The 230,686-nt window shown below is 38.1% G+C and carries 186 protein-coding genes, 27 pseudogenes and 1 riboswitch (2 of these 214 only partly in view); of the genes and pseudogenes, 164 read left to right on the plus strand and 49 right to left on the minus strand.

What is annotated here, in order from left to right; genetic code table 11:
- Positions 1 to 50 carry the final stretch of a response regulator gene (locus tag ACEWFJ_RS02010; protein ID WP_473690161.1) on the plus strand. The gene continues 553 nt to the left of window position 1, outside the view, so 50 of the gene's 603 nt are visible here — the last part of the coding sequence; its start codon lies beyond the left edge, outside the window; the stop codon is at positions 48 to 50.
- Positions 51 to 378: 328 nt separating this feature from the next.
- Here ACEWFJ_RS02010 and cls read toward each other — a convergent pair.
- Positions 379 to 1,612, minus strand: a pseudogene (gene cls, locus ACEWFJ_RS02015) (cardiolipin synthase).
- A 351-nt stretch (positions 1,613 to 1,963) separates the two neighbouring features.
- On the opposite strand from cls, the gene ACEWFJ_RS02020 reads away from it, so the two are divergent.
- The 8 genes and pseudogenes from ACEWFJ_RS02020 (at position 1,964) to pyrG (ending at position 11,874) form a co-directional block, all read left to right on the plus strand.
- Entirely contained in the window at positions 1,964 to 4,072 is a 2,109-nt protein-coding gene (locus ACEWFJ_RS02020) for a (Fe-S)-binding protein (RefSeq protein WP_473690162.1), read from the plus strand.
- Positions 4,073 to 4,180: 108 nt separating this feature from the next.
- On the plus strand, positions 4,181 to 5,377 hold the full coding sequence (locus tag ACEWFJ_RS02025) for an acetyl-CoA C-acetyltransferase (RefSeq protein ID WP_473690163.1): 1,197 nt from the start codon (positions 4,181 to 4,183) through the stop codon (positions 5,375 to 5,377).
- Positions 5,378 to 5,394: 17 nt separating this feature from the next.
- Positions 5,395 to 6,244, plus strand: a pseudogene (locus tag ACEWFJ_RS02030) (3-hydroxybutyryl-CoA dehydrogenase).
- 90 nt (positions 6,245 to 6,334) lie between these two features.
- Complete coding sequence (locus tag ACEWFJ_RS02035; RefSeq protein ID WP_473690164.1) at positions 6,335 to 7,465, plus strand: acyl-CoA dehydrogenase; 1,131 nt, start codon at positions 6,335 to 6,337, stop codon at positions 7,463 to 7,465.
- Positions 7,466 to 7,478: 13 nt separating this feature from the next.
- Positions 7,479 to 8,617: pseudogene (locus tag ACEWFJ_RS02040) on the plus strand (acyl-CoA dehydrogenase).
- 69 nt (positions 8,618 to 8,686) lie between these two features.
- Positions 8,687 to 9,316, plus strand: coding sequence for a TetR/AcrR family transcriptional regulator (locus tag ACEWFJ_RS02045; protein ID WP_473690165.1), 630 nt, complete (start codon positions 8,687 to 8,689; stop codon positions 9,314 to 9,316).
- 160 nt (positions 9,317 to 9,476) lie between these two features.
- Positions 9,477 to 10,010, plus strand: coding sequence for a DNA-directed RNA polymerase subunit delta (gene rpoE, locus ACEWFJ_RS02050; RefSeq protein WP_473690166.1), 534 nt, complete (start codon positions 9,477 to 9,479; stop codon positions 10,008 to 10,010).
- A gap of 256 nt (positions 10,011 to 10,266) precedes the next feature.
- Complete coding sequence (gene pyrG, locus ACEWFJ_RS02055; RefSeq protein ID WP_473690167.1) at positions 10,267 to 11,874, plus strand: CTP synthase; 1,608 nt, start codon at positions 10,267 to 10,269, stop codon at positions 11,872 to 11,874.
- Between the two features lie 37 nt (positions 11,875 to 11,911).
- On the opposite strand, the gene ACEWFJ_RS02060 is transcribed toward pyrG, so the two are convergent.
- Positions 11,912 to 12,439, minus strand: coding sequence for a DUF2529 domain-containing protein (locus tag ACEWFJ_RS02060; RefSeq protein ID WP_473690168.1), 528 nt, complete (start codon positions 12,437 to 12,439; stop codon positions 11,912 to 11,914).
- A 190-nt stretch (positions 12,440 to 12,629) separates the two neighbouring features.
- On the opposite strand from ACEWFJ_RS02060, the gene ACEWFJ_RS02065 reads away from it, so the two are divergent.
- The 14 genes from ACEWFJ_RS02065 (at position 12,630) to ACEWFJ_RS02130 (ending at position 25,206) form a co-directional block, all read left to right on the plus strand.
- The gene (locus ACEWFJ_RS02065) at positions 12,630 to 12,998 is read left to right on the plus strand and encodes a response regulator (RefSeq protein ID WP_098310044.1); all 369 of its coding nucleotides are present in this window, start codon (positions 12,630 to 12,632) and stop codon (positions 12,996 to 12,998) included.
- A 210-nt stretch (positions 12,999 to 13,208) separates the two neighbouring features.
- The gene (locus ACEWFJ_RS02070; protein WP_473690169.1) at positions 13,209 to 14,066 is read left to right on the plus strand and encodes a class II fructose-bisphosphate aldolase; all 858 of its coding nucleotides are present in this window, start codon (positions 13,209 to 13,211) and stop codon (positions 14,064 to 14,066) included.
- A gap of 263 nt (positions 14,067 to 14,329) precedes the next feature.
- Positions 14,330 to 15,619, plus strand: a complete 1,290-nt coding sequence (locus ACEWFJ_RS02075) for a UDP-N-acetylglucosamine 1-carboxyvinyltransferase (protein ID WP_098310042.1) — start codon at positions 14,330 to 14,332, stop codon at positions 15,617 to 15,619.
- 271 nt (positions 15,620 to 15,890) lie between these two features.
- Positions 15,891 to 16,856 (plus strand): class II fructose-bisphosphatase, encoded by a 966-nt coding sequence (gene glpX, locus ACEWFJ_RS02080; protein WP_098310041.1) that lies wholly within the window; start codon positions 15,891 to 15,893, stop codon positions 16,854 to 16,856.
- Positions 16,857 to 17,135: 279 nt separating this feature from the next.
- Positions 17,136 to 18,407 carry a transcription termination factor Rho gene (gene rho, locus ACEWFJ_RS02085; protein WP_098310040.1) on the plus strand — a complete coding sequence of 424 codons (1,272 nt, stop codon included), beginning with the start codon at positions 17,136 to 17,138 and terminating at the stop codon, positions 18,405 to 18,407.
- A 140-nt stretch (positions 18,408 to 18,547) separates the two neighbouring features.
- Positions 18,548 to 18,793, plus strand: coding sequence for a type B 50S ribosomal protein L31 (locus ACEWFJ_RS02090; protein WP_000643433.1), 246 nt, complete (start codon positions 18,548 to 18,550; stop codon positions 18,791 to 18,793).
- A 111-nt stretch (positions 18,794 to 18,904) separates the two neighbouring features.
- Positions 18,905 to 19,489: a thymidine kinase gene (locus ACEWFJ_RS02095; RefSeq protein ID WP_098310039.1), complete on the plus strand. Its 585-nt coding sequence runs from the start codon at positions 18,905 to 18,907 to the stop codon at positions 19,487 to 19,489.
- Positions 19,490 to 19,755: 266 nt separating this feature from the next.
- Positions 19,756 to 20,823 carry a peptide chain release factor 1 gene (gene prfA, locus ACEWFJ_RS02100; RefSeq protein ID WP_230574402.1) on the plus strand — a complete coding sequence of 356 codons (1,068 nt, stop codon included), beginning with the start codon at positions 19,756 to 19,758 and terminating at the stop codon, positions 20,821 to 20,823.
- Positions 20,823 to 21,671 (plus strand): peptide chain release factor N(5)-glutamine methyltransferase, encoded by an 849-nt coding sequence (prmC, locus tag ACEWFJ_RS02105; protein ID WP_473690170.1) that lies wholly within the window; start codon positions 20,823 to 20,825, stop codon positions 21,669 to 21,671. The genes prfA and prmC overlap by 1 nt, the downstream gene beginning before the upstream one ends.
- 24 nt (positions 21,672 to 21,695) lie before the next feature.
- On the plus strand, positions 21,696 to 22,001 hold the full coding sequence (locus ACEWFJ_RS02110; RefSeq protein WP_473690171.1) for a hypothetical protein: 306 nt from the start codon (positions 21,696 to 21,698) through the stop codon (positions 21,999 to 22,001).
- Positions 22,002 to 22,092: 91 nt separating this feature from the next.
- A complete protein-coding gene (gene spoIIR / locus ACEWFJ_RS02115) occupies positions 22,093 to 22,926 on the plus strand; it encodes a stage II sporulation protein R (RefSeq protein ID WP_473690172.1) in 834 nt (277 codons plus the stop codon).
- Between the two features lie 52 nt (positions 22,927 to 22,978).
- Complete coding sequence (locus tag ACEWFJ_RS02120; protein ID WP_473690173.1) at positions 22,979 to 23,437, plus strand: GNAT family N-acetyltransferase; 459 nt, start codon at positions 22,979 to 22,981, stop codon at positions 23,435 to 23,437.
- A 107-nt stretch (positions 23,438 to 23,544) separates the two neighbouring features.
- Positions 23,545 to 24,588, plus strand: a complete 1,044-nt coding sequence (locus ACEWFJ_RS02125) for an L-threonylcarbamoyladenylate synthase (RefSeq protein ID WP_473690174.1) — start codon at positions 23,545 to 23,547, stop codon at positions 24,586 to 24,588.
- Between the two features lie 57 nt (positions 24,589 to 24,645).
- Entirely contained in the window at positions 24,646 to 25,206 is a 561-nt protein-coding gene (locus ACEWFJ_RS02130; protein ID WP_098310033.1) for a manganese efflux pump MntP, read from the plus strand.
- Between the two features lie 116 nt (positions 25,207 to 25,322).
- On the opposite strand, the gene ACEWFJ_RS02135 is transcribed toward ACEWFJ_RS02130, so the two are convergent.
- The 5 genes and pseudogenes from ACEWFJ_RS02135 to ACEWFJ_RS02155 form a co-directional block, all read right to left on the minus strand.
- On the minus strand, positions 25,323 to 25,931 hold the full coding sequence (locus tag ACEWFJ_RS02135) for a flavin reductase family protein (RefSeq protein WP_429716464.1): 609 nt from the start codon (positions 25,929 to 25,931) through the stop codon (positions 25,323 to 25,325).
- Between the two features lie 316 nt (positions 25,932 to 26,247).
- Positions 26,248 to 26,973: pseudogene (locus tag ACEWFJ_RS02140) on the minus strand (N-acetylmuramoyl-L-alanine amidase); the annotation flags it as partial.
- 210 nt (positions 26,974 to 27,183) lie between these two features.
- Positions 27,184 to 30,006: pseudogene (locus tag ACEWFJ_RS02145) on the minus strand (PA14 domain-containing protein); the annotation flags it as partial.
- 255 nt (positions 30,007 to 30,261) lie between these two features.
- On the minus strand, positions 30,262 to 30,645 hold the full coding sequence (locus tag ACEWFJ_RS02150; protein ID WP_473692311.1) for a DoxX family protein: 384 nt from the start codon (positions 30,643 to 30,645) through the stop codon (positions 30,262 to 30,264).
- 65 nt (positions 30,646 to 30,710) lie between these two features.
- A complete protein-coding gene (locus ACEWFJ_RS02155; RefSeq protein WP_230574288.1) occupies positions 30,711 to 31,097 on the minus strand; it encodes a DoxX family protein in 387 nt (128 codons plus the stop codon).
- A 370-nt stretch (positions 31,098 to 31,467) separates the two neighbouring features.
- On the opposite strand from ACEWFJ_RS02155, the gene ACEWFJ_RS02160 reads away from it, so the two are divergent.
- From ACEWFJ_RS02160 to ACEWFJ_RS02495, 68 genes and pseudogenes are all read left to right on the plus strand, one after another.
- Positions 31,468 to 31,965 carry a PTS sugar transporter subunit IIA gene (locus ACEWFJ_RS02160; protein ID WP_473690175.1) on the plus strand — a complete coding sequence of 166 codons (498 nt, stop codon included), beginning with the start codon at positions 31,468 to 31,470 and terminating at the stop codon, positions 31,963 to 31,965.
- A gap of 250 nt (positions 31,966 to 32,215) precedes the next feature.
- Positions 32,216 to 32,656, plus strand: a complete 441-nt coding sequence (locus tag ACEWFJ_RS02165; protein ID WP_473690176.1) for a low molecular weight protein arginine phosphatase — start codon at positions 32,216 to 32,218, stop codon at positions 32,654 to 32,656.
- A gap of 212 nt (positions 32,657 to 32,868) precedes the next feature.
- Entirely contained in the window at positions 32,869 to 33,312 is a 444-nt protein-coding gene (rpiB, locus tag ACEWFJ_RS02170) for a ribose 5-phosphate isomerase B (protein ID WP_253630963.1), read from the plus strand.
- A 66-nt stretch (positions 33,313 to 33,378) separates the two neighbouring features.
- On the plus strand, positions 33,379 to 33,951 hold the full coding sequence (locus ACEWFJ_RS02175; RefSeq protein ID WP_098310026.1) for a TIGR01440 family protein: 573 nt from the start codon (positions 33,379 to 33,381) through the stop codon (positions 33,949 to 33,951).
- A 190-nt stretch (positions 33,952 to 34,141) separates the two neighbouring features.
- The gene (glyA, locus tag ACEWFJ_RS02180) at positions 34,142 to 35,383 is read left to right on the plus strand and encodes a serine hydroxymethyltransferase (protein WP_429707219.1); all 1,242 of its coding nucleotides are present in this window, start codon (positions 34,142 to 34,144) and stop codon (positions 35,381 to 35,383) included.
- Between the two features lie 562 nt (positions 35,384 to 35,945).
- Positions 35,946 to 36,575: a uracil phosphoribosyltransferase gene (gene upp / locus ACEWFJ_RS02185; protein WP_020061432.1), complete on the plus strand. Its 630-nt coding sequence runs from the start codon at positions 35,946 to 35,948 to the stop codon at positions 36,573 to 36,575.
- A gap of 329 nt (positions 36,576 to 36,904) precedes the next feature.
- Positions 36,905 to 37,018, plus strand: a pseudogene (locus ACEWFJ_RS02190) (DUF4024 domain-containing protein).
- Between the two features lie 26 nt (positions 37,019 to 37,044).
- Positions 37,045 to 37,269: an AtpZ/AtpI family protein gene (locus ACEWFJ_RS02195; RefSeq protein ID WP_141524975.1), complete on the plus strand. Its 225-nt coding sequence runs from the start codon at positions 37,045 to 37,047 to the stop codon at positions 37,267 to 37,269.
- The gene (locus tag ACEWFJ_RS02200) at positions 37,269 to 37,661 is read left to right on the plus strand and encodes an ATP synthase subunit I (protein WP_098307121.1); all 393 of its coding nucleotides are present in this window, start codon (positions 37,269 to 37,271) and stop codon (positions 37,659 to 37,661) included. Before ACEWFJ_RS02195 ends, ACEWFJ_RS02200 begins: the two co-directional genes overlap by 1 nt.
- Positions 37,662 to 37,668: 7 nt before the next feature.
- Entirely contained in the window at positions 37,669 to 38,388 is a 720-nt protein-coding gene (atpB, locus tag ACEWFJ_RS02205; RefSeq protein ID WP_098307123.1) for a F0F1 ATP synthase subunit A, read from the plus strand.
- A gap of 57 nt (positions 38,389 to 38,445) precedes the next feature.
- Positions 38,446 to 38,664 (plus strand): F0F1 ATP synthase subunit C, encoded by a 219-nt coding sequence (gene atpE, locus ACEWFJ_RS02210; RefSeq protein ID WP_098307126.1) that lies wholly within the window; start codon positions 38,446 to 38,448, stop codon positions 38,662 to 38,664.
- 125 nt (positions 38,665 to 38,789) lie between these two features.
- Positions 38,790 to 39,299: a F0F1 ATP synthase subunit B gene (gene atpF / locus ACEWFJ_RS02215; protein WP_230574297.1), complete on the plus strand. Its 510-nt coding sequence runs from the start codon at positions 38,790 to 38,792 to the stop codon at positions 39,297 to 39,299.
- A complete protein-coding gene (locus ACEWFJ_RS02220) occupies positions 39,296 to 39,838 on the plus strand; it encodes a F0F1 ATP synthase subunit delta (protein WP_098307130.1) in 543 nt (180 codons plus the stop codon). The genes atpF and ACEWFJ_RS02220 overlap by 4 nt, the downstream gene beginning before the upstream one ends.
- 11 nt (positions 39,839 to 39,849) lie before the next feature.
- Positions 39,850 to 41,358, plus strand: a complete 1,509-nt coding sequence (atpA, locus tag ACEWFJ_RS02225; protein ID WP_230574298.1) for a F0F1 ATP synthase subunit alpha — start codon at positions 39,850 to 39,852, stop codon at positions 41,356 to 41,358.
- A 221-nt stretch (positions 41,359 to 41,579) separates the two neighbouring features.
- Positions 41,580 to 42,437: an ATP synthase F1 subunit gamma gene (atpG, locus tag ACEWFJ_RS02230; RefSeq protein WP_429707209.1), complete on the plus strand. Its 858-nt coding sequence runs from the start codon at positions 41,580 to 41,582 to the stop codon at positions 42,435 to 42,437.
- A 107-nt stretch (positions 42,438 to 42,544) separates the two neighbouring features.
- Complete coding sequence (gene atpD / locus ACEWFJ_RS02235; protein ID WP_429707207.1) at positions 42,545 to 43,939, plus strand: F0F1 ATP synthase subunit beta; 1,395 nt, start codon at positions 42,545 to 42,547, stop codon at positions 43,937 to 43,939.
- A gap of 20 nt (positions 43,940 to 43,959) precedes the next feature.
- Positions 43,960 to 44,361, plus strand: a complete 402-nt coding sequence (locus ACEWFJ_RS02240) for a F0F1 ATP synthase subunit epsilon (RefSeq protein WP_429720512.1) — start codon at positions 43,960 to 43,962, stop codon at positions 44,359 to 44,361.
- A gap of 249 nt (positions 44,362 to 44,610) precedes the next feature.
- The gene (locus ACEWFJ_RS02245) at positions 44,611 to 44,979 is read left to right on the plus strand and encodes an NADH-quinone oxidoreductase subunit A (RefSeq protein WP_429707203.1); all 369 of its coding nucleotides are present in this window, start codon (positions 44,611 to 44,613) and stop codon (positions 44,977 to 44,979) included.
- Entirely contained in the window at positions 44,970 to 45,488 is a 519-nt protein-coding gene (gene nuoB / locus ACEWFJ_RS02250) for an NADH-quinone oxidoreductase subunit NuoB (RefSeq protein WP_440602847.1), read from the plus strand. The genes ACEWFJ_RS02245 and nuoB overlap by 10 nt, the downstream gene beginning before the upstream one ends.
- Positions 45,485 to 46,792 (plus strand): NADH-quinone oxidoreductase subunit C, encoded by a 1,308-nt coding sequence (locus tag ACEWFJ_RS02255; protein ID WP_473690177.1) that lies wholly within the window; start codon positions 45,485 to 45,487, stop codon positions 46,790 to 46,792. The genes nuoB and ACEWFJ_RS02255 overlap by 4 nt, the downstream gene beginning before the upstream one ends.
- Positions 46,793 to 46,797: 5 nt before the next feature.
- Positions 46,798 to 47,898 carry an NADH-quinone oxidoreductase subunit NuoD gene (gene nuoD / locus ACEWFJ_RS02260; RefSeq protein ID WP_429720510.1) on the plus strand — a complete coding sequence of 367 codons (1,101 nt, stop codon included), beginning with the start codon at positions 46,798 to 46,800 and terminating at the stop codon, positions 47,896 to 47,898.
- Entirely contained in the window at positions 47,898 to 48,899 is a 1,002-nt protein-coding gene (gene nuoH / locus ACEWFJ_RS02265) for an NADH-quinone oxidoreductase subunit NuoH (RefSeq protein ID WP_429707263.1), read from the plus strand. Before nuoD ends, nuoH begins: the two co-directional genes overlap by 1 nt.
- A 23-nt stretch (positions 48,900 to 48,922) precedes the next feature.
- A complete protein-coding gene (nuoI, locus tag ACEWFJ_RS02270) occupies positions 48,923 to 49,342 on the plus strand; it encodes an NADH-quinone oxidoreductase subunit NuoI (RefSeq protein WP_098307150.1) in 420 nt (139 codons plus the stop codon).
- The gene (locus ACEWFJ_RS02275; protein ID WP_429720509.1) at positions 49,339 to 49,863 is read left to right on the plus strand and encodes an NADH-quinone oxidoreductase subunit J; all 525 of its coding nucleotides are present in this window, start codon (positions 49,339 to 49,341) and stop codon (positions 49,861 to 49,863) included. Before nuoI ends, ACEWFJ_RS02275 begins: the two co-directional genes overlap by 4 nt.
- Entirely contained in the window at positions 49,856 to 50,170 is a 315-nt protein-coding gene (gene nuoK, locus ACEWFJ_RS02280; RefSeq protein WP_098307154.1) for an NADH-quinone oxidoreductase subunit NuoK, read from the plus strand. Before ACEWFJ_RS02275 ends, nuoK begins: the two co-directional genes overlap by 8 nt.
- Before the next feature lie 28 nt (positions 50,171 to 50,198).
- Positions 50,199 to 52,063, plus strand: a pseudogene (nuoL, locus tag ACEWFJ_RS02285) (NADH-quinone oxidoreductase subunit L).
- Entirely contained in the window at positions 52,060 to 53,562 is a 1,503-nt protein-coding gene (locus ACEWFJ_RS02290; protein WP_473690178.1) for an NADH-quinone oxidoreductase subunit M, read from the plus strand. The pseudogene nuoL and the gene ACEWFJ_RS02290 overlap by 4 nt, the downstream one beginning before the upstream one ends.
- Before the next feature lie 7 nt (positions 53,563 to 53,569).
- Positions 53,570 to 55,090 carry an NADH-quinone oxidoreductase subunit NuoN gene (gene nuoN, locus ACEWFJ_RS02295; RefSeq protein ID WP_473692313.1) on the plus strand — a complete coding sequence of 507 codons (1,521 nt, stop codon included), beginning with the start codon at positions 53,570 to 53,572 and terminating at the stop codon, positions 55,088 to 55,090.
- Positions 55,091 to 55,349: 259 nt separating this feature from the next.
- Positions 55,350 to 55,586 (plus strand): DUF1146 family protein, encoded by a 237-nt coding sequence (locus ACEWFJ_RS02300; protein ID WP_098307162.1) that lies wholly within the window; start codon positions 55,350 to 55,352, stop codon positions 55,584 to 55,586.
- A gap of 70 nt (positions 55,587 to 55,656) precedes the next feature.
- Positions 55,657 to 56,355, plus strand: a complete 699-nt coding sequence (locus ACEWFJ_RS02305) for a YwmB family TATA-box binding protein (protein WP_429707259.1) — start codon at positions 55,657 to 55,659, stop codon at positions 56,353 to 56,355.
- A 34-nt stretch (positions 56,356 to 56,389) separates the two neighbouring features.
- On the plus strand, positions 56,390 to 57,694 hold the full coding sequence (gene murA, locus ACEWFJ_RS02310) for a UDP-N-acetylglucosamine 1-carboxyvinyltransferase (protein WP_429707191.1): 1,305 nt from the start codon (positions 56,390 to 56,392) through the stop codon (positions 57,692 to 57,694).
- Positions 57,695 to 57,905: 211 nt separating this feature from the next.
- Positions 57,906 to 58,928 (plus strand): stage II sporulation protein D, encoded by a 1,023-nt coding sequence (gene spoIID / locus ACEWFJ_RS02315; RefSeq protein ID WP_473690179.1) that lies wholly within the window; start codon positions 57,906 to 57,908, stop codon positions 58,926 to 58,928.
- A 212-nt stretch (positions 58,929 to 59,140) separates the two neighbouring features.
- Positions 59,141 to 60,751 (plus strand): long-chain fatty acid--CoA ligase, encoded by a 1,611-nt coding sequence (locus ACEWFJ_RS02320; protein ID WP_473690180.1) that lies wholly within the window; start codon positions 59,141 to 59,143, stop codon positions 60,749 to 60,751.
- A 131-nt stretch (positions 60,752 to 60,882) separates the two neighbouring features.
- Positions 60,883 to 61,890, plus strand: coding sequence for a LytTR family transcriptional regulator DNA-binding domain-containing protein (locus ACEWFJ_RS02325; protein ID WP_429720501.1), 1,008 nt, complete (start codon positions 60,883 to 60,885; stop codon positions 61,888 to 61,890).
- Positions 61,891 to 62,117: 227 nt separating this feature from the next.
- A complete protein-coding gene (locus ACEWFJ_RS02330) occupies positions 62,118 to 62,960 on the plus strand; it encodes an ABC transporter ATP-binding protein (protein ID WP_473690181.1) in 843 nt (280 codons plus the stop codon).
- A complete protein-coding gene (locus tag ACEWFJ_RS02335; RefSeq protein WP_473690182.1) occupies positions 62,960 to 63,667 on the plus strand; it encodes an ABC transporter permease in 708 nt (235 codons plus the stop codon). Before ACEWFJ_RS02330 ends, ACEWFJ_RS02335 begins: the two co-directional genes overlap by 1 nt.
- 162 nt (positions 63,668 to 63,829) lie before the next feature.
- Positions 63,830 to 64,810 (plus strand): peptidoglycan DD-metalloendopeptidase family protein, encoded by a 981-nt coding sequence (locus ACEWFJ_RS02340; RefSeq protein WP_473690183.1) that lies wholly within the window; start codon positions 63,830 to 63,832, stop codon positions 64,808 to 64,810.
- Between the two features lie 147 nt (positions 64,811 to 64,957).
- On the plus strand, positions 64,958 to 65,092 hold the full coding sequence (locus ACEWFJ_RS02345; RefSeq protein WP_429720498.1) for an ABC transporter ATP-binding protein: 135 nt from the start codon (positions 64,958 to 64,960) through the stop codon (positions 65,090 to 65,092).
- Positions 65,093 to 65,417: 325 nt separating this feature from the next.
- Positions 65,418 to 65,690 carry a sporulation transcriptional regulator SpoIIID gene (gene spoIIID, locus ACEWFJ_RS02350; RefSeq protein WP_020061467.1) on the plus strand — a complete coding sequence of 91 codons (273 nt, stop codon included), beginning with the start codon at positions 65,418 to 65,420 and terminating at the stop codon, positions 65,688 to 65,690.
- 158 nt (positions 65,691 to 65,848) lie between these two features.
- On the plus strand, positions 65,849 to 66,850 hold the full coding sequence (gene mreB, locus ACEWFJ_RS02355; protein ID WP_098310417.1) for a rod shape-determining protein: 1,002 nt from the start codon (positions 65,849 to 65,851) through the stop codon (positions 66,848 to 66,850).
- 444 nt (positions 66,851 to 67,294) lie between these two features.
- Positions 67,295 to 67,729, plus strand: a complete 435-nt coding sequence (gene fabZ / locus ACEWFJ_RS02360) for a 3-hydroxyacyl-ACP dehydratase FabZ (protein ID WP_035430592.1) — start codon at positions 67,295 to 67,297, stop codon at positions 67,727 to 67,729.
- A gap of 669 nt (positions 67,730 to 68,398) precedes the next feature.
- Positions 68,399 to 69,141: pseudogene (locus ACEWFJ_RS02365) on the plus strand (YveK family protein).
- Positions 69,131 to 69,835: a CpsD/CapB family tyrosine-protein kinase gene (locus tag ACEWFJ_RS02370; protein ID WP_473690184.1), complete on the plus strand. Its 705-nt coding sequence runs from the start codon at positions 69,131 to 69,133 to the stop codon at positions 69,833 to 69,835. Before ACEWFJ_RS02365 ends, ACEWFJ_RS02370 begins: the two are co-directional and overlap by 11 nt.
- A 74-nt stretch (positions 69,836 to 69,909) precedes the next feature.
- Entirely contained in the window at positions 69,910 to 70,677 is a 768-nt protein-coding gene (locus ACEWFJ_RS02375) for a tyrosine-protein phosphatase (RefSeq protein ID WP_473690185.1), read from the plus strand.
- Positions 70,678 to 70,928: 251 nt separating this feature from the next.
- Positions 70,929 to 71,810, plus strand: coding sequence for a UTP--glucose-1-phosphate uridylyltransferase GalU (gene galU / locus ACEWFJ_RS02380; RefSeq protein ID WP_473690186.1), 882 nt, complete (start codon positions 70,929 to 70,931; stop codon positions 71,808 to 71,810).
- Positions 71,811 to 71,940: 130 nt separating this feature from the next.
- Positions 71,941 to 73,773: a polysaccharide biosynthesis protein gene (locus ACEWFJ_RS02385; protein WP_473690187.1), complete on the plus strand. Its 1,833-nt coding sequence runs from the start codon at positions 71,941 to 71,943 to the stop codon at positions 73,771 to 73,773.
- Between the two features lie 117 nt (positions 73,774 to 73,890).
- Positions 73,891 to 75,108 (plus strand): DegT/DnrJ/EryC1/StrS family aminotransferase, encoded by a 1,218-nt coding sequence (locus ACEWFJ_RS02390; RefSeq protein ID WP_473690188.1) that lies wholly within the window; start codon positions 73,891 to 73,893, stop codon positions 75,106 to 75,108.
- A 17-nt stretch (positions 75,109 to 75,125) separates the two neighbouring features.
- Positions 75,126 to 75,725: a sugar transferase gene (locus ACEWFJ_RS02395; RefSeq protein WP_473690189.1), complete on the plus strand. Its 600-nt coding sequence runs from the start codon at positions 75,126 to 75,128 to the stop codon at positions 75,723 to 75,725.
- A gap of 52 nt (positions 75,726 to 75,777) precedes the next feature.
- The gene (locus ACEWFJ_RS02400; RefSeq protein WP_473690190.1) at positions 75,778 to 76,293 is read left to right on the plus strand and encodes a GNAT family N-acetyltransferase; all 516 of its coding nucleotides are present in this window, start codon (positions 75,778 to 75,780) and stop codon (positions 76,291 to 76,293) included.
- Between the two features lie 23 nt (positions 76,294 to 76,316).
- Positions 76,317 to 77,393, plus strand: a complete 1,077-nt coding sequence (locus ACEWFJ_RS02405; protein WP_473690192.1) for an ATP-grasp domain-containing protein — start codon at positions 76,317 to 76,319, stop codon at positions 77,391 to 77,393.
- A 38-nt stretch (positions 77,394 to 77,431) separates the two neighbouring features.
- Positions 77,432 to 77,518, plus strand: coding sequence for a hypothetical protein (locus tag ACEWFJ_RS02410; RefSeq protein WP_473692316.1), 87 nt, complete (start codon positions 77,432 to 77,434; stop codon positions 77,516 to 77,518).
- A 19-nt stretch (positions 77,519 to 77,537) separates the two neighbouring features.
- A complete protein-coding gene (locus ACEWFJ_RS02415; protein ID WP_473690194.1) occupies positions 77,538 to 78,701 on the plus strand; it encodes a glycosyltransferase family 4 protein in 1,164 nt (387 codons plus the stop codon).
- Positions 78,694 to 79,782, plus strand: coding sequence for a glycosyltransferase family 4 protein (locus tag ACEWFJ_RS02420; protein WP_473690196.1), 1,089 nt, complete (start codon positions 78,694 to 78,696; stop codon positions 79,780 to 79,782). The genes ACEWFJ_RS02415 and ACEWFJ_RS02420 overlap by 8 nt, the downstream gene beginning before the upstream one ends.
- A gap of 1 nt (position 79,783) precedes the next feature.
- Positions 79,784 to 81,067, plus strand: a complete 1,284-nt coding sequence (locus ACEWFJ_RS02425; protein ID WP_473690198.1) for a lipopolysaccharide biosynthesis protein — start codon at positions 79,784 to 79,786, stop codon at positions 81,065 to 81,067.
- Complete coding sequence (locus ACEWFJ_RS02430) at positions 81,064 to 82,374, plus strand: hypothetical protein (RefSeq protein ID WP_473690200.1); 1,311 nt, start codon at positions 81,064 to 81,066, stop codon at positions 82,372 to 82,374. The genes ACEWFJ_RS02425 and ACEWFJ_RS02430 overlap by 4 nt, the downstream gene beginning before the upstream one ends.
- 85 nt (positions 82,375 to 82,459) lie before the next feature.
- Positions 82,460 to 83,353 carry a glycosyltransferase family protein gene (locus ACEWFJ_RS02435; protein ID WP_473690202.1) on the plus strand — a complete coding sequence of 298 codons (894 nt, stop codon included), beginning with the start codon at positions 82,460 to 82,462 and terminating at the stop codon, positions 83,351 to 83,353.
- On the plus strand, positions 83,350 to 83,634 hold the full coding sequence (locus ACEWFJ_RS02440; protein ID WP_473690204.1) for a glycosyltransferase: 285 nt from the start codon (positions 83,350 to 83,352) through the stop codon (positions 83,632 to 83,634). Before ACEWFJ_RS02435 ends, ACEWFJ_RS02440 begins: the two co-directional genes overlap by 4 nt.
- Positions 83,635 to 84,069: 435 nt before the next feature.
- Positions 84,070 to 84,576, plus strand: a complete 507-nt coding sequence (locus ACEWFJ_RS02445; RefSeq protein WP_473690206.1) for an acyltransferase — start codon at positions 84,070 to 84,072, stop codon at positions 84,574 to 84,576.
- Between the two features lie 139 nt (positions 84,577 to 84,715).
- Positions 84,716 to 85,752, plus strand: a pseudogene (locus tag ACEWFJ_RS02450) (polysaccharide biosynthesis protein).
- A 16-nt stretch (positions 85,753 to 85,768) separates the two neighbouring features.
- On the plus strand, positions 85,769 to 86,878 hold the full coding sequence (locus ACEWFJ_RS02455) for a capsular polysaccharide biosynthesis protein CapF (RefSeq protein ID WP_473690208.1): 1,110 nt from the start codon (positions 85,769 to 85,771) through the stop codon (positions 86,876 to 86,878).
- A gap of 3 nt (positions 86,879 to 86,881) precedes the next feature.
- Positions 86,882 to 88,006 carry a non-hydrolyzing UDP-N-acetylglucosamine 2-epimerase gene (wecB, locus tag ACEWFJ_RS02460; protein WP_473690210.1) on the plus strand — a complete coding sequence of 375 codons (1,125 nt, stop codon included), beginning with the start codon at positions 86,882 to 86,884 and terminating at the stop codon, positions 88,004 to 88,006.
- Positions 88,007 to 88,114: 108 nt separating this feature from the next.
- Positions 88,115 to 89,491, plus strand: a complete 1,377-nt coding sequence (locus ACEWFJ_RS02465; protein WP_473690212.1) for a UDP-glucose dehydrogenase family protein — start codon at positions 88,115 to 88,117, stop codon at positions 89,489 to 89,491.
- Positions 89,466 to 90,491 (plus strand): GDP-mannose 4,6-dehydratase, encoded by a 1,026-nt coding sequence (locus tag ACEWFJ_RS02470; protein ID WP_473690214.1) that lies wholly within the window; start codon positions 89,466 to 89,468, stop codon positions 90,489 to 90,491. The genes ACEWFJ_RS02465 and ACEWFJ_RS02470 overlap by 26 nt, the downstream gene beginning before the upstream one ends.
- Positions 90,492 to 90,814: 323 nt before the next feature.
- Positions 90,815 to 91,771, plus strand: coding sequence for an NAD-dependent epimerase/dehydratase family protein (locus tag ACEWFJ_RS02475; RefSeq protein ID WP_473690216.1), 957 nt, complete (start codon positions 90,815 to 90,817; stop codon positions 91,769 to 91,771).
- A 16-nt stretch (positions 91,772 to 91,787) separates the two neighbouring features.
- Positions 91,788 to 92,705, plus strand: coding sequence for a polyisoprenyl-teichoic acid--peptidoglycan teichoic acid transferase TagU (gene tagU, locus ACEWFJ_RS02480; RefSeq protein WP_473690218.1), 918 nt, complete (start codon positions 91,788 to 91,790; stop codon positions 92,703 to 92,705).
- 591 nt (positions 92,706 to 93,296) lie between these two features.
- Positions 93,297 to 93,691 (plus strand): annotated as a pseudogene (gene tagD / locus ACEWFJ_RS02485) (glycerol-3-phosphate cytidylyltransferase).
- A 144-nt stretch (positions 93,692 to 93,835) separates the two neighbouring features.
- Complete coding sequence (locus ACEWFJ_RS02490) at positions 93,836 to 94,105, plus strand: hypothetical protein (protein WP_473690220.1); 270 nt, start codon at positions 93,836 to 93,838, stop codon at positions 94,103 to 94,105.
- A complete protein-coding gene (locus ACEWFJ_RS02495; protein ID WP_473690222.1) occupies positions 94,099 to 94,860 on the plus strand; it encodes a CDP-glycerol glycerophosphotransferase family protein in 762 nt (253 codons plus the stop codon). Before ACEWFJ_RS02490 ends, ACEWFJ_RS02495 begins: the two co-directional genes overlap by 7 nt.
- A 97-nt stretch (positions 94,861 to 94,957) precedes the next feature.
- On the opposite strand, the gene ACEWFJ_RS02500 is transcribed toward ACEWFJ_RS02495, so the two are convergent.
- The 3 genes from ACEWFJ_RS02500 to ACEWFJ_RS02510 all read right to left on the minus strand — a co-directional run bounded on the left by ACEWFJ_RS02500 (position 94,958) and on the right by ACEWFJ_RS02510 (position 101,206).
- A complete protein-coding gene (locus tag ACEWFJ_RS02500; RefSeq protein WP_473690224.1) occupies positions 94,958 to 96,487 on the minus strand; it encodes an Ig-like domain-containing protein in 1,530 nt (509 codons plus the stop codon).
- Between the two features lie 712 nt (positions 96,488 to 97,199).
- Positions 97,200 to 99,254 (minus strand): SpoIID/LytB domain-containing protein, encoded by a 2,055-nt coding sequence (locus ACEWFJ_RS02505; protein ID WP_473690226.1) that lies wholly within the window; start codon positions 99,252 to 99,254, stop codon positions 97,200 to 97,202.
- 299 nt (positions 99,255 to 99,553) lie between these two features.
- Entirely contained in the window at positions 99,554 to 101,206 is a 1,653-nt protein-coding gene (locus ACEWFJ_RS02510; RefSeq protein ID WP_473690228.1) for a right-handed parallel beta-helix repeat-containing protein, read from the minus strand.
- 465 nt (positions 101,207 to 101,671) lie between these two features.
- Between ACEWFJ_RS02510 and ACEWFJ_RS02515 the strand changes: the two are divergent.
- The 15 genes and pseudogenes from ACEWFJ_RS02515 to ACEWFJ_RS02585 form a co-directional block, all read left to right on the plus strand.
- Positions 101,672 to 101,851 (plus strand): annotated as a pseudogene (locus ACEWFJ_RS02515) (nucleotidyl transferase family protein); the annotation flags it as partial.
- A 428-nt stretch (positions 101,852 to 102,279) separates the two neighbouring features.
- Complete coding sequence (locus tag ACEWFJ_RS02520) at positions 102,280 to 105,165, plus strand: CDP-glycerol glycerophosphotransferase family protein (RefSeq protein WP_473690230.1); 2,886 nt, start codon at positions 102,280 to 102,282, stop codon at positions 105,163 to 105,165.
- Between the two features lie 21 nt (positions 105,166 to 105,186).
- Positions 105,187 to 105,435: a hypothetical protein gene (locus tag ACEWFJ_RS02525; RefSeq protein WP_473690232.1), complete on the plus strand. Its 249-nt coding sequence runs from the start codon at positions 105,187 to 105,189 to the stop codon at positions 105,433 to 105,435.
- A complete protein-coding gene (locus tag ACEWFJ_RS02530) occupies positions 105,432 to 106,355 on the plus strand; it encodes a glycosyltransferase family 4 protein (protein ID WP_473690234.1) in 924 nt (307 codons plus the stop codon). The genes ACEWFJ_RS02525 and ACEWFJ_RS02530 overlap by 4 nt, the downstream gene beginning before the upstream one ends.
- 77 nt (positions 106,356 to 106,432) lie before the next feature.
- Complete coding sequence (locus ACEWFJ_RS02535; protein ID WP_473690236.1) at positions 106,433 to 108,538, plus strand: DUF6270 domain-containing protein; 2,106 nt, start codon at positions 106,433 to 106,435, stop codon at positions 108,536 to 108,538.
- A 307-nt stretch (positions 108,539 to 108,845) separates the two neighbouring features.
- Positions 108,846 to 109,853, plus strand: a complete 1,008-nt coding sequence (locus tag ACEWFJ_RS02540) for an NAD(P)H-dependent glycerol-3-phosphate dehydrogenase (protein WP_473690238.1) — start codon at positions 108,846 to 108,848, stop codon at positions 109,851 to 109,853.
- A 60-nt stretch (positions 109,854 to 109,913) separates the two neighbouring features.
- A pseudogene (locus ACEWFJ_RS02545) lies at positions 109,914 to 111,112 on the plus strand (CDP-glycerol glycerophosphotransferase family protein).
- Position 111,113: 1 nt separating this feature from the next.
- A complete protein-coding gene (locus tag ACEWFJ_RS02550; RefSeq protein WP_473690240.1) occupies positions 111,114 to 111,917 on the plus strand; it encodes an ABC transporter permease in 804 nt (267 codons plus the stop codon).
- A gap of 14 nt (positions 111,918 to 111,931) precedes the next feature.
- A complete protein-coding gene (gene tagH, locus ACEWFJ_RS02555) occupies positions 111,932 to 113,560 on the plus strand; it encodes a teichoic acids export ABC transporter ATP-binding subunit TagH (RefSeq protein ID WP_473690242.1) in 1,629 nt (542 codons plus the stop codon).
- An 82-nt stretch (positions 113,561 to 113,642) separates the two neighbouring features.
- Positions 113,643 to 114,527 (plus strand): UTP--glucose-1-phosphate uridylyltransferase GalU, encoded by an 885-nt coding sequence (gene galU, locus ACEWFJ_RS02560; RefSeq protein WP_473690244.1) that lies wholly within the window; start codon positions 113,643 to 113,645, stop codon positions 114,525 to 114,527.
- 385 nt (positions 114,528 to 114,912) lie between these two features.
- Positions 114,913 to 116,100: an efflux RND transporter periplasmic adaptor subunit gene (locus ACEWFJ_RS02565; RefSeq protein ID WP_473690246.1), complete on the plus strand. Its 1,188-nt coding sequence runs from the start codon at positions 114,913 to 114,915 to the stop codon at positions 116,098 to 116,100.
- Positions 116,097 to 116,777 (plus strand): ABC transporter ATP-binding protein, encoded by a 681-nt coding sequence (locus ACEWFJ_RS02570; RefSeq protein ID WP_253630918.1) that lies wholly within the window; start codon positions 116,097 to 116,099, stop codon positions 116,775 to 116,777. Before ACEWFJ_RS02565 ends, ACEWFJ_RS02570 begins: the two co-directional genes overlap by 4 nt.
- Positions 116,774 to 117,972, plus strand: a pseudogene (locus tag ACEWFJ_RS02575) (ABC transporter permease). The gene ACEWFJ_RS02570 and the pseudogene ACEWFJ_RS02575 overlap by 4 nt, the downstream one beginning before the upstream one ends.
- Before the next feature lie 120 nt (positions 117,973 to 118,092).
- Positions 118,093 to 118,767: a YknW family membrane protein gene (gene yknW, locus ACEWFJ_RS02580; protein ID WP_429720468.1), complete on the plus strand. Its 675-nt coding sequence runs from the start codon at positions 118,093 to 118,095 to the stop codon at positions 118,765 to 118,767.
- A 425-nt stretch (positions 118,768 to 119,192) separates the two neighbouring features.
- Positions 119,193 to 119,677 (plus strand): annotated as a pseudogene (locus tag ACEWFJ_RS02585) (sigma-70 family RNA polymerase sigma factor).
- An 87-nt stretch (positions 119,678 to 119,764) separates the two neighbouring features.
- Here the strand turns inward: ACEWFJ_RS02585 and ACEWFJ_RS02590 are convergent.
- On the minus strand, positions 119,765 to 120,247 hold the full coding sequence (locus tag ACEWFJ_RS02590; RefSeq protein WP_473690248.1) for a competence protein ComK: 483 nt from the start codon (positions 120,245 to 120,247) through the stop codon (positions 119,765 to 119,767).
- A gap of 192 nt (positions 120,248 to 120,439) precedes the next feature.
- On the opposite strand from ACEWFJ_RS02590, the gene ACEWFJ_RS02595 reads away from it, so the two are divergent.
- Positions 120,440 to 120,829 (plus strand): DUF4359 domain-containing protein, encoded by a 390-nt coding sequence (locus tag ACEWFJ_RS02595; protein WP_429716512.1) that lies wholly within the window; start codon positions 120,440 to 120,442, stop codon positions 120,827 to 120,829.
- 22 nt (positions 120,830 to 120,851) lie between these two features.
- Here the strand turns inward: ACEWFJ_RS02595 and ACEWFJ_RS02600 are convergent, their stop codons facing one another.
- Together ACEWFJ_RS02600 and ACEWFJ_RS02605 are read right to left on the minus strand one after the other, a co-directional pair.
- Positions 120,852 to 121,067 carry a DUF2922 domain-containing protein gene (locus tag ACEWFJ_RS02600; protein WP_230574345.1) on the minus strand — a complete coding sequence of 72 codons (216 nt, stop codon included), beginning with the start codon at positions 121,065 to 121,067 and terminating at the stop codon, positions 120,852 to 120,854.
- Between the two features lie 19 nt (positions 121,068 to 121,086).
- Positions 121,087 to 121,311 carry a DUF1659 domain-containing protein gene (locus ACEWFJ_RS02605; protein WP_098310955.1) on the minus strand — a complete coding sequence of 75 codons (225 nt, stop codon included), beginning with the start codon at positions 121,309 to 121,311 and terminating at the stop codon, positions 121,087 to 121,089.
- Between the two features lie 110 nt (positions 121,312 to 121,421).
- Here ACEWFJ_RS02605 and ACEWFJ_RS02610 point away from each other — a divergent pair, with 110 nt between their 5' ends.
- On the plus strand, positions 121,422 to 121,907 hold the full coding sequence (locus tag ACEWFJ_RS02610; protein WP_473690251.1) for a VanZ family protein: 486 nt from the start codon (positions 121,422 to 121,424) through the stop codon (positions 121,905 to 121,907).
- A 527-nt stretch (positions 121,908 to 122,434) separates the two neighbouring features.
- Complete coding sequence (gene gabP, locus ACEWFJ_RS02615) at positions 122,435 to 123,823, plus strand: GABA permease (protein ID WP_473690253.1); 1,389 nt, start codon at positions 122,435 to 122,437, stop codon at positions 123,821 to 123,823.
- A 632-nt stretch (positions 123,824 to 124,455) separates the two neighbouring features.
- Here the strand turns inward: gabP and ACEWFJ_RS02620 are convergent.
- The 5 genes from ACEWFJ_RS02620 to ACEWFJ_RS02640 all read right to left on the minus strand — a co-directional run bounded on the left by ACEWFJ_RS02620 (position 124,456) and on the right by ACEWFJ_RS02640 (position 131,356).
- The gene (locus ACEWFJ_RS02620; RefSeq protein WP_473690255.1) at positions 124,456 to 124,890 is read right to left on the minus strand and encodes a hypothetical protein; all 435 of its coding nucleotides are present in this window, start codon (positions 124,888 to 124,890) and stop codon (positions 124,456 to 124,458) included.
- A 469-nt stretch (positions 124,891 to 125,359) separates the two neighbouring features.
- Positions 125,360 to 128,125, minus strand: a complete 2,766-nt coding sequence (locus ACEWFJ_RS02625) for a DEAD/DEAH box helicase (protein ID WP_473690257.1) — start codon at positions 128,123 to 128,125, stop codon at positions 125,360 to 125,362.
- The gene (locus ACEWFJ_RS02630; protein ID WP_473690259.1) at positions 128,109 to 129,728 is read right to left on the minus strand and encodes an SWIM zinc finger family protein; all 1,620 of its coding nucleotides are present in this window, start codon (positions 129,726 to 129,728) and stop codon (positions 128,109 to 128,111) included. Before ACEWFJ_RS02630 ends, ACEWFJ_RS02625 begins: the two co-directional genes overlap by 17 nt.
- A 217-nt stretch (positions 129,729 to 129,945) precedes the next feature.
- Positions 129,946 to 130,257, minus strand: coding sequence for a DUF3910 family protein (locus ACEWFJ_RS02635; protein WP_473690261.1), 312 nt, complete (start codon positions 130,255 to 130,257; stop codon positions 129,946 to 129,948).
- Between the two features lie 235 nt (positions 130,258 to 130,492).
- Positions 130,493 to 131,356, minus strand: a complete 864-nt coding sequence (locus ACEWFJ_RS02640; RefSeq protein ID WP_440602900.1) for an SH3 domain-containing protein — start codon at positions 131,354 to 131,356, stop codon at positions 130,493 to 130,495.
- A 632-nt stretch (positions 131,357 to 131,988) separates the two neighbouring features.
- On the opposite strand from ACEWFJ_RS02640, the gene ACEWFJ_RS02645 reads away from it, so the two are divergent.
- Entirely contained in the window at positions 131,989 to 132,123 is a 135-nt protein-coding gene (locus ACEWFJ_RS02645) for a hypothetical protein (RefSeq protein WP_301287741.1), read from the plus strand.
- Positions 132,124 to 132,460: 337 nt separating this feature from the next.
- On the opposite strand, the gene ACEWFJ_RS02650 is transcribed toward ACEWFJ_RS02645, so the two are convergent.
- The 6 genes and pseudogenes from ACEWFJ_RS02650 to ACEWFJ_RS02675 form a co-directional block, all read right to left on the minus strand.
- A complete protein-coding gene (locus ACEWFJ_RS02650; RefSeq protein ID WP_473690263.1) occupies positions 132,461 to 133,762 on the minus strand; it encodes a glycosyltransferase family 2 protein in 1,302 nt (433 codons plus the stop codon).
- Positions 133,759 to 134,513 (minus strand): annotated as a pseudogene (locus tag ACEWFJ_RS02655) (GGDEF domain-containing protein). Before ACEWFJ_RS02655 ends, ACEWFJ_RS02650 begins: the two are co-directional and overlap by 4 nt.
- 216 nt (positions 134,514 to 134,729) lie before the next feature.
- Positions 134,730 to 135,938: a NupC/NupG family nucleoside CNT transporter gene (locus ACEWFJ_RS02660; protein WP_429720456.1), complete on the minus strand. Its 1,209-nt coding sequence runs from the start codon at positions 135,936 to 135,938 to the stop codon at positions 134,730 to 134,732.
- A 307-nt stretch (positions 135,939 to 136,245) separates the two neighbouring features.
- The gene (locus ACEWFJ_RS02665) at positions 136,246 to 137,778 is read right to left on the minus strand and encodes a C40 family peptidase (protein ID WP_473690265.1); all 1,533 of its coding nucleotides are present in this window, start codon (positions 137,776 to 137,778) and stop codon (positions 136,246 to 136,248) included.
- A 210-nt stretch (positions 137,779 to 137,988) separates the two neighbouring features.
- A complete protein-coding gene (locus ACEWFJ_RS02670) occupies positions 137,989 to 138,861 on the minus strand; it encodes a D-amino-acid transaminase (RefSeq protein WP_098310967.1) in 873 nt (290 codons plus the stop codon).
- Between the two features lie 472 nt (positions 138,862 to 139,333).
- Positions 139,334 to 141,250 (minus strand): annotated as a pseudogene (locus tag ACEWFJ_RS02675) (LTA synthase family protein); the annotation flags it as partial.
- Positions 141,251 to 141,840: 590 nt separating this feature from the next.
- Here ACEWFJ_RS02675 and ACEWFJ_RS02680 point away from each other — a divergent pair.
- Both ACEWFJ_RS02680 and ACEWFJ_RS02685 read left to right on the plus strand, forming a co-directional pair.
- Entirely contained in the window at positions 141,841 to 142,203 is a 363-nt protein-coding gene (locus ACEWFJ_RS02680) for a YkvA family protein (protein WP_473692318.1), read from the plus strand.
- Positions 142,204 to 142,279: 76 nt separating this feature from the next.
- A pseudogene (locus ACEWFJ_RS02685) lies at positions 142,280 to 142,770 on the plus strand (metal-binding protein).
- Between the two features lie 362 nt (positions 142,771 to 143,132).
- On the opposite strand, the gene ACEWFJ_RS02690 reads toward ACEWFJ_RS02685, so the two are convergent.
- From ACEWFJ_RS02690 to ACEWFJ_RS02700, 3 genes are all read right to left on the minus strand, one after another.
- Entirely contained in the window at positions 143,133 to 143,666 is a 534-nt protein-coding gene (locus ACEWFJ_RS02690) for a hypothetical protein (protein WP_473690267.1), read from the minus strand.
- A 336-nt stretch (positions 143,667 to 144,002) separates the two neighbouring features.
- On the minus strand, positions 144,003 to 144,176 hold the full coding sequence (locus ACEWFJ_RS02695) for a hypothetical protein (protein ID WP_440602910.1): 174 nt from the start codon (positions 144,174 to 144,176) through the stop codon (positions 144,003 to 144,005).
- A 375-nt stretch (positions 144,177 to 144,551) separates the two neighbouring features.
- Entirely contained in the window at positions 144,552 to 146,123 is a 1,572-nt protein-coding gene (locus ACEWFJ_RS02700; protein ID WP_473690269.1) for an alpha-amylase family glycosyl hydrolase, read from the minus strand.
- A gap of 559 nt (positions 146,124 to 146,682) precedes the next feature.
- Between ACEWFJ_RS02700 and ACEWFJ_RS02705 the strand changes: the two genes are divergently transcribed.
- Positions 146,683 to 146,979, plus strand: a complete 297-nt coding sequence (locus ACEWFJ_RS02705) for a hypothetical protein (protein ID WP_473690271.1) — start codon at positions 146,683 to 146,685, stop codon at positions 146,977 to 146,979.
- A 221-nt stretch (positions 146,980 to 147,200) separates the two neighbouring features.
- Entirely contained in the window at positions 147,201 to 148,862 is a 1,662-nt protein-coding gene (locus tag ACEWFJ_RS02710; RefSeq protein ID WP_473690273.1) for a lactate permease LctP family transporter, read from the plus strand.
- A gap of 53 nt (positions 148,863 to 148,915) precedes the next feature.
- Here ACEWFJ_RS02710 and ACEWFJ_RS02715 read toward each other — a convergent pair whose 3' ends face one another.
- Positions 148,916 to 149,602: a DUF2642 domain-containing protein gene (locus tag ACEWFJ_RS02715; protein ID WP_473690275.1), complete on the minus strand. Its 687-nt coding sequence runs from the start codon at positions 149,600 to 149,602 to the stop codon at positions 148,916 to 148,918.
- Positions 149,603 to 149,667: 65 nt separating this feature from the next.
- Positions 149,668 to 151,025: pseudogene (locus tag ACEWFJ_RS02720) on the minus strand (arsenic transporter).
- Between the two features lie 204 nt (positions 151,026 to 151,229).
- A riboswitch (TPP riboswitch) is annotated at positions 151,230 to 151,345 on the plus strand.
- Between the two features lie 199 nt (positions 151,346 to 151,544).
- On the opposite strand from ACEWFJ_RS02720, the gene thiC reads away from it, so the two are divergent.
- A complete protein-coding gene (gene thiC / locus ACEWFJ_RS02725) occupies positions 151,545 to 153,305 on the plus strand; it encodes a phosphomethylpyrimidine synthase ThiC (RefSeq protein WP_473690277.1) in 1,761 nt (586 codons plus the stop codon).
- Between the two features lie 319 nt (positions 153,306 to 153,624).
- Here thiC and ACEWFJ_RS02730 read toward each other — a convergent pair whose 3' ends face one another.
- From ACEWFJ_RS02730 to ACEWFJ_RS02740, 3 genes and pseudogenes are all read right to left on the minus strand, one after another.
- Positions 153,625 to 154,983, minus strand: coding sequence for an arsenic transporter (locus ACEWFJ_RS02730; protein ID WP_473690279.1), 1,359 nt, complete (start codon positions 154,981 to 154,983; stop codon positions 153,625 to 153,627).
- A 661-nt stretch (positions 154,984 to 155,644) separates the two neighbouring features.
- Positions 155,645 to 156,664 carry a cytochrome d ubiquinol oxidase subunit II gene (locus ACEWFJ_RS02735; protein ID WP_473692320.1) on the minus strand — a complete coding sequence of 340 codons (1,020 nt, stop codon included), beginning with the start codon at positions 156,662 to 156,664 and terminating at the stop codon, positions 155,645 to 155,647.
- A gap of 96 nt (positions 156,665 to 156,760) precedes the next feature.
- Positions 156,761 to 158,037 (minus strand): annotated as a pseudogene (locus ACEWFJ_RS02740) (cytochrome ubiquinol oxidase subunit I); the annotation flags it as partial.
- Positions 158,038 to 158,298: 261 nt separating this feature from the next.
- On the opposite strand from ACEWFJ_RS02740, the gene ACEWFJ_RS02745 reads away from it, so the two are divergent.
- A complete protein-coding gene (locus tag ACEWFJ_RS02745; protein WP_098310977.1) occupies positions 158,299 to 158,442 on the plus strand; it encodes a hypothetical protein in 144 nt (47 codons plus the stop codon).
- A gap of 335 nt (positions 158,443 to 158,777) precedes the next feature.
- Here the strand turns inward: ACEWFJ_RS02745 and ACEWFJ_RS02750 are convergent, their stop codons facing one another.
- Complete coding sequence (locus tag ACEWFJ_RS02750) at positions 158,778 to 159,890, minus strand: acyltransferase (RefSeq protein WP_473690281.1); 1,113 nt, start codon at positions 159,888 to 159,890, stop codon at positions 158,778 to 158,780.
- Between the two features lie 527 nt (positions 159,891 to 160,417).
- Here ACEWFJ_RS02750 and ACEWFJ_RS02755 point away from each other — a divergent pair.
- The 4 genes and pseudogenes from ACEWFJ_RS02755 to ACEWFJ_RS02770 form a co-directional block, all read left to right on the plus strand.
- Positions 160,418 to 160,720: a lactose/cellobiose PTS transporter subunit IIB gene (locus tag ACEWFJ_RS02755; protein WP_473690283.1), complete on the plus strand. Its 303-nt coding sequence runs from the start codon at positions 160,418 to 160,420 to the stop codon at positions 160,718 to 160,720.
- Between the two features lie 14 nt (positions 160,721 to 160,734).
- Positions 160,735 to 162,039, plus strand: coding sequence for a PTS cellobiose transporter subunit IIC (gene celB, locus ACEWFJ_RS02760; RefSeq protein ID WP_473690285.1), 1,305 nt, complete (start codon positions 160,735 to 160,737; stop codon positions 162,037 to 162,039).
- Between the two features lie 6 nt (positions 162,040 to 162,045).
- Positions 162,046 to 162,362: pseudogene (locus tag ACEWFJ_RS02765) on the plus strand (PTS sugar transporter subunit IIA).
- 140 nt (positions 162,363 to 162,502) lie between these two features.
- A pseudogene (locus ACEWFJ_RS02770) lies at positions 162,503 to 162,610 on the plus strand (DUF3021 family protein); the annotation flags it as partial.
- 198 nt (positions 162,611 to 162,808) lie between these two features.
- Here ACEWFJ_RS02770 and speD read toward each other — a convergent pair.
- Both speD and ACEWFJ_RS02780 read right to left on the minus strand, forming a co-directional pair.
- Positions 162,809 to 163,180: an adenosylmethionine decarboxylase gene (gene speD, locus ACEWFJ_RS02775; RefSeq protein ID WP_473690287.1), complete on the minus strand. Its 372-nt coding sequence runs from the start codon at positions 163,178 to 163,180 to the stop codon at positions 162,809 to 162,811.
- A 24-nt stretch (positions 163,181 to 163,204) separates the two neighbouring features.
- Positions 163,205 to 164,197 (minus strand): spermine/spermidine synthase domain-containing protein, encoded by a 993-nt coding sequence (locus ACEWFJ_RS02780; protein WP_473690289.1) that lies wholly within the window; start codon positions 164,195 to 164,197, stop codon positions 163,205 to 163,207.
- A 149-nt stretch (positions 164,198 to 164,346) separates the two neighbouring features.
- Between ACEWFJ_RS02780 and ACEWFJ_RS02785 the strand changes: the two are divergent.
- The 3 genes and pseudogenes from ACEWFJ_RS02785 to chbG form a co-directional block, all read left to right on the plus strand.
- Positions 164,347 to 164,448: pseudogene (locus ACEWFJ_RS02785) on the plus strand (PTS lactose/cellobiose transporter subunit IIA); the annotation flags it as partial.
- A 14-nt stretch (positions 164,449 to 164,462) separates the two neighbouring features.
- Complete coding sequence (locus ACEWFJ_RS02790) at positions 164,463 to 165,788, plus strand: 6-phospho-beta-glucosidase (RefSeq protein WP_473690291.1); 1,326 nt, start codon at positions 164,463 to 164,465, stop codon at positions 165,786 to 165,788.
- Positions 165,789 to 165,842: 54 nt separating this feature from the next.
- Positions 165,843 to 166,547, plus strand: a complete 705-nt coding sequence (chbG, locus tag ACEWFJ_RS02795) for a chitin disaccharide deacetylase (RefSeq protein WP_473690293.1) — start codon at positions 165,843 to 165,845, stop codon at positions 166,545 to 166,547.
- A 41-nt stretch (positions 166,548 to 166,588) separates the two neighbouring features.
- Here chbG and ACEWFJ_RS02800 read toward each other — a convergent pair whose 3' ends face one another.
- Positions 166,589 to 167,779 carry a chromate transporter gene (locus tag ACEWFJ_RS02800; protein ID WP_473690295.1) on the minus strand — a complete coding sequence of 397 codons (1,191 nt, stop codon included), beginning with the start codon at positions 167,777 to 167,779 and terminating at the stop codon, positions 166,589 to 166,591.
- A gap of 152 nt (positions 167,780 to 167,931) precedes the next feature.
- Between ACEWFJ_RS02800 and ACEWFJ_RS02805 the strand changes: the two are divergent.
- Positions 167,932 to 168,338 (plus strand): annotated as a pseudogene (locus ACEWFJ_RS02805) (CHRD domain-containing protein).
- A gap of 171 nt (positions 168,339 to 168,509) precedes the next feature.
- Here the strand turns inward: ACEWFJ_RS02805 and ACEWFJ_RS02810 are convergent.
- Together ACEWFJ_RS02810 and ACEWFJ_RS02815 are read right to left on the minus strand one after the other, a co-directional pair.
- Entirely contained in the window at positions 168,510 to 169,274 is a 765-nt protein-coding gene (locus ACEWFJ_RS02810) for a polysaccharide deacetylase family protein (protein ID WP_473690297.1), read from the minus strand.
- Positions 169,275 to 169,426: 152 nt separating this feature from the next.
- A complete protein-coding gene (locus ACEWFJ_RS02815) occupies positions 169,427 to 170,497 on the minus strand; it encodes a glycosyltransferase family 4 protein (RefSeq protein WP_473690299.1) in 1,071 nt (356 codons plus the stop codon).
- 478 nt (positions 170,498 to 170,975) lie between these two features.
- On the opposite strand from ACEWFJ_RS02815, the gene galE reads away from it, so the two are divergent.
- The 3 genes from galE (at position 170,976) to wecB (ACEWFJ_RS02830) (ending at position 174,766) form a co-directional block, all read left to right on the plus strand.
- Positions 170,976 to 171,962: a UDP-glucose 4-epimerase GalE gene (galE, locus tag ACEWFJ_RS02820; RefSeq protein ID WP_473690301.1), complete on the plus strand. Its 987-nt coding sequence runs from the start codon at positions 170,976 to 170,978 to the stop codon at positions 171,960 to 171,962.
- Between the two features lie 288 nt (positions 171,963 to 172,250).
- Positions 172,251 to 173,576, plus strand: coding sequence for a UDP-glucose dehydrogenase family protein (locus ACEWFJ_RS02825; protein WP_473690303.1), 1,326 nt, complete (start codon positions 172,251 to 172,253; stop codon positions 173,574 to 173,576).
- A gap of 74 nt (positions 173,577 to 173,650) precedes the next feature.
- A complete protein-coding gene (gene wecB, locus ACEWFJ_RS02830; protein ID WP_473690305.1) occupies positions 173,651 to 174,766 on the plus strand; it encodes a non-hydrolyzing UDP-N-acetylglucosamine 2-epimerase in 1,116 nt (371 codons plus the stop codon).
- 285 nt (positions 174,767 to 175,051) lie between these two features.
- Here wecB (ACEWFJ_RS02830) and ACEWFJ_RS02835 read toward each other — a convergent pair whose 3' ends face one another.
- A complete protein-coding gene (locus ACEWFJ_RS02835) occupies positions 175,052 to 176,203 on the minus strand; it encodes an LCP family protein (protein ID WP_473690307.1) in 1,152 nt (383 codons plus the stop codon).
- 23 nt (positions 176,204 to 176,226) lie between these two features.
- Entirely contained in the window at positions 176,227 to 176,868 is a 642-nt protein-coding gene (locus tag ACEWFJ_RS02840; protein ID WP_473690309.1) for a YigZ family protein, read from the minus strand.
- A 499-nt stretch (positions 176,869 to 177,367) separates the two neighbouring features.
- Here ACEWFJ_RS02840 and ACEWFJ_RS02845 point away from each other — a divergent pair, with 499 nt between their 5' ends.
- From ACEWFJ_RS02845 to ACEWFJ_RS02915, 15 genes and pseudogenes are all read left to right on the plus strand, one after another.
- Positions 177,368 to 178,210 carry a DegV family protein gene (locus ACEWFJ_RS02845; protein ID WP_473690311.1) on the plus strand — a complete coding sequence of 281 codons (843 nt, stop codon included), beginning with the start codon at positions 177,368 to 177,370 and terminating at the stop codon, positions 178,208 to 178,210.
- Between the two features lie 384 nt (positions 178,211 to 178,594).
- On the plus strand, positions 178,595 to 178,909 hold the full coding sequence (locus tag ACEWFJ_RS02850) for a winged helix-turn-helix transcriptional regulator (protein WP_098308329.1): 315 nt from the start codon (positions 178,595 to 178,597) through the stop codon (positions 178,907 to 178,909).
- 612 nt (positions 178,910 to 179,521) lie between these two features.
- Positions 179,522 to 180,754, plus strand: a complete 1,233-nt coding sequence (locus ACEWFJ_RS02855; protein WP_473690313.1) for a C40 family peptidase — start codon at positions 179,522 to 179,524, stop codon at positions 180,752 to 180,754.
- Positions 180,755 to 180,883: 129 nt separating this feature from the next.
- A complete protein-coding gene (locus tag ACEWFJ_RS02860; RefSeq protein ID WP_473690315.1) occupies positions 180,884 to 182,230 on the plus strand; it encodes an ATP-dependent helicase ComFA in 1,347 nt (448 codons plus the stop codon).
- A pseudogene (locus ACEWFJ_RS02865) lies at positions 182,230 to 182,936 on the plus strand (phosphoribosyltransferase family protein). Before ACEWFJ_RS02860 ends, ACEWFJ_RS02865 begins: the two are co-directional and overlap by 1 nt.
- A 515-nt stretch (positions 182,937 to 183,451) precedes the next feature.
- Complete coding sequence (locus ACEWFJ_RS02870; RefSeq protein WP_473692322.1) at positions 183,452 to 184,981, plus strand: lipase family alpha/beta hydrolase; 1,530 nt, start codon at positions 183,452 to 183,454, stop codon at positions 184,979 to 184,981.
- 122 nt (positions 184,982 to 185,103) lie between these two features.
- On the plus strand, positions 185,104 to 185,301 hold the full coding sequence (gene cspD / locus ACEWFJ_RS02875; protein ID WP_473690317.1) for a cold-shock protein CspD: 198 nt from the start codon (positions 185,104 to 185,106) through the stop codon (positions 185,299 to 185,301).
- A gap of 415 nt (positions 185,302 to 185,716) precedes the next feature.
- A complete protein-coding gene (gene hpf, locus ACEWFJ_RS02880) occupies positions 185,717 to 186,259 on the plus strand; it encodes a ribosome hibernation-promoting factor, HPF/YfiA family (protein ID WP_473690319.1) in 543 nt (180 codons plus the stop codon).
- A 384-nt stretch (positions 186,260 to 186,643) separates the two neighbouring features.
- Positions 186,644 to 189,160, plus strand: coding sequence for a preprotein translocase subunit SecA (secA, locus tag ACEWFJ_RS02885; RefSeq protein WP_473690321.1), 2,517 nt, complete (start codon positions 186,644 to 186,646; stop codon positions 189,158 to 189,160).
- A gap of 331 nt (positions 189,161 to 189,491) precedes the next feature.
- Positions 189,492 to 190,593, plus strand: a protein-coding gene (prfB, locus tag ACEWFJ_RS02890; RefSeq protein ID WP_473690323.1) for a peptide chain release factor 2 whose coding sequence is annotated in 2 segments (ribosomal slippage) — positions 189,492 to 189,563 and positions 189,565 to 190,593 — 1,101 coding nt in all. Because the reading frame shifts where the segments join, the coding sequence is not laid out codon by codon here.
- A 427-nt stretch (positions 190,594 to 191,020) separates the two neighbouring features.
- A complete protein-coding gene (cccB, locus tag ACEWFJ_RS02895) occupies positions 191,021 to 191,350 on the plus strand; it encodes a cytochrome c551 (RefSeq protein ID WP_429719910.1) in 330 nt (109 codons plus the stop codon).
- 526 nt (positions 191,351 to 191,876) lie between these two features.
- A complete protein-coding gene (ftsE, locus tag ACEWFJ_RS02900; protein ID WP_302850578.1) occupies positions 191,877 to 192,563 on the plus strand; it encodes a cell division ATP-binding protein FtsE in 687 nt (228 codons plus the stop codon).
- On the plus strand, positions 192,553 to 193,446 hold the full coding sequence (ftsX, locus tag ACEWFJ_RS02905) for a permease-like cell division protein FtsX (RefSeq protein ID WP_253630873.1): 894 nt from the start codon (positions 192,553 to 192,555) through the stop codon (positions 193,444 to 193,446). The genes ftsE and ftsX overlap by 11 nt, the downstream gene beginning before the upstream one ends.
- 122 nt (positions 193,447 to 193,568) lie before the next feature.
- Positions 193,569 to 195,002, plus strand: coding sequence for a S41 family peptidase (locus ACEWFJ_RS02910; protein WP_473690326.1), 1,434 nt, complete (start codon positions 193,569 to 193,571; stop codon positions 195,000 to 195,002).
- Between the two features lie 418 nt (positions 195,003 to 195,420).
- Positions 195,421 to 196,623 (plus strand): PDZ domain-containing protein, encoded by a 1,203-nt coding sequence (locus tag ACEWFJ_RS02915; RefSeq protein ID WP_473690328.1) that lies wholly within the window; start codon positions 195,421 to 195,423, stop codon positions 196,621 to 196,623.
- A gap of 557 nt (positions 196,624 to 197,180) precedes the next feature.
- On the opposite strand, the gene ACEWFJ_RS02920 is transcribed toward ACEWFJ_RS02915, so the two are convergent.
- Positions 197,181 to 198,074 carry a LysR family transcriptional regulator gene (locus ACEWFJ_RS02920; RefSeq protein ID WP_473690330.1) on the minus strand — a complete coding sequence of 298 codons (894 nt, stop codon included), beginning with the start codon at positions 198,072 to 198,074 and terminating at the stop codon, positions 197,181 to 197,183.
- 121 nt (positions 198,075 to 198,195) lie between these two features.
- Between ACEWFJ_RS02920 and ACEWFJ_RS02925 the strand changes: the two genes are divergently transcribed.
- The 3 genes from ACEWFJ_RS02925 (at position 198,196) to gndA (ending at position 204,040) form a co-directional block, all read left to right on the plus strand.
- Positions 198,196 to 198,942, plus strand: a complete 747-nt coding sequence (locus ACEWFJ_RS02925; protein ID WP_473690332.1) for an SDR family NAD(P)-dependent oxidoreductase — start codon at positions 198,196 to 198,198, stop codon at positions 198,940 to 198,942.
- Between the two features lie 192 nt (positions 198,943 to 199,134).
- Positions 199,135 to 202,314, plus strand: coding sequence for a bifunctional cytochrome P450/NADPH--P450 reductase (locus tag ACEWFJ_RS02930; protein ID WP_473690334.1), 3,180 nt, complete (start codon positions 199,135 to 199,137; stop codon positions 202,312 to 202,314).
- A gap of 316 nt (positions 202,315 to 202,630) precedes the next feature.
- Positions 202,631 to 204,040, plus strand: a complete 1,410-nt coding sequence (gene gndA / locus ACEWFJ_RS02935; RefSeq protein ID WP_098308366.1) for an NADP-dependent phosphogluconate dehydrogenase — start codon at positions 202,631 to 202,633, stop codon at positions 204,038 to 204,040.
- A gap of 222 nt (positions 204,041 to 204,262) precedes the next feature.
- Here gndA and ACEWFJ_RS02940 read toward each other — a convergent pair whose 3' ends face one another.
- Positions 204,263 to 204,874 (minus strand): cyclase family protein, encoded by a 612-nt coding sequence (locus tag ACEWFJ_RS02940; RefSeq protein WP_253630866.1) that lies wholly within the window; start codon positions 204,872 to 204,874, stop codon positions 204,263 to 204,265.
- 28 nt (positions 204,875 to 204,902) lie between these two features.
- Positions 204,903 to 206,378, minus strand: coding sequence for a glucose-6-phosphate dehydrogenase (zwf, locus tag ACEWFJ_RS02945; protein ID WP_429719941.1), 1,476 nt, complete (start codon positions 206,376 to 206,378; stop codon positions 204,903 to 204,905).
- Between the two features lie 401 nt (positions 206,379 to 206,779).
- On the opposite strand from zwf, the gene ACEWFJ_RS02950 reads away from it, so the two are divergent.
- The 3 genes from ACEWFJ_RS02950 (at position 206,780) to ACEWFJ_RS02960 (ending at position 207,898) form a co-directional block, all read left to right on the plus strand.
- The gene (locus tag ACEWFJ_RS02950; RefSeq protein WP_429719914.1) at positions 206,780 to 207,112 is read left to right on the plus strand and encodes a DUF1904 family protein; all 333 of its coding nucleotides are present in this window, start codon (positions 206,780 to 206,782) and stop codon (positions 207,110 to 207,112) included.
- A gap of 95 nt (positions 207,113 to 207,207) precedes the next feature.
- Positions 207,208 to 207,522 carry a heavy metal-binding domain-containing protein gene (locus ACEWFJ_RS02955; RefSeq protein WP_429707030.1) on the plus strand — a complete coding sequence of 105 codons (315 nt, stop codon included), beginning with the start codon at positions 207,208 to 207,210 and terminating at the stop codon, positions 207,520 to 207,522.
- 97 nt (positions 207,523 to 207,619) lie between these two features.
- Positions 207,620 to 207,898, plus strand: a complete 279-nt coding sequence (locus tag ACEWFJ_RS02960) for a nitroreductase family protein (RefSeq protein WP_098308372.1) — start codon at positions 207,620 to 207,622, stop codon at positions 207,896 to 207,898.
- Between the two features lie 58 nt (positions 207,899 to 207,956).
- Here the strand turns inward: ACEWFJ_RS02960 and abc-f are convergent, their stop codons facing one another.
- The 4 genes from abc-f to ACEWFJ_RS02980 all read right to left on the minus strand — a co-directional run bounded on the left by abc-f (position 207,957) and on the right by ACEWFJ_RS02980 (position 211,733).
- Positions 207,957 to 209,594, minus strand: coding sequence for a ribosomal protection-like ABC-F family protein (gene abc-f / locus ACEWFJ_RS02965; protein WP_473690337.1), 1,638 nt, complete (start codon positions 209,592 to 209,594; stop codon positions 207,957 to 207,959).
- Positions 209,595 to 209,878: 284 nt separating this feature from the next.
- Complete coding sequence (locus ACEWFJ_RS02970) at positions 209,879 to 210,415, minus strand: flavodoxin family protein (protein WP_473690339.1); 537 nt, start codon at positions 210,413 to 210,415, stop codon at positions 209,879 to 209,881.
- Positions 210,416 to 210,420: 5 nt separating this feature from the next.
- Positions 210,421 to 210,789 (minus strand): MerR family transcriptional regulator, encoded by a 369-nt coding sequence (locus tag ACEWFJ_RS02975; protein ID WP_253631199.1) that lies wholly within the window; start codon positions 210,787 to 210,789, stop codon positions 210,421 to 210,423.
- A gap of 50 nt (positions 210,790 to 210,839) precedes the next feature.
- Positions 210,840 to 211,733, minus strand: a complete 894-nt coding sequence (locus tag ACEWFJ_RS02980; protein WP_473692324.1) for a LysR family transcriptional regulator — start codon at positions 211,731 to 211,733, stop codon at positions 210,840 to 210,842.
- A 297-nt stretch (positions 211,734 to 212,030) separates the two neighbouring features.
- Between ACEWFJ_RS02980 and ACEWFJ_RS02985 the strand changes: the two are divergent.
- A pseudogene (locus tag ACEWFJ_RS02985) lies at positions 212,031 to 213,052 on the plus strand (YeiH family protein).
- Positions 213,053 to 213,362: 310 nt separating this feature from the next.
- Here the strand turns inward: ACEWFJ_RS02985 and ACEWFJ_RS02990 are convergent.
- Positions 213,363 to 213,802 (minus strand): annotated as a pseudogene (locus ACEWFJ_RS02990) (MerR family transcriptional regulator).
- A gap of 328 nt (positions 213,803 to 214,130) precedes the next feature.
- Here ACEWFJ_RS02990 and ACEWFJ_RS02995 point away from each other — a divergent pair.
- From ACEWFJ_RS02995 to ACEWFJ_RS03015, 5 genes are all read left to right on the plus strand, one after another.
- On the plus strand, positions 214,131 to 215,333 hold the full coding sequence (locus ACEWFJ_RS02995; protein ID WP_098308382.1) for an MFS transporter: 1,203 nt from the start codon (positions 214,131 to 214,133) through the stop codon (positions 215,331 to 215,333).
- A gap of 74 nt (positions 215,334 to 215,407) precedes the next feature.
- Positions 215,408 to 215,827 (plus strand): universal stress protein, encoded by a 420-nt coding sequence (locus ACEWFJ_RS03000; RefSeq protein WP_473690341.1) that lies wholly within the window; start codon positions 215,408 to 215,410, stop codon positions 215,825 to 215,827.
- Positions 215,828 to 215,939: 112 nt separating this feature from the next.
- The gene (locus ACEWFJ_RS03005; RefSeq protein ID WP_473690343.1) at positions 215,940 to 216,701 is read left to right on the plus strand and encodes a MerR family transcriptional regulator; all 762 of its coding nucleotides are present in this window, start codon (positions 215,940 to 215,942) and stop codon (positions 216,699 to 216,701) included.
- Positions 216,698 to 217,324, plus strand: a complete 627-nt coding sequence (locus ACEWFJ_RS03010; protein ID WP_473690345.1) for a hypothetical protein — start codon at positions 216,698 to 216,700, stop codon at positions 217,322 to 217,324. Before ACEWFJ_RS03005 ends, ACEWFJ_RS03010 begins: the two co-directional genes overlap by 4 nt.
- Positions 217,325 to 218,098: 774 nt before the next feature.
- A complete protein-coding gene (locus ACEWFJ_RS03015; RefSeq protein WP_473690347.1) occupies positions 218,099 to 218,647 on the plus strand; it encodes a hypothetical protein in 549 nt (182 codons plus the stop codon).
- Here the strand turns inward: ACEWFJ_RS03015 and ACEWFJ_RS03020 are convergent.
- On the minus strand, positions 218,593 to 220,002 hold the full coding sequence (locus ACEWFJ_RS03020; RefSeq protein ID WP_098308389.1) for an amino acid permease: 1,410 nt from the start codon (positions 220,000 to 220,002) through the stop codon (positions 218,593 to 218,595). The genes ACEWFJ_RS03015 and ACEWFJ_RS03020 overlap by 55 nt on opposite strands.
- Positions 220,003 to 220,252: 250 nt before the next feature.
- On the opposite strand from ACEWFJ_RS03020, the gene ACEWFJ_RS03025 reads away from it, so the two are divergent.
- From ACEWFJ_RS03025 to ACEWFJ_RS03070, 10 genes and pseudogenes are all read left to right on the plus strand, one after another.
- Positions 220,253 to 220,597 carry a DUF4362 domain-containing protein gene (locus ACEWFJ_RS03025; protein ID WP_473690349.1) on the plus strand — a complete coding sequence of 115 codons (345 nt, stop codon included), beginning with the start codon at positions 220,253 to 220,255 and terminating at the stop codon, positions 220,595 to 220,597.
- A 283-nt stretch (positions 220,598 to 220,880) separates the two neighbouring features.
- On the plus strand, positions 220,881 to 222,863 hold the full coding sequence (uvrB, locus tag ACEWFJ_RS03030) for an excinuclease ABC subunit UvrB (RefSeq protein WP_473690351.1): 1,983 nt from the start codon (positions 220,881 to 220,883) through the stop codon (positions 222,861 to 222,863).
- 5 nt (positions 222,864 to 222,868) lie between these two features.
- Positions 222,869 to 225,739, plus strand: a complete 2,871-nt coding sequence (gene uvrA / locus ACEWFJ_RS03035; RefSeq protein ID WP_473690353.1) for an excinuclease ABC subunit UvrA — start codon at positions 222,869 to 222,871, stop codon at positions 225,737 to 225,739.
- A 56-nt stretch (positions 225,740 to 225,795) separates the two neighbouring features.
- Positions 225,796 to 226,128, plus strand: a complete 333-nt coding sequence (locus tag ACEWFJ_RS03040; RefSeq protein WP_440602951.1) for a magnetosome magnetite crystal formation protein family — start codon at positions 225,796 to 225,798, stop codon at positions 226,126 to 226,128.
- A 407-nt stretch (positions 226,129 to 226,535) separates the two neighbouring features.
- On the plus strand, positions 226,536 to 226,910 hold the full coding sequence (locus tag ACEWFJ_RS03045; protein ID WP_098308397.1) for a phage holin family protein: 375 nt from the start codon (positions 226,536 to 226,538) through the stop codon (positions 226,908 to 226,910).
- Positions 226,911 to 227,079: 169 nt separating this feature from the next.
- Positions 227,080 to 228,008 (plus strand): annotated as a pseudogene (gene hprK / locus ACEWFJ_RS03050) (HPr(Ser) kinase/phosphatase).
- Positions 228,009 to 228,080: 72 nt separating this feature from the next.
- Positions 228,081 to 228,893, plus strand: a complete 813-nt coding sequence (lgt, locus tag ACEWFJ_RS03055; protein ID WP_098308399.1) for a prolipoprotein diacylglyceryl transferase — start codon at positions 228,081 to 228,083, stop codon at positions 228,891 to 228,893.
- A 111-nt stretch (positions 228,894 to 229,004) separates the two neighbouring features.
- Positions 229,005 to 229,643 (plus strand): pyrophosphatase PpaX, encoded by a 639-nt coding sequence (gene ppaX, locus ACEWFJ_RS03060; protein WP_098308505.1) that lies wholly within the window; start codon positions 229,005 to 229,007, stop codon positions 229,641 to 229,643.
- A 64-nt stretch (positions 229,644 to 229,707) separates the two neighbouring features.
- A complete protein-coding gene (locus ACEWFJ_RS03065) occupies positions 229,708 to 230,220 on the plus strand; it encodes an acyltransferase (protein WP_473690356.1) in 513 nt (170 codons plus the stop codon).
- Positions 230,221 to 230,342: 122 nt separating this feature from the next.
- On the plus strand, positions 230,343 to 230,686 hold the 5' end (the start) of the coding sequence (locus tag ACEWFJ_RS03070; RefSeq protein ID WP_429707001.1) for a tetratricopeptide repeat protein. It continues 1,168 nt past the right edge of the window; the window shows 344 of its 1,512 coding nt (coding positions 1–344); the start codon lies at positions 230,343 to 230,345; its stop codon lies off the right edge, out of view.

Below are 230,686 nucleotides of genomic sequence, written 5' to 3' on the forward strand. Positions count from 1 at the left end.
AAAATCGGATTGAGGCAATTACAATTGCTGAAGAAAAAGGGTGGATATGAAAAAAGAAACAACTGTCTTATCTAGTAATGGGTTCGGTTTAAAGGAGAAAGCAGTAAATAACATACATTTTGGAGATGTAATTCGTATATGAATCAGCATCTCTTTTTTATCCCGCTATTCGTGGGCAGTAATACTCCCACCTCAAAATTCGGTGAAAGCAAAGAAGTTAGGTGGGAGATAAACTGCCCTTATTTTCATACGTACAACGCTTTTCATGTGTTTATCCCGCATTAACGGGCAGTAAGCCCCCACCTCAAGATTGGAGAGAAGCGAAGAAGATAGGTGGGGGATAACTGCCCGTAAAGGCTCGATTGGTTCAACTAACCATCAGTGGGGGATGAAAAACTCCCCCACTGATGGAAGTTTCACTTTATAAAAAAAGGAAAGGACTGTTCCAATCCATTCTTTTCCTTTGTCTAAAAGAGAGTGAGGAGAAACATCTTGAATTGAAAGTGAAACGGAAGCTTCTAAGTCGTGATTGATTTCTTCCTTCACTTGTTCTAAAAACGGTGAGCCATATAATATACAATTGATTTCATGGTTCAGATATAAGCTTCTCATATCAAAGTTCGCAGTTCCAATATCACAAATACAGCCATCTATCATTACAATTTTGGCATGAAAAAATCCATCTTGAAATTCGTAAATATGACAGCCTGCTTCAATAAGCTTCCGGCAATATGGGAGTTTCGCTTCACGAACAAATGGATGATCCGCTTTTTTAGGTACGAGAATGGTAATACGAACGCCTCGTTTTTTTGCACGTAGCAATGCACTCATTAGCTTTTTCCCAGGGATAAAATAGGGCGTACCGATATATAGCTCTTTCGTTGCCTTTTCAATTAAATCGAGAAAAGTTTGTTGTAAATAAGCGCCGTCAGTTGGTACGAACTGATGGGAAGTTTCCCCTTTTCCAGTATTGGAAAGTAATAATTTTCATGCAATAAGTCTTCATTTGTATCATCGCGCCAATCGTGTAGAAACTGCGTTTGTAAGTCTTGTACGCCTTCTCCGGTAAGGCGTAGATGGTAATCACGCCATGGACCGAGCGCAGCATTATGCCCCAGGTATTCTTCACCGATATTAAAGCCTCCGATATAGCCGATTTTTCCGTCAATAATCGTAATTTTTCTATGGTTCCGTTGATTAGCGGAAAAAAGAGAAATGGGAAACGGATTTTATGACAAAATGAAAAATGTATGCCCTGTTGTTTTAAGTTACGAATCGTTTCCTTTGATAAATGATGGCTGCCAATCCGATCAAGGAGAAGGCGTACTTCAATACCTTGTTGTGCTTTTTCCATTAGAAGCTGTAAAAATGTATGGCTAATTTCATCGTTTTTTACGATAAAAAATAGAATATGTACGTGATGCTTAGCCTGTTGTATATCAGTAAATAGCTCCTTATATAATGTTTGGCCATATGTATAGAGTTTAAAGTTACTACGGCGCAAAGGAAATGAACGAGGTTTAAGTTGTTTTAAATGAAGTTTTCTTCCATATATGAAGTCGAAATTTATCCACAGTAAGAAAAAGACAAGGAAGAGAAATAAAAAGCTCATGTATCCATTCCCTCCTCTATACTCATTTTTATCCCGCTATTCGCGGACAGTCAGACCCCTACCTCAAGATTCAGAGAGAAGCGAGGAAGATAGGTGGGGGATAACTGTCCGTAAAAGTCCAATTGGTTAACCATCAGTGGGGATGAAAAAATCCCTTGCTGATGGAAGTTTCACCTTATAGTTTCACCGAAATAAAAGGCTTTATGAAAAAATATATTGTTGTATAACAAAAAACTGTTGACTGAACGCTCACTCATCATATAATGGAAATAGGGGCAATAAATTCAGAAAATTATTTATTTTTGAAGATTCGAAAAAGGGAATATTACACGGAGAGGGGTTGGCAGAAATATGAATAGCTTATTAATTGTGAATTGGTTGGCGACAATCGCCATCATAGCGTATGCAGCATATTTATTTGTATATCTCATACGAACGCGGATTACCTACATACAATTAGGAAAGAAAGTCGAATTTGATCGCCGCTTCAAAGAAAGATGGGATCTTATTAAGGGGAATGTCTTCGGACAAAAGAAGCTTCTTAAAGATAAAAAGAGCGGTATCATGCATGTTATGTTTTTTTACGGATTTATTCTTGTCCAATTTGGAGCAATTGACTTCATATGGAAAGGCTTAGCACCAGGATCACATCTTCCACTTGGACCACTATACCCTGCATTTACATTCTTCCAAGAAATCGTCACACTCATCATTTTAATTGCAGTTTTTTGGGCTTTTTATAGAAGGTATATTGAAAAACTTGTGCGCTTAAAACGCAATTTTAAAGCAGGACTTGTTTTAATTTTTATCGGCGGCTTAATGCTATCTGTTCTTCTTGGTAACGGAATGGGCATCATTTGGCATGGCGAGGAATTATCATGGAGTGAACCAATTGCTTCTGCAATCGCTTACTTATTTTCTGGAATTGGTGAAACAGCTGCGATTGTTGTGTTCTATTTTGCGTGGTGGATGCATCTACTTATTTTGTTAACGTTTTTAGTTTACGTGCCACAATCGAAGCACGCACATTTAATTGCAGGACCAGCAAATGTATATTTTAGCCGTTTAACAAATCCAGGGAAATTAGAAAAAATCGATTTTGAAGATGAAACACAAGAAACATTTGGTGTTGGAAAAATTGAAGATTTCAAACAAACACAGCTTATTGATTTATACGCATGTGTAGAGTGCGGCCGCTGTACGAATATGTGCCCAGCAACGGGAACGGGAAAGATGCTATCACCGATGGATTTAATTTTAAAATTGCGTGATCATTTAACAGATAAAGGCGCAGCGGTAACATCGCGCGCACCATGGGTTCCAACTGTTGCATTTAACAATACACAAGGTAATCAGTTAGCGATGATGGCGGCTGGAGAGGGACAAAATGAATCTGCAGCAACATTGGCATACAATCCAAGCTTAATTGGCGATGTCATTACAGAAACAGAAATTTGGGCTTGTACAACGTGTCGTAACTGCGAAGACCAATGCCCAGTTATGAATGAACATGTTGATAAAATTATTGATTTGCGCCGCTATCTTGTTTTAACAGAAGGAAAAATGGACCCAGAAGCGCAGCGTGCCCTGACAAATATCGAGCGTCAAGGAAACCCTTGGGGACTGAATCGTAAAGAGCGTGAAACGTGGCGTACGATGGAAGAAGAAGTTTCTATTCCGACTGTGAAAGAGAAAACGAAAGCAGGCGAAGAGTTTGAATACTTATTCTGGGTAGGCTCTATGGGATCATATGATAACCGTAGCCAAAAAATTGCGTTATCGTTTGCGAAGCTGATGAACGAAGCTGGTATTTCCTTTGCTATCCTCGGAAATAAAGAGAAAAACTCAGGTGATACACCGCGTCGTCTTGGAAATGAATTTGTCTTCCAAGAGATGGCGAACAAGAATATTGAAGAGTTTGAAAAAGCGGGCGTTAAGAAAATCGTGACAATTGATCCGCACGCATATAACACGTTTAAAAATGAGTATCCGGACTTTGGCTTACAAGCAGAAGTCTATCATCATACAGAATTGTTAGCACAGTGGGTGAAAGAAGGACGATTAAAACCAGTTCACCGCGTAGAAGAAACGATTACGTATCACGATTCTTGTTATTTAGGACGCTACAACGAAGTGTACGAAGCGCCGCGCAATATTTTAAAAGCAATTCCAGGCGTGAATCTCATTGAAATGGAGCGTAACCGCGAAAAAGGAATGTGCTGCGGAGCGGGCGGCGGTCTGATGTGGATGGAAGAGACTGCTGGCTCTCGCATTAACGTTGCACGTACAGAGCAAGCACTTGCTACATCGCCGACGATCATCGGTACGGGCTGTCCATATTGCTTAACGATGATTAGTGACGGTACGAAGGCAAAAGAAGTAGAAGAACGCGTACAAACCCTTGATATAACAGAGATTTTAGAGCGCTCTGTTATCGGGTCAAAGAAAGAAGCAATGTAACATGTAAGAATCCGTACAACTTTAGATAAAAGGGGGTGCAAAGGTTGCACCTCTTTCTCACAACAGCTGAACTGAACGAGCGTTCAATCAACGCCGCAAAATGAAGAAATGGGGGAATATGTTTTGACTAGAACAGTAATTTTAAGTGCTGCAAGAACACCTGTTGGAAAGTTTGGGGGAGCTTTAAAGGATGTAAAGGCAACGGAGCTTGGAGGAATTGCAATTGGAGCGGCATTAGAGCGCGCGAATGTTGCAGCAAGTGATATTGAAGAAGTTATATTTGGAGCGGTTATTCAAGGTGGTCAGGGACAAATTCCATCACGCCAGGCGGCAAGAGAAGCAGGGATCCCATGGGAGACGCGCACAGAAACAGTCAATAAAGTATGTGCTTCCGGGCTTCGTGCAGTAACATTAGCGGATCAAATTATTCGTACCGGCGATCAATCGTTACTTGTAGCAGGCGGCATGGAATCGATGAGTAATAGTCCATATATTTTACGTGGTGCACGCTGGGGATATCGCATGGGGCATAACGAGGTTGTTGACTTAAACGTTGCAGATGGCTTAACGTGCTCATTTTCTGGCGTGCATATGGGTGTGTACGGCGGAGATGTAGCGAAAGAAGATGGTATTTCCCGCGAAATGCAAGACGAATGGGCATGCCGCAGTCATATGCGCGCCGTTGCATCACGCAAGGAAGGCCGATTTGAAGAAGAAATTGTACCTGTATCTGTGCCGCAGCGAAAAGGTGAGCCGGTAGTTGTTGCTCACGACGAAGCACCGCGCGAAGATACAACAGTTGAAAAACTAGCAAAATTAAAACCTGTATTTGATAAGGATGCAGCGGTTACCGCAGGAAATGCACCAGGTTTAAATGACGGCGCGGCAGCGCTCGTATTAATGAGTGAAGAGCGTGCGAAGCAAGAGGGAAGAAAGCCGCTTGCGACAATTTTAGGTCATACAGCGATCGCGGTTGAAGCGAAAGATTTCCCGAGAACACCAGGTTATGCCATTAACGAGCTGTTAAAGAAAACAGGTAAGAAAGTAGAAGAGATAGATTTATTTGAGATTAATGAAGCATTTGCGGCTGTAGCTATTGCAAGTGCAAATATTGTTGGTATTGATCCAGAAAAGATTAACGTAAACGGCGGAGCAGTTGCGATGGGACATCCAATCGGAGCAAGCGGTGCGCGCATTATCGTTACTCTTATTCATGCGTTAAAGCAGCGCGGCGGCGGAATTGGGATTGCATCTATTTGCAGCGGCGGCGGTCAAGGCGACGCAATTATGATAGAGGTTCAGTAAAAAAGGGGGCTATAAATATGACGGTACAAAACATTGTTGTAATTGGTTCAGGACAAATGGGATCTGGAATTGCACAGGTATGTGCGATGGCAGGTTATGACGTATATATGCAAGATTTAAAACAAGAGCAGTTAGACCGCGGCATGGGGATTATTACGAAAAATTTATCTAGGCAAGTTGAGAAAGGCCGCATGAGTGAAGAGGATAAGCAGGCAACATTAAATCGTCTTACAGCAACGCTTACACTTGATTGCTTGAAAGAGGCAGATCTTGTCATTGAAGCAGCTGTAGAGAGAATGGATATTAAAAAACAAATTTTTGCGAATTTAGATGAGTTAGCACCGGAACATACGATTTTAGCAACAAATACATCTTCGTTGCCAATTACTGAAATTGCAGCTGTTACGAATCGTCCAGAAAAGGTTATTGGCATGCACTTTATGAATCCAGTTCCAGTTATGAAGCTTGTTGAAATTATTCGCGGTTTAGCAACAGAGGACGTTGTATATGAAACGATTGAAGATATTACAAAAAAATCGGCAAAGTTCCAGTTGAAGTAAATGACTTCCGGGATTTGTTTCGAACCGTATTTTATTGCCAATGATTAACGAAGCAATTTATACGCTATATGAAGGCGTGGCGACGAAAGAAGCGATTGATGAAGTTATGAAGCTCGGCATGAATCATCCGATGGGACCGTTGACACTCGCTGATTTTATTGGATTAGATACATGTTTATACATTATGGAAGTACTGCATGAAGGGTTAGGAGATAGCAAATATCGCCCATGTCCGTTACTTCGTAAATACGTGAACGCAGGCTGGTTAGGGCGCAAGACAGGACGCGGTTTTTACATTTACGAATAATAACATACTCCGGTAGGGCACCTCTTTGCATGTACTAGTGGTCTTACCAAATAGTTGAATTACTATATAAAACAATTTGAGGTGGAGCATATGAACTTTCAATTTACAGAAGAGCAGCAAATGATGCGAAAAATGGTTCGGGACTTCGCTCAAAAGGAAATTGCTCCCTTTGTTCCTACTATGGAACAAGGGGTGTTTCCTAGAGAAGTCTTAAAGAAAATGGGTGAGCTTGGACTGATGGGGATTCCAATTCCAGCGAAATACGGCGGAGCGGAAATGGATTTTATTTCATATATTTTAGCAATTAATGAACTTTCAAAAGTAAGCGCCACAATAGGTGTGATTCTAGCAGTACATACCTCTGTTGGAACGAATCCTATTTTATACTTTGGAACAGAAGAGCAAAAGCAAAAGTATATTCCAAAGTTAGCAGCTGGTGAATATTTAGGAGCATTTGCATTAACGGAACCAGGCGCCGGATCAGATGCAGGGAGTTTAAAATCAAGGGCAGTTAGACGTGGTGATGAGTACGTAATTAACGGTTCAAAAGTATTTATCACAAACGGCGGCGAGGCAGATACATATATTGTCTTTGCTTCTACGAATCCGGATGCGGGTACACGCGGGATATCGGCATTTATTGTTGAGAAAGATACACCGGGTTTAATTGTTGGAAAAGATGAGCACAAAATGGGGCTATTAGGTTCTCGTACAGTGCAATTAACGTTTGAAGATATGAAAGTTCCTGCTGAGAATTTGCTTGGCGAAGAGGGTCAAGGTTTTAAAGTGGCAATGGCAAACTTAGATGTTGGTCGCATTGGTATCGGGGCGCAGTCACTTGGCATCGCTGAAGCAGCGCTTACGTGTGCTACGGATTATGCGAAAGATCGTCATCAATTTGGGAAGCCAATTGCGGCGCAGCAAGGATTAGGATTTAAGCTAGCGGATATGGCAACAGCTGTGGAAGCAGCTCGTCTGCTTGTGTACCGTGCAGCATCGCTGAGAGCACAAGGTTTACCGTGCGGGAAGGAAGCGTCAATTGCAAAATTATTTGCTTCGAAAACAGCAGTAGAAGTTGCTATTGAAGCTGTGCAAGTGCTTGGCGGTTACGGCTATACAAAAGAGTATCCTGCGGAGCGATTCTTCCGCGATGCAAAAATATGTGAGATTTATGAAGGAACAAGTGAGATTCAGCGCTTAGTTATTAGCAGAGCGCTTTAAGGGGGAAATAGAGATGCACTTTAAATTATCAGAAGAACACGAGATGATTCGGAAAATGGTTCGTGATTTTGCGAGAAATGAAGTGGCACCAACGGCAGCGGAGCGCGACGAGGAAGAACGCTTTGACCGCGCTTTATTTGATCAAATGGCGGAGCTTGGCTTAACTGGTATTCCGTGGCCTGAAGAGTACGGCGGAATTGGAAGCGATTACTTAGCTTATGTAATTGCGGTAGAAGAGCTGTCACGTGTTTGTGCGTCCACGGGCGTAACGTTATCAGCACATACATCGCTTGCAGGATGGCCAATTTTTAAATTTGGTACAGAGGAGCAAAAGCAGAAATATTTACGCCCAATGGCAGAAGGAAAGCAAATTGGCGCTTACGGCTTAACAGAGCCGGGCTCAGGCTCTGATGCTGGTGGAATGAAAACAACAGCAAAGCGTGACGGCGATCATTATATTTTAAACGGTTCGAAAATTTTCATTACAAATGGCGGAATTGCGGATATTTATGTTGTGTTTGCACTGACAGATCCAGAGTCAAAGCAGCGCGGAACAAGTGCATTTATTGTGGAAAGCAATGCGCCTGGATTTTCTGTTGGAAAGAAAGAGAGCAAGCTTGGTATTCGTTCTTCACCGACGACGGAGATTATATTTGAAGATTGCCGCATTCCTGCCGAGAACTTACTTGGCGAGGAAGGCGAAGGATTTAAAATTGCAATGCAAACGTTAGACGGCGGCCGTAATGGTATTGCCGCGCAAGCGGTTGGCATCGCACAAGGTGCACTTGATGCTGCTGCCGATTATGCGAAGGAACGCCATCAATTTGGGAAACCAATTGCCGCGCAGCAGGGATTGGCTTTAAACTAGCAGATATGGCGACGGGTGTAGAGGCGGCACGCTTGTTAACATATCAAGCGGCTTGGCTTGAGTCCGAAGGACTGCCGTATGGCAAAGAATCGGCAATGTCGAAATTGTTTGCAGGAGACACGGCGATGAAAGTGACAACCGAAGCTGTGCAAGTATTCGGGGGATATGGTTATACGAAAGATTATCCAGTTGAGCGCTTTATGCGTGATGCGAAGATTACGCAAATTTACGAAGGAACGCAAGAAATTCAGCGCCTTGTTATTTCACGTATGTTAACGAAGTAGAAGCAAGAAGAAGCGTAGGGAACCTCCTACGCTTCTTCTTGCAAAATGACAGGAAAAGGGGTGAAGGAGATGGTTAAGCACAATGTACAGGCATCTGTGAAAGATGAAAGGCTTATTGCACTTCGGCGTGAGCAAATGATTAAAGGTGCTGTGCAGCTATTTAAGCAAAAAGGATTTCCGCGCACAACAACGAGAGAAATCGCGAAAGCAGCAGGCTTTAGCATTGGTACACTCTATGAATATATTCGAACGAAAGATGATGTGCTTTATTTAGTGTGCGATAGCATTTATGAACATGTAAAAGATCGTTTAGAGCAAGTGCTGTGCAGAGAAAAAGGCAGCATTGATAGTTTAAAAGCCGCGATTACAAATTATTTTAAAGTTATGGATGAGCTACAAGAAGAGGTTCTTATTATGTATCAAGAAGTTCGTTTTTTGCCAAAGGAGTCGCTGCCTTACGTATTAGAGAAAGAATTTCAAATGGTAGGGATGTTCGAAAATATTTTGCAGCAATGTGTTCAAAATAAGGTATTTACTTTAACAAAAAAAGAGGTTCAACTGCTTGCTCATAATATTTTTATTCAAGGACAAATGTGGGGATTTCGGCGCTGGGCATTGCAGAAACTTTATACATTGGAAGAATATACAGAGATGCAAATTCGTTATGTATTAAATGGTGCTCATATGATTCAAAACTAAAAAGGACGATAACGTTGCAATATGTAGGGGAATCACTTTACGATTCCCCATTTTTTTGTGGCATATTTGGTGAAGTTTTGTTTATAATGAATAGTATGGATTTTTTTGAACAGGCCTTTATATAATTAGGATATATTTTAAGAAAGGAAGTGCCGCATAAGTGAGTTTAAAGCAATATTCACCAGAAGAGCTAAAAGAATTGTCCATGATCGAAGCTGTACATAGCTTGTTAGAGGAAAAACAACAAGCAACACCTTTTCACGATCTAGTTCAAGAAATTGCTCAATTACTGGGACTATCTGAAGAGCAAGTTGCTGCGAGAATCGCACAATTTTATACAGATTTAAATATCGATGGGCGCTTTATCAATCTCGGAGAAAATCGTTGGGGACTACGCGGATGGTATCCATACGAGCAAATCGATGAGGAAATCTTACCTCAACCGAAGCCTAAGAAGAAACGTAAGGTAGAAGAGGACGAGCTAGATGACTACAGCGATGATGACGAGGACAGCTTCGAAGAGGCAGATGAAGAAGAAGAAGATGAAGATGAAGACGAAGATGTAGAAGATCTTGATGAAATTCTTGATGAAGATGAAGATGAAGATCTTGATGATCTAGAAGATGACGATGATTTTGCCGATGAAGATGAGTTAGAATACGACGAATCAGAAGAAGAAGAGGAAGCACAGTAGTCCTTGACTTTTTATTATCGTCCATGTAGAATCATTTTTGGGCTCTTTAAAAAAGACGATAATAACTTTTACGTGTAAATATAAAAGAAAATTGCTCCCTATTTATTACTTTTAGTGATAAAGGGAGCAATTTTCTTTTTTGTTTTTTGTTTAGAAAAACAAAAGAGTCTAACAATAAGATAAGGTAAGTGTTATCTACATACGTTGCGATTTGCAGCGATGATTATATAACAGCAAACTAGAAGGGAGTACTTTCATGACTAAGTATATTTTTGTCACAGGCGGTGTAGTATCTTCTTTAGGAAAAGGTATTACAGCAGCATCTTTAGGAAGACTTTTAAAAAACAGAGGACTAAACGTAACAATCCAAAAGTTTGATCCGTACATTAACGTAGACCCAGGGACAATGAGCCCATACCAACACGGTGAGGTTTTCGTAACAGATGATGGTGCAGAAACAGACTTAGACCTTGGTCACTATGAGCGTTTCATCGATATTAACTTAAATAAATACAGCAACGTAACAACAGGTAAAATTTACTCTTCTGTTCTTCAAAAAGAGCGTCGCGGTGAATATTTAGGAGGAACAGTTCAAGTTATTCCTCACATTACAAACGAAATTAAAGAACGCGTATTCCGTGCGGGTCGTGAAACAAATGCAGACGTTATCATTACAGAAATCGGCGGAACTGTTGGTGACATCGAGTCTCTACCATTCTTAGAAGCAATTCGCCAAATTAAGAGCGATATTGGCCGTGACAATGTAATGTACATTCACTGTACGTTAATTCCGTACTTAAAAGCAGCGGGTGAAATGAAAACAAAACCGACGCAGCACAGCGTTAAAGAACTTCGCAGCTTAGGTATTCAGCCAAATATTATCGTTGTTCGTACAGAACTTCCTGTTTCTCAAGATATGAAAGATAAGCTTGCATTATTCTGCGATATCGATCCAAAAGCAGTAATTGAAGCGCTCGATGCAGATACATTATATGCAGTTCCATTATCTCTTCAAGAGCAAAATATGGACCAAATCGTTTGCGATCACTTAAAACTAGACAATCCAACTGCAGACATGACAGAGTGGAATGCATTAGTAGAAAAAGTACGCAACCTGTCTAAGAAAACAAGAATCGCTCTTGTTGGTAAATATGTAGAGCTTCAAGATGCATACATTTCTGTTGTAGAAGCACTTCGTCATGCAGGTTATAAATTTGATACAGATGTAGAAGTGAAATGGGTAAATGCTGAGCACGTAACAGCAGAAAACGTGAAAGAATTAGTTGGCGATACAGATGGTATCCTTGTACCAGGTGGTTTCGGTGACCGCGGCGTTGAAGGTAAAATCGCTGCAATTCAATATGCACGTGAAAACAAAGTTCCATTCTTAGGAATTTGCTTAGGTATGCAACTTGCGTCAATCGAGTTTGCACGTAACGTATTAGGATTAGAAGGTGCGAACTCTTCTGAAATCAATCCTGACACGCCTTACGCAATTATCGATTTATTACCAGAACAAAAAGATGTAGAAGATTTAGGCGGTACACTTCGTCTTGGTCTATACCCATGTAAGCTTACACCAGAAACAAATGCTTACAATGCGTATAACGAGCCAGTTGTTTATGAGCGTCATCGTCATCGTTATGAGTTCAACAATCAATTCCGTCAAGATATGGAAAATGCAGGATTCATTTTCTCTGGTACAAGCCCAGACGGCCGTTTAGTAGAAATTATCGAATTAAAAGAGCATCCTTGGTTCGTGGCATCACAGTTCCACCCAGAACTTGTATCTCGTCCAAATCGTCCGCAACCATTGTTCCGTGACTTCGTAGAAGCTTCTATTATTAATAAAGAAGGTAAGTAAGAAGAAAAAGGCGTCCTATATAGGGCGCCTTTTTACGTTACTCATATTCATTCATAATGTCATCGATTGTAAATTTTAATCCATGATATGCGAATAAAGCTGTTATTAAACTTGGAAAGCCATAGCGAGAGCCATCGTCATCTGGAATTAATGCTTTTACAAGTTTTGTATCGATATGTGCATCGGTGAATTGCTCTAGTGACAATTCGCCTTCTTGTTTTGCAGAAATACCAACAATAAAATGACCGTTTTCTTGCAACTGTTTTGCTAATGAAATGATATCTTCATCTGTGGAAAAGCGGCTGATAAGTAGTATACGGTCAGCGATGGTTACGCCTGCTTGTTTACCGTCTTCAAATAGACGTTTTGCATTTTGCATAGGCTCGGATCCGTATAAAGCCTCGCAAATTACACCTTCCATCTCTTTCGTACCATGCAAATAAATGTGGCCATCTCCAATCAATGCTTGTGCAAGTAAACGAGCGCTATCTTCTATATTCATCTCTTCTTTCTGAGCAATTCTTGTGAAATAGCCACCCAGCTGAGTGGAAAAAATTTTAAACATGAGGATTCTCCTTTCTAACGTGTTAAACGGCTTTCATTATAGCTCATTTTTTCATAAAGGCGCTAGCGCTAGTAAATAGTAGGCGGTAAAATAAGAAAGAATAGGAAGGAATTTGATAAAAAGTAGCGAAAATAATCGAAAGAGATATGAGAAATATAAATTTTGTATTTATATAGAAAGGTTGGATAACATGGAAGGGAAAATCCTAATCGTTGATGATCAATACGGCATTCGTGTTTTATTACACGAGGTGTTTCAAAAGGAAGGTTATCAAACATTCCAAGCAGCAAACGGTTTTCAAGCCCTTGATATTGTGAAAAAAGACTGTCCTGATTTAGTTATTTTAGATATGAAAATTCCAGGTATGGATGGAATTGAAATTTTAAAACATGTGAAAGAAATTAATCGAGAAATTAAAGTGATTTTAATGACGGCGTATGGGGAATTAGATATGATTCAAGAAGCGAAAGACCTTGGTGCATTAATGCACTTTGCAAAGCCGTTCGATATTGATGAAATTCGTAGTGCTGTGCGAAAAGAAATTACAGTACAAGCATAATCGTGAATTTTTTATTAAAAAATATAGAAAAAAGCGTTTTCATGGGCTGATGAGCAGGTGAATGCAGTTGAGTTTTTGAGTACAAGTTGGTATCCTATGGAGTGTAGAAAAAAGTCCGGTATGTGATTATACATATTTTTCCTGGTCGTGGTCATACTACCATCGATAAGAACTTATCGGATACAAAAAACGTTTTTAGGAGGATTCACCATGCCTTTAGTTTCCATGAAAGAAATGCTAAACAAAGCGCTAGAAGGAAAATACGCAGTTGGTCAATTCAACATGAACAACTTAGAGTGGACACAAGCTATCTTAGCTGCTGCGGAAGAAGAAAAATCTCCTGTAATTTTAGGTGTATCTGAGGGCGCAGCTCGTCATATGACTGGTTTCAAAACAGTTGTAGCTATGGTTAAAGCTTTAATCGAAGAAATGAACATCACTGTTCCTGTAGCGATTCATCTTGACCATGGTTCAAGCTTCGAAAAATGTAAAGAAGCAATTGATGCAGGTTTCACATCTGTAATGATCGACGCTTCTCACCACCCATTTGAAGAAAATATCGAAACTACTAAACAAGTAGTAGAATATGCACACGCTCGTAACGTATCTGTAGAAGCTGAGCTTGGTACAGTTGGCGGACAAGAAGATGACGTAGTAGCTGAAGGTGTTATCTACGCTAATCCAGAGGAATGTAAAGAACTAGTAGCTGCAACAGGTATCGACTGCCTAGCTCCAGCATTAGGTTCTGTACATGGCCCTTACAAAGGTGAGCCTAACTTAGGATTCAAAGAAATGGAAGAAGTTCGTGACTTAACTGGTGTACCTTTAGTACTTCATGGTGGTACTGGTATCCCAACAGCTGACATTAAAAAATCTATCTCTTTAGGTACTTCTAAAATCAACGTAAACACTGAAAACCAAATCGAGTTTACAAAAGCGGTTCGTGAAGTATTAAATAAAGACCAAGAAGTTTATGATCCTCGTAAATTTATCGGACCTGGTCGTGAAGCAATTAAGGCGACTGTAATCGGTAAAATTCGTGAATTTGGTTCTAACGGTCAAGCATAATTCTAAAAATATTTTTAGAAACCGTCTAGCCTTTTAGACGGTTTCGTTTCGTTGTATAATGAAAGCGTGTCCATTTTATGGGATAGACAATTTTCTACTTGTTAAGGCGTTTGAAAGGAAATATTTTTATAATTGTGTAAAAATAGAGGAAACAAATAGCATGGATATACTCATACGTGTAAAAACGTATCCGAAGTTGTGAAATCACCCGTTGTAGTGGGGAGGCTGGAACGGTAGATGAATTCACGAGAAGGGGGCTCAAAATGGACAAGTTGCTGATTGAAGGCGGTGTGCCTTTGCAAGGTTCGATTCGTGTAAGTGGTGCAAAAAATAGTGCTGTTGCGCTTATTCCCGCGACCATTTTAGCAGAAACACCAGTTACAATCGGTGGTGTACCTAATATTTCTGATGTGAAAATACTTGGTGACTTATTAGAAGAAATTGGTGGTTCTGTTACGTATCATCAAGACGAAGAAATGACAATTGATCCTTCTAAAATGGTAGCCATGCCTCTTCCAAATGGAAAGGTAAAAAAACTGCGTGCTTCTTATTATTTAATGGGAGCGATGCTCGGTCGTTTCAAAAAAGCAGTAATTGGGCTTCCTGGTGGATGTCATCTAGGACCAAGGCCAATTGATCAGCATATTAAGGGGTTTGAAGCGCTTGGAGCATATGTAACAAATGAGCAAGGTGCAATCTATTTACGTGCAGACGAACTGCGGGGAGCACGTATTTATTTAGATGTTGTCAGCGTAGGTGCGACAATTAATATTATGCTTGCTGCAGTGCGTGCAAAAGGTAGAACAGTAATTGAAAATGCAGCGAAAGAACCAGAAATTATTGATGTAGCGACGCTTCTTACAAGCATGGGTGCTCGTATTAAAGGAGCAGGAACAGATGTGATTCGTATTGATGGTGTTGAATCGCTTCATGGTTGTTACCATTCTATTATTCCTGATCGCATTGAAGCTGGAACATATATGATTTTGGGCGCAGCTTCTGGTGGTGAAGTTACAGTTGATAATGTGATTCCGCAGCATTTAGAATCCATAACGGCTAAGCTTCGAGAAATGGGTGTAAAAGTAGATACACATGATGATCAAATTGTGGTGAATGGGAACCGCCAGCTAAAAATGGTAGATGTGAAAACACTCGTATATCCAGGGTTTCCAACTGATTTACAGCAACCATTTACAGCGTTATTAACGAAGGCGAATGGAACGGCAGTTGTAACGGATACCATTTATGGAGCGCGTTTTAAACATATAGATGAATTAAGAAGAATGAATGCGCAAATTAAAGTGGAAGGTCGTTCCGCTATCGTAACAGGTCCTGCTTCGCTGCAAGGAGCCAAAGTGAAAGCGAGTGACTTACGCGCCGGGGCTGCGCTTGTAATTGCAGGCTTAATGGCAGAAGGAATCACAGAAGTTACAGGATTAGAGCATATTGATCGTGGATATGAAAATTTAGAAGATAAGCTTCGAGGTCTTGGAGCGAAAATCTGGCGTGAAAAAATGACAAGTCAAGAGATTGAACAGATGAAAAATGCATAAAGAGCTTTACATGGGTAAAGTGATATATGTGTATAAGGTGTAATTAAAGACGGCATAAGGTGAAAATTCTATTAAACGTTAAGTGTGAGATAAAGTGAAACTTCTATCAGTGGGGGCTTCATCCCCCCACTGATGGCTAGTTGAACCAATCGGGCATTAACGGGCAGTTATCTCCCACCGATCTTCTTTGTTTTCTCAGAGTCTTGAGGTGGGAGTCATACTGCCCAAAAGTAGCGAGATAAATATTACGGCTTAAAGGAGAGGGATTATAGTGGAAAGAAGTTTATCTATGGAATTAGTACGTGTAACAGAGGCTGCAGCGTTATCATCTGCGCGTTGGATGGGACGCGGTAAGAAAGATGAAGCAGATGGTGCAGCAACGTCAGCGATGCGCGACGTATTTGATACAGTACCAATGAAAGGAACAGTGGTAATTGGCGAAGGGGAAATGGATGAAGCGCCGATGCTATATATTGGTGAAAAATTAGGAACTGGATATGGTCCGCGTGTTGATGTAGCGGTTGATCCGTTAGAAGGAACAAATATTGTTGCAGCAGGAGGATGGAATGCGTTAGCTGTTATTGCGGTAGCGGACCATGGAAATTTACTGCATGCACCTGATATGTATATGGAAAAAATTGCAGTTGGCCCAGAAGCGGTTGGTGCTGTCGATATTAATGCACCGGTTATTGATAATTTACGCGCTGTTGCAAAAGCAAAAAACAAGGATATTGAAGATGTTGTAGCAACGATTTTAAACAGACCACGTCACCAAGCAATTATTGAGGAAATCCGTAAAGCGGGAGCTCGTATTAAATTAATTAACGATGGTGATGTAGCTGGTGCAATCAACACAGCATTTGATCGCACAGGCGTTGATATTTTATTCGGATCTGGCGGTGCACCTGAAGGGGTACTAGCAGCCGTTGCATTAAAATGTTTAGGCGGAGAAATTCAAGGAAAGCTTCTGCCGCAAAATGATGCAGAATTACAACGCTGCAAAAAGATGGGTATCGATGATATTAACCGCATTCTTCGTATGGAAGATTTAGTAAGAGGTGACGACGCAATCTTTGCGGCAACAGGTGTTACGGACGGAGAATTACTGCGCGGTGTTCAATTTAAAGGAAGTACTGGTACAACACACTCCCTTGTTATGCGTGCGAAATCTGGGACAGTTCGCTTTGTTGACGGGCGTCATAGCTTAAGCAAGAAACCAAACTTAGTTATAAAGTAAAACTTCCATTAGTGGGGAGGCTTTATCCTCTGCTGATGGAAAGCTCCCATCAATCGTGATAAAATAAAAAGCGTGCAAAAGATGGGTAGAGCGAAGACAAATTTTCTTGTCTTCGCTTCTTGTATTTGTCTCGCAACGTATTGATTAAAACGAGGTAAAAGGGTTACAATAGTGAATATTACCCTACTTGTACTTATTGCCTTTCATTATTACGTATTTGCCTTCCGTAATTTCCCTTACCCATCTGAAAAGAGAATAATATCAAAGTGTGGTGTCTGAATGAATTTAACAATTTCAGCTTTAGAGAACATGAAATTAAAAGAGTTATATGAGCTTGCGAAAGAATTTAAGATTTCCTATTACAGCAAATTAACAAAGAAAGAGTTAATTTTTGCGATTTTAAAAGCACGAGCAGAAAAAGAAGGTTTCTTTTTCATGGAAGGTGTACTTGAAATTATTCAATCAGAAGGATTTGGATTCTTACGTCCAATCAACTATTCTCCGAGTTCTGAAGATATTTATATTTCAGCTTCGCAAATTCGTCGTTTTGATTTGCGTAATGGAGACAAGGTTTCTGGTAAAGTGCGACCTCCGAAAGAGAATGAACGTTATTTTGGATTGTTGCAAGTTGAAGCAGTCAATGGAGATGATCCAGAATCAGCAAAGGAACGTGTGCATTTCCCTGCGTTAACACCGTTATATCCAAATCGTCAAATGAAATTGGAGACGGAAACGAAGAAACTATCAACACGCATCATGGATTTAATTGCACCAGTTGGGTTTGGTCAACGTGGTCTAATTGTTGCGCCTCCAAAGGCTGGTAAAACGATGCTGTTAAAAGAGATTGCTCACAGCGTTACAACGAATCATCCAGAAGCAGAACTAATTGTACTTTTAATTGATGAACGTCCAGAGGAAGTAACAGATATTGAACGTTCTGTAAAAGGTGATGTTGTAAGTTCTACTTTTGATGAAGTTCCGGAAAATCACATTAAAGTGGCTGAGCTTGTGCTAGAGCGTGCAATGCGCCTTGTTGAGCATAAAAAAGACGTTATCATTTTAATGGATAGTATTACCCGTTTAGCACGCGCCTACAATCTTGTGATTCCACCAAGTGGACGTACGTTGTCAGGTGGTATTGACCCAGCGGCATTCCATCGACCAAAGCGCTTTTTCGGAGCAGCTCGTAATATTGAAGAGGGCGGTAGCTTAACAATTTTAGCAACAGCTCTTGTTGACACAGGGTCTCGTATGGATGATGTCATTTATGAAGAGTTCAAAGGAACAGGAAACATGGAGCTTCATTTAGATCGTTCTTTAGCAGAACGTCGTATTTTCCCAGCTATTGATATTCGTCGTTCTGGTACACGCAAAGAAGATCTATTAATTCCAAAAGAGCATTTAGACAAGTTATGGGGTATTCGCAAAACGATGAGAGATACACCAGACTTCATAGAAAGCTTCTTACGCAAGTTGCGTCAAACGAAGACAAATGAAGAATTCTTAAAAAATATCCCTGAAGATTCAAAGAGATATGTCGCGATGAAGTAATGCTAAAAACAGGTAGTTGCAAAATGCAGATAGCCTTGTTATAATTTCATCATATGTGTTTCATCATTATAGTTGTGGTTGCAGCTAACGATGAAAAACTCTGTTTCGAAAATGATTCAGGGCGGAAGGAGATGAAAAGAATGAAAGCAGGAATCCATCCAGATTACAAAAAAGTTGTATTTATGGATACTAACACAGGCTTTAAATTCTTAAGCGGATCTACAAAAGGTTCTAACGAAACTGTCGAGTGGGAAGATGGTAACACTTATCCATTATTAAAAGTCGAGATCAGTTCTGATTCTCACCCATTCTACACAGGACGTCAGAAGTTTGCTACTGCAGACGGACGTGTTGATCGCTTCAACAAGAAATACGGCCTTAAGTAATAACAAACATAAAGCAGGCAAGTGTATATATCCGCTTGTCTGTTTTTTTTGCGAAAATATAAACCTTTACCTACTTACAGTAAGAATAAGTAGACGAAAGGAGGAGCTCTTATGTACGTAATAAATCAAGACGGTTGGATTGAAGTGGTTTGCGGAAGCATGTTTTCGGGGAAATCAGAAGAGCTCATCCGCCGTGTACGCCGGACGCAATTCGCAAAGCAAAATGCAATTGTATTTAAACCGTGTATTGATAATCGTTATAGTGAAGAAGATGTTGTGTCGCATAATGGATTGAAAGTAAGGGCAGTTCCTGTTGCGGCTTCAAAAGAGATGTTTGAGCATGTAACAGAAGATATAGATGTTATAGCAATTGATGAAGTGCAATTTTTTGATGGGGACATTGTGGAAGTGGTGCAAGAATTGGCAAACCGCGGCTATCGTGTGATTGTTGCTGGTTTAGACCAAGATTTCCGTGGTCTACCATTTGGACAAGTTCCTCAGCTTATGGCGATTGCGGAGCATGTGACGAAGCTGCAAGCAGTATGTGCTAAATGCGGATCTCCTGCAAGTCGTACGCAACGTTTAATTGATGGGGAACCAGCGTCTTTTGATGATCCTATTATTTTAGTTGCTGCATCAGAATCATATGAACCACGTTGTCGTCATTGTCATGTTGTGCCAATTAAACAGAGATAAAAACTCGCTACATAAGGCGGGTTTTTTTAGAAAATGCGTAGGGGCTGAATGAGCCGTTTGCGTTTTTAAATATATCTAGTTCCGGCGGCAAGCTCTTCGCATCTAAGGACCTTCCGCACGAGAAGATAAAAAGCATCTTCTGTGCGAAAGAACCTTAGCCGGTCAGAGCTGACCGAGCCGCCTCCACTTTTAAATATAATTTGCGTTTTTTTTGTTATGTACCATATACTATTTGTATTAGAGACTAGGATGTTGAGGTGAATAGTGTGTTAGATCGTTTGCAAGCTGTAGAAGACCGTTATGAGAAGTTAAATGAGCTTTTAAGTGATCCAGAGATTATAAGTGATTCAAACAAACTTCGTGAGTATTCAAAAGAACAATCTGATATACAAGAGACGGTAGAGGTGTACCGTGAGTATAAAGATGCTCGTGAACAATTAAGAGATGCAAAAGCGATGTTAGAAGAGAAGTTAGATGCTGACATGCGTGAAATGGTAAAAGAAGAAGTGTCTGAGCTAGAGGGACAAGAGAAGGAATTATCAGAGCGTCTGAAAATTTTACTTGTTCCAAAGGACCCGAATGATGATAAGAACGTTATCGTAGAGGTTCGTGGTGCTGCTGGTGGTGATGAAGCGGCATTATTTGCTGGTGATTTATACCGTATGTATAGCCGTTATGCTGAGGTGCAAGGTTGGAAAACTGAAATTATCGAAGCGAGCTATACAGAACTAGGTGGATATAAAGAGATTATCTTTATGATCAACGGTAAAGGCGCTTTTGCAAAGTTGAAATTTGAAAATGGTGCGCACCGTGTGCAACGTGTTCCGGAAACAGAATCTGGAGGACGTATCCATACTTCTACAGCAACTGTAGCTGTATTACCGGAAGCAGAAGAAGTAGAAGTCGATATTCATGAAAAAGATGTTCGTGTGGATACGTTTGCTTCTAGTGGTCCTGGTGGACAAAGTGTTAATACAACGATGTCAGCGGTACGTTTAACGCATTTACCGACTGGTGTAGTTGTTTCTTGTCAGGATGAAAAATCACAAATTAAGAATAAAGAAAAAGCAATGAAAGTATTACGTGCACGTGTTTATGATAAGTTTAGACAAGAGGCGCAAGCTGAGTACGATCAAAACCGTAAACAAGCTGTTGGTACGGGAGACCGTTCTGAGCGTATTCGTACGTACAACTTCCCGCAAAACCGTGTTACAGACCATCGAATCGGTTTAACGATTCAGAAGCTGGATCAAATCTTACAAGGTAAGTTAGATGATTTCATCAATGCCTTAGTGATGGAAGATCAGGCGCAAAAGATGGAGGCAGCTGAGTAATGCGTGTCTATGAAGCCCTGAAATGGGCTTCTTCTTTTTTACAAGAAAATGGGCGAGATGAAAATGCGGGAGAAATTGTCCTTTGTCATGTATTAAAGACGAATCGAACAGGTTTAATGATGAACATGCGTGAAGAATTAACGGCAGAACAAGAGCGCATTTTTGCAGACTTTATCCACAAGCATGTAGCGGGCATACCTGTTCAGTACTTAATTGGATATGAAATGTTTTATGGGCGTTCATTTTTCGTCAATGAAGAAGTGCTTATTCCAAGACCAGAAACAGAGGAGCTTGTGCTAGGTGTGCTAACACGTATTCGCCGTAAATTTGGGGATAAGCACTTGCATGTGGCGGACATTGGTACTGGCAGCGGGGCAATTTCGATTACACTTTCTTTAGAAAATCCCCATTTACATGTATACACAGTCGATATTGCTCCGGAATCGATTGAAGTGGCGCAGAAAAATGCAGCAGAATTACAGGCAAATGTAACGTTCTACCACGGTGATTTATTGTCGCCGTTTCAGGAAACGAAGCAAAAGCTAGATGTTGTTGTGTCGAATCCTCCTTATATTCCAGAAGAAGATTGGAGAGGGCTTTCTTCTGTTGTGAAGGAGCATGAGCCAAAGCGTGCGCTTGTTGGCGGTGAAGATGGGCTCAATTTCTATAGACGCTTTATGGAAGAGCTGCCAAAGGTTCTGCAAGAAGAAGCGATTGTTGCTTTTGAGGTAGGTGTAGGGCAAGGAGAAGATGTGCGTGCCCTGCTGCAAGAAACATTCCCGCATGCACATGTCGAGATTGTCTTTGATATTAACGGGAAAGATCGTATGGTTTTTGCGGAAATGTAATTTTAACAGGGGGCTGACCTGAAAATGGGCTTTTGTCAGCTCCCTCTAGTGCATCTGGCATGTCGAACATCGTCGAAGGGTCTTTATCCCGCATTAACGGGCAGTAAAGGCTGGAGAAAAGCGGGGAAGAAAACTGCCCGTAAAAGCCCGATTGGTGAGAGCTTTCCATCAGTGAGAAAAGCGTCACTGATGGAAGTTTCACTTTATATCGTGTCGAAGCGCCGATATATTCTAAAAAGCGGTCGATATATTGTGAAAAGCGCCAATATATCGAAAAAAACGACCGATATATCAGTGGACATGACCTTAAAAAGAAAAGCGTTTGTATGAATCACCTAAAAAACGAATAGATTCTGAATTTAGTAGTTTAGAAAGAAAAAACTTGTCTACACTGTTTTACTGAAGGGGCGGTGGAGATAGGATGAAAAAACAAGCGATTGCTTATCTGCTTTTATTATTAATCGGTGCACAAATGGTTGCGCACTTTGGATATATGAAAGTTGATGCAAAGGAACCTGTCGTGATTCCTAAAGAAGCGATTCGATTACGTATTTTGGCTAATAGTGATTCGAAGGAAGATCAAGAGTTGAAACGTAAAGTGCGCGATGAAGTGAAAGCACAAATCGATGGCTGGGTGGCAGATTTAAAATCGTTTGAAGACGCACGTCGTATCATCCGAAGCCGTATTCCGGAACTTGAACAAACAGTGGCAAACACGTTGAAACGAGAAGGTAGTAAGGAAACTTTTACAGTTGAGTTTAATAAACATATAAAATTTCCAACAAAATTGTATGGGAATTTTATTTATCCGGCTGGAGAGTATGAAGCGGTACTTGTGACAATTGGTAAAGGTGAAGGTGCAAATTGGTGGTGCGTGTTATTTCCTCCAATGTGTTTCTTAGATTTCTCTAGTGGTACAGCTGTGAAGCAAGAAGAGCATGTTGTAAAGGCAGAAACAATTGATGAGGACGATATAGAAGAAAATTATTTGCAAAAGGAAGTTGTAAAAGAAGGAGTAAAGCAATCTCTTAAAGCTAAGAAAGAGACAAACATCGCACCTAAACAAAAGGTAAAGGCAAAGGCTATGCGAGAAAACAGGGCTGAGAAAGAATTACAGGAACAAGAAGAAGTAAAGCAAGATGAACCGAGTGCTGTCAAAAAAGAAGAGCACGTGAAGGTAGTAGAAGAAACGGAAGAAGAGCCAAAGGTAAAATTGTTTATTGTTGAAGCATTTGCATCTTTATTTTCCAAATAAGTTCTAAAAGATAATCCCTCCTCATATATAAAAGTATGGGGAGGGATTATGTGTGAAGCAAATACGTTTTGCTACAAAAACAGATGTAGAAAGATTGCAGGCCTTTTTTGGACAAGCTCATATGAAGGAAGAACGACTAGATCAATTATATGGGAATTTTATGATATTAGAAGAAGAGGGACAAATCCAAGCGGCTGTTGGATTTGAGCAAGCTGGAACTGATGCACTTCTTCGCTCTTGTTTGTTCACACCTGCTGTGGATAAAGTTACATTCTTACATTTTTTCGAAACGTTTTTGCAGTATATTAAAGAGAAAAGTATTGAGCAATTATATTTACTCACAAAGAGTCCACAGTCGGTTACAATATTTCAGTTTTTTCAATTTGAAATTGTGGAAAAGGATGTTGTGTCAGAAGAAATTCAGGCATTAGAACATTTTTGTAAAAATATAAAACAACCAAATGTAATTATACTAAATTGTCAGCTATTCACAAAGTTATCCACCGATTAAATTGATTTATCCACATTTTGTGGATAAATCTTATTTGTCTTTTGGATAAATCTCATAGTAAACTACAAATAACAAGTATTTCATGGTAGAAAAGGACGTGGGAAGAAATGAATACAAAAATGTGGGTTGTGGATAATATTGTGGAAATAAAAAAAGATTATCCACAGTTGCAAGAAGCAGCACATTTATTACGAGAAAATGAAGCAGTAGCGTTCCCAACTGAAACAGTATACGGACTTGGTGCGAATGCATTAAACGACGAAGCTGTTGCGAAAATTTTTGAAGCAAAAGGAAGACCAAGCGATAATCCGCTTATTGTACATATTGGTACGGAAGAACAATTAGATGGCATTGTGGCTCATATTCCGCCGATTGCGAATGTATTAATGAAACACTTCTGGCCAGGACCACTAACACTTATTTTCCCGAAAAAAGAAGGGATCTCTGAAAAGGTAACAGCTGGATTACATACAGTGGCAGTTCGAATGCCAGATCATCCGGTAGCATTGGCGCTTATTGAAGCGGCAAATGTACCAGTAGCAGCTCCAAGTGCGAATCGTTCTGGTCGTCCTAGCCCAACGCTCGCTTCTCATGTATATGAAGATTTAAACGGAAAAATTGCGGGTATTGTTGATGGCGGGGCAACTGGTGTTGGTGTTGAATCTACTGTAGTAGATTGTACGGGTGAAATACCGACGATATTGCGCCCGGGCGGTATTACGAAAGAGCAGTTAGAAGAAGTAATTGGAACTGTTTTGTTAGATCCGGCATTAAAGGATGAAACGGAAAAACCAAAATCACCAGGAATGAAATATACACATTATGCACCGAGAGCACCGCTTAGCATTGTTGAAGGTTCGCATGCATTTATTCAACAACTTGTGGATAACAAAGAGCAAGAGGGTTATAAAGTAGGTGTGTTAACAACGGAGGAATATCAGCATGTGTATAAAGCAGAGGTTGTTCTCTCTTGTGGAAAGCGCAGTGATTTAGCGACAGTTGCGACAAAGCTTTATGACGTGTTGCGTACATTTGATGCAAGCGGTGTTGATATCATTTTTAGTGAGTCATTTCCAAGCGATGGAATTGGTAGTGCGATCATGAACCGTTTAACGAAAGCTGCAGGTCATCAAATCATCTTCGAAAAATAAATTCTATCTCTCCTCGGACGTGCATATTGTGAAGTAGCGAGTCCGAGGAGGGACATTATGAAGATTGAACATATTATAAGCGAATTGTTGCCGCTGTTTATTATGGCATTTGCGCTAGGGCTTGATGCATTTTCTGTTAGCCTCGGTATGGGGATGATTACGCTTAAGCAGCGCCAAATCTTTTATATCGGTATTATAATTGGTATATTTCATATAATCATGCCTTTTATCGGCATAATGCTCGGCCGCTTTTTATCAGAGCAATTTGGTTCTATTACTACAATTGTAGGTAGTATTCTATTAATGGGATTAGGATTTCACATTGTGTATAGCTCAATGTCTCATGATGATGAGTATAGGAGCGTCCCTGCCGGCGGAAGTTTACTGTTGTTTGCTTTTAGTGTGAGTATGGATAGTTTTTCTGTCGGTTTAAGCCTTGGTATTTACGGAGCACGTACATTTGTAACTATTCTTATATTTGGCGTTGTGAGTATGATGCTCACTTGGATCGGATTGTTAATTGGTCGCAGAGTACAAAGTATTCTTGGAACGTATGGGGAAGTGCTTGGCGGGATTATACTTGTTGGATTTGGGATTAAATTATTATTTTCGGTATGAAGTGAAACAAATAATGTGAGAAAGCCCAGCCATTTATTGTGGCTGGGCTTTCATTTTTAGTTCTATCCAGCTCCAGCGGCTAGAACAGTCGGTGGCTTCGCGTCTTCCGCTTTTAGTTATGGCCTTACAAGTTCAAATTGCTCCCCAAGTTTTGCGTAATTATGTCCAGCCAGTCGGCTTATTGGTTTTAACCCTTCAGCATGAATGCGTCCATTTTCATATAAGTGCTCAGCGATATGGAAACGCACAATGCGTCCAATTAAGAGATCGCATGCAGGGGAATCTTCTGTTCCGCCTAGCTGAATAGCGCGCTCTAGTACACATTCCATACGGATACTCGCTTCTTTTACCCCCGGTACAGAAATGACATCGCTGTCAATTGGTGTTAGTTTTGCAAGTTCAATCTCACTTTCATTAGGAGGAAGGTTAGCTGCTGTTTCATTGATAGCCTCCGCGTACGATTCGTCAGAAATATGAACGACAAATTCTTCTTTTTCCATCGCATTTCTTGCTGTATCTTTTGGTTCTCCACCTTTTCGCTGCACAGAAATTGAGATAAGAGGCGGATTAGCAGCTACGATATTAAAGTAGCTAAATGGTGCTCCGTTTAGTACTCCATCGTTTGTAACGGTTGTGACGAAGGCAACTGGGCGCGGAATAATGCTCCCTGTTAGTAATTTGTAATTGTCTTTTTCAGTTTGTTCATTTGGATTAATAGACAGCATGTATGTAATCTCCCTTCGAATATCTGTAACACTTCTTTGTTTGTTTACAAGATAGAGGGGGAAAACTCCTGCTGAAAAAATATTTTTTTGCCGATTTTTGTAAAGGGTATGAAACAGTTCCTCACAAGGAATACGGAAACGATTCAAGGGCAGTAAGACCCCGACTTCAAGATTCAGAGAGAGGCGAAGAAGATAGGAGGGGAAATTCACTAAGGGGGTATATATTTAAAAAAACAAAAAGATGACATATGTCATCTTTTTGTTTTTTACGTTCTAAGTTTTTCATTGTTGCATCGAACAAATACAATCTGCTTCATTATAGACGATAGGATGAAACGTTGATGCCTTTCCACTCATAGTAATCTAAAATACCAGAGTAAACTGCTTCTGCAGCACGTTGTCTCCAATATTCGGATCCTAATTTTTCATTTTCTTGCGGATTGTCAATGAAAGCGAGCTCTGTAAGAATGGCAGGCATTGTATTTTCACGAACAACATATAAATCGCCATCTTTTACGCCGCGGTCTGTCGTTTCCATAGCATTTACAAGACGACTTTGTACTTTTTCAGCTAATACACGGCTTTCCTCTGTATTAGGGTTTCCTGCAGTTCTTGATTGCCAGTAGTACGTTTCTGTTCCATGTGCAGTACCATCGAAGCCATTCGCGTGAATGCTGACAAAAATATCTCCGTTATTTTGTTGCGCAAATTCTACTCGTTTTTGTAATGATTCGCTAGCTGTATTACCAGGCCGCGAATCTGTTTCACGAGTTAACAGCACCTTAAACGGTGATTTGCGATTAAATAGATCGCGAACACGTAAGGAAACATCTAATACAACTGCGTCCTCTGTTAAGCCGTTGTTCGTACCGGAATGACCATCATCGATACCACCATGACCTGGATCAATGATGATCGCTTTTCCGTTTAATGGATCTACTTGTAGATCGGCTGCTTGAACCCATCCTGTTTGATCGCCAATGCGAACTTCAATCCAGTTATTTGGATCTTTACGCAGTACATCGACGGTTGTTCCTTGCTGCAGTGTCCCTTTTTTATTATTGCCATATGGATACGGTTCTGTGCGGAACTCGTCTGTTGTTCTTGTAATTTGTCCTTTTGTGTTTGCTGCGTAGTTCGTAAAAGGAATATCTTTTGGCAAATCATGTGAATCCTTAACCGGTTCATTATTTTTAGGTAAAATATTCACACCGTCATATTCAGAACGATTATATGGATGTATTTCTTCCATAAGGTTTGCAATCTTAGTTGCCCACGCAGTATCTGTTGAATAGTTAGCATTAATATCTTTTACTGTGACTCCTTTATAGCGCCAATCTCCAGGTTCTAAATAATACGCTCTTACGTAAGAGGCATTATAATTAATACTGTCATTAAACGTATTGAAGTAGCTGGCTAAGCCAAATGGGTCAGAATCTTCAGCACGAAGTCCAAATAGATTATGTTTTCGATAGGCAATCAATGATTTGCCGTACCCCGACTCTAAAATAGCATGAGATGCTAAGAATAGAGCGTTCACACCATATTTGTTTTGTGCGTCAATAAACGCCTGTCCATATCCGATAAGCGGGCTTGTCCCGTTTGTTCTTCGGCTCATATAATTATCAATTTCTTGGGCAGTTACTTTTGAAGGTTTGCGCAAATCTAGCGTTTCATAAGGCTGGCCAATATAGTAATCTAGTGAAAGATTTGCTAAGCCGCTTCCTTCAAAATACTCCACGCGCAGCTTATGATTTCCTTTTGTTAAAGAAATTTTTCCTGTACGTGTACCGTTGTTACTTGCTTCCCAAGAGTTAATAACAGGCTGATCATCTACATAGACGCGAACACCATCGTCTGCTTTCGCCGAGAATGTATAATCGCCACCTTCAAAGTATTCCGTTTTTGTAAAGCGAGCAGAGAAGTTATCATTTGAAATAAATGGGCTTGGAGAACCATTTTGCCAATTGAAATCAATCTTCTCAATTTTTTGTAAGGCGTTATTGCCACCAAGAATAATAGGATCGCCTTGAAGATTCGTATTGTTATAGATCTCACCGAGCCAAGTAGACGAATTTTGTACAGTACTGTAAGGTTCAATGCTAAATTCTACGCGACTTTGGCCTGTTTGCTCTAAATATTGTACTTCAACTAAATGCGTATCTGGTTGATTGGCGTTACCAAATGCCCAGGCAGCAGTTCCATCAGAAATATGAATTTTCTTCGCGTATTCTGTAAATCCTGATGGTCCCCAACGATTAAGGACAAGTTTCCCATCAATAAAGACACGAATCCCATCATCAGCGCGCCCGCGAATGACGTAATCTCCAGCAGATAAACGTTTTACCGTTGTGTAACGAGCGGAGAAGTTGTCAGCTGGCACTTTAGAAGTTGGAGCGCCGATACCATTATTTTCAGCGAGTTGCTTCGTATCCCCTTGTGGTGCTAGCACTTTTGCATCGACAGGATAGCCAGCTAAATTAGTATTTGGATAATAATAAGCTAGCCAAGAATCGAATGGTACAATATCAGAAAAGATAGCTGCTTGACCGCTATTTTCATAGAAGTCAGTTCGAATTTTATGATCCCCTTGCGGCACATTTGTCACGATAGTACGATCGATTTGTCCAGGAACATCATACCAACGGTCAATTACTTGTTTCCCGTCAAAAGAAACTTTGACGCGATCATCAGCTAACGTATGTATAAAGTAATCGCCGGCAGCCAGTTGCCTAGATTGATCAAAAGTCGCTGTGAAATCATCTTCTGTTTGATCGGGTGTAGGACTTCCATATCCCCAATTATAATGAACATCCCCGCCTGTTTGAGAAAAAGGTCCAGGAGATTTTTTATAATCGAATTGAAGATTGGCTTTTCCGCTTTGTTCCATATATTCAACGGTAATCTTATGCTCTCCAGTTGACAATGGTACTTTTACTTTGCGAGTTTCACCGTTACTAGCATTCCAAGAATCGATTACAACTTTGTTATCAACGTAAACACGCACACCATCGTCTGCTTTCGCCGTGAATAAATATTCACCTTGCTCAAACTTATCTACCTTAGTAAAGCGGGCAGAAAAATTATCGTTTGAGATAGCTTTATGCGGAGAGTTGTCTTCCCAATTAAAGTTGATTGTGTTTAACTTTTCTGAAGAATTTGCTCCGCCGATAACAACAGCGTCACCTTTTAACTCTTTGTTATTATAGAATTCGCCGAGCCAACTAGTTGATTTTGTTGCTTCGCTGTAAGGTTCAATTTGAAAATTTACTTGGCTGTTTCCGCCTTCTTCTAAGTATTGCACTTCAACTAGATGGGTATCATTTTGATTGGTTTTACCAAATGCCCAGGCTGCAGTTCCATCATTAATATGGATTTTTCGAGCATCTTCCTGTAACCAACCGGATCCCCAGCGGTCAAGAACGAGTTGTCCATCAATAAAGACACGAATACCATCGTCTACTTTTCCGCGAATGATATAATCTCCAGCAGGTAATCGCTTTACTGTCGTATAGCGAGCAGAGAAATTATCTGCGGGCACTTTTGGCGTTGGTGAGCCAATTCCATTGTTTTGGAACAGCTTCTTTTCTGTTCCTGTTGGAGGAATCACTTTTGCGTCTACTGGATAACCTTCTAAATTTTTGTTCGGATAATAGTAGGCTAACCAGTGATCAAATGGAACAATGTCAGAGAAAACTGCTGCTTGACCAGTATTTTCATAGAAATTTGTTTGTAGCTTATAAGTTCCCGCTTTTACATTTGTTATAAGTGCACGATCAATTTGTCCACCAGCATCATACCAACGATCAATTACAGGTGTCCCATTAAAGGAAACTTTGACACGATCATCAGCTAACGTATGTACGAAGTAGTCTCCAGCTGGTAACTGTTTTGATTGATTAAAGATGCCGGTAAAATGGTCCGCTGAAATGTCGGATCTTGGACTTTGATATCCCCAGTTGTAATGTACATCTCCGTCATTTTGGGTAAATGTATCATTGCTCGCAGCATGTGCAATAAATGGGGTTAGAAAAAAACCAACTGCTATGATTGGAGCATACCATTTTTTATTCACTTTTTTTCTTATCTCCCTTCTCTAAAATAAACTCGAACTTTATCAATCTACCATAATCTTGCATGGAAAGGTATACAAATAATAGTTTTGTAATATTAGGCTTAAAGTTTCAGCATTTATCATAACTTGATCCAAGCATATGCAGTCTGTTCTGAGGAACATGGGGAATTTTTGAAAGAAAATAATTGAAGGAAAAAAATCCCTCACAATTGTGAGGGACTGAGTTGATAAATATCTCGAATTCAAGATAATAAGTTAAATTAAAGTGTAAGCGCCAGGTCCAATAAGAGCAACGCCCACTGCAACTGCGATTAAGATAAGGTTATATTCAAAACCGTTTTGTGTAACCCAGTAACCATTTTTACCATGAACTGTGAAGATAGCCATTAACATTGTACCGACAATAAATAGAGCACCTACCCAAGTGAAAATACCAGCAGCAAATAAGAAACCACCTAGTAATTCAGTTGCCCCAGCCATAAACGCCATAAATACTCCTGGTCGTAAGCCGATTGATTCCATCCAGCCGCCAGTACCTTTTAAACCATAGCCGCCAAACCAGCCGAATAGTTTTTGAGCACCATGTCCCATGAATGTAACCCCAATAATAAGACGAATAATAAGAAGACCAATGTTTATCATTTTATAATACCTCCTAAAAAGTTATTTACTTATCTTATATATCTCGAATTCGAGATAATAAGTTAAATTAAAGTGTAAGCGCCAGGTCCAATAAGAGCAACGCCCACTGCAACTGCGATTAAGATAAGGTTATATTCAAAACCGTTTTGTGTAACCCAGTAACCATTTTTACCATGAACTGTGAAGATAGCTATTAACATTGTACCGACAATAAATAGAGCACCTACCCAAGTGAAAATACCAGCAGCAAATAAGAAACCACCTAGTAATTCAGTTGCCCCAGCCATAAACGCCATAAATACTCCTGGTCGTAAGCCGATTGATTCCATCCAGCCGCCAGTACCTTTTAAACCATAGCCGCCAAACCAGCCGAATAGTTTTTGAGCACCATGCCCCATGAATGTAACCCCAATAATAAGACGAATAATAAGAAGACCAATGTTCATCATTTTATAATACCTCCTAAAAAGTTATTTACTTATCTTATGTAAGTAATGATAAAATAGTTACTTATTTTAGTCAAGTAACTTTAATGAAAAATAACAAGAAATTTTACAAATGGTAAACAAAAAATAATTATGTTGTTAAGACTTCTAGACAACTGAAGAAAAAAAGGCTTAAATAGAAATGAGGAAGTTCACTTCTTTCCATTTGAATTCAGACTGTCTGAATTGACTGGAATTTTGCAAGGCGATACAATAAGGGTCTAATTGACAACTCTCTTTTTTATATCGAAAACGTTTCATGCTAGTAAAGCGAAGGGTTGTAATTATTGAGCTCAAGTGTATTGTAAGTAAGGAATATAAGGAGGATTATCCTATGTTTAAAAAATTATTTGGTCTTGGTTCTAAAACAAATGCAGAAACAATCGTAGCTCCATTAACTGGAGAAGTGAAAAATATTGAAGAAGTGCCAGATCCAGTATTCGCTGGCCGTATGATGGGAAATGGTGTTGCAATCGATCCAACTGAGGGCGTAGTAGTATCTCCAGTAGACGGTGAGATCGTGCAATTATTCCACACAAAACATGCTGTAGGTATTAAATCGAAAAACGGTGCAGAGATTTTAATCCACGTTGGATTGGAAACTGTAACAATGGCAGGCGAAGGTTTCGAAGCACATGTAGCTGAAGGACAAACTGTTAAAGTTGGCGATAAATTAATCTCTTTCGACTTAGAATTAATTCGTGAAAAAGCAAAAAGCACAATTACACCAATCGTTATTACGAACACAGATGCAACAGCATCTATTGAAACAACTATAGGCGTAACAGCTGTAAAAGGTTCAACAGGAGTAATGAAAGTAACAATGAAATAATCGTTTTGATTGATAAGGAATCCATTTCATATTTGAAGTGGATTCCTTTTTTGTGGATGAAAGAATAACAGTAGATTTTTTCCTGCCCTGTATTACTATATTGTGGTCACTTGGAAATAGAGTTTCACATGTGTAATGAGAGCACATTTCTTCTAGAAGAAATGCGTTTTTCTATATATACATTTCTTTTTTTCATTATCATTGTGCGTTATGATGAAAATAGATATTCATCATAAGGAGTTGGTGTTTGGTGAAGCAAGTATTATTCGTTTGTACAGGCAATACATGCCGCAGTCCGATGGCAGAAGCGTTATTACGGCATCATGGAGAAAAGCATTTTGAAGTGCAATCTGCGGGCGTATTTGCCGCAGTAGGCAGCGATGCATCTGCGCACGCTAAAAGTGCGTTAGAAGAAAAAGGAATTTCAATTGCACATGCTTCTCAGCAAGTGACGGAAGAGTTGCTAGAGTGGTCTGATGTTGTATTAACAATGACAACGGGGCATAAGCAGCTTTTACTGGCACATCATCCAGAAGTAAACGGAAAAGTGCATACATTATATGAATTTGTAGAAGGTACAAATAAGGACATTTCTGATCCTTTTGGCGGCTCGCTTGCTATTTATAAAGCAACGCTGGAAGAAATGGAACAACTTGTGCAAACTTTGCTGAAAAACCATTCAGAAAGTTAATGTTTCGTGTATAATACGATATTGGAGATTATATCGATTTAACGGGTAATATATCTCATATCTCAAGGGTTTGAGATGGGGTCAACTGTTCAGTTCATTGTTAGTGGGGGAGAAGAGAAACCCGCTGGCATGTGCCCGATTGGTTCAACTAACCATTCGGAGAAAAAGCATCTCCGAACGGAAGTTTCACTTTATATTTGGAGGGGTTTGGAATGAAAGTAGTAGTAGCATCTGATCATGGCGGATTAAACATTCGCAAAGAAATCGTAAATTTATTAGAAGAGTTAAATATAGAATATATTGATTTAGGTTGTGAGTGCGAAGCGGGTTCTGTAGATTACCCTGATTTTGCATTCCCAGCGGCAGAAATGGTTGCAAGTGGTGAGGTAGACCGCGGTATTTTAATTTGCGGAACAGGCATCGGTATGTCAATTGCAGCAAACAAAGTACATGGCATTCGCTGCGCATTAGTACATGATACATTTAGTGCAAAAGCAACGAGAGAACATAACGATACGAACATGTTAGCAATGGGTGAGCGTGTAATCGGAGCTGGATTAGCACGTGACATCGCGAAAATTTGGTTAACAACGGAGTATGAAGGCGGCCGTCACGAGAATCGTGTAGGGAAAATTAAAACATACGAAGCGAAGTAATCGTATTCTAACTTCTAGTAAGAGTTAATATAATTTGTTGAACCTACCTGCGAAAGGAAGAGCGTAATGAATGAAATATTACAATTGAAAGAGCAGTTGCAAACAGCGCTTTCTGAGTTTCAAGAGCAAGCTTCGCTGCGAAATGGGAACATTTTTGTTGTGGGCTGTAGTACGAGTGAAGTACTAGGTGAAAGAATTGGAACATCGGGAACGATGGAAGTAGCGGAAGCGATTTTTTCTGCGTTAAAACAATTTCAAGAGCAGTGTGGTATTGCGTTAGCGTTTCAATGCTGTGAACATTTAAACCGTGCTTTAGTTATAGAAAGAGAAATCGCAGAGAAGCACCAGTTCGAAATTGTAAATGTTACGCCTGTCAGATCAGCAGGTGGGGCTCTTGGAACATATGCATATCATAATATGAAAGATCCTGTTATCGTAGAGTTCGTAAAAGCAGATGCGGGTATTGATATTGGAGATACGTTCATTGGTATGCATTTAAAACATGTAGCTGTGCCTGTACGCACACGTGTAAAAGAAATTGGGCATGCGCATGTAACGATGGCAAAGACGCGTCCGAAGTTAATTGGCGGGGCGCGTGCAGTATATGCCGTAAAAGAGGAAACGTTTACTTGTAGTTAAGTCATAAATTTACAATAAAAAAAAGACCGGATTCGGTCTTTTTTTCTTTTATCATGTGTAGAGTCGTGTTAGAATGTAGTTGAAAACATGAAGGTTTAGAAGAATTACAACTGGAATTTTCGTTTTTTCTTGAAAAATGAAGAAAAAATATCGATAATAGATGTAATTCGTTCAGAAAAGGGGGATTTTGATGGAGAACTTAAAACGTCAAGATGAAAAGGTGTTTGCTGCAATTGAATTAGAATTAGGAAGACAGCGTTCAAAAATCGAGCTTATTGCATCTGAAAACTTCGTAAGCCAAGCCGTAATGGAAGCACAAGGTTCTGTATTAACGAACAAGTATGCAGAAGGATATCCAGGGAAACGTTATTACGGTGGTTGTGAGCATGTGGATATCGTAGAAGATATCGCACGTGACCGCGCAAAAGAAATTTTTGGCGCAGAGCACGTAAACGTTCAACCGCATTCTGGTGCACAAGCAAATATGGCTGTATACTTCACAATTCTAGAGCAAGGTGACACAGTGCTTGGTATGAACTTATCTCACGGCGGTCACTTAACACACGGAAGCCCTGTTAACTTTAGTGGTGTACAATACAACTTCATCGAATACGGTGTAGATCCTGATACACATCACATCAATTATGAAGATGTATTAGAAAAAGCGAAAGAGCATAAGCCGAAATTAATCGTTGCGGGTGCTAGTGCGTATCCTCGTGTAATTGATTTCAAAAAATTCCGTGAAATCGCTGATGAAGTTGGCGCATATTTAATGGTAGATATGGCACATATCGCGGGGCTTGTAGCAGCTGGCTTACACCCAAATCCAGTACCATACGCTGACTTTGTAACAACAACAACTCATAAAACATTACGCGGACCACGCGGTGGTATGATTTTATGTAAAGAACAATTTGCAAAACAAATTGATAAATCCATCTTCCCTGGTATTCAAGGCGGACCGCTTATGCACGTAATCGCTGCAAAGGCAGTTGCATTTGGAGAAGCATTGCAGGATGACTTCAAAACATATGCACAAAACATTATCAACAACGCAAGTCGTTTAGCAGAAGGTCTGCAAAAAGAAGGTATTACACTTGTTTCTGGTGGAACGGACAACCACTTAGTTTTAATGGATGTTCGCAATTTAAACATTACTGGAAAAGTTGCAGAGCATGTATTAGATGAAGTTGGTATTACAACAAACAAAAATACAATTCCATTTGACCCAGCTAGCCCATTTGTAACAAGCGGAGTTCGCATTGGAACTGCAGCTGTAACATCAAGAGGCTTTGGACTTGCTGAAATGGATGAAATTGCATCCATTATCGCTTACACATTAAAAAATCATGACAATGAAGCAGCGCTAGAAGCAGCACGCGTGCGTGTAAATGCTTTAACAGATAAATTCCCAATGTATAAAGAGCTATAAGAGAAAAAAGCTGTTGAAACGTATTGTTTCGGCAGCTTTTTTTATTGAATTCTTGATATATTGTTTATCCCGCTATTCGCGGGTAGTGAGCCCCACTCGCTGATAGAAGTCTCACTTTATCCCGCAGTAAGACCCCCACCTCAAGATTCAGAGAAAATCGAAGAAGATAGGTGGGGGTAGTTCAATAAAAGATAAACTTTTCATGTGTGTGTAATGAAAGTCTTGTTTATTTCGTACATTTATCATGTTCTTATGGAATATGTTTTAGTTGAAAAAGAAAATAAAAAACATTATTTTACAGGGCTTCCATAAAAATATTACATATGAGAAAGAAGAGCATGCAAAGCATCCTATGTATGTATACAAATTATGAATATATTTTAAATATATAATGAAGGATTTCGTTTCCATAATTGGTAAGGCTATTCTTGATAGAGAGAAGAAGCATTTGAAATTTTGCCAAATTCACCCTTGAATATTAGTGGCGTTTTCTTTACAATCGTACATAGTGTAAAAAACGGCGTGTCCTCACGCATCAATATCATCTGAAGGAGAGATTCACATGGGAAAATTGTATGTTTTTGATCACCCTTTAATTCAGCATAAGATTACATATATTCGCGATAAGAATACAGGTACGAAAGAATTTCGTGAGCTAGTAGATGAAGTAGCAAGTTTGATGGCGTTTGAAATTACACGCGATCTTCCGCTTGAAGAAATTGAAATTGAAACACCTGTAAGTAAAGCGAAAACAAAAGTGATTGCAGGTAAGAAGCTTGGTTTAATTCCTATTTTACGTGCGGGCTTAGGAATGGTAGATGGAATTTTGAAACTAATTCCAGCAGCGAAGGTAGGTCATATCGGTTTATATCGCGATCCAGAAACATTACAACCTGTAGAATACTATGTGAAACTTCCAACTGATGTAGAAGAACGTGACTTTATCGTACTTGATCCAATGTTAGCAACAGGTGGATCTGCATCAGAAGCAATTACTTCTTTAAAGAAGCGCGGTGCGAAACATATTAAATTAATGTGTATCGTTGGTGCTCCAGAAGGCGTAAAAGTTATTCAAGAGGACCATCCTGATGTGGATATTTATGTTGCTGCATTAGATGAAAAATTAAACGATCATGGATATGTTGTACCAGGTCTTGGAGATGCTGGTGACCGTTTATTCGGAACGAAGTAAGACAACAGACGAGAAGGATGCCTTCTCGTCTGTTTCTTTATGCAACATAACATACAGTCCAATTGCATATAATATAGAAACTTCTACTTGAGAAAGTTATATTACAGAAGGAAAACGTTATATTAGGAAAAGTTAATAGTGACAAATATGTGAACTTTTTCTTCCATTATAAAGAGAAAAGGTCTAGAAATTAGACGTTTATTAACAGTATTTTGAAGGGGAACGTTTTCATTTCTGTCAATAAATGACTAATACTCAAATTTTTTGATTTTTTTCGATTTGACGTTGACACTGTTTAATACCCTATTGTATGCTAACAACGGGGATAGATGGTAGGGTTTTCATTGACAATTTTTCATCTATTCAGTGACGAAAAAGTTAACTTTTTTATTTGACTAGGATTTATACAAAAAAATGAGTTATTATTAACGCATAGTGAATGAGGCTTTACATATGGAGGGATGAATCCTTGGAGGAAAACAAGCGTAGTCCATTTAAGGCATATGCTTTAATGACCGGAATTCTTTCTCAGCTCGTTGGTGCTATTTTAGTTGGAATTTTTGGCGGGCAATGGATTGATAGTAAGCTTGGAACGTTTCCTTTATTCCTAGTAATCGGTTTATTACTAGGTCTTGGAACAGGGGTTTATGCTATGATTCGACTCATTCGACACTTTTATTCAGGGGAGCAATGATGATAGAAGTACATGAACTTGTCCAAAGACAAAAGAAATATATGTACAACCTTCTCGCACTCTTTGTATTAGGATGGGGCTTTACCTCATACAAAGATGTCTTTCTGGGGCTGATTATCGGAACGATTTTCGGTTTTCTTAGTTTGCGCATCGTTGCACACAAGACGGACAGGCTGTTAGATCGCGTTACACAAGGAGAGAATGTAAAGTATAAAGCGACCGCAGTGAGTACATATTCGAGATTAGCCACGATAGGGTTATTAATTATATTTGCAGCGAAATATCAATATTTAATAGCGATGTGGAGCTTAGGAGTAGGATTGCTGACAGGATATCTTGTCATGATCATAGATTTTCTTTATCTACAATATAAGAGCAGGGAAGAGAGGTGAATTACTAGTGGAACACGGTAAATTAGTTGAATTTCTAGGTTTAACGTTCGACTTGTCCGCTGTTATGATGACGACTGTTGCGGCAGTAATCGTATTTATCATTGCTATGATTTGTACACGTCGCTTAGCCTTACGTCCAACAGGAATGCAAAACTTCCTTGAATGGATTATGGACTTCGTGAAGGGTATGATCAATAGTACGATGGATTGGCAAACAGGCGGACGATTTTTAACGCTTGGAGTTACACTCATTATGTACATATTTGTAGCAAACATGCTCGGTTTGCCGCTCATGCTTACGGTAGCTGAGGGTGGTGAGCACCTTGCAGGTTGGAGATCTCCAACGTCTGACCCAGCAGTTACTCTAACATTAGCCGTGATGGTAGTTGCCCTCACCCATTATTATGGAGTTAAGATGAAGGGTACGAAAGAATATTTAAGAGGCTATTTTCAACCAATGAAATTCTTATTCCCGTTAAAGGTGATTGAGGAATTTGCTAATACATTGACGTTAGGTCTTCGTTTATTTGGTAACATCTATGCTGGTGAGATTTTATTAACATTACTTGCTCAGTTAGGTGCAAGCGGTGTGTTTGGCGCGTTAGGTGCTGTTCTGCCGATGTTAGCATGGATGGGCTTCAGTATTTTCGTAGGTGCTATCCAGGCATTTATCTTTACAATGTTAACGATGGTGTACATGGCTCATAAAGTAAGCCACGACCATTAATATATTTAAAGTAAGTACAAAATTTATTTTTTAATGATAAAAAGGAGGACTTTTAAAATGAGTTTAGGTGTAATCGCAGCTGCAATCGCAATTGGTTTATCTGCATTAGGTGCTGGTATTGGTAACGGTCTTATCGTATCTCGTACAGTTGAGGGTGTTGCTCGTCAACCAGAATTACGTGGTCAACTTCAAACAATTATGTTCATCGGGGTAGCGTTAGTTGAGGCGCTTCCAATTATCGGTGTAGTAATTGCGTTTATCGTATTAAACAAATAAGGGATAGCTCCCTTACAATAAGTGGCGAAGATCGTTTTGGGACCTTCTTCGCCATTGCTGTATGAATGAAACATTACTTGTCTGTTCATTTATTTAATTTAGATTTTTGAAGGGAGTGAATCCTTGTGCCAACTCTATTATTAGGAGCTGCTGCTGTTCCATACGGAACGGTACTTTATACATTAGTCGTTTTCCTAATTCTATTAGCACTGCTTCGTAAATATGCATTTGGACCTTTAATGGGAATTATGAAGGAACGTGAAAATCATATTTCTAGCGAAATCGACGCTGCAGAAAAGAACAATGCAGAGACGAAAAAGTTAGTAGAAGAACAACGTGAAATGTTAAAGCAATCACGTGTTGAAGCGCAAGAATTGATTGAGAGAGCGAAAAAGCAAGCAGAGGATCAAAAAGAAGGTATCATTGCTGCTGCAAAAGAAGAAGCAGTATCTATTAAAGAATCTGCTGTACAAGAAATTCAACGCGAAAAAGAGCACGCGATTGCTGCTCTGCAAGAACAGGTTGCTTCTTTATCTGTACAAATTGCTTCTAAAGTAATGCAAAAAGAATTGAAAGAAGAAGACCAAGTTCAATTAATTCGCGATTATATTAAAGAGGTAGGAGAAGCGCGATGAGCAATGAGATTGTAGCTAAACGTTATGCTGTCGCTCTTTTTCAAATCGCAAAAGATAAACACGCACTAGAAATGTTTGAGGAAGAACTGCGCCTTGTACAAAGTATTTTTGTAAGTAGTAAAGAACTACATACTTTTTTAGGACAACCAAGCATTTCAAAAGAAGAGAAAAAACAATTCCTTTCTAACGTGTTTTCTACTGTTTCTCAACCAATTTTAAACACATTATATATTTTAATCGATAATCATCGCGAAACATTAGTGCCTGAAATTGTAGATACGTATGTTGCACTTGCAAACGAAGAGCGTAACGTAGCTGATGCAATTGTTTACTCTACTCGTTCTTTATCAGAAGATGAGAAGCTTAGCATTGCAGAAGTATTTGCAAAGAAAACAGGAAAAGATGCAATTCGCGTTCAAAATGTTGTAGATGAAAATTTACTAGGCGGTATTAAAGTACGCATTGGAAACCGCATTTACGACGGCAGTTTACAAAGAAAGTTAGCACGTATTCAGCGTGAACTTATGAAGAATAGATAGGGGTGAAGCGCATGAGCATCAGAGCTGAAGAAATTAGCGCACTGATAAAGCAACAAATTGAAAACTATCAATCTGAGATCGAAGTTAGCGATGTTGGTACAGTTATTCAAGTTGGTGACGGTATTGCACGTGCTCATGGTCTTGATAACGTTATGGCTGGTGAACTTGTTGAGTTCGCTAACGGCGTTATGGGACTAGCACAAAACTTAGAGGAAAATAACGTAGGTATCATTATTTTAGGACCTTATACTGAAATTCGTGAAGGTGACGAAGTACGTCGTACAGGTCGCATCATGCAAGTACCAGTAGGGGAAGAATTAATCGGCCGTGTTGTAAACCCATTAGGTCAACCAGTAGACGGTTTAGGTCCAATTAATACAACAAAAACTCGTCCAATCGAGAGCCCAGCGCCAGGTGTAATGGACCGTAAATCTGTTCATGAGCCACTTCAAACTGGTATTAAAGCGATTGATGCTCTTGTACCAATTGGTCGTGGACAACGTGAGTTAATCATCGGTGACCGCCAAACTGGTAAAACAGCTGTTGCACTTGATACAATCTTGAACCAAAAAGATCAAGATATGGTTTGTATCTATGTAGCAATCGGACAAAAAGAATCTACAGTTCGTAACGTAGTTGAAACATTACGTAAGCACGGTGCATTAGAGTACACAATCGTTGTAACTGCATCTGCTTCTCAGCCTGCTCCATTATTATACTTAGCTGCATATGCTGGTGTAACAATGGGTGAAGAGTTCATGTACAACGGCAAACACGTATTAGTTGTATATGATGACTTATCTAAACAAGCAGCTGCATACCGTGAGCTGTCATTACTATTACGTCGTCCTCCAGGTCGTGAAGCATATCCAGGGGATGTATTCTACTTACACTCCCGCTTACTAGAGCGTGCGGCAAAATTAAGTGATGCAAAAGGCGCTGGTTCTTTAACAGCATTACCTTTCATCGAAACACAAGCAGGGGACGTATCAGCTTACATCCCAACAAACGTAATCTCTATCACAGATGGACAGATTTTCTTACAATCTGATCTATTCTTCTCTGGTGTACGTCCAGCGATCGACGCAGGTACTTCTGTATCTCGTGTTGGTGGTGCGGCTCAGATCAAAGCGATGAGCAAAGTATCTGGTACACTTCGTCTTGACCTTGCATCTTATCGTGAATTAGAAGCGTTCGCTCAGTTCGGTTCTGACCTTGATAAAGCAACACAAGCGAAATTAAACCGTGGTGCACGTACAGTAGAAGTATTAAAACAAGGCTTACATAAGCCATTAAAAGTAGAAAAACAAGTTATGATTCTTTACGCATTAACACGCGGATTCTTAGATGATATCCCAGTAGCGGACATCACTCGTTTCGAAGAGGAGTTCCATGCTTGGTTAGACACAAATGCTACTGAATTATTAACTGAAATTCGTACAACAACAAAACTTGCTGAAGACGAAAAAATGGCAGCAGCTATCAACGGCTTCAAAAAAGTTTTCGTAGCATCTGAATAATAATAAAAAGCAGAGCCGGCTCTTGTAGCCGCTCTACTTAAATATAGAAACAGGTAACTCTTACATAGAGTGCTAACGGATATGTAGAGGAAAAGAGTAGGTGCACCTATTCTTTTCCTTCAATCATGAACAAGTATAACTTGTTAATTAGATTGGGAAGATGAACAAACGGAGAGTCTTTCTAATCATGCCAACTTCCGGAAAAAAGGTGGTGAAAACCTGTGGCATCTTTACGCGATATAAAAGCAAAAATTAACTCGACAAAGAAAACGAGTCAAATTACGAAAGCGATGCAGATGGTATCTGCATCAAAATTAAACCGTGCAGAGCAAAATGCTAAATCTTTCGTTCCGTATATGAATAAGATTCAAGAAGTAGTAGCGGATATAGCGCAAGGTAGCGGGGTAAATCATCCAATGCTAACAGCGCGTCCTGTGAAGCGAACAGGATATATTGTTATTACATCGGATCGCGGACTAGCAGGTGGATATAACAGTAACGTTTTACGTGCAGTAAGCAACGTAGTGAAAGAGCGTCACAACATGGATGCAAACCAGTACGCGATTATTGTACTAGGACGTCTAGGCCGTGATTATTTAAAACGTCGTGGTTTTAATATCATTGATGAAGTAATTGGGTTATCTGATCAACCAGTATTTGCTGATATTAAAGATATTGCTTCAAGAGCAATTTCTATGTTTACAGATGGTGCTTATGATGAATTATATATTTATTACAATCATTATGTAAGTAAGATTTCACAAGAAGTAACGGAGAAGAAAATTTTACCGCTTACTGATGTGACATCTGAAAAAGCAAAAACTTCATATGAGTTTGAACCGTCTGAAGAAGATATTTTAAAAGTATTATTGCCTCAATACGCAGAAAGCTTAGTGTACGGTGCATTGCTAGACGGTAAAGCAAGCGAGCACGCAGCGCGTATGACAGCAATGAAAAGTGCTACAGACAACGCAATGGAAGTTATCGATACACTTACACTTTCTTTCAACCGCGCTCGTCAAGCAGCGATTACGCAAGAAATTACGGAAATCGTCGGCGGTGCAGCAGCGTTAGAATAGTATTAAAAAGCAGAAGCGATATTTCAAAGCGAAATAAAATAAAAAAATTCAAAGCCGACTGTTCGTAGAAAAGCTGGCTAATTTAAAGAAAGCTAGGAGGGAACCCGATGAATAAAGGGCGCGTTACGCAAATCATGGGTCCGGTTGTAGACGTTAAGTTTGACGGCGGAAAGCTACCTGAAATCTACAATGCCCTTAAAATTAAACAAGATGCAATTAACTTAACTTTAGAAGTTGCGATTCATCTTGGTGATAATACAGTTCGTACAGTAGCAATGTCTTCTACAGACGGACTTGTACGCGGTACAGAAGTAGAAGATACTGGTAAGCCAATCGCTGTTCCAGTTGGTGATGCAACACTTGGCCGTGTATTTAACGTATTAGGTGATGCAATTGACTTAGGTGAAGCAGTAGCAGCGGATGTACGCCGTGATCCAATTCACCGTCAAGCACCTGCATTTGAAGAGTTATCTACAAAAGTAGAAATTCTTGAAACTGGTATTAAAGTAGTAGACTTATTAGCTCCTTATATTAAAGGTGGTAAAATCGGTCTATTCGGTGGTGCCGGTGTAGGTAAAACAGTATTAATCCAAGAATTAATTAACAACATCGCACAAGAACACGGCGGTATCTCTGTATTCGCTGGTGTAGGTGAGCGTACTCGTGAAGGTAACGACTTATACCATGAAATGAGTGATTCTGGCGTAATCAAGAAAACAGCGATGGTATTCGGACAAATGAACGAGCCGCCTGGAGCACGTCAACGTGTTGCATTAACAGGTTTAACAATGGCTGAACATTTCCGTGATGAGCAAGGACAAGACGTACTTCTGTTCATCGATAATATCTTCCGTTTCACGCAAGCTGGTTCTGAAGTATCTGCCCTTCTTGGTCGTATGCCATCTGCGGTAGGTTACCAACCAACACTTGCAACTGAAATGGGTCAATTACAAGAGCGTATTACATCAACAAATAAAGGGTCTATCACGTCTATCCAAGCGGTATATGTACCAGCCGATGACTACACTGACCCAGCACCAGCAACAACATTCGCTCACTTAGATGCAACAACAAACTTAGAGCGTCGTTTAACACAAATGGGTATTTACCCAGCGGTAGACCCATTAGCGTCTACATCTCGTGCACTTTCTCCAGAAATCGTTGGAGAAGAGCATTATGAAGTTGCTCGTCAAATTCAGCAAACATTACAACGTTATAAAGAGCTTCAAGATATCATCGCTATCTTAGGTATGGACGAGTTATCTGAAGAAGATAAATTAGTTGTACATCGTGCTCGTCGCGTTCAGTTCTTCTTATCACAGAACTTCCACGTAGCAGAGCAATTTACAGGTCAAAAAGGATCTTATGTACCTGTAAAAGACACAGTTCGTGGATTCAAAGAAATTCTAGAAGGAAAACATGATGACCTTCCAGAGGACGCATTCCGTCTTGTTGGTGGTATTGAAGAAGTTGTTGAAAACGCGAAGAAAATGATGGCGTAAGGCCTTAGGAGGGACGAATTATGAAGACATTTCCAGTCAGTATTGTAACTCCTGATGGACCGGTTTACGAAAATGAAGTTGAAATGGTAAGCGTAAAAGCAGAGAGCGGGGAAATGGGGATCTTGCCAGGTCACATTCCAACTGTTGCACCACTTAAGGTTAGTGCAATTCGCTTGAAAAATGGTGGACATACAGATTACGTAGCAGTTAGCGGTGGCTTTATTGAAGTTCGCCCTGAGAAAGTAACAGTATTAGCACCATCTGCTGAAACAGCAAGTCATATCGACGTTCATCGTGCAAATGAAGCGAAGCGCCGCGCTGAGCAACGTATGCAAGATAAACAAGCACATGTTGACTTCAAACGTGCAGAAATGGCACTACAACGTGCAGTGAACCGTTTGAACGTTTCAAATATGAAGTAATGAAAAAAGCCGTAAAGGGATGAACCTTTACGGCTTTTTTTATAGTTATCCCGCAGAAGTATGAATACCATGTTCTTTTAAGTTTTTGTTCCTTTTTCTTTTTCCCAATATATCGACATAGGAATTTAGAATTTGATATAATAACTATAATTGCATTATTTAGAAAAATTAAAAAAATAATAAATGGTGCAAATCAATCATAACGTTTACTGAGTGAACTTGTATTTGTGAGGGGGAGAGAGTTTCACAATGGAAAATGTATATGAAAATAGTTATATGATTGTCGTCATTTTTTTGCTATTAGGTATATTACTGCCGATTGTAGCACTCACATTGGGAAAGTTGCTGCGTCCACATAAACCGAGTACAGCGAAGAAAACAACATATGAAAGTGGAATTGAGCCGTTTCATGATGCAAACGTCCGCTTCCATGCCCGTTATTATATTTTTGCATTGCTTTTTGTCATTTTTGATGTAGAAACTGTATTTTTATATCCTTGGGCGGTAGCGTATGACAAGCTGGGTCTATTTGCATTAGTGGAGATGCTCATTTTTGTTATTATGTTACTCATTGGTCTTGCATATGCTTGGAAAAAGAAGGTGTTACAATGGCTATAAATTTTGGAGATATTCATCCACAAGAACGCGCTGAATTAGAAAGAAATATATTTTTTACGACGCTTGAGCAAGTAAAGGGCTGGGCTCGCAGTAATTCGCTATGGCCGATGACATTTGGACTGGCATGCTGTGCGATTGAGATGATGGGAGTCGGCTCTTCGCACTATGATTTAGATCGATTTGGTTCTTTCTTCCGTACATCACCACGTCAATCAGATGTCATGATTGTATCTGGAACAGTAACGAAGAAAATGGCACCAATCGTTCGTCGTTTATATGATCAAATGCCAGAACCGAAGTGGGTCATTGCAATGGGATCTTGTGCAACGGCAGGAGGACCATATGTGAATTCGTATGCTGTTGTAAAAGGGGTGGATCAAATCGTACCAGTGGATGTATACATTCCGGGCTGTCCACCAAATCCAGCAGCTTTAATTTACGGTATTAATAAATTAAAAGAGAAAATTCGTTACGAAGCAAAGACAGGGAAGCAGGTGACGAATAAATGAGCGACCAAGATAAAAATATAGATGATGCGAAAAAAGAGGCAGCAAGACGTGCAAAGGAAGAAGCGCAGAAGCGACTGGCGGCACGTCAGGAAAATGAGATTCAAATTGTAGAAGAAAAAGAGAAAGCGCTATCAAATGAGAATGAAATAGATGTAGCAGAAGTAAAACGCCGCGCAGCAGAGGAAGCAAAAGCGAAGGCGGCAGCGCTAGCGAAGCAGAAGGAAAAGGAAGAAGAATCGCCGGAAGACGATGAGAAGGCCAAAGCAATTGCGGAAGCGAAAGTAAAGGCAGCGGCAGCAGCAAAAGCGAAGGCGGCAGCACTAGCGAAGCAAAAAGAAAAAGAAGAAGAATCGCCGGAAGACGATGAGAAGGCCAAAGCAATTGCGGAAGCGAAAGCAAAGGCAGCGGCAGCAGCAAAAGCGAAGGCGGCAGCACTAGCGAAGCAAAAAGAAAAAGAAGAAGAATCGCCGGAAGACGATGAGAAGGCCAAAGCAATTGCGGAAGCGAAAGCAAAGGCAGCGGCAGCAGCAGCAGCAAAAGCGAAGGCGGCAGCACTAGCGAAGCAAAAAGAAAAAGAAGAAGAAGAAGAATCGCCGGAAGACGATGAGAAGGCCAAAGCAATTGCGGAAGCGAAAGCAAAAGCAGCAGCAGCGGCAAAAGCAAAGGCGGCGGCGCTAGCGAAGCAAATGGGAACAGAAGAAGCCCCGGAAGACGATGAGAAGGCCAAAGCAATTGCGGCAGCGAAGGCCAAAGCAGCGGCCGCGGCAAAGGCTCGGGCGGCTGGAGAAAAGAAAGAGGAAGAAGAACAGAAAGTAGAAGAGCCGTCACGAAATCAGCCATATTTAGATGCGTACGTTCAGGCAGTTGCAGCAAAATTTGGTGAAGGTGTGTTAGAAGATTTCTATATTAATACATTGTCCAAGGATGTGCCAACGCTTATTGTGAAGCTGAAGCATTACTATGAAGTGATGGAACTTTTAAAGGTGGATCCCGAATTTGCATTCGATTATATGTCAGAATTGCATGCGACAGATTTTGTAACGCATATGGAAGTTTACGTGCATTTATTTTCTTATGGCAAGAGGCAATCTGTAGCGGTAAAAGTAAAGCTTAACCGGGACGAGCCGAAAGTGTCTTCTATTGCACCGTTATGGAGCGGGGCAGATTGGCCGGAGCGCGAGGCGTATGATTTACTTGGCGTTGTGTTTGAAGGGCATCCAAATTTAAAACGTATTTTGATGCCGGATGATTGGATTGGCTATCCGCTGCGAAAAGATTACGAGCCTTTTGATGTGGAGGTGTAGCAAATATGATTCGTACAGAAGAAATGCTTTTAAATGTAGGGCCGCAGCATCCGAGTACGCACGGTGTATTTCGGCTCGTTATTAAAATTGACGGAGAAATAATTAAAGAAGCTACGCCTGTCATTGGATATTTGCACCGCGGCACAGAGAAAATTGCGGAAAGCTTGCAGTATACGCAAATTATTCCGTACACAGACCGAATGGATTATTTATCAGCGATGACAAATAACTATGTCATTTGTCACGCGGTTGAGACGATGATGGGACTGGAAATACCAGAGCGTGCTGAATATTTGCGCGTACTTGCAATGGAACTTGGGCGCGTGGCGAGTCACCTCGTTTGGTGGGGTACAAATTTGCTTGATATCGGAGCGGTGAGTCCGTTCTTATATGCATTTCGTGAACGCGAGATGATTATTAACCTACTGAACGAATTATGCGGAGCACGTTTAACATTTAACTATATGCGTGTTGGCGGGGTGAAGTGGGATGCGCCGGACGACTGGATTGAAAAAGTGCGCGAGTTTGTTCCATATATGAGGGAGCAGCTAAAGGGATATCACGACCTTGTGAGCGGCAATGAAATTTTCTTAAACCGTGTAAAAGGAGTCGGTATTTATTCGGCAGAGGATGGGCTGCAATATTCATTAAGCGGAGCGAACCTGCGCTGCACAGGTGTGAAATGGGATCTTCGCAAAGACGAACCGTACTCGATTTATGACCGTTTTGATTTTGATGTTCCGGTCGGTAAAGTAGGCGATGCTTGGGACCGTTACGTTTGCAGGATGGAGGAAATTGAAGAGTCGCTGAAAATCATTGAGCAAGCGGTAGAGCAGTTTCCAAAAGAAGGAGCTATCTTAGCGAAGGTGCCGAAGATTATTAAAGCACCAAAAGGTGAGGCGTTCGTTCGAATTGAATCACCGCGCGGAGAGATTGGCTGTTACATTGCGAGCGATGGAAAGAAAGAGCCGTACCGCTTAAAGTTCCGCCGTCCATCTTTTTATAATCTACAAATCTTACCAAAGATTTTGAAAGGCGAGAATATCGCAAACTTAATTACAATCTTAGGCGGCGTTGATATTGTACTTGGGGAGGTTGATGGATGATGATACAAAACCTCTTAGAGTCACCCGCAAGCTGGACGAATTTTCTTATCTTTTTCGGATTAGCAACGTTGTTATTGTTTGTCGTTCTTGGTTTTGTTACATATGGGATTTTAGCAGAGCGAAAAGTAATGGGATTTATGCAAGGGCGCATAGGACCAAACCAAGTGGGAGGCCGTTTTGGACTCCTGCAAACAGTAGCGGACGTGTTAAAGCTCCTGTTAAAAGAAGATACGATTCCGAAAGCTGCTGATAAACCCCTCTTCATATTAGCACCTGTCATTGCGTTTGCGCCCGCATTTATGGTATTAGCAGTGATTCCATTTACAGATAAATTGCAGTTTGCTGATATTGGTGTTGGCTTACTGTATTACATTGCAATCTCTGGTATTACAACAATTGGCGTTGTAACTGGAGGCTGGGCGTCTAACAATAAATACTCCTTACTAGGAGGAATGCGCGCCGCAGCGCAAATGATTTCCTATGAAATTCCACTTGTTATGAGCGTAATTGGAATAATTCTTCTAACGGGCAGCTTGAATTTAAATGAAATTGTCGAGGCGCAAAAAGGGGTTTGGTTCATTTTCGTGCAGCCAGTTGGTTTTGTCGTATTCTTAATCGCAGCTGTTGCCGAATTGAACCGGACGCCGTTTGATTTACCAGAAGCTGAATCGGAGCTTGTTTCTGGATACCATACAGAATACTCGGGATTCCGCTGGGCGTTCTTCATGCTTTCTGAGTACGTGTATTTCTTTGGAATGGCATCGCTTATGACGGTACTATTTTTAGGGGGATGGCAGCCAATTCCGTTTCTATCGTTTATTCCAGGTGCCGTTTGGTTTGCGCTAAAATTTAGTGCTGTTGTGTTTCTATTAATTTGGTTCCGCGTGACGTTTCCGCGTATACGAGGCGATCAATTGATGGAGTTTGGCTGGAAAGTACTATTGCCAGTAGCGCTTGCGAATATTTTCTTAGCTGCATTCATAAAAGAATTGTTCTTCTAATCTAAAAAGGGGGTAGGAGTACAATGAAAGGATTATTTAAAGGTTTAAAGTATACGCTTAGTAACTTAAGTAAGAAGAAAGTAACGTATGACTATCCAAATCAGCCACTACCACTTCCAGATCGCTTTCGCGGCATTCAAAAGTTTTATCCAGAAAAATGTATTGTTTGCAATCAATGCGCAAATATTTGTCCGACAGACTGTATTCAACTAACAGGGAAAAAGCATCCGGATCCAGAGAAGAAAGGGAAGATCATTGATACGTATGATATTAACTTCGAAATTTGTATTCTTTGCGATCTTTGTACAGAAGTTTGCCCGACAGAAGCGATTGTGATGACAAATAACTTTGAGCTAGCGGAATATACACGTGATGATTTATTTAAAAATTTACAGTGGCTGGATGAAAATGATCAAAATGTGAGAAGGGAGAATAAAGCATGAATGGCGAGTTAGTAGCATTTTTAGCATTAGCCCTGCTTGCGATGATGGGCGGTGTACTTATGTTGAACTTAAAGAAAGTGATGCATATGATGCTCGCTCTAGTGTTTACGTTCCTTAGTATTGCTGGGCTTTATTTTATGTTATCAGCAGAGTTTGTCGGGGTTGTCCAAATTTTGATTTACTCCGGTGCGATTACGATTATTATGATTTTTGGCATTATGTTAACGAAGCATAATGATGAGGAAGAAACGCGTTTTGGTTGGCGGAAATTATTTGTCTTTCTTGCAGTTACAGTATTCGGTGCGGTGATGTATTTTGCGGTGAATAACGTAGGTTTTGAGAATCGAAGCGTTCAAGATGGGGTACTGCTTCATGAGCAAAATACACTTCAAATTGGAGAATTGTTGTATTCGAAATATATAATACCGTTCGAGTTAACGTCTGTTTTGTTACTTGTTGCTCTTGTTGGCGCAATTGTACTTGCGAAGAAGGATGAGAAAGAGGGGGATTCGCATGAGTAGCATTCCAGCTTCTGCGTACCTGACGCTTGCGATTATACTGTTTTGCATCGGTTTATTTGGGGCATTAACGAAGCGTAATACAGTAATTGTATTGGTTTGTATTGAACTGATGCTGAACGCGGCGAATTTAAATTTAGTTGCCTTTAGCAAATTAGGGATGTTTCCAAATTTAAAGGGACAAATTTTTGCACTGTTTACAATGTCCGTCGCTGCAGCAGAAGCTGCGGTTGGCTTGGCAATTTTAATCGCTTTATACAGAAACCGCGCAACGGTTAATACAGATGAAATGGATTCGTTAAAGCATTAATGTTGTGACCGAAAAGGGGGAGAAACTAATGATGGACTATGCATGGCTAATACCGCTTTTCCCGCTTGTATCTTTCGTTGTACTCTTGATGTTTGGTAAGAAGCTGAAAGAAGGAAGTAGTTGGCTTGGCACCTTTCTCGCTTTTCTTTCATTTGCGGGTGCGGTACTTGTATTAATAGAACGGCTATCGGCAGAAACGGTAAAACAGCAATGGACATGGCTGCAAATCGGAGATGTGAATATTTCCTTCGGCTTTGAAGTAAATGCGTTAAACGCATTGATGCTCTTTATTGTCACACTTGTGAGCTTGCTCGTTCATATGTATTCGAAAGGGTATATGCAAGGTGATGAAAGGTTCCATATTTTTTATGCATACTTAGGGTTATTTACGTTTGCGATGCTTGGGCTTGTGATTTCAACTAACTTATTGCAGCTTTATATATTCTGGGAGTTAGTCGGACTCGGTTCCTTCTTGCTAATTGGTTTCTATTTCTTTAAAGAAGAAGCAAAGGCAGCTGCAAAAAAGCGTTTATTATGACGCGTATTGGGGATGTCGGCTTGTTTATCGGGATGATTCTATTATTCTGGCAAGTTGGCAGCTTTGACTACGATGCAATCTTCCAGGCGGTACAAGCTGGAGAGATTTCAGGAACGATGATTACACTAACGGCGATTTTAATCTTTGTCGGCGCAATGGGGAAGTCCGGTCAGTTTCCGCTGCATACGTGGCTTCCGGATGCGATGGAGGGCCCGACGCCAGTATCAGCGCTTATCCACGCAGCAACAATGGTTGCTGCTGGGGTATATTTGGTTGCTACCATGTTTCCGCTTTTCTCAGCGAGCGAAGCAGCGATGCAAACTGTTGCCATCGTTGGCGGCGTTACGGCAATTTTTGCGGCATCCATTGGTTTAGTGCAAACAGACATTAAGCGTGTGCTAGCTTATTCCACAGTAAGTCAGCTTGGCTATATGATGCTTGCATTAGGTTCGGCAGGGTACGTGGCTGGTGTTTTTCATTTAACGACGCACGCGTTCTTTAAGGCATTATTATTCTTAGCAGCCGGAAGTGTCATTCATGCCGTACATACGCAAAACATCGAAGAAATGGGCGGCTTGTTTAAGAAAATGAAAATAACCGGCTCGTTGTTTTTAATTGGTACGCTTGCAATTAGCGGTGTTCCGCTATTTTCTGGATTCTTTAGTAAGGATGAAATTTTAGCGGCGACGTGGGAACGCGGCAATTACGGTTTATTCGTCCTTGCGGTGATTGCAGCTTTCTTCACGGCCTTCTATATGTTCCGCCTTTACTTCCTTGTCTTTACGGGAGAAGCGCGCGGGGAACAGAAGAATGTGCATGAATCTCCGGGCGTGATGACAGTGCCGATGATGGTTCTTGGCATCTTAGCCGTTATAGCGGGTTATGTGAATACACCTTGGTTCGGAACATTTCTTGGCGATTGGCTTACAAAAGACGTAGCGTTTCAGGTGAAGCAAGTCCATGGCCCGGCCTGGATCATGATTGTGGCCACGCTCGTTTCGTTAGCAGGGATTGTCTTAGCGTATTTGATATATGGAAAACGCACAATTTCCCGTGATTGGATTGGCGGCGAGAGGACCGCAATATACAGCTTGCTGAAGGAGAAATATTATATTGATGAATTGTATAGCGTAACAGTGCTTCCGCTCGTGAAAGGAACTGCATATGTGTTGCACTTTTTTGAAACGTATGTTGTCGAAGGGATTGCGAAGCTAGTCGCTGGCATTGTAAGAGGTGTGAGCGCGGCCTTATCAAAATTGCAAAACGGGCAAGTACAAATGTACGGCACAGTTACAGCTATTTGTTTAGCTGCATTAGTAATGATTCTGCTATTGACAGGGGGGCATGGACAATGAGTTCCTTTCTATTATCTTTCTTCATTTTCTCCCCGCTGTTAGGTATCATACTGTTGGCTTTTGTACCGAAGACAGAAGAGAGAGCGGCGAGGATTGTTGGTCTGCTGGGCACATTACTTCCCCTCGGGTCCGCGCTCTTTATTGGGATTACATATGCATCGGGAACAAGTTTAACGATCTTTGCTGAGAAGGTAAAGTGGATTCAATTTGGTCGCTTTCCAGGTATGGAGAAAGAATTGTTTACGATTTATTATGAGCTTGGCATTGACGGTTTCTCGCTCGTTATGATGCTTCTGACAGCATTGTTAGCGACATTAGCGGCCATTACGGCATTTTCTATTACAAAGCGTGTAAAAGGTTTCTATATGTTACTGCTTATGCTTGAAATCGGAATGCTTGGTGTCTTCGCTGCTGAAAACTTGATGCTGTTCTTCGTTTTCTTTGAAATTACATTGCCAGCTATGTTTCTACTCGTTGGCAAATGGGGGAAATTTAGCAGTGAAAAAGCAGCATACAGCTATTTGATTTATAACGGCATTGGTTCTGCAATTTTGCTCATTGCCTTTTCGATTTTATTTGCGAGAGCAGGTACAACGAATATAGCAGAGCTGCAAGCCGTTTTAGCAGGAAAAGAAATGACAACAGTCGGTGAATTGTCTGATTCGTTGCAGCTTGGTTTATTTTTAGCGATTATGGTTGCGTTTATGATTAAGCTTCCGGTCTTTCCGCTTCACCGCTGGATGGTAAACGTTCACGTGCAAGCACACCCGGCAATTGTTATGCTGCACGCGGGTGTTCTCTTAAAGATTGGGGCGTACGGGATTGTCCGTTTTGGAATAGGGCTCTTCCCATCACAATTTGAAAAGTTTGCGTTTGTCTTAGGGATTTTAGGGGTTATCAACTTACTGTACGGTGCATTGTTAGCGTTTGTTCAAACAGATTTTCGAAAAGTGCTCGCATATTCAAGTATTTCGCATATGGGAATTGTGCTAATCGGTTTAGCTGCGCTGAACGAGGCAGGGATGAAGGGCGCATTGTTCCAAGTTGTTTCCCACGGTTTAATCGCGGCGCTGTTATTCTTCCTTCTTGGCGTCATCGAGCAGCGCTTTGGCACTTCTGACATTACAAAGCTTGGCGGCTTAGCAAAGCAAGTACCAATCCTTAGCGGTTTCTTATTAGCAGGAAGTATGGCTTCGCTCGGACTTCCTGGAATGTCTGGTTTTGTGAGTGAATTTCTAGCGTTTCTTGGCTTGTTTCAAGCGCACCCAATCTTAGCGGCGATCGGAGCAATCGGTATTATTTTAACAGCGGTGTATGTACTCCGGGCAGTTATGCAAGTTACGTTCGGACAAAGGGAATGCGAAGCGAAAAGCGATATGCGCGGAGTGGATTATATTCCCGTTGTGATCTTGCTGGCGTGTATTCTAATCATCGGTATCGTGCCAGATGTACTTGGTGAACCGCTTCGTGACACATTACAATCGTTAGGAGGTAGATAGAATGGATATGAAAACATTACTAGGCTTATCGTGGTATTTAATGACGCCGGAATTCATCCTTCTTGGCGGTGCTATCCTTCTATCACTTCTTGATCTGTTCGCGAAACAAACGTTTCATCGCCGGAATTTAGCATACGGGGCAATTGGAACGGTCATACTTGCACTTGTTGCGCTCGTTACATTGTACGGTGCACCGGCTGGAGAGATTTTAGATGGATCGTTTATATTAGACGGATTTTCAAAAGCATTTAAAACGCTCTTATTGCTGGGCGGTATTCTTGTATTATTCATTGCGATGAGCGACGATGCCAAGCAGCCGATTGAAGATCGAGGAGAATATTATTACTTATTTTTAACGGCGCTTCTCGGTGCGATGGTTATGGCATCTAGCAGCGATCTTATTACGTTGTTCATCGGTCTTGAATTATTATCATTGTCCTCGTACATTTTAGTCGGCATTCGTAAGAACAATAAAGCTTCGAATGAGGCGGCAATGAAGTACGTAATTAACGGCGGTATTTCTACAGCAATCACACTGTTTGGAATGAGTTATTTGTACGGACTGACAGGTTCAACAAATATTTTGGATATGCAGCGTGTATTCATGCAAGGGGTGAGCGGTGATATACAACTTTTGTTGGCACTTGCGTTTATCCTGCTCTTTGTCGGTTTGTCTTTTAAAATTGCGACTGTCCCATTTCATATGTGGGCACCTGACGTGTATGAAGGCGCAGCAACACCTGTTACAGCGTTGTTAGGAACGGTATCGAAAATTGCTGGATTTGTGATGATTATTCGCATTTTCTTAGTCATTTTCGCAGCAGTTCCTGTTCAAAATGAAACGACATCACTATTAAGTAATATGAGTATCTATATTGCAGTTCTTGCTGGTGTAACAATGATTGTTGGAAATAGCGTTGCCTTAAAGCAATATAGCATAAAACGAATGCTTGCGTACTCAGGGGTGGCGCATGCTGGTTATTTACTTGTACCGCTCGTAGCGTTGTCACCATTTCTGATGGATAGTATGTGGTTTTACATGCTTGCTTATGTACTGATGAATATCGGAGCATTTGCGATTATCCACGGCATAATCTTACAAACGGGACAAGAAAATATATCTGCTTTTGCAGGTTTATATAAACGATCACCGTTTGCAGCGGTCATGATGACAATTTTTATGTTGTCACTTGCTGGTATCCCGGGGACAGCAGGATTTATCGGAAAGATTAACATCTTTTTAGGAGCCTTTATCGTCCAGCCAGCTCATTACGTGCTCGCATCGATTATGATGGGGACAACGGTAATCTCGTTCGTCTATTATTTCCGCATTTTGCAGCAAATATTTTTCCGCCGTGCAGAAAGTGAAGAGCGTATCGTTCTTCCGATCAATTTGAAAATAGTTGTGAGCCTTTGCGCGATTGCAACAGTTGTGCTCGGAATATTACCGGCAATCGGTTACAATTTCTTTTATGATTATTTTCCGCTTATGAAGGATTTCTTCTTTGTCGGGAACGTGGTACAATAGTAAAAATTGAAAGTGTAGAGCATGTACTCTACACTTTTTGTTTTGGTTATTTTTTGTTTACTACAAAAGTAGTAAATGGGTTGAACCAATCGGGCTCATGCGGGCAGTTGTCTATTAGAGTAAGATAAAGTGAAACTACGTTTTGGGAACGATTTTTTCGAAAAGGTTAGTTGAACTAGTCGAGCTCATACGGGCAGTTGTGCACCAAGATATACGAAAGTTACTGCCTGTTAGAGCGGGATAAAGGGGTCGATTTTTTATGGCACAAATTTTAGGGCAACAAGCACTCATTGCGATTGTGTCGCATTTACTGTTTATTACCATTACGTGGTGGACGCTTCAGGGCCTTCATGTAGAACGCCTGATGAAACCAGGGAAAGTATTGCAAACGAGAGTGTTCATGATTCTTGTAACGATTGCTATCGGTGCATCGGTAAGTAACTTTTTCCTTGATTATTTAGGGTATTCAAAGAGTTTAACATACCTTGTAAAGTAAAAAAGTACAACGTATAGAACCATCCTTCTCCGTCAACAATGGGGACTAGGAGGGGATGAACGTGAAAAAGATGCAAGCCATGCTATTGATTGTTGTCAGTGCTGTTATATTTTTAGTCGGATATAGAGAAATGAAACCTGTGAGCGATCAGGAAAAAATGGAAAGTATGATTGCTGCTTTAGAGAAACATGGTGCAGATGTTCAGCATTGGTCTTGGTTAGCGCGGGAAACAAAGACAATTTCAAATATACATACGTTTGAAAAGTTACTTGGTCAAATTAAGCAACGTGCAAATGTAGAAGAATGGGAAATTGAGAAGTCTAGGGACGGTTATAAAGCAACAGCACAAAAAAGTTTTTCTTCTTATGAAGAAAGGCTAGTAGTTACGTGGACAATGGAAAATAATAAAGAAAACACTTTCATTATATATGAAGTGAGCGGAGCAAAATGGAATCCTAAATATACGGATAAAATGAATAAAATTTTTAGTACAAAACCAAAAATTTATACTTGTGTTCAAGGTACGCTCAGTGATAAGATTGAAGGTGTTTTGCAAGATAAAACCAATGAAGTTTTGAAAGATCTTTCAGCAAAAGCGATTGAAAGAGTAGAAGAAAGAGCATTTGTGTCAGTCTCCGCATATAATAAAAAATGGAATGACGCTCTTTCAACAAATAAAGAGAAAATCAATGTGCAAATAGCAATACGTTCTACAAACAACAAGAATTCAATTGTGGTTGGCACACCGATCATAACTTCTGAGTATTGAATATATGTGAAAAAAGGACACGGAGGGGAATAACTTGGAAAAGATCATCGTCCGTGGCGGAAAGCGGTTGAACGGCACAGTGCGCGTAGAGGGCGCAAAAAACGCTGTATTACCTATAATCGCTGCAGCCCTATTAGCGAGTGATGGAAAGAATGTACTATCTGAAGTACCAGAACTATCAGATGTATACACAATTAATGAAGTATTACGTCATTTGAATGCAGAGGTATCTTTTGCAAACAATGAGGTAACAATTGATGCATCAAAAGAACTAAACATCGAGGCACCATTTGAATATGTACGTAAAATGCGCGCGTCCGTTCTTGTAATGGGACCGCTTTTAGCACGTAATGGTCGTGCACGCATTGCGCTTCCTGGTGGTTGTGCAATCGGTTCACGTCCAATTGACCAACATTTAAAAGGCTTTGAAGCTATGGGAGCAAAAGTAAAAGTTGGTAACGGATTTGTTGAAGCGCATGTAGACGGTAAACTAACAGGTGCAAAAATTTACTTAGATTTCCCGAGCGTAGGGGCAACAGAAAACATTATGTCTGCTGCTGTATTAGCAGAGGGGACAACAGTGCTTGAAAACGCAGCAAAAGAGCCAGAAATCGTAGACTTAGCGAACTTCTTAAACGCAATGGGCGCAAAAGTACGCGGTGCTGGAACTGGCACAATTCGTATTGAAGGTGTCGATAAATTATATGGTGCAAACCATTCAATTATTCCAGACCGTGTTGAAGCAGGAACATTTATGGTTGCAGCAGCAATTACAGGCGGAAACGTGTTAATTGAAAATGCTGTACCAGAACACTTGCGCTCTATTACAGCGAAAATGGAAGAAATGGGCGTTACAATTATTGAGGAAAACGAAGGTGTACGCGTTATTGGCCCAGAGGAGTTAAAAGCGGCTGATATTAAAACGATGCCACACCCAGGATTCCCGACAGATATGCAGTCACAAATGATGGCATTATTATTAAAAGCAAACGGCACAAGCATGATTACAGAAACAGTATTCGAGAACCGTTTCATGCATGTGGAAGAATTCCGCCGTATGAATGCAGATATTAAAATCGAAGGCCGTTCTGTAATTATGAACGGACCAGGTAACCTGCAAGGCGCTGAAGTAGGGGCAACAGATTTACGTGCTGCAGCAGCATTAATCTTAGCTGGTTTAGTATCTGAAGGTCATACGCGCGTAACGGAATTAAAACATCTTGACCGCGGATATGTAAACTTCCACGGCAAGTTAGCTGCATTAGGTGCAGATATTGAACGTGTAACTGAAAGAGTGGAAGAAGTAGCAGAACAACAAGTATCTGATCTTCACGCTTAATAGAGATAGCTTCTATGCTTTGGCATGGAGGCTATTTTTTTATGTACTATTATTGTTATAGTCAGGAAACATAATCTTTATGCCTGTTTCATTAAAAATATTCTAAAAATTTAATCTTGTGTCATGTTAGAAAGAAGAAAAGAACTTGTTCTAAATGCTTGTCTTACTCCATAAGAATGAAATGAGTCTAATTTCATAGTGGAGGAAAGCAATGAAAACTACGAAGCCAATTATGGTCATCGTAACGCTATTAGTAGCGTTAGTGATTATCGTACCAAGCATGCTTGTTTTTCCGTTTACAAAAGCGAAAGAGGAAAAGCATCATACGCCTTCTGCTCCTCCAGCAGCGCAAAATGCGCCAGCTCCTTCTCCTACGAAAACCAATGTGCAAGTATCTGTGTATCGCAGCGAACAAAAGAAGATTGAAACTGTTTCAATTGAAGATTATGTTGCTGGGGTTGTCGCTGCAGAGATGCCAGCAAATTTTGAAATGGAAGCATTAAAAGCACAGGCATTAACAGCGCGTACATTCGTTGTGAAGCGCATGTTAAGTGGGCAAAAGCTTCAGAATAAAGCAGACGTAACAGATACAGTGGAAAATCAAGTGTACAAAAGTAAAGAAGAGCTAAAAAGACAGTGGGGAAAAGAGTATGAAGGCAGAATGAATCGTATTGAAGAAGCGGTATCGAAAACAGCCGGGCAAGTTTTAACGTACGAGGGAAGTCCAATTACAGCATCATTTTTCTCGACAAGTAATGGCTATACAGAAAATGCCGCAGATTATTGGGGCAGCGACTATCCGTACTTAAAAAGTGTAAATAGTCCGTGGGATCAGCAGTCACCGAAATTTACGAGCGAACAAACCTTTACTGTTGCTGATTTTCAAAAGCGTCTTGGCGTGAAAGTGTTAGCAAACGGTAATGTTGGCAACATTAAAGAACGAACAGAAGGAAAGCGCGTGAAGGAAGTTGAATTTCGAGGGAAAACATTAACGGGAAAAGACGTACGGGACAAGTTAGGTTTACGTTCGTCTGATTTTACGTGGAAGCAGCAAGGCGATCAAATTGTTGTGACAACGAAAGGCTTTGGTCACGGCGTTGGGATGAGCCAATACGGCGCTAATGGAATGGCGAGGGAAGGTAAGGCGTATACAGATATTGTCGCACATTATTATAAAGGCGTGGCAATTTCAGCACTGAATCAGTATGAGGGAAAATTGACGGCGGAGAAGTGAAAGCATAGCGCATTGGCGCTATGCTTTTTTATATGGGTGAGTCGAGGGTGTCTGATTGTGTCGAAGCGCCGATAAACAGCGGCCCCTGATGTATAAGTTCTGTGTCAGCTTTTGTAGAAAAGGAAAGAAATGTTGCTAGTTTTTGCCAGGTGATGTCATGTTATAATACAGTTGTACCTTTAGATATACAATGATAACAGGGGGAATGTAAGATGATGATGGATGTACCACTTCTCATTCCATCCATGATGGAACGGGCAGAGAAGTACTTTTCAAAAAAGGAAGTTGTTTCGCGTACTGCATCGCGTATTCAAACATTAACATACGGAGAGATTGCGAAGCGGACAAGACGACTTGCGAGTGTATTAAGTAAAATGGGGGTTGAGACGGGAGATAAAGTGGGAACAATCGCTTGGAATCATCACCGCCATTTAGAAGCATATTTTGCGATTCCAGGAATCGGAGCTGTATTACATACGATTAACTTACGACTTTCAGAAGACCACATTTCCTACATTATTAACCATGCCGAAGACAAAATTATTCTTGTGGATGAAGATATGGTTCCGGTATTAGAAAGTATTCAACACGAAATTCCTCATGTAAAAGCATTTATCATTATGACAGATGACGACACACTACCTCATACAACACTATCACCAGCGTATCACTATGATAAACTTCTCGAAGAAGGCGATGAAACATTTCCGTTTGTAACAGATCTAGATGAGAAAGCACCTGCGGGCATGTGCTATACTTCTGCAACGACAGGAAAACCAAAAGGTGTCGTGTATACGCATCGTAGTATTGCACTTCACAGTTACACGCTTGGACTTGTGGACGGCGGCAGTATATCAGAAGAAGATACATGTATGCCGGTCGTTCCAATGTTCCATGTGAACGCGTGGGGACTTCCGTTTGCAAGCACATGGTTCGGTACAAAGCTTGTCTTACCAGGCCCGCACTTTACTCCGAAAATTTTAGCGCAGTTAATTGAACGAGAGAAAGTAACGATTACTGCTGGCGTGCCGACAATTTGGATTGGCTTATTACAAGAGATTGAAAAATATCCATATGATATTAGTAGTATTCGTAGCATATGGTCAGGCGGATCGGCAGCGCCAACAGGTATGATTCGCACATATGAAGAAAAATATAATATTTCTTTCAGACAAATCTACGGAATGACAGAAACGAGTCCAGCAGTTTTGATAAATCGTCCGAAGTCGTATCAACGTGATTTACCGAAAGAAGAGTATTATGAGTTACGCTCCCGCCAAGGTTGTTTACTCCCAGGTCTTGAAATGAAAGTCATCGGTCAAGATGGTGAAGTAAAATGGAACGGTGAAGAAATGGGAGAACTTTGCCTCCGCGGACCATGGATTGCCGGCAGTTATTATAATGATGAACGCACTGAAGAATCGATGAAAGATGGCTGGTTGCACACAGGCGATATCGTAACAGTAGACCCAGAAGGTTTTGTTAAAATTGCCGATCGCACAAAAGATTTAATTAAAAGCGGCGGTGAATGGATTTCTTCTGTTGATTTAGAAAACGCTTTAATGACACATGAAAAAGTATTAGAGGCATCTGTCGTTGCTGTTCCGCATGAAAAATGGCAAGAGCGTCCGATTGCCTGTGTCGTTTTAAAAGAAGGAGAAGTGGTCAGCCAAGAAGAGCTATACGAGCTATTAGAAAATCAATTTCCAAAATGGTGGATGCCAGATGATATTTTATTTGTGGAAGAAATCCCCAAAACATCCGTCGGGAAATTTTTGAAGCGAGCGCTTCGTGATCAGTTGAAGAGTTACATGGTGAAGTAGAAAGATTAGAGAGGGCTATCCCTATATGGGATAGCCTATTTTTATCGTAGGAATAGATTACATAATTATGAAATAAATTCCTATATAACATTTGGTATAATGGAATAAAAAACCAACATAGGGGTGAGAGGATGGCGTTATTAGAGCTGAATCAATTGGCAAAGACAAATGTGTTGCCATCTATTCAGTTAGAAATTGAAAAAGGGCAGTGTGTTGTATTGCAATGCAATAATCATATCGGCAAAACATTGCACCGGATTATCATGGGAGTGGAAGAGGCATCGACTGGGACTGTGTTATTTGATGGGCAGCCGCTTGGGAAACATTCTTTTTCGCGGATTGGTTTTTGTTTTTTAGCAGATGAAGCGTACGAACGATTAACGGTAAAAGATTACTTTATTTTCTTGCGAGGGTTATATGGTAATGGATTATCAGTAGATGAAGTTGTTCAGCTTATTGGCCTTTTGGATAAGAAAGAAGTAAAGATAAGGGAGTTAACCTTTTCTGAAAAACGTCGTCTTCATATTGGCAGGAGTATTCTGCATAATCCGGAGCTTGTTATTTTGGAAGAGCCGGAACAAAACGTAGATATTGAAAGTACAATTATTATTCGTAATGTTATTACAAAGGTAAGAGAGCAAGGGAAAGCCATTTTTATAACTTCTGCATTTCTTTCAGATGCCTTATCTTTAACGGAAGATGTGTACGTGCTGCACCAAGATGGTGTGAAAAAAGTTGAAATTGAGCAAGAAGGAAGGATAGAAGCAGAAGAGGAAAAGGTTATCGAAATGATTCCGCAAATGAAACTAGAGCGCATCCCCGCTAAGGTAAACGATAAAATCATTTTACTGGACCCGATGGAAATTCAATTTATTGAAACGCAAAATGGCACAACGCATATTCATGTGCGTGATGGTGATTTTATTTGCGTGCTTACATTAAGTGAATTAGAAGAACGCTTAAAAGGATTCGGATTCTTCCGTTGTCACCGCTCTTACCTCGTGAACTTACAACGTGTACGCGAAGTTATTACGTGGACACGAAACAGTTACAGTTTAATCCTTGATGATGAACGAAAAACCTCTATTCCGCTCTCAAAAGGAAGAATGGATGAATTGAAGGGTGTAATCGGATTGTAAATGTTATGTGTCGTTCAACCCTATATTTGTTCCAATCATCCGTATGCTGTTCCGGCGGACTGAAACTATGCTCCATTCACCGGTAAAAATACTCCTTTTACCGGTATTTTACTGCGTACTCCTTTTATTTTTCATATGATGAAGTCAATAAGAAAACGAAAAGCGGAAGCAGCTCGCTTAGAATGGAGGACATAGGGCTCCTGACGCAGAGCAAAGGGGATGACGAAATGACGTTGGCAATTGAAATGAAAGATGTAATGAAAACCTTCGATAGTAAAACAGCGCTTCGCAATGTAAATATTGAAGTGAAGGAAGGAGAAATCTTCGGGTTTCTCGGACCGAGCGGATCGGGGAAAACAACAACTGTGAAAATTTTAACTGCGCAGTTGCTTCATAGTGTAGGAAAGGTGAGAGTACTAGGTCAGGATATTACAGGACCAGGCAGCATTGATTATAAACGAATTGGTATTTTAACAGATAACAGCGGTTTATATGAAAGACTTAGTATTTATGATAATTTGCTATTATTTTGTGACTTATACGATTGTAAAAAAGAACGAATTGATGAAGTGTTAACACAAGTGAACTTATTAGACGATAAAAAAACACAGGTGAAAAAGCTCTCAAAAGGAATGAAGCAGCGCGTGACATTAGCGAGAGCCATTCTGCATAAACCGGACATTCTGTTCTTAGATGAACCAACATCAGCGCTTGATCCAGCTAATGTACAAAATATTCATAATATCTTAAGGGATTTAAATAAAGAAGGAACGACAATCTTCTTAACGACTCACAATATGGATGAAGCAGAAACACTTTGCGACCGCATCGCGTTCTTATGCAACGGAGACATTGTGGCGCTGGACACACCGGGAAATTTAAGGCTTCGATATGCAAAAGATAAAATTGAAGTTGTGCTAAAAGACAGACGGAAAGAAACGGTACAAAAAGATGAACTCGGGGCAAAACGAATTTCGGAGTGGATGAAAAATGGTGAACTCTTATCGATTCATTCTTATGAGCCAACGTTAGGTGATATTTTCATTGAGGTAACTGGGAGGGGATTATAATGACGTTTTCAATGAAGAGATTTTCAGCAATTGTTCGGAAGGAAATGTATGATGCAGGGAAAAATTCACAAATTTTGATTATGGCTTTGTTGCCAGTTCTACTCGCTTTCTTTTATAGCAATATTGATTCACAGAAAGAATTTTTTGCTGGCTTTACGGTTGCGATGACGCTCACAATGGTAGGGAGTTTCGTGCAAGCGATTATGATTGCTGAAGAAAAAGAAAAACATACATTACGTGTTTTGATGTTATCTCCGGCAAATCCGATAGAAGTTATTTTAGGAAAAAGTGTGCTAACGATCTTCTTTGTCATTGCAGCAAGTTTTGCTAGCTTAGTGATTTTAGGAACTTTACAAGGAAACATCGGAATGCTAATTGTCATTCTCCTCGTGGGCACATTGCTTTGTATTATATTAGGTACAATTGTTGGGCTATTGTCACAAAACATGGCACAGACATCTATTGTAGGGATGCCAATTTTCTTATTGTTTACATTGGGACCAATGCTGCAAGAGTTTGTGAAAAATGAAGTTGTAAAAAAAGCAGTAGGTTTTCTTCCAACAACCCATATTATAGAAGGTATGGGGAAAGTAATGCAGGGAAAAGGTTTCTCTTCGATTCAAGAGCATATTTTCAATAATGCAATTTGGGCTGCATTTCTGATTGTGATTTGTTTCTTTGTCTATAAAAAGAAACAATTAGACTAAAAAACTGAGCCAAAACGCTCAGTTTTTTTCTTTTTTTATCATTTCCTCGGAAATTTTGTAACTCCTATGCATATTTTTACAAATTTTGTCGAAAAGTAATTAGTTGTAGATTGTATAGGATGAATGAATCTTGTTCAAAATGATTGCTGAGGTGATGATAGAATGAGAGAGAGGGAAAACAAGAGGTCTTCTCGAAAAGTAGTACATTTATTTCAAAAGCGTTGGGTATTCCCGACACTATACATTGTGTGTGCAGCGGTGATTTTAACAGTTGCATTATGGTATCAGGCAGCGAATACGAAAAAGACGCCTGAGAAAAATGAAGCAACGCCGCAAAGCGTAAGTGAAATTCCTACAATGCCGGTCACAAAATCTTCAGAAGTCGTGAAGATGCCAACTGCAAATGCAGCAGAAGTTGTTGTAAAGAAGAAGTTTTACGAGGATAAAGCAGCAGCCGAGGAGCAAGAACAAGCACTTGTCTTTTATAACAACACATACTCTGCGAATACAGGAATTGATATCACAGCAAAAAATGGAAAAGAGTTTGATGTCACAGCGGCATTAAGCGGTACGGTTACAAAAGCGGAAAAAGATCCACTTCTTGGCTATGTTGTAACAGTTGACAATGGCAATGGTGTTACAACGTTTTATCAAAGCTTAGGCAGTGCAAAAGTAGAAAAAGGTGCGAAAATCAATCAAGGTGAAATGTTAGGGAAAGCAGGACTAAGTGAAATGAACAAAGAAGCAGGTTATCACGTTCATTTCGAAGTTCGTAAAGATAACGTTGCAGTAAACCCAGAACTTTACTTCGACAAGTCTGTTGCAGATATTAAAGTTGAAAAGCAAGAAAAGCAAGAAAAGCAAAAAGAGGAAAAATCAACAAACGGCGCAACTGACGACAAGAAAAAAGAAGAGAAATCAACAAGTGGCACAAATGATGAGAAGCAAAAAGAAGAAAAATCAACAAACAGCCCAGCTGACGACAAGAAAAAAGAAGAGAAATCAACAAGTGGCACAAATGATGAGAAGCAAAAAGAAGAAAAATCAACAAACAGCCCAGCTGATGAAAAGAAAAAAGAAGAGAAGTCTACAAATGGCTCAGCAGGTCAAGATGATAGCTCTTCTGCTGAACAAACAGAGTAATATACAAAACCATCAGCCCTCTATACGAGGATTGATGGTTTTATTTTTATATAAAAATAATTAATATGTTTAAAAAAACCTGTAACAGCAAGGAAATTGGACAGAATTCTCGAATATATATTAGTAAAAGGAGGGGATTACTTTACTATGTCATTGCTATTCGTTTTGTTGATTGCACTTATTTTATTGTTTGTTTTATCTTCATTATATTATTTGATTACAAGCAAAAGGGAAGTCCCCCGTCAAAGCCTTTGGGAAGAAAATATAGATCGAGAAGAATGACGCTCTCATAAGGCGTCATTTTTTTTGCTCCTTAGGGCATATATAGGAAGGAAAACTTTCATTTTCACAGATTTCTCAAAAAAAAATGTAATTTTTGTCACTGTAGTCCGCAAAAATACAGAACTTGTAGCATATAAATACAATGCGGGCAATAGAATGGTATAAACCAATGCAAAGAGAGTGTTTGAGGTGAGAAATCGTGAATCAATTTATTATAAATCCCAGGAAGTATAACGCTTACAAACAGCATTCGAACGTACATCCTAGTCATATGCAGCGAGTCTCATTTCACCCTTCTCACATCCAATTTAGGGAGGCGAGTGGTGTGCACGATTACATCAAAGAGAGAACAATCAAGATTGGCAAGTATATCGTGGAGACAAGAAAAACAGTTCGTGTGATTGCAAAGGAATTTGGTGTATCAAAAAGTACTGTGCATAAAGATTTAACAGAACGCTTACCAGAAATTAATCCAGAGCTCGCAAATGAAGTGAAGGAAATTCTTGATTATCATAAGTCAATTCGTCACCTCCGCGGCGGCGAAGCAACGAAACAAAAGTACCAAAAAGAGGATACAGAAAAAATCGTGCGTCAATAATCTGACAATCAGCAAACATTCCTAATGAAAGGTAAAAAAATTCGGTAGAATCTATTTCTTCAATATTACGTTTCTACAAAGAATATGCTAAAATTAGAAATTAGGTGTAAAGTATTCGGGTTAAGCCTGATTTATATATTGAGGAGGAAAACACAGGAATGTTTGCGAGAGATATCGGAATTGACCTTGGCACGGCCAACGTATTGATTCATGTAAAAGGTAAAGGGATTGTATTAAATGAACCGTCTGTTGTGGCAATTGACCGCAATACGGGAAAAGTATTAGCGGTAGGTGAAGAAGCAAGACGCATGGTAGGGCGTACACCTGGAAACATTGTAGCGATTCGTCCGCTAAAAGATGGTGTAATTGCTGATTTCGAAATTACAGAAGCGATGTTAAAACATTTCATCAACAAACTAGACGTAAAAGGCTTCTTATCAAAACCTCGCATTTTAATTTGCTGTCCAACAAACATCACATCTGTAGAACAAAAAGCTATTCGTGAAGCTGCTGAGAGATCTGGCGGTAAGAAAGTATACTTAGAAGAAGAACCAAAAGTAGCTGCTGTTGGTGCTGGTATGGAAATCTTCCAACCAAGCGGAAATATGGTTGTAGATATTGGCGGAGGTACAACGGATATTGCGGTACTTTCTATGGGCGATATCGTTACCTCCTCTTCCATTAAAATGGCGGGCGATAAGTTTGATATGGAGATCTTACACTATATTAAGCGTAAGTATAAGCTATTAATCGGGGAACGTACAGCAGAAGATATTAAAATTAAAGCAGGTACAGTATTCCCAGGTGCACGCAGTGAAGAACTTGAAATTCGCGGCCGTGACATGGTAACAGGTCTGCCTCGCACAATTTCAGTATGTTCTGAAGAAATCACAGAGGCATTGAAAGAAAACGCAGCTGTTATTGTACAAGCTGCAAAAGGTGTATTAGAACGTACACCACCTGAATTATCTGCTGATATTATCGACCGCGGCGTTATTTTAACGGGCGGCGGAGCACTACTGCACGGCATTGACATGCTTCTTGCAGAAGAATTAAAAGTACCTGTATTGATCGCGGAAAATCCAATGCACTGTGTAGCAGTTGGAACAGGTATCATGCTTGAGAACATCGACAAATTACCACGCCGCGCTTTACTATAAGTAAGAAAGAACGTTAGGTATATTGCCTAATGTTCTTTTTTATATTTATTTTTAAAAATATATAGTTTTTGCGAAAAATGTAGAAATATAAAGGAAAATGGAGAAAAATAAACCTTTACTGATATATTTTAGCAAATTTGCCGTTTTTCATATTAGAAATGGTTATACTATAATGAACCCGAATACGACACATGAGGCAATATGCCTCCAGGCATATTGCCTTCCCCTAACTTGGGCATGCACTCTTTTCTACCTCCGTGTCAACTGTATTTATTTCTGTTATACCAAAGTTTGTAGGAAAGAAAGAGTGTATGCATTTTTTTGAAGCGATACGAAGCAGGAAAGACTGCTTCGTTTTTTTAATAATGACAAATAATGAATAAAGTGGGATAATAACATATAACCAAGTACTAAGACTAATTTCTAAAAAAGGAGCGATATATAATGTTGAACATAGAGCAAATTAAAGAAATTATCCCGCATCGTTATCCATTTCTACTTGTTGATCAAGTTCTTGAAGTAGAAGAAGGAAAACGTGCGGTTGGTATTAAAAACGTATCGGCAAATGAAGAATACTTTAACGGCCATTTCCCTGACTACGCGGTAATGCCTGGAGTATTAATCGTTGAGGCACTTGCACAAGTCGGAGCAATTGCTGTTTTAAAGAAAGAAGAAAACCGTGGCCGCCTTGCTTTCTTTGCGGGCATTGACAACTGCCGTTTCAAAAGACAAGTACGTCCGGGCGATCAGCTTCGTTTAGAAGTAGAAATGACGCGTGTACGTGGTCCGATTGGCAAAGGAAAAGCAGTCGCAACAGTAAACGGTGAGGTTGCTTGTGAAGCGGAAATTACATTTGCGCTTGGAGATAAGAAGGAATAATTTAAAAAAGAACACTCTGTCGAGTGTTCTCTTTTATGAAAGAATTTCACTATATGTATATTTTTCAGTAAGAATAGTTTGTGTAATAAAATCTGCTTCGCATAACATCTTAATCCGCTTTCTTAACAACACACGAAATAGACTGAAAATATAGCATAGACATGTTGTTAAACAAATGTATTTTATATATGATTTATATATATTATTCATTGTAAAGAACGATATTCTTATATAAAAAGAAACATAAGTTTATTTTGTTGGAAATCAGCGATAAGACAACGCTTCTGGTAAATTGCTAGGAGCTGTTTTGAATGACAAAAAGCGACAAACAGATTAATACGGATACTATTAATAGAGAAAACCTATGAGAGAAAAATCATAGGCTTTCTCTATCTATTCAATGTTTCATGAGTAATAGTTTTTTATGGGAAAGATATTTTGTGGGAATTTTATGGAAAACGTTGTAAAACTTAATAATTTTATGTAAGATTATATGCGTTGGTCTTATTACAATGATATAAAAAATTAATATATCTATATTAAGATGATACAAAAAATTAACATTTCCATATCGAAATGACATAAAAAATTAACATTTCTGTATTAAAATGTTATATTATCATGTTGCAATTAATTTTGTATGTAAAAAACTGAAAGCTGGAGGAAGTTATGGAGGAAACAATTAGTTTAAAAGAGTTATTTCACATTTTACGAAAACGCCTAGCAATGATCCTTTCAATTACATTTGGCGCCACTATTATTAGTGCAGTTGTAAGTTTTTTCTTGATAACGCCAATCTATCAATCTTCTACGCAAGTTCTTGTTAACCAAAAGAAACAAGAAGGAGCAACATTTCAATCTGGTGAAATTCAAACCAATATTCAATTAACAAATACATATAAGGTAATTATTAAAAGCCCAGTTGTTTTAGATCAAGTGAAAGAAAAACTAAATTTAGACATGACAACACAAGCTTTAACGCAGAAGATTGATGTTGCAAATGAGAAGGATTCTCAAGTTATCTCGGTAACTGTCCAAGATAAAGATCCGAAGTTAGCTCGTGATATTGCAAACACAACAGCAGAAGTGTTTAAAGGTGAAGTTGCGAAGATTATGAATGTAGATAACGTAACTGTTCTTTCAAAAGCAGAAATAGCAGAACATCAGTCACCAATTAAACCACGTCCGACAATAAACATTGAAATTGCATTTGTTGTTGGATTAATGGCTTCTATCGGTCTTGCATTCTTACTAGAATACTTAGACAACACAGTGAAAAAAGAAGAAGATATCGAAGCATTACTTGGTTTACCTGTATTAGGGGTTGTAGCGCGGATGGATGAAGGAGAAAAAGGATCCAAAGCACATGCATCATCAGCGAAGAGAGTAGGGGGCATACCATTGGCTCTTAAAGGTTTATTCCAGAAAAATAACAATTATCGTCAACGTCGTCAATTAATTGCATATAACCAGCCGAAGTCTTCGGTAGCAGAACAATTTCGTAACATTCGTACAAATATTGAATTTGCGGCGATAGATACGAATATTCATTCTTTAATGATAACATCTCCAAACCAAAGCGAAGGAAAAACAACAATAATAGGGAACCTTGCTGTTGTATTTGCCCAGCAAGGAAAGAGAGTACTACTTGTCGATACAGACTTACGGAAACCAGCTCTGCACCAAATGTTTCAAGTTGATAATATTTTTGGTTTAACAAATATTTTGGCACATGGTGAAAGATTTGAAAAATGTGTGCAAACAACAAATGTTGAAAATCTATATTTTCTTCCGTGCGGACCGATTCCACCAAACCCAGCAGAGCTGATTGGTTCTAAAGCTATGAAAGAATTTCTCGGACAAGCTTACAGCATGTATGATTTAGTCATCTTTGACTTACCACCGGTTTTGCCAGTATCAGATGCACAAATTATGGCAAATCAATGTGACGCATCTCTGCTTGTTGTACGCAGCGCGCACACGGAAAAAGAAGCAGCATTAAAAGCAAAAAGGTTACTAGAAGCAGCAAAAGGTAAATTATTAGGTGTTGTTCTGAACGACCGCGAACGTGAGCAAAGCTTATATTACTATTACGGCACAAATTAAAGAGAAGAGGTGTGTGGAATACGCACACCTAGCTCTCTCTTATTAAACGTATATGTATAGAAAGGATGGGAAATGTGATTGACCTGCATTGTCATATTTTGCCCGGTGTTGATGACGGGGCACAAACAATAACGGATAGCATCGCGATGGCTAAAGCAGCAGCAGAAGAAGGAATACATACAATTGTAGCAACTCCTCATCATCAAAATGGAAGATATGTCAATGAGCGTACAGATATTCTTCACCAGGTAAAACAATTAAATAGCTTATTGAAAGAAAATGATATAAATTTGAAGATTTTACCAGGTCAAGAAGTTCGATTATACGGTGACTTACTAACAGACTATGAAGCGAACAAAATTGTCACATTAAACGAAATAAGCACATACATACTCATTGAATTCTCGTCTAATCATGTACCGCGCTATGCAGAACAAATGCTGTACGAATTACGAGTAAAGGGAGTAATCCCAATTATCGTTCACCCAGAGCGTAATGCAGAGTTAATCGAGCGCCCTGATAAGTTATACAACTTTGTTAGCAAAGGAGCACTTACTCAAGTAACAGCAGGAAGTCTACTTGGCAACTTCGGCAAAAAAATTAAAAAATTCTCACTGCAACTCATCGAACATAACTTAACGCATATGATTGCATCTGATGCGCATAACATAACAACACGCGGATTTCACTTACAAGCTGGTTATGATGTCATTGAAAAAGAATTTGGTACTAGCATACTTATGAATTTTAAAGAAAATCCATATCTACTAATAAATAGAAAAAACGTTTATAAAGAAGATCCAGAACAAATTCGCCGTAAGAAAATATTCGGTATCTTTTAATATGTATATGGTAATGTCTCCTAACCGTTATCAATGGAGGCACTCGGCCTTGCTGTGGGTAGAAATTTCATTTCAACCTACCTTAGACGCGTGTCGTCAGGAGCGTGGCGTGAGGATGGGTTAGATGCCCAAAATTATTTTAAAAGCTCTAGCTATAGAGTTGTGCTTAAGGACGCTATAGCTAGGGTTTTTAATATTTAAATATATTTATAAATATACATAACGATAAAATATATTTAGGGGGACTTACAATGAAACAAGTAAAAAAAGCAATTATTCCAGCAGCTGGTCTTGGAACAAGATTTTTACCAGCAACGAAAGCGATGCCAAAGGAAATGTTACCAATTGTCGACAAACCGACAATTCAGTACATCGTAGAAGAAGCAATCGAATCAGGAATTGAAGATATTATTATCGTAACAGGAAAAGGAAAACGTGCGATTGAAGATCATTTCGATCATTCCTTTGAATTAGAACAAAATTTATTAGAAAAAGGGAAGTATGACATGCTTGAAAAGGTACAAGCATCTTCCAAAATTAACATTCACTACATAAGACAAAAAGAACCAAAAGGATTAGGGCACGCAGTATGGTGTGCGCGCAAGTTTATTGGAAACGAACCATTTGCCGTATTACTTGGAGATGACATTGTCCAAGCAGAAACACCATGCTTACGTCAATTAATGAATGAATATGAAGTAACGAAAGCATCTGTAATCGGTGTGCAAACAGTACCAGAAAACGAAACACACCGCTATGGCATTATCGATCCAGCCGAGCAAAATGGCCGCCGTTACCAAGTGCGTCAATTTGTCGAAAAGCCAGTACAAGGAACAGCGCCATCAAACTTAGCAATTATGGGCCGTTACATCTTAACACCAGAAATCTTCATGTTCTTAGAAAATCAGCAAACAGGTGCGGGCGGAGAAATTCAATTAACAGATGCAATTCAGCGTTTAAATGAAATTCAACGAGTGTTTGCGTATGACTTCGAAGGAACACGTTATGATGTTGGGGAGAAATTTGGATTTATTAAGACAACGATTGAGATGGCACTTCAGCATGAGGAATTACGAGATGAACTGATGAAATATATGAATGGATTAGTACAGAAAGAAACTGTGCATATATAGAAAGAAAAGTATTTTGTGCTGCCGGTATATGTGTATAACATAGGGAAAATAAATAATCTAGCTGTAGCTTCTTTAAAATGAAGAGGAAAAATTTTTATTTAAAAATAATATAAAGAAAGGAACATGTATATTGAGTTATCCCAAACGGCTTTCATTATTAATTTTCTTAGATTCATTTATTGTATTAACTGCCGTGTACTTAAGTTATTGGTTTATACATCCGGATGCATTAAGCGATGTTCCGATCACATTAATCATTAGTTCGATTACATTACTTTGCAGCCATCATATTTTTGCATCCATTTATAAGTTATATAGCAAAGCTTGGGAGTATGCGAGTATTGGAGAATTAAAAAACATATTTAAAGCGGTTACCTTTTCGATTATAGTAACAGCAATTATTCAGCAAATTATAAATCAAGATATTTATGTGCGTATTTTGGCAATTGCATGGATGTTTCATCTGTTGTTAATTGGTGGTTCACGCTTTGTTTGGCGTATGTTCCGTGATACATATATGACAAAAAGTACAAATAAAACACGAACACTTATTGTTGGAGCAGGTGCAGCGGGAACAATGGTTGTAAGGCAGCTACAACAAAATAAAGAAGCGGATTTATATCCAGTCGCATTCGTAGATGATGATAGAAATAAACAGCGATTAGAAATTTATAATGTGCCGGTTGTAGGTTCAACAAAGAATATTGAAGAAATTGTAGAACGATACAAAATTGAGCATATTATTATCGCGATTCCTTCTTTAAATAGAAAACAAGTGAATGAGATTTTTGAAACATGTACAAAAACAAAAGTAAAAACACAAATTGTGCCGATGCTAGAAGATCTTTTAGATGGTAAGGTCTCTGTAAATGAGTTTCGTGATGTACAAGTAGAAGACTTGTTAGGAAGAGAACCGGTTCAGCTAGACGATGCAGGTATTGGAGAAAAGATTACAGGAAAAACCATTTTAGTAACAGGTGCAGGAGGATCTATTGGTTCTGAAATTTGTCGTCAAGCTATGAAGTATAAACCAGCAAAAATTGTTCTCTTAGGACATGGTGAAAATAGCATTTATCATATTGAAATGGAATTGCGTACAAATTATAAAGATGCAGTTGAAATTACGACAGAAATTGCTGACGTACAAGATCGGAATAAAATGTTTGAAGTAATGAAAAAGCATCAGCCATTTATTGTATATCATGCAGCTGCACATAAGCATGTGCCTTTAATGGAGCGCAGCCCAAAGGAAGCTGTAAAGAATAATATTATTGGTACGAAAAATGTAGCAGAAGCGGCTGATACGTTTAAAGTAAATACGTTTGTTATGGTTTCTACAGATAAAGCGGTAAATCCAACAAATGTAATGGGTGCAACAAAACGTGTTGCAGAAATGGTTGTCCAGCATATGGCTACGGTAAGTGAAACACGATTCGTGGCAGTTCGGTTTGGAAACGTACTCGGAAGCAGGGGAAGTGTAATCCCACTATTTAAAAGTCAAATTCAAAAAGGCGGACCTGTGACGGTTACACACCCGGAGATTACCCGCTACTTTATGACTATCCCAGAAGCGTCAAGACTTGTGATCCAAGCGGGTACGTTAGCTAAAGGCGGTGAGATCTTCGTATTAGATATGGGAGAACCAGTTAAGATTGTAGACCTAGCAAAAAATCTGATTCAACTGTCAGGTTATCCTGTTGAAGAAATCGGGATTGAGTTTAGCGGCTTGAGGCCGGGTGAGAAGATGTATGAAGAGCTACTAAATGAGAATGAAGTGCATCCGGAGCAAGTGTTCCCGAAAATTCATGTAGGAAAAGCTGTTTTAATGGAACTGGATATTATTCAGCAGTTTATAGATAATTTTGAGCAGATGAGTCAGGAGAGTATAAGGGAGATTTTATTAGGGTTTGCGAATAATAAAGTTGCGGTTAAAAACGAATTTCAAAAAAGTAAGATTGTTTAAGCGGGTTTTATCTAGCAAATTTTCCAGATGGAGCAGATGATTGTTGGAGCGTTATTATGTGGTATAGATATTTAGGAAAGTATCTAAACTTGAATAAGTAAAGTGAGGAAAACTAAAATGATTGATATTAAATTGAGAAATATCCCTTTTTCTCCACCAGATATTACAGATGCGGAAATTGAAGAAGTTATAAAAGCAATGAAGTCTGGGTGGATTACAACAGGACCTAGAACAAAAGAATTTGAAAAGAAAATAGCTGAGTACGTTGGTACAAATAAAGCTGTGTGTTTAAATTCTGCAACAGCAGCTATGGAACTAACTCTTCGTATTTTAGGGGTAGGTCCTGGAGATGAGGTTATTACTTCAGCATATACTTATACAGCGTCTGCCTCTATTATAGATCATGTTGGGGCAAAAATTGTACTAGTTGATACCGCTCCAAATTCTTTTGAGATGGACTATGAAAAGCTTGCTGATGCGATTACAGAGAAAACAAAGGCAATTATTCCTGTTGATATAGCAGGGAAGATGTGTGATTACGATACTATATACAAAGTAGTAGAGAGTAAAAAAGCACTGTTTAAGGCTAACAATGAGATTCAAAGTTTATTTAATAGAGTAATTGTAATGACTGATGCTGCTCATGCTTTTGGAGCTGAAAGAAATGGCATGAAATGTGGACAAGTTGCAGATTTTACTTGTTTTTCTTTCCACGCTGTAAAGAATCTAACAACAGCTGAAGGCGGTGCAGTAGTTTGGGGGAATGGCCTTGGATTGGATGATGAGTGGCTTTATAAGCAATTTATGTTATACAGCCTTCATGGTCAATCTAAAGATGCTTTAGCTAAAACTCAAAAAGGCGCATGGGAATATGATATTGTCTATCCTGCTTACAAGTTTAATATGACGGACATCATGGCCGGTATTGGATTGGTACAGCTAAATAGATATGAAAGTCTTATGAACAGACGTCAAGAGATTATTGAAATGTATGATAAAGCTTTGTTGCCACTTGGAATTCAAAGCTTACAGCATTATGGCAAGGACTTTGCTTCGTCAGGGCACCTTTATTTAGCTCGGATACCTGGAATTGGAGAAGCTGAGAGAAATGAAATAATTATTAAGATGGCTGAGATGGGCGTGACAAGTAATGTCCATTATAAGCCACTACCTATGTTTACAGCTTATAAAAATTTGGGATTTGATATTAAGAATTTTCCTAATGCTTTTGGTGTTTATAAAAATGAGATTACATTGCCGCTCCATACTTTACTGAGCGATGAGGATGTGGAGTATGTGATTAGAAGTCTAACAAGAGCAATAAATAAGGCCTGAAGTGGGGAGGATGTTGTATGTATAAGCTTTTTTTAAAAAGAGTAATTGACCTATTACTGGCCTTATTAGCCCTGCCACTTTTACTTATTATTCTAGTTATTGTTGGGCCAATCATTTACTTTCAAGACAAAGGGCCTATTTTTTATAATGCTCCACGTTTAGGGAAGGATGGAAAAGTATTTAAGATGTACAAATTCCGTTCTATGAAAATAAATGCTCCGGATATAAGAAATGAAGATGGTTCTACTTTTAATGCAGAGGATGATCCTAGGTTAACTAAAATAGGAAAGTTTATTCGTAAGACAAGTTTAGATGAAGTACCACAACTTTTGAATATTATCAAAGGTGATATGAGTATTATTGGTCCTAGACCTGATTTGCCTGAGGCTTTAACTCTTTATAAAGATGTTGAGAAACAAAAGCTTATAGTTAGACCTGGTATTACTGGTTATAACCAAGCCTATTATAGAAATTCGGTGTCACAGAGCGATAAATTTAAAAATGATATATTTTATGTACATAATCTTACATTTATTTTAGATGTTAAAATATTAGTTGCAACTATTAAAAATGTTCTTGGGCAGAAAAATATAAATAAAGGCGGTAAGGCAGTTTAAAAGGTTAAAAAACTAATTAACAATGTGGGAAAAATAAAGTGGGGTTGTTAATATGATTGTTGGTGAAAGGATTGCACTAAGAGCACTTAACCCAAATGATGCAATGAAAGTATTGGAATGGGTTAATAATCCGAAATTAAAGTATCTAATTGGTACAATTTATCCTGTCTCAGAAATTGAACATGAAACTTGGTTTAAAACTAGAATAGTAGATCAAGCAAGCAAGATATTTGGTATTCAAGATCAAACTGAAGGACGTTTAATAGGTATTATCGGATTGAAAAATATAGATTTTATTAATAGAAATGCAGAATTATATATTTATATAGGAGAACAAGATTATTGGGGAAAAGGTTTAGGGACAGAGGCAACTAGCATGCTAACAAGATTTTCCTTTAATGAGTTAAATCTTCATAGAATTTATTTAACTGTTTTTTCGTATAATTCTCGAGCAATAAGTTCATATGAAAAAGTTGGCTTTAAAAAAGAAGGTGTTATGAAAGATAGCCTATTTAAGTCGGGAAAATATCACGATAAAGTACTTATGGCAATAATTAATGATAAATAATCTTTTTAAGAGGAGTTGTTAATATGAAAAATAAAAAAATAATGATTCTAGGAGCAAGTATATTACAACTCCCTGCCATATTAAAAGCAAAAGATATGGGGTTGGAAGTAATAGCTGTTGATATGGATGCGGATGCTGTTGGGTTTAAATACTCAGATGTTTGTCTTAATATTAGTACGATAGACATACCCAAAGTTATTGAAGCAGCTAAAAGGTGTAAAATAGATGGAGTTATGACTCTTGCGAGTGATATGCCTATGAGGACTGTAGCAGCTGTTTCAGAAGAATTAAATATAGTTGGAATCAGTAAAGAAACGGCTATTAATGTAACTAATAAAGCTTCCATGCGATCAATATTGAAACAGCACAGTGTTCCTGTACCAATGTTTTTTAAGGTAGTTACTCGGGATGAATATACTCATGCTGTTCAATATTTTACAAGTAAGTTTATAGTGAAACCTTCTGATAATTCAGGGAGTAGAGGTGTATTCTTAGTTGAAGATATAAGCAATGAACAAATGATTAATTATGCCTTTGAGTATAGTAAGCAATATTCGCGTAGTGGTGAGATTGTTGTTGAGGAATTTATGGAAGGAGCAGAAGTGAGTGTAGAGACTTTAACCTTTGATGGTAACACTCATATCGTTGCAATAACGGACAAAGTGACAACAGGAGCACCCAAATTTGTTGAAATGGGGCATTCTATACCATCGCAATTGTCTATTGAAACAAAGTTGCAAATTGAAAAAGTTGTATCCGATGCAATAACAGCTGTAGGAATAAACAATGGCCCGTCTCATACAGAAATCATTATTACCAAAGAGGGTCCTAAAGTTGTAGAATTAGGTGCTCGATTAGGTGGAGATAATATTACAACACATTTAGTTCCATTTGCGACAGGAGTCGATATGGTAGAAGCCTGTATTCAAATTGCCTTAGGGGATAAACCGAAGATTCATAAGCAAATATCTATGGGGGCAGCAATACGTTACTTTAATACCCAAAAAGGTAGAATTTTAAAAATTAATGGTGAGCAAGAGGTTAAGGAAATACCTGAAATTAAAGAAGTACATTTTTATAAAAAAATGGAGACGTTGTAGGAGAAATTGACAGTAGTGTTGATAGGATTGGATATGTTATAGCTCAGTCTAATGACACTAGGAGTGCAATTGAGATTTGTGAAAAAGCAATTGATAAAATTTTTATAGAATTTGATAACAGCTAGTATGGGTGGGAAGTTAATAGTGAAAAAATATCTTTTTATTTCTAACAGTACAAAACCTACGTATGAACAGCAGATAAGCAGAGAGAAAGTTAAATTAACAAATGTAAGTTTACCCTGTATTGAGGCTGCAATGAATTTGGATTACGAAGTGTACATGGGTGTAAATAGAATTAATGCAGAAGAACTGGAATGTGATTATAATATAAAATTTTATAATTCAAGTACTTATAGAAGTTTGGTTGATATTAAAAGTAATTTTGTAGCTTTTAGAAATCTGATGAGGGTTTTGAAAAGAGAAAAAATTCAAGTTATTCACTGCAATACCCCAATAGGTGGATTAGTAGGTCGGTTATGTGGGAAGTTAGCAAAAGTACCCAAAGTAATTTATACTGCACATGGTTTTCATTTTTATGAGGGAGCATCGCTTATTAATAGAACAGTAATAAAGTGGGCTGAAATGTGGATGGCACATTACACAGATGCAATAATTACGATGAATCAAGAAGATTATAAAGCTGCTCAAAAATTTAGACTTCGTAAAGGTGGGCGTGTCTACTATATTCCTGGGGTCGGTGTAGATACAAAAAGTTATCAATTTGATATGGTTGATAAAGAAGGTTTAAGACTCTCTCTCGGATTAAAAGAGGATGACATTGTTTTAATAGCTATGGGTGATTTGATAGCTAGAAAGAATTTTTCTACTTCAATTAAGGCGATTGCTAAAGCAAATAACCGTAAACTGCAATTTTTAATATGTGGAGAAGGACCGGAGTTAGAGTCGCTTCAACAATTAGCGAGGCAGTTAGGGGTAGAGAATCAAATTCATTTCTTAGGATTTAGATCAGATATTAAGGGATTATTAGCTATTTCTGATGCATTTTTATTTACAACTTATCAAGAAGGCTTACCGCGCTCCATGATGGAAGCTATGGCTTCTGGGCTACCATGTATTTGTTCAAAGGTAAGAGGTAATGTTGATCTGTTGGAAGATGGAAAAGGTGGATATCTATGCAGTCCTGAAGATATTAATGGACTCTCAGAAGCTATTAAAGCGCTTGCTGCTGATGGGGAGTTACGAAGAACTATGGGGCTATGTAACCTTGAAACAATTAAGCGTTTTGATATTGAAAATGTAAAGTTAGAGATGAATAAGATATATGAAGAGGTTTTAACAAATGGTTAATAAAAGCGACAGTAAACGAATTGCATTCTTAATAGGTAGCATGAGAAGAGGTGGAGCAGAGCGGGTGATATCTATTTTAGCAAATAGCTACGCTGAAAGAGGGTGGGAAGTAGATATTCTAACTCTGCTTGATACTAGTAATGATTACGAGTTAAATAGTAATATTAATGTAAAGCCACTATGTCAAGAAGGTAAATCTAGAATTATGCAATTGCCAAATTGGGTGTCTGGTATTCGGAAATATGTCATTGAAAAGAAGCCAGATAGAATTGTTTCATTTATTGCACGTATTAATATTATTACTATACTTTCTTGTATGGGATTAAATCAAAGAATAATTGTATCTGAACGAAACGATCCTAGAGCAGATGGGAGATCTAGGATTGTACGACTTGCAACAAATCTACTATATCCTTTGGCTGACAGTGTAGTCTTTCAAACAAAATGGGCACAATCCTGCTTTTCTGCAAGAATACAAAAAAACAGTGTAATTATACCAAATCCAATTAATATAACTGTAAAAGCCTTGAACACAAAAGAGAAAAAGATAGTAGCTGTTGGTCGTTTGTTAGAGCAAAAAAACCATGAATTGTTAATTCGATCGTTTAAAAAAGTGCATGAGGATTTTCCAGAATATGAATTATATATATATGGAGAAGGTGAACTAAAGGACAAATTAACTAAACTAATTATAGAATTAGGACTTGCAAATTCTGTGTTTTTGCCTGGTAATGTACCCAACATCCATGAAAAAATATCAGATGCAGAATTGTTTGTGCTCTCTTCTAATTATGAAGGTTTATCAAATGCTTTATTAGAGGCAATGATGATGGGTTTACCTTGTATCTCAACTGATTGTGCTGGTTCAAACGAGGTTATTCAAAATGGGATTAATGGACTAATAGTGCCTATAGGATCAGAAAAAGAACTTATAAAAGCAATGAAATCATTGGCATCTGATCCTCAAACTAGAAACAAGATTTCACAGAGTGCGAGAAAGACATCAGAAAAATTTTCCATGGATGTTGTGGTAGAGCAGTGGATAAATATAATTGAGAAATCAAAAAAGAAGGGGAAATAAGTTGAAATCAAATTTTGGGGTTGCATTAAATAATTTAATAAAAAACACCAACATAAAAAAGTATGCTTATCAAACAAGCGCTCAATTGATTTCTAATTTTTTGATTCTCATATTAAGTTTTTTAATTAATATTGTGGCAACAAAGAAATTAGATTCAAATGTATTTGGAGAGTATCGTTTTGTTGTGAATTACTTATTAATGATACCTGGGTTAATCCATTTTGGATATGCTAACTCAGTTGGGCGTATTGCGGCAAAAAGTCAAGAAACTGAACAAAGTAAAATTAGTGGTTATGGATTTTTAGTTACTGCAATCTTTGCTTTAATTTATGTGGTGATTTCTATGCCTATAATGTCGGGTTTAAATAAGAGTGGAATAATAAATGTAACATGGTACGTAGTTTATTTAACTCCTTTTATATTTTTAACTACGATGCAGCTAACTGTTCAAACAATTTTAACTGGACAGAATAGAATAATTTCACTTGCTACATTCAATCTAATACCTCAAACACTATTATTTATAACCATAATCATTCAAATATATATTTTTGAACAGACAGATACCTTGGCGTTGCTTGTTCCATATGTTGTTATTAATGGTATTGCAATTATATATAGGATGTATATGTGCAAGCCTACCTATGTAAGTATTTCTGAAAGTTTTTCAGCTTTAAAAGAAGAAAATAAGCACTTTGGATTTAAGGTGTACATTGGGTCAATATTTGGAGTTGTCATTGGACAACTGGTAGGATTAATCAGTGGAAGTTTTATTGGAATGAAGGAATATGGTCTATTTGCATTAGCTTTTAGTTTTGTAGTGCCGTTCCAAATGCTTGCAGCTACTTTTGGTACTGTTTTATACAAATCTAACGTTACGAGGAAAAAAATATCTTTTAAGTTATTTTCATTTGTAATTGGCCTTAGTGTAGTGTCATATTTTCTTTTTTACATAATAATTGATACTTGGTTTACTAGTATTTTTTCCATTGATTATATACAAGCAGTTTTATACGTGAAAGTCTTAGCGATATATGGAATCTGTTTAGGCCTGGGTGATTTTATTAATCGCTTTTTGGGAGCTAAGGGTTATGGAAAGATACTTATGAATGGAGCCATCCTTACAGGTATTTCTATACTGATTTCAGCATCAATACTAGTACCAACCTTTCAAGTAGAAGGTTTGGTGTATTCTTACGTCATTTCAGGTTTAGTTTATTTATTAAGTATGCTGACGGGATATGTAATATATTTAAAAAGACTCTCAGGAGTGGGTAAATTGTGAAAACCTTAAATAAAAGAAACATAAGTTACAGATGGGGACCGTTCATATTTATTTTATTATTTACATTGATTACACTTTTTATATCTTTTTGGGGCCCCTTACAATATCAAAACTATAGTAAAATGTTGGTTTTTACATATGTGATTGCCTTTCTATTAATTACATGGTTTGGAATGATGATGGGTGTAAACTCAAAAACAACGTTTAATAATAAAAATGCGGAAGAGAGAATGACAGTTTTTCGAAGGAGAATAGCCACTATAACTCTTATAGTTCTGGTGGTCAAAGCTATGCTATTACTTAATAGCATTAAACTGTATGGAATGCCTGATTTTAATAACCTTGTTAATACTATGGCAGACACATATACTAAGAAGAGTTTAGGTGATTTTAAAGAAATTAATATATTTAGAAAAATAGATACATTTACAACATTTTTATACGTTATATCAATTTGTGGAGTTTTATACGAATGGAAAAAAACGAAAAAAACAATTAAAGTTGTTATGATAATAAATGTATTATTAACATTAATATATACGGTATTTTATTTAGGTGATCAGAAGCCATTTTTGGATATAATCGTTTATTGTATGAGCGCAGCGTTAGTACTTCAAATAAAAAAGGGTAACAAAGTATTTAGTGCGAGAAATATTATTTTAATAGTAGCCATAGGTGTTATTGCTACTTTATTCTTTTCAAGTATAGTTATGAATAGATTAGAATTATGGGGGAGAACACAATCAACTCATATTGGAAGTTTTATTACAATTGATCTTGATAACCCCTTAATATCTTTATTTCCTGATGACATGGAGTATCAAATAGCATATTTTTTAGTTTATCCGACTATGGGATGGTATGGTTTATCGCTTTGCTTACAACTGCCATTTGAATGGTCATATTTTTTGGGTAGTGCTCGTGGAATTAACAATATCGTTTCTCAAATAATACCATCTGTTCCGGATATGTATTCTACAACATATTTAGGAAGAATGGAAGAACACTTCGGTTACGATGGTCTTGGAAATTGGAATACAATTTTCCCTTGGTTAGCTAGTGATTTTACCTTTATTGGTGCATTGATATTTATGGGATGTATTGCATATATGTACGGTAAAAGTTGGAAGCAGGCGGTGGAATATAATAACCCTATTTCATTTTTAATGCTTTCAACATTGAACATTATGTATCTATATTTAACGGCCAATAATCAGCTTTTTGTTCAACGGGGTTCTTCAATAGCGACTCTCGTAATATTTGGAATATGGTTATTGAAAGCTAAGAAGTATAATTTTAAAGATTAATTATCTGTTCCATTTTTATGAAAATAGTTGGAATTTTAAAAGGGAATTTAGCTTTTAAGAATTTATAAATTTGTGAGGTATATTTATGGATAATAACGGAACGGTAATTTATGTAGGTGGATTTCAACTTCCTGATAAAAATGCTGCTGCGCATCGTGTTTTAAGTAATGCTAAGATATTAAGAGAACTAAATTATAAGGTGGTCTTTATTGATATTGATACAAGTATATCAAATGAGGATAGCATTTATGACACCCCAAAATATATACAAGGGTTTGAAAATTGGTCAATTCCTTATCCAAAATCTTTCAAACAATGGAGTTACTATTATAAAAATATTGATTCTATTGTTAAAGTAATCAATAGTTATGATAACGTAAAGGCTGTAATATGCTACAACTATATGTCCTTACCATTATACAAAGTTAATAGATTCTGTAAGAAAAGAAATATTAAAGTAATTGCTGATATTACGGAATGGTATAGTGTAAAGAAAAATAATATAGCTACAAAAATTATTAAAGGATTCGATTCTTTTTTACGGATGAGAATAATTCACAAAAGGTTGGATGGACTTATTGTAATTAGTAAGTATCTTGAAAACTATTACAAACACAGTAAAAATATTATCCACATACCAGCACTGGTCGACTTAAAAGAGGAAAAATGGAACATAGATATAAAACAGTATAATGATGATAAAATTCATTTTATTTATGCGGGGAGTCCTGGGAGAGATAAGGATAAAATTAATTATGTAATTGAATGTTTAGACAAGTTAACAGATTACTCTAATTATACCTTTGATATTGTTGGAATTACAAAAGAACAGTATATTAACGATTATGAGGAACATGAGTTAATTCTAAAAAAACTTGATAATAGAGTCAATTTTCATGGACGCTTATCCCATGCAGAAATAATTAAACGAGTTAAGATGGCTGATTTTGCAATTTTTATCAGAGAAAAAATAGAATGACTAATGCCGGATTTCCGACAAAATTTGTAGAAAGTATGAGTTGTGGTACACCGGTTATTACTACTAGGACAAGTGACTTAGAAAATTTTTTTACTGAGGGAGAAAATGGTTTTTTTCTGGAAATAGAAGATATGGAAAAAACCTTAAAACAAGTTTTGTCTATGACAAAAGATGAAATTAAAACGATGAAAAAAACATGTTTTGAATCAAAAATATTTCATTATGAAAATTATATTGAAAAGACAAAATCGTTTTTAGATGATGTTTTTATTAATCTTTAATACATAAGTTAAATGAATATTTAGCTTATGTTGTTTTGTATAATATTATTTAAAAATAGATTATTAAAAGTAAATCCTTGTTATGTAAATAATCCAGAATAGTTAGTTAATCGAGCGGGGTTATCTATACATGCAAATAGTTTTAGATCTATCAAGAGTAAAAAAGATAACGAAACATGGATATACCACTCTCTGTTGGTTAGGCATAACCCAACGTGTAGGATCTTGTATAAATTTTATGATACGAAACATCAAAACCAACCTTAAAAAACAATAAGCTCTTAATTGTATTATAGATTCTACGATTATTATTTGTCATTGTAAAAAAACTTTCAACCACCTTGAGCATCCATCCATCTCAAGGAGACTTGCTAAGGGATTCGAGAAGGTATAGGACTTGGATGGGGTAAGTAAAAGAATAGAAGGGGTAGAAGAATGAAAATAAACAAAGTTTTTAAATTTCTGAAATTATTGTTAGCAACCCCAGTAAAGCGTGCGGAGTTAATTAAAAGAGAGGGAATCCGAATAGGTAAAGGATGTGAAGTCTATAGGGGTGTTACCTTCGGTAGTGAACCATATTTAATTGAGATAGGAAATAATGTAAGGATAACACAAGGTGTAAGTTTTATAACTCACGATGGAGGTATGTGGGTTCTAAGAAATAATGGTATGTTGGAAAATGCAGATGCATTTGGACAAATTAAAGTGGGTAACAATGTTCATATTGGAGTTAATACTGTAATTATGCCCGGAGTAACAATAGGGGATAATGTTGTTATTGGAGTAGGTGCTATCGTTACAAAAGATATTCCATCTAACAGTATAGCAGCAGGTATTCCAGCAAAAGTAGTTAAATCGCTTGATGAATATTATGAAAAACATAGATCCACAGCTGACTTCACTAAACATATGAATAATGAAGAAAAAAAGAATATTTACTAAAAAAGTATAATTTAAATGTTTAAAATATCTAAATAACAATATTGCAATATAAAATAGGTTATATTTTATATTACAAACTTCAGCGATATTATTTGAATTATAAAAATATTTAGATTAATGGTGGAAGGTGACGATTAGAATGTTTAAAAATAAAACACTATTAATAACAGGTGGTACAGGTTCATTCGGAAATGCAGTTATGAAAAGATTTCTAGATACTGATATAAAAGAAATCCGTATTTTCTCACGTGATGAAAAAAGCAAGATGATATGAGAAAGCTTTATAAAAATGATAAACTAAAATTTTACCTTGGGGATGTACGGGATTTAGCAAGTGTTAAAAATGCTATGCATGGTGTTGATTATATCTTCCATGCTGCTGCATTAAAACAAGTTCCATCGTGTGAGTTTTTCCCATTAGAAGCTGTGAAAACTAATGTTTTAGGAACAGACAATGTACTCACCGCTGCTATCGAATATGGTGTTAAAAAAGTGATTTGTTTATCTACGGACAAAGCAGCTTATCCAATTAATGCAATGGGAATTTCAAAAGCAATGATGGAAAAAGTTTTTGTTGCAAAGTCAAAAACTGTATCTCCAGATAGAACGCTTATTTGTGGCACAAGATATGGTAATGTAATGGCTTCACGTGGATCAGTTATCCCGTTATTTATTGAACAGATTAAAACTGGACAACCCTTAACAGTAACAGATCCTAATATGACAAGATTTCTTATGAGCTTAGAAGAGGCAGTTGAGTTAGTTGTATTTGCTTTCCAAAATGCTGAGGTAGGGGATATTATGGTTCAAAAATCTCCTGCAAGTACCATTGGTGATCTTGCTCAAGCTATAAAGGAACTGTTTAATGTTGATAATGAAATTAAAGTAATTGGAACGCGTCATGGGGAAAAACGCTATGAAACACTTCTTACTAAAGAAGAATACGTAGTTGCAGAAGATTTAGGTGGTTTCTTTAGAGTGCCTGCCGATCAACGAGATCTTAACTATGATAAGTATTTTGCAGAGGGAGATCAAAAACTCACTACTGTAGAAGAATATAATTCGGATAACACACAAATCCTTACTATAGAACAAATTAAAGAAACACTGCTTGAGTTAGATTATGTTCAAAAAGAGCTTGAGGAATGGAATAAAAATATTCACGTAATGAACTAAAGGTGGGGATTAATTCATGAATATTCTTGTTACAGGTGCAAAAGGTTTTCTAGGAAAAAATCTTGTCGCTGAGCTCAGAAATAGAGGATATAACAATATCTTTGAGTTTACTAGAGAAAGTGATCCTATGTTGCTTGAAAAATATACAAAAGAATGTGATTTTGTATTTCATTTAGCTGGTGTAAATAGACCAAAAGATGAAAATGAATTTATGGAAGGTAATGTTGGATTTACGTCTCAGTTACTAGAACTATTAAAGAAACATGAAAATAGAGCTCCTGTACTTATTACCTCATCCATTCAGGCAGAAAAGGATAACCCTTATGGAAGAAGTAAAAAGGCAGGAGAGGAGCTATTATTCGATTACTACAAAGAGACCGATGCAAAAGTTTATATATACAGGCTCCCAAACTTATTTGGTAAGTGGAGTAAACCTAACTATAATACTGTAGTAGCTACATTTTGTCACAATATAGCTAGAGGTTTGGATATCCAAATAAACGATCCAGATGTAGAACTTAATCTTTGTTATATAGATGATGTACTGGAGGAGTTTTTTAGAGCTCTAGAGTATAGTCCGACTATGCAGGATGATTACTGTGTTGTGCCTGTAACACATACAATTAAACTTGGAGAGTTAGCTAATCTTATAAAAAGCTTTAAAGAAAGCAGAACAAATTTAAGTATTCCAAATATGGAAGATTCCCTAACTAAGAAGCTGTATAGTACTTATTTAAGCTTTTTACCAGAAGACAAGTTCTCTTATGATCTTAAAATGAATAGCGATCATAGAGGGTCATTTACAGAGTTTATTAGAACATCCGAAAGAGGACAAGTATCTATAAATGTATCAAAGCCAGGAATTACAAAAGGAAATCATTGGCACCATACTAAAAATGAAAAATTTCTAGTAGTTAGTGGTGAAGGATTAATTCGATTTAGAAAACTAGATTCAGACAATATTATTGAATATAGAGTAAGTGGAGAAAAGTTACAGGTTGTAGATATACCTACTGGATATACTCACTCAATTGTGAATGTAGGAGAAAATGATCTTGTAACAGTAATGTGGGCAAATGAATGCTTTGATCCAGAAAAACCGGATACTTACTTCTTGGGGGTATAGATCATGAAGAAATTAAAAGTCATGACAGTCGTTGGTACTAGACCAGAGATTATTAGACTATCAGCTGTAATTAATAAATTAGAAGAATCATGTGCGATAGAACATATTCTTGTTCATACAGGTCAAAATTATGATTATGAATTAAATGAAGTGTTTTTTAAAGATTTTAATTTAAAAAAACCAGATTACTTTTTAAATGCAGCTACTGGGACTGCAGTAGAAACTATTGGTAACATCTTAGTTAAGATAGACCCTATTATGGAAGAGGTAAAACCAGATGCCTTTTTAGTACTTGGAGATACGAATAGTTGTTTGTGTGCTATTGCTGCAAAGAGAAGACATATTCCGATTTTCCATATGGAAGCAGGAAATAGATGCTTTGATCAAAGGGTGCCAGAAGAAACTAACAGAAAAATTGTTGACCACACAGCTGATATTAATTTAACTTACAGTGATATCGCAAGGGAATATCTTCTTAGAGAAGGTTTCCCAGCAGATAGAATTATTAAAACAGGAAGCCCGATGTTTGAAGTTCTCAATTCAAGAAAAAATGATATTGAGCAATCAAATGTATTAGAAAGATTGGGACTTGAAGAAGAAAAATATTTTGTAGTGTCAGCTCACAGAGAAGAAAACATTAATTCAGAAACTAATTTTCTAGATTTAGTAAATAGTTTAAATGCGATTGCAGAAAAGTATAATATGCCTGTGATTGTAAGTACACACCCTAGAACTAAAAATATGATTGATGCCAAAGGAGTAGAGTTTAATCCATTAGTAAAAACATTAAAACCTTTAGGGTTTAATGATTATGTAAAACTTCAGATGAAGTCTAAAGCGGTTCTTAGTGATAGTGGGACCATTAGTGAAGAATCTTCTATTCTTGGATTTAGAGCACTTAATATAAGACAAGCTCATGAAAGACCAGAGGCGATGGAAGAAGCATCAGTGATGATGGTGGGACTTAAGGAGGAGCGCATATTGCAAGGATTAGAGATTCTAGAAACCCAAGAGAGAAATACACTAAGACTGGTTGGGGATTATAGTATGCCTAATGTGTCAGATAAAGTACTTAGAATTATACTTTCCTACACTGATTATGTGAAGAGGGTTGTTTGGGGAGAATAATTAAATTTATATAATTCTTCTAATAACTTGTTGGGAAATATTTTGAATAACGAATGTCGCAAGGTGAATACGATTTTGTTTATTCAAAGAGTAAGGGAAGGCGTGACTATGTATAAAATAGCAGTAGCAGGAACAGGCTATGTAGGTTTAGTAGCTGGTGTATGTTTTGCCGAAGTTGGTCACCAAGTAACTTGTGTTGATATTGATGATAAAAAAGTAGAATTAATGAAGTCTGGTGTTTCTCCAATCTATGAAGCTAATTTGGAAGAACTAATGCAGAAGAATTATGCTGCTGGAAGAATTGATTATACAACAGATTACAAATCAGCTTACAAGGATGCAGATGCAATCTTTATAGGTGTAGGCACCCCAGAACAGCCAGATGGTTCTGCAAATCTTTCATTTATTGCAACCGTTGCAAGACAAATTGCTGAAACGATAGAAAAGGATTGTCTTGTCGTTGTAAAATCTACAGTTCCGGTTGGAACGAATGATAAAGTTGAACAGTTTATCCGTGATTTTTTAGTGAATGATGTAAAAGTAGAAGTAGCATCGAATCCAGAGTTTTTGGCACAAGGTTCTGCTGTCCACGATACGTTACATGCAGAAAGAATTATTATAGGTACAGAAAGTAAATGGGCTGAAGAGATGCTGATGAAGATCTATGAGCCATTTCATTTACCTATCGTTTCAGTAAATAGACGATCTGCAGAGATGATTAAGTATGCCTCTAATGATTTCCTTGCTCTTAAAATATCCTACATGAATGATATTGCTAATCTTTGCGAACTTGTCGGTGCAGATGTTCAGGATGTTGCGAGAGGTATGAGTTTTGATGAACGTATTGGAAGTAAGTTTTTAAATGCCGGTATTGGTTTTGGGGGGTCATGCTTCCCTAAAGATACAAAAGCATTGGAGTATCTAGCAAGACAGAATGGTTATGAGCTTAAAACTGTTAAGGCTGCTATTGATGTGAACAAAGACCAAAAGACTTTGTTATATAAAAAAGCTAGCAAAAGACTCATAACTTTTAATGGTCTTAAAGTAGCGGTATTAGGATTGACTTTTAAGCCTGGAACGGATGATTTAAGGGAAGCGGCATCTCTTGAGAATGTTCCTTTATTATTAGAGCAAGGTGCAGATATTTATGCATATGATCCAATAGGTGCGGAAAACTTTGCTAGAGTGTATCTAGAAGGAAAAAATGGCAAAGGTAATATCACGTATGTTGCTAATATTGAACAAGCTTTAGAAGGTGCTAATGTCTGCTTTATTTTTACTGAATGGGGAGAAGTAAAAGCAGTAACACCTGAAATGTATAAGAAGTTAATGAGAACGCCTTTAGTATATGACGGAAGAAATATTTATCGTGTTGAAGAGATGCAAGAAGCGGGAGTAGAATATCACTCTGTTGGAAGAAAGCCTGCAAATAGAGAAGGAATAAAGGAGTCGAAGAACTTTGAATTACAAACCTCTAGATACTAGTAAAGTATACCTTATCACAGGTGCAGCAGGTTTCATTGGATATTTCTTATCTAAGAAGTTATTGGATCAGGGTTGCCGAGTAATAGGTGTTGATAATATAAATGATTACTATGATGTGAACCTTAAATATGCTCGTTTGGAGCAGCTCAAACCTTATGAGAAGTTTACTTTTATCAAGGGTGATATTTCTGACAAGGCAATGATTATAAACATATTTGAAGAGTACAAGCCTAATATTGTTGTAAATTTGGCTGCCCAAGCAGGCGTGCGGTATTCAATAGAAAATCCAGATGTATATATTCAAAGTAATATCATTGGTTTTTACAATATTCTTGAAGCATGCAGACACAATCCGGTGGATCATCTTGTATATGCGTCATCTAGTTCTGTTTATGGAGCAAATAAAAAGGTTCCTTTTGAAGAAACAGATTTTGTAGATCATCCAGTATCACTTTATGCATCTACTAAGAAGTCGAATGAGTTGATGGCTCATACATATAGTCACTTGTATAAAATTCCAGCTACAGGGCTTCGTTTCTTTACAGTGTATGGTCCAATGGGTCGCCCGGATATGGCCTACTTTGGATTTACCGATAAGTATTTTTCTGGTGAGCCGATTAAGATATTTAATAATGGTGATTTTGAAAATGACCTTTATCGAGACTTTACTTATATAGACGATATTGTTGAAGGAATTGAACGTCTTTTAAGTAATCCACCTGTGAACGATGTCCAACATAAGGTATTCAATATCGGAAACAACAATCCAGAGAAGCTGATGGTATTTATAGAAACGCTAGAGAAAGCACTAAGTAAAGCATTAGGAAAAGAAGTAATATTTGAGAAGATTTTTGAGCCTATCAAGCCAGGAGATGTGCCGGCTACTTACGCATCGACTGACTTATTACAGGAAGCTGTGGGATTTAAACCAGAAACTTCTATAGAAGAGGGCTTGCAGAAGTTTGCAGATTGGTATGTGGAGTATTATAAGGTAAAGTAAGAACGTTTCACTCCTGAAACGTACCTCATTCCTCTAGTTTTATAACATTTTCATATTCAACCTTATTTGAGAAGGGTACTTACAAAAAGAGGACTATCTGAATACGTTAGAAAATTGTGGAAGAGAAGTAAGTCTGCCTCTTTATACTAAAATGTCCGAGGAAGATCAAAATCATGTTATTGTAGCGGTTAAAGAGCTAATTCAGAACATTGAAGATTAGAAATGAACTAGTATTAGACTGTTATTTTATAAGTTTTTGAATTAGTAATTAAAATAGAGGATAAGCGAAGTCATTATTGACTTCGCTTATTTAGGTGATACACATGATACTAATAATAGGCGGTGCAGGTTACATAGGTAGTCATATTGTGAAAGAACTCATTTCACAGCATCATCGTGTCGTTGTATTAGACGATTTATCGACAGGCCATCGAGTAAGTGTAAACAAACGAGCTATTTTTGAAAAAGGTGATTTTCGAAATCCTGACGACTTAGATCGTGTGTTTTCACGTTATAGTATTGAAGCTGTTATGCATGTTGCGGCGTATGACGTAATGGGGGTGCGGTTACTATTAAAAAAAATGTTGGTGCACCAAGTGTACAATTTTATTTTTTCGTCTGAGTTACCTTTTTCAAGTATGTCTTATAAAGATCAAATAAAGGAAGTATATATGCCATATCCTTTTATTTTTCAAGGGAATTCTAGCCTAGTGATAGAGCAAGTGTTAGAAGATTTTTATAAGGCATATGATTTACATTACATATCGCTGCGTTATTATAATGCAGTGGGGGCTAATATAGAAGAAGGAATTGGTGAAGATAATCAGCAGGAGGCACATCTTCTACCGAGAATTTTGTTGCATTTACGAGATCAAGAAGAACAACCTTTTTTCGTGAATCGTAGTTATGATACAGAAGACGGAACATTCGTAAGGGAGTATCTGCATGTTATGGATGTTGCGAGAGCGCATGTAGTAGCTTTACATAGCCTTCTTCAGCATGATAAGACAAATGAACGGTATAATATAAGTAATGAAATTGGATGTTCTGTCAGGGAATTGATAGAAAAATGCGAAATTATAACTGGTAAAAAGATGAATATATCGTATAATAGTTCTAGTTCAACTGATTTATCTATAGTAGTATCATCAGCAAATAAAATCTATCGAGAATTAGGATGGAAAGCGTTATGCTCTATTGACGAGGCGATTCATTCTGCTTGGCTGTGGCATAAACGGTTTCCAAGTGGGTATAAGCATAGAGAATTAGTTTATAAATAGAGAGAGGGTTAGAGAGATGAAAAAGAAAATTTTATTCTGGATTCTCGGTATCATAGGTGTTCTCGTGGTTGGAGGAGGAGCTTATGCGTATCATATTTACTCCAATGTATCGAGTACATTAGATGCAGTTCATAAACCATTAGACCGTGATAAGTCAGAAAAGCGTGAAGAAAAAATAGATGTAGCAGATCAAAAGCCTATTTCTATTCTACTAATGGGTAGTGATCAACGAGAAGATGAGGTTGGCCGTTCCGATTCTTTAATGTTATTTACTTTAAATCCAAAGACAAAGTCGATGAAAATTGTCAGTATTCCACGTGATTCTTATACAGAAATCATTGGTAAAGGGAAGAAAGATAAGATTAACCATGCGTATGCGTTTGGTGGAGTTGATATGGCTGTGAAAACAGTTGAAAATTTCCTTGATGTTCCAGTTGATCATTACATTGAAGTGAATATGGCTGGTTTTAAAGATATTGTCGACGCTGTTGGCGGTGTAGATGTGAATAATGATTTAGATTTTACAGAAGGTGGTCATCATTTTGCGAAAGGGAATATTCATTTAAATGGTGATGAAGCTTTAGCCTATACGCGTATGCGCCACGAAGATCCACGCGGAGATTTCGGCCGTCAAATGCGCCAGCGTCAAGTTATCCAAGCTGTAATTAAAAAAGGTGCAAATGTATCGTCTCTAGCAAATTATGGTGATGTGTTAGCTGCGATTCAAAAGAATGTAAAGACAAGCTTAACGCAGGAGCAAATGTTTGATATTCAAAAAAATTATAAAGACTGTATGCAAAACAGTGAAGAAATTCAAATTCCTGGTGACGGTCACAAGGCTGAAGATGGTATTTGGTACTACTTTGTAACAGATCAAACACGCAAAGATATCTCTAACAAACTAAGAGAAAACCTTGAGTTACCGAAGAAATAACCTTTCAAACCCAACTACCTATCAGTAGTTGGGTTTATTTTTGTATGCTTTTATACCAATATTATGCAGTGTGAGATTAATAATGAGGTGAAACGCATGAATAAGAAGGTTGCGAAGAAAGGAGTACATGCAATCCACCTTCTGGTTAGTCATATTGCTTGATAAACGTTAAATTTTAATATTTGGATGTTTTTAAAAAATAAATAATTGTGCTATTTATTGCGATAGATTTCGTATACAAAGCCGTTAAAAAAGTGTAAAGGAAATATTGTTTTTCATATTTTTTTGTGGTTTGAAAAAGAGGGTAAACCGTTGGTATATCAAAAATATAGATACTTTTTTTCATCTAAATACGACATAAAATGACCGCATTTTACTAAATTTAGTAAAAAATATGATATAATACTTTTGTTAAATCCATGTGAATTTCATATTAATTTTATGTGAACTTTATATAAATTTTATATGAAATTATTTTGGATTACATAAATGGAATGGAATTGCGTTAATCGATTATTTACAAGGGTAAGAGAGACATTTTTGTGTAATTATTTGTAAAAAATGATTCAAAGGAAAGGGAGAGACATAATTTTGAGGAAGATAATTACGTACGGGACGTTTGATTTGTTGCATTGGGGCCATATTAACTTATTGAAAAGAGCAAAAGCCTTAGGTGATTACTTAATTGTGGCGGTATCTTCAGATGAATTTAACAAATTAAAAAGTAAAAAATCTTACCATAGCTATGAAAATCGTAAAACGATTTTAGAAGCGGTTCGCTATGTGGATGAGGTAATTCCGGAGCAGGATTGGGAACAAAAAGTAAAAGATGTCAAGAAGCATGATATAGATGTATTTGTTATGGGTGATGATTGGGAAGGGAATTTGACTTTCTAGAAGATCATTGTGAAGTTGTATACTTACCACGTACAGCAGGGATTTCTACGACAAAAATAAAAAAGGAACTAGTGCTTGTTGCTAGATAAACTTAGATGATTAGAGAATTAATGGTAGATATATATCTTATCATATTTAAACTTTTGTATAGCGTGATGAAGCTATTTCCTATACAAAGAAAAGTTACTTTTATTATGTCTTATGGTGAAAACCACACCTTTATTTATGAGGAAATGAAACGTCAAAAAATTGATTATGAAGTCATTTTCTTATATAAACCTACATGTAAATATGAAATGGATAGCTATTCAAATGTAAAATCTTATACATTTGAATCGAAGAATATCCTTCATATCATTCAATCAGCCTATCATTTGTCTACTTCCCAGTATGTTATTGTTGATAACTATTTTGGGTCGCTAGCGGGAGTCAAGTTCAAAAAGGAGTACAATGTATTCAACTGTGGCATGCAGCAGGTGCTATTAAAAAATTTGGAATGTTAGCACCTGCTTTTTATAAAAGAAGCCCAAAGGCTCAAAAGCGATTTCTCGGTGTTTACGATAATTTTCACAAGATTATTGTAGGTTCGGATGCGTTGGCTGATATTTATAAGGGAGCTTTCGGGCTATCAGATGATAGGATATTAAAAACAGGGATTCCGAGAACGGACCTGTTTTTTTATGAACAGCGCAAGAGAGAGATTAAAAATAATATTTTATCAATAAATCCTTCTTTAAAGGATAAGAAGGTTATTTTGTATGCTCCAACTTTTAGAGATAAAGAGTTGGCAGACTTTAATTTACGTTTAGACATGGATGCTATGTATGAAGCATTAAAAGAAGATTATATTGTTTTAATCAAACTGCATCCAGCTGTAAGAAACAGCTTGCGTTATAAGGAAAAATATAAAGGGTTTTTATATGATTATTCGCTATATCCAAATATAAATAATTTATTTTTAGTAACAGATATTTTAGTAACAGATTATTCATCTGTACCATTTGAATTCTGCCTTTTAAATAAACCAATGGTATTTTTTCCGTATGATTTGAAGAAGTATGCAAAGAGGAGAGGTATTATCAGAGATTACACAACTAGTGTTCCAGGGCCAATTGTATACAGTACGGATGAATTAATCCAAGTTATTAAAAGAAACTCATATGATTTAGAAACTGTAGCGAACTTTAATATGGAGTGGAATAAGTATTCTCAAGGGGATTCGAGTGAAAAGTTAGTTAATTATTTATTTAATACTTAACTTTCGCAAAGTGAAATCGCACTGAAGTTCGAATGAGATTAATAAGAACAGCCATCCGAAATGAAGAGGGTGGCTGTTCTTATTTTCTAGTTTAGGCTTAAGGTTTATAAATAAAATTATAACCGCCGCTAATGCGCGTGTACGTCACTTTTCCAGGCGCAAGCAAAGACCAGCGAATGTATGGACCTTGTCCGTTTATATACTCTCCCTGCACTGTACGGCCGTTGATTGTGAATAATCCGTTACCTTTATAAGTGTAAGGGATATTGAACGTCTGTAACGCTTTCCAATATACATACGTCGTGCCGTCCTTAAAGTAACCCGGCGTAAAATCCTTGCCATTTAATTGTATTTTTACAGGAGTCACATATACAAAATTATAGCCCCCGCTAATTTTAACTGCTTGAAGTTTTCCAGGCGCAAGCAAAGACCATTGAATATATGGGCCACTGCCATTTATGTACACGCCCTGTACGGTACGACCATCGATAGTGAATAATCCGTTACCTTTATAGGTGTAAGGGATATTGAGTGTCTGTAATGCCTTCCAATATACATACGTCGTGCCATTTCCGGAATATCCTGGTGTAAAATCTTTCCCGTTTAATTGTACTTTCAACTGGGAGTAACTTGTACTTGTTATCACTTTTGTAGTGCTTTCATTTCCTGCGCTGTCTTTTGCAGTAACATATAGGGTTGTACCAGCTTTTTGTTTTGGTATTGAAATGCTGAATTTTCCGGATTCGTCAGCTGTTCCGCTTCCGATCACATTTGTTCCAGCTTTTACAGTTACTGATGCATTTGCCTCTGTTGTTCCTGTTACTGCAGTCGACTGATCTGAAATTCCGTTTATCTTCGGCGTAGCCGGGGCTGTCTTGTCTTGTACAGTTATTTCCGCTGCTTCACTGACATTTCCTGCGTTATCGGTTGCTGTTACAGTTAGTGTCGTTCCAGCTTTTTGAATAGGGAGGGTTATAGTGAATGTGCCATCCGTTTCTGCTGTTCCTGTGCCAATCACAGATTCATTGGCTTTGACTTCTAACTTGGCGCCTGCTTCAGCTTGACCAGTTAGTGAAGTATCCTTGTCAGTAATTTCATTTACTACTGGTTTTGTAGGTGGTGTCACATCCCCAGAACTAACGGTAAAGTCTCCACCGCTTAAATCCCCTGTACGATAATCATCATAGTCAAAAATTGATGTCGTGTTACTATGAGTATCTTTAAGAGTGATAGACATACACTCAAATTTTCCTTGCCCATGATTAGATATCAAAAAGGAGGGGAAGTTTAATTGATATTGATTATTCCCAATACTCGTAGCTGATAATTGGAAGTATGCATTATCAGGTGCTTTATATTCTAGGATTGCACTCTGAATATCACTAAGTTCATCTTGTGCATTTACTGTAACTATTACAGAGCCGCTAGGTAATATACTAGTATTATCTACAGAAATGCTGCTAAAAACCGGGCCAGTGGTATCTGAAGAATAAGTTGTAAAATTGCCATTGTCTAATTGATATGTCCCGCCTTCTTCAACATCCTCATAAATTTTCCATGAGCCATTCATATAATTAACCATTAAAGAAGAAACACTCCAAGTTCCCGCCGGAGCAAAGTAAGACATGATATCTCCTTCAAATTTTCCTTGGTTATTTCTATATAATGTTACCTGGTGATATCCATCTGGGGATTTATAGTTTACCAGGATATCCTTAACTCCAGTGTTATCGTCGAGGCTGACAGTAATAGTCTGGGGATTAGGGATTAAGAGATTTTTTTAGCAACCGTGATAGAGTTGATTCCCCCGTTGTCACTCGCTTTAGCTGGAATACTACCAAAACTCATGGATAAAATACAAAAGACTACTAAAAATAGTAAAACGTTCTTTCTTTTCATAGCTTTCCCCCAAAAGTTGATTTTGTTTTGAGCAATATTTGCCCATTGATTATCATTTAGTTCCTATTTCCTAAATTCTCCTATAATATAATATCATTATATTTGTAATATTGGAATGTAAGATTTGAAGTAATTATAAAGAGATGAACAAGAGCCTATCGGCCACTCGGGATATCGAGTACGAGAAGTTGAACAATGTTACTGAGGCGTGGACAACATTGTTCATTGTTTGGCACAAGCCAATAAATTAATGCTCTTGATTTGAGTGCTTTCATAATCCACTCATCGTATTTAAATGAAGAAGCCTGGTAAATCGTACCCGTCATCCTCAAAATATTCTGCCATTGAAATAGATTTACAAGAATCAACCGATTGAAGTTTAGACATAAAAATAAGAACAGCCATCTAAAGGGTGGCTGTTCTTATTTTTGTGCTTAAACTTAAGGTTTGTAAATAAAATTATACCCGCCGTTAATACGAACGTACGTAACTTTTCCCGGTGCAAGCAAAGACCATTGAATATATGGACCGCTGCCGTTTATATACACGCCCTGCACTTTACGACCATCGATAGTGAATAATCCGTTACCTTTATAAGTGTAAGGGATATTAAACGTCTGTAATGCCTTCCAATATACATACGTCGTACCATTCCCGAAATATCCGGGTGTAAAATCTTTTCCGTTTAATTGTATTTTTATCTGGGAGTAGTTTGTGTTTATTCCCACTTTTGTGGTGCTTTCATTTCCTGCGCTGTCTTTTGCAGTAACATATATGGTTGTGCCGGCTTTTTGTTTTGGTATTGAAATGCTGAATTTTCCGGATTCGTCAGCTGCTCCGCTTCCAATCACATTTGTTCCAGCTTTTACAGTTACTGATGCATTTGCTTCTGTTGTTCCTGTTACTGTTGTAGATTGATCGGTCACCTTGTTCACAGTTGGCGCTGCCGGTGGCGTTTTGTCTTGCACGGTTACTTCTGTTGCTTTACTTACATTTCCTGCGTTATCGGTTGCGGTTACCGCTAGCCCCGTGCCAGGTTTTTGTGCAGAAATGTTCACCACAAAATTGCCTGTCTCGTCTGTTTTTGCACTGCCTAATACGTTTGTACCAGTTTTCACGGTTATGTTCATACCAGCTCCTGCTGTTCCTGTTACTATTTTATCACTGTCAGACACTTCATTTACCTTTGGGGCTGCAATAAGCTTCATTTGATAAGCAGGTGAAAGAGTGGCGCCCGTATAGTAAAAGTCTAAAATTTCTTTGTATGTTTTACCTAAGTCACCCATTTTTTTAGCGCCGTATTGGCTCATACCAACACCGTGGCCGTCACCGTTACCTTTAATAGCAGTCGTTGCTCCATTATCAGATACTTCTGTAACAAGGAAACTCAACATGACACGGTTACCAATGATAGATCTGATTTTCTCAGCAGTTGTACCTATTAAATCTAAATGCTTTACTGACAATTTTCCATCTGCATCAAATGCATCTTTAACAATATATTCAATGCTTAAATCTCCTTTTGTGACACGTCCGCCAGATGAAGGGGCATATAATGTTAGTTTAGGAATGCCTGTAATTTTAATTTCTTTACCTGCATATCCGTTTGTTGACATCCATGATTTGATATTGTTGCTGATTTTCGTGTCTTTTTCATTTGTTGTGTCCCACCACAAGCTTGGATTTGTCAAATCTTTATTGGACAAATCTATCTGTACTTTTTGAAGCGTGAATTCCCAAGATGTCTCTATGTCATAAGGATCATCTTTAATTGCTAAATACGGCAGTGGTGTACTTCCCCAAGCATTCGTATTAGATTCGGTTTTCCCGCCATTGCTCGCCGAAAATACAGCACTAATTAAGGAGTTATTGTATTTCAACACTTGACCGAAAGTTTCAATCACTGCTTTGTTACTGCTTCTATACCAAGTATCACTAGTATATCCGCCATACACTTGATAGCTGGTCGTATCATTAATCACTTTGTTGGTATAGCCTAAGGCGTATGTTCTAGCTGCTATCGCTTGGGCTTTTAATGCTTCCAAATTCCAATAAGCAGGCATTTCCATTGGAACAACACCTTTAACATAATCTTCTAGGGGCAATGTATTGATTGGCCGAACGTATTTTCCGCTTTCATTTGTAAATGAAAAGTCGCCTAAATAGCTTCTTTCATTAATAGGTAGTAGAGAACTGTATTTAAAAGGAGTAACGTCCAAATTAGGAAATGTACCTAAATTTTGAGATCCTTTATGTAATGAAACTCCATCACTTGTAGCCTTAACTTGATACTCCGTATTGGCTTCTAATTTCAAGTCTGTATTTTTTACTAAATAAATATCAGAAGGCTTTATAGTAATCTCGCCTTTATTTCCCAAATATTTTACTAATTTTACTGAGATGGTCGGTTCTATTTCTTCAGCCTTGACATCAGTAAAAAAAGAAATTTGGGAAAAAATAATTGTGATTAGTAAAAGTATAGATAATCTTTTCATTTTTTCCTTTTCCCCTTACCTTAATTAGTATGTCTGCCTTCAAAACTATTACAGGGTATATCTATGTTACTATCAATCATACCTTATTCATTTTACCATAGAGAAAACGAAATATTCTTAATTTTTTATATAGAGTTTTTCATTCTTCTTCTGTTTTTGTTGAATTTTATAATCAGTTTGTGCTTACCCTGTAGTGTGCTGAATCGCGTAATCAAGTGTTGGATATCCTGCAAGGCATTGTAAAAAAGAGAGATATAATAAATAAGGCAGACATAATCTTGATATGCCTGCCTTGTTTATTATAAAGAGGTTCTCTCATTAACTCTATTCTGTATCACTTGTACGTTTTTACATGTGCTGGCTACCTCAATAGCCTGTTTTTGTTGCTGTTGTGTAGTTGTTATATCATTGCTTTTAACTTTACCATCTTTGGAATAGTTCTCTACCGTGACGGCCTTTTGCTTATCGCTAGTTTGGGGAGTGAGGCTTGATAGTTTATTCCCATCTATTGTGAATCCTTTTGTGAATCCGATGGATAATCCCTTTTCTCCGAAATATGAAATAGTATTTCGAGTTACGTGAATGTTCGAGGTATACCCTTTTTGTTGATACGCTGTATCTGGTTCGTCCACTAATAAAGCTTCGGTAGTCAAGTGTTCAAATTTATTTCCAGAGATATCGACATTACTACCAAAGTTTAATTGTACACCACAATATGAATTGGAAAGGGTATTGTTCGAAATGGTTACATTATTAACCCATGAGAGATAGATGCTCGGTCTTTTATTAATTCCCTTTTGATTTTCAAAGGAATTGTTAGATATAACAATAGAATTGATTTTTGCTATATTTTTACCTTTAGGCCATCCAACTGCATATATGTTTTCTTGACTGGTGTTTCTAAATGTATTTTTTGAAATGATTGTGTTAGTCCCAGATTGAGGGAGACCTGTTTGTATACCATCTGATGTTTTGGAAGATTCCCCCATTCCGCTAGGGTTTGATAAGGAAATGCCTCGCATGCAGTTTAGAAACGTATTATTCGTAATTTTAGTATCTTTCCACTTGAAGTTGCGGATTGCTGTAAATAGCATACCTTCGAATGTATTGTTGTCTATTTTAATGTTGGAATTGAATTTATCATAGACAGAGCCATGATTACCAATTCCTGTAGGCCAAGCTGTTGTTCCTTTTGTTCCGCTTGCGCCGAAATAGCAGTTTCTAATTGTGACATTTTTGTTGGGCGTTCCATCGTATGCTCCGAATGCACTAAAACCTAATTTTGTATGCTCTGATACTTGAATTGCTTCGGAAAAATAACGAGATTTATCTGGTGTTGTATCTCTGAATCCTAGAAATTTGCTATTTTCAATCAGGACATTTTCAGAAGAGTTTAAATCTATGGCATGGTCGCTGGCTACATCTCTGACCTCTATGTTCCGTATCGTAATATTTTTGCCTCTGGCAAGACCGATCGCATTAAACGAGTCTGGGTAGTTCAATATATTACCGTCCCATACACCGCCTTCTATAGTAATATTACCTTGCCCATTGTACCCATTATAAATTGCGCCTTTATCGCTATTAATAAGAATGGTAGCGTTGTGGTTGCGTAAAAATACTGCATCGTTTTCGAGAAATAAATGTGTATTTTTGTAAATTTTTAAAGTGCTCGTCAGCTTATATGTACCTTTTGGGACTACCACCTTAATAGATTTGTCGCTTGTTTTAGCAGTGTTCAGTGCCTCCTGAATCGCCTTTGTGTCATCGTGAATGCCGTTGCCTTTAGCACCTAAATCCTGAACGTTGATAATGGCGACAGAACTGTTGCTCAGTAATCGATTGCCTGTAATAATCAGTATGATAGCTAGGACTGCTCCTGCTAAAAGCCAAAATGCTTTTTTGGGGGGGCGTGGAATAACTTTTTTTCTTCTTGATGTTCTTGTTATCATTTACATTATACTTCCTTTTGATAAACGTATAGTTGAATATAGAGATTGTTATATCAGGCAAAATGACAGTTAGAAGGGAATGTGATTTAGTCTCTTCTTTTTTTATTGCAGATTTTTAATTCTTTAGTCATCCAGTTCAATGATGTATAGAAACATTATAACAATTTTATATTTTCGTGGCTATTTGTAGATATTTTGGGAAAGCTCATGAACGGTACTGGTTATATCTTCTTGCTTGTATGTGTTGAGCTTTGTTAAATTATATAAATTGATATGAAGTGTATTTCTTCATTATAAAGTATCCATAGTTAGATAATATGTAATTTTGTACCTGATTTGGAAAATGTGAGTTTTAATGTCCAATATTTAGGTAGTTTGTAAGAGACTTATATGATATAATTTCTTTTGTGAAAAAAAGGTAAATTTATTAAAAGAACAAGTCGAAATTTGTTAATTTTATGTTAAAACGAGCTAATTCCAGAAAATAATTGGAACCAAAACGTAATTGATGTTATTAAAAATGATATAGATATATTTGTAATGGATGATGATTGGGAAGATGAGTTTGATCATCTGCAGGATTACAAGAAAGTTGTATACTTACCTTGCACAGTAGGCATTTCTACCACGAAAATTAAAAACTAAGTAAATCAAGGATGTGAAAATTTATAGTCATTGCATAGTTACTGATTTTCAGACTCCTGTTTGCGGTTGGTGAATCGTTTCGTATGGAATATCTTATGGAGATCACGCATTCTTTATTTATAAAAGAAACAAAATTATGAAAAGAATGGGGAATAATGCGCCGAACTTTGGCATGCCGCAAGGGGCATGCCGAAGTTCGGCTTATTGATTCCTTTTTTTATAAGAGAGCAAACGGATGCAGAGTGTATATGATGATTGGTTTTGCAAGTTTACAGCGAAACTGGACACATTGGTGAAAGTGTATATGAATATATCAAGGATAACAGAGGCTAAGCTTAATGGGATCAACATCCTGAAGGTAAAGCTAGTAAAATCGCGTAAATATGGTTTTCGACAAATGATAGAATATTTATCAGAAGAGGTGCACAATGAAGGTTTTAGAGTTGCTATGGTTGCCGACAGAACGCTCTGAGTGTTCTTTATATGATATCAAATATCAAAATAAACAATTGAACATAGTATTGAAATTTGATGAGTTTGATAAATCATTAAAAGATGGCACTACTTTTTTTATATTGACTGAAAGAAAATCTGGAAAGGTATTGAAGTTTTCTTTAAATGGAAACGATGAGCTGAATGGAGACAGTTTATTGAGTCTAGATATCCCTATAGAAGGATATCTCCATCACTTTGAAAGAGGAGTTTGGGATGCTTATTTGCAGATTGAAAGAGGGAGAACTGTAAAGAAAGTACGTGTTAAAGATAAAGTGACAGATTCCATTGAAATTCCTCCTTTTTATATGAAAAATTCAAATGAATTTTTTGTTCCTTACGCTACGGTTAAAGGAAACCTTTCTTTTAAAAGTGAGAGCAGTAAAGCTATTTTAAGAACAGAAACCATTACTCTTCAGGAAAATGGCACTTTAAAACTGAGCGGTTATTTTCTAGTTCCGGCATGGAATATGGAAAAAGAAAAAAATATTAAAAAACGCCTCGTGCTCCGCTCAGAGAGTGACAATGAGGGTGTCAAGGTTGATATTAAGAATGTAAGAAGAGACGATATTACGGCATTTTACGGACAAGCAGGAGGCAATTACGACTGGGCAGGATTTGATATTGAACTTGATTTCAAAAATAATACATATGGGTTGTTGCACGATACTACAATTGAAATCTTCATGGAAATGGAGTTGGATGGCAATCATATTACGATGCCGCTAACAATCTCACCTTCTATAATCTTCAATAAAACAACATCTTTTCAGACTGTTGAAGGTATTCAAAAAATCTTTGTAAATATAGATGAGATGAATGCTGTTAGCCTATTGATAACGAAAGAAGACCTGCAAGCGGAGGTAGATGCAATCTACTCTGAAAATGGCGAAATCACCTTAGTGGGCAGAGTCATTGCAAAGGATGAGAAAAAACTGCTGTCTCTTGAGAATGCTTCTATTGTGGTCAAGAAACGCCACGCGGATGAAGAATATGAGTTCAGAGTGGAAATTCATCAGTCATGTTATGTGCATACGTTCAATATGGAGGAACTTCTAGGTGAGGGAAAATTCACAGATGGAATTTGGGACTTATATTTTAAGATAGAAGGGCAAACATATCGGTTAGTAACTCGCTTGGATGGCATCACAAATAAACAAAAGCTCGTTTCCATTCCTCAACAAATGTTGTCCAATTCAGAAGGGAAAGTATTTGCGATTAAACCATACTATACCCTGCATGAAGAAGTGTCCATTCTTTCACGGGACTATATTGCTGTGAAATCAATTGAAAAAGTTGAGATAGATAAAGGGATTTTGTCCATTGCAGGAAAATTAAATGTTCAACCTCCAAATACAGATTTTCCAAAAGTTGCTGATGGAACGATAGTAATAAAAGGACAGTTTGGTAAAGTTTATAAATTGCCTGTTATATGGGTTGTAGAAAAGACAGGGAAAACAAAGCTGGAGTTTCAATTTACGGTATCGGCAAACTTGGTTTCCGAAGAGCTTATAGAAGCAAGCGAATCTTTGTTACGGGATATCAATTTCGATTTGATCCAATGCGAGATTGATTTGGAAATAGGAAAGGTACTATTCACTATGAATGTTGACCCTGCAAAAGTTGTATTGACTCTAGAAGACCGCTTGAAACAAATAGCTAAGTATAAATCAATGTTATCAAGATGGGGACTTCGCTTCTATCGGGTATGTAATAAACTTCTTCCTGTTAGCCGTAAACATGTTATTTTCCAGAGTTTCCATGGTAAAAGTTATTCTTGTAGCCCGAAGGCTATTTATGAGGAAATGCTTGCACAGCAGCGGGATATGAAGGCTGTATGGGTTTTGAACAACTTGAAACAGGAGATTCCCGGGAATCCCGTTGTAGTAAGACCGAATTCTCTAAAATATTACTATTACATGGCGATTAGTAAGTACTTTGTAAATAACGGAAATTTCCCTGATTTTTATGAGAAAAGGAACGAGACTGTGCATTTGCAAACATGGCATGGTACGCCTTTGAAGAAGTTAGGTTTCGATATTGATCCTGACTCCCCGTCTTATGCGGAAAATACTTCTCCGGCACTATTGAAACGAAACGCAAGGTGGGATTACTTGATTGGGCCAAATGAATATACATCTGCAATATTGCAGAGAGCATTTAAGTTCGAAAAAAGTATGCTAGATGTGGGGTATCCGCGGAATGATATTTTTTATAAGACAAACATGGCGGAAAAAGTGACGGAAGTTAAGAAAAAGCTCAATATTATACCTGACAAGAAAGTTATTTTGTATGCCCCTACTTGGAGAGACTCTGATTTTCATAATGGCAATCAACATAAGCCGTATGAATTCAAGTTTGACTTGAAAAAGTTTAAAGAAAAGTTCGGTGAAGAGTATGTTCTATTATTGAGATTGCATTATCGAGATGCTGCTCGTATCAAAATAGAAGGTTTTGAAGAGTTTGTGTACAATGTTTCAAGTTATGACGATATCCAAGAGTTGTACTTGATTTCCGATTTATTAATTACAGATTATTCATCTGTTATGTTTGATTTCGCAAACTTAGGCAGACCTGTCTTGTTTTTCACTTATGATTTATCCCGTTATGGTTCTCAAATACGTGGATTTTATATGAATTTCCGAAAAGAAGCACCGGGTTCTATCGTTTTGAATGAAAATCAGCTATTTCATGCAATCGAAAACATTGATAGGATACATACAGCGCATGCTGAGAAATACGAGAATTTTAAAAATAAATTCTGCCATTGGGAAGATGGACAAGCGGCTAAGCGAACAATAGAAGCTGTATTCAATAAATAAAGTAAGATAGGAGAAGCTGTTGTGAAGATTCGTTTCTTAGTGTTTGACATTTATGGAATGGGCGGTACAGTGAGAACTGTATTGAATGTGACAAACTATTTAGCCCAAGCGGGTTACGATGTAGAAATCATTAGCGTTTTTCGATATCGTAAGGTTCCATTCTTTGAAATAGATCCAAGGATTAAAATCATTGTCTTGCACGATGTGGCAAATAGAAAAAAGATGATACAAGCCCAAAAACAAAAATGGCTAACAAGTTGTCTAAAATGAAAAGCAAGCTTATTCATCCTGACGATGAAGGGTATCATTTCTTTTCTGTTTTGACAGATATCAAAATGTACAATTATCTAAAGAATGTCGATTCCGGCATCCTGGTGACAACTCGACCTAGCTTTAATATTTTTGCAAGTAAATACGCCAATAAAGATGTCCCTATTATCGGACAAGAGCATTTGAATTTTTCGATTTATCCTGAACGGCTTAAAGCTTCTATTTTAAAGTATTATACAAACCTTGATTATTTAGCGACGTTAACAGATGAGGATACAGAGGATTACAGACAGCTTCTGCAAGGCGGAAAAGTGAAGGTAAAGAAAATCACAAACTCTATCCCAAAATTGCAAGGGTTTGTATCTTCATTAGATTCCAAGGTGATTATTGCAGCAGGGAGATTGGTTCCACAAAAAGGCTTCGACCTCTTAATTGAAGCGTTCAAGATTGTAAACGAGAAATACCCTGATTGGAAGCTGAAGATTTTCGGCAATGGTCGTGAAAAGGATAATCTGCAAGCTTTAATTGAAAAAAACAGATTGTATAATCATGTCATCTTAATGGGACCCACTCAACACATAGATATAGAACTTTCGAAGGCCTCTATCTATGCATTAAGCTCCCGGTTTGAAGGGTTTGGTATGGTTATCGTGGAGGCAATGCAGTGTGGCGTGCCAGCTGTAAGTTTTGACTGTCCAAAAGGACCAAGCGAGATTATCGTCCATAATGAAGACGGCATCCTTGTAGAAGATGGTAACGTGGAAAAATTTGCAGAAGCGTTAATGGAATTAATGGGAGACGAAGAGAAAAGAAAATATTTTGCCAAAAACGCTTTGAAGAATGTGAAGCGTTATGAAATAGATAATATAGGTGAGATTTGGAAGGAAACTATAAATGAAATTTTCGATAGTATGAGATAGGAACGAGAATATCTCATAGATATTGGTGGATGGAAGGAACAGCTTAGTGTATTCAAAAGTAGGGGGAGAATAAAGTTATGAAGGCTCTGATTACAAGTATAAACCTCAGCAATGGTATATTATCGCTAGACGGTATAGCGGAATTTTCAACAAATAATAATTATTCGCTTTGTATGAGAAGACGTGAAATAGAGCATGGATTGGAATATCCTGAAGAGCATACTTTTCCATTAGAAATCAAGGGGAGTGTATTCAGTTTTGCAGAAGATATAAACCACATTTTTCAGGGGATTTCGTTAAGTAATGAAATGATTTGGGATTTGTTTTTGTTTTCCCAAGGTAGTTACTACAAGCTCGAAACAGAAAATACTATTGTATTCAGCGGAAGAGATTATTATACTCTAAACAACAAATTTTTTAAGGCGAAACCTTATATAACAGGAGAGAAAGGGGTTTCGTTATATGTTTTACAGAATGCTATAAAAGGATTAGCGAGAACAGCTTCATTTCATGGTGGATTTTTCCATGTGGCGGTTGAGGTGGACAATCCGGCTATTTTTTCTGCGGAGGAATGGGAAGATTATTCTGTTAAGTTGAAAGTGAAAAAGAGAGAACAAGAAGGTCTTTTCGAGTATTATGAATGTAAAACTATTCATCCTGTTTCAGGAGTGAATCCGTTTGAATTTACCATGAATTTGGATGAGTTGTTCGAGAATTATGATCTAAATAAGAATCTGGTTTGGGACATGTTTGTCGAAGTGGAAAACAGGGAAGGATTAAGTGTTGAAGTCCCTTTAATGTGCATGAACGAAGACAAGCCACTCTTTAACTTTTCCTATCATAATTTTGCGCATAACGACCTGTTCAAAGTTAAGCCTTATGTTACAGGGAAGAACAGCTTGGCCTTATTCATCAGACTGAGCGACATTCATGCCAGCCTTTCTCATTGCAAGTTTGAGGGAAATACCATGAAGATGACAGGCTCCATTGTTTCCAGCGAGTATGATGTTTGGAATTTTAATGGTATTGAATCATATGTAGTTTTCAAAAAACGGTACATGATCGGAAAAGAACTTGCTTACTATACAGAGAAAAACGTTGATTTGATGATTTTGAATAATGAGTTTACAGTGGAGATACCTGTATCGAGGCTTCTTAAAGATGAAATAATCCGTAATAAAGATGTATGGGGTATATTCGTACGCTTGACTACGTTGGATGGCAGAAGCTTAGATGTGCATGTGAGACCTGAAGGGCGATTGAAAGAAGAGAAATATGAATATGAGATTATGGATACGAATCTATCATATAAGTTTAAACCTTATGTGAACGGGCAAGGGAATTTCTCTTTATACTTCCTAAATTCGAACAAGCATCAGCAGGATGCGATAAAGGTAGCTGTATTGGGTTCTTGTTTCAGCAGAAATGCATTTAATTCAACCAGTTATTTCAACCCTGAATATAAACAGAATTACAGCTGTGTTTTGACTCAGTTTCATTCCTCTCTCGTCAGCATCGTGTCTAATCCCGTGCCAGTAGATATGGATAAAATGGACGATGTGACGAATTATAATAAACAGTTTATCCGTAGTGACTTTGAAAAAGACTTTTTCGAACAATTAAAGGAAGCGAATCCTAATTATTTGATTGTTGATTTATATGCAGATGCTGCTCGTGATCTTATTAAAGTCGCTGATGATACGTATGTAAGCGCAAGTCTTGCTTTAAGGCAGAGTAAATATTTTAGAGAGTTCATGAATTATGAAGTAGTCACTCATGGGAATAATGACGAGTATTTCGGAGTATGGAAAGAGCATATGATCCGCTTTGCGAATAAGATCAAAGAGTTTTTGCCGGAAGACCGCATTATATTGAATATGGGAGGATTCACGTATAAATACTTTGATGTAGATGGCTCAATCAAGAATTTTCCAAGAGAGCACATTATTCAAAGAAATAACTACTTTTGGGATAAGATCAATGGTTGGTTCCTGCAATGCATTCCAGATTGTAAGATCATTAATTTAAGAGACACAGGGTATATAGGACAGCACGATCATCCATTTGGAAATACCTTTTCCCATTATCAATCAGGCTATTATAAAGAATTTATGAACAGATTAAATCAACTTGTGATGCAAGATTTGCAGAAGGAACGATACGAAAGAATAGTCCAATTGTAAAACCCTTCTTCCCCTCTAAGAACTGAATTTTAGAGGGGAAGATTTTCGTTATAAAATTTCTCCAAAAGGTTACATTGAAAAATGGATTTCGTTATTTAATAAATTAGAAAACAACAAATAATGAATTAAGGTTTACTTATTTTCAGTTTGATTCGTGAAAAATAAGACTACTACTATAACTCGTTTATTGATTATATGTTGAGTAAAAGAATTCAAAGAAGCTAAGTGAATTGTGTTTATATCACTTAGCTTCTTGCATAAATGATAAAGTTTTTAATGTTGTTAAGGTGGTAAAAGGGGGATTATTTTGAAACAGATTACAGTCATCGGTGCAGGAAGTTGGGGAACTGCATTATCTATGGTTCTAGCAGATAACGGACATGAAGTACGAATCTTTGGAAATAAATCAGAACAAATTCGAGAGATCAATGAAAGGCATACGAATGAAGCATATTTACCTGAAATTCAGCTTTCTGAAACAATAAAAGGATATGAATCTCTGAGTGAAGCAATGGAAGGAATAAATACGGTACTATTAGTTGTTCCTACGAAAGCAATCCGAAGTGTGATGCAACAATTAAAAGATATAGTAAAACAGCCGATCACAATTATTCATGCTAGTAAAGGAATTGAACCTGGCTCATTTAAACGCATTTCAGAAATAATTGAAGAAGAGATGCCGAAAGAATTAATAGAAAGTATTGTTGTCCTTTCAGGACCAAGTCATGCAGAAGAGGTGAGTCTTCGTCATCCTACTACAGTAACTGCTGCGTCATATAATCTACAGGCCGCTGAAAGAACACAGGAACTATTTATGAATACAAATTTCCGTGTATATACAAATTGTGATGTAATTGGCGTTGAATTAGGCGGGGCATTAAAGAATATTATTGCTCTTGGAGCAGGTATTTCAGATGGACTTGGTTATGGAGATAATGCAAAAGCAGCATTAATTTCACGAGGATTAACTGAAATTACGCGTTTAGGGTGTGCGATGGGAGCAAACCCGCTTACTTTTGCAGGTTTAACGGGCGTTGGAGATTTAATTGTGACTTGTACAAGTGTTCATAGCCGAAATTGGCGCGCTGGGAACTTACTTGGAAAGGGTCATGATTTAGAAGAAGTATTAGAGAATATGGGAATGGTAGTAGAGGGTGTTCGTACAGCTGAGGCAGCGTACCATTTAGCTGAGAAGATGAATATTGAAATGCCGATTACGAGTGCTATATACAATGTTTTATTTAATGGAAAAAATGCAAAAGAAGAAGTAGATGCATTGATGGGAAGAACAGGAAAAGGTGAAGTGTCACATTAATGTATCTAATTGAAATGTCAAACAAAGAGAAGCGATTAAGTTAGAAGGTGTATCAATAACATGAGCTTTATCAAAAAAATAAAAAATCATCGCATCGTAAAGATTTTATGTAAGGCAATATTTCTGTTCTTTAGTTGTTTACCGCCGAAAAAAATCTAATCCTATTCGAAAGCTATTCAGGGAAGCAATATAGTTGTAATCCACGAGCTATGTATGAATATATGGTGCAAAATAATATGGATTTTCAAATGGTCTGGAGTGTAAAGAAAGGCTACATAACAACATTTGAGGAAGCAAATATCCCGTATGTAAAAAGATTTTCAATTCGCTGGTTTATATTATTAGCACGCGCTCGGTATTGGGTAACAAATAGTAGGATGCCGCTTTGGTTGCCAAAGCCAAAGCACACTACTTATGTGCAGACGTGGCATGGTACACCTCTTAAGAAGCTGGCTGGTGATATGAAAGAGGTTCACATGCCAGGTACAACAACAGAAAAATATAAGCATAATTTTCACCGCGAGGCACAAAACTGGGATTACTTACTTTCTCCTAATGCTTATTCTACAGAGATATTTAAGAGAGCTTTCCAATTTCAAAAAGATGTTGTTGAGGCAGGATATCCTCGAAACGATTTCTTATATGTAAATAATCATTCTAAGGCAATTCATGCATTAAAGAAAAAGAATGGATTACCTGTAGGTAAAAAGATTATTTTATATGCACCAACTTGGCGAGATGATCAGTTTTATAGTAAAGGGTGTTATAAGTTAGATTTGCAATTAGATTTAAGTCTTTTACAGAAAAGGTTAGGTTCAGATTATATTATTTTGTTGCGAATGCATTATTTAGTGGCTGAGCAATTTGATTTAGAACAGTATAGTGGATTTGTATATGACTTTTCTCATTACGAAGACATTAATGAACTGTACTTACTATCTGATTTGTTAATTACGGATTACTCGTCTGTCTTTTTTGACTATGCGAATTTGAAACGACCGATTATTTTCTATACGTATGATATTGAATCTTATCGTGATAGGTTAAGAGGTTTTTATTTTGATTTAGAAGAAGAAGCTCCGGGGCCAATTGTTATGAATACTGAAGAAGTGCTGGAGGTAATTTGTAAGTTTGAAGAAGATGGCTTAGAGGAGTTTGCAGACAAATATAATACCTTCTATAATAATTATTGTTATTTAGAAGATGGTTTTGCTTCTAAGCGAGTAGTAGAGAAAATATTCTTCGGAGAGGCACAATAAGATGAATTCAATGATTATGGTTTTAAAAGAACAGATCAATAGTCTGTATTTAATTCAGCGGTTATCTGTTTATGAAGTGAAAAGTACAAACAATAATAATTATTTAGGGCTTGTTTGGGAAGTTTTGAATCCTTTAATTCAAATGAGTGTTTATTGGTTTGTATTTGGACTTGGAATTCGAGGCGGGCAAGGAGTAGATGGGGTCCCATTTATTTATTGGCTATCTGCAGGTCTTGTTGTATGGTTTTTTGTAAATCCAACAATATTACAAGCCTCTAAGTCTATTTACACAAGATTGAATATGGTTTCAAAGATGAATTTCCCCATGAGTGTGATTCCGAGTTACGTCATTATGTCTAATTTTTACCAACACGTAATACTTGTTGGTATTGTGACAATTTTGTTTATTGTAATGGGTCAAGGAATTTCTATTTATTATATTCAACTTGTTTATTATATGTTTGCGACACTTATGCTAGTATTCTCTCTTTCTTTAATTACATCAACCTTAGCTACTATTGTGAGGGACGTACAAATAATTGTGCAATCTATTATGCGAATGATGTTATATGTAACACCTATTTTGTGGACTCCTGAAAAATTACCATCTATTCTTCAAAAAATTATACACTTAAATCCATTTTGCTATATTGTTGATGGCTATCGTGCCTCTTTATTAGGAAAAAGTTGGTTCTATGAAGATATAAATTATACACTATACTTTTGGTCGTTTGTCTTTGTTATGTTATTAATTGGTACGACATTACATGTAAAGTTTAGAAGACACTTTGCAGATTATCTATGATGAGGGTTGTAAAGATGAATCATTCAGTGAAGTTTCATAATGTAACAAAAAAATATAAAATGCATAGTAAAAACTCTGATAAGTTGAAGGATATTTTATATCCTGGAGGATTCGGTGAAGATTTTTATGCGTTAAGAAACTTAGAATTTGAGGCTCAAAAAGGTGATGTGATTGGAATTATTGGGGTAAATGGATCGGGTAAATCAACGATGTCTAACCTAATCGCTGGAATTACTCCACCGACAGCTGGGAGTGTTGATATAAAAGGAAAAGTAGCACTCATTGCTATTGCAGCAGGTCTTAACAATCAATTATCAGGTAGAGAAAATATTGAGCTTAAATGTTTAATGATGGGGCTAAGTAAAGCAGAAATTGAAAAACTGAAACCCGAAATTATTGATTTTGCTGATATCGGTAAGTTTATTGATATGCCAGTAAAAAAATATTCTAGCGGTATGAAGTCGAGGCTAGGATTTGCCATTTCGGTGAGTATTAATCCGGATGTGCTCGTAATTGACGAAGCTTTATCAGTTGGGGATCAAACATTTGCTGATAAATGTTTAAAACGTATGAATGAATTTAAAGAACAAGGTAAAACGATATTTTTTGTTAGTCATTCTTTAGGACAAGTAAAGTCATTCTGTACAAAGGCTTTGTGGCTTGAATATGGTGAAATTAAAGATTATGGCCCTATTCAGGAAGTAATGCCAAAGTATGAAAGCTTTTTAAAAGAGTATAAGGCAATGAGTAAAGAAGAGCAGCAAAAGTTTAAAAAAGAAGCAATGGAGAAACAGGCGGGAAAAGATTTCATACAATCTGAAGAAGCTTCAAATTCTTCTAGCTCTTCGGGAAGTAGAAAGAAAAAACTACGTAAATACGCTGGTTTCATCAGTTTAGCATTATGTATAGCTATTGGCGGAATGGTATATTGGCAAAAAAATAACATATTTTATCCTTTACAGGCGAAAGAGCAACATGAAGAAAAACCTATTGAAAAAAAGGCTGTTTCAAAGGTGAAAAATCCATTGGCTGATTTAGATGTTCGATATGTGAATACTGCAAAAGCTCGTGTAAGAAGTACGCCGATGTTAGACGGTGAAGTAGCTACTACTATGACATTTGGAACATCGTTTGTAGTAAAGGATCAGAAAAAAGATGAACAATCTGGAGTGAATTGGTTACAGATACTGTATGGTAATGGACAAGAAGGTTGGATTAGTGAAGCGGTAGTAGGTGCAATTCCGTTTAATAATGCTTTACCGTATGAAGATATTGTTAATAAACTAAAGAAATTAGATGGAACTTCTCAAAATTTAGAACAATATCTTACTTTTTTAGGTAAACGTAAAGAGGACGTAACTAGTATAATAGGGGTTCCTCAAAATGAAGAAAAATTGCCAGAAGGAATATTAACTCATTATAAAAATGTTGATATTTTATATACGGATCAACTAATTGTTAAGCAAGTGAATGTTAAGAATACGCACATATTAGAATCGGCACTAATAGAACAATTAGGCGAAGCACAATTAAAAAGCCAAGATGATTCAATGTTAGTGTATCGATCAAATAAATACGATTTTAAATTTTCTTCCGATGGTTCAACAATTAATGAGATAGTAATTTTGGATATGTTAAAATAAGGTATTCATGGTAAAATAAGTATGCAAATAAGTTATATCTGTTTAATTTAGAGATGTTCATATGCAATTAGGAGGATTATCATTGAAAAAAGTAAGAAAAGCCATTATTCCGGCTGCAGGTTTAGGAACTCGCTTTTTACCAGCAACAAAGGCAATGCCGAAAGAGATGTTACCAATTGTTGATAAACCAACAATTCAGTATATTGTCGAAGAGGCAATTGAATCTGGGATTGAAGATATTATTATCGTAACCGGAAAAGGAAAGCGAGCAATCGAAGATCATTTCGATCATTCTTTTGAATTAGAGCAAAACCTATTATCAAAAGGAAAATATGAAACTCTTGAGAAAGTACAAGAGTCTTCAAAAATCAGCATTCACTATATTCGTCAAAAAGAACCAAAAGGACTTGGGCACGCTGTTTGGTGTGCACGGAAATTTATTGGTAATGAGCCGTTTGCAGTGCTACTTGGAGATGATATCGTACAAGCAGAAACACCATGCTTACGCCAATTAATGAATGAATATGAAATAACAAAGTCATCAGTAATTGGTGTGCAAACTGTTCCAGAGAATGAAACACATCGTTACGGCATTATTGATCCGTTAGAACGAAAGGATCGCAGTTATCAAGTAAGCAAATTCGTGGAAAAGCCTGCACAAGGAACAGCGCCATCTAACTTAGCAATTATGGGACGCTACGTCTTAACACCAGAAATTTTTATGTTCCTAGAAGATCAACAAACAGGAGCAGGTGGAGAAATTCAGTTAACAGATGCTATTCAGCGCTTAAATGAAATTCAACGTGTGTTTGCATATGACTTCGAAGGAAAACGCTACGATGTTGGAGAAAAGCTAGGATTTATTCAAACGACTGTTGAAATGGCATTGCAACATGAAGAGTTAAAAGAAGATCTCTTAAACTATATGACGAAACTTGTAGAAAATGAATTGTACGTGAATAACTAATTGATAAGCAGGAAGAGAATCTATCGATAGGATAGATTCTTTTTTTATGAAAAGATTATTTTAGGAATATTCACAAAAATATTTATATATAAATTTTAAAATTAATATACAAAATTATTGATTTTTCGTGTTATTTTGCCGTTAATCAAACGTTTGTTTAAGAAAATCAGAAAGGAAGCGTAGGGAAGACTGATGGAAGTTTCTCTTTATATATGACTGTAGTAGAATTAAAAAATTCAAAATATTACATTATTTATTGTAATCAATAATATAAATGTCAAACTTTGTAATATAAATGTAAGAAATATCAGATGTCTGTTGAGATTTTTTGGAAAAATTTATATAATTTTATTATATAAATAATTCTAATAGAAGGAGATAAAAAATGTTACCAGATACCGTTCATACCCCGAATAAAAAGAAAAAGTGGATTGTGGTAGGAATTATTGCTCTTATTGTAATCGTTGCTGCTGTGAATATTTTTATTATGCAGAACAAGAAAAAAGGCAGCACAGCAGATGTGAAGTTTACAAAAGTAGCAGAACGTCAGCTGAATAATACAAAGTTAGTTTCTGGTCAAGTGAAACCAGGGAATATTGAAAGCTTCTATGCAGATATGACAAAAGGAAAAGTGAAGGATATTGCTGTAAAAGAAGGACAAGAAGTGAAAAAAGGGGACAAGCTGTTCTCGTATGATAATGAAGAAATCAATTTACAAATGCAGCAAGCAGAAATTGATCAAGAAATGGCTTCTATGCGCTATGATCAAGGACAGAAGAAGATAGATTCATTGAAACAAGATATTAAAAAAGCGAAAGATAACGGAGCAGAGAAAGCGGTAATTGAGTCGTTAGAATCGCAATTAAGTGACCTCGAAATGACACAAAAAGCAGCAACTCTTGAAAAAGAAAAAGGAAATCTCCACATCGAAGAGTTGAAGAAAAAACAAGGTGAACTTACGGTTTACAGTAATTTTGCCGGTGTTGTACAAAAGCTTGATAAAGATGCAACGCAAGGTTCCACGCAAGCAATGGGTGGCCAAGGAAAGCCATTTTTACAAATCGCCTCTAAAGATCCGTTCCAAGTTCAAGGAACATTAACGGAGTTACAAAAATCACAAATTCAAAAAGATCAAACTGTTACAGTGACAGCAAAAGCAGCACCAAAGAAAAAATGGACTGGGAAAATTACAGAAGTAAGTGAATATCCAACAAGTGCTGACGTTAATACACAAGCTATGACAGGCGCGGAAGCAGGACAAAATATGTCTTATTATACATATAAAGCAACGCTCGACTCACAAGATGGATTATCACCGGGATATCATGTATCACTGCAAGTGAATTTAGAGAATAGGAAAATGATTGCAGTTCCTCGTAAAAGTATCGTAGAGGAAAAAGATGATGCGTTTGTGTATGTAGAAGATAAAGGAAAGCTTCGCAAGCAAATGGTGAAGAAAGGTTCAAGTGACGGAGATTGGGTGGAAGTGCTTGAAGGCGTAACAGTAGGACAAAAGGTGGTTGAAAATCCTTCCGATAAAGTGTTTGACGGAATGGAAGTGAAGGGAAAATGATTACCTTAAACAATATTGATAAAACGTATTATCAAGGGAGCTTAGCTGTGCCCATTTTACATGATATTAGTTTGAAGATTGATAGCGGTGAGTTCGTTTCTATTATGGGACCGTCTGGATCGGGAAAATCGACGCTTATGAATATTATCGGTTGTCTCGATCGTCCAACAGAAGGCGAATATATGTTGAATGACGTGAATATTTTAACAGCAGACGAGTCAAAGTTGGCACTCATTCGAAATGAATATATCGGCTTTGTGTTTCAGCATTTTAATTTATTGCCTCGTCTTTCAGCGGTGGAAAATGTGGAGCTGCCGCTTATTTATGGCGGTATAAAGAAGGCAGAGCGCCGTCAAAGAGCATTAGAGGCGTTAGAAAAGGTCGGATTAGCAGATCGCGTGCATCACTTGCCAAATGAATTATCAGGTGGACAAAAGCAGCGCGTGGCGATTGCGCGTGCAATTGCGAACAACCCAACGTTTATTATGGCTGATGAACCAACAGGTGCGCTCGACACGAAATCTGGTGAGCAAGTTATGAATATTTTCACTCAGCTTAATAAAGAAGGTACAACAATTGTCATGGTTACACATGAAGAGGAAGTTGCTGCGTATTCGTCTCGCCGCATTGTGCTCAGAGATGGAAGAATTACAGAAGATAGAAGGTGGGCCGTATGAGTCTACTAGATAGTATGAAAATTGCACTTTCTTCTATTCTAGCTCATAAATTACGCTCGGCATTGACGATGCTAGGTATTATTATCGGTGTTGGTTCTATTATTACTGTCGTTGCTATCGGACAAGGCGGGGAAGCGATGTTGAAGTCGCAATTTGTAGGTGCAGGTAATAATGTCATTCCAATTCAGTTTCAGTCGGATATCAATGATCCATTTGCAGCAGGAATGGGAGAACGTCCTGAATTAACAGACGAAGATATTTTTGAACTGAAACAAGTGCCAGAGATTGCTCATGTTGTTACGACAAATTCGGGTATAGAACCGCTCGACATTAATGATAAAAAGGATATGACAAATATTATCGGGCTTGATAGTGAATATTTTGCGGTGAATAAAATCAAGTTGATCGAAGGACGCTCTTTAAATGAAGCGGATGTCGAGCAAGGCAATAACGTTGCGATGATTAGTACGAAAGCAAAGGATATGTTTTATCCGAAAGAAAATCCTGTTGGGAAAATTATCGAGTTAAAGGGCCAGCCATTGCAAATTATCGGGGTGTATAAATCTGATAATGAGTTTATGGGCATGGGGATGTCGGAAATGTTAATTCCTATTTCACTTTGGCCAACGTTATATGGAAAAAGTGAAATTCAAAATATTGCGGTGCAAGCGAAAAATGTGGATCAGCTACAAGAAGCAGGGAAAAAGCAATTGGCGTTTTAAATGACCGCAAATCAAATGATATTCCAGGTAAGTATGAAGTTGTCGACCTTGAGAAAATGAAGGAAAGCATCTCAAAAGTAACAAGTATTATGACGATGATTATCGGCGGTATTGCTGGTATTTCTTTAGTTGTTGGCGGCATTGGCGTTATGAATATTATGCTCGTATCTGTTACAGAGCGTACGCGTGAAATTGGTGTTCGTAAAGCGCTCGGGGCAACGCGCGGAAAAATCTTGCTTCAATTCTTAATTGAAGCAGTGATGTTAACGCTTCTTGGCGGTCTTATCGGAATCGGTCTTGGCTATGGTGGCGCTTATATTGTCTCTGCCTTTGCGAAATGGCCACCGCTCGTTTCGTGGCAAGTTGTACTTGGCGGCGTTTTATTCTCAATGACACTTGGTATTATTTTCGGATTAATTCCGGCAAACAAAGCAGCGAAGCTCGACCCAATCGAAGCGCTGCGCTATGAATAACAAAAGGTTTTTGTATATTTCTTTATAACACCCAGTTCTTGTGGGTGGTTAATCTCTATTTGAAAAAGTAGGGATTACCCACCCGTTAGAACGGGTATCAAATAAAAGGAGGTTTTACATATGGAATCGAACGTAAACACGCAGAAGGTAAGTGGAGAGAAGCCCTCATTATTTGGAATGATTACCTCGCCTAGTTTGCAGTTTGAGAGAATGAGAAGTAATGCACCGGTGTGGGGCGCGTTTTTCTTAATGGCTGTATTAGGCGGCCTTATCGGGGCTATAGCTACATATTTATATTCTATAGACCCTACAGTTATCGCAAAAAATAAAGAGCTTGGTTTTGAAATGCCTATAGCAATCGCATTAGGCACTGGATTTGTAATGGCATTCATTAGCGTTATGGTTACATTCTTTATTGGTGCAGCTCTGTATAAAGTACTTATGATGTTTATGAGCAATGATACGTCTTATAAGAAGTTATTAGCAATTACTGTTTATTCTAGTATTATTACAGTTATTGGTGGCATTATTAATATGGGATTAGCATGGATTCTTGGCGGAAATGGTCAAGAAATGTATACAGGATTAGGGCCGGTATTTGCTTCTACTGGCGGCGTTGTACATGGCATTGCAAAATCATTTGAAGTTTTCGCGATTTGGGGATTGGTGGTAACAGGATTAGGATTGCACATTACAGCAGGCTTAAGCAAGAAACAAGCGACAATCCTTGTTGTTATTTTCTTTATTTTATCAATGGCATTTGGAGCAGTTGGTGGCTTATTCCCAAAAGCGTAATATAAGATCATATTTATAGAAACGGCTCATATAGAGCCGTTTTTTTGTCGTGCGTTGGCGAAGTATCTTTATCCCGCATTAACGGGCAGTAAAGGCTGGAGAAGAGCGAGGAAGAAAACTGCCCGTAAAAGCCCGATTGGTGAGAGCTTTCCATCAGTGAGAAAAGCATCACTGATGGAAGTTTCACTTTATATCGTGTCGAAGCGTCGATATATGGATAGTTTCCGCCGATATATTGGCGCTGAAGATAAAATTGCTATGGAATTTCAAATTTACCTGCGCAGAATTTCAAATGCTACATAGGTAAATTTGAAATTCTGCTAGTCTATCATGAAATGCAGTGCGGTGAAGGCTGTACTGTTTTTTTATAAGGTAAAGGTACCGCGGAATAACAGAGGGGCATGCCTTTTAGAAGTGGGCCAAACATGAAGCCAGTTACCTTTGCAGAAACAGTAGCACTGTATGAGGGGATGATTAGAAATCAAATGAGGAAGCTTTGTATTTACCGAGATTATGAAGAGTATTATCAATGCGGGCTCATTGCGCTTTGGCGGGCGTATGACAAGTACGATGAAGAGAAGGGAGTTTTCCTGCATATGCGCTTGTAACGGTGCGCGGTTATTTGTTAGCGCAGTTAAAGAAGGAGCGCCGTTTGCAAGACCGGGAAACTTGCACGGAGCAAAGTATATTAGAAAATATAGGCGGTGAGGAGAAGGATGCAGAAGTGTTCGAATATATGAGTATGCTAGGGGCGAAAGAAAGGGTTGTTCTGCTAGAGCATTTCTACGTGGGAAAGAAAATGCATGAGATTGCAAACGAGTTAGGCATAACTTATCATCAAGTGCGCTGGATATATCGACAAGCGCTGAAAAAAATGCGAGCGTACGCGGCAAAAAATGAAATAAAGTGAAATTTCCATCAGTGGGGATTTTACTGCCCACGAATAGCGGGATAAAAAGGAGGCAACATATGAGGTTGTCTCCTTTTGCTATATGTATTAACTTTTGTCATGGTATCGATCTAGAAGATTGAGCTTCGCTAAAATATGGCCAGCTCTTATCCACTGATGTTCCATTTGGTAGAAACTGATCGGGAAAATTTGTGTCTTGCCGTCACGGAAATATATTTTTGTGTGCCGGGAGTCATGACGTTCAATTTTTTCTATATAAGCGTAGAATATCCAGGAGCAGGGCCAAGATGAAGGTGATCTTGTAGGGATGGCGCAAATGTAGTGCTGATGATCGATAGGGATTGGAATGTTTTGTTTAAAATGACAGCATTTTTGAATGGCTAATCGTTTTCCTTCATAGGTAGAGTAGTTTCTCAGAAGACAACTTTCCTGAATGAACTGTAATGGTGTTTTTGCTGAGAAGAAGGTTCCTCGTGTGTCCAAAATTTTTGTCTGGTAAAATGAATGAGCGTACGGTTCCAGTGACATTGTATGAGCTGAAATTTCATACCGATCAGCTAATTCAGTCAATGTAAAAACCTCCTTATATATTGTTATTATGAATTACATTTTCAATTATAAAACTAAAATATAAAAATAATTTAAAATATTTGTAAATTTATGTTAAATATTGGGTTTGGGAGATATTTCCAGCATTCGGGTTGTCTAATTTGCAATGAAATTTCATATAGTTGAAAATAGAATAGATAGGCGGTGAAAAATATGAAATGGAAATATGTGCTCCTCGCTTTGGCTGTAGTGCTTCTCGTATATTTAGCTAATAGTAATCCGAGCAAAGGAGAATATACAGACTGGGCAGCGAAGCAGTTGATGACGCGCAATGATATTCATAAGAAATTAACGGAAGTAGAGAAAGAAGACCAAGAAGGACTTTTTGGTGAGTTAGCTACAATGGGGAAGAAACTAGCGAAGAAATATGTAGAGCCGCAAGTGGGCGTACTGATTGATCACTATACGAAGCGTAATGATTATATTTTTTTCTCGACATATACAACAGAGTTTACGATAGGAAAAGAAAACTATAAATATGTTTCAGTTGGTATTTCAAATATCTTTATACCAATTGAAATGCCAAAAAAGAAAGAGGAGTAGCCGCACTCCTCTTTCTTTTTTACTATGCGTTGATGCTTACTTCAGAAATGGTCTTTTCGACAAGCCTTGCTCCTTTTTTACGCGCATTTTGCCCAAGTGTGAGAAAAATATCAGAGGATACAATTGTATCCATGACACTAGTTACGGTTTGTTCGTTTACAGGTGTAATCGGATTCTCGATAGAAAAAGTTGTCGTTTTACCGTCTTCTTTTAAGAAAACGAGTTCTAGTACTTCCATCTGTTATAACCTCCTTTTGTTATTGATTAGATACGTCAGTTGTGCTTACAAGTTGAACTGCATCAAGCTTATGCTGCTGTAAAGATGCAATTGCAGTTGCGACTTCGTGCACTTTGTTTAAGTCTGCATTTGTTTTTACATTTTTAAATTGTTTGTTTTTCATGATGGCTTTACCGTTTTTGTCTGTGCCGCCGTTTAGGACAAGACGTAAGCTCATATCAGATACAATCGTTTGAATCGCCATGTTTTTCACCTCCTTTTCGTCATATATATAGGAGGTAAGGTCATACTTTTGGCGTGAATTTTTTTCTTTTTTTGGTACGCTTGAAAGAAATAGGACAAGGAGTTTCAAATATGAATCGTAAGTGGTTATTCTGGATTCCCGTTTTATTATGGATAGGAGTCATTTTTTATTCTTCATCTCAGCCGTATAAGAAGCAAGATATGCGTTCGGATATCACAAAATATGTGAATGAAGAGTTTGTGAAAGAACATTTCTCATGGGTATCTATTGATTATGGAGGCGGTACACCTGTTAGCATTGCCAACAAAGGGGTAGGCGGTTTTATCGAATTTTTTGTTCGTAAAGGTGCTCATTTTACTGTGTTTGGTATTCTTGGTGCACTGTTGTATATCGCGTTATTTCAATATGGATTTAGGAGAAAGGAAGCTTTCCAGCTGGCGCTGCTTCTCGTCGCTGCCTATGCGGGAATCGATGAAATTCATCAATCCTTTACGGGTGACCGTACACCGATGTGGCAGGATTCTGTATTAGATACGTGCGGTGGTTTCACGGGGATCTTAATAAGCAGTTTCTATTGGAAAAGAAAAAGGAGCTAAATCCTTCCCCTTTAGGTAGACAGTAAAAAAGAGTCCATCTGGTATGATGGGCTCTTTTCTATTGTTTATCCCGCATTAACGGGCAGTAAGACCCCCACCTCAAGATTGAGAGAGAACCGAAGAAGATAGGTGGGGGATAACTGCCCGTAAAAGCCCGATTGGTTCAACTAACCATCAGTGGGGGATGAAGAAAACCCCACTGATGGAAGTTTCACTTTATCTAGGGGGATTTTTTACTTCCAATTACTGACCCGTTGGACTTTTTATGGGGGGTAGCACGCTAATATTTTGGCCAGCTGACGATAGTGATCTGTCCAAATAGGATTAAGGTCCGGTACCCAAAAGAATATAAGTCATAATCGACTTAGTTAATGCTAATTTGACTTAATTTTACACTTCGAAAATACGAAAAGTGTCGAAACGATAATGATAGGATGCAGTAGTTGTAAGGTATTCTAAATTTACTGAAAATTGGCATAAAAATTGCATGAAGTAGGTTGAATAAGTATTTGGGGGCGATAAAAATAATGGAGCAACAGCAGAACAAACTACAGAAGCAGCTAAAATCAAGGCATGTAACAATGATTTCTCTTGGCGGAATTATCGGGGCAGGTTTATTTGTAGGTAGTGGGGCGGTTATACACGAAACGGGCCCTGGTGCTATTCTCTCTTATGCAATAGCAGGTTTGCTCATCGTTTTACTCATGCGTATGCTTGGGGAGATGGCAGTCGTGAATCCAGACAGCGGTTCTTTTTCCACCTACGCACGACAAGCGATTGGACCATGGGCAGGTTATACCATTGGATGGTTATATTGGTTTTTCTGGGTAATTGTTATTGCTATCGAGGCAACAGCAGGAGGAGCGATTGTTCATGGTTGGATTCCTTCTATGCCGATTTGGTTAGTAAGTTTAATTTTAACCCTTTTGCTAACGCTTACAAACATTTACTCCGTTAAATCGTTTGGTGAATTTGAATATTGGTTTTCGATGATTAAAATTGTGGCAATAATTGCATTCATATGTATAGGAGTAGCGATTATCTTTGGCTTTATCCCAGGAGTTGAATCACCAGGGCTGTCTAATCTTACAGAACACGGAGGATTTATGCCGAAGGGATTTGGTTCCGTTTTTGTTGGTATTATTACTGTTATTTTCTCATTTTTTGGTGCGGAGATCGCAGCAATTGCAGCCGGAGAATCATCTAATCCGGAAAAATCAGTAGTTGTAGCAATCAATAGTGTTGTTTGGCGTATTCTACTCTTTTTTATTGGTTCAGTGAGTGTACTGGTTATTCTTCTCCCTTGGAATTCCGCTGAGTCGCTTGAAAGTCCGTATGTAACAATGCTTAATATGATTGGTATTCCAGCTGCCGCTCAAATTATGAATGTCGTCGTTCTAGTCGCAGTTCTTTCTTGTTTAAATTCAGCTCTATATACGAATTCTCGTATGCTGTTTTCTCTTGCTCAAAATGGGAATGCGCCACGTGCACTTTTAAAAGTAAGTAAGAATGGTGTACCCGTAAGGGCTGTTTTAGCAAGTACATTTTTTGCCTACATCTGTTCTATTTTTAATTTTGTGTCTCCGGATAAATTATTTCTCTTTTTAGTGAATGCGTCTGGAGCTATTGCGCTACTTGTTTATCTTGCTATTGCTGTTTCGCATTTACGTATGCGAAGAAAGTTGGAAAAAGAAAATCCAGAAGCAATGAAGCTAAAAATGTGGCTATTTCCTTACTTAACATACGTAACGATTATTGCTATGGTCGTTATTCTGATTGCCATGGCATTCATTGATTCTATGCGTTCACAGTTTTTCTTAACCATGATGATTACTATGCTGGTTATTATTTCTTATTTTGTATCTAAACGTAAAACTCCTCATGGTTCTATAGATGAAGAGAAAAATGTTATCTAACGTTCAAAATCAAGGGTTGAATGAAATAGAGAGCATGCCAAATAAGTTATAAAATGATTTAAATCTTGTGCTTTCTATATTAGAACAATTAAAGAGAATGAAACGACCATCGCAAACCTGTTTACATTCTGAACAAGGGTTCCAATAGATATCTAAAAGTTATGTGAAACAACTAGAACAATTAGATATAAAAAGGAGTCATTCTAGGCGAGGAAACTGTTTTGATGTCGGTTTGAAATAAAGTCGTACCGTTTATAAAAAAGATGTACTGTTTGTAAAAAAGTTTGATCAAAAATCCTGCTTAAAATGCAGGATTTTTCTTGTTCAACAATCGGGCCATATTCTGGAATAACGGGTAACCCCAAGATACCTGTAACTTTTACATTTAAACTTTAGCAGAAATAATAAAATCCTTTTTGGTTAAGCCTTAGAGGACATTAGAATCTTTAATTCCTGGTGTTAATGTCCTCTATCTTGATAACGCTCATTTAGGTCTGCACGACATTCTGTTCAGGTCCCAGTTGATTCGGATTTTGAGAAAAACGGTAGTATGTAACTCGTTTTTTGTTATTAGCTTGATGGGCATGGGGTTTACCCTCTTACAGAGTTAGAAGAAAACTCGGACATCTCTGTTACTGTGGTTGCTGACCATCGTACTGCTTTTTCTTCATTCTTGTGCCCAGTATGATGAGGGCGACATAGATTACGATGGCAATCGAATCTATAAGCGTATCCGTAAGCCCCGATACGTCAAGCAATGCCGTTACACCAAGAATAACCATCAGTCGGACGATCAGGATCGCCGCAATCAACCATGCGGCAAACCGAATCTTTGATTGCTCGGTTTGGAATGACATGAAAATGAAAGCGATGCCGAAGACCAGATTTTCCGCCGTGATGATGTGCCAGACATACGTGAATACTGTCCGGGTACCCACGGATATCGCCTCAATGTTGAGTGTCGGTAGCACAGCGGATTGCCCGTTCCATGCGTGCGTGACGGCAAACAGCATCGCAAGGACGCCTGCAATCAGATAATAAAAATTCCTAACCTTGATGTTCACCACAACCTTCCTTGGAAATTTCCGGTTTCTTCTTTCTCTTTTTTGTTTACTTCTTTCTTATTTTCAATTTATTTCCTTAAATTGATTTTATTCACTTTAATGCAGAAAGAACGTTACTTTAAATAAAGTGGCTCATTTCCGTGACCTTGTCATTTTATGCCACAAACGGGCGCTATTGGAGAAGATCTAAGGTGAAAAATGATCAAACTTTTTTATAAAACCGAAACTTAAATATGCTAAAGAAGAATCCATTTTGATCAATCTTTTTTTCAAAATGGATTCTTCTGATTTGTCGTAAAATACGGGTTTGTGAGGTATTTTTGATTAAACTTTATTTTAAAGCAACATTTGACAACGTATGTATTACGCTATATTACATTGTATAATCAGGAGCGATTCCAAAAAAACTTCACGGCCTCTCCCAGGTAGAATATTGGGAGAGGCCGTGGTATACATACTTTTTAATTATTGTCTAATTGACGGATACACCTAGTAATTCTTTCAACTCATTTGTTGATAGCTCTGTGATCCAATTTTCACTTGTAATAATCGCATTATTGAGCGATTGTTTCCGCTCTAGCATTTGATCAATTTTTTCCTCAAGTGTTCCTGTTGTAATGAGTTTATGCACATGAACAAACCGCTTTTGACCGATTCGATAAGCACGGTCTGTTGCCTGATTTTCAACGGCAGGGTTCCACCAGCGGTCGTAATGAATAACATGGTTGGCTGCGGTTAAGTTCAGGCCTGTTCCTCCTGCTTTTAAAGAGAGAAGGAAAATACCATGTTGTCCGCTTTGGAACTGCTCAATCATTTTATCGCGTTCTTTCTTCGGCACACTGCCGTTTAAGAAGATGACGCGCTCTCCAAAATGCTCTTCTAACAATGTTTGTAGCATATTCCCCATTCGAATATATTGCGTAAAAATTAAACAGCTTTCTTGCTGGTCGCGTATGTTTTCCACGAGTTCTAATAATGTTTCTGTTTTCATAGAACGCTCAATTAAGTTTGCTGGTGTGTCTTCTTTTAAATAGAGAGCAGGATGATTACAAATTTGTTTTAGTTTATTTAACATGAGCAAAATAAATCCGCGGCGCTCAATCCCCGTTAATCCTTCTACATTCTTCAATGTATCTTGAACGAGTTGTTCATAGAGCGATGCTTGCTCTGCCGTTAACGAGCAGTACGCTTTTTGCTCTTGTTTATCTGGTAAGTTCAAGGCAACTGTCTTATCTTGCTTCGTACGGCGCAGTAAGAATGGTGCGATTAAACGTTGTACTTGCTGAATCTTTTTCTCATCGCGATCTTTTTCAATTGGTGTCACGAAGCGGCGCTGGAACTGCGGTAAACTGCCAAGATAGCCGTGATTCAGGAAATCAAAAATAGACCATAGTTCTGATAGACGATTTTCCATCGGTGTTCCTGTTAAAGCGATTTTATGATTCGCTCGTAAATTCCGAACCGCACGCGATTGCTTTGTATGCGGGTTTTTTATATTTTGCGCTTCGTCGAGAATAATCGCATCCCACAGCTGTGTGTTTAGTTCTTCTTCATCAAGCTGTGCAAGCGCATAGGATGTAAGAATCACATCGGCATCTTGCAGGAAGGCAGGCAAGTCTGCTCCCTTTGCCCGGTTGCCGCCGTAATGGAGCTTTACTTGTAAGCTCGGTGCAAAACGCTCAAATTCTTTTTGCCAGTTACCAAGGACTGATGTAGGCGCTACAATAAGCGCCGGGCCTGTTTTTAGGTTGTGTTGTTTTGTGTATAGTAAGTAAGTAATGGTTTGAATGCTTTTGCCGAGCCCCATATCATCGGCTAGCAACGCGCCAAATCCTAGCTCTCGTAAGTAGAGGAGCCACTCGACACCTTGCTGCTGGTATGGTCTTAATGTTGCTTGTAAGGAAGCCGGCACCTTGGCAGGTGGAATTTCTCCAATGTGCAGCAATCTTTCAAACAGTTTATCGTAATAATCATCGAATTCAAATTCCATATCTGCAAAAGGATTTTCTTCTTCGACTACTTCTGTTTCTGCACTTCGTAGTAACCGCTGCTGCACGACGTCTTTCATTTCAAGGCCGTACTTGTCTGCTTTCTTCATCAGCTTCTTCACTTCTTCGATAAATGCTGGATCAAGTCTCATCCATTGTCCATTTATGTGAATAAGACGTCTGTTTTGTTCAATGAGCGCGAGAAATTCGGCCTCTGATAAATCGATGCCGTTTGTAGAAATGCGCCAGTCAAAATCTACGAGCGTATTCATTCCAAAGAATGCCTGCCCTGTTTTCGCATTATGTTTCACTTGGACGCGCAGTTTTGGTTTATTTGCTTTTAAGTTTTGCCACCATGACGGCAGTAAAATATCAACACCAGCTGCCAATAATTCATTGCTGGCTTCTGTTAAAAAACGCCATGCTTCCGTTTCGTATAATTCGCTCCGAAATAGGTCTTCTTCCATTAACCAAGGTACGAGTTTGCCGAAACCTTCTTGCGTTTCGATAATACGTTCTTCATGGTTTATCCACCTTTTTGACAGCGAATCGGTGCCTGTATATACGGATATTCGCTGATTGCCGCGTTTTGGTGTTAGTATGGTTTCAAGCTTCCATGCTTCAAAATCATTCTCTGGTTCTTGTAATCGAAGCCCAATTGCAAATGGTAGATCATCCTCGATATAGCCAATTTTACGTAGCCAATCGTTTTCATGAATGGCTGTCTCAAGTTGCCGTTTCGTAAAGTCATAATGCTCATATAAGCGCTTCGCATCCTCCCATGCGTCGTCAGAGCGAGTATGATGCCGGAGTGTTTCATTAATCGCTTCTGAAAACAGCTTTTGCATCGTTTCATCCATTTCTTCTTCATGAGCGGTTTTCCAGGATGGATACTGGACCCAGTGTTTGATGTCTGGAAGAAAGTTTCCTGTTGTGTAAGCCTCCCAAGCCTGCTGAGCGACTGGCTTGAGTTCAGTAATGTTTGCGCTTGTTTGCAGCTTTGTAAATGAATTCACCGGCTTTTTGGCGATATATTCAAATGCTTGAGTAGCGCTCAAAATGATACCGCTTCGCTGTTCATATGTTCCTTCTTGCAAAAATGTTCCGTAGAAAGAAGTGGAGTGCCATGTGAACGCATGTTGTTTCCAACTGCTTAGAGGCAAGCTGCTGCCTGTTTCATCCTCTGCCCAAAGAAACCAGTTTTCTTTCATTCGTTCGAGCCGAATGGTAATGTCAATTTGTGTTGTCATGGATCAACTTTCCTTTCCGCAGTTCTTCTTGCAATGCCCGCAGCCGTGAGTGAGAGGAGGCAATCATTATAATGAAGTAATCCCATTCGTCTGTCCGTTTGAGCCTTTTGTAAAGTGTTCTCAATTTTTTTAAGTAGCGAATAGCTCTGCGATATGATTTTCGATTCTTTTCTTCAATGGCTTGCATTGCGGCATAATGATAGAGCGGAAGAGCAGCTTCTGGCGCTTCTTTTTCAATTTCTTTTAACGGTTCTTTTAACAATTCAATTGCTTCAAATCCATATAGTAAATGAAGTTCTGTCCATGTGTGATATTGCTTTTTAGCGAGCACATATTGCTCGTAGCTTACAAAACTATATGGCAATAATTCTTGAAGAACCATTTCATAGCCAGCTTGTTCGTTCGTATGCGTGGCATATGTTTCATACATCATCATAAATAAACGGACAACATCTTTCACAAAGTATGAATCGTGCTCGGCAGTTATCGTTTCTTTCACTCGTTTGTAAGTGAATGATAGCCATTGTTCTGCTCGCTCCCACTGCATGGAACTTAATAAATCTTCCAACCAGTCAAAGTAAAGTCCAACAACTTGTGGTGGCTGTGCTCTTAGTACATCCATTGCTTCTGCATCCTTTTTCTGTAGAAAGAGAAGGTGAGCGGATGCAAGTGCTTTTGATAAGGGATGAACCTTTGTTGCAATCCGCCGTTCTTCTTCTTGTATCCAAGCTTGCTCTGTGAAAAGCTCTCCCCATATGTGGCGATAAATAAAAAATCGCTCTTGTGTATAGGAAGAGGACGAGAAGAAGATTGTATGTAGCACTTCGGCAGTGTGCTGCAAAAATGGCGTAAGTACATCTGGAAGCGGCTCAGCTTTAAAATCCCTTACAATGCTTTCTATTTTATCAACAAAGAGCTGTACAATATTGATTGGTTTATGATAGGAATAGAGTTCATCTTCTTCAAATATTTGTATTTCCTCAAGCAGCTTTTGAAAAGAAAAGAGAGCTGCACTCAGTCTAAACAGTTCGTGAACAGCAACAATGCGCGGTGCTTTTCGTTCAATTTTCATATAAAAATCCATGAAAATGTTCATCAGAAAATACATTTGTTTGTATGATAGGCGCTTGTGTTCTTTTGCGAATGTATCGTACTCAGATTCAAAGTAGGCAAGCCAGCTTTTGTAATCTGTATCTTTAAAAGCTGTTGTTTGCAACATTTGCCGTGCTGTGCGAATAGGCGGGAGAGTAGGTTTACTTTTATTTTTAAATAAAGTTAGAATGTCTCCCACTTTCCCAAAGCTTGCGGCTGCATAGAGCAATACAGCGAGCATATGTTTACATTGAGTCGGTGAAAAGCAGTCGCAATAACTTTCCGACACGTTTCGAATAGGGATGTTTACACTAAAAATACCTCCATCGTTTTCAACTGTCCCCGATAATGTGTATCCATCAAAATCAACGTTATACACGAGGCCGCTACGGTAGAGCTGAAGTGCATCTGAAACTTGTTCTTTGTCAGATGCTTGCTGTGGATCCAGTCCTTTCAAAAATTCATTGGCGATTTCCATAATCTCATCTTTCGTAATTGAATGTTGCAGCATAACGTTCCTCCGCGCAAAAGATTTCCTTCTTATACATTATAAACACAATGAGTATAAAAATAGAAAAAAACAAGTTTTATATTAAAAATATTTGAAAATTATGGTAGAATATCACATTCGTTATGGTGATGGATCTGTGAAGTTTAAAGCTTTAGTAACGAGCATATTATTACAGTCACACTAGAAACACAGAATTAACGCAAAAAGACTATCTCTTTTACGAGGTAGTCTTTTGTTGTAATACGCTTTGTACGTAAGGATCTTGCAAAATCATTTCGATTAAAGGAATGGTTTTATTTCTGAAGTGGTGGCCAGTGTCAATCGGAAATGGCTTTTGTCCACCAGGTTTGACGCCATATTGCATAATTTTATACTGCACGTCCTCATCTTGCTGTAATACGATTAGCCTATAACGGTTATCGTCATGCTCTAATGAAAAATCAATTGCAGTCGCATTGTATGTGACATCGTCTTTATATATATATGGAGTGGGTGTGCCAATCCAGTCAACTTTTGCGTCTATATTCATACATGTGCCTCCTTTTCTTTCTATCCCGCACTAACGGGCAGTAATATCCCACCTCAAGAGTAAGAGAAAGCAAAGAAGATAGATGGGGGATAACTGCCCGTAAGAGCCCGATTGGTTCAACTAACCTTCTGGGAAAAAAACGCTCCCAGAAGGAAGTTTCACTTTATTATAAGCAAAATAAAAGCCAGCTCTCAACTGATGAGAGCTGGCTTTGTTCTTTTTATAGCAATAGCATTTAGTCTAAAATTTTCACTTTTACATGTTTGCGTCCCCATTGGTTTGCAGCGGCATCAGAGCCGACTAGGACGTCGATACGGTTTCCTTTAATTGCACCGCCAGTATCACCAGCAATTGCTTCTCCGTATCCTTCTACCCAGATCTTTGATCCAAGTGGAATCACTTTCGGGTCAACAGCAACCATTTTCATGTTTGGATTTGCTGTTAGGTCATGACCCATTGCAGTTAATACATGACCGCCATGTGTGCCGCCATTTTCGCTTGGGTCAGCTGTATAAGCAGTTGCTTCAACTGTTAGTTCACGGCCGCCAGCTGGTGCAGCTTTTGTTGGTGCAGCCTTTGTTTGTGTAGCAGTCTGCGTTGCTTGAGCTTGAGCTGGTTGTGCTTTTGCAGGAGCAGGTGCTTGTTCTTGTGCTGTCACAACAGGTGCAGTACCTGTTAAATAAGGAACATTTACATAAGCTGTCTTTCCGTTATATTCAAATTGTAACCAGCCGTTTTGAACTTGATGTGTCGTTTGAATGACATCATCTTTCTTTAATGTACCCAGAATTTCTGAGTTTGTGTTTGCATCAGCACGTACATTTAATACGTTTGCTGTTACATAATAGATGTTTTTCGTAAACTCGGAGCTTACGAATCCTTCTTTACCATTTAGGTTCACTTTTAGCCAACCGTTTTCTGTATTTTTAACATCTAATTTATAACCATCTAATACTTTACCTACAACTTTTGATTCAATAGTTGGGTTTTCTCGTACGTTTAGAACGTCTGCGTTAACAACTGTTTCTGCTTGTGCAGAAGAAGTGAAAATCCCAAGACCAAAAACTGCTGCTGTTGCTATACCAAGTAACTTTTTCATGAATAGCCTCCTATGCTTTTGTTTTCGTGTCCTCATTATAGCAACAGGTTTTCGGCGAAAATGGGAAATCACACAATTACAAACCATTCGTAACACTTCATTAATACTTTGTAATATAAAAAAATACATAAACAAACCGCTGTTTTCTTGAGTTTTAAGGGACTTCATTACATGTTGCAGGATTTAGGAGAGGGGAGTAAATATTTTAAGGGGGTTAATCGTGTTTCAGTAGTATTACAATAGTGTTATGAAAGGATTACTTCCGTTGAGTATTTTATTAATTTATTTCCAAAATAGTTATTTAAATATAAGTAGTTTATGTTATTTTTCACAAATTATAGCCCAGTTTTACGAAAAATCATCATACAATTGTTACAAAAAGAAGGGGTTGTCATAGAACAAATTTGTTCCTTTTCATCTCTGTAACATATCACAATGAATGAAATACGTATTATTTATTCCAGCAAGAGGGGAAAAAGAAACCGTCTAGTTAGGATGTTTTTCATTTTGTGTAATATTGACAAAAAAATGTCGAAAATGTGTTGTCACATCTTCCTAAATGTGCTATATTATTTCCTGTAAGCGATTTCAATTTAAGTTTTACGGCAACTAAGGGGAGGACATCCAGAGTAATGAAACGTTACGAACGAAAGTGGAAGCATATTTGTTTAAAGCGTGCTACGCACCGAGCAGTACATGAAAACGAAGAGCGAAAGATAGAAAAACCTACAAAAGAACCAGAAAAGCAATTGGTCGCACAAAAGTAGGATCCACTTTTGTCGTATATATAAGAAAGTGTTACGTTCGTTGGGGGATGGGCGTAAGAGTAACTTTCAACTAAGGGGTATTAGTTCAATATATAAGTTTACGGTTAAAATAAGCGCAGAGCATACGGCAGCTCTGCGCTTATTTTTTTCATATATATAGTAGAAACTCGTTTGAATCGTATCGCAAGGCATGCCCCTGCGATTCTGGGCACGCTAAGTAAGACCCTCACCTCAAGATTTAGAGAAAAGTGAAGAAGATAGGTGGGGGACAACTGCTGGCATGAGTCCGATTGGTTCTACTAACCATCAGTGGGGGACCACTGATGGAAGTTTCACTTTATTTATCCTTTTTAAATCGTACTGTTTTGTCCCAGCCGATGACTTGTTTTTTGCTTTTTGCACGTAAATATAGGATGAGACTTCGGATAAACAAGTATGTGAAGAGCTGGGCATATGTGAAATACATAATGACACTTATAAATATGTTTATCGGTGTGAATGTTTTTTCGACGCTTTGTGCACTGAATAGTTGAGATGTATATGTCACGTATGCAACATACCACATAAACATAAGTGGAATTGGGTATTGAATATGAAAGATACCGAGTAAGCCGATGATGAACCAAACGTTTGAAATGATGAGAAACAGCCAAAAGACAACATAGACCGATACTTGCTGTAAGGAGTGGACAAGAAGTTTTCCTTTGAAGAAATCAAAGGAAGAGAGCATGTTCTCTAAAATATATAAATTTCCTTGTAACCATCGTGTGCGCTGTTTAATCAATACTTTCAAATGTTCTGGCTCTTGTTCCCATGTAATAGACTCAGGTACAATCGGTAAGAGATAACCTTTATGAGTAATTCGAAGTGTGAGTTCGGCATCTTCTGCAATTGCATAAGGGTCATAGCCGCCGAGCTCTTCTAAAACAGAGCGGCGAAGAAGCATATTTGTCCCCGTTAAAGAACCTGTTTGGAATAAGAGCCAGCGCCCAGATTGCATAAGCAGTTGAAAAACTTGAAATTCAAGTGAAATCATGCGGGTAAGCCAGTTGTGTGTTTCGTTCATCGTTCGTACATGACCGACTGCTCCAACGGCATCTTCTACTGTTTCTGCATATTCCACAAGCATGCGAAGCGCATGAGGCTCTGGCTGGTTATCTGCATCGTACACGCAGAAGTATTTACCATCTGAAATGCTTAATCCATAGTTTAGAACGCGTGATTTTCCTTTCGGTTCTTCAGGCGGAACACGAATATGCCGAATATGTGTATAAGCTTGTTCAAAACTATCGACAATTTCTCCTGTTTCATCGTGTGAGTTATCATTTAATAAGTAAACCGTTAGTTGACCTGGATATTCAATGTTTGCCATCGCTTCTAACGTGTCTTTTATTACGATACCTTCGTTATAGGCAGGAATTAAAATATCAACGCTCGGATAATGAGAAAGCGTGCGATCTTTTCGTTTCCGATTGCGATGAATTAACCCGGCAATTGTTAAGAGAGAGTAATAAGCAAGCAAGCCGGAAAATAAAAATGCTGTAAAAATAAGAACATATTTGATCGAAAAGAAGATGCTAATCCAAAAAACAAGTATACAAAATAACATAAATAAAATAAGAAGAATGAGCGCCATCATAGTGAAGGTGACTCCTGTTTTCCAATCTGTTCTTGTTTCAGTTGAATTTGTTTAATCGCATCGTCGGTTAGCAATGTTTTCATCTTTTCTTGTAATCGGTTCATGACAATCTCTGTTCCTGCTGCATTTGTGTTTTGCAAGAGAATGACGAGTTTTTCATCATTATATTTTCCCACTAGGTCAAAATTATTGCGTACTGTTTTTAATAGAAGAAAGGCAACGCGATTCATCACGCTGCCGCGCGTATATTTACTGAAAGATGAAAAGTCAAAGTAGATAATAATTCCTGTTTCATCGCGTCGCTTCATCGCAGCTTCAAGTAATATGCCGCGATTTTCAAATTCTTGTTTTGTTAATAATTTTGTACCAGCTATATATTGTTCTAATTTTGTAAGCTGTTCTGTTAAACGTTTATTTTCGTGAACAACTTGTTTGAGTAAATAAGTTGAAATGTAAATAAGGAAGAAGTTAGAAGCTGCGAGAAAATGAAATATGATATAGCTGAGTTGTTCTGATGTGTTCCATAAGTATAACCATGCTTCATAAAATAAATAGAAAACAGAAAGAATGGTTCCGATAATAAAGAGTACAAAAGCTCGTTTATTGGGGATAAATAGGAATAACAAATGAACAGCCACATACATAATTGTAAAGATAAGAGCATATTTGTATTCGGTCATCTGTACTGTACTGAAATAAAAAGAATTTGTACAATCCATACTAATAATACTTCATAGGATGTACTTTTCATGGTAAACGCCCCCTAATGTAAATATCACAGGTTATTTGTAATATGTGTAATTAGAAGGAAGATGAATCAAGCGATTTAATCACACCGTATGTTTGAAGTGTAGAGTGCGACTTTTCATCATGATTAAAAGCTTGTTATACGATGAGCGAGGGATAAAAGGGAATTGTATATAAAAACCCCTCTTAAGTTAAAAACTTAAAAGGGGGTTTGGGTATATTAAAACATCATGCCCGCTACGGCAGCGTTTAAGAGATTAGCTAATGTACCAGCAATTACTGCTTTAATTCCCAATTTTGCAATTTGTTGACGGCGTGAAGGAGCAAGTGTACCTGTCACACCTAATTGAATTGCAATAGATGAGAAGTTTGCGAAGCCGCAAATTGCAAATGCTAAAATAATGTTTGTTTTTTCAGAAAGGTCTCCCATATGCTGAGCTAAATTTCCGTATGCAACGAATTCATTCACTGCAAGTTTCTGTCCGATGTAACCAGCTGCTTGAATTGCTTCATGCGGCGGAACCCCGATTAGTACAGCGAGTGGAGACAGGATGTAACCAAAAATTAGATCAAGGCTTAGTTTTATATCAAACCAAGAACCAATCCATCCTAGTAGACCGTTTAATACAGCGATTAACGCGATAAATGCCATAAGCATGGCTGCAACGTTAATAACAAGCTGCATCCCTTCAGATGCACCGCGTGCTGCTGCATCAATAACGTTTGCATCTGTACGCTCAGTAGAAAGCTTTACATCGTTATTTACTTTTTCCGTTTCCGGCATGATTAATTTTGCAATCAGTAAGCTTGAAGGTGCAGCCATAATAGCAGCTGCAAGTAAATGCTCAAGCGGAATTCCCATTGCCGCATAACCAACAAGAACAGAGCCGGCAACAGACGTCATACCGCTAACCATAATAGCGAAGAATTCACTATTTGTTACGCGATCTAAGTAAGGTTTAATTAAAATCGGTGCTTCCGATTGTCCTAAGAAAACAGTTGTAACAGCATTTAAGCTTTCTGTTTTTGAAGTTCCAAGAAGTTTGCTTAACCCGCCGCCAATAATTGAAATAAACCATTGCATGATACCAAAATAATATAATATAGCTACGAGTGCACTAATAAATACAATTGGAAGTAATGCTTGAATAATAAAGACGAAGCCCCAAGGACCTTTAGTGTTTGCTAGATCGCCCACAACGAATTTAATTCCTTCATATGAGAAATTAATAAGACTTTGTACACCACCAGCAGCATGTTTTAAAACAGCTTTTCCAGCGTCCCATCTTAATACGATGAAGGAGAAAGTGATCTGAATAGCTAGCGCAATTAAAATTGTACGCCAATTAATAGCTTTGCGGTTGGAAGACAATAAAACTGCAATTGCCAAAATTCCAAGCACGCCGCCAATTCCCCATAAAACATTCATGCTTGTAAAATCTCCTCTCTAAATTGACGAAACATTGCGAATAGTAGAATTGCTACGTTTCTCTGAAAATATTATCTTATGTAACTTATCACACCAGACATCAGAGGTCAAACGTCTACGGAAAAGTCAGAATAGGAAAACAATAAGAGGGATAACTGTCCATAAAAGCCCGATTGGTTTAACTAACCTTCTGGGAAAAAACGCTCCCAGAAGGAAGTTTCACTTTATATCATTTTTTCAAATTGTATTTATATATAATAAAACGAAAAGAGCCTTCTAGTAATCTAGAAGGCTCTAAAACTATCAATTAATAAGGCTTAGAATATCCTAAGAAATGACTGTTCCAATATGAGTTGTTTAATGAAGCTACTTTAACACCATTGTCACCGGCTTGAATAAATGTACCGCCGCCAAGGTAAATACCCATATGAGATGGACCAGATTTATATGTGTTTTGGAAGTAGATTAAGTCGCCTGGCTGTGGGTTAGATGTATGTTGGAAGCTGCCCCAATATCCAGCTACACTTGTACGACTGATTGAATAACCAAACTTCTTATATACGTGATAAATGAAACCACTGCAGTCAACGCCATTTGCAGAAGTGCCGCCCCATACGTATGGAACACCTTCCATTGATCTTGCGTATGAAAGTAGTGATGACATATCACCAGAGTTATTGCTTGTATTGTTGTTATTGCTTGTATTGTTGTTATTGTTATTGTTTCCATTATCCGGTTTTTCAGCTGGTTTAATTTCTTGTCCGCCGCTTACAGGTGTTTTAGATAAGTAGCGAGTGCCTACATATCCAGTGCGGCCATTATAGTTAATTTTGCTCCAGCCGTATTCGTCTGCAAGTACTTGTACTTTTTGTCCTTGTGGTAAGGCTCCGATTACACCGTAGTTTGAGCCAGCACCGCTGCGTACATTTAGTGCGCTTGCATTAACGTAATATTCTCCACTTCCTTGCGATGGAGTTTGGTCGCTTGTTGATGGCGGAGTAGGTGTAGAAGTGCCGTCTTTTACAAATTTCACAAATTCGCTGCTAACATAACCAATTTGTCCATTATGCTTCACTTTGAACCAGCCATTTTCAGCGCCAATAACGTTTAATTTTTGTCCGTTTAATACGCCGCCAATGATACTGTTGTATGTAGCTGGGCCTGTACGAACGCGTAAAGATGTTGCGTTTACAACGTAAGTACCGCCAGGTTGAACGGTAACATTGTTGTTATTATTTTGCTGTTGGTCATCCTGTGCAGCATCTGTATTAGAGCCGCCTTTTGTTACATAATCTTTGCTAATGTAAGCTGTTTGTCCGCTGTAGTTAATTTTGAACCAATCTTGTACTTCGCCAACGACTTGTACAACTTGTCCTTTATGTAGAGAACCTAACTGTGTATGTGATGTGCTAGGGCCTGTACGAACACGAAGGGAGGATACATTTACTGTATAGTTTCCACTTGCTGGTCGAACAGTTGTGTTATCGTTTGGTTTAGAAGCGGTATTCGTATTGCCCGCATTTACAAACTCACCGCTAACATAGCCGACTTTTCCATGGTGATTAATTTTATACCAGCCATTTTCTTGTCCAATTACGTTTAGTGTTTGTCCTTCGTATACGCGAGACATGATGGCATTAGAAGTGCCAGGACCCGTACGAACGCGTAATACGTCCGCGTTTACTGTGTACTTTGTTGTATTTTGTGATGTTGCTTGAGCCGTTTGAGCTGTTTTTGCTGCAGGTTGTTGTACGGTTTCAGCTGCCTGAACCGTATCCATTGTCGGCGCTACAGCACCTGCAACAGATACCGCAGCAAGACCGGCAAGATATTTTTTCATAGTTTGTCGATTCCTTTCTGCCTGTATTTTAAGGTAATGAAAAATTTACCAACTATAAAAATTCTAAGATGGTTGTCGATTGATGTCAATACTTATGAAGAAATCCGAATATCCTAAAAAGGGATAACAAAAAAAGAAAGGTGCAAAAATGCACCTTTTTTTGGTTTTGCATCCATATATTTTCATTTTTGGGGGTGTAATTGTCCGCTTTTAAGGCCAAAGGGCGTTGGAAGTAGAAAAACTTTGCATAAATGTTTTTTGTAACAATTTTGTGATAGGCCCGACTTGTCCGTTTTGAATAGCAGTCCCATCGAGGTGTGTCAGTGGCATCACTTCAAAGGTTGTTCCTGTAAAGAAACATTCATCTGCTTTGTATACATCATGAACACTAAACAATTCTTCTTCCAGGGGAATATGTAATGTATGGGCAAGCGATATAATATATTGCCGAACAATACCGTTTAAAATGAGATGATTGGCAGGGTGTGTATATAGCGTTCCATTCTTCACAAGAAAGAAGTTAGAGTGGCTTCCTTCAGTGACAATGCCGTTACGAATGAGAAGAGCCTCTTTGCAGCCTTTTCGCTCTGCTTTTGTACTAGCTAATACATTGGGTAGTAAATTTAGTGACTTAATATCGCAGCGCAGCCAGCGAATATCAGGCTCTGTTATGGCGCGAATTCCATATTCAATCCATAAAGCAGGGCGTTCTTTTTTGCGTATGTATGCATAAATAGTTGGAGTTGCATCAAAGGAAAAGGCATGAACACGCGGCTTGACACCTCGTGAAATTTGGAGATAAATGATGCCGTCTTCTTGAAATTGATTTTTTTCCAGCAGTTCGTATAGGGATGCGATAAGCTCAGCTTTTGAGAGAGAAAGGGTGAGCTCCATTTCTTCCATAGAGCGATATAATCTTGTTATATGTGGATCTAACAAATGCAAGGTCCCTTTATAAACACGAATGACTTCATATACGCCATCACCAAACTGTAGACCGCGCTCTTCTAAGTCAACATGAGGTTGTTCGTTTGTTGTATCAATCATTTTTCCATTCCATAATACAAAGCGTTCATATTTCATGTTTTTCTCCTTCCTTCTCCAAATATTGTCTGCACATACAAATTCGAAGACTGGAAGAAAGAATCCTGCTTTGCAACAAAAAAACAACGTTCTATTACAGAACGTTGTATAAGGAGGGTAGCTTGTATCATAGGGACAAAGCTTACATGTTTTATTATAAAGATGGTTCATAAATTTTATGTAAAATTTTGGTTAAGGTTGTGTAATGATTGCTCAGCGCTTTTCTTGAAATTTGTTTCTGCATGGTGTGTATTCATGTTGGATATTGCAGAATCATCGATAGATGTTACAACTAGAAAAAAGACGCTGATTACGCAGCGTCTTTTTCTTTATTGTTTTCTTTATTGTTTTCTTTATTGTTTTCTTTATTGTTTTCTTTATTGTTTTCTTTATTGTTTTCTTTATTGTTTTCTTTATTGTTTTCTTTATTGTTTTCTTTATTGTTTTCTTTGTTGTTTTCTTTGTTGTTTTCTTTGTTGTTTTCTTTAATGGTTGTTTTGATTGTACCTGTTTTTACTTTGTTACCTTCATAGAAACGCAGTAAGTCACCTTCAATGATTTGATCTGACATGCGCAATTCATTTTGTGCGCGGTCGATCATTGCTTGTGCTTCGGCTTTTGGCACTTCTGCAACTTGACCTGTCGTACGGTTATAGAATGTATTATTTGTGTAAATGTATTGATCTGTAACGAAGCTTCCATCACGTTGTACGACAAATGGTTTGCGCTCTGGTGCGAATAAATCATGACCAAAGTTAATGTCGTTCGTTGTGTCAACACCTAGTAAATGAAGGATTGTTGGTTTTACATCAATTTCTCCAGCAGGTGCTGAAATTGTTTTTCCTTCTGTTTGACCAGGAACGTGAATGAAGAACGGTGTACGTTGTAAGTTCATACGATCAAATTCTGTAATTTCTTCTTTTCCTAAGAATTGTGCCATTGCACGGTTATGGTTGTCAGAAATACCGTAGTGGTCACCATAGAATACAATAACAGAGTTATCGTAAAGGCCCTGTGCTTTTAAATCTTCAATAAAGTGTTTTAACGCTTCATCTAAATAACGAGCTGTTACTACGTAATTGTCAAATACATCGTCACCAGAGTTATATGGCTCAATTAATTTCGTTGCTTCATCATAGTCAAATGGATAGTGGTTTGTTAACGTAAGGAAACGTGTATAGAACGGTTGCTCAATATTTTTTAACATATCCACTGATTGATCAAAGTACTCGATATCTTTTAAACCCCAACCTAGCTTTGTTTCAGGAGTAACCTTGTAATCTAATTCATTAAAGTAACGATCGTAACCAAGTGCTGGGTACACCATGTTACGGTTCCAGAACGTTGCGTTGTTTGCATGGAATACAGCTGTGTAATAGCCTTGCTCATGCAAGATTTCTGGTGTTGCAACAAATTCATTATTACCATGCGTAAAGAATACAGCGCCGCGATCTAATGGATATAAAGAGTTATCTACAAGAAACTCTGCATCAGATGTTTTACCTTGACCTGTTTGGTGATAGAAGTTGTCAAAGTAATAGCTTTCTTTCGCAAACTGGTTTAAGAATGGTGTTACTTCTTGTCCGTTTACTTTTGCACCAATTAAGAATTGCTGCATGGACTCAAGAGATACAACAATTACGTTTTTCCCTTTTGCTGCGCCGAACATATTTGGATCTGGCTTTTCTTGCATTGTTTTCACATAGGTCTCTGCTTCTTGCAGCTTACTGCCATCTGCAAATGCTTTTTGTGAACTTGATTTTGCTTGTAAGCCAAGGTCGTACACTTGGTGTACGTATAAACCCAAGTTTTTAACAAGCATTACGCGGTCAAATGAGCGTGTTAATAATTCCGGACGCTCTGCTTCTGCAAGTCCTAAGTTTGCAAAGAAAATGGCAATTGTTGATACGAAATATAGTGATCGCATCGGACGTGAAACACGCTCTGTTTTTGCATAGTCTTTCTTTTTCTTTAAAAGGACTGCGAAGAAGATAATATCGGCAAAAGCGACAACAATTTTGTAGTTAAGGAGTGACTTCACACTAGAGCCAAGACTACCGAAGTTTGACGTTTGTCCAAGTACAGGTAATGTTACAAAGTCGTTATAGAAACCGTAGAACATTACGTTACCAACAAGAATGATGGTAAGGAGAAAGTCAATGCCAAGTGCAATATAGTTTCGTTTTTTCCCTTTTGCAAATAATGCAAGACCCACTAGAAATAATGATGAGGCTAATGGGCTAATAAATAAAATGAATTCTTGCATGAAAGATTCTAGTTTTAAGTCAAAGCTAGTACGTGTAATAATGTACGTTTTTAGCCACACTGTGATGGCAATAAAGAATGTAAATCGCACGTTTTGAAATTGTAATTTCAAAGATTCCTTCATCCATTTCACCCTTTCTCTATCAGGCTTGGTCGATTTTTGAGAGAAACCTGCTAAAATAAAAAATACATAGTTTTCTTTGCCATGGATAGAGTTTTTTCTTTATACATCTATATATGACTTGAACTATGCATACCCTTTTGTTTTCCTGTCATTTTGTATTGTTCCATAAGAACAAAGCCATTTTGTATTATACAACAAAATTTGGCTATTAGGAACACACTCGCATCTTACATTTTTTGTCTTTTTTTCCATTATAGCTGACAGTGAAAACTTTAACATTGGTTTATATGCTCGTCAACTAGAAAATATAACAAATATGGGAAAGAGTCCGTAGAAACAAGGACTTTTTATATTGAGAAAAATTTAAAAATCAACACCAAACACTTGTTCTTTTTCGCTTGTTTGTTATAATAAGAATGCATGATAAGTAACGTTGCCAAGCCAGAACCTACATTATATTGTATGTATGTGAAGTTTGCTTATGTTGTAAATAAATTCGGCATAATAGACATAAAGTGAAACTTCCATTAGCAGGGAGTCTTACTGCCCGTGAATAGCGGGGGAAAAGAATAACGAGGGGAGATTTCATGATGAAGGAGAAATTTTCAGTCGAAGCGTTTTGGAATAAAGTAAAACATGTAGCGATTAAGGCGGGACATTCCGTCATTTATGCTAGTTTGTTACTGTTTTATGTATTGCAGAAACCAGGTGTTCCAAAACGAGTGAAGCTTACGATTATTGGTGCTCTTGCGTATTTTATTGCACCGATTGATGCTATTCCGGATTTTATAGCTGGGCTCGGTTATACAGATGACTTAGGCGCATTAACAGCTGCGCTCATACAAACTGCTATGTATGTAGATGAAGAAGTGAAAGAACAAGCTCGTACAAAGCTGGGAGAATGGTTTGGTTCTGATGTGGATACGTCACTTATTGATCAAAAATTAGATTAATGTAGTGAGACGTCTATTGGTGTTTTTCCATTAATGGGCAGTCGAACGAGTTAGGATTGAACGGAAGGAATTGGATATGCCATCAGGAAAAACACACACGAAGATAAACTTAGTTTCTCTTCCCATTGTATTATTTATGCTCGGTTCTTACGGATTAACGAATTTTGATTTTCTTCTTACGTTTACGATTGGATTTATTATTGGGACGTACTTTTTAACACCGGATCTGGATATTCATAGTTCTGCTTACCGAAAATGGGGGTTATTTCGCATCTTTTGGTATCCATATCAAGTTGTAATGCCGCATCGGTCACCGCTTACGCACACGATTATTATTGGTGATTTGATTCGTCTTCTTTATATGCTGCTCGTTTTCTCACCGTTTTTATATGTTTTAAATAAAACAGTGCTAGAGGGAAAACTGATAGAGATGGCAAAGGCGCATAAAGTGGCAATTATTATGTTTGTACTGGGCGTTATTGCTGCTAGTGCATTACATATTATCGCGGACGGTGTGAATACAAGGCGTAAAAAATGATGCGCCGCAAACGAAGAAAAAGAAGATGAAAAAAGTACTCGCACGCTGCGAGTACTTTTTTCTTATATAAAAGATAGTGAGATCTTCCTGTATCCCGCATTAACGGGCAGTAAGCCCTCCACCTCAAGATTGAGAGAAGCGAAGAAGATAGGAGGGGATAACTGCCCGTAAAAGCCCGATCGGTTCAACTAACCTTCTGGGAAAAAAACGTTCCCAGAAGGAAGTTTCACTGTATCCCGCCCAAACAGCCGGTAAGAAGTTAGGCGAGGAAGAGAGCCAAACCGTCTGTAAGGGCCCGATTGGTTCAGCTAACCTTCTGGGAAAAGAACGCTCCCAGAAGGAAGCTTCACTTTATAGTTTTTGCACTGAAAACCACAATCAAAAGCGCTTCTTAAGAAACCTTTGATGAATTATAATGTATGGTTTGTTTGAATTTTTGCCTGTTTGATTTAAAGTATTTTTCAATTCCAAGGTAGCGGTCTAAACTTAAAACGTAACTGCGTTCTAAAAAGAATAATATTCCAAATGCACTTGTATACAGTGTAAGACTTGTTAAATTCATATTACCTGAGAGAATAAAATTAATATGCATAAAAAGACAAATACAAACAGAAGGAATAATCATTAATCCTACTATCATACATATACCAACTATAATCTGGACGATAGGAATCGTATAGTTAAAGAACATAATATGTTTTAGTGCTATGTATTGAATGAAATCTTGATAAAATTCTGGAACATTTGGTTTTTCTAGTGCCATTATTAAATAATGTTTAAGAAAAATCCCCGGTTCACTAAACCAATGTTTTTCTGTAATTTTTGTTATTCCTGCCAAAAGCCATCCAATCCCAAAGAGAACGCGCATTAAAGTAACTAATAATTGAAATAATTGCTTTTCCAGACGCCTTGATAATACATTCATAACATTAAACATCTCCAATCTTGTAAGGGGAAAAGAAGTACCCTTAAATATTGATAACGATTATCATTATCGAAATTAAATTTAACAATTATGATAACTATTTTCAACGGAAAATGTAGGATAATTTACAAAAGCTTAGGAGGTGAATTTCCGCTCCAAGATTCGAGAGAGAAGTGAAGGGAATTTTCATACATGTAATGTCATTCCAGTTCTATCAATTAAGCTTAGATCGGGCGAATTGTAATGGAATGAGAACAAGACCGTCTTTTGACGGTCTTGCTTCTTATTTTTCTTTAATTCATGATTCCAATAAACACCCAAACAAATTATTTCGTATTAACGAGCTGTGACATCTTTAGCTGCTTCAGAAATACGGTCAACTGTTGCTTTTCCAGCATTTTCAACAGCATCAACTGCATTTTGTACTGCATCGCTTGCTGCTTCAATCCCGCGTTTTGTGTTATTACGCCCTGCATCAATGGCAGATTGAGTTCGATTTTGCTCAGTCATTTTTTGTCCTCCTAAAATCAGTTTTCGACCTTAGTATAAGAAAAAGTCATTTTACTATTCATGCATTAGAAACATTTCTAATCATCTGGGTTGTGTAAACAAAAAAACTTCTTCAGAATACGTTTATCCCGCTATTTGTGCTCAAGGTTTAGAGAGAAGCGCAGAAGCCGGATAGAGGATGAAAAATTAAAATGAAAAGCTGTTTGATTATAATAATTTTGAACCATTAAAAAACGCCATCCTTTTAATAATTCTACGAAAAGGATAGCGTATTTCTCGTATAGGGATTTACTTTCTTTTAGAAAGAATCAGCCTAAACTTTGGTGTTGGTGTATATGCCAAAAAACATAAATAGTACTTCATATTCTTACTCTGTTACTTTACTAGCACTGTCGTATTCGCTGGAATTACTAATGTTGATTTTTCTTTTTTTGCTCCTAATTCACTAGAAAAAATCAGTTTTCCTTTGTCTGAAACAGTTAATGTAACCGGCTTGCCTGAAATATTATGATACACTTGAATTGATTTATTTTTATACGTACGATTATAGGCAACAACCTGTGAGTTATTGACAGAAATAGATTCTAAATTACCTTTGACAAGTTCATCGTGTTGCTGACGAACACGAATCATTTTACGATAATGGTCTAGAAGAGAAGCTTTTTGTTTATCTTGTGCTTCAACTGAAACACCATTATGACCAATGTTATATACTGGAGTCTCCCAGCTTGTTTGACCTTCTTTATCATCTTCATACCAACGGAATGGCTCACGAATCAACTCATCTGGTTTTTGGCCTGTCATGCCGATTTCTTCGCCATAATAAATGAACGGATTACCAGGGAGTGTCAACAGAATAGAGGCTGCTGATTTTGCTTTGTTCACATCACCATTTAACTCACTCATTACCCGATTTTGGTCATGATTCGTTAAAAATGTTCCATCAATTTTATTTGGATTATATGTTTTATATAACTCATCCGTTGCAACAGCTGCCGTGGCTATCCCTTGATCAGTACCATTTTTAACGGAATTAACGATTTTATATGCTAAGTCGAAGTTAAATGTAGAATCTAACGATTGATAATACGGAGCAACTACCTCTGGCTGATCCCATATTTCACCAACTAGATACGTATTTGGATTCGTTTCTCTCATCGCGTCGCGGAATTCATTCCACCATTCAATATTTTTCTTTGCTCCTTCAGGTGTTTGTCCTTTAAAGATGTGCATGGCTGCATCTAGACGAAAACCATCAGCTCCTTGTTTAAGCCAAAATTTCCCGATTTTAATCATTTCTTCTCTTACTTTAGGATTGTCATAGTTTAAGTCCGGCATCCCTTCCCAGAACGTTGCGTAGAAATACTCTCCGTTCGACGCTTTGTGCCATACTTGTTGACCCCATGGGCCTTTTTCATTTAAGTCTGTATTTTTATCAGCCCAAATATAGTAATCCCGATATTTACTGTTTTTATTTTTTAATGCATCGACAAACCAAGGATGCTCACTGCTTGTATGATTGATAACAAGATCCATTACTACCTTTACGTTGCGTTTATGCGCTTCTGTTGTTAGTTCACGGAAATCTTGTAAATTTCCATACTGAGGATCGATATTATAATAATCGGTTACATCATATTTGTGATAACTCGGAGAGGTGTTAATAGGCATCATCCAGATACCGTTTATTTGAAGATCATTATTTGTTCTTGGATTTCCATCATTTAAATAATCAAGTTTCTTTGTGACGCCTTTTAAATCACCGTGTCCATTGCTATCAGTATCATAAAAAGAATTAACATACAGTTCATAAAAAACTCCGTCTTTATTTCCTGTTTGTGCCTTTTGACCCTTATTATTATGTAATGTTTCTGCCTGTATGTCTGTTGATAAACTCATAACTAGTGGTAAAGATAGTGCTAACGCAGTCCATTTTTTCCTCTTCATACTTTTATCTCCCTTTCTTTTGCAATCGTTTGCATAAATTGACGGCAATTGAAATATAGAACAACATAAACACACATATAATGTTTTGAAATAATTTGAACTATTGCATCTAAAATACATTATGCATCTTAATGAATTTTTCCTCCATTGATTAGAGCAACCGATTGCATTAATTTTTAATAACATGAAAAATATAACATTAATCGAAAGTGATTTCAATAATCTAAACATTAAAATTATTTGAACGTTTTAGGAATATAGAATTTGGAGAAATTCTACATTCCTAAAAATAAATTGATACAACAAAGGAAAAAAGTTTTATCCCGCATTAACGGGCAGTAATATCCCTACCTCAAAATTCAGTGAAAGCAAAGAAGTTAGGTGGGAGATAAACTGCCCGTAAAAGCCCGATTGGTTCAACTAATAATCAGTGGGGGATGAAGAAAACCCCCACTGATTAAAGTTTCACTTTATCCTGCTATTTGCGGGTAGTAAGACTCTATCTCAAGATTAGAGAGAAACGAAGAACATAGGAGGGGGATAAAGAAAATCGCCACTGATGAAGGTTTCACTTTATCCCGCCCAAACAGCCGGTAAGAAGTTAGGCAAGGAAGAGAGACAAACCGTCTGTAAGGACCCGATTGGTTCAACTAACCTTTTGGGAAAAAAACGCTCCCAGAAGGAAGTTTCACTTTATCTCGCATTGACGGGCAGTAAAATCTCCATCTCAAGATTCTTAGAAAGCAAAGAAGATAGATGGAAGATAACTGCCCGTATGAGCCCGATTGGCTTAACTAATCCTCAACGAGAAAACCGTTCGTTGAGGAAAGTTTCACTTTATTTTAGAAACCTGTAATCATATCACATTTTGTGAAATGATGAACAAAGAAAATGTGAAAAAAATTCGAAAATAGCATTGTAAATAGAGGAAAATATGATAAAGTAGAATTATCAAATATTTATGAAAACGTTTTCTGTAAACGTTTTATTTTTTGGACCTAAAGGTCTGATGACCTGGTTGTCTACTTATAGGGTTATAAGTACATGAAAAAGAGACATTAGAAGGGAAGAGAAACTATGAGCACATGGACACAAGTTTATGATCCGCTAGGTAACATTTGGCTTTCGGCAGCAGTTGCAATGATTCCAATTATATTTTTCTTCTTAGCGTTAACGGTTTTTCGTATGAAAGGCTATGTTGCAGGGTTCATTACAGTTTTATTAACAGTTATAATTGCACTTTTTGTTTATAAAATGCCATTTACGATGGCGATAGCAGCAACGGGTTATGGGTTTGCTTATGGATTATGGCCAATTGCGTGGATTATCATCATGTCAGTATTTTTATACAAAATCTCAGTAAAAACGGGACAGTTCGATGTCATTCGTGCATCTGTTCTTTCTATTACAAATGATCATCGTCTACTTGTCATTTTAATTGGCTTCTCATTCGGTGCATTTTTGGAAGGAGCAGCTGGATTTGGAGCACCAGTAGCAATTACAGCAGCGCTTCTTGCAGGACTTGGTTTAAACCCGTTATACGCAGCGGGGCTTTGCTTAATTGCAAATACAGCACCGGTAGCATTCGGAGCGATGGGTATTCCAATTTTAGTAGCTGGTCAAGTAACAGGTATTGATCCTCATAAAATAGGAGAAATGGCTGGGCATCAATTACCGCTTCTATCATTATTTGTTCCATTCTTTATTGTATTCTTAATGGATGGATTAAAAGGTGTAAAACAAACGTGGCCTGCATTACTTGTAGCAGGCGGTTCGTTCGGGATTACGCAGTTTATTACAGCAACATATCTTGGGCCTGAACTCCCGGATATTACATCGGCACTAGTGAGCTTAGTGAGTTTAGCGCTATTCTTAAAAGTATGGCAGCCAAAAGAAATTTACCGTTCTGGAAAAGGACAAGCAGAAGCAGTGGCAACGGTAGATGCTGGTTCTACAATGAATTTAACAGCAGGAAAAGTTTTGAAAGCGTGGTCACCGTTTATTATCTTAACGATAATGGTTGTCATCTGGAGCCAAAAGTTCTTTAAAGCTTTATTTGCTCCAGGCGGTGCACTTGAAAGCTTAGTGTTTAAAATTCAAATTCCGGGTCTGCATAATTTAGTGATGAAGGCAGAGCCAATTGTTAATAAACCAACACCATATGAAGCTATATTAAAGATTGATATTTTATCGGCAACAGGAACAGCAATTTTGATTGCATGTATTATCACAATGTTTGTTTTGAAAATGAGTCCAAAACAAGCAGTGTTCACATTTAAAGAAACATTGCAAGAATTGAAAATGCCAATTTTGTCAATTGGGTTAGTACTTGGTTTTGCGTTTATCGCAAATTACTCAGGACTTTCATCGACATTGGCATTAGCGTTAGCAGGAACGGGGAAATTCTTCCCATTCTTCTCGCCATTCCTTGGATGGCTCGGGGTATTCTTAACAGGATCAGATACATCTGCAAACGCATTGTTCTCAAACCTACAAGCAATTACAGCGCACCAAGTAGGCGTAAGCGAAGTATTGCTTGTTGCGGCGAATACAACGGGTGGTGTAACTGCTAAAATGATTTCACCGCAGTCCATTGCAATCGCATGTGCGGCAGTTGGACTTGCTGGAAAAGAATCTGACTTATTCCGTTTCACAGTGAAACATAGTTTATTCTTCGTAACAATCATTGGCATTATCACATATATTCAAGCTTATTATTTAACTTGGATGATTCCTTAATAGAAAAAGGGGTGTCTCTTATGATGAGATACCTCTTTTTGTTATTTTTAATTTTAGGATGGAAGATGTACGGTTTTAACGTGATGTAAATTAAAATGAAAACGCTGATTACGTGCTGTAATGAGTTCAATTTGGTTGTCGGTTACTTCAGCTAATTTGCCAATTTTATAACTCTGTATGCCTAAATCAAGTAAAACGATATGTTGTTTTAGTTTTTTCATTTGCTCAGAAAATGTACGTGCAAGTGTAATCTTTGAAGCTGGAGATAAGAGTTTTGTATTTTCTAGTCCGTAAGGCGTTTCTGCTTCCTTATACGGAACGATATATTTTACGTGATGAAATGGGATGTATAACATTTGATAGACAGGTGAGAGGAAGATAAAATAGTCATTCATAATATGGGTAACATATCCATGTAAGAAGTGTTCATGTGATAGCGCAAGTTCAATAAATTGTCCTTTTGCCACTTGCAATGTTTTTCGCAGTGAAATAGTGGATTCACTTGATATTATGTCTGGCGGTAGTAAAGATTCTGGAATTGTTAGGTTATCAAATAATGAAGAATCGATGCTTGGGGTTAAATGTTGAATGTGTAAACTAGAGATATACATGTATTTTTCTCCATCATACAATACAATAATATCCGAGCCTTTATCAATCATAATTCCTTCAAATGGAATAATTTCCCTGGATAGTGTCACTTGTATGGGCTGATTAATATATTTTTGTAAATGAAGCATAATAATCACCTTTCTTGTAATTACATAATCTCCTCCTTCTAGCATAGTGGAAGGAAGGAGATGTTTTAAGACGCGAAGATTAATTTAACCCAGTAATATAAACATAGTAGTGTAAAAATGACGGTTGGTGGAATGACAAGAAGTGTAGTTTTTATATAGGTATCCCAACTGATAGTTACTTTTCCTTTTTTCACAATATACATCCACATTAAGCTTGCTAATGTACCAATCGGGAGTAATAATGAGCCCATGTCACTACCGATGATGTTTGCAAGATAAATGGTTTTCAATGTAATAGGATCTAGTCCCATTTCGGTAAGTTCAATTGTGCCAATCATTAAGGCAGGATGGTTATTAAAAATGTTAGAGAGGATAGAGACTAGGCCCCCCATGACAAAAGTGGCGTGAAATAAACTACCAGTGATGATTGGTTGAAATGTAGTGATGAGCAGGTTGGTTAAGCCGATGTTATTAAGTCCATACACAATCACGTACATAGAAAATGCGAAAATTAAGACATACCAAGGTGTTTTTTTAATCATATCATGAGGTGGAAGGCGCAGTTTGTACCATCTCCACCCGAGTAAAATAACGGAGCCAATGACTGCCACAATGGCGATAGAAAACTGAAAGAAAGATGCGATAAATAAGCTGATACGAACGCATAAAACAAATAATAGAATTCCAAGCATAAACCTTGTTCGCTTACGATTTTCATCAATTGCGGGACGTGGTTGCAGTGGGTGAAAGGATTTTTTAACGAAATTTTCATCTAAGTATGTCGATAAGACCGGGAGTTTTTTAGGGATTTTTTTCTGAAAAACAAGGAATAACAGAAACGACATAAAAAGGAGACCTAACGTAGCGGGAACAAACATCATGGCTGTGTGCATGTATAAGTCCATATCAATAATTCTCAAGGCGATTAAATTCACAATATTGCTTACACCAATCGGCGCGCTTGAGGCAGTGGCGATGAGTGCACCACTTAGTAAGTAAGGTATTTTTTGATCATGTGTGAGTCGCAAATGGTGTAACAAAAGCAGTAAAATGGGAGTTGTAATTAAGATGCTACCATCGTTATTGAAGAATAATGTCATGAGAAAACAAAGAAGATTTGTATACCAAAAGAGGCGAATACCAGAGCTTTTTGCTTTTTTAGCAAGTTGAACGGCGCACCAATAAAAAAGCCGAAACTCTCTAATACGATTGCCATAACAATGGTAGCCATAATTGTTATGGCGGCGCCAATAATTTTTGAGCTAATATCACCCAAGTCGGTAAGAGAAACTGTACCGCTTAAAATGACAATCACTGCACCAACTGTTGCTGGAATTGCTTCATTCATCCCTTTGGGACGCCAAAAGATGATGAGCGTGGTTCCGAGAAAAGCGAGTATGGTTATTGTAGATTGTAGGTTTATCAACTCTTTCACCCCTGTTCTTATCGTGAAAAGTTTGCATAAGACATACGTCCTGCACTGGCTTATATTCTATATGTATGAAGTGCGGATTCGGCTTGTACTGAGTGAAATACCCATTTTTTGAATAAGGAAAAGAAATGATATAAATACCTTTGCATTTTTTTGACAATGATGTATGATAAGAGCGTAGTGGAAATTTAATCAGTGATAAACTAGGGGTGCCCAAGAGAGCTGGGCTGAGAGGGAAGCGTGTTGAAGCTTCTTAACCCTTTGGACCTGATCTGGTTCGTACCAGCGGAGGGAAGTTAACGGCTTTACATAACAATGCCTTATGTTGCCAGGTCCTATTCTTTATTATGGACCTGGCTTTTTTATTTGAGCATATGCTAGCCGCTAGTTCTCATCCTGGTCATAAGAAAAGTGGAGCCAACTGTTTAGACGCAAGGGTCTAGGCGGCGAAACTGAATCTAAAGAAAAGCGGGGGTTACTTCGCTAAGACACAGGGGAGGAAACAAACTTATGAAACAATCTGTTTCAGCTGAGCAAATTGAGTTGAAGTCAAGTTTACCGGGAAGCAAGAAGGTATATGTAGAAGGTACGCGTGAAGATATGAAAGTACCGATGCGCGAGATTGCACAAAGCGATACAAACGGTGTAACAAATCCATCTATTCGTGTGTATGATACGAGTGGTCCTTATACTGATCCGGATTACAAAGTGGAATTAGAAAAGGGAATTCCAACGCCGCGCCGTTCATGGAGTGTGGAACGCGGAGATGTAGAAGAGTATGAAGGTCGTGAAGTGAAACCGGAAGATGATGGTGTAAAAGTAGCAGCTAAACATACGCCTGTATTCCCGCAAATGGGACGTAAGCCGCTTCGCGCAAAAGCTGGGGAAAATGTTACGCAAATGCATTATGCGCGTAAAGGTATTATCACAGCAGAGATGGAATATGTGGCGATTCGTGAAGGCGTGGAACCAGAATTTGTACGTAAGGAAATTGCTGAAGGTCGTGCTATTTTACCGGCAAATATTAATCATCCGGAAGCAGAACCAATGATTATCGGACGTAACTTCCATGTGAAAGTAAATGCGAATATCGGGAACTCAGCTGTATCATCGTCGATTGCAGAAGAAGTAGAGAAGATGACATGGGCAACACGTTGGGGTGCAGATACAATTATGGATCTTTCCACTGGGAAAAACATTCATACGACGCGTGAATGGATTATTCGTAATGCGCCTGTACCGGTTGGAACAGTGCCAATTTACCAAGCGCTTGAAAAAGTAAATGGGATCGCGGAAGATTTAACGTGGGAAGTATACCGTGATACGCTAATTGAACAAGCAGAGCAAGGAGTAGATTACTTTACAATTCATGCTGGTGTACTGCTTCGTTACATTCCGCTTACAGCAAAGCGTGTAACAGGAATTGTATCACGCGGCGGTTCGATTATGGCCCAGTGGTGTTTATATCACCATCAAGAAAACTTCTTATATACACATTTTGAAGAGATTTGTGAAATTATGAAGAAGTACGATGTTTCCTTCTCTCTTGGAGATGGATTACGCCCTGGTTCAATTGCGGATGCAAACGACGAAGCTCAATTTTCTGAGCTGGAAACATTAGGAGAACTTACGCAAATTGCTTGGAAGCATGATGTACAAGTGATGATTGAAGGCCCAGGACATGTACCGATGCATTTGATTAAAGAGAATATGGATAAAGAACTCGACATTTGTCATGGTGCACCGTTCTATACGCTCGGACCGTTAACGACAGACATTGCACCGGGTTATGACCATATTACTTCTGCGATTGGAGCAGCGATGATTGGTTGGTTCGGTACAGCAATGCTTTGCTATGTAACACCAAAAGAACATCTTGGCTTACCAAACAAAGATGATGTTCGTGAAGGAGTTATTACGTACAAAATTGCCGCGCATGCTGCTGATCTTGCAAAAGGTCATAAAACAGCACATCAGCGTGATGACGCTCTTTCTAAAGCGCGTTTTGAATTCCGCTGGCGTGATCAATTTAATTTATCATTAGACCCTGAGCGTGCAATGGAATATCACGATGAAACATTACCAGCAGAAGGAGCAAAGACAGCGCATTTCTGCTCAATGTGTGGTCCGAAGTTTTGCAGTATGAGAATTTCGCATGATATTCGTGAGTATGCAAAGGATAATGATTTAGAAACAACAGAAGCAATCTCAAAAGGTATGAAAGAAAAAGCAGAAGAGTTTAAAGAAACAGGCAGTCAATTATATCAATAATTAGAAAGCATCTTTCTGAACACCTCTTAATCTATGATCATGTGTACCCTAACCTAATATAGATGATAGTCCCCCTGCTGAGCGAGAGCAGGGGGATTTTGTTATTCCATTAAGAATATTTTATATAGAAAGTGAGAGAAATTGGAGGGATACAAAATGAAGTAGAAGATTGTTCCTGCTACTGCATTTATATTACAGATTCTTTTTGTTGTTACATTTGTTTTTTTATTGTCACCGATTTACGGAGCGTTAGTATTAATAGAAATAGGAACCTTCCGTATATATTTTGGAGGGTCCCTATAAGGTGTTTTATCCCGCATTAATGGGCAAAAACGAGCTGCACCCAGTAGTATAGGAGGAAGAGTGTTACGATTGTTGTGAGTGGAATGACAATTAAGGAGACACTCAAGTAATCTTTCCATTTTACCTTGATTTTATTTTGTTTCAAGATATACATCCAAATAAGGGAAGCAAGTGTACCAATTGGTAGTAATAATGATCCCATATCGCTACCAATGATGTTTGCGAGGTAGATTGTTTTGAGGGTAACAGGATCTAATCCCATTTCTGTTAAAGTAATGGTTCCAATCATTAAGGCCGGATGGTTGTTAAAGAAGTTTGATAGAATTGAAACGAGTCCACCCATCATAAAGCTTGCATGTAATAAGCTTTGATTTACGATTGGCTCACATACTTGTACAAGCCAAGCTGTTAATCCAGCGTTATGAAGCCCGTAAATAATGACGTACATGGAAAAAGCAAATATGAGAATGTGCCACGGTGTCTTTTTTAATATATCGACTGGATTTGTTCGTAAATAATACCATCTCCAGATGAGTAGAACGAGAGAGCCAATTACGGCAACAATTTCAATCGGAATCGCAAAGAATGAGGCAACGAAAAGAAGACAACGCATAAGGAAGACAAACAGTAACACTTTTAACATAAATTTTGTGCGTTTGCTTTTTGTATCAACAGAATCTTTCCCCTTTAATGGGTGAAAGTGTTTTGTGAAAAAGACTTCTTCAATGTCATAAGCGGATGTTGGTAGTTTTTCCGGTAATTTCTTTTTCACAACTAGGTACATGAGCCATGACATAAAGATAAGCCCTAACGTTGCAGGTACGAACATCATTGCTGTATGCATATAGAGTGTCATATGAACGATGTTTAATGCGATTAAATTTACAATATTACTAACGCCAATTGGAGCACTAGAAGCAGTTGCAATTAATGCGCCGCTTAATAAATATGGAATTTGTTGTTGTGGTTTTAATTGAAGGTTTTTCAAAAGCAGAATTAAAATTGGTGTGGTAATTAAAATACTGCCATCGTTATTAAATAATAGCGTCATGAGAAAACAGAGTAATTGAATGTACCAATATAGACGGTGCCCGGAACCTTTTGCTAAGTTCGCGAGCCGGGCTGCTGCCCAGTGGAAGAAACCAAAACTTTCTAATATAACAGCCATAACGATTGTCGCGATGATGGTGATAGAGGCGCCGCCGATTTTACTAATAATATCGGCAATGTCGCTGCGTGATACAAGACCGGTAATAATGATAATCCCCGCTCCAATTGCAGCTGGCCATGCTTCGTTTATTCCTCCTGGCCGCCAAAATATAACGACCATGGTGATGACAAAAACAAAAAGTGTAATCCAAATTTCAATACCCATAGCTAGCCTGCCCTTCTTAATTCTTTAGTTTAAACAAGCGTATTTCGACTTGTCCGAAGCTTATAATTAATCATATTCAAACTCTTAAAAGAAGGTATGGGGATTACACTAGCTATTGTAAATATGTGCGTTTGGTACTTTGGGGAAAAGACATAGTATATAGGGAGGATTTGAATGAAAATAGGCACATATCCAGTATGTGCCTATTAGGTATTTATAATAGAAAAGTTGCTACGTGCATATACCTAGTTTTCTTTTGGTAGGTATATGTGGATGGAAATATGCTGCTTATTTCGTGGTAGATGATGTTTGACTAAGAAATTTGTTATCAGTATGGGTATTTGTAATGCTGTCTGTAAGAGCCCGATTGGTTCAACTAACCTTTTGGAAAAAACGTTCCCAGAAGGAAGTTTCACTTTACCCCGCTCAAACGGCTGGTAAGAAGTAACTACAAGAAGGAGAGCAAACCAGCCGTAAGAGCCCGATTGGTTCAACTAACCTATCGTGAGGAAAAACGTCTCACGATAGGAAGTTTCACTTTACCCCGCCCAAACGGCTGGTAAAAAGTGAACGCAAGAAGAAGAGCAAACCAGCCGTAAGGACCCGATTGGTTCAACTAACCTATCGTGAGGAAAAGCGTCTCACGATAGGAAGTTTCACTTTATTTTAAAAAAGTTCGATCTTTCAAGAATAAGTTCCAGAAGAAGATGAAGCCTGGTAATAGTATTGCGATACCGACTGCATAGAGAATGAGCAGCGCATAAAATGTTTCTTTCGTTGTAAAACTTGTGAACACAGTCACTTCTGGATAAATAATATATGGAAGGTGTGCAACGCCGTAAGCGTAGCTTGCAAATCCATACTGGGCAACGACAGAAAGAACAGCAATGCGCGGCCAGCCGAGTGTTTCATACTTTTGGTTTGTCCACCAAAGGGAAGAATAGCCAATGATAAAAAAGATGATCGAGATTGTAAACCATTTGAATTGTTTAATTAATCCTTCCATGAGCCAATGTGTTTCTGGTTCCATTACGACAAGTGCGACGATGGCGGTGACAAGCGTTGCAGGACCGAGCACGATGGCATTTCTCCGGTAGACACGATATGTATCTTCGGATCCTTGTTCTCTAGCAAAATCGGCGAGAAAGAGTGCTGATAAAAAGAGTTCGGATGTTAAACCAAAGAGCATGTACCAGTATACGACTGGACTTGATAATAACTTTCCATATAATAATGTTTCTTTGCCACCGGCAGTGGTAATGAAGGCTCCTTCTGTTACAGGAAGAACTGTAATTAAGAGAGCTGGAATTAATAGACCGGTAATGCCCGAAATAATGCGCATTATACGCTCATACTTTGGCAAGGAATAAGAAAACACCATAAAAGTACTACGAATTGTAACGAGTATGAGAATTAAGGTAACAGGTAAAAACATTGCGGTTGCGAGTGTAAATGCAGCTTTTGGAAAGAAGCCGAGAAACGCAACAACGACAAAGACTAGAAATGTATTTGTAACTTCCCATGTTGGGGACAAATAGCGATTAGCAAGTTTTCCGGCAAGTGTTGGATGCTTTGCATACACCATCCCCCAAAAGCCGGCCCCAAAATCAATTGAGCCTAAAATACTGTATACAAAGACGACAGCCCAGAGAATGATAATAGCAATGCTTGCTTCAGGCATGTGAGTCCCCCCGTTCGGTTGTAAGTCTTGCTTCAATGGATGGCGCCTAAAGAATGTTCGTAATACGAAGACAGTTAAGATGCCAAGTGCAATGTAAAGTATGACAAATACGACAAATAATGGCCCAACAAAGTCGGCGCGCGTTGCAGCATCTGTTGTACGTTGAAAACCGTAAATCGTCCAAGGCTGCCGTCCGCTACAGCTGAAAATCCAGCCACATTCAATGCCAAGAAGCATAATCGGACCGCCCGCAGCGATTGCCCCCAGCAGCCATTTTGGCAATTGCCCGCCTTTTTTCGGTAAATGAAGTACCAATATCCAAGTGCAATTGCAGCGACGGCGAATGAAAATGTAGCTGCTCCAACCATTAAGTCAAAGAATAAATGGGTGTAAAAAGGAGGCCACGTGTCTGGTGAAAATTCATTTAATCCTTTTACAACCGTATTCGGAGAAAAACCAACTAACATACTTAACATGTTTGGGAATTCAATGGCGTATTTTAATTCGTGTGTTTCTGGATCGAGAACGCCTCCAACGGCTAGTGGTGCATGTGACTGTGTATGAAATAATGCTTCTGCTGCTGCCAGTTTCTCTGGTGAGTGCTCATGAAGTCCAATCGCAGATTCATGTCCAGAAACCCACATAATCGCGCCTGCAATGAATGTGACCATAAGACCTAAGTATAATCCTTTTTTATGATAAGCAATCTCCCGTGCACTTTTATTTCGTTTTAATAATTTAAAGCCAGCGATAGAAGCAATGACAGCAGCTCCTGTTGTATAAGCGGTAATAACAACATGAACGGAGCTTGTGAAAAAGCTTGGATTAAAAAAGGCTTTCCAAGGATTGACGTTATAGACAGAGCCGTCCGGTGCCATTGAAAATCCGGCTGGTGTATTCATCCACGTATTTGCTGATGTAATGAGTACAGCGGATGCAGTCGCGCCGAGCATAACAAAAAAGAGCGATATTAATCGCATGAATGGTGGTAATTTGTCTGCAGCATAGACGTAAATGGACATGAACAATGCTTCTAGGAAGAAAGCGAAAATTTCAATTTGAAATGGAACGGAAATGACTTGTCCAACAATTTTCGCAAAGCCAGGCCAAAGCAAGGAAATTTGGACGCCTACAATTGTTCCTGTTGGAATGGCAACACCAAGAAGAATCGCAAATGCTTTCGTCCATCTTTTTGCCATCACAGAGTAATCGGAGTCCTTCTTCCAGTGATATAACACTTCACTTATAAAAATCATTAAGGAAAGTCCGATTCCAAGTGTTGCAAAAATAATATGGAAGGCTAACGACGATCCAAAGAAAGCGCGCGATAGTGTAACAGTATCCATGTTTCTACTCCTCTTCGTTTTTGCCATTATTTTCTTACTGATATGGAAATTTTATTCAAAAAAGTGACAAAAAATATATATGTACTTTAGGAGAGATTATGATATTATAATGTTGAAATCTTCTGAAAATAAAAATTTTTATTTTAGAATTGTGCTTTGAGGGAAAATATTTTATAATGCTTTATGCGAACGCAAGTTCTGTTCTCGGGATTTCTTTACAAACTGTAAGGAAAAAATGCGGATGTGCACTGGATTTAGTCGTTTTCATGAAACGGAGGGAAAGTTTTCATGTATCCAGAAGTCATTAAAAAGATGGCATTTTCGAAAGAGCATAAAGATTTATTGTTGAAGTTATACAATAAGGAAATTACGCGACGTGAATATGATCGTCTCGTACAAGCACTATATCGACCAGCGAAAGAAAGTGTGTAAATATCCATTCATAGTGATTGGATAACTGAATCTCATATTAGTGAAGAAGGCAATCTGAAAAGATTGCTTTTTTATTATGATGGTTAGTTGAACCAATCGGGCTTTTACTGGCAGTTATCCCCCACCTATCTTCTTTGCTTTCTCTGAATCTTGAGGTGGGGGTCTTACTGCTCGTTAATACGGGATAAATAAAAACCATCTTAAAATCTCCTATTAAGATGGCTTTCATTTATAATGCTTTGGATTGATTCTCAAAAGTCAATAATTGAACAGAAGAACTGAATCTATCAAGTAGAGTAGATAGAAAATAACAATCCACCCTTATCTTTTAGTGCTTAAAATGGTCGCTGCAAAGAAAGTGAAGGAGTCGGACCTGTAATCCATTTGTGAAACGGAATATAGCTAAACACAACGATTGTTCCTAAAGATAAAATTGCTGTGCAGCTAAATAAGCATATGCTATAAAGAATAGAGTTAGCTGGCAATGCAAAGAAAGATAATAGTTTGACACTTATATTTAAAAAGAAAAAGTGTGCTAAATAAGCTCCGTACGTAAAATTCCCGATAAATCGAAGCCCTTTATATAAGAGAGTACGATATTGTGCAATTGTTACAGATAACGCATATAAAATTATAATTTCACAGACGATGTATACAAACATAGATGGTTTTAAGTACGTTACAACAGTAAGTCGAATCGTATTTGCGCCGTAAAAACTAAAGAGTTGATAATTAATGAATAGGAATAAAGCGAAAAATAAAGCTGTAAAAAGCGGTATATGTTTAAACACAAATATACGCCAAGCACGCAGAGCAACTGCTGCAATTCCTCCCATAACAAAGTAGAAGGAATAGAATAAGAAAGAGCGATCTGTATAATGCAACGCAGTAAATTTTGTTAATTTCTCTCCGTTAAAAATATAGTGAGAAGAGAACCACATTAATAGAAAATAAATAAGAGCAAAGGCAAATGTGTACCGATATACATCTTGCTTGTTATGGCTCCGTTTATGAAACCAATGAAAGACGAAACAAAGAAGCGGGAACAATAAATGAATTTGAAACATCATAACAACATACCAAAGATGAGGTGCTGCTGTTCCGAGTAGAAGGCTACGAATAATTTCCCATAGTGATGGTATCTGTTTCGCCGTAAATAAGTAGACAATGGACCAAAAGAAATATGGCGCAAGCAAGTTTGTTGTTTTTTCATAAATGTACTGTGTATATAACATTTGTTTTGTATATTGACTAATAAGATGAAAGCCGACAATAAAAATAAATGCCGGAGCAGAAAATTTTGCTAGATTAAATAGCATGCCGATAATAATAGACTGCTCAATCGCTAAATTTCCTTGATTCATTGTATATAGTAATGAACTTTGCAAAACAACAGCTAGAAAGGCAATGCTTTGTAGTACTTTAAACTCAGGGGCATTTTGTGTCATTGTTATCATCTCCTATTCCATACATGATTATAGTACAGGAGAGAGGATTGTAATATAGCCACTTTGTGAAACTTGTAACAATTTAGTGACAGCGCATACATTGTATATGTAATAGAAAAAATCCTTCTAGCGAAAATCACGAGAATCGCTTCTATATTAAAGGAATTCATGTTCAATTCCAACCTTAAAGTTTAGTAGAAAGAAATGAGATTTGAAGATCCTCCAATTGATGGAAATTTCATCTATTAGATGGACGCGCTCGTTGATAGAGAGAATAGCATGAATAGGGGATTTTTGTTGGTATGCTCGTCATACGAAAATTACCCTAGACATATACATAGGTTAACTTAAACTTATTCCGCTGCCCGCATGTGGTAAGACTCCTGCCTTCAAATTTTGAGAAGTTAAAGAAAATAGGTGGGAGATAAGTATTGGCATGTGCCCGATTGATTCAACTAATAATCATGGGAGATGTCTAAAATGATTATGGACAGTTGTAAAGAGTGGGCTAAGAAAGGGGGCATCGTATGAACATTTTGCTTTGCTGTGCTGCTGGTATGTCAACGAGTTTGCTAGTTACGAAGATGGAGAAAGCAGCACAGGCACAAGGTATAGAGGCAAAAATTTGGGCTGTATCTGGATCGGAAGTGCGTAATCATATCGATGAAGTTGATGTATTACTACTCGGTCCACAAGTGCGTTATCTGCTACCGAAAATGAAAGAACTATGTAAAGAGAAAGGAATACCTGTTGATGTCATTCAATCTGTACACTACGGACTTTGTAACGGGGAAGCGGTGTTACAAGCAGCATTGTCAATGAAGTCATAAGGAGAGTGGAGAAGATGACGGGGTTTTTAGAGAGATACGTTATGCCTATAGCTGGAAGAATTGCGGAGCAGCGCCATTTACAAGCTATTCGAGACGGAATTATTTTAACGATGCCTTTCTTAATTATCGGCTCTTTTTTCTTAATTATTAGTGCCTTGCCGATCCCTGGATATCATGAATTTATGGCTAATTTGTTTGGCGATGGTTGGCAAAAAGCATTAGGGTATCCAGTTAGCGCAACATTTAGTATCATGTCTTTAATTGCTGCTTTTGGCATCGCTTACAGATTGGCGGAGCAGTATAAAGTGGATGCATTAGCTGCAGGAGCGTTATCTCTTGTGTCTTTCTTACTCGCAACGCCATTTCAAGTTTCTCATATTATAGAAGGAACAAAGGAAAGTATTATAGTAGAAGGCGTTATTCCAGCTGTACTTATGGGAAGCCAAGGGTTATTTGTGGCAATGATTTTAGCACTTATATCTACAGAAATATATCGCGTCTTTATACAGAAGAATATTGTTATTAAACTGCCAGAAACAGTACCACCGGCTGTGTCTCGTTCGTTTACTGCACTTATTCCTGGTTTTATTGTCGTAACAGTTGTTTGGATTTTACGATTAATGATGGAACATACTTCATTTGGAAGTATTCATAATATTGTTGGACAATTATTACAAGCGCCGCTTAGTGAAATTGGTGCTAGTTTGTTTGGAGCTGTGGTCGCTGTTATTCTTGTTCATGTATTATGGGCATGCGGAATTCACGGAGCGGCAATTGTTGGCGGAGTTATGGGTCCAATTTGGCTCTCATTAATGGATCAAAACCGCGTTGCCTTTCAAGCTGGGCATACTTTACCAAATACGGTTACACAGCAATTTTTTGATCTTTGGATTTATATGGGAGGGTCTGGTGCAACACTGGCACTCGTTGTCGCGATGTTATTATTCGCACAAAGTCAGCAGTTAAAAAGCTTGGGCAGATTATCAATCGCACCAGGTATTTTTAATATTAATGAAATGGTTACTTTTGGGATGCCAATTGTATTAAATCCGCTTCTTCTCATTCCATTTATTCTAGTTCCTGTTGTCTTAACGATTGTGACGTACTTTGCGATGGAATGGGGCCTTGCCGCGCGGCCAAGCGGAGCAGCTGTACCGTGGACAACACCGATTATTTTTAGCGGTTATTTAGCAACGGGCGGCAAGATTTCAGGAATTGTTATGCAGTTAGTAAACTTCTGCTTAGCGTTTCTAATCTACTTTCCATTCTTGAAAATATGGGATAAGCAAAAGCTAGCAGAAGAAAAGGGGGAGCAATAGAGAGACATGGATACATTAGAGACAATGGCTTTTCATTTAATTTTACACGGGGAAATGCCAGAAGCTCAGCGATGGAGGCAATTCAATTTGCGAAGGAAGGAAAGCTTCCCGAAGCGGAAGAAAAGCTGCAGGAAGCAGCCAGCGAGTTAAAAGAAGCGCATCGCTTGCAAACAACGTTGATTCAACAAGAAGCAGGCGGCGAAAAGGTCGAACTCAGCTTACTGTTCGTTCACGCCCAGGATCACTTGATGAATGCTATAACAATAAAGGAACTAGCGAGTGAGTTTGTTGATTTATATAGGAAGATGCTAGATGGGAAATAGGCCTTGCATGTGCAAGGTCTTTTTTATGCGTAGAAAACAGCAAGTTAAACAAATAACGGGACCGCTTATGTACATATCCATTTATTTTTCCACATTTATGTAAAAATGAAATGGAAAAGGGGGGACGGCATGTAGGTTCAATTTTCATATGTGTAGGAAGCTTTATGATTATTTACTTCATTATTTGGTTTGCAATGACAATGTACTGGAAGAAAAAAATTGAGGGGTTAAATAACCAGATTAAATAAGAAGGAGCATATAAAGTAAAACTTCCATCAGTGAGCGATTTTTTCACTGATGGTTAGTTGAACAAATCGGGTATTTACGGGCAGTGATCCCCCACCTATCTTCTTCGCTTTTCTCTGAATCTTGAGGTGGGGGTCTTACTGCCCGTTAATGCGGGATAAAACACGCCAGGTGTGGAAAGCACTTGGCGTGTTAATCGTTTAGTTAATAACAGTGATTTCGCCTAAGCCGCGAGTCACCCGTTTTATATATAATTGTTTTGGATTGAGTATAGGTAATATATAATCGATGGCTTGTTGCGGGTCTACCTTTGTTCCACACGTATAGCAGTCAATAGCTGCAAACTGTTTTTCTGGATACGTATGAATAGAGATATGACTTTCCGATAGTAAAACTAATATTGTAACTCCAGATGGTTCGAATGTTTTGGAGCCTACTGATAATACAGTTGCACCGCACATATTGGCTGCCATGATTAAATGTTGTTGTAAGAATTCACGATCATTTAATAAGGCAGTGTCTACCTCCCACATATCTACTATTATATGTCTTCCAAATGTTGAGTACTCCATGATACCTCCTGTTTATATATAAAACTAATATTCCATATCTTCTTTATAGCAACGGTGTAGAATAAGTTGGTTCTCTGTGTTGATTACTGCGTTTTGCCGTTCCTCTAAGAGGTCTTCTCTAAAGCGAAATAATAAAGCGAGGTTTTTCGGAAGTGTTCGATGAGGAACGGTTACGGGTAATGGGTTTCTATTGCGCATAATGGAGGAAGAATTGGTCGCGATATGAAAGCCCCAATCGTTTCCGAAAGAAGGAACGATTGTATGATAGCTTGCAACTGTTAATCCAGTGCTGCGAATTGTTCGGCCGATGCTCCAATAGGTAAGTGGTGCATCTTCTGGTGAGTTGGATTGGCAGACGAACGCTCCACCTTTCGTAAGGAAGCTAGATACAACAGAAAATAATTCTTTTGTATATAGCTGACTTAATGTCTCGGTTGCAGGGTCTGGGAAGTCGATAATAATCACGTCATATTTGCGAGATTTCGTACGTAAAAATTTTCGAGCATCGTATGCATGGATATTTACACGCTTATCGAAAAAAGCCCTTTCGTTTAACGCGACAATTTCAGGCACATGAGTCGCAATTTTGATAATTTCTTCATCCAAATCGACAAGATCGACGCGGCGAACCGTTTTGTATTTTAAAACTTCTCTTAATGCAAGACCATCCCCGCCTCCTAAAATGAGAACAGATTCTGGGGAATCTACTAATGCCATTGCAGGGTGAACAAGTGCTTCATGATACAGTCGCTCGTCTACAGAGCTAAATTGTAATTGTTCATCAAGATACATTCTGACATCATTCACCTTTAGCACATCAATCTTCTGGTATTGGCTCTTTCCTCGAAATAGAGCAGTATGCTTGTCTGCTAATATTTCTCCTAAACTCAGTTTGTCCCATATATCCCCGTGGCTGTAACTTTGAGATGATGTTGAGTTTGAGTTATTGCTGTTAGATTTTTTACAATCTGAAGTAGATTCTTCCTTTTGGTCATGCTTCCGACAGTTTCTCGCCATGTTAAGCTCCTTTCTTTTATAAGAAATACATTTTGTAAGTTCATGTTAGTATATGTACATTACTAGAGTAAGGCTTGGACAATTCTTTATTATTGAGGCAAAGATTTTTTTAATAGAATAGGTTCATATAGAATTCTCCGACGACGCCAAAAGAAGCAATTAATGAAGCGCATCATTTTCAAACCGAGCTCATACAATCAGAAGCAGGAGGAGAAAAAGCAGAGATTACAGTACTGTTAATTCATGCGAAAGGGGAACATGCAGCATGCGTGGAATAAAAATTACAACAATTGGCGGCGGCTCTAGTTATACGCCAGAATTAATTGAAGGTTTTATTAAGCGCTATCATGAAATTCCTGTTCGTGAAATTTGGTTGGTTGATATAGAAGAAGGAAAAGAAAAGTTAGAGATCGTTGGTAACTTAGCAAAGCGTATGGTGAAAAAGGCAGGAGTACCAATTGATATTCATCTTACGCTTGATCGCCGCGAAGCGTTAAAAGGGGCAGATTTTGTTACAACGCAGTTTCGCGTGGGATTATTGGCAGCGCGCAGTAAAGATGAAGCAATTCCATTAAAATATGATGTGATCGGTCAAGAGACAAATGGTCCTGGTGGTTTATTTAAGGCTTTGAGAACGATTCCTGTTATTTTAGATATTTGTAAAGACATGGAGGAGATTTGTCCAAATGCATGGTTAGTCAACTTTACAAATCCAGCAGGTATGGTAACAGAAGCTATCCTTCGCTATACAAACATTCAAAAAGTTGTTGGGTTATGTAACGTTCCGATTGGGATTCGTATGGGATTAGCAAAGATTCTCGATGTAGATCCAAGCCGTGTACACGTTGATTTTGCAGGTTTAAACCATATGGTGTACGGATTGGATGTGTATTTAGATGGTGTGAGCGTCATGGATCGTTTGCTGGAATTAGTGACAGACCCAGAAAAACAAATTACAGTGCAGAATATTGTAGCGCTTGATTGGGAGCCTGATTTCATTCGTGCACTTCGTGCGATTCCGTGTCCATATCATCGCTACTACTACAAAACACGCGAAATGTTAGAAGAAGAAAAACAAGCATCCATGGAAAAGGGTACACGTGCAGAAGTCGTAAAAAAATTGGAAGCTGATTTATTTGAGCTTTATAAAGATCCCAATCTAGACATTAAACCACCGCAATTAGAAAAACGCGGCGGAGCATATTATAGTGATGCAGCGTGTAGCTTAATTACTTCTATTTATAACAATAAAGGTGACATCCAGCCTGTAAATACAAGAAATAATGGTACAATTGCAAGTCTGCCAGCTGATTCTGCTGTTGAAGTGAACTGTGTCATTACAAAGGATGGTCCAAAACCAATTGCAGTTGGGGACTTACCGGTAGCGGTTCGCGGTTTAGTACAGCAAATTAAATCGTTTGAACGTGTAACAATTGAAGCTGCTGTAACAGGTGATTATCATAAGGCGCTGCTTGCGATGACGATTAACCCACTTGTACCATCCGATAAAGTGGCAAAGCAAATCTTAGATGAAATGCTAGAAGCTCATAAAGAGTATCTTCCGCAATTCTTCAAAAAGGTGGAGAACTAAAGGCAGCGCTATATAAGCCTGCTTTTTTCTTGTTACGTAATGGGAGGGGATAGAATGATTCGATTAATTGTAAACGCAGATGACTTTGGCTTAACGCGAGGTGTAAACTACGGTGTTATTGACGCGCATGTTAACGGACTTGTCAATTCTACAACGATGATGATGAATATGCCGGGAGTAGAACATGCAGTGCAATTAGCAAAGGAATATAAGACGTTAGGAGTTGGCGTGCACCTCGTATTAACCCAGGGAAAACCGCTGCTTTCTGATGTGCCTTCTCTTATAAAAGAAGATGGTTCATTTCATTCGCAACATACGATTCGGAAAGGAAATATAGATCCGCATGACGTCGAGCGAGAGTGGACCGCTCAAATTGACAAGTTTCTATCCTATGGCTTAACACTGACGCATCTTGATAGCCATCATCACGTACATGCACTGCCGATTTTACATGATGTATTAAAAAGATTAGCAGAGAAGTATAAAATCCCAGCACGCCGCCTTAAACTAGACCGTGCAGTAAGTCCATTTTCTGATGTATTTTTCCATAATTTTTACGGAGTTGGTGTAACGGATGATTATTTTACAAATTTACAAGAGCGTGTACGGGACGGGGCAACAGTTGAAATTATGGTGCATCCAGGTTATGTCGATGCGGAGTTGATGAAATGTTCGTCTTATGTCATGAAGCGTGTTGAAGAATTACGGATTTTAACAGAGAGTAAGCTTCCAAGTGGAGTGGAGCTTGTAAAATTTTAATATATAAGAAAGACGGCTATTTCTCGGAATAGCCGTCTTTCTTATAATACTGACAAAAGCATTCCACTTATCGCGCCAACTATTACAATTACCCACGGCGGCAGCTTCCAAAAGGCAAGCAGTGTAAATAAGAGTAATGCGACAACGAAATCAGCAGGCTTGTCAACCGAGCTCGTCCAAATCGGTTGATAGAAGGCGGCGAGTAAAATACCGACAACAGCTGCATTTATACCAAGCAGAGCACCTTGTACGTACGGTTTACGGCGCAGTGCATCCCAAAAAGGTAACACGCCTACTACGAGTAAGAAAGCTGGAAGGAAAATTGCAATCGTCGCAATTGTTGCTCCGAGGGCTCCGTTCATAATCGCACCGATATAAGCGGCAAATGTAAATAATGGTCCAGGGACAGCTTGCGTCATTCCATAGCCAGCGAGAAACTGCTCTTTCGTTATACTGCCGTTTGACACAAACTCATTTTCTAAAAGCGGAAGAACGACATGACCGCCGCCAAAGACGAGAGAGCCTGATCGGTAGAAGCTATCAAACATAGCAATCCAGTGCGAGAGAGGGCGTAATATTGGTAATAGTATCAATAAGATAAAGAACAGAGATAAGCATAGCACTGCGACTTTGCGTGAAATCGGAATGGATATTTTTGTTTCAGTTGCTATTGTATGCTCTTTGTATAAGAGCCACCCAATTCCACCGGCGAATAAAATAACGATGATTTGTATCCAAGCTGCTTGGAATAATAGAACGGCAGCTGTAGCGATGACTGCGATCGTTGCGCGGCCACGGTCTGGTGCTAACTTCTGTGCCATTCCCCATAATGCATGAGCGACGATTGCTACGGCTACAAGTTTTAAGCCGTGAATCCATCCGGCATGGGCAATGTCTATTTGCTGTAATACGGAAGCAAACAATACGAGCACAAGAACGGAAGGTAACGTAAATCCAAGCCAAGAAACAAGCGCCCCAAGTATGCCGCCTCGAGATAAGCCAATGCCCATGCCAACTTGGCTACTAGCAGGGCCAGGAAGAAATTGACAAAGCGCTACTAAATCAGCGTAGCTTTTTTCATCTATCCACTTTCGTTTTTGAACGTATTCGTGGTGAAAATAGCCAAAATGTGCAACAGGCCCCCCAAAGGAAGTGAGCCCAAGTTTCGTGGAAACGAGAAAGATTTCTATTAATATTTGTAAGTAGTTTGTAATGGTTTGTTTTGTTTTCAAAATGAAGTAAATTCTCCTTCTTTTTTGATGAACGTTTTCTTCTATCATATCGAATATATGTAAATAAGAACATCGATAGAATGTAATAAATATGTAAATTTGCATACACTGCGAGTATCGTATCAGCTTTATATAAGGAGGTGGTTAGAAGAGTGACAAAAGCTTTTTTTGCTAGATTAAAAGGACGTAATGAAGTCCCTCCTGTAGAAACTGATGCTTGTGGTAAGGTGAAATTCATGTTTAATGAAGACTTTACAAAGCTATATTATAAATTAACTGTGAAGCATATAGAGAAGATGACTGTCGCCCATCATTTAGGGAAGGAAGGACAAAATGGACCAGTGGTTACATTCTTATTTGGTCCAGTGAATCCTGGGATTAGTGTTGATAAAGGCGTTGTAAAGGGTGTATTGACAAAAGATAATCTTGTGGGGCCACTCCAAGGAAAGACTTTAGCAGATCTTATGAAAGAAATACAGGGGAAAATGCGTATGTCAATGTGCATACAGAGCAATATCCTCAAGGCGAAATTCGCGGACAAATTCAAGAGGTATGCTAACAAGGAAAAGGAGCTGACCTAACTTAGTCAGCTCCTTTTTGTATTGTTTTATAAAGTGAAACTTCCATCAGTGGGGGCTTCAGTCCCCTCGGCTATTGATCACTATTTTAAAGTTTACACAAAAATAGGAATTGGGGAAGGAGTGGACAGATTTAGCAGAGGCTAAAGCTGTTACAATCTCGTATCCTTCCAAAAATTAACTTCTAAATGAGAAGAAGGGTTGTAAGGAAGAAGTGTATACCCTTGTGAACGAAGATAGTCAATTATTTTTGGTAAAACTTGCACGGTGACACTTGAGTCATGCATTAAAATGACTTCAACTGGTTTATTACTTTGATTCATTATCCGTTCCAATACAGCAGAAGGATTATGATCACTTTTCCAATCATATGTATCGACTGTCCAATCCCACATTTTATAGTGAGCTACAACAAGAGCATCACGATAGTTTTTCTTTAAATAGGGCATGCTGCCATAAGGAACGCGAACGAGATGCGTATCGAGTCCGGTGATAGTTTGAACGATTGCCCGAGCTTGTTCCATTTCAGAAACTAAAATAGAGGGATCACCGTTATAAAGGTATTTTGCATTATGAGACATACTATGTAATCCTAGGTAATGACCTTCTTGAATCAATCGCTTTGTTGTTTGAGGATAACGAGAGACACGTCCCCCAATAACGAAGAAGGTTGCTTTTTCATTTTTTTGCTTTAAGATATTTAAAATTTGTGATGTATATTTGTTTGGGCCATCATCGAATGTTAAATAAGCCACTTTTCTTTGCGGAGTAGCTGTATGCTGCTGAGGCAGTTGTGTTTCAAGATGAGCGATAGAGCGATTCTCATGTGAAGATACAACTGCAGCCTGCGTGGATGATAGAAAACATGAGATGATAGTATAAAACAAACAAATCAGTAGAAGCGTTCGCTTAATCATGATGCTCACCCTAATTTGAAAATTGTACCTTTATTTTGCTCCAATAGTGGTATTCTCAAACGAACTATATTTTGGAAAACAAAAAACCGGATGATTTCTTTAAAGAAATCATCCGGTTTGTATATTTTTATATTGAATTGGTTATACTACTGTTATTCTTCACGTTTTTTTACTTTTTTATAGACTGAAATAATTGGTTTATAGCGATCGTGTACAAGACCAATAATCTCTGCGACAATTTCAGTAACTAAAATAAGAACGAATAGAAGAAAAATGGATAACCATAATGTTGCGCTTGAAAAAATAATCGCGTTGACACTAAAGAAAATCCCGAAGGCATAAATGATAAGCACCGTTGTTCGATGAGAGAATCCTAGTGCAAGTAAGCGGTGATGTAAATGTGATTTATCTGGTGCCGAAATTGGTTTTTTATTTACAATACGGCGAATGATCGCAAATGTTGTATCAAATATTGGTACTCCTAAAATAATGACTGGAACGATAAAGCTAAACAGTGTTACGCTTTTGTACAGCCCAAGTAGTGATAGTACAGCAATACAATATCCTAAGAACAGTGCCCCTGTATCTCCCATAAAGATTTTCGCTGGATGGAAGTTATAGAATAGAAATCCAATTGTACTTGCCAGTGCAATTAACGCAAGCGGCAAAATGATAGCACTCCCAGCGCCAGTAACGCTAGTAGCAGCCATGTAAGCTAACGTTGCAAGAACAATGGACGAAATTCCAGCTGATAATCCATCAAGGCCGTCAATTAAATTAATGGCATTTGTAATACCGACAATCCAAAATACTGTAATCGGATAAGATAACCATCCAAGTTCAGTTTCTCCTAAAATTGGAATATAAAGCACCGATATTTGTAAATTTTTCACGATTAGCAATGCCACTGCAAGTTGTCCGCCGAATTTTACTTTTGCAGATAGTTCATACACATCATCTAATATACCAATGATGATGATTATGACAGCACCTACACTAATCGATAGGATACGCTGTTCATACAAGCCGCTAACGAAGCATCCTACAGCAACTCCGATGAAAATTGCCAGTCCGCCAAGACGAGGCATAATCTGTTGATGTACTTTACGAGCATTTGGCTTGTCTGTTGCCCCGATCTTAAAAGCTAACTTAATCACGAAAGGGGTAGCAATTAGTACGGTAATGAAAGATGCCAATACTGCATAAATAGTTCGTGAGTCCATTAATACCCCACCTTTTATATTTTAACGTATGCAAATCTTTCTTTTACTTAAAAGTTCGATAAGTGTTTTTGGCTCATAACATATGGTATCATAAAAAGAATAGAATTCAATCTTTTTTTCCCTTGGCTTTGATGAATAATGGCCAAAATATGTGACATTTTTTAGTGAATTATAGATGCAAATTAATCTTAATATGGATGTTTTACAGGAAAATATGTATGATTCCTACTTCAGGAGTATATGGTAAATTACGGGTGTGAATCATAATATAATCGTTTTGTTCAAATATACATATATAATGAGATAAGGTTTTTAATTACTTTTCGTCATAGTGTGTCATGCATAAATGTTGAGGAAAATGTATAATAAAGGAAAACTTCTATTTGTGGAGAATGAAAGCCTCTCAACTGATGGCAGTTTCACTTTATAATATGGAGCAAAGATATCTGATGATAAATTTTTTTCAGGGGGAGAACGCATGATTTTAGTAGTTGGCGGTGCAGGATATATTGGAAGTCATACAGTAAAACAATTGTTAGACAAAAATTTTGAAGTGGTCGTATTAGATAACTTATCGACTGGTCATCGTGAGAGCGTTGATAAAAGAGCACTTCTAGAAATAGGAGATTTAAGTAATGCAGCGGATTTAGATCGTGTATTTAGCAAATATTCTATTGATGCTGTTATGCATTTTGCAGCAAATAGTCTTGTTGGTGAGTCTGTTTCGAATCCATTGAAATATTATAAAAACAATGTGACAGCAACGATTACTTTGCTTGAGAAAATGATGGAGCATGATGTGAAATCGTTTATTTTCTCTTCAACAGCAGCAACGTACGGAATTCCGGATACAGATATTATTACAGAAAAGACTGCAACAAATCCAATCAATACATACGGACGCTCTAAATTAATGGTTGAGCATATTTTACAAGATTTTCATGCAGCATATGGAATGAAATATGTTGTGCTTCGCTACTTTAATGCAGCAGGTGCTCACGTATCCGGAACAATTGGAGAAGATCATACACCAGAGACACATTTAATTCCGCTTGTGCTGCAGCACTTATTAGGAAAACGTGAAACAATTTCTGTATTTGGCACAGATTATGAAACAAATGATGGTACTTGTATTCGTGATTATATCCATGTAACAGACTTAGCAGAGGCGCACATTTTAGCACTGCAAAGCTTACAAAATGAACAAAAAACAAATGAAGTGTATAACTTAGGAAATGGCAAAGGTTTTTCTGTAAAAGAAGTGATTGAAACGTGTGAGCGTGTAACTGAGAAGAAGGCGAATGTCGTTTACACGGAACGCCGCGCTGGAGATCCAGCACAACTAATCGCTTCTTCAGCAAAGATCTATGACGAATTAGGCTGGAAGGCAAAATATTCACTTGAAGAAATGATTCAAACAGCTTGGGAATGGCATACAGCTCACCCGAACGGATATAGTAAGTAAAAACAAGTCAGCTGCGAATAAAGCAGCTGACTTGTTTTTTTACAAGATAATTAAATGTATCCCGCTATTTTTGGATAGTAGAACTTCCACATCAAGATTCTGAGAAACAAGGAAGATAGGTGGGGGATAACTGCCCGTAAAAGCCCCCACTGATGGAAGTTTCACTTTATAAAAGTTGAAGATGCCTAGCTCCAACACTTTTCTTTACAAAAGCTTAAAAAATGAAGCTAAAGATGTCTCATATAATAAAAGTAAAGTGCAACGAACCATGAGTAGGAGGTGTTGTTTATGAAAATTACAGTAGTAGGTACTGGATATGTCGGATTGGTGACAGGTGTTGGTTTAGCGACACTCGGGCATTCTGTGACTTGTTTTGATATTGATGAACAAAAAATAAGGCTGTTAGAGAAAAAGGAACTGCCGATTTATGAACCAGGCTTACAAGAATTATTGGAAGAGGCTGTTTGGAAACGGAGATTATCATTTACTTCAAAGCGAGAAGAAGCTTACGAGACAGCTGAGTTTATTTTTGTTACGGTTGGTACACCCTCCTACTCAGATGGATCTGCAAATTTAACACATATTGTAAATGTGTGCCGTGACATTGGTATGTACGCAGAGCAAGATGTTATTGTTGTGACGAAAAGTACGGTTCCAGTTGGGACAAATGATGCTATGAAAGAATGGATTCGAGAGTCAGTGCGAACAGATATAAGTATGCATCTTGTATCAAACCCGGAGTTTTTGCGAGAAGGCTGCGGTGTGCATGATTTCTTTCATGGTGATCGAATTATAATTGGAGCAGAAACAACAGAGATTGCAAAGAGAGTTGGTGAGCTGTATAAATCGCTCCCAATTGAAATATTTACAACAGATGTGCGCAGTGCAGAGATGATTAAGTATGCATCGAATGCTTTTTTAGCGACGAAAATTAGCTTTATCAATGAAATTTCAAATATATGTGAAAAAGTACAGGCCGATGTGACAGAAGTAGCAGCTGGTATGGGAATTGATAAAAGGATTGGCCCGCATTTTCTGCACGCGGGTATTGGATACGGCGGCTCGTGTTTTCCGAAAGATACAAACGCACTTGTGCAAATTGCCGGGAATGTGGCGCATGATTTCAGATTATTAAAAGCAGTCATCGAAGTAAATAATAAGCAACAAGCTTTACTCGTGGAGAAGGCAGAACAGGTGATGAATTTACGAGGGAAACGAGTTGCGGTTCTCGGTCTTTCGTTTAAGCCAAATACAGATGATATAAGGGAAGCGCCTTCTCTTATGATTATTGAACAGTTACGGGCTTTAGGAGCTAATATTATCGTGTACGATCCAAAGGCAATTTTACATGCGAAGCGTATATTGGCAAATCAAGTACAATATACGACAGATATAGATGCAGCCATTATGAAAGCAGATGCAGTCTTTATTGTAACGGAGTGGGAAAGTATTCGAGCGTATCCCATTGTGAAGTATGTACAGCTTATGAATGAACCGATTTTATTTGATGGAAGAAATTGTTACTCCCTAGAAAAGATAGAGAAGTATGCTGTTGATTACTATTCCATTGGCAGAAGAGCAATTCGAAGGCGCGATGTTTCACATGCGTTTTAGAAAATATTTCCTTTTACCACTTGGAATTCTCATATATAATGAATTGGAACACTGAAAGAAAAGAGGAACTGAATATGACAGAACGCATGAAAGTAATGACGATTTTTGGAACGCGTCCCGAAGCTATTAAAATGGCCCCTCTTGTGTTAGAGCTACAAAAACATTCAGAACAAATCGAGCCGATTGTGACAGTAACAGCGCAACACCGTCAAATGCTAGATCAAGTGTTAGATATTTTCGGTATTACACCGAATTATGATTTGAATATTATGAAAGACCGTCAAACGTTAATTGATATTACAACGCGCGGTTTAGAAGGCTTAGATAAAGTCATGAAAGAAGCAAAGCCAGATATCGTTCTTGTACATGGTGATACAACGACGACATTTATTGCAAGCCTTGCTGCATTCTATAATCAAATTCCAATCGGTCATGTAGAAGCTGGTCTTCGTACGTGGGATAAATATTCTCCATACCCAGAAGAAATGAACCGTCAATTAACAGGCGTCATGGCAGATCTTCATTTCGCACCGACGGCAAAATCTGCAACAAACCTACAGCAAGAAAACAAAAAAGAGGCAAATATTTTTATTACAGGAAATACAGCAATTGATGCGTTAAAAACAACAGTAAAAGAATCATATACGCATCCTGTTTTAGAGAAGGTTGGAGATGATCGTCTTATCCTTATGACAGCACATCGCCGTGAAAATTTAGGTGAACCGATGCGCAATATGTTCCGTGCAATTAAGCGTCTTGTCGAAACACATGAAGATGTGCAAGTTGTATATCCAGTACATATGAATCCTGTTGTTCGTGAAATTGCAGGAGAAATTTTAGGAGATCATAATCGCATTCATTTAATTGAGCCGCTTGATGTAATTGATTTCCATAACTTTGCATCACGTTCATACTTAATGTTAACGGATTCTGGCGGTGTACAAGAAGAAGCGCCATCACTTGGTGTGCCAGTTCTTGTTCTTCGTGATACAACAGAGCGTCCAGAAGGTATTGAAGCTGGTACATTAAAGCTTGCTGGTACAGATGAAGAAACAATCTTTACTTTAGCAAATGAGCTATTATCAGATAAAGAAGCACACAGTGCAATGGCAAAAGCATCGAATCCATATGGTGACGGGCATGCGTCAGAGCGTATTGTAAAAGCGATTGTGGAGTATTTTAATAAATAATAAAGTGAAACTTCCATCAGTAAACGATTTTTTCACTGATGGAAAGCTCTCACCAATCGGGCTCTTATAGGCAGTTTGATTTTGCAGCAATGAATAGCATCTTACTGCCCGTTAGAGCGGGATAAAGTGAAACTTCCATCAGTGAGCGATTTTTTTACTGATGGAAAGCTCTCACCAATCGGGCTCATACGGGCAGTTTGATTTTGCAACAATGAATAACATTCTACTGCCCGTTAGAGCGGGATAAAAAAAACAGCTATCTCCATTTGACGGAGATAGCTGTTTTTAATGTGCAGACATTTGCCATTCTGTATTTGATTCATGAGTGTCTGAATTTGTCTTTTGTTCATGCGATTTAGACGATGGTGTAGATTGTTCCTGTTTTCCAGGTTGATGTTGTATATTCGAGCTAGATGGTTTAGCCGGTTCTTGTGTTTCAGGCTGTTCTTGTGTATCCGACGCAGGAGCTGAATCTTCAAGTTCTAAGTTTTGCATAAAGGTATGGTGAATTTCTTGGATATTTGATTCGTCTGGAACGAAATAGTAAATTCCATCTATTTTTGCATCTTTGCCTTCCATTTTTACTGTTTGAATGGTAGATGTATCAAAGCCAGAGAATTCTTTATAGAGTGCAAGACCATCTGATACAGGTATATCTGTTTTGATATACTTTCCGATCACTTTTGCAATGTCATTGATTTTAAATACAGTAGAAGGTGAGTTTAATTCCTGTAACACCGCCTCAAGTACTTGACGTTGACGTGCAGCACGGCCAAAGTCCCCATTCGGATCTTGCTTTCTCATCCGAACATAAGCCAATGCTTCTTCCCCATTTAAATGCTGTGGTCCTTTTTTAAACTCAATCTTTTTGTAATAGTCAACATCAGAGCGTTCCCAGAAATCGAATGGAACATCGACTGTAACGCCGCCAACTGCATCGACTATGCCTTTAAATCCTTTAAAATCTAATTTAATATAATGATCGACAGGTACTTTTAAAAGGTTTTCCACTGTATCCATTGTCATTTTTTCTCCGCCATAGGCATGAGCTGCATTTATCTTATCTTTTTTGTCATGCCCAGCGATTGTTACGCGTGAATCACGTGGGATACTCATTAAAGATACTTTCTTAGATTTTGGATTAATAGTTGCAAACATTAAGGAATCCGTTCGTCCGTTTTGGCCGCCTGTGGCATAATCTTCAATTCCCATGATTAAAAGACTAAATGGTTTTTTCGTAATTTCTACATCCTCTGTGCGGAGTTTAGATTTATCATGCTTCGAGCCGCTGTAAATTCCCATTAAAGAAGAGTAAGAATTATACGCATAAACTGCTCCGCCTCCGATAAGGAGAGCAAAAATAAGGAATATAAACGATTTGCGTCTTCTTTTCTTTTTCGTCCTTCTATTCTGGAGATGATGATAACGATCTTCCATAAATAATCTCCTTTAAGTATAAATTAGTGTTGTACTATATCTTGTTCTAGATATAGCATCTCATCTTCATTAATTGTACATTTCCCATTTGTGATTTCAATCATCCATTCTGTGAATGATTGTTTTTGGCTTTCCTCCACATATGTGTCAAACGTGACATGATCTAAGTAGTGTATATCTTTAATCGCATATACAGAGTTGCGTAGTTCATTTTCAATTTTTCCGAGTAATGTATAATCAATTTCAGTTTTCATGACGCGCATCAGCTTTCGTTCAACGATGCCGACATGATTTAGACCTTCACTTGTACATTTCCCGTATGCACGAATTAAACCGCCTGCTCCTAGTTTAATGCCACCGAAATAACGCGTTACAACAACGACAGTATCTTTTAAGTGACGCTTCTTTAATACTTCTAGGATCGGGACACCAGCTGTACCACTAGGTTCTCCGTCGTCGTTTGCTTTTTGAATTTGGTCATGTTCGCCAATTAAGTAGGCTGAACAGTTATGGGTTGCATTCCAATGTTGCTTTTTAATCTTTTGGATAAATTCCTGTGCTTCTTCTTCTGTTGTTGCGCGGCTTACATGACAAATAAAGCGAGATTTTTGAATCACTATTTCATGTTCGCCGTACCCTTTTACGGTGAAATATTGTAGTAGCAATGATATACGCCCCTATCTTTGTAAAGTGAAACTTCCATCAGTGAGCGATTTATTCACGGATGGTTAGTTGAACTAATCGGGCTCTTACGGGCAGTTTGATTTTAGATCGATGTACTATATTCTACTGCCCGTTAGAGATAAATTATAACTTCTATCAGTGGGCAGCTCTATCCCAAGCTGATGGTTAGCTTTATGAAATCGGGTTCTTATGGAACATGATTCTATCTTCAGCTTCTTTCGTTTCTCAGAAGGTGAAGAACGTATTACCCGTTAGAGCGCTAAATTATCAATACTTTTTATTCTAAAAGGGCTGGTGTGGAGTTTCAAATCTTTTTTTGTAGAAATTTAACCTTTCCTATTATAATTTCAATTTTTTTGTTGTAAATTGTTGAAATAGTATTTATAATCTTAACCTCTCGTTTTTTCAGCAGTTAATGCACCTTTTTCCATTTTCATGTACAATAAATAAAATAAATTTGTTTATAAGGTAGGTACGAAAATGAAAACAGCTATTGTAACTGATAGTACGGCATATTTACCAAAACATGTTCGTGAAGAGTTAAATATACATATAATCCCATTGAATGTTGTTTTTGGGGATGATTCTTATCAAGAAGAGGTTGAGATTACAGCTGAAGATTTTTATGTGAAAGTTCGTGAACAGGAAGAGCTGCCGAAGACATCTCAACCAGCTATTGGAAAGTTTATTGAGTTATTTGAAGAGCTAGGGAAAGAATATGATGCAGTGATTAGCGTTCATCTTTCTAGCGGTATTAGTGGTACATATCAGACGGCGACGACAGCTGGTCAAATGGTAGACGGAGTAAAGGTATATACATACGACTCAGAAATTAGCTGTGAAGTTCAAGGTTTTTATGCACGTGAAGGCGCAAAAATGGCGAGTGAAGGGAAAACGCCGGAAGAGATTATCGCTCGTTTTGATGAAATAAAGAAAACAGTGGATGCGTATTTCGTTGTAGATGATTTGCATCATTTGCAGCGCGGCGGTCGTTTGAATAGTGCTCAGGCATTTATTGGAAGCTTATTGCAAGTGAAGCCGGTACTATATTTCCGTGATAAAGTTATTATTCCGTTTGAAAAAATTCGTACGCGTAAAAAAGCATTAAAACGTATTGTTGAAATTTTTGATGAACAAGCAAGTAAAGGTATGCCAATGGAAGCAGTTATCATTCATGCTAATCGAGAAGAAGAAGCAAAAGAATGGCAACAAGAATTGCAAAAAGCATACCCGCATGTAGAAATTCGAATCGGTTATTTCGGAGCGGTAATTGGTACACACTTAGGAGAAGGTGCTCTTGGCTTAGGATGGTATACGAAATAAAGTGAAACTTCCATCAGTGAGCGATTTTTTCACTGATGGTTAGTTGAACCAATCGGGCTCTTACAGGCAGTTTGATTTTGCAACAATGAATAGCAACTTACTGCCTGTTAGAGCGGGATAAAGTGAAACTTCCATCAGTGAGCGATTTTTTCACTGAAGGAAAGCTCTCACCAATCGTGCTTTTATGGGCAGTTATCCGCCACCTATCTCCTTTGAGTTTTTCTGAATCTTGAGGTGGGGGTCTTACTGCCCGTTAATGCGGGATAATGAAAAAAGCTCTCTTTCATGTAGAGAGCTTTTTTGGAAAAAATATAACAAACAAAATAAGTTTGATTACTTACTTTTTATAAGAAACTATTTTATAATAGAGAAGAGGTGAAACATATGGAACATAATCCGTGTTTATGTCCGAAGTTCGAGTCTGCTTTTACACTTCTTAGTAAAAAGTGGACAGGATTAATTATTAAATCACTGTTAGAAGAACCGAAACGATTTCGAGAAATTGCTGATATCATTCCAAATATGAGCGATCGTATGCTATCAGAGCGCTTAAAGGAATTAGAAAGTGAAGGAATTGTTGTGCGTGCCGTTTATCCGGAAGTGCCAGTTCGTATTGAATATGGTTTAACAGATAAAGGAAAAGCATTAGAGAGTGTAATGGATGAAGTACAAAAATGGGCAGAGAAATGGGTTCATTAATTGGGATTTTACTACCAAAAAGTAGTGGGATAAAAAAGTGCAGGGAGATATTCCTGCACTTTTTTACTTTACAAATGAGGAAAAATACGGTAAATAAATATTTCTTTTTGATTAAAAATATTACGTTAATATAACAATGGGGTTACGTGCGTATTTTGGATGTAATATAACCCTTCTTGTGGAGCTGAAAATTTAATTATTAATTTGGAAGATATGTAAAAAGAAGGTAGTATGTGGTCTTACTATGGCCAACACATGATGTGAAGAAGACGAGTTGGTTATATGATGGTGGAAAATGGCGTTTGGTTAGAGGAAGTAAAAGCTTAATAGATTAGTAAACTCTCTTGCGTGATAGCAAGAGAGTTTTTTGTTATACATCACATCACTATAAAGTAAATAAAATCGTGCGACAAAAGAGAAAAAGTATCGTCCTCATTCTCCATTTCTCTACAAAAAGGCACAATATTAGAATATAAATGTCAAGAAATTACAAACGTAATATTACATTTCTTTTACAAAAGCGTAACATTGCTAAAAAACATTGGTAATTATGGTATAAATTTTATTAGACAAATTCGGAAAAACAAGAAAAAGAAAGCGGTGTAAAACAGAATGAAAAAATTTAAAATCGCATCTTGCGCATTAGCAGCAGGATTTATGATGTTTTCAGTAGTAACACCAAATGCATTTGCTGAAAAAAATGACGACGTAAAAACACAAATTCAACAACAAAATGACACTTTACATAAACAACAACAAGAACGTGATGATCTTCAAAAACAAATGGACGAATTAAAGAATACAATTCAAGGATTGGATAAGTCTGTTCAAGAGAACGAAGGTAAACTTGCTGAAACAACGAAGCAAGTAGAAGAAACACAAAAATTAATTGAACAAAAAGATAAAGAGATTGCAGATTTACAAACGAAAATTGCACAGCGTGAAGAACTGTTGAAGAAGCGTTTAGTTGCTCTTCAAGAGAAACCAAACACGAATGTTGTAACGGAAGTAGTTGTAAATTCTAAAAGTCTTGCAGATTTAATTGATCGTTTAACTTCTGTTTCACAAATTCTTGAGTCTGACCAAGACATTATGAAAATGCAACAACAAGATCAAGATAAAGTGAAAAAAGATGTGGAACTTATAAAAGCAAAACAACAAGAATTAAAAGATGCACAAGCAAAAATTGAAACTGCGAAACAAGAACTTGATGCTGAAAAAGCGAAAAAACAAGCAGCAATAGATGATTTAAGTGCAAAAATGCAAACAGTTGTAAATGGAATGTCTAGCACAGAGTCGCAATTGAAAGATTTAGAAAAACAAGCTCTATACTTACAAAGCTTAGCTGAACAACAAGCACAACAAGCACAACAAGCACAACAACCACAGCAAGCACAACAAACGCAACAACCAGCAAATAATGGCGGCGGACAAGCTAAAAATGCTTCTAATTCGAAACCAGCTCCTGCAGCACCGCCACAAGAAGTAAGCGGTGGCGGGGATTCAAGTGTAATTGCAAAGGCACAAAAATACCTTGGTATGCCATATGTTTGGGGTAGTGCATCTCCATCTAACGGTGGATTTGACTGCAGTGGTTTCATTTCTTACATTTACGGCGTAGGTCGTCAAGATGTAGCTGGATACTGGAATTCTGTTCAGCATATTAGCAGCCCACAACCTGGTGATTTAGTATTCTTCCAAGGTACGTATAAAGCAGGTCCATCTCATATCGGTATTTATGTTGGCAACGGACAAATGATTCATGCTGGTGATAGCGGAATTGCATATTCTAACATTAACAGCAGCTACAACCAACAACATTTCTTAGGTTACGGTAGATTCTAGAATTTTAATTATATAAAATACGTGTATAAAGTCGATAGCTTACTATTTTAAGAGTAGGCTATCGGCTTTTTTAATTTTTTACAAACTCTTTCAATCTTTTTATAGTGAAAATAGAAAGGGGGAGAGAGGATGCTAGAAGGCCGACAGTTATTACTAGAGGAAGTATCCGTATCAGAGGAAGAACTTTATCAACTGGAACGGGATGGCTATATTTGTTATGAGCAAGGCGTTATAAAGAAAAACTCTCGTTATATGTGTCAGCGCTGCGGAAATGAAAAACGGCGATTATTTTTTTCGTTTTTATGCTATCGTTGCAATAAAATGTGTACATATTGCCGGAAGTGCATCTTGATGAGAAGAGTGAGTGAATGTACGCGGCTCGTTCGTTGGATTGGTCCTATACAAAATCAAATCATAGTGAATTGTCTTGAGTGGAACGGTCAGTTATCAGAAGGACAACAAAAGGCTGCAGACGGAATTGTAAGGGCAGTGCAAAGAAAAGAATCCTTTTTCGTCTGGGCCGTATGCGGTGCAGGGAAAACAGAGATGTTATTTCATGGTATACAAGAAGCCCTAAGTAAAGGAGAACGCGTTTGTATTGCGACGCCGCGGACGGATGTTGTCCTCGAACTTTATCCCCGTTTGCGGGAAGTATTCCCATCTGTTTCAATTTGTGCATTATATGGTGGAAGTGACGACTTATACACAAATGCGCAGCTTGTTGTTTCGACAACTCATCAACTCCTACGCTATTATAGAGCATTTGATGTCATGATCGTGGATGAGATTGATGCTTTCCCTTATTCAATGGATGAAACGCTGCAATACGCAGTTAACTCTGCTAGTAAAGAAAATGCTGCGTTTATTTATTTAACAGCCACTCCATCTAAAGATTGGCAGCGAAAGCTTCGTAATGGAAAACAAAAAGGAGTGATTATTCCTGCACGCTACCATCGTTATCCCCTACCTATCCCTATTTTTCGCTGGTGCGGGAATTGGCGGAAATCCATTCAAAAGAAAACCTTACCTTCAATTATTTTGCGGTGGCTTCATGTATACCTCGAAAAGCAATATCCTATTTTTTTATTTGTTCCTCATGTTTGTTATGTAGAAGAAATTGTTTCTATTTTAAAATGTATTGATAATCGTATAGAAGGCGTGCATGCGGAAGATTTGAAGCGAAAAGAAAAGGTGGCTTCATTCCGAAAAGGAGAGATTCCGTTATTAGTGACGACGACGATTTTAGAAAGAGGCGTTACCGTTTCGAATTTGCAAGTGGCGGTGTTAGGGGCAGAAGAGCATGTTTTTTCAGAAAGCGCGCTCGTTCAAATTGCAGGACGAGCGGGGCGTAGTAGTCATTCTCCTTATGGCGATGTCATCTATTTTCATTATGGAAAGACAGAAGCGATGGTTGCGGCAAAAAAACAAATTCAATCAATGAACAAGCAAGCAAAGCAAGAAGGGTTGGTAGACTAATGCATTGCCTTCTTTGTGATGATGTTATCTCTGTTTTGCCGAGCTGGTTTTCTTTTTTGTTGAACAAGAAAAGGGATACGTATGCGCATACTGTGAACAAAAATTTTCTTATATTATAGGAGACATTTGTGCAGATTGCGGAAGATCCTTTCAGTATCTATCAGATGAATATAAGCAAGGTGAATATTGTCAGGACTGCTTACGCTGGAAGCAAGATTCATATTTTCAGCATGTATATGTAAAAAATCGATCTGTCTATATATATAATGATTGGATGAAAGAAGTATTAGCCCGTTTTAAGTTTCGCGGCGACGCCGCTCTTGTTCAAGTGTTTGCTTCTTCTTTTTCCAACGTTTTTCAGCAGTATTTTCCCCATTGTGATTGCATTGTTCCTATTCCCCTTAGTCTGTCTCGTAAATATGAACGAGGATTTAATCAAGCAGAATTGTTAGCCTCATGCTTATCTATTCCAATTGTGAAAACATCACTCATGCGAAGCGATGCAGAGAAGCAAAGTAAGAAAACAAGAACAGAGCGTTTGCAGCGTCCGCGGCCCTTTTATTTTGCAGAGGAAGAATCCTTTCACGGAAAAGATATTCTCCTAATTGATGACGTATACACAACTGGGATTACGGTGCGTCAAGCGGCGCAATGCTTCTATGAACGAGGAGCACGGAATGTTTCATCATTGACGCTTTGCCGCTGAATTCTTGTTTGGTGTCCTCTTTACTAATACAGTGCAACTCAAATATTCTGGAATTTTTTCACTTTTGGATACACACAGAATCCTTTTGGTCACTCTAACTACAATAAAGTGAAACTTCCATCAGTGGGGGTTTTCTTCCTCCCTCACTGATGGAAAGCTCTCACCAATCGGGCTTTTACGGGATAAATCTTAAGTACATTTTCTCAACGTGGATTGTAAATTTTTTAGAAGGTTTTTAAGAAATTAAGAAAGAATACGTTCATCACCATTAAGTGCAATGGAGGTAGAAAAATAAAAAGTAAATGAGTCAGAAAATTCAAACTAAAGTTAAGGAGACATTTTCTATTACACGCTTATCATTCCATCAACTATAAATTATAGGATGAATTGAAGAACAACGTATTTGCATGAAGATGGGAATTGCAAATTAAATAAGGGGGACTGCTGTGTTGCATAAGTGCAAACGTTTTTTCGCAGTATTGACTATTTTTATTTTTGCTTTTTGTTCTTTTCATATTTCATCCGTTTCCGCTAGTTCTACGCAAATGTCTGGTGGGATTTTTCCGCCATCAGAATCGTTTACTCCTGGGAGTTGGTTTTTAGGGGCAACTCCTGAGCATGATTCGAATAAACCACCTATCGTTTTCGTTCAAGGTAAGAATGGAACTGCTAAGGACTGGTACGGTGAAACCGTTTATCACGGTATGAACGATATGTATAATTATGCTTATAATGCAGGGTATCAAACTGTTTTCGTTCAGCTGTATGATGCGGCCGGAAAGGGCTCAGCAAGTGAGTGGGATAATGGGCGTTTGCTCGCTTCTATGCTGGAGCAAATCTATAATCATTTTGGTAAAAAGGTTAATATTGTCGCACACAGCAAAGGCGGACCTGACACGCAAGCAGCGCTCGTTCACTACGGTGCTAGTCGCTTTGTTGGAAACGTAGTGACGCTCGCTTCTCCGCACTATGGCTCTAACTTAGCAGATTTGGCGTACAGTTGGTGGGCAGGCTGGCTTGCTTCCTTGTTAGGACAACGGGATGACGGCACGTACTCTTTGCAGACAGGGGAAATGGCGCAGTTTCGTAACATAACGGATAGTAATCCAAACGCAAAGTTGAACCGTTATTATACAGTTGCGGGCACGAGCTGGGGACCTGCCTTCTCTGCACTGTCTATAGGCGGATTTTACCTTTCCTGGTATGGTTCTAATGATGGGTTAGTCAATGAATGGAGCACGAAACTTCCTTATGGAACACATCTGTTTACAGATGCTAGCCTGGATCATGACAGCATTCGAAAAGGATCAGCTGTATTTTCACGGATTGAGTCTTATTTGCGCAATACTTCTGGGGTTGCCTCTATTGCAAACGAAAATATATTTGAAGAATCACAAAAAAATCTAGCTGTGAATGCTAATCAAACGGTGTTAGGAGGACCGCTCACACCAAACAGTTGGGTGGAACAAACCTTTGCGGTGGATACTGTAACGGATGGAAATGTTTCTGTGTTGACTGCATCTCCAGACGTACAGATGCAGCTTATCGCTCCATCTGGCAAGGTGTACACCAATCAAAACAGCAAAGCAGCGACGGGAGAAGAATATGCGTATTTTAGCGGAGCGACAATTCGGACATTCCAGGTTAATCAAATGGAAGTAGGTGAGTGGCGCTTAAAAATGATGTCACAAGCACAAAAAGATGCGTATCTTATGCTAGCTAATTATAAACAGGTTGCACCGTTTACGTTAGAAATGCCGGGTAAAGTCAAGAAAAATAAAGCGGAATTTAAGTTAAAGCAATCTACAAAACGTTCCCTACAGCAGGGGGATCTTTCCTTTGATATACGCGTTGTAGATCGGGATGGGAATTTAGTATCGCACTCCAATAAGCTGCAAAAGACAGATACAGTCACATTCACCGGGAATTTGCCAGATGTCGCAAAATCAGGTGTGTATAACGTAACGATTGATATTAAAGGAAAGAATAAAGAGGGAAAAGCATATACTCGGACGATTGTGCGTTCTGTGTATATTGAGAAATAAGGCATGTCGAAAGGTACAATAAAAAGGCGACAAGTCTTCTTTGACTTTGTGCTTTTCCATTCGTTATATTCAAAGTATGGGGCAGGTACCCTTATTTTACGATTGAAGGGAATGGAAAGAACATGCAAGGAAAAGTAAAATGGTTTAATGCAGAAAAAGGTTTTGGTTTTATTGAGCGCGATGGCGGTGACGATGTTTTTGTTCATTTTTCTGCCATTCAGCATGACGGATATAAAGCGTTAGAAGAAGGACAAAAAGTTAAATTTGATATTGTAGAAGGTGCGCGCGGTCCGCAGGCAGCAAATGTTGTGAAGTTATAATTATATATAATTGAAACATGGTGCAGTTTCAAAGACCAGCGTTTCACATAGGGGAGCCTCCGTTACATAGGTAACGGAGGCTTTATCATAAAGTGAAACTTCCATCAGTTATCCACTACCTATCTTCTTCGGATTCCTCACAATCTTGAGGTAGGGGTCTTACTGCCTGCGAATAGCGGGATAAACAAAGAGTTGTCAAAAAGTTGTAGTATTTTTGTAACGGATTTTTCACACTTACATATGATAACTACGATATAAATAGGATAAAATAATAATAGAAAAGGAATTACATTTCTTTTTCTACAAAATTCGATAAAAAAATATCGATTTTGTCAAAAAATTTAAAAATGAAAGAAGGATTTTTGATACCTTTGTCGAAAACCTATACATAGGCTTGAAAGGAGGAGTTCATCTTATGAAATTTAACATTCGCGGTGAAAATATTGAAGTAACTCCAGCATTAAAGGAATATGTAGAGAAAAAGCTAGGTAAATTAGAGCGCTATTTCGAGACTTTTCCAGAAATTAAGGTAAACTTAAAAGTGTACTCTGACAAGCAACGAGTGGAAGTAACAATTCCGTTTCCGGATTTATTACTTCGCGCTGAAGAAACAAATAGCGATATGTATGCTGCTATTGATTTAGTCGTAGATAAACTTGAACGACAAATCCGTAAACATAAAACAAAGGTAAATCGTAAGTTACGTGAAAAAGGCACTACAAAAACAATGTTGATTCTTCCAGAGCAACCAACTGCGCAAGAAGAGGTTGCTGAAGATGAATTAGAACTTGTTCGTACAAAACGATTTGACTTAAAACCAATGGATGTAGAAGAAGCAATTTTACAAATGGACATGTTAGGCCATAACTTCTTCGTCTTTACAAATTCAGACACAAATGAAACAAATGTTGTATATGGACGTAAGGATGGAAAATACGGTTTAATTGAAACTAAATAATAATATAAGGAAAACGCAGCTGTAATGGCTGCGTTTTTTTAGGTTATCAGGAACTTCCTGATAGCCGTTTTTGAGTCGTATATTGTAAACTCGTCAATAAATTGATGCTATCTCGCTATTCGCGGACAGTAAGACCCCCACCTCAAGATCTAGAAAAAAGCGAAGAAGATGAGTGGGGGCGTTTTCATGAGGGCGCGTTTGGCCGATTGTTGTCATAGATATAAAACAAGTGTTACAATTGTCAGTAGGTTTATCCTTTTTTAAGGAAAAGAATCCTATTTTTTAGTAAAGAAATGAGATTGAGTGTTATAGCGACCAATCAGTGAAAAGAGCAATAAAAAACACTGATGGAAGTTTTATTTTAATAAAGAGGAGCGTATTCCCATGATCGGTATTTTAAAAAAGGTGTTTGATGTAAATGAACGTCAAGTAAAACGTATGCAGAAAACCGTGGATCAAATCGAAGCATTAGCACCTCAAATGTCACCACTGACAGACGAACAATTAAAAGGAAAAACAGTAGAGTTTAAAGAACGATTAACAAAAGGTGAAACAGTGGATGATTTATTGCCAGAAGCTTTTGCAGTCGTACGTGAAGCGGCAACACGTGTACTTGGCATGCGTCCATATCCTGTTCAGTTAGTGGGTGGTATTGCCCTGCATGAAGGGAATATCTCTGAGATGAAGACAGGGGAAGGTAAAACGTTAACTTCTACATTACCAGTATATTTAAATGCCCTTACAGGAAAAGGTGTTCACGTTGTTACAGTGAATGAATACTTAGCGCAGCGTGACGCAAGTGAGATGGGACAATTACATGAGTTTCTTGGTTTAACAGTTGGTATCAATTTAAATCATATGTCACGAGAAGAGAAGCAAGCTGCGTATGCTGCTGATATTACGTACAGTACGAATAATGAGCTTGGATTCGACTATTTACGTGATAACATGGTGCTTTATAAAGAACAACGCGTACAGCGTCCATTACATTTTGCCATCATCGATGAAGTAGACTCGATTTTAATTGATGAAGCACGTACACCGCTTATTATTTCTGGACAAGCGCAAAAGTCTACGGAATTATATTTATTTGCGAATGCATTTGTTCGTACATTAACGAATGAAAAAGAATATACATTCGATGTGAAAACGAAAAATGTTATGTTGACGGAAGAAGGGATCAACAAAGCAGAAAAATCATTCCACATTGAAAATTTATTTGATTTAAAACATGTAGCGCTTCTTCACCATATTAACCAAGCGTTGCGTGCTCATGTTGTGATGCAGCGTGATACAGATTATGTTGTGCAAGAAGGCGAAATCGTAATTGTTGACCAATTTACAGGTCGTCTTATGAAAGGGCGCCGTTACAGCGAAGGATTGCACCAAGCGATTGAGGCAAAAGAGGGCGTTGAAATTCAAAATGAAAGTATGACGCTTGCAACGATTACATTCCAAAACTACTTCCGTATGTATGCGAAGCTTTCTGGGATGACAGGAACAGCGAAAACAGAAGAAGAAGAATTCCGTAACATCTATAATATGCAGGTTATTGTTATTCCGACGAATAGACCAATTGTTCGTGATGACCGTGCAGATTTAATTTTCAAAACGATGGAAGGAAAATTTAATGCGGTTGTAAATGATATTGTTGCTCGTCATAAAAAAGGACAACCAGTTCTTGTTGGTACAGTAGCGATTGAAACGTCTGAGTTAATTTCGAAGATGTTAACGAGAAAAGGTGTGCGCCATAATGTCTTAAATGCGAAAAACCATGCACGCGAAGCAGAAATTATCGCTGAAGCAGGTCATCCAGGTACGGTAACAATTGCAACGAACATGGCTGGACGTGGTACGGATATTAAGCTTGCAGAAGGCGTACGTGAAAACGGTGGTTTATCCGTTATCGGTACAGAGCGTCATGAAAGCCGACGCATTGATAATCAGCTGCGCGGTCGTTCAGGACGTCAAGGAGATCCTGGTGTGACGCAGTTCTACTTATCAATGGAAGATGAACTGATGCGCCGCTTCGGTTCTGATAATATGAAAGCGATGATGGATCGTCTCGGTATGGATGATTCTCAGCCAATCGAAAGTAAAATGGTATCTCGCGCTGTTGAATCTGCACAAAAACGAGTAGAAGGTAATAACTACGATGCTCGTAAGCAGCTTCTTCAATACGACGATGTACTTCGTCAGCAGCGTGAAGTTATTTACAAGCAGCGTCAAGATGTAATGGAATCAGATAATCTGCGCGGCATTATTGAAGGAATGATGCATTCTACAGTAGAACGTGTTGTAGCTCTTCATACGCAAGAGGAATTAGAAGAAGAATGGAACATTGCTGGTCTTGTTGAATACTTAAATACAACTCTTCTACAAGACGGTGATGTGAAAGAAGAAGAATTACGCCGCTTAGCGCCAGAAGAAATGATCGATAGCATTTTTGCGAAAGTGAAAGAGCGCTACGACGAGAAGGAAGCACAAATGCCGGAAGCACAAATACGTGAATTTGAAAAAGTAGTTGTATTCCGCGTTGTAGACTCGAAATGGATGGATCATATCGATGCGATGGATCACTTACGTGAAGGTATTCATTTACGTGCATATGGTCAAATTGATCCGCTTCGTGAATATCAAATGGAAGGCTTTGCGATGTTTGAAGCAATGATTGCTTCTATTGAAGAAGATATTTCTCGTTATATTATGAGAGCGGAAATCGAACAAAACTTAGAGCGTCAAGAAGTAGCGCAAGGAGAAGCGGTTCATCCCAAAGACGGAGATGGAGCTGGAGTTTCAAAAAAGAAACCAGTCGTAAAAGGTGAGCAAACAGGCCGTAACGATTTATGCACATGTGGCAGCGGGAAAAAATACAAAAACTGCTGTGGAATTGGGAAATAAAGAAAAGCAGAAGCGTCTCGTTTAGAATCGCAGGACGTTGGAGCCTAAGGCAGAGAGGCGCTTTTTGCCTCGTCCGAGGGGCGAAACGACCGGAGATTCTAGCCGCTGGAGCTAGACAATAAAGAAAAGCGGAAGCGGCTTTGTTCAGAATGTTTTACCTCATGGATGGAAAATTTCCGTGAACATTCATATAATAACAAGAGATGAACTCTCTCTCGCAAAAGCAGAGAGAGTTTGCCTTGTTGTTCGTATAAAGTGAAATGGGTTCTTACTGCCCGCAAATAGCGGGATAAATGGAAAAGGTAATAGTAATTACATAGAGGTGACCAAAATGGAATTAGTAGAAATTAGGCAAGAACTAGAGAAATTGGCTAAGAGATTAGCGGCTTTTAGGGGGTCTCTTTGACCTCGCTGGAAAAGAAAAGCGAATTGCAGAACTAGAAGAAATTATGATGGGTGCAAGCTTTTGGGATGATCAAAAAAGTGCACAAACAGTCATCAATGAAGCAAATGCTTTAAAAGACATGGTTGGTAAGTTTAATACGCTTAACGAAACGTTTGAAAATCTAGAAGTAACGCATGAACTTGTAAAAGAAGAATACGATGAAGAGCTGCATGCGGAGCTTGAAGATGAAGTGAAAACTTTATCTGCAGATATGAATGAATATGAACTTCAACTATTGTTAAACGAAGAACACGACAAGAATAATGCTATTTTAGAGTTGCATCCAGGTGCAGGTGGAACAGAATCACAAGATTGGGGTTCTATGCTGCTTCGTATGTATACACGCTGGGCGGAAAAACGCGGTTTTAAAGTAGAAACGTTAGATTATCTTCCTGGAGATGAAGCTGGGATTAAAAGTGTTACGTTATTAATTAAAGGACATAATGCTTACGGTTACTTAAAAGCAGAAAAAGGCGTACATCGTCTTGTACGTATTTCACCATTCGATTCATCTGGCCGTCGTCATACATCGTTTGTATCTTGTGAAGTTGTACCAGAGTTTAACGATGATATTGAAATTGAAATACGTACAGAAGATTTAAAAATAGATACGTACCGTGCGAGCGGTGCGGGTGGACAGCATATTAATACGACGGACTCAGCTGTTCGTATTACACATATTCCAACAAATGTTGTGGTAACATGTCAATCTGAGCGTTCACAAATTAAAAACCGTGAGCATGCAATGAAAATGTTGAAAGCGAAACTGTACCAACAAAAATTAGAAGAACAAAAAGCGGAGCTTGATGAAATTCGCGGTGAACAAAAAGAAATCGGATGGGGAAGCCAAATTCGTTCATACGTATTCCATCCATATTCTCTTGTGAAAGATCACCGTACAAATACAGAGATCGGGAATGTTCAAGCGGTTATGGACGGAGAGATTGACGCATTTATTGATGCGTATTTACGTTCTCGTATTTCATAAAGTGAAACTTTCATCGGTACGAAAAAATGCCAACAGGTCGTTGGCACATGCGTGAGGCAATGAGGAGTATACCTTCTGTCTAGAGGGAGAGAAAGAGGAGAGAAGTTGCCAGGCAACTTCTCTTTTTGGTGGATGTAGTTGTAGCATACAAGCTTGTATATTGTTTTGTAAAAAGTAGAAAATAACAAAATGTTGGGAGTAATTGATCAGAAGAATGGAATGATTTTCGTATTCTGTATGCTAGGAAAATTTGTTGTTTTGCATCATGTCATTCGTTCACAAAATTGAAACAATTACTGAAAAGCATTATGCCTGTAAGTGTCCCTTCTCGTTTAGGGGAATATTGGTTATGCAGGTAAGTTTTGAAATTGCAGGAAAATCATTATAATGCTATTGAGGGATTAATTAACAGCAGGGAGCGATATAGATGAAAAAGAAATTGTTGATGATTGTAGCAGGTACATCATTAGCTCTTGCATTAGGAGCATGCGGGAAAACGGAAGAAAGTAAACCTTCTAGTCCTAGTCAACAGGCAAGCACAGATAGCGCTGAAAAAATATTCCAAAAAAGCTGTGCAGGATGCCATGGTAATGATCTAAAAGGATTATCTGGACCATCGTTAGAAAAAGTGGGCGGAAAATATTCAGAAGAAGATATTGAAGGCATTATCGCTAAAGGCCGCGGCATTATGCCAGCTGGTGTAATCCAAGGCGAAGACGCGAAAAAAGTTGCAGAATGGCTAGCTGAGAAGAAGTAAGAAAGAAAAGCGGAAGCGGCTCGTTCAGAATCGCAGGACGTTGGAGCCCCCGACAGAGAGGCGCTTTTTGCCTCGTTCGAGGGGGCGAAACGACCGGAGATTCTAGCCGCTAGAGCTGGACAAGAAAAGTGGAGCTGACTGTTCAAACATGAATGCTAATTTTCTTCTGTATAGAAGAAAATTAGCATTCTTATGCGGCAGTCTTCAGCCATTGGTGTATGAAATTCAAACAAATAAGACCTTTTTACTTGATGACAGAAGGTCTTATTTGTTTGTGTCATGTCATATATTCTGCGCTGTGTAACACAACTGTAACAAAGTTGTATCCGAATTGGAAACCGAATAATGGTACAATGTAGGGCGTAGTATCTTTTGTAGAATTTTGAAGAAAAAGTTTTACATACATGAGAAGCTGAAATAGCGATTGGTTAGAGACGCAGCGAAAGATTGAATATTGTGATCGCTATGGCTAAACAACGAAGAGTATAAAGTGTCGAAAAAAATCATTAATATTGGGTGATAAATAATGATAACAATGACGAATGTTTATAAGGAGTATCCAAACGGCATGAAAGCTGCTAATGGACTCACAGTTAAAATTAAGCAAGGTGAATTTGTATATGTAGTAGGACCGAGTGGAGCCGGGAAGTCTACATTTATTAAAATGATGTATCGTGAAGAGAAACCGACTACAGGTTCTATTAATGTAAATGGTTTAGTAATTGAATCTTTAGCAGAGCGCGATGTACCGTATTTCCGTCGCCAGCTAGGCGTGATTTTCCAAGATTTCAAGTTGCTTCCGAGGTTAACTGTATATGAAAATGTTGCATTTGCTTTAGAGGTAATTGAAGAAGAGCCAGACGTGATTCGTGAGCGTGTTATGGAAGTGTTAAGTCTTGTAGGTCTTGACGATCGTGCTGATGCATTGCCAAGTGAACTTTCTGGTGGTGAGCAACAACGTGTTGCAATTGCAAGAGCGATTGTGAATCGCCCGAAAGTTGTAATTGCCGATGAACCAACAGGTAACCTTGATATGGATACAGCGATGGATATTATGAATATTTTCAAACGCATTAATGAGCGTAATACAACAATTATTATGGCAACGCATAATGCGGATATTGTAAATACAATTCGTCACCGTGTAATTGCGATAGAAGACGGAAAAATTGCTCGAGACGAGATTGAGGGAGGATACGGATATGAAGACTAAAACCCTTAGTCGACATTTACGAGAAGGTGTCAAAAATTTATCCCGTAATGGATGGATGACATTTGCTTCTGTAAGTGCAGTAACAGTTACATTACTGCTTGTAGGTGTCTTTTTAACAGCAATTATGAATATGAACCATTTTGCAACGAACGTAGAGCAAGATGTAGAGATTCGTGTACACATTGATCCAGCGGCTAAGAAAGAAGATCAACAGAAATTAAAAGAAGATATTTCAAAGATTTCGCAAGTCGATTCTATTAAATATTCTTCTAAAGATGAAGAGCTAAAAAGATTGATTAAAAGTTTAGGAGATAGCGGGAAATCCTTTGAGCTATTTGAGCAAGATAACCCATTAAAAGACGTATATGTTGTAAAAGCAAAAGAACCAACTGATACAGCAAGTGTTGCAAAGAAAATTGAGAAAATGCAATTTGTAAATCAAGTACAATACGGACAAGGTGAAGTAGAAAAACTATTCGATACAGTAAAAGCTGGTCGTAATATTGGTATTGTATTAATTGCTGGTCTTTTATTTACAGCAATGTTCTTAATCTCTAATACAATTAAAATTACAATTTATGCACGAAGCACAGAAATCGAAATTATGAAACTTGTTGGAGCGACAAACTGGTTTATTCGTTGGCCGTTCTTATTAGAAGGGTTATTCCTAGGTATACTAGGGTCGATCATTCCAATTGTTGTAATCTTAACTTCGTATAATTCGCTTCAAGCTATGTTTAATGAGAAATTTAGCGGAACAATTTTTGAATTGCTTTCATATAGCCCATTCGTTTTCGAGCTATCTGCGTTATTAATGCTAATCGGTGGATTAATCGGTATGTGGGGAAGCGTTATGTCTATCCGTCGTTTCTTAAAAATATAAGTGTAAAAAGTTGCAAACATATTTCGTACAAGCTTATCATATAGTAGAAATAGATAAAGGCATCGCACAGTGTGTGATGCCTTTTCATACACCATTGTGTGTTCGGAAAGGGGAATTCCGCATTGAAACGTAGAGTTGCGATTATTGGAATGATTGTTGCGTTTTTAATTGGCGCTGGCGGAATGTTCGCAGGTATGCATTGGCTTGAAAATAGCTCTTACACAGTGCAATCAATTACAGGGAAAAATGCCAATGTAAGACAAGCGGATGTGGATAAAATTCGCGAAGCGTATGCACTAATTGATTCACGTTATGTTGAGGATGTGAACGACGACAAGCTTGTTGAAGGAGCTATTCAAGGGATGCTTGCAACGCTGAAAGATCCATACTCTACATACATGGATAAGAAAACAGCAGCGCAATTTGAGCAATCGCTTGATCCAGAGTTAGAAGGAATTGGTGCTGAAGTAAATAAAACGGATGATAAGTTAATGATTGTTTCGCCGATTAAAGATTCTCCAGCAGAAAAGGCTGGTCTTAAACCGAACGATCAAATTTTAACAGTTGATGGAAACAGTGTGAAAGACTTATCCCGCGAAGAAGCAGTTATGAAAATTCGAGGAAAGAAAGGAACAACGGTTACGCTTGAGGTAAAACGTTCTGGAGTTAATGATCCGTTAACATTTAAAATTAAGCGTGATAAAATTCCGATTTTGACTGTATTTAGCTCTGTGAAGCAAGAGAATGGGAAAGATATTGGGTATATGCAAATCACATCATTCTCTGAAAAAACAGCAACAGAGTTTAAAGATCAATTGAAAGATCTTGAAAAGAAAAATATACAAGGACTTGTTATTGATGTGCGTGGAAATCCAGGTGGTTATTTAACGAGTGTTGAAGATATTTTAAAAGTGCTGATGACAGACCAAAAGCCAATGGTTCAAATAGAACAACGTAATGGTGAAAAGCAAAAGTTCTATACATCATTAAAAGAGAAGAAACCATATCCGATTTCTGTATTAGTCGATAAAGGCAGCGCATCTGCTTCTGAAATTTTAGCAGGAGCTTTACATGAAGGAGAAGGTTATCCTCTTATTGGTGAGAAAACGTTTGGTAAAGGTACTGTTCAGCAAGCTGTACCGTTTACGGATGGTAGTAACATTAAACTGACGATGTTTAAATGGTTAACACCGGACGGCAATTGGATTCATAAAAAAGGAATTGAACCGACGGTCGAAGTGAAGCAGCCTGATTACTACTACGCAACGCCAATTCAAATTGAAAAAACATTGTCTTACAATGATAACGATGAGCAAGTGAAGCATGCACAAGAGATGTTGAAGAGTCTTGGGTATGAGCCGGGGCGTGAAGATGGCTATTTTAGTAAAGAAACAGAAGCAGCTGTGAAAGCATTCCAAAATGCAAACGATATGAATGCAACGGGTCAGCTTGATAAAAAGACAGCAGAAGCAATCCAAAACAAAATCGTTGAAAAAATTCGTTCTGGTGAAAACGACCTGCAGCTACAAACAGCTTTAAAATTAATGGCGAAATAAAGTGAAACTTCCATTTGGAGATGCTTTTTCTCCAAATGGTTAGTTGAACCAATCGGGCATTTACGGACAGTTGTCAGTTGTCTTTATCTTCTTGAGAGAGTCTTACTGTCCGTTAATGCGGGGTAAAGTGAAACTTCCATTTGGAGATGCTTTTTCTCCAAATGGTTAGTTGAACCAATCGGGTATTTCTCTATCTATCTCCGAATGGGACTTTATTTCACTGGTGAAAGGTAAAAAAATATACAGGCTTGCGTAGCCTGTATATTTTTTTATGTGTTAAACAAACGTTTGATTAATTGTGATAAGATAAAATAAAACTTCCATTATTGGGGGTATATCCTACATAATGGCAATTGAATTCTTGTAGGCAGGAAGTCTTACTGCTCATTAAGTGCGGCAGAAATGAAATATATTACAAATGGTGGTGAATCGTTTCATGGAGGTTTGGTCGTTAGAAGTTGTGAAGGCAATTGTGCGTTTCTTCGCACATCCTGCTTTGTATATTTTCTTTATAAGTAGCTTTTTTGTTGGATATTTACGAGTACTACGAGAACGGAAAGATTTTTCCTTTAAGGTGTATGATATTTTGTATGAATTACGTACATCTGCATTCGCAGGAATTGGTTTTGGACTCATTCTATCATTGATTACAGTTGGAATGGGGCTTGTTATCTCACAAGCAAGTGTGTTTATGATAGCAATTTGGACGGTATTCTTTGCTCTTATTGCTCAATATAGATACTTATCTCCTGCATACACATTCGGAATTGCGATTGCAGCGACGTTATTATCTTCAAAACTCCCAGTCTCTTTCTTACAGCTTCGTGAGGGAGAAGAGAGCAGTGTCGTGTCGTTAGCGATTTTACTTGGACTTATGTTAGTTGTGGAAGGTTTGCTTATTTCTAAGAACGCAGCGAACTATTCGACGCCGAAATTACGAAAAGGAAAACGTGGTTTAAATATTGGACTGCATGAATCAAAAAGATTATGGTTAGTACCGATATTTGTTCTTGTACCAGGTGACGCTATAACGCAGTTTGTGTCTTGGTGGCCGGTTGTATCTGTCGGGTCGCAAAAGTTTTCTTTATTCTTAATTCCATTTCTAATTGGGTTTATGAGAACAATTAAAAGTTTTGAGCCAAAAGGAGCATTGTTATTTACAGGTCGTCGTGTGTTTGGATTAGCTGCAGTTGTTCTTCTATTAGGAATAGCAAGTTACTGGTGGCATACACTAGCAATTGTAGCTATGGGAGCAGCAATGCTTGGTCGTCTTACGATTACTGTGCAAGAACGTTTAGAGGATGAAAAGCGCCCTGCATATTTTTCCTCTCGTGATCATGGCTTAGTTGTATTAGACACAATTCCAGGTACAGCTGGAACAACGATGGACTTGAAACCAGGGGAAATGATTGTGAAAGTGAATGGAATCAGTCCGACTAATGTGGACGAGTTTTACAATGCCCTGCAATCAAAAACAACAGGCGCTTTTTGTAAAATGGAAGTTATTGATACGAATGGTGAACTTCGTCTTGTACAACATGCGATTTATGAAGGAGAGCATCACGAACTGGGAATTGTTTTTGTAGAACAAGAGCATCAGTGGGATACCGAAGTTGTGTGATGTGAGTTTTCATAGTTAACCGGAATTGTTTTAAAACTAACCGAATCTTTTTCATAATTGATTGATAAGGATGGAAATTATCCCGCATTAACGGGCAGTAAGACCCCACCTCAAGATTCAGAGAGAAGCAAAGAAGATAGGTGAGGATAACTGCCCGTAAAAGCCCGATTGGTTCAACTAGCCATCAGTGGGGGATGAAGAAAACCCCCACTGATGGAAGTTTCACTTTATTGTGTGAGGGTTCTGGTGTGAAAAATATATGGATTAAAAATATAAGTGTATTGTTTTTGGACAGACTTCTCATTTTGAAAAGTCTGTCCTTTTTTAATCCTTCTCATCGCTTCTAGTCCAGCAAGCATTCATCCCGCATTAACGGGCAGTAAGCCCCCACTGATGGAAGTTTTACCTTATTTCGCTGTTTGAAACGATTTCAACTTTAACTTGATAGATTTTTACAAGGGTCTTGAGATTTTGCGCCAGAATTAATATAGAGGTACGGTATCTATTATGAGATTAATAATGTATCAATTTCTTCATGATTCCCGTCTAATTCTATGTTAAAGCTCATGTTTCAATCTAGTAATAAAGTTCTTACAAATTTGAGAATAATGTTTTCCTTCTGAACGTACCCAGGCGAAATAGACATCCTGTTGCTTAGGAACTTCAAGTTCAATGGTTACAATGTCTTTTTTTAGTAAAGTTTCCTCACTAGGAAAAGAATAATCAGGACCAACAGTGATAGCTAATCCGTCTTTAATAGTTTTTAGGATGGCATCTGTATTGTTAGTGGTAAAAAGAATATCAACAGAGCCATATGCAGTTGTAAACTGGTTCATAAACCATTCGACGTAATCATCTTTGTATAAAACTAAAGAATGAGCTAACAGTTCTTCTGGAGTAATTGATTTGTTAAATGCTAAAGGTGAATTACGGCTGACTCCAATAACCATTTTTCCTTTTAACAATGGTTCAAGCAATAATCCACTACCTTTATGAACAATGTCTTCAAATTGAATAATTAGACCCATGTCAATCTTATGTTGGCGAATATCATCTAGTATTTCCTGCGAACCTTTTTCAAATATCTCTATTTTTACATTTGGATAATCCTTTTTAAAATTTGTTACTGTATGAACCAATAACGGCATAGGGCCAGGAATTGTTGCAATTCTTAATTCACCACGTCCGGTATTTGCGAACCCGTTAGCCTCATCTTTTAACTCCTGGAGTTTCTCTAATGCTTCAGCAGCTTTTTTAATAATACTTTTTCCTTCAGCGGTAGGGATTGTACCCAATCGAGAGCGTGTAAACAATAATACCCCTAATTCTGCTTCTAATGCTGAGATTGATTGACTGATAGCAGATAATGTGACATGCATATTTTGTGCTGCAATGGTTAAAGAACCTGCATTTGTAACCGCAACTATGTATTCTAATTGTTCAATGTTCATATAAACACGACCTCTTTTATTAAGTCTTACTTAAGCAATGATAAGTATGTTTTAATAATATTTAATGTATAGAAGTGTTACAATTATTGCAAGAAATCTTATCGCGTATAGGGGAGTAGTTATGATGACAAGAAGAGTTGCTGTAATTACAGGCGGAGGAAGTGGAATTGGTCGACAAACATGTATCAAATTTGCAAGAAAAGGGGATCAGGTGGTAGTCGCTGATGTTAATGAAACAGGTGGAAAAGAAACTGTAGACCTCATTAAAGCTGAAGGTGGAACAGCTATTTTTGTTAAGACAGATGTTTCACAGTACGAGCAAGTAGAAAATCTAGTTAATATCGCAGTAGAAACGTATGGCCGAATTGATATTATGTTTAACAATGCTGGAATTGGCGGGGCAGGTCCAGTGCTTCATCAAAATATGGATCGCTATGAAAAAGTAATTGGGGTTAATCAACATGGTGTTGCCTATGGAATTATAGCAGCAGGAAAGAAAATGAAAGAATTAAATATAAAAGGTGTAATTATAAATACAGCTTCTGTTTTTGGCTTCTTAGCTTCTCCAGGTACATTTGCATATCACGCAACAAAAGGTGCTGTTATTATGATGACAAAATCTGCAGCGCTTGAATTAGCTGAATACGGAATTCGTGTAGTAGCGGTAGCACCAGGAGTTGTCGATACACCTATTCTTCATGGATATAGCGATAGTATGATTGAATCTATGAAAACGAAAGTTATGGGTAATGAGTTAACGAATCCAGAAGCACTTGCTGATGTAGTCTATCTTCTTTCATTAGAAGAAGCAGATGCCATTAATGGGAGTGTAGTAATGGCTGACCATGGATATGCTTCATTTAAATAATGAAACATGAATGTGATTTTTCTAGTTTTTAAATATAAATGCATGTAATATTTTGGAATATTACATTAATTTGTTTTGTTTGTGATTGAAATGTCCACGATAGAACGTATAAATTTTTCAGGCTTTCATCAATGGAGATAAAAAAATTTCCACTGATGAAAGTTTCACTTTATTAAGGAAAGGATTTTTTACATGAAAGGGACTAGCAATATTCCGCAGCCTAAAACTTTCGGGCCACTTCGTAATTTACCATTGTTAAACGGAGAGGAACCTATGCAATCAATTTTAAAGCTTTCGTATGAATATGGACCGATTTTTCAACTTGAATTACCTAGAAGGACTAGCACCATTGTTTCTAACCATGAATTAGTGTCGGAAGTATGCGATGAATCTCGATTTGAAAAAAGCGTTGGAACCGCTTTACAAAATGTTCGTGCATTTACTGGCGACGGGTTATTTACGAGCTGGACAAACGAACCAAACTGGCATAAGGCACATAACATTCTGCTTCATAGCTTTAGTCAGCAAGCTATGAAGGGATATCATTCTATGATGGTTGACCTTGCTATGCAATTGGTTCAAAAGTGGGAGCGTCTCAACCCTAATGAAAGTATTGATGTACCAGAAGATATGACACGCCTTACGCTAGATACTATTGGGTTATGTGGATTTAATTATCGTTTTAATAGTTTTTATCGTGATACTTCGCATCCTTTTATTACTAGCATGGTTCGTTCGCTTGAAGAGGCAATGAACCAATCTCAACGCTTAGGTATACAAGATAAACTAATGGTTATGAAGAAACGTCAGTTTAAGCAAGATATTCAATCTATGTTTGATTTGGTAGATAATATTATTGCAGAGCGTAAAGAAAGTGATAATCAAGATGGAAATGACTTGCTAGCTCATATGCTGAATGGTAAAGATCCGCAAACAGGTGAAATGTTGGATGATGAAAATATTCGTTTTCAAATCATTACTTTTTTAATAGCCGGACATGAGACGACTAGTGGTTTATTGTCATTTGCACTATATTTCCTTTTGAAAAATCCGGATAAGCTTAAGAAGGCATATGAAGAAGTAGATAGAGTTTTAACAGAGCCGATTCCCACATATGAGCAGGTTCAAAAACTTAAATACATTCGTATGATTCTTAATGAGACGTTACGTTTATGGCCAACAGCCCCAGCTTTTTCACTTTATGCAAAAGAAGATACACTTCTTGGTGGAAAGTACCCTATAGAAAAGGGAAGAGAGGTTACAGTTCTTATACCAAAGCTTCACCGTGATACGAGTGTATGGGGGGATGATGTTGAAGATTTCCAACCTGAGAGATTTGAAAATATTGCACAAATCGCTCCACATGCATATAAGCCATTTGGGAATGGTCAAAGAGCTTGTATTGGACAACAATTTGCAGTTCAGGAAGCTACTTTAGTATTAGGTATGATTCTTCAATATTTTGAAATTATCGACCACACAGACTATCAATTAAAAGTTAAGGAAACATTAACTTTGAAACCAGATGGATTTACTATGTGCGTCAAACCACGAACTAAAAAAGTTACATTAGCTGTTTCTGATCCAAAAGTTACAATACCAACAGAGCAGGAAGTAAAACATAACTTTAAAACTGTTGTTGATTCGCATCATACACCGCTACTAGTACTTTATGGATCAAACCTTGGAACAGCGGAAGGACTCGCACGAAAACTTGCTGACACTGCTCGCTTTCAAGGCTTTCAGAGTGAAGTGGCGCCGCTTGATGAGTATACTGAAAAGCTTCCTAGAGATGGAGTCGTGTGTATTATTACTTCTTCATATAATGGTAATGCACCTGATAACGCAAAGGAATTTGTCCATTGGATAAGCAAGTTAGAGGATGAAACGTTAAAAGGAGTGAAGTATGCTGTTTTTGGATGCGGCGACCGTAATTGGGCTAGCACATACCAACGTATTCCAAGATTTATTGACGAACAATTGGCCTTAAAGGGTGCGACTCGTCTGGTTATACGTGGTGAGGGTGATGTGAATGAAGACTTTGAATTCCAATTTGATGAGTGGCAAAATCAGCTATGGGAAGATGTAGCAAGAGCTTTGAATTTAGAAGTTAATAAAAATGAAAAACGTTCGGAAAATAAATTGAAATTACAATTTGTTAGCGAATTGACAAGTACGCCTCTAGCGAAAACGTATGATGCACTTTCGGCGTATGTTATAGAAAATCGTGAACTTCAAACAGAGAAAAGTGTACACAGTACGCGCCATATTGAAATTACTTTGCCTGAAGGTGTTCAATACCGAGAGGGTGATCATCTAGGAGTCTTACCACAGAATAGAAAAGATCTTGTAGAACGTGTTTTACAACGATATGGATTAAATGGAAAAGATGTTCTTCTTCTGAGCGGAAATGATCACAGCATTGCACATCTTCCTTTAGAGCAGAGTGTATGTGTGTATGAACTGCTTGCAAATTATGTTGAATTACAAGAGCCGGTGACACGGACGCAACTTCGGGAATTAGCGGCATATACTGTTTGTCCGCCTCATAAACGAGAGTTAGAAGCTCTTTTAGAGGAGGGTGCATACAAAACAAATATTCTTCAAAAACGTACGACTATGCTGGATTTACTTGAGAAATATCCTGCTTGTGAATTGTCATTTGAAAGGTTTGTAGAACTTCTTCCACCGCTAAAAGTTCGATACTATTCAATCTCTAGTTCGTCGCAAATTGTTTCGAATCGTGCGAGTATCACAGTCGGTGTCGTAAGAGGACCATCATGGAGCGGGCGTGGTGAATACTTGGGAGTTGCTTCAAACTATTTGGCCGAGCGACAAGTAGGGGATGCTATCGCATGTTTTATCCGTAATCCACAATCAGGGTTTCACTTGCCAGAAAATCCTGAGAAGCCAATTATTATGGTTGGACCTGGAACAGGAGTTGCCCCATTTTTAGGATTTTTGCAAGCACGTCGTGTTCAAAAGCAAGAAGGACATAAATTGGGAGAGGCACATTTGTACTTTGGCTGTCGTCATCCTGAACAGGATTATCTGTACCGTGAAGAGCTAGAACGTGCTGGGGAGGATGGGTTAGTCATGCTTCACACAGCGTTCTCTCGTTTAGAAGGGCAATCCAGAACATATGTACAACATCTTATGAAACAGGATGCAAACGAATTAATTCGTTTACTTGATGAGGGTGGTCAACTTTATGTATGTGGAGATGGAAGTCGAATGGCCCCAGATGTAGAGAGAACTTTATGTGAAAGCTATCAAATTTATCATGGTGTTGATGAGCAGAAAGCAAAAGACTGGCTTGATCATTTGCAATCTGAAGGAAGATATGCAAAGGATGTTTGGGCAGGGATATAAATTTTATTTTTTAATTTGATGATGATGTGGCGGTAGCTCATTAATTGGGATAAGATAAATATCGTAAAAAACCTAGTTATTTATCTATGTGTTCTTCATATTGGATAGCTAGGTTTTTTATTTGTTTCCTTAGGTTGATAGCGATACTCCAAAAAGAAAAAATCGCTGCCGTGTCCCTACAATCTGGTTTTGCACACATCTCTGCTGAACTCCATGTTAAAATTAACAAGCAGGATTACTTGATTAAAGTTTTACTTTAGGTTTATATACTATAGTATAGACAAAGTAACACATGCATAGAAAGGAACGATGAAATATGCCAAAGCAACAAATTGGAGTTGTTGGTGTGGGCGTTATGGGAAAAAGCCTTGCACTTAACTTTGAGAGTAAAGGGTATTCTGTTGCCCTATATGATATTTCAAAGGAAAAAGTAAATGAAATCATTGAGGAGAACAGTGGTAAAAACTTAGTTGGTACTCATATGGTTGAAGAGTTTGTTAACTCACTTGAATCACCTAGAAAGATTTTATTAATGGTTAATGCAGGGGAAATTACAGATAAGGCGATTGATTCGCTACTTCCTCACCTCGATAAAGGTGATATTTTAATTGACGGCGGCAATACATACTTTGGTGATACAATTCGCCGAAACAAACGTCTTGCCGAAGAAGGAATCAATTTCATCGGTGCAGGTGTGTCAGGCGGAGAAGAGGGCGCATTGAAAGGGCCGTCCATTATGCCGGGCGGACAGAAAGATGCATATGAAAAAGTGAAAGATATGCTTGAAAATATCTCTGCGAAAGTAAATGGCGAGCCTTGCTGTTCTTATATCGGGCCTAATGGTGCAGGTCATTATGTAAAGATGGTTCACAATGGTATCGAGTATGGAGATATGCAATTAATTTGTGAAGCGTATTTCTTCTTGAAACAAACACTTGATTTGACTGCAGAAGAGTTTCACGAAATATTTGCTGAATGGAATAAGGGTGAGCTTAACAGCTACTTGATCGAAATTACAGCAGATATTTTCACGAAGAAAGATGAAGAAACTGGAAAGCCATTAGTGGATGTTATTCTTGATACTGCGGGACAAAAGGGTACAGGGAAGTGGACAAGCCAAAGCGCGCTTGATTTAGGTATCTCCCTTCCTATTATCACGGAATCTGTATTCGCACGTTGTATTTCTGCTTTAAAAGAAGAGCGTGTGAACGCAAGCAAAGTATTATCTGGCCCTAAAGACAAACCAGCACTTGGAATTGAAAAAGCAGAATTAATCGAAGCAGTACGCCAAGCTTTGTATATGAGTAAAATTTGTTCTTATGCGCAAGGGTTTACGCAATTAAAGGCAGCTTCTGAGGAATATGACTGGAACCTTGATTTCGGCAGCATTTCTATGCTTTGGAGAGGCGGATGTATTATTCGTGCAGCCTTCTTACAAAACATTAAAGAGGCTTATGAGAATAACACTGACTTACCGAACCTTTTACTTGATCCATACTTTAAAGAAATTGTGGAATCATATCAAGGCGGATTACGCAAAATCATTTCATTGGCTGTACAACAAGGTATAGCGGTACCTGCATTTTCAGCAGCAATTTCTTACTATGACAGCTATCGTACTGCAACACTGCCTGCAAACCTGTTACAAGCACAGCGCGATTATTTTGGAGCACATACGTATAAACGCGTGGATAAAGAAGGTACATTCCATACAAAATGGATATAAAGTGAAACTTTAATCATTGGGGGGAGTTCTTCATCCCCCAATGATTATTAGTTGAACCAATCGGGCTTTTACGGGCAGTTTATCTCCCGCCTAACTTCTGTGCTTTCACCGAGTTTTAAGGTGGGAGTATTACTGCCCGTTAATGCGGGATAAAATAAAAAGTGGACCAAGATTGAAATCTTGGTCCACTTTTTTATCCCGCTATTTGCGGGCGGTTTCATTTTATTGAAATAATAACACACGTGCTGGTGCTGCATCTGTACCCATTAGTTTTAATGGAGCTGCGACCATAAAGTATGTTCCTGCTTCTACTTCTTTAAATGTTAATCCTTCGATTACAATAATATCGTGTGCAAATAGTGTTTTATGGGTTGGATGACCTTCTTGTGCACGTTCAACACCTAACGCATCAATACCAACACCGCGAATGCCTTTTTCAGCAAGCAGCTTCGCGCCGCTTTCAGCTAAATAAATAAACTCAAAGTTAAATCCCTCATCAAAGGAGTTCTTTGTTTTAAATAAGACAAAATCACCTTTTTGAATATCGAAATCTTTCAGGTCTTCAGCAGTAATGCCGCCCTCAACATTTGTCAGGTCAAAAACCTTTGCTTCACCTACTAATTTCTCAATATCAAGCGTTTCAAATGTATCTCCGTCATTTATCATGTGCAAAGGCGCATCAATATGCGTTCCTGTATGAGCATCCATTTTTAATGTGGATTCTGTTACATGACCGTTTGTAACTTTGGAAAGTTGAGGCTGTTTTTCTGGCTTATTTTTATATACCGGCATTCCTTCGTAAATAGGTACTGTAATGTCATATACTTTTTTCATAAAAATTCCCCTTTCGCCTTTGCTATGATTAGATTGAGTAGTCACTATCATCTGAAATAGGCCACCAATGGAAGCCATTTTCCGCAAGTAGATCATCAGAAGCTTGAGGTCCCATTGATCCTGATTCGTAAGTAAGTAAATCGTTTGATACATCCTGTTTCCATGCTTTAGAAATAACATCAACAAATTTCCATGATAACGCTACTTCATCCCAGTGAGTAAAGTTTGTTGCATCGCCTTGAATTGCATCATATAGCAGCTTCTCGTAAGCTTCTGGTGTATTTACTCCGTCTACGCAGTCATTGCAGTAATCAAGTTTAAATGGTGTCGTCTTGTCAGAAGTACCGATTTTCTTACCGTTTAAAACAAGAGAAATTCCCTCATCCGGCTGAATATGAATAATAAGCAGGTTCGGATGAACGCTGTTTTCTGATTTAGAATATAAATTCATTGGCAATTCTTTAAACTGAATAACGATTTTTGTTGATTTTTCTTGCATGCGTTTACCTGTACGAATGTAGATCGGCACACCAGCCCAGCGGAAATTGTCTATTAATAATTTACCCGCCACAAATGTTTCCGTTCTTGAGTTTGGATCCACTTTATTTTCGCTTCTGTACCCAGGAACTTCTTTTCCGTTGATTGTTCCTGGACCATACTGACTTCGCACAAAATATTCATCCACTTCTTCTACTGTCATTGGTCGAAGTGCACGTAATGCTTTAATTTTTTCGCTTCGAATTTCTTCTGTTGTTAAACGAATTGGCGGTTCCATTGCCAATAAAGCAATCATTTGTAATATATGGTTTTGTACCATGTCTCTTAAGGCACCGGAATGGTCATAGTACCCTCCGCGATCCTCTACACCTAAAGATTCACTGGATGTAATTTGAATATTAGAGATGTATCTATTATTCCACAATGATTCAAATATTGCGTTTGCAAAACGAATGACACCAATATTTTGAACCATTTCTTTTCCTAGATAATGGTCAATACGATAAATTTCATCTTCCGCAAATGCGTGACGAAGTTCCTCATTTAATTTTTGTGCGGATGGGAAGTCATGCCCAAAAGGCTTTTCAATAATCAATCGATTCCAGCCGCTTGCGTCTGTTACACCTTCTGATTTCAAGTAAGAAGCGATTGTTCCGAAAAATTCAGGGGCCATTGCCATATAGAACATTCTGTTTCCTGGAATATTGAATTGTTCTTCTAGGTTAGTAAGTAATGCATTCAAATCTTGGTAGGAAGCAGTATTCGTAACATCAAACGCTAAGTATCGGAAATGAGTTAAAAATTCATCTAAATCATCGCCTGGTTTAATTTTTGACTCTTGAATAGAGGAAAGTACATTTTCACGAAATACATCATCACTCCACTCACGTCTTGCCACACCAACAACAGCAAAATTTTTAGAGAGCTGACCTTTTTTATATAGGCTATATATAGAAGGGAATAATTTTCTCTTCGCTAAATCTCCTGTTGCTCCAAATATAACCATAGTGCAATATGCATTGTCGTTCTTGTTCACTGGGTACCCTCACCTTTATTAATGTATATTGAATAGTATCTCAGAAGATTTTAACACAATTTGAAAGAAGTCTCCTACTTTTAAGTATGCGTAGGAAAGTAGGAATAAATCTTGTAAATTATTTTAAGGCGAAGATTATAGAAAATCAAAAGAAAAGCACGAAATCATCACTACAATGTAATTTAGTTATTTTGAAGTTAGAAGAGGAGAGTAAATACGGCGTAATTAGGAACAAACAAAAGCCTGCAATTGTAAGAGTTAAGACGGAAAAGAGGTCCAATTGGGGGTGCCGATAGATTCTGGTGCAGCGAAATAAATTGTGCTATGATGTGGATAAATATAGAATAAAGCCATTTAACGGAGGGATTCACTTGCCGCATATTGTATTTCGTGGAATTACTACTGAACAATTAAAGAGTATAAGTAAACCATTAGTAGAAGAGCTCGCAGAGATTTGCGAATGTGGTACGGATAATTTTACATTGGAACTACCAAATTCTACATTTGTATATAATGGAGAAGAAACAGAGGCTTTTCCTCTTATTGAAGTTAAATGGTTCGAACGTGGACAGGAAATTCGTGATCGATTTGCAGGGGCACTTACCACATATATAATGGATTTTGATCTTCCTGAAGTAGAGGTTGTATTTACGGTCTTCTCAGAATCAGCATATTATATTAACGGAAAACATTGTGCAGAATAAGGTTACTTAGGTTTTGGTGTGAATCTTAAATTTTATCCCGCTATTCGTGGGAATTGATTGAAACTTCACTTTATATACATAGGAGGACATATATTATGATCGTTACAACAACTTCTACTATTCAAGGAAAAGAAATTGAAGAGTATATTGATATCGTAAACGGAGAAGCAATTATGGGAGCTAATATTGTTCGTGATTTATTCGCTTCTGTTCGTGATATTGTTGGTGGCCGTTCCGGCGCGTATGAAAGTAAGTTAAAAGAAGCACGTGATATTGCGATGGATGAAATGAAAAATCTTGCAAAGCAAAAAGGCGCAAATGCAATTGTTGGTATCGATGTTGATTATGAAGTAGTTCGTGAAGGTATGTTAATGGTAGCTGTAAGCGGAACAGCGGTTAGAGTTCGATAAGGGAAGCAAGTGTGCGTACCCTATGATAATATGTGAACCCTTTTTTCTATCAAGAGAAAGGGTTCTTTTTATGTAAATAAATTAAGATTGTTATCATATGGATCCGTTCATTGGAAAATTCTCTAACGAGCAAGCTACTCGTGTGGCGATGATTGATGGTGGTTTAGTAGCGATGCAGCTTATGTTAGCAGCAAAAGCAAAAGGCTTTGATACTGTGCCGATTGGCGGTTTCCATCCGCAGAAGTTTGTAGAAGCTTTTAACGTTCCAGAAAACCTTGAACCTGTCATGTTAATTTGTGTAGGTAAAGCAGTTAAGGCTGGTTTTGAAAAAGTGCGTCTTCCGCTTGATGATGTGTTAACGTGGAATAAATTTTAATCATGCGTGATTTCAGATGAAAGAAAAAGGCAGTGTGATCTGCCTTTTTCTTTCATTTTTAGAGTAGGCGTGTTCTGCATTCTTGAATTTGACGTAGTAATTGCTCGTATTCATTTTCCAGGAGACCAACATTATCCTGACGTCCTGGCATCGAAATGCGCCCGATTACTTCTGTTAACTTTGTTTGTAAGCACAACAGTTCCTGCTCTGTTGGATTGATAGAAGCTTGTTCTGTCCGCTTTGTATACTGTTCATAATTCCCTTGAAAGAGTCGAGGTGCTTCTTCATCTAGGTGTAGAATGTGATCAGCAATTTTATGAACAAAGGTACGGTCGTGACTAATGAATAATACAGTACCAGGATAATCTTGCAGCATTTGCTCTAGTTCTTCTTGAGTGGCGAGATCTAGATAGTTTGTCGGTTCATCAAGAAGGAGCATATTGTAGTCTCCTAAGAAGATTTTGACCAGCGCTACTTTCACGCGTTCACCGCCGCTTAATACGTTCACTTGTTTATGAACATCTTCTCTTCGAAAGAGAAGACGTGCAAGAATCGTTCGTACAAATGATTCGTCATAACGTGTTTCTTCCATAACGTTTTGTAAAATGGTTTTGTCATTTTGCAGAATTGCTAATGTTTGTTCAAAGTAACCAATTTTACAGCTTTTCGAAAGTTGAATTCCTCGTTCATTTGCTTCAATCATATGAAATAGTGTTGTTTTTCCGCTCCCATTTTTTCCGAGAATAGCAAGCTTTGCCCCCGGAGTCATACTTCCATTTATATTGTGAAAGAGGCTGCGGTTCCCAATTTTTTTCGTAACCTTATTAAATTGCACAACCGTTTTACTATGAATCGGTGCGTGGTACTGCGCATCAAACTTTGCATGCACAATTTCCCTTGGCTTTTCTTTCTTTTCTAATTGTTCTAATCTCGTTTCTAATGCTTTTGCGGCTTTTTGGACATTCCCTTGACTGTAAGCGGCTCCTGATTTATATAGCTTAGATTCAGAAGAACTATAGCGAGTTGGGATTTTTGTCATACCGGCAGCTCGCTGTAGTCTGCTAGTGATTGCTGTTTCTAAGCGCTGTTTTTCTTTCGTATACTGTTCATATTCTGATTGTTGACGCTGCCTTTGCTGTTCTTTTTGCTCGCGATAGTTTGTGTAATTTCCTTTATATTCACGAACAGAACCATCTTCTATTTCGATAATCTTTGTGCAAATGGCGTCTAACAAGGAACGGTCATGGGAAATTAGAAGGATTGCTCCTTTATAAGATTGTAATGCTTTCTCCAGTTGTTCTGTGCCATACATATCGAGATGACTCGTTGGTTCATCAGCGAATAAGATAGATGCTTCTTGTTCAAGAGCATGAGCAATTTTTAAACGTTCACGTTCGCCGCCGCTCATATTCGTTGTGACATGAGAAATTCCCCATTGTCCTTTTGAAAGAGAAGAAGCTGTTTCTAATGTCTCTTCATGGAACTGCGGAATGATGGCGACGGAGCCATAATGAGTAATTGTTCCGCAATCAGGTTCTATTTCTTTACTTAATATTTGTAAAAGCGTTGATTTCCCTGCACCGTTTACACCGACAATTCCAATACGGTCATGCGCCTGAATATCAAGTGCTTGTAATGTAAATAAAGTACGATCACCAAAGCTTTTTTCAATGTTTCGTGCTGTTAAAATAGTCATAAAAAAACCTCCCTAGTTTCACTAGAGAGGATATACGTCACCCATAGTATGTAAAAAGGTATGCACAAAAAAACTGTACACGTACTTTTACATGTTCCTGTCAAAAGAAAGTTATCGACAAAAGGGCATACTAATCCTCTTCTAGTTTTCATCATTTCGTTTCACTATTTGTGATGGATGAATAAAAAAGAGAATTAGAACTTCATTGGCCGATGTACCTTCCTTTCATAAATTTACATTTATTGTATGCGTATGAAGGTGTATTTGTCAAATCATTCTGTTAATTATTTTTGCTTGAAAGTACGATTATATACTTTTACTTTTTCTATTGTTTCTTTATCATTCACGATTTCGCCTGGTGCGTTGGCAGCCCCAATAATATAGCCTTCAAAAGAAGCTCCTACAAAGTCAAAAATATATTGAAACTGTGCAATAAGCGGGAGTGCCTTTAATTTTGGATTGTCGCCGCCGACAATGACAACATACATTTTTTTCCCTTGCATACGTTCTTTGAAATGAAGTGATGCATCCCGCAAGCTTTGCGACCAGCGATCCACAAAATTTTTCATATGCCCGCTCATACCGTACCAATAAAGTGGTGTTGCAAAGACAATTGTATCATGCTCAAGCATACGCTGAATGATACCCTCGTAGTCATCGTCGATAGGTTGAAAGTCTTCTGCATCATGACGCTGATCTGTAATTGGTTGGATTGTATGATTGCGTAAATATACTTCTTCAGCATGTACGCCTTCTAGCATCATATGTGTTAGTTGTTCTGTATTCCCATTTGAACGTGAACTTCCGTGTAAAACGAACATATTTATCAATTCCTTTCTTTCCTTTGTTTCAACAGCGTAACGTGTTTTTGTAAGTTCGTTTGGATATGAGAAAGTAACGAAATCTGCTTTGTTACTTCAGCGAGCTTTTCTTCGTAAAGCGTAATGATACTGCTGCACGGATTATCATAAAAGTGTGGCTCTATTTCTAAACAGCGCAGCATTTTGTGTGTTTCTTCTAAGTTTAGACCTAGCTGCAAATACATTTGAATGAGCTCTACTTTTTCAATCATCGCTTCATCAAAATCACGATAGCCATTTGTGAGCCGTTTTGAAATAAGCAAGCCTTTTTCCTCATAATGCCGTAGGGAGCGTTCACTTACGCCTGTATGTTTAGATAATTCTCCGATGCGCAAAACCATCACTCCTTCTCTCCTTATTCTAAACCTTCACATTAGTGTAAAGGTCAACTATGTTTATCCGCAAAGTTTTGCACATGATCTAAGAATACTTGAATCGCTTTGGAAGGAATGAAATATTTTCCTCGTACAATGGAAAAAGGGCGCATGAGCTTTTCGTTTGGGACAGGTATATGACATACTTCGCCAGCTTGCAGTTCTTTACGTACCGTCCAATCTGATAAAATCGCAATTCCGAGCCCGGCAGCAACGGCTTCCTTTACACTTTGAATGCTGCTAAATGTGAAGTAACGCTTCATTTTTAGATGATGGTCATGGATGAAGCGGTCGCTGTAAGCTCGCGTTCCTGAACCGGTTTCGCGGATCACCCATATTTGATCTTGCAGTATGTTTGTATCAATCGGACTTGTCATTGTAAGAGGATGATTTGGTGGAACGACAAGCTTCATTTCATCCTCCATAAATGATTCTACGTCTACATCTGTGTATATCACTTGCCCTTCTACTAAGCCAATATCTAGTTGATTCGAGCGAACTCCCTGTAAGACCTCTTCTGTATTCGAGATAAAGGTATGAACTTCAACGCGCGGATGTTCCTTCGCGTAGTTTGCTAATATCTTGGGAAGAAGATATTCTCCGATTGTAAAACTAGCGCCAATGCGCAGTGTCCCCGTAACGATATTATGCAGGTCATGAATTTCTTGTTTTGCTTCTTCATATAGAGTAAGCATTTGTTTTGCATGTATGTATAAAATGTTCCCAGCTTCTGTGACTTGCACATGTTTTGGTGAGCGTTGAATGAGCGTTGTACCAAATTCATTTTCTAAATTGCGAATGTGCATGCTTACCCCTGGCTGTGAAAGATTCAACATTTCGGCAGCTCTTGAAAAGTGTTTTTGCTCTACGACTGTTACAAAAATTTTTAAAATGTCGGTGTTTATGAGACTCATTCCTTTCGGTGAATAAAATAGTCGGCTCCGCTTATCTTATTGTCCAGCTCCAGCGGCAAGAGTGGTCGGTGGCTTTGCTTCTTCCGCCGAGGTAAAGAGCACCTCTTTGTCAGAAACTCCATCCCTCTCCCATTCTGAACAAGCCGCTTCCGTTTATCGTTATATTTTATCATAAGTTTTCTTGATGATTGAGATAGCATATTAGTATTAAACTTATGATTAAAATACTCTTATAATAAAAGTAGAACGAACATGCATGTTATAAGATGATTATTGGAGTGGTATAAAATGGAACAAATGTTAACCTTACAAAAGGAGAAGCGTTTTGGATTTGCGCAAGGTATTGGGATTACGTTACTTATTGCTATTGTTGCAAGATATTTGGCGCAGCTTCCATTTTTAAGTATTATGGGCCAATTAGTGATTGCTATTCTAATTGGAATGGTATGGAGAGCGGCAATTGGTGTACCAAGTCAAGCAATCGCAGGAACGAATTTTGCGAGTAAAAAACTACTGCGTCTAGGGATTATATTACTCGGTATGCGGTTAAATTTAGTTGATATTGTGAAGGCGGGCCCGAAGGTATTGGTCATGGCGGCAATTGTCATTACGTTTACACTTATTGTTGTATATGCATTAACACGTGTTTGTAAAGTGGAGAAGAAGCTTGGCATGTTAACAGCATGCGGAACAGCGATTTGCGGAGCAGCAGCAGTTATTGCGATTGGACCACAAGTAAAAGCAAAGGACGAAGAAGTAGCGGTTAGTGCAGCGATCGTTGCGATTTTAGGAACTATTTTCACATTAGCATATACGCTGCTATATCCTGTACTTCATTTGTCTCCGTATGAATATGGTGTTTTTTCAGGTGCAACATTGCATGAAATTGCTCATGTGATTGCAGCAGCAGCACCTGGTGGAAGCGAGTCGGTTGATATTGCGGTAATTATGAAGTTAACGCGCGTTGCCTTTCTTGTACCTGTAGCAATTTTAATTGGCATATGGTTTCAGCGCGGAGAAGAAGCGGGGAAAAGAAATCTTGGCGTGATGTTCCGATTCCGTGGTTTATTTTTGGCTTCTTAGCAGTTAGTGCGTTTCATTCATTAGGAATTGTACCTGAAAAAATTGCAAGCGATATTGTTGTTGTTTCTTACATGCTTATGGCAATGGCAATGGCTGGGCTTGGTTTAAATGTAGAATTTAAGACATTTCGTAAACTAGGAACAAAAGCATTTGTTGCAGGATTGATTGGGTCGGTATTGCTTTCTGTTCTTGGATATGCGCTTGTATATGTATTGCATTTTGCATAGAAGACCGGGGATTCTGATACGATCAAATAGAGTTTGGAATAGATAATAAAAACTGCTGAACGTTATGGTTCAGCAGTTTTTTTATAAATCCGTATTCTTAGAATATGTATCTAGCAATCAAATAGGCTTGATAGGGCTTTTTCTCATCGCCATCAAGTTAAGAAATTCATTGTTCCCCAAAACGAAAAAATGAGCTGAATTCTCGTAGACAACTGTGGAGGGATAAAATTTTTGTTTTGGAGGTACTTTAAAATATTAGTTTGATGGGCAGGGGATATGTAATTACTTTACCTTGATGGAGATGTGTTTCCTATTGCCCAGATTCTTCTTCCTCAAATCGAACCAGCGCTGCTTTCGCACGGTCCCTGAGTGAGACTAAATCTTCTTCGACCTTTAAGAGGTTTTTCTTTTTTTGTTCGATGAAGTTCAGCTGCTCTTCGATAGTATTTACTACTTTTCTTAACTTTTCTGTTTGTTCACTTGTGCCTTTTACTTGCCTGTAATCCGCTTTGCGAAGCTCTAACGTGTCGCTGAGCGCGATGAATTGCTGAAGCTCTTGAAGGGAAAAGCCCATTACTTCTTTGGCATTTGTGATTTTTTTAGGAAGTCAATATGTTCCTGGGAATATAATCTTATGCCTCCTTCACTTCGCGGGGGAGCAGGCAGCAGTCCGATTTGTTCGTAATATCTGATGGTTCGTTTCGTTAAACCGCTTTGTTTCGCTACGTCATCTATTTTTATTCCGTCCATCATTCCGCTCCTATATTTCTTTATTTTTACTATTACACTAACAGGATGGAGCTTTTTAGCTCAAGAATATTATACTACAACCAGAGCTTTTCAGAAAAAACAAGCAGTTTACGCTAACGAAGAAGAGGAAGTTATTAATAAAATTATTCTTTTGTCCACTTTAATTAACGTTGACGTCAAGGTTAGAAAGTTTTATACTAATATTTGTAACGAAATTGCAATCATAGCTTTTTCAATATAAAGGGGATGGATAAGAGATATCAATCAGAGACCTGTAAACGGTAGGTTGAACTCGCCCCAAAACTATATATAAAGGAGTTTGGAATGGATGAATTCAAATCAATCATATTCACTTAGTGCCCAAAATCAATCGGCCAAACAGCCGCTTGTCGTTTGGGTTATCTTTTTTGCCTCAATCATTTCTTTCATGGGCTTAGGACTTGTCGATCCTATTTTACCTGCGATTGCAGAACAACTTCATGCAACCCCAAGCCAGGTTTCCTTACTATTTTCAAGTTATAACTTGATTACTGGGATTGCGATGCTGATCACCGGCGTTGTCTCCAGCAGGATTGGCATTAAATGGACTTTATTGACCGGTATTCTATTTATCATCGTCTTTTCGGCACTGGCGGGTTCTTCAGACGGCATATGGCAAATTGTCGCTTTCCGCGGTGGATGGGGACTTGGTAACTCATTGTTTATTGCCACAGCGTTGTCTGCGATAGTAAGTTTATCTGTAGGCGGAACCACCAAAGCAATCATTTTGTATGAAGCAGCCATCGGGCTTGGTATTTCCGTAGGCCCGCTGCTTGGCGGAGAATTAGGCTCTATTTCTTGGCGCGGCCCGTTCTACGGGGTAAGCGTGCTAATGATCATCGCTTTTTTTGCTCTTTTATTAAAAATGCCTCAGGTTGCAAAGCCGAAAGTAAAAAGCTCTATCCTTGATCCGATCAAAGCATTGAAATTCCCTGGATTATTAAGACTTGGGATTACAGCATTCCTTTATAACATCGGATTTTTCACGTTAATGGCATATGCTCCATTCGTCATGGGATTGGATGAGCATGGATTGGGATATGTGTTCCTTGGATGGGGAATTTGTCTCGCTATCACATCCGTCTTTGTTGCTCCGAAGCTTCAAGCCAGATTTGGAACGATTAAATCAATGTGCGCGATGTTAACCTTGTTTGCATTAACTCTTTTAGCAATGGGAATTTGGACAGAATCAAGAACAGTTATTATTGTTTCTGTTATCATCGCAGGCCTATTCTTGGGAACGAATAATACTTTGATCACTACAGCAGTTATGCAGGTTGCGCCAGTAGAGCGCGCTACGGCCTCCGCAGCATACAGCTTCGTCCGTTTCATCGGCGGAGCGATCGGACCTTGGCTGGCAAATAAGCTTGCTGAAACGTATACTCCACATGTTCCTTTCGTAATTGGCGCTGTATTTGTATTCTTGGCTATGCTGGTCGTTGCTTTTGGACGGAAACACATTGCACATGTAGATCAAGTTAGCGGCCACTAAAAAAGCATGTGCTCCCAAACCATGCAGCCGCGGTTCAGTGTACACAGGCAACTATATATGAGAGGACGATACGTATGTATAAAAAAATGTTAGTGGCGTTCGACGGCTCGGCACCTTCTGTCCGCGCCCTTCACCATGCAGCAGAGCTGGGGAAAACAATCGGATCTGAAAAGTTGACGATTTTGCATGTGAATAAAGACCTTCCGATGCAGGAGCCTATTGTGAACATCGATCTGGATCAACTATTAGACGAGGAGAATCAGGAGATATTAACCTCTGCAATCCAGTTTCTCTCAGAATCCAATGTAAATTATGAGACCCATATATTTGATGGTGACCCAGCCCACATCATTACTGTATATGCTTCAGAGCACGATTACGATATCATTATAATGGGAAACACAGGAAAGGGACTAATCAAGGAAGCGTTGTTAGGAAGTGTAAGCCATCAAGTGGCACAGTCCGCGCATTGTCCAATACTGATTGTAAAATAAGCATAAAACACTTTTGGTAAATAATTAATAGTTTACCAAAAGTGTTTTTTATTTTTATAAAAACACTTGGAACTAACGTTACGTCACCTTTTATAATGAAAACGAAAGGGTGATGGAAATGATTTCTATTCAACAACTGACAAAGGAAACAGGTGTGACAGTAAGAACGCTTCGATATTATGATCAGATTGGTTTGTTAGAGCCAAGTGGAAAGACAGAAGGCGGACATCGATTATATAGCGAATGTGATGTTATAAAGCTACAGCAAATTTTGTTTTTAAAAGAAATGGGATTCCCGTTAAAAGAAATTACGAATATGTTAGAAACAGAGCATTTAAATTTGAAAGATGTTTTGCAAAATCAGTTGTTGTTCGTACAAGAAGAACAGGAGAAGTTTTCTCGCATGGAAAAAATGTTGCAAGCTGTTCTATATTCTACTGAGCTGGAAGGGGAGCTCAATTGGAGTATTATGTTTGAGCTTATTCAGCTTTCGCAGTGGTCACCTCGTATGCGACAGTTATTTCAACAACAAATATTTTCTCAGGAAGAAGAAGGGTTGCTCAAAAATTTACCAAACATGAGTGAGCAGAATGAAGAGGTACAAGAGTGGATTATTTTATTAAAGAGAATGCGTCAGTTCATGGAAAAGAAGAAAGTGCCAAGTGATGCAGAAGTACAAGGTATTACTGGCATTATTCTAGAGAAATGCAGAGAAATGGCAAACGGTGATGAGGCGTTTTTAGATAAATTGTGGGAAGTGCGCAAGTCAAAAGAGCAGTCAAAAATGATGAATATGTATCCGATTGAAGAAGAACTTCTACAATATATGGATGCTGCATTTGAAGTGTATATAAAAGGTGAGGAGAAACAATGAAGATACTAATCGAGTATCGCTGGGCATTTTTAGTTGGCACTGAAATTGTGTTTTGGACGACCGCAATTAGTTTCTTTTTGCTCCGTTATGGATTTCGTTTACATAAAGCAAGTTTTATAGTAGGGATTGTGTTATTGCTAAATGAATTATTTATTTTAACGTTAGGTGTCGTTGATTATTATGAAACCGGGAAGTTTTCACAGTTTCAAGTTATTATCGTAATTATATTGTTGTATGCTGTTTTTTACGGAAAGAAAGATTTAAGAAGGTTAGATTTACGTATACAGCGATTTATTGCAAAGCGGCGGGGAGAAGCATTGCCGATTATAGAAGAACCAGTAGAATTAACGGGCTGGGCACATACGAAGCAAGAGCTATTTCATTGGGGGATTCACTTTGTTTTATTTGCTGGTACGCACATTGTATTTTTCTTTTTGTATGGATTGGTGCCGCTTGAAAATATAGCTAGTTTTGATGCAGATGTATTTTTAAATGAAATCGCGAATCGTGTGAGTAAAGTGTGGAGAATTGTTTTTTTTGTAGATACGCTTATTACTCTCTCTTATGTTATTTTCCCAAAAAAGAAAAAGAAAAAGAAAGAGAAAGAGATGTTGCCGCGCTAGGATAACATCTCTTTCTCTTTCCGTTCCCTTTATTTCTCACGGCAGATACAGATCAATTTTTTTGATGAATACATGCAATCCACCTTGAGCAGAGTCAAGATTTGAGACACTCAAGCTCTTAAAGTTTTCTACTTGAAATATTCTTGTACTTTCTGTAATTATAGCGGTAATAGGATTACAGGTTTTTTTAATATAATGGTTACCGCCAAAGGTAAAGGATCTCCACCTTTTAATGAGACAGAATTTAGCTGAAGTAATGTTTTATTCTGATTACCAGTAAAATCTTGAAAAACAGGTTGATGGCTAGTTCCTCCTGGTATGAGAACTAGTACTGGGGAATTTGTTGATCCAATTGTATGATTTCCAAAAAACAGTTATGAGTATTTGATTTATCTTTAAGACATTCCTCATCAGATTTGTCATGATGATCAGGCATATTGATGTTAAACCTCTTTTCTTTATTTTTGATACATTGTATTCCATAAGTAGAAAACACGTGTGGACAATGCGTGACGAGCTAGCTGTTCATTCAAGTTGAAAAATTCTCGTTTGAGCTACGTGAATTTGGTGTATGTCAACATATAAAAAGGCTGCTGCCCTTAATGGACAACAGCTTTTTTGTTACCTCGTATTATCAGATAATAAAACCCCTTAGGGAAGTTTCACTTTATCCCGCTCTAACAAGCAGTAAGCAAAGATGGGAGTGCAAGAAGAGGAACTGCTTGTAAGAGCCCGATTGGTTCAACTAACCATTCGGAGGAAAAGCATCTCCGAATGGAAGTTTCACTTTATCCCGCCCAAACAGCCGGTAAGAAGTTAGGCAAGGAAGAGAGACAAACCGTCTGTAAGGACCCGATTGGTTCAACTAACCATTCGGAGGAAAAGCATCTCCGAATGGAAGTTTCACTTTATCCCGCCCAAACAGCCGGTAAGAAGTTAGGCAAGGAAGAGAGACAAACCGTCTGTAAGGACCCGATTGGTTCAACTAACCATTCGGAGGAAAAGCATCTCCGAATGGAAGTTTCACTTTATCCCGCCCAAACAGCCGGTAAGAAGTTAGGCAAGGAAGAGAGACAAACCGTCTGTAAGGGCCCGATTGGTTCAACTAACCATTCGGAGGAAAAGCATCTCCGAATGGAAGTTTCACTTTATCCCGCCCAAACAGCCGGTAAGAAGTTAGGCAAGGAAGAGAGACAAACCGTCTGTAAGGGCCCGATTGGTTCAACTAACCATTCGGAGGAAAAGCATCTCCGAATGGAAGTTTCACTTTATGCGGCGTCGTCTTTTTGTTCGTTTCTCAAAGTACTATTTTTATATCCGTAGCTGAAATATACAATTAAACCGATAACTAGCCACACGCCAAAGCCAATCCATGTTGTTACTGGAAGCTGTAATGTTAGGTATCCGCAGAATAGAATTGCTAATATTGGAACCCATGGTACGAATGGTACTTTAAAGGCACGCGGCAAGTCTGGTTGTTTTTTGCGTAAGATGATAACGCCAATTGATACAACGATGAATGCGAATAATGTACCGATGTTTGTTAATTCTGCTAGCTTGCTTAATGGAACAAAGCCAGCAAAGAAAGCAACCATAGCTGCTGTAATCCAGCTATTCATAACAGGTGTTTGCGTTTTTGGGCTTACACGAGAAAGTGCTTTTGGCAGTAAGCCATCGCGGCTCATTGCATAAAATAAACGTGTTTGTCCATATAACATAACGAGTAACACGGTTGTAATCCCAGCAATTGCTCCTAAAGAGACAAGGCCGGCAACCCAATCTTGATGAATATATTGCAGTGCAAATGCTACAGGGTTCTTTACATCTAACTGACTGTAGGGAACGATTCCTGTTAATATTAATGAAACAACGATATATAAGATTGTGCAGATTGCTAAGGAAGCGATAATACCAATTGGCATGTTACGCTGTGGATTTTTTACTTCTTCAGCAGCTGTTGATACAGCATCAAATCCAATATAAGCAAAGAATACAGTTGCAGCTCCAGTTGTTACGCCAGAGAAGCCAAATGGCATAAATGGTGTCCAGTTTTCAGGTTTTACATAGAAAGCACCAACACCGATGAATAGAAGAACAACAAATAATTTGATAGCTACCATAATAGCGTTAAAACGAGCTGATTTTTTTGCGCCTCTTGTTAATAACAATGTCATGATGAAAATAATGCAAATTGCTGGTACGTCTACATATGTTCCAGCCGCAGGGTTGTAAGCGCTTGTTAAAGCATGCGGCAGTTTAATGCCAAATCCAGCTAATAATCCTTGGAAATATCCTGACCAACCAGATGCAACGGCTGAGGATGCCAATCCGTATTCTAGAATTAAATCCCATCCTAAAATCCAAGCGATTATTTCTCCAAATGTTGCATAGCTGTAAGTGTATGCACTACCTGATACTGGTACAGTTGAAGCGAATTCGGAATAACATAGTGCCGCGAATACGCAGGCTAAACCGGATAAAATAAACGATAAAATAAGTGCTGGTCCTGCATGCTCGGCTGCGGCAACGCCGGTAAGAACGAAAATACCTGTTCCGATAATGGCGCCGACTCCTAACATTGTTAAATCAAATGCTCCTAAATCCTTTTTTAAAGAAGCTCCTTTCTGCTGTGATTGTGCTAACATTGCGGAAATCGATTTTTTTCGAAATAGATCCATATAAATCCCTCACCCTCATAGTTGTTATAATATTCTGAACATTAAGATCAAGTTGTCGTATAATGTCGAATCTTTAAACGTATTGTAATATGAAAAATGGGCATTGTAAATATAAAATTTTTAGAAAATTCTACCTATACAAAAAACGATGGACTTCTTGTCGATATTTGTATAGGTGTTTTTATTGCTACGACAAGTTATTTCATTTTGAATGATAGTATCAAGTCAAAATGGGCTGGAGAGGATCAAGATGAGAAAAGGAATTGTCTTATTGTGCTTTCTATTTTACATAGGCGGTTTGGCTGGTTGTTTGTCTTCTGTAAAAACAGTAGAAGATAATCGGAAACAAGGTGAAGCGAAAGTTGATAAAAAGAATGATATCGTCGTAAAAATAGGTGGGGAATCTAATTTAGATAGGTTTCAGCAGTTTCTGACCCATGTGAAAAGCGGCAAAGCTGATAAAGTGCGTATTGTGAATTATACAGATGAAGGAGATCCTATTTTTCAAACATTCGATTATGATGGAATCAATATAAACTATCTTTTTGATGATCCCAACGATAAATTTGGAGGAAGTCATAAAGGAAAAAAGTGATGTGTGTAAAGGGATCATGGAAGAAAAAAGCGGTGAAGACGTAAGCTATAAATTAAGTGAATGTAAAGAAAATCATGAGTATATCAGTTATTTTTGCTGAAGGTACCTCATGAATAACCATGGAAAGATGCTTAGTAAATAAGCCTCTTTTTTGTTATTACATATTAGATTTGTAGAAACGCTGTCGAATTGTTTATCGAATACCTGTTCGTTTTTTTGGTTTTTTTATGAGTATTCGTGGTAAAATGAGAATACAGATTTTTTACGAGGAGGGCGGATTTATTTGGAACATCAATTTGAAATTGTCTCAGAATATTCTCCGCAAGGTGACCAGCCAAGAGCGATAGAGCAGCTGGTAGCTGGGATTAAAAATGGTAAGAAACATCAAGTGTTGCTTGGAGCGACAGGAACGGGTAAGACATTTACGATTTCAAATGTCATTAAAGAAGTGAAGAAGCCAACACTTGTAATGGCTCATAATAAAACGTTAGCAGGACAGCTATACAGTGAGTTGAAAGATTTCTTTCCGAACAATGCGGTTGAATATTTTGTTAGTTACTACGACTATTATCAACCGGAAGCGTATGTACCACAAACCGATACGTTTATTGAAAAAGACGCACAAATTAATGATGAGATTGATAAATTGCGTCACTCAGCGACATCGGCTTTATTTGAACGAGATGATGTCATTATTGTAGCGAGTGTATCTTGTATTTACGGTTTAGGTTCTCCAGAAGAATATAGTGAGCTTGTTGTCTCTTTACGTGTTGGTATGGAGAAGGAACGCAATCAATTGCTTCGTGAACTTGTTGATGTGCAGTACGGCCGTAATGATATTGACTTCCAGCGTGGAACGTTTCGCGTGCGCGGGGATGTAGTTGAGATTTTTCCAGCATCCCTTGATGAACATTGTATTCGGATTGAGTTTTTTGGCGATGAGATTGATCGTATTCGAGAAGTGAATGCATTAACAGGTGAAGTATTAGCAGAACGTGAGCATGTGGCAATCTTCCCGGCATCTCACTTCGTTACACGCGAAGAAAAAATGAAAGTTGCCATTGAAAATATTGAAAAAGAATTAGAAGAACGTTTAAAAGAATTAAATGATAACGGTAAATTGTTAGAAGCGCAGCGGATAGAACAGCGGACACGTTACGATTTAGAAATGATGCGTGAGATGGGTTTCTGTTCAGGGATTGAGAACTACTCCCGTCATTTGACGCTCCGTCCAGCTGGTTCAACACCATATACATTATTAGATTATTTTCCTAAAGATTTTCTTATCGTGATGGATGAGTCGCATGTATCAGTGCCGCAAGTAAGGGCGATGTATAACGGAGATAAAGCGCGTAAGCAAGTGCTTGTTGATCATGGATTCCGTCTGCCATCAGCGCTAGATAACAGACCGCTTATGTTTGAAGAGTTTGAAGAGAAAACGAATCAAGTTGTGTACGTATCAGCAACACCGGGACCGTATGAATTAGAACATACACCGGAAGTTGTGGAGCAAATTATTCGTCCAACTGGGCTTTTAGATCCGCAAATTGATGTGCGTCCAATCGAAGGACAAATTGATGATTTATTAGGAGAAATTCACGATCGAATTGCAAAAAATGAGCGCGTTTTAATTACAACATTAACAAAGAAAATGTCAGAGGATTTAACTGATTACTTGAAGGATGTTGGTATTAAAGTAAATTATTTGCATTCTGAAATTAAAACATTAGAACGGATTGAGATTATTCGCGATCTTCGTCTAGGAAAGTTTGATGTGCTTATTGGTATTAACTTACTTCGTGAAGGACTCGATATTCCAGAAGTGTCGCTTGTAGCAATATTAGATGCAGATAAAGAAGGATTCCTTCGTTCAGAGCGTTCGCTTATTCAAACGATTGGCCGGGCAGCACGTAATGCAAATGGTCATGTTGTGATGTATGCGGACCGAATTACAAAATCGATGGAAATCGCAATCAATGAAACGAAGCGTCGTCGTCAAATTCAAGAAGCATACAATGAAAAACATGGGATTACACCAAAAACGATTCAAAAAGAGGTGCGCGATGTTATTCGTGCAACGATGGCTGCGGAAGATGCAGAAACGTATGAGGCAGCACCACTAACTTCTAAGAAAATGACGAAAAAAGAACGAGAAAATGTCATTGCAAAAATGGAAGCGGAAATGAAGGAAGCTGCAAAAGCGCTTGATTTTGAACGGGCAGCTGAGCTTCGTGATTTATTACTAGAACTAAAAGCAGAAGGGTGAAGGCGATGAGTAAAGATTTTATCGTTGTAAAGGGTGCGAGAGCCCACAATTTAAAAAATATTGATGTCACCATTCCGAGAAATCAACTTGTTGTTGTAACAGGGTTATCTGGTTCAGGGAAATCGTCGTTAGCATTTGATACGATTTATGCGGAAGGACAGCGCCGTTATGTAGAATCACTATCGGCGTATGCACGTCAATTTTTAGGGCAAATGGATAAACCGGATGTGGACGCAATTGAAGGATTGTCTCCTGCTATTTCAATTGACCAAAAAACGACGAGCCGCAATCCGCGTTCAACAGTCGGAACGGTGACAGAGATTTACGATTATTTACGTTTATTATTTGCGCGTATCGGAACACCGATTTGTCCAAATCACGGCATTGAAATTACATCGCAAACAGTTGAGCAAATGGTAGATCGTATTTTAGAATATCCAGAGCGTACGAAGCTGCAAGTGCTTGCACCGATTGTATCAGGCCGTAAAGGTGCACATGTAAAGGTGTTAGAAGATATTAAAAAGCAGGGGTACGTCCGCGTTCGCGTTGACGGGGAAATGCTTGATGTATCGGAAGAAATTACGTTAGATAAAAATAAAAAGCATTCAATTGAAGTTGTAATTGACCGTATTGTTGTGAAAGAAGGAATTGCAAGCCGTCTTGCTGATTCATTAGAAACGGCTTTGAAGCTTGGTGAAGGTCGCGTTTTAATTGATGTAATCGGAGAAGAGGAACTGCTGTTTAGCGAGCATCATGCTTGTCCGCATTGCGGATTTTCTATTGGTGAACTTGAGCCGCGCATGTTTTCTTTTAACAGTCCGTTCGGTGCTTGTCCGTCTTGTGACGGTCTTGGTGCGAAGCTAGAGGTAGACCTTGATTTAGTGATTCCCAACTGGGATTTATCATTAAACGATCATGCGATTGCACCTTGGGAACCGACAAGTTCACAATATTATCCGCAATTGTTGCAGTCTGTTTGTAACCATTACGGCATTGATATGGATGTACCGGTAAAAGATATTCCGAAACATTTATTTGAGAAGGTGTTATACGGAAGCGGAGATGAAAAAGTATATTTCCGCTATGTGAACGACTTTGGCCAAGTAAAGGAAAGCGAGATTATTTTTGAAGGTGTAATTCCTAACATTGAGCGCCGTTACCGAGAAACAAGCTCCGATTATATTCGTGAGCAAATGGAAAAATACATGGCAGAGCAAGCTTGTCCAAAATGTAAAGGCGGTCGTTTAAAACCAGAAAGTTTAGCTGTTTTTGTAGGTGAGAAAACGATTGCGGAAGTAACGCAGTTTTCTGTTAAGGAAGCACATGATTTCTTTACCGATATTGAATTAACAGAAAAGCAACAAAGTATTGCCAATCTTATTTTGCGTGAAATTAAAGAGCGTCTTAGCTTCTTAGTTAACGTAGGACTCGATTATTTAACACTTAGCCGTGCAGCTGGAACATTATCAGGCGGAGAAGCGCAGCGTATTCGCTTAGCGACACAAATTGGATCGCGGTTAACGGGTGTATTATATATTCTTGATGAACCTTCTATCGGTTTGCATCAACGTGACAATGACCGCTTAATTCAAACGCTGCAAAATATGCGTGATTTAGGAAATACGCTTATTGTTGTTGAACACGATGAAGATACGATGATGGCTGCAGACTATTTATTAGATATTGGTCCTGGTGCAGGTATTCACGGCGGGCAAGTCGTTTCAGCCGGTACGCCGCAAGAAGTGATGCATGATGACAATTCCTTAACAGGACAATATTTATCAGGCAAAAAGTTCATTCCAGTTCCGCTAGAGCGCCGCAAAGGTGATGGCCGTAAAATTGAGATCATTGGAGCGAAGGAAAATAATTTAAAAAATGCGAAGATGTCATTCCCGCTTGGTACATTTGTTGCTGTGACGGGTGTATCAGGTTCAGGGAAAAGTACATTAATTAATGAAGTGCTATATAAAGCAGTTGCTCAAAAATTATATAAATCGAAAAGTAAGCCTGGTGTGCATAAAGAAATTAAGGGTCTTGATTATTTAGATAAGGTGATCGATATTGATCAATCACCAATCGGGCGTACACCTCGTTCAAATCCAGCGACATATACGGGTGTGTTTGATGATATCCGTGATGTGTTTGCACGAACGAATGAAGCGAAAGTGCGCGGTTATCAAAAAGGGCGCTTCAGCTTTAATGTGAAAGGTGGCCGCTGTGAAGCGTGCCGCGGCGATGGAATAATTAAAATTGAAATGCACTTCTTACCAGATGTATATGTTCCGTGTGAAGTTTGTCACGGAAAACGTTATAATCGTGAAACATTAGAAGTAAAATATAAAGATAAAAATATTTCTGAAGTATTAGAGATGACAATTGAAGATGGAGTAGAGTTCTTTGCGAATATCCCGAAAATTAAACGTAAGCTCCAAACGCTTGTAGATGTAGGACTCGATTACATGAAGCTCGGTCAACCAGCGACGACGTTATCGGGCGGAGAAGCGCAGCGCGTGAAGCTAGCATCTGAGCTGCATCGCCGTTCAACAGGACGAACGTTATACATTTTAGATGAACCGACAACTGGTCTTCATGCACATGACATTGCTCGTCTATTAAAGGTGCTTCAGCGTCTTGTTGATAATGGTGAAACAGTGCTTGTGATTGAACATAATTTAGATGTTATTAAAACGGCAGACTACCTTATTGATCTTGGGCCTGAAGGCGGCGATAAAGGCGGACAAATCGTTGCAACAGGTACGCCGGAGCAGGTTGTGAAAGAAGAGTGTTCTTACACAGGCAAGTATTTAAAAGGTGTTTTAGATCGTGATAAAGCACGCATGAAAGAAAAAGTAGAAGAAGTAGAATTAACACAGTAAAACAAACATCTAATAAGGAAGTATTACTTCTTTATTAGATGTTTTCTGCTATATCCATGAAAAAGGGAGTGGATTTTGTGGATTCTACGCAAAAAATTTTAGCTTCATGCTGCTATTTCAGTATTTTTTTTGCCCCGTTATTGTTTCCAATTATCGTGTATTTTGTTGTTCCTCATGAAGATGTGAAATCTCATGCAAAGAAAGCTTTCATTTCACATTTACTACCATTCTTTTGTTTATTTCTCGTGTTTCTATTTGTATTTGTTATGAACACACCAGAACAAATTGGTGCACTCGTACTTGTAGCTATGTTGTTATTTGGTCTTGTGAATCTTGTTATTTTTATATGGAATATTGTGAAAGGTGTACAGGTGCTTGCGAATGAGTAAATGATCCCGCTACTTTTGGGCAACTCAAGGTTCGGAGGAAAAGCATCTCCGAAAGAAAGTTTCACTGTACCCCGCTTAAACAAGCAGTAAGCAAAGATGAAAATTCGAGAAGGGGGAACTGCTTGTAAGAGCCCGATTGGTTCAACTAACCCTTCGGAGAAAAAGCATCTCCGAAGGGAAGTTTCACTGTACCCCGCTCAAACAAGCAGTAAGCAAAGATGAAAATTCGAGAAGGGGGAACTGCTTGTAAGAGCCCGATTGGTTCAACTAACCATTCGGAGAAAAAGCATCTCCGAAAGGAAGTTTCACTGTAATTGTACTTGGTTTTTTTTCTGATTTGGAGTATTATTGTTGATATATGTAGTTTGGGTTGTAATTGTCCCTAATGAAAAGGAAGTGTAAGGAATATGAGATGGATTCTATCACTTATTGTGAATAGTATTGTGCTAATTGCTGTATCGGGTCTTCTTAAAATTTTTGCACCAGGTGCGTTTGAAATAGCAAATATAAAAACAGCAATTATTGCAAGCTTAATTTTAGCAGTTTTAAATGTAGTTGTGAAACCGTTCTTAATTTTAATTACGCTGCCAATTACGATATTAACATTTGGTTTCTTCTTAATTGTTATTAATGCGATTACGTTGGAAATTACAGATTCGTTACTTGGCGATGCGTTTAATTTATCTGGATTTGGCGTAGCGATTGTTGCAGCAATCTTTATTTCGATTTTAAACATGTTAATTGATAAAGTGATTATTGAACCATTGTCTGAGAAAAAATAAGTGGAGAGTATAAGTATCCGACAAAACGTAAAACATTTTGCGCAAAGCGTGGAATGTTTTTTTCTTTTTCAAAAGAAACCGTGTTTCGTGTTTTAAGAAAAAATGGTACAATAGCGGGGAGAGTGGTAGTACGCTGCTTAGATACATTCCGCAACGTGGAGGTTTACATATGCCAAAAGTTCGAACGAAAGATTTAATTGAACATTTTCATTTAGAATTAGTAAGCGGTGAAGAAGGAATTCATCGTCCGATTGATACAAGTGATTTATCACGACCTGGAATTGAAATGGCGGGATTTTTCACATATTATCCAGCGGATCGTGTTCAGCTTCTTGGGAAAACAGAGCTTACTTTTTTGATACGTTAACAGAAGGACAAAAGCAAGCGCGTATGCAAGCACTTTGTACAGAAGAAACACCGTGTATTATCGTAACGCGCGGTCAAGATGTACCTGAGGAATTAATGCAAGCATCTCGCCAGACAGATGTGCCCCTGCTGCGTTCACCGTTAAAAACAACACGCTTATCAAGCCGCTTGACGAATTACTTAGAAAGTAAATTAGCACCAACAACAGCAATTCATGGTGTATTAGTTGATATTTATGGTGTTGGTGTAATGATTACAGGACAAAGTGGTGTCGGGAAAAGTGAAACAGCACTTGAGCTTGTGAAACGCGGACATCGACTTGTGGCTGATGATAGTGTAGAAATTCGTCAAGAAGATGACGATACACTAGTCGGAAGTTCACCGGAGTTAATTGAACATTTACTTGAAATTCGTGGACTTGGCATCATTAATGTTATGACGTTATTTGGTGCAGGTGCAGTGCGTAATCATAAACGTATTTCACTTGTAATTAATCTTGAGATTTGGGATCAAAAGAAAAACTACGATCGCCTTGGTTTAGATGAAGAAAAAATGAAGATCATTGATACAGATATTACAAAGATTACACTTCCAGTACGACCTGGTCGAAACTTAGCTGTTATTATTGAGGTGGCAGCGATGAATTTCCGTTTAAAACGTATGGGTGTCAATGCAGCGCAGCAATTTTCAGAGCGTCTTATGAGTGCGATTGAACTAGGAGATCAAAATTAATATAAGTGAAACTTTCATCAGTAGAGGGGTTCTTTCTCCTCCACTGATAGAAAGAGAAAGGGAGTAGAGAATATGCTGTTAGGGTCTGTACCACAGCTTGATCGTGTGGCGATTCAGCTCGGACCGTTTCCGATTTATTGGTATGGTGTAATTATTGGCACTGGTGTCTTACTTGGCTTATGGCTCGCAACTCGGGAAAGTGAACGGCTTGGTCTGCCGAAAGATACAATTATTGATTTAGTATTGATTGCGGTGCCGATTGCAATCCTTTGTGCACGTGCATACTATGTTATTTTCGAATGGGGCTATTATTCGCAAAATCCAAGCGAAATTCTTAGAATTCGTCACGGCGGCTTAGCCATTCATGGCGGATTAATTGGAGCGGTTATTACAGGATGGGTATTTGCGAAAAAACGCGGTCTTTCTTTTTGGAAGCTAGCAGATATTGTTGCACCAAGTATTTTACTTGGACAAGCGATTGGACGCTGGGGGAACTTTATGAACCAAGAAGCACATGGCGGTGAAGTGACGCGTCAATTTCTCGAAAGTTTACATTTACCACAGTTTATTATAAATCAAATGTATATTGATGGTGTATATTACCAGCCGACATTCTTATATGAATCATTATGGGACTTTGCTGGGGTTATTTTGCTTTTACTTCTTCGTAAAGCGAATTTACGCCGCGGTGAACTATTCTTTACATATTTAATTTGGTATTCTACCGGGCGCTTCTTTATAGAAGGATTACGTACAGATAGCTTAATGCTCGGCCCGCTTCGTGTTGCACAAGTTATATCAATTGCCATAATTATCGTCTCCATCATTTTCATTGTTGTGAGACGCAAAATGGGGTATGCAGATAAACGATATTTAGAACAATAATGATATAACTTTGTGATTCAGTGAATGAGTCGGGGTTGAATGAAAAAAGTAGCGTCACATATGCGGCGCTGCTTCTTTTCTTATCATACAACAACTAAGGGTGGCGAAAAGATGAAAATTAATACAGTGTTATTTGATTTGGATGGAACGTTGATTAATACAAACGAACTTATTATCTCTTCATTTTTGCATACATTAGAAAAATACTATCCAAATCAATATAAACGTGAAGATGTACTGCCATTTATTGGTCCGTCATTACACGATACATTTAGTAAAATCGACGAGAACCGAGTGGAAGAACTTATTCAATGTTATCGTGATTTTAACCATGAACATCATGATGAATTAGTAGAAGAGTATGAAACAGTGTATGAAACTGTACAGGTGCTCCGGGAAAAAGGTTATAAAGTCGGGATTGTAACAACAAAGGCGCGCAAAACTGTTGAAATGGGATTACAGCTAACGAAATTAAAGCAGTTTTTTGATGTTGTGGTAACAATTGATGATGTAGAACATGTGAAACCACATCCAGAGCCAATTCAAAGGGCACTTCAGTTATTAGAGGCAAAGCCGGAAGAATCTTTGATGGTAGGCGATAACCATCACGATATTGTTGGTGGACAAAATGCTGGTGTGAAGACAGCTGCTGTTGCATGGACAATTAAAGGACGCGAATATTTAGAGTCTTACAAACCTGATTATGTGTTAGAAAAAATGAGTGACTTATTAACAATCTTACCTCACTAATCGTTTTTCTTACGAGCGGCTGGGCTCAGCAGTTAAGCGAGAGTACAAAAAGGGAGAGAGCAAAGTGCGACGGACAACGCGCTATCCAGTATCGGGAGCAAATTCATTATGGAATGTATATAAAACGGTTTCATTTTGGAAAGTGATGAAAAACTTCATTGTGATCCAAATCGCGCGATATACCCCTTTTTTACGTATGAAAAATTGGTTATATCGCACATTTTTGCGGATGCAAATCGGAGAGAAAACTTCTTTTGCACTTATGGTTATGCCAGATATTATGTTCCCAGAGAAAATTACAGTTGGACATAATTCAGTGATTGGCTATAATACAACGTTATTAGCTCATGAATATTTAATTACAGAATATCGTCTTGGTGAAATTATTATTGGAGACGAAGTAATGATTGGTGCAAATTCGACTGTTTTACCTGGCGTTGTCATTGGAGATGGGGCAATTGTTTCAGCTGGGACACTTGTTCATCGCGATGTACCGGATGGTGCTTTCGTCGGTGGGAATCCTATGCGAATTATTTATACGAAAAAGGAAATGGCAGCGAGAGAAGGGAAATGTTAGAAATGTAACATTTTCCTTTTCTTTTCGGGAGCGAAAAGGAAATATTTGTGTATAATATATTGTTTTGTTTTTGAAGGAATCGTTTATACTTAGAGATAGAAGAATGAAATAATGGAGGAGTTATGGGGAAAAATCAAGAAATTCATAAAGATAACGGACAAGTTATTTCTTTTAATCAATTAGCTGACTTCTTTTATGATAAAGGCATGAAGGCTTATCGCAATCATCATTTAGAAGATGCAATTAAATATTTTAAGAGAGCGGCACAAGATCAGAAAGAGCCGTTTATTTTATGTCAATTAGCAACGGCATTATCGGAAGCGGGAGAGTATCACGAATCGAATCAAATCTTATTACAAATTGTTCGTACGGGTGAACAAATAGAAGAATGCTATTATTTTATGGCAAATAATTATGCGTATCTTGGGTTATTCCAACAAGCGAAAAAGTATGCAGAGCGGTATTT

This window comes from Bacillus sp. EA-CB0995, assembly GCF_055814245.1.

Coding starts and splice junctions, on each gene's coding strand:
- atpD (WP_429707207.1), top strand. CDS start 42,545: ATGAATAAAGGGCGCGTTACGCAAATCATGGGTCCGGTTGTAGACGTT.
- ACEWFJ_RS02925 (WP_473690332.1), top strand. CDS start 198,196: ATGATGACAAGAAGAGTTGCTGTAATTACAGGCGGAGGAAGTGGAATT.
- ACEWFJ_RS02735 (WP_473692320.1), bottom strand. CDS start 156,664: ATGCCTGAAGCAAGCATTGCTATTATCATTCTCTGGGCTGTCGTCTTT.
- ACEWFJ_RS02610 (WP_473690251.1), top strand. CDS start 121,422: ATGAATCGTAAGTGGTTATTCTGGATTCCCGTTTTATTATGGATAGGA.
- nuoK (WP_098307154.1), top strand. CDS start 49,856: ATGAGTAGCATTCCAGCTTCTGCGTACCTGACGCTTGCGATTATACTG.
- ACEWFJ_RS02855 (WP_473690313.1), top strand. CDS start 179,522: ATGAAAAAATTTAAAATCGCATCTTGCGCATTAGCAGCAGGATTTATG.
- ACEWFJ_RS02340 (WP_473690183.1), top strand. CDS start 63,830: ATGAGAGAGAGGGAAAACAAGAGGTCTTCTCGAAAAGTAGTACATTTA.
- cccB (WP_429719910.1), top strand. CDS start 191,021: ATGAAAAAGAAATTGTTGATGATTGTAGCAGGTACATCATTAGCTCTT.
- ACEWFJ_RS02915 (WP_473690328.1), top strand. CDS start 195,421: ATGGTGGTGAATCGTTTCATGGAGGTTTGGTCGTTAGAAGTTGTGAAG.
- ACEWFJ_RS02680 (WP_473692318.1), top strand. CDS start 141,841: ATGAAGGAGAAATTTTCAGTCGAAGCGTTTTGGAATAAAGTAAAACAT.
- ACEWFJ_RS02780 (WP_473690289.1), bottom strand. CDS start 164,197: ATGGCGAGAAACTGTCGGAAGCATGACCAAAAGGAAGAATCTACTTCA.
- ACEWFJ_RS02930 (WP_473690334.1), top strand. CDS start 199,135: ATGAAAGGGACTAGCAATATTCCGCAGCCTAAAACTTTCGGGCCACTT.
- ACEWFJ_RS02710 (WP_473690273.1), top strand. CDS start 147,201: ATGAGCACATGGACACAAGTTTATGATCCGCTAGGTAACATTTGGCTT.
- ACEWFJ_RS02110 (WP_473690171.1), top strand. CDS start 21,696: ATGGGCTTTTGTCAGCTCCCTCTAGTGCATCTGGCATGTCGAACATCG.
- chbG (WP_473690293.1), top strand. CDS start 165,843: ATGATTCGATTAATTGTAAACGCAGATGACTTTGGCTTAACGCGAGGT.
- ACEWFJ_RS02995 (WP_098308382.1), top strand. CDS start 214,131: ATGAATTCAAATCAATCATATTCACTTAGTGCCCAAAATCAATCGGCC.
- ACEWFJ_RS02705 (WP_473690271.1), top strand. CDS start 146,683: ATGAAGGTTTCACTTTATCCCGCCCAAACAGCCGGTAAGAAGTTAGGC.
- ACEWFJ_RS02825 (WP_473690303.1), top strand. CDS start 172,251: ATGAAAATTACAGTAGTAGGTACTGGATATGTCGGATTGGTGACAGGT.
- ACEWFJ_RS02600 (WP_230574345.1), bottom strand. CDS start 121,067: ATGGAAGTACTAGAACTCGTTTTCTTAAAAGAAGACGGTAAAACGACA.
- thiC (WP_473690277.1), top strand. CDS start 151,545: ATGAAACAATCTGTTTCAGCTGAGCAAATTGAGTTGAAGTCAAGTTTA.
- ACEWFJ_RS03020 (WP_098308389.1), bottom strand. CDS start 220,002: ATGGATCTATTTCGAAAAAAATCGATTTCCGCAATGTTAGCACAATCA.
- ACEWFJ_RS02745 (WP_098310977.1), top strand. CDS start 158,299: ATGTATCCAGAAGTCATTAAAAAGATGGCATTTTCGAAAGAGCATAAA.
- ACEWFJ_RS02630 (WP_473690259.1), bottom strand. CDS start 129,728: ATGCTGCAACATTCAATTACGAAAGATGAGATTATGGAAATCGCCAAT.
- ACEWFJ_RS02635 (WP_473690261.1), bottom strand. CDS start 130,257: ATGAATATAGACGCAAAAGTTGACTGGATTGGCACACCCACTCCATAT.
- ACEWFJ_RS02505 (WP_473690226.1), bottom strand. CDS start 99,254: ATGAAAAGATTATCTATACTTTTACTAATCACAATTATTTTTTCCCAA.
- ACEWFJ_RS02390 (WP_473690188.1), top strand. CDS start 73,891: ATGATTGATATTAAATTGAGAAATATCCCTTTTTCTCCACCAGATATT.
- fabZ (WP_035430592.1), top strand. CDS start 67,295: ATGTTGAACATAGAGCAAATTAAAGAAATTATCCCGCATCGTTATCCA.
- ACEWFJ_RS02810 (WP_473690297.1), bottom strand. CDS start 169,274: ATGATTAAGCGAACGCTTCTACTGATTTGTTTGTTTTATACTATCATC.
- ACEWFJ_RS02645 (WP_301287741.1), top strand. CDS start 131,989: ATGAAACGTTACGAACGAAAGTGGAAGCATATTTGTTTAAAGCGTGCT.
- ACEWFJ_RS02960 (WP_098308372.1), top strand. CDS start 207,620: ATGGATCCGTTCATTGGAAAATTCTCTAACGAGCAAGCTACTCGTGTG.
- ACEWFJ_RS02320 (WP_473690180.1), top strand. CDS start 59,141: ATGATGATGGATGTACCACTTCTCATTCCATCCATGATGGAACGGGCA.
- galE (WP_473690301.1), top strand. CDS start 170,976: ATGATTTTAGTAGTTGGCGGTGCAGGATATATTGGAAGTCATACAGTA.
- ACEWFJ_RS02155 (WP_230574288.1), bottom strand. CDS start 31,097: ATGATGAACATTGGTCTTCTTATTATTCGTCTTATTATTGGGGTTACA.
- nuoN (WP_473692313.1), top strand. CDS start 53,570: ATGAAAACATTACTAGGCTTATCGTGGTATTTAATGACGCCGGAATTC.
- ACEWFJ_RS02445 (WP_473690206.1), top strand. CDS start 84,070: ATGAAAATAAACAAAGTTTTTAAATTTCTGAAATTATTGTTAGCAACC.
- ACEWFJ_RS02075 (WP_098310042.1), top strand. CDS start 14,330: ATGGACAAGTTGCTGATTGAAGGCGGTGTGCCTTTGCAAGGTTCGATT.
- atpA (WP_230574298.1), top strand. CDS start 39,850: ATGAGCATCAGAGCTGAAGAAATTAGCGCACTGATAAAGCAACAAATT.
- abc-f (WP_473690337.1), bottom strand. CDS start 209,594: ATGACTATTTTAACAGCACGAAACATTGAAAAAAGCTTTGGTGATCGT.
- ACEWFJ_RS02335 (WP_473690182.1), top strand. CDS start 62,960: ATGACGTTTTCAATGAAGAGATTTTCAGCAATTGTTCGGAAGGAAATG.
- ACEWFJ_RS02245 (WP_429707203.1), top strand. CDS start 44,611: ATGGAAAATGTATATGAAAATAGTTATATGATTGTCGTCATTTTTTTG.
- ACEWFJ_RS02650 (WP_473690263.1), bottom strand. CDS start 133,762: ATGATGGCGCTCATTCTTCTTATTTTATTTATGTTATTTTGTATACTT.
- ACEWFJ_RS02625 (WP_473690257.1), bottom strand. CDS start 128,125: ATGACAACACAAATTGACATTACCATTCGGCTCGAACGAATGAAAGAA.
- ACEWFJ_RS02665 (WP_473690265.1), bottom strand. CDS start 137,778: ATGAAAAAATATCTTGCCGGTCTTGCTGCGGTATCTGTTGCAGGTGCT.
- nuoD (WP_429720510.1), top strand. CDS start 46,798: ATGATTCGTACAGAAGAAATGCTTTTAAATGTAGGGCCGCAGCATCCG.
- ACEWFJ_RS02475 (WP_473690216.1), top strand. CDS start 90,815: ATGATACTAATAATAGGCGGTGCAGGTTACATAGGTAGTCATATTGTG.
- ACEWFJ_RS02850 (WP_098308329.1), top strand. CDS start 178,595: ATGGAACATAATCCGTGTTTATGTCCGAAGTTCGAGTCTGCTTTTACA.
- ACEWFJ_RS02595 (WP_429716512.1), top strand. CDS start 120,440: ATGAAATGGAAATATGTGCTCCTCGCTTTGGCTGTAGTGCTTCTCGTA.
- ACEWFJ_RS02135 (WP_429716464.1), bottom strand. CDS start 25,931: ATGCTGTCTATTAATCCAAATGAACAAACTGAAAAAGACAATTACAAA.
- ACEWFJ_RS02755 (WP_473690283.1), top strand. CDS start 160,418: ATGAACATTTTGCTTTGCTGTGCTGCTGGTATGTCAACGAGTTTGCTA.
- ACEWFJ_RS02730 (WP_473690279.1), bottom strand. CDS start 154,983: ATGGGTATTGAAATTTGGATTACACTTTTTGTTTTTGTCATCACCATG.
- ACEWFJ_RS02510 (WP_473690228.1), bottom strand. CDS start 101,206: ATGATAACAAGAACATCAAGAAGAAAAAAAGTTATTCCACGCCCCCCC.
- ACEWFJ_RS03025 (WP_473690349.1), top strand. CDS start 220,253: ATGAGAAAAGGAATTGTCTTATTGTGCTTTCTATTTTACATAGGCGGT.
- upp (WP_020061432.1), top strand. CDS start 35,946: ATGGGAAAATTGTATGTTTTTGATCACCCTTTAATTCAGCATAAGATT.
- nuoH (WP_429707263.1), top strand. CDS start 47,898: ATGATACAAAACCTCTTAGAGTCACCCGCAAGCTGGACGAATTTTCTT.
- ACEWFJ_RS02420 (WP_473690196.1), top strand. CDS start 78,694: ATGGTTAATAAAAGCGACAGTAAACGAATTGCATTCTTAATAGGTAGC.
- ACEWFJ_RS02035 (WP_473690164.1), top strand. CDS start 6,335: ATGAACTTTCAATTTACAGAAGAGCAGCAAATGATGCGAAAAATGGTT.
- ACEWFJ_RS02970 (WP_473690339.1), bottom strand. CDS start 210,415: ATGTTCGTTTTACACGGAAGTTCACGTTCAAATGGGAATACAGAACAA.
- ACEWFJ_RS02160 (WP_473690175.1), top strand. CDS start 31,468: ATGTTTAAAAAATTATTTGGTCTTGGTTCTAAAACAAATGCAGAAACA.
- pyrG (WP_473690167.1), top strand. CDS start 10,267: ATGACTAAGTATATTTTTGTCACAGGCGGTGTAGTATCTTCTTTAGGA.
- ACEWFJ_RS02535 (WP_473690236.1), top strand. CDS start 106,433: ATGAAGGCTCTGATTACAAGTATAAACCTCAGCAATGGTATATTATCG.
- ACEWFJ_RS02750 (WP_473690281.1), bottom strand. CDS start 159,890: ATGACACAAAATGCCCCTGAGTTTAAAGTACTACAAAGCATTGCCTTT.
- spoIIR (WP_473690172.1), top strand. CDS start 22,093: ATGAAAAAACAAGCGATTGCTTATCTGCTTTTATTATTAATCGGTGCA.
- ACEWFJ_RS02025 (WP_473690163.1), top strand. CDS start 4,181: ATGGGGGAATATGTTTTGACTAGAACAGTAATTTTAAGTGCTGCAAGA.
- ACEWFJ_RS02940 (WP_253630866.1), bottom strand. CDS start 204,874: ATGAAAAAAGTATATGACATTACAGTACCTATTTACGAAGGAATGCCG.
- ACEWFJ_RS02790 (WP_473690291.1), top strand. CDS start 164,463: ATGCGTGGAATAAAAATTACAACAATTGGCGGCGGCTCTAGTTATACG.
- cspD (WP_473690317.1), top strand. CDS start 185,104: ATGCAAGGAAAAGTAAAATGGTTTAATGCAGAAAAAGGTTTTGGTTTT.
- ACEWFJ_RS02565 (WP_473690246.1), top strand. CDS start 114,913: ATGTTACCAGATACCGTTCATACCCCGAATAAAAAGAAAAAGTGGATT.
- ACEWFJ_RS02690 (WP_473690267.1), bottom strand. CDS start 143,666: ATGAATGTATTATCAAGGCGTCTGGAAAAGCAATTATTTCAATTATTA.
- ACEWFJ_RS02065 (WP_098310044.1), top strand. CDS start 12,630: ATGGAAGGGAAAATCCTAATCGTTGATGATCAATACGGCATTCGTGTT.
- ACEWFJ_RS02300 (WP_098307162.1), top strand. CDS start 55,350: ATGGCACAAATTTTAGGGCAACAAGCACTCATTGCGATTGTGTCGCAT.
- ACEWFJ_RS02070 (WP_473690169.1), top strand. CDS start 13,209: ATGCCTTTAGTTTCCATGAAAGAAATGCTAAACAAAGCGCTAGAAGGA.
- ACEWFJ_RS02530 (WP_473690234.1), top strand. CDS start 105,432: ATGAAAAGCAAGCTTATTCATCCTGACGATGAAGGGTATCATTTCTTT.
- speD (WP_473690287.1), bottom strand. CDS start 163,180: ATGGAGTACTCAACATTTGGAAGACATATAATAGTAGATATGTGGGAG.
- ACEWFJ_RS02815 (WP_473690299.1), bottom strand. CDS start 170,497: ATGGACTCACGAACTATTTATGCAGTATTGGCATCTTTCATTACCGTA.
- ACEWFJ_RS02125 (WP_473690174.1), top strand. CDS start 23,545: ATGAATACAAAAATGTGGGTTGTGGATAATATTGTGGAAATAAAAAAA.
- ACEWFJ_RS03015 (WP_473690347.1), top strand. CDS start 218,099: ATGGAAGTTTCACTTTATCCCGCCCAAACAGCCGGTAAGAAGTTAGGC.
- spoIID (WP_473690179.1), top strand. CDS start 57,906: ATGAAAACTACGAAGCCAATTATGGTCATCGTAACGCTATTAGTAGCG.
- mreB (WP_098310417.1), top strand. CDS start 65,849: ATGTTTGCGAGAGATATCGGAATTGACCTTGGCACGGCCAACGTATTG.
- zwf (WP_429719941.1), bottom strand. CDS start 206,378: ATGGTTATATTTGGAGCAACAGGAGATTTAGCGAAGAGAAAATTATTC.
- gndA (WP_098308366.1), top strand. CDS start 202,631: ATGCCAAAGCAACAAATTGGAGTTGTTGGTGTGGGCGTTATGGGAAAA.
- hpf (WP_473690319.1), top strand. CDS start 185,717: ATGAAATTTAACATTCGCGGTGAAAATATTGAAGTAACTCCAGCATTA.
- ACEWFJ_RS02200 (WP_098307121.1), top strand. CDS start 37,269: ATGATAGAAGTACATGAACTTGTCCAAAGACAAAAGAAATATATGTAC.
- rho (WP_098310040.1), top strand. CDS start 17,136: ATGAATTTAACAATTTCAGCTTTAGAGAACATGAAATTAAAAGAGTTA.
- gabP (WP_473690253.1), top strand. CDS start 122,435: ATGGAGCAACAGCAGAACAAACTACAGAAGCAGCTAAAATCAAGGCAT.
- ACEWFJ_RS02400 (WP_473690190.1), top strand. CDS start 75,778: ATGATTGTTGGTGAAAGGATTGCACTAAGAGCACTTAACCCAAATGAT.
- ftsE (WP_302850578.1), top strand. CDS start 191,877: ATGATAACAATGACGAATGTTTATAAGGAGTATCCAAACGGCATGAAA.
- ACEWFJ_RS02835 (WP_473690307.1), bottom strand. CDS start 176,203: ATGGAAGATCGTTATCATCATCTCCAGAATAGAAGGACGAAAAAGAAA.
- ACEWFJ_RS02860 (WP_473690315.1), top strand. CDS start 180,884: ATGCTAGAAGGCCGACAGTTATTACTAGAGGAAGTATCCGTATCAGAG.
- ACEWFJ_RS03000 (WP_473690341.1), top strand. CDS start 215,408: ATGTATAAAAAAATGTTAGTGGCGTTCGACGGCTCGGCACCTTCTGTC.
- ACEWFJ_RS02060 (WP_473690168.1), bottom strand. CDS start 12,439: ATGTTTAAAATTTTTTCCACTCAGCTGGGTGGCTATTTCACAAGAATT.
- ACEWFJ_RS03010 (WP_473690345.1), top strand. CDS start 216,698: ATGAAGATACTAATCGAGTATCGCTGGGCATTTTTAGTTGGCACTGAA.
- atpE (WP_098307126.1), top strand. CDS start 38,446: ATGAGTTTAGGTGTAATCGCAGCTGCAATCGCAATTGGTTTATCTGCA.
- ACEWFJ_RS02920 (WP_473690330.1), bottom strand. CDS start 198,074: ATGAACATTGAACAATTAGAATACATAGTTGCGGTTACAAATGCAGGT.
- ACEWFJ_RS03005 (WP_473690343.1), top strand. CDS start 215,940: ATGGAAATGATTTCTATTCAACAACTGACAAAGGAAACAGGTGTGACA.
- ACEWFJ_RS02405 (WP_473690192.1), top strand. CDS start 76,317: ATGAAAAATAAAAAAATAATGATTCTAGGAGCAAGTATATTACAACTC.
- ACEWFJ_RS02465 (WP_473690212.1), top strand. CDS start 88,115: ATGTATAAAATAGCAGTAGCAGGAACAGGCTATGTAGGTTTAGTAGCT.
- ACEWFJ_RS02095 (WP_098310039.1), top strand. CDS start 18,905: ATGTACGTAATAAATCAAGACGGTTGGATTGAAGTGGTTTGCGGAAGC.
- ACEWFJ_RS02845 (WP_473690311.1), top strand. CDS start 177,368: ATGAAAACAGCTATTGTAACTGATAGTACGGCATATTTACCAAAACAT.
- ACEWFJ_RS02220 (WP_098307130.1), top strand. CDS start 39,296: ATGAGCAATGAGATTGTAGCTAAACGTTATGCTGTCGCTCTTTTTCAA.
- ACEWFJ_RS02290 (WP_473690178.1), top strand. CDS start 52,060: ATGAGTTCCTTTCTATTATCTTTCTTCATTTTCTCCCCGCTGTTAGGT.
- galU (WP_473690186.1), top strand. CDS start 70,929: ATGAAACAAGTAAAAAAAGCAATTATTCCAGCAGCTGGTCTTGGAACA.
- ACEWFJ_RS02275 (WP_429720509.1), top strand. CDS start 49,339: ATGAATGGCGAGTTAGTAGCATTTTTAGCATTAGCCCTGCTTGCGATG.
- ACEWFJ_RS02255 (WP_473690177.1), top strand. CDS start 45,485: ATGAGCGACCAAGATAAAAATATAGATGATGCGAAAAAAGAGGCAGCA.
- ACEWFJ_RS02325 (WP_429720501.1), top strand. CDS start 60,883: ATGGCGTTATTAGAGCTGAATCAATTGGCAAAGACAAATGTGTTGCCA.
- tagH (WP_473690242.1), top strand. CDS start 111,932: ATGAATCATTCAGTGAAGTTTCATAATGTAACAAAAAAATATAAAATG.
- ftsX (WP_253630873.1), top strand. CDS start 192,553: ATGAAGACTAAAACCCTTAGTCGACATTTACGAGAAGGTGTCAAAAAT.
- ACEWFJ_RS03040 (WP_440602951.1), top strand. CDS start 225,796: ATGAAAAAGGGAGTGGATTTTGTGGATTCTACGCAAAAAATTTTAGCT.
- ACEWFJ_RS02550 (WP_473690240.1), top strand. CDS start 111,114: ATGAATTCAATGATTATGGTTTTAAAAGAACAGATCAATAGTCTGTAT.
- prmC (WP_473690170.1), top strand. CDS start 20,823: ATGCGTGTCTATGAAGCCCTGAAATGGGCTTCTTCTTTTTTACAAGAA.
- yknW (WP_429720468.1), top strand. CDS start 118,093: ATGGAATCGAACGTAAACACGCAGAAGGTAAGTGGAGAGAAGCCCTCA.
- ACEWFJ_RS02670 (WP_098310967.1), bottom strand. CDS start 138,861: ATGAAATATGAACGCTTTGTATTATGGAATGGAAAAATGATTGATACA.
- ACEWFJ_RS02455 (WP_473690208.1), top strand. CDS start 85,769: ATGAATATTCTTGTTACAGGTGCAAAAGGTTTTCTAGGAAAAAATCTT.
- ACEWFJ_RS02020 (WP_473690162.1), top strand. CDS start 1,964: ATGAATAGCTTATTAATTGTGAATTGGTTGGCGACAATCGCCATCATA.
- ACEWFJ_RS02570 (WP_253630918.1), top strand. CDS start 116,097: ATGATTACCTTAAACAATATTGATAAAACGTATTATCAAGGGAGCTTA.
- ACEWFJ_RS02700 (WP_473690269.1), bottom strand. CDS start 146,123: ATGAAGAGGAAAAAATGGACTGCGTTAGCACTATCTTTACCACTAGTT.
- ACEWFJ_RS02695 (WP_440602910.1), bottom strand. CDS start 144,176: ATGACTGAGCAAAATCGAACTCAATCTGCCATTGATGCAGGGCGTAAT.
- ACEWFJ_RS02395 (WP_473690189.1), top strand. CDS start 75,126: ATGTATAAGCTTTTTTTAAAAAGAGTAATTGACCTATTACTGGCCTTA.
- ACEWFJ_RS02500 (WP_473690224.1), bottom strand. CDS start 96,487: ATGTCTTACTTTGCTCCGGCGGGAACTTGGAGTGTTTCTTCTTTAATG.
- ACEWFJ_RS02605 (WP_098310955.1), bottom strand. CDS start 121,311: ATGGCGATTCAAACGATTGTATCTGATATGAGCTTACGTCTTGTCCTA.
- ACEWFJ_RS02955 (WP_429707030.1), top strand. CDS start 207,208: ATGATCGTTACAACAACTTCTACTATTCAAGGAAAAGAAATTGAAGAG.
- ACEWFJ_RS02495 (WP_473690222.1), top strand. CDS start 94,099: ATGTTAGCACCTGCTTTTTATAAAAGAAGCCCAAAGGCTCAAAAGCGA.
- ACEWFJ_RS02090 (WP_000643433.1), top strand. CDS start 18,548: ATGAAAGCAGGAATCCATCCAGATTACAAAAAAGTTGTATTTATGGAT.
- ACEWFJ_RS02130 (WP_098310033.1), top strand. CDS start 24,646: ATGAAGATTGAACATATTATAAGCGAATTGTTGCCGCTGTTTATTATG.
- ACEWFJ_RS02435 (WP_473690202.1), top strand. CDS start 82,460: ATGGATAATAACGGAACGGTAATTTATGTAGGTGGATTTCAACTTCCT.
- celB (WP_473690285.1), top strand. CDS start 160,735: ATGACGGGGTTTTTAGAGAGATACGTTATGCCTATAGCTGGAAGAATT.
- ACEWFJ_RS02045 (WP_473690165.1), top strand. CDS start 8,687: ATGGTTAAGCACAATGTACAGGCATCTGTGAAAGATGAAAGGCTTATT.
- wecB (WP_473690305.1), top strand. CDS start 173,651: ATGACAGAACGCATGAAAGTAATGACGATTTTTGGAACGCGTCCCGAA.
- ACEWFJ_RS02660 (WP_429720456.1), bottom strand. CDS start 135,938: ATGAATGTTTTATGGGGAATTGGCGGCGTGCTTGGAATTTTGGCAATT.
- nuoB (WP_440602847.1), top strand. CDS start 44,970: ATGGCTATAAATTTTGGAGATATTCATCCACAAGAACGCGCTGAATTA.
- nuoI (WP_098307150.1), top strand. CDS start 48,923: ATGAAAGGATTATTTAAAGGTTTAAAGTATACGCTTAGTAACTTAAGT.
- lgt (WP_098308399.1), top strand. CDS start 228,081: ATGCTGTTAGGGTCTGTACCACAGCTTGATCGTGTGGCGATTCAGCTC.
- ppaX (WP_098308505.1), top strand. CDS start 229,005: ATGAAAATTAATACAGTGTTATTTGATTTGGATGGAACGTTGATTAAT.
- ACEWFJ_RS02440 (WP_473690204.1), top strand. CDS start 83,350: ATGACTAATGCCGGATTTCCGACAAAATTTGTAGAAAGTATGAGTTGT.
- ACEWFJ_RS02345 (WP_429720498.1), top strand. CDS start 64,958: ATGTCATTGCTATTCGTTTTGTTGATTGCACTTATTTTATTGTTTGTT.
- ACEWFJ_RS02640 (WP_440602900.1), bottom strand. CDS start 131,356: ATGAAAAAGTTACTTGGTATAGCAACAGCAGCAGTTTTTGGTCTTGGG.
- wecB (WP_473690210.1), top strand. CDS start 86,882: ATGAAGAAATTAAAAGTCATGACAGTCGTTGGTACTAGACCAGAGATT.
- rpiB (WP_253630963.1), top strand. CDS start 32,869: ATGAAAGTAGTAGTAGCATCTGATCATGGCGGATTAAACATTCGCAAA.
- uvrA (WP_473690353.1), top strand. CDS start 222,869: ATGAGTAAAGATTTTATCGTTGTAAAGGGTGCGAGAGCCCACAATTTA.
- ACEWFJ_RS02240 (WP_429720512.1), top strand. CDS start 43,960: ATGAAGACATTTCCAGTCAGTATTGTAACTCCTGATGGACCGGTTTAC.
- glyA (WP_429707219.1), top strand. CDS start 34,142: ATGGAGAACTTAAAACGTCAAGATGAAAAGGTGTTTGCTGCAATTGAA.
- ACEWFJ_RS02490 (WP_473690220.1), top strand. CDS start 93,836: ATGAAACGTCAAAAAATTGATTATGAAGTCATTTTCTTATATAAACCT.
- ACEWFJ_RS02520 (WP_473690230.1), top strand. CDS start 102,280: ATGAAGGTTTTAGAGTTGCTATGGTTGCCGACAGAACGCTCTGAGTGT.
- ACEWFJ_RS02175 (WP_098310026.1), top strand. CDS start 33,379: ATGAATGAAATATTACAATTGAAAGAGCAGTTGCAAACAGCGCTTTCT.
- secA (WP_473690321.1), top strand. CDS start 186,644: ATGATCGGTATTTTAAAAAAGGTGTTTGATGTAAATGAACGTCAAGTA.
- ACEWFJ_RS02715 (WP_473690275.1), bottom strand. CDS start 149,602: ATGCTTCATTTACAAAAATATATTAATCAGCCCATACAAGTGACACTA.
- tagU (WP_473690218.1), top strand. CDS start 91,788: ATGAAAAAGAAAATTTTATTCTGGATTCTCGGTATCATAGGTGTTCTC.
- ACEWFJ_RS02305 (WP_429707259.1), top strand. CDS start 55,657: ATGCAAGCCATGCTATTGATTGTTGTCAGTGCTGTTATATTTTTAGTC.
- ACEWFJ_RS02330 (WP_473690181.1), top strand. CDS start 62,118: ATGACGTTGGCAATTGAAATGAAAGATGTAATGAAAACCTTCGATAGT.
- ACEWFJ_RS03045 (WP_098308397.1), top strand. CDS start 226,536: ATGAGATGGATTCTATCACTTATTGTGAATAGTATTGTGCTAATTGCT.